The 230686-nt window shown below is 46.8% G+C and carries 190 protein-coding genes, 1 tRNA gene and 7 pseudogenes (2 of these 198 only partly in view); 96 read left to right on the top strand and 102 right to left on the bottom strand.

What is annotated here, in order from left to right:
• Positions 1-289: the 3' portion of a phosphoadenylyl-sulfate reductase gene (locus tag NDI48_19565; protein MEP0833369.1), read on the top strand. 488 nt of this gene lie to the left of the window's left edge; only the last 289 of its 777 coding nucleotides appear in the window; the start codon falls outside the window, past its left edge; it ends in the stop codon at positions 287-289.
• Positions 290-540: 251 nt separating this feature from the next.
• Here NDI48_19565 and NDI48_19560 read toward each other — a convergent pair whose 3' ends face one another.
• The 8 genes from NDI48_19560 to NDI48_19525 form a co-directional block, all read right to left on the bottom strand.
• Positions 541-2595, bottom strand: a complete 2055-nt coding sequence (locus NDI48_19560) for a response regulator (protein MEP0833368.1) — start codon at positions 2593-2595, stop codon at positions 541-543.
• Positions 2556-3002, bottom strand: coding sequence for a response regulator (locus NDI48_19555; GenBank protein MEP0833367.1), 447 nt, complete (start codon positions 3000-3002; stop codon positions 2556-2558). The genes NDI48_19560 and NDI48_19555 overlap by 40 nt, the downstream gene beginning before the upstream one ends.
• Positions 2956-5265, bottom strand: coding sequence for an ATP-binding protein (locus tag NDI48_19550; GenBank protein MEP0833366.1), 2310 nt, complete (start codon positions 5263-5265; stop codon positions 2956-2958). Before NDI48_19550 ends, NDI48_19555 begins: the two co-directional genes overlap by 47 nt.
• 149 nt (positions 5266-5414) lie before the next feature.
• The gene (locus NDI48_19545; protein MEP0833365.1) at positions 5415-6629 is read right to left on the bottom strand and encodes a transposase; all 1215 of its coding nucleotides are present in this window, start codon (positions 6627-6629) and stop codon (positions 5415-5417) included.
• Positions 6630-7059: 430 nt separating this feature from the next.
• Positions 7060-7500 (bottom strand): response regulator, encoded by a 441-nt coding sequence (locus tag NDI48_19540; GenBank protein MEP0833364.1) that lies wholly within the window; start codon positions 7498-7500, stop codon positions 7060-7062.
• A 239-nt stretch (positions 7501-7739) separates the two neighbouring features.
• Positions 7740-8624 (bottom strand): DMT family transporter, encoded by an 885-nt coding sequence (locus NDI48_19535; protein ID MEP0833363.1) that lies wholly within the window; start codon positions 8622-8624, stop codon positions 7740-7742.
• Between the two features lie 120 nt (positions 8625-8744).
• The gene (locus tag NDI48_19530) at positions 8745-9587 is read right to left on the bottom strand and encodes an acyltransferase family protein (protein ID MEP0833362.1); all 843 of its coding nucleotides are present in this window, start codon (positions 9585-9587) and stop codon (positions 8745-8747) included.
• A gap of 273 nt (positions 9588-9860) precedes the next feature.
• Positions 9861-10841 carry an aldo/keto reductase gene (locus NDI48_19525; protein ID MEP0833361.1) on the bottom strand — a complete coding sequence of 327 codons (981 nt, stop codon included), beginning with the start codon at positions 10839-10841 and terminating at the stop codon, positions 9861-9863.
• A 179-nt stretch (positions 10842-11020) separates the two neighbouring features.
• On the opposite strand from NDI48_19525, the gene infC reads away from it, so the two are divergent.
• Positions 11021-11455 (top strand): translation initiation factor IF-3, encoded by a 435-nt coding sequence (gene infC, locus NDI48_19520; protein ID MEP0833360.1) that lies wholly within the window; start codon positions 11021-11023, stop codon positions 11453-11455.
• Positions 11456-11517: 62 nt separating this feature from the next.
• Here infC and NDI48_19515 read toward each other — a convergent pair whose 3' ends face one another.
• From NDI48_19515 to NDI48_19490, 6 genes are all read right to left on the bottom strand, one after another.
• A complete protein-coding gene (locus NDI48_19515) occupies positions 11518-11760 on the bottom strand; it encodes a hypothetical protein (protein ID MEP0833359.1) in 243 nt (80 codons plus the stop codon).
• Positions 11761-11799: 39 nt separating this feature from the next.
• Complete coding sequence (locus NDI48_19510; protein MEP0833358.1) at positions 11800-12588, bottom strand: ABC-2 family transporter protein; 789 nt, start codon at positions 12586-12588, stop codon at positions 11800-11802.
• The gene (locus NDI48_19505) at positions 12585-13568 is read right to left on the bottom strand and encodes an ATP-binding cassette domain-containing protein (GenBank protein MEP0833357.1); all 984 of its coding nucleotides are present in this window, start codon (positions 13566-13568) and stop codon (positions 12585-12587) included. The genes NDI48_19510 and NDI48_19505 overlap by 4 nt, the downstream gene beginning before the upstream one ends.
• A 428-nt stretch (positions 13569-13996) precedes the next feature.
• A complete protein-coding gene (locus NDI48_19500; protein ID MEP0833356.1) occupies positions 13997-14296 on the bottom strand; it encodes an RNA-binding protein in 300 nt (99 codons plus the stop codon).
• A gap of 274 nt (positions 14297-14570) precedes the next feature.
• Positions 14571-15359: a type I methionyl aminopeptidase gene (gene map, locus NDI48_19495; GenBank protein MEP0833355.1), complete on the bottom strand. Its 789-nt coding sequence runs from the start codon at positions 15357-15359 to the stop codon at positions 14571-14573.
• Between the two features lie 76 nt (positions 15360-15435).
• Positions 15436-15576: a hypothetical protein gene (locus NDI48_19490; protein MEP0833354.1), complete on the bottom strand. Its 141-nt coding sequence runs from the start codon at positions 15574-15576 to the stop codon at positions 15436-15438.
• A gap of 159 nt (positions 15577-15735) precedes the next feature.
• Here NDI48_19490 and NDI48_19485 point away from each other — a divergent pair, with 159 nt between their 5' ends.
• The 5 genes from NDI48_19485 to NDI48_19465 all read left to right on the top strand — a co-directional run bounded on the left by NDI48_19485 (position 15736) and on the right by NDI48_19465 (position 21291).
• A complete protein-coding gene (locus tag NDI48_19485; GenBank protein MEP0833353.1) occupies positions 15736-16848 on the top strand; it encodes an S-(hydroxymethyl)glutathione dehydrogenase/class III alcohol dehydrogenase in 1113 nt (370 codons plus the stop codon).
• Positions 16849-17103: 255 nt separating this feature from the next.
• Entirely contained in the window at positions 17104-18087 is a 984-nt protein-coding gene (locus tag NDI48_19480; protein MEP0833352.1) for an alpha-ketoacid dehydrogenase subunit beta, read from the top strand.
• A 275-nt stretch (positions 18088-18362) separates the two neighbouring features.
• On the top strand, positions 18363-19769 hold the full coding sequence (secD, locus tag NDI48_19475) for a protein translocase subunit SecD (protein MEP0833351.1): 1407 nt from the start codon (positions 18363-18365) through the stop codon (positions 19767-19769).
• A gap of 14 nt (positions 19770-19783) precedes the next feature.
• The gene (gene secF / locus NDI48_19470; GenBank protein ID MEP0833350.1) at positions 19784-20710 is read left to right on the top strand and encodes a protein translocase subunit SecF; all 927 of its coding nucleotides are present in this window, start codon (positions 19784-19786) and stop codon (positions 20708-20710) included.
• A 161-nt stretch (positions 20711-20871) separates the two neighbouring features.
• Positions 20872-21291, top strand: a complete 420-nt coding sequence (locus NDI48_19465; GenBank protein MEP0833349.1) for a hypothetical protein — start codon at positions 20872-20874, stop codon at positions 21289-21291.
• Positions 21292-21392: 101 nt separating this feature from the next.
• Here the strand turns inward: NDI48_19465 and NDI48_19460 are convergent, their stop codons facing one another.
• Entirely contained in the window at positions 21393-23303 is a 1911-nt protein-coding gene (locus NDI48_19460; GenBank protein ID MEP0833348.1) for a PAS domain S-box protein, read from the bottom strand.
• Positions 23304-23854: 551 nt separating this feature from the next.
• Positions 23855-25162, bottom strand: a complete 1308-nt coding sequence (arsB, locus tag NDI48_19455; GenBank protein ID MEP0833347.1) for an arsenical efflux pump membrane protein ArsB — start codon at positions 25160-25162, stop codon at positions 23855-23857.
• Positions 25163-25385: 223 nt separating this feature from the next.
• Here arsB and NDI48_19450 point away from each other — a divergent pair, with 223 nt between their 5' ends.
• From NDI48_19450 to NDI48_19425, 6 genes are all read left to right on the top strand, one after another.
• A complete protein-coding gene (locus tag NDI48_19450; GenBank protein ID MEP0833346.1) occupies positions 25386-28847 on the top strand; it encodes a filamentous hemagglutinin N-terminal domain-containing protein in 3462 nt (1153 codons plus the stop codon).
• 53 nt (positions 28848-28900) lie between these two features.
• On the top strand, positions 28901-31987 hold the full coding sequence (locus tag NDI48_19445; protein MEP0833345.1) for a filamentous hemagglutinin N-terminal domain-containing protein: 3087 nt from the start codon (positions 28901-28903) through the stop codon (positions 31985-31987).
• 112 nt (positions 31988-32099) lie between these two features.
• Positions 32100-34088 carry a filamentous hemagglutinin N-terminal domain-containing protein gene (locus tag NDI48_19440; protein MEP0833344.1) on the top strand — a complete coding sequence of 663 codons (1989 nt, stop codon included), beginning with the start codon at positions 32100-32102 and terminating at the stop codon, positions 34086-34088.
• A 41-nt stretch (positions 34089-34129) separates the two neighbouring features.
• Positions 34130-36907 (top strand): CHAT domain-containing protein, encoded by a 2778-nt coding sequence (locus NDI48_19435; GenBank protein MEP0833343.1) that lies wholly within the window; start codon positions 34130-34132, stop codon positions 36905-36907.
• A 405-nt stretch (positions 36908-37312) separates the two neighbouring features.
• Positions 37313-38401: a trypsin-like serine protease gene (locus tag NDI48_19430; GenBank protein MEP0833342.1), complete on the top strand. Its 1089-nt coding sequence runs from the start codon at positions 37313-37315 to the stop codon at positions 38399-38401.
• 225 nt (positions 38402-38626) lie between these two features.
• Positions 38627-39124, top strand: coding sequence for a hypothetical protein (locus NDI48_19425; protein ID MEP0833341.1), 498 nt, complete (start codon positions 38627-38629; stop codon positions 39122-39124).
• Between the two features lie 435 nt (positions 39125-39559).
• Here the strand turns inward: NDI48_19425 and NDI48_19420 are convergent, their stop codons facing one another.
• The 3 genes from NDI48_19420 to NDI48_19410 all read right to left on the bottom strand — a co-directional run bounded on the left by NDI48_19420 (position 39560) and on the right by NDI48_19410 (position 43179).
• Positions 39560-39994, bottom strand: coding sequence for a protease complex subunit PrcB family protein (locus NDI48_19420; protein ID MEP0833340.1), 435 nt, complete (start codon positions 39992-39994; stop codon positions 39560-39562).
• A 275-nt stretch (positions 39995-40269) separates the two neighbouring features.
• Positions 40270-42618, bottom strand: coding sequence for a S8 family serine peptidase (locus NDI48_19415; protein MEP0833339.1), 2349 nt, complete (start codon positions 42616-42618; stop codon positions 40270-40272).
• A gap of 246 nt (positions 42619-42864) precedes the next feature.
• Entirely contained in the window at positions 42865-43179 is a 315-nt protein-coding gene (locus NDI48_19410; protein MEP0833338.1) for a DUF928 domain-containing protein, read from the bottom strand.
• Positions 43180-43191: 12 nt separating this feature from the next.
• On the opposite strand from NDI48_19410, the pseudogene NDI48_19405 reads away from it, so the two are divergent.
• Together NDI48_19405 and NDI48_19400 are read left to right on the top strand one after the other, a co-directional pair.
• Positions 43192-43497 (top strand): annotated as a pseudogene (locus NDI48_19405) (CHAT domain-containing protein).
• Positions 43498-43807: 310 nt separating this feature from the next.
• Complete coding sequence (locus NDI48_19400; protein ID MEP0833337.1) at positions 43808-45169, top strand: M10 family metallopeptidase C-terminal domain-containing protein; 1362 nt, start codon at positions 43808-43810, stop codon at positions 45167-45169.
• A 15-nt stretch (positions 45170-45184) separates the two neighbouring features.
• Here the strand turns inward: NDI48_19400 and NDI48_19395 are convergent, their stop codons facing one another.
• From NDI48_19395 to NDI48_19380, 4 genes are read right to left on the bottom strand one after another with little or no spacing between them, the layout of a single operon-like run.
• Entirely contained in the window at positions 45185-45985 is an 801-nt protein-coding gene (locus NDI48_19395; GenBank protein ID MEP0833336.1) for a DUF928 domain-containing protein, read from the bottom strand.
• A 43-nt stretch (positions 45986-46028) separates the two neighbouring features.
• Positions 46029-48386, bottom strand: a complete 2358-nt coding sequence (locus NDI48_19390) for a CHASE2 domain-containing protein (GenBank protein ID MEP0833335.1) — start codon at positions 48384-48386, stop codon at positions 46029-46031.
• Between the two features lie 37 nt (positions 48387-48423).
• Positions 48424-49347, bottom strand: a complete 924-nt coding sequence (locus tag NDI48_19385) for a DUF1822 family protein (GenBank protein ID MEP0833334.1) — start codon at positions 49345-49347, stop codon at positions 48424-48426.
• A gap of 45 nt (positions 49348-49392) precedes the next feature.
• The gene (locus NDI48_19380) at positions 49393-50292 is read right to left on the bottom strand and encodes a hypothetical protein (GenBank protein MEP0833333.1); all 900 of its coding nucleotides are present in this window, start codon (positions 50290-50292) and stop codon (positions 49393-49395) included.
• A 384-nt stretch (positions 50293-50676) separates the two neighbouring features.
• Here NDI48_19380 and NDI48_19375 point away from each other — a divergent pair, with 384 nt between their 5' ends.
• Positions 50677-51648, top strand: a complete 972-nt coding sequence (locus NDI48_19375) for a hypothetical protein (GenBank protein MEP0833332.1) — start codon at positions 50677-50679, stop codon at positions 51646-51648.
• A gap of 425 nt (positions 51649-52073) precedes the next feature.
• On the opposite strand, the gene NDI48_19370 is transcribed toward NDI48_19375, so the two are convergent.
• A complete protein-coding gene (locus tag NDI48_19370; GenBank protein ID MEP0833331.1) occupies positions 52074-55211 on the bottom strand; it encodes a YrzE family protein in 3138 nt (1045 codons plus the stop codon).
• 206 nt (positions 55212-55417) lie between these two features.
• Between NDI48_19370 and NDI48_19365 the strand changes: the two are divergent.
• Positions 55418-56006, top strand: a pseudogene (locus tag NDI48_19365) (cation:proton antiporter).
• A 407-nt stretch (positions 56007-56413) separates the two neighbouring features.
• Here NDI48_19365 and NDI48_19360 read toward each other — a convergent pair.
• On the bottom strand, positions 56414-57175 hold the full coding sequence (locus NDI48_19360) for a hypothetical protein (protein ID MEP0833330.1): 762 nt from the start codon (positions 57173-57175) through the stop codon (positions 56414-56416).
• A 614-nt stretch (positions 57176-57789) separates the two neighbouring features.
• Here NDI48_19360 and NDI48_19355 point away from each other — a divergent pair.
• The 3 genes from NDI48_19355 (at position 57790) to NDI48_19345 (ending at position 60757) form a co-directional block, all read left to right on the top strand.
• The gene (locus NDI48_19355; GenBank protein ID MEP0833329.1) at positions 57790-58602 is read left to right on the top strand and encodes an HAD family hydrolase; all 813 of its coding nucleotides are present in this window, start codon (positions 57790-57792) and stop codon (positions 58600-58602) included.
• 167 nt (positions 58603-58769) lie between these two features.
• Positions 58770-59963: a DNA double-strand break repair nuclease NurA gene (locus NDI48_19350; protein ID MEP0833328.1), complete on the top strand. Its 1194-nt coding sequence runs from the start codon at positions 58770-58772 to the stop codon at positions 59961-59963.
• Between the two features lie 176 nt (positions 59964-60139).
• On the top strand, positions 60140-60757 hold the full coding sequence (locus NDI48_19345; protein ID MEP0833327.1) for a hypothetical protein: 618 nt from the start codon (positions 60140-60142) through the stop codon (positions 60755-60757).
• Positions 60758-60798: 41 nt separating this feature from the next.
• On the opposite strand, the gene xseB is transcribed toward NDI48_19345, so the two are convergent.
• From xseB to NDI48_19320, 5 genes are all read right to left on the bottom strand, one after another.
• Positions 60799-61056, bottom strand: coding sequence for an exodeoxyribonuclease VII small subunit (gene xseB, locus NDI48_19340; protein ID MEP0833326.1), 258 nt, complete (start codon positions 61054-61056; stop codon positions 60799-60801).
• Between the two features lie 104 nt (positions 61057-61160).
• Complete coding sequence (locus tag NDI48_19335) at positions 61161-61964, bottom strand: GNAT family N-acetyltransferase (GenBank protein MEP0833325.1); 804 nt, start codon at positions 61962-61964, stop codon at positions 61161-61163.
• Positions 61961-62236 (bottom strand): hypothetical protein, encoded by a 276-nt coding sequence (locus tag NDI48_19330; protein ID MEP0833324.1) that lies wholly within the window; start codon positions 62234-62236, stop codon positions 61961-61963. Before NDI48_19330 ends, NDI48_19335 begins: the two co-directional genes overlap by 4 nt.
• A 29-nt stretch (positions 62237-62265) precedes the next feature.
• Positions 62266-62508, bottom strand: coding sequence for a BtaA family protein (locus tag NDI48_19325; protein MEP0833323.1), 243 nt, complete (start codon positions 62506-62508; stop codon positions 62266-62268).
• Positions 62498-63604: an iron-containing redox enzyme family protein gene (locus NDI48_19320; GenBank protein ID MEP0833322.1), complete on the bottom strand. Its 1107-nt coding sequence runs from the start codon at positions 63602-63604 to the stop codon at positions 62498-62500. Before NDI48_19320 ends, NDI48_19325 begins: the two co-directional genes overlap by 11 nt.
• Before the next feature lie 650 nt (positions 63605-64254).
• Between NDI48_19320 and NDI48_19315 the strand changes: the two genes are divergently transcribed.
• From NDI48_19315 to NDI48_19290, 6 genes and pseudogenes are all read left to right on the top strand, one after another.
• Complete coding sequence (locus NDI48_19315) at positions 64255-65703, top strand: serine/threonine protein kinase (GenBank protein MEP0833321.1); 1449 nt, start codon at positions 64255-64257, stop codon at positions 65701-65703.
• Between the two features lie 196 nt (positions 65704-65899).
• Positions 65900-66703 (top strand): annotated as a pseudogene (locus tag NDI48_19310) (serine/threonine protein kinase).
• Positions 66692-67696, top strand: coding sequence for a type IV pilin-like G/H family protein (locus tag NDI48_19305; GenBank protein MEP0833320.1), 1005 nt, complete (start codon positions 66692-66694; stop codon positions 67694-67696). Before NDI48_19310 ends, NDI48_19305 begins: the two are co-directional and overlap by 12 nt.
• 326 nt (positions 67697-68022) lie before the next feature.
• Positions 68023-69606, top strand: a complete 1584-nt coding sequence (locus tag NDI48_19300; protein ID MEP0833319.1) for a serine/threonine protein kinase — start codon at positions 68023-68025, stop codon at positions 69604-69606.
• A 64-nt stretch (positions 69607-69670) separates the two neighbouring features.
• Positions 69671-70477 (top strand): annotated as a pseudogene (locus tag NDI48_19295) (serine/threonine protein kinase).
• A gap of 195 nt (positions 70478-70672) precedes the next feature.
• Positions 70673-71344, top strand: coding sequence for a type IV pilin-like G/H family protein (locus tag NDI48_19290; GenBank protein MEP0833318.1), 672 nt, complete (start codon positions 70673-70675; stop codon positions 71342-71344).
• A 47-nt stretch (positions 71345-71391) separates the two neighbouring features.
• Here the strand turns inward: NDI48_19290 and xseA are convergent, their stop codons facing one another.
• Positions 71392-72624: an exodeoxyribonuclease VII large subunit gene (xseA, locus tag NDI48_19285; GenBank protein MEP0833317.1), complete on the bottom strand. Its 1233-nt coding sequence runs from the start codon at positions 72622-72624 to the stop codon at positions 71392-71394.
• A gap of 402 nt (positions 72625-73026) precedes the next feature.
• On the opposite strand from xseA, the gene recA reads away from it, so the two are divergent.
• Positions 73027-74091, top strand: a complete 1065-nt coding sequence (gene recA, locus NDI48_19280; protein MEP0833316.1) for a recombinase RecA — start codon at positions 73027-73029, stop codon at positions 74089-74091.
• A gap of 128 nt (positions 74092-74219) precedes the next feature.
• Here recA and NDI48_19275 read toward each other — a convergent pair whose 3' ends face one another.
• Complete coding sequence (locus tag NDI48_19275; GenBank protein ID MEP0833315.1) at positions 74220-74966, bottom strand: FHA domain-containing protein; 747 nt, start codon at positions 74964-74966, stop codon at positions 74220-74222.
• Between the two features lie 237 nt (positions 74967-75203).
• Positions 75204-75503, bottom strand: coding sequence for a DUF3493 domain-containing protein (locus NDI48_19270; GenBank protein MEP0833314.1), 300 nt, complete (start codon positions 75501-75503; stop codon positions 75204-75206).
• Positions 75504-75670: 167 nt separating this feature from the next.
• Between NDI48_19270 and NDI48_19265 the strand changes: the two genes are divergently transcribed.
• Positions 75671-75742 (top strand) — tRNA-Thr (locus NDI48_19265).
• A gap of 310 nt (positions 75743-76052) precedes the next feature.
• Here the strand turns inward: NDI48_19265 and NDI48_19260 are convergent.
• Both NDI48_19260 and NDI48_19255 read right to left on the bottom strand, forming a co-directional pair.
• Positions 76053-77120, bottom strand: a pseudogene (locus tag NDI48_19260) (IS630 family transposase).
• Between the two features lie 54 nt (positions 77121-77174).
• Complete coding sequence (locus NDI48_19255) at positions 77175-77723, bottom strand: hypothetical protein (protein ID MEP0833313.1); 549 nt, start codon at positions 77721-77723, stop codon at positions 77175-77177.
• A 139-nt stretch (positions 77724-77862) separates the two neighbouring features.
• On the opposite strand from NDI48_19255, the gene NDI48_19250 reads away from it, so the two are divergent.
• On the top strand, positions 77863-78216 hold the full coding sequence (locus NDI48_19250; GenBank protein MEP0833312.1) for a hypothetical protein: 354 nt from the start codon (positions 77863-77865) through the stop codon (positions 78214-78216).
• Positions 78217-78391: 175 nt separating this feature from the next.
• Here NDI48_19250 and folE read toward each other — a convergent pair whose 3' ends face one another.
• The 6 genes from folE to NDI48_19220 all read right to left on the bottom strand — a co-directional run bounded on the left by folE (position 78392) and on the right by NDI48_19220 (position 85275).
• Positions 78392-79108 (bottom strand): GTP cyclohydrolase I FolE, encoded by a 717-nt coding sequence (gene folE / locus NDI48_19245; GenBank protein ID MEP0833311.1) that lies wholly within the window; start codon positions 79106-79108, stop codon positions 78392-78394.
• A gap of 220 nt (positions 79109-79328) precedes the next feature.
• Positions 79329-80054: an SDR family oxidoreductase gene (locus NDI48_19240; protein MEP0833310.1), complete on the bottom strand. Its 726-nt coding sequence runs from the start codon at positions 80052-80054 to the stop codon at positions 79329-79331.
• A gap of 554 nt (positions 80055-80608) precedes the next feature.
• A complete protein-coding gene (locus tag NDI48_19235) occupies positions 80609-81586 on the bottom strand; it encodes an acetyl-CoA carboxylase carboxyltransferase subunit alpha (protein MEP0833309.1) in 978 nt (325 codons plus the stop codon).
• 114 nt (positions 81587-81700) lie between these two features.
• Positions 81701-82723: a long-chain acyl-[acyl-carrier-protein] reductase gene (locus tag NDI48_19230; GenBank protein ID MEP0833308.1), complete on the bottom strand. Its 1023-nt coding sequence runs from the start codon at positions 82721-82723 to the stop codon at positions 81701-81703.
• A gap of 177 nt (positions 82724-82900) precedes the next feature.
• A complete protein-coding gene (locus NDI48_19225; protein MEP0833307.1) occupies positions 82901-84487 on the bottom strand; it encodes a B12-binding domain-containing radical SAM protein in 1587 nt (528 codons plus the stop codon).
• A gap of 92 nt (positions 84488-84579) precedes the next feature.
• Positions 84580-85275, bottom strand: a complete 696-nt coding sequence (locus tag NDI48_19220) for an aldehyde oxygenase (deformylating) (protein ID MEP0833306.1) — start codon at positions 85273-85275, stop codon at positions 84580-84582.
• Between the two features lie 188 nt (positions 85276-85463).
• Between NDI48_19220 and NDI48_19215 the strand changes: the two genes are divergently transcribed.
• A complete protein-coding gene (locus NDI48_19215; GenBank protein MEP0833305.1) occupies positions 85464-86306 on the top strand; it encodes a carbohydrate ABC transporter permease in 843 nt (280 codons plus the stop codon).
• Between the two features lie 836 nt (positions 86307-87142).
• Here NDI48_19215 and NDI48_19210 read toward each other — a convergent pair.
• Entirely contained in the window at positions 87143-88231 is a 1089-nt protein-coding gene (locus NDI48_19210) for a fatty acid desaturase (protein MEP0833304.1), read from the bottom strand.
• Positions 88232-88340: 109 nt separating this feature from the next.
• Between NDI48_19210 and NDI48_19205 the strand changes: the two genes are divergently transcribed.
• Positions 88341-89474, top strand: a complete 1134-nt coding sequence (locus NDI48_19205) for a class I SAM-dependent methyltransferase (protein ID MEP0833303.1) — start codon at positions 88341-88343, stop codon at positions 89472-89474.
• Between the two features lie 69 nt (positions 89475-89543).
• Here NDI48_19205 and NDI48_19200 read toward each other — a convergent pair whose 3' ends face one another.
• Complete coding sequence (locus NDI48_19200; GenBank protein ID MEP0833302.1) at positions 89544-90584, bottom strand: hypothetical protein; 1041 nt, start codon at positions 90582-90584, stop codon at positions 89544-89546.
• 443 nt (positions 90585-91027) lie between these two features.
• Here NDI48_19200 and NDI48_19195 point away from each other — a divergent pair, with 443 nt between their 5' ends.
• Both NDI48_19195 and NDI48_19190 read left to right on the top strand, forming a co-directional pair.
• Positions 91028-93568, top strand: coding sequence for a glycogen/starch/alpha-glucan phosphorylase (locus tag NDI48_19195; GenBank protein ID MEP0833301.1), 2541 nt, complete (start codon positions 91028-91030; stop codon positions 93566-93568).
• An 804-nt stretch (positions 93569-94372) separates the two neighbouring features.
• Positions 94373-95026, top strand: a complete 654-nt coding sequence (locus tag NDI48_19190; GenBank protein ID MEP0833300.1) for a hypothetical protein — start codon at positions 94373-94375, stop codon at positions 95024-95026.
• 160 nt (positions 95027-95186) lie between these two features.
• On the opposite strand, the gene NDI48_19185 is transcribed toward NDI48_19190, so the two are convergent.
• On the bottom strand, positions 95187-95696 hold the full coding sequence (locus NDI48_19185; protein MEP0833299.1) for a DUF4112 domain-containing protein: 510 nt from the start codon (positions 95694-95696) through the stop codon (positions 95187-95189).
• A 284-nt stretch (positions 95697-95980) separates the two neighbouring features.
• Entirely contained in the window at positions 95981-96889 is a 909-nt protein-coding gene (locus NDI48_19180) for a YihY/virulence factor BrkB family protein (protein ID MEP0833298.1), read from the bottom strand.
• 137 nt (positions 96890-97026) lie between these two features.
• Here NDI48_19180 and NDI48_19175 point away from each other — a divergent pair, with 137 nt between their 5' ends.
• From NDI48_19175 to NDI48_19165, 3 genes are all read left to right on the top strand, one after another.
• Entirely contained in the window at positions 97027-97512 is a 486-nt protein-coding gene (locus NDI48_19175) for a hypothetical protein (GenBank protein MEP0833297.1), read from the top strand.
• Positions 97499-98395, top strand: coding sequence for an AraC family transcriptional regulator (locus tag NDI48_19170; GenBank protein ID MEP0833296.1), 897 nt, complete (start codon positions 97499-97501; stop codon positions 98393-98395). The genes NDI48_19175 and NDI48_19170 overlap by 14 nt, the downstream gene beginning before the upstream one ends.
• Before the next feature lie 126 nt (positions 98396-98521).
• Positions 98522-98785 carry a hypothetical protein gene (locus tag NDI48_19165; protein ID MEP0833295.1) on the top strand — a complete coding sequence of 88 codons (264 nt, stop codon included), beginning with the start codon at positions 98522-98524 and terminating at the stop codon, positions 98783-98785.
• Here the strand turns inward: NDI48_19165 and thrC are convergent, their stop codons facing one another.
• The 3 genes from thrC to rimO form a co-directional block, all read right to left on the bottom strand.
• A complete protein-coding gene (thrC, locus tag NDI48_19160; GenBank protein MEP0833294.1) occupies positions 98786-99907 on the bottom strand; it encodes a threonine synthase in 1122 nt (373 codons plus the stop codon).
• A 179-nt stretch (positions 99908-100086) separates the two neighbouring features.
• Positions 100087-101487 carry a DEAD/DEAH box helicase gene (locus tag NDI48_19155; protein ID MEP0833293.1) on the bottom strand — a complete coding sequence of 467 codons (1401 nt, stop codon included), beginning with the start codon at positions 101485-101487 and terminating at the stop codon, positions 100087-100089.
• A gap of 176 nt (positions 101488-101663) precedes the next feature.
• Positions 101664-103019, bottom strand: a complete 1356-nt coding sequence (gene rimO, locus NDI48_19150) for a 30S ribosomal protein S12 methylthiotransferase RimO (protein ID MEP0833292.1) — start codon at positions 103017-103019, stop codon at positions 101664-101666.
• A 198-nt stretch (positions 103020-103217) separates the two neighbouring features.
• On the opposite strand from rimO, the gene NDI48_19145 reads away from it, so the two are divergent.
• The 5 genes from NDI48_19145 to NDI48_19125 all read left to right on the top strand — a co-directional run bounded on the left by NDI48_19145 (position 103218) and on the right by NDI48_19125 (position 108933).
• The gene (locus NDI48_19145) at positions 103218-103472 is read left to right on the top strand and encodes a hypothetical protein (protein ID MEP0833291.1); all 255 of its coding nucleotides are present in this window, start codon (positions 103218-103220) and stop codon (positions 103470-103472) included.
• A gap of 8 nt (positions 103473-103480) precedes the next feature.
• On the top strand, positions 103481-104329 hold the full coding sequence (locus NDI48_19140) for a BtpA/SgcQ family protein (GenBank protein ID MEP0833290.1): 849 nt from the start codon (positions 103481-103483) through the stop codon (positions 104327-104329).
• Between the two features lie 70 nt (positions 104330-104399).
• Positions 104400-105389, top strand: a complete 990-nt coding sequence (locus NDI48_19135; GenBank protein MEP0833289.1) for a vitamin K epoxide reductase family protein — start codon at positions 104400-104402, stop codon at positions 105387-105389.
• An 848-nt stretch (positions 105390-106237) separates the two neighbouring features.
• The gene (locus NDI48_19130; GenBank protein ID MEP0833288.1) at positions 106238-108466 is read left to right on the top strand and encodes a CHASE2 domain-containing protein; all 2229 of its coding nucleotides are present in this window, start codon (positions 106238-106240) and stop codon (positions 108464-108466) included.
• Positions 108467-108615: 149 nt separating this feature from the next.
• Positions 108616-108933: a hypothetical protein gene (locus NDI48_19125; GenBank protein MEP0833287.1), complete on the top strand. Its 318-nt coding sequence runs from the start codon at positions 108616-108618 to the stop codon at positions 108931-108933.
• A 27-nt stretch (positions 108934-108960) separates the two neighbouring features.
• On the opposite strand, the gene NDI48_19120 is transcribed toward NDI48_19125, so the two are convergent.
• The 8 genes from NDI48_19120 to psbU all read right to left on the bottom strand — a co-directional run bounded on the left by NDI48_19120 (position 108961) and on the right by psbU (position 120305).
• Positions 108961-111075, bottom strand: coding sequence for a WD40 repeat domain-containing protein (locus NDI48_19120; protein MEP0833286.1), 2115 nt, complete (start codon positions 111073-111075; stop codon positions 108961-108963).
• Between the two features lie 2 nt (positions 111076-111077).
• Positions 111078-111914 (bottom strand): hypothetical protein, encoded by an 837-nt coding sequence (locus tag NDI48_19115; GenBank protein MEP0833285.1) that lies wholly within the window; start codon positions 111912-111914, stop codon positions 111078-111080.
• A 278-nt stretch (positions 111915-112192) separates the two neighbouring features.
• Positions 112193-112681 (bottom strand): Uma2 family endonuclease, encoded by a 489-nt coding sequence (locus tag NDI48_19110; GenBank protein MEP0833284.1) that lies wholly within the window; start codon positions 112679-112681, stop codon positions 112193-112195.
• A 97-nt stretch (positions 112682-112778) separates the two neighbouring features.
• Positions 112779-114542, bottom strand: a complete 1764-nt coding sequence (gene ggt, locus NDI48_19105; GenBank protein MEP0833283.1) for a gamma-glutamyltransferase — start codon at positions 114540-114542, stop codon at positions 112779-112781.
• A gap of 173 nt (positions 114543-114715) precedes the next feature.
• On the bottom strand, positions 114716-116311 hold the full coding sequence (locus NDI48_19100) for a PAS domain S-box protein (GenBank protein ID MEP0833282.1): 1596 nt from the start codon (positions 116309-116311) through the stop codon (positions 114716-114718).
• Positions 116312-117591: 1280 nt separating this feature from the next.
• Positions 117592-117750 (bottom strand): hypothetical protein, encoded by a 159-nt coding sequence (locus NDI48_19095; GenBank protein ID MEP0833281.1) that lies wholly within the window; start codon positions 117748-117750, stop codon positions 117592-117594.
• A gap of 258 nt (positions 117751-118008) precedes the next feature.
• A complete protein-coding gene (gene nadB, locus NDI48_19090; protein MEP0833280.1) occupies positions 118009-119754 on the bottom strand; it encodes an L-aspartate oxidase in 1746 nt (581 codons plus the stop codon).
• Between the two features lie 98 nt (positions 119755-119852).
• Positions 119853-120305, bottom strand: a complete 453-nt coding sequence (gene psbU, locus NDI48_19085; GenBank protein MEP0833279.1) for a photosystem II complex extrinsic protein PsbU — start codon at positions 120303-120305, stop codon at positions 119853-119855.
• 294 nt (positions 120306-120599) lie between these two features.
• Between psbU and NDI48_19080 the strand changes: the two genes are divergently transcribed.
• The 5 genes from NDI48_19080 to NDI48_19060 all read left to right on the top strand — a co-directional run bounded on the left by NDI48_19080 (position 120600) and on the right by NDI48_19060 (position 128322).
• Positions 120600-121238, top strand: a complete 639-nt coding sequence (locus NDI48_19080; protein MEP0833278.1) for a peroxiredoxin — start codon at positions 120600-120602, stop codon at positions 121236-121238.
• A 236-nt stretch (positions 121239-121474) separates the two neighbouring features.
• Positions 121475-122734: a transposase gene (locus tag NDI48_19075; protein MEP0833277.1), complete on the top strand. Its 1260-nt coding sequence runs from the start codon at positions 121475-121477 to the stop codon at positions 122732-122734.
• 213 nt (positions 122735-122947) lie between these two features.
• The gene (locus NDI48_19070) at positions 122948-123922 is read left to right on the top strand and encodes a cysteine synthase A (GenBank protein MEP0833276.1); all 975 of its coding nucleotides are present in this window, start codon (positions 122948-122950) and stop codon (positions 123920-123922) included.
• A gap of 245 nt (positions 123923-124167) precedes the next feature.
• A complete protein-coding gene (locus NDI48_19065) occupies positions 124168-124491 on the top strand; it encodes a (2Fe-2S) ferredoxin domain-containing protein (GenBank protein MEP0833275.1) in 324 nt (107 codons plus the stop codon).
• A gap of 159 nt (positions 124492-124650) precedes the next feature.
• The gene (locus tag NDI48_19060; protein ID MEP0833274.1) at positions 124651-128322 is read left to right on the top strand and encodes a PAS domain S-box protein; all 3672 of its coding nucleotides are present in this window, start codon (positions 124651-124653) and stop codon (positions 128320-128322) included.
• A 52-nt stretch (positions 128323-128374) separates the two neighbouring features.
• Here the strand turns inward: NDI48_19060 and NDI48_19055 are convergent, their stop codons facing one another.
• On the bottom strand, positions 128375-129433 hold the full coding sequence (locus tag NDI48_19055; GenBank protein ID MEP0833273.1) for a folate-binding protein: 1059 nt from the start codon (positions 129431-129433) through the stop codon (positions 128375-128377).
• Positions 129434-129497: 64 nt separating this feature from the next.
• Positions 129498-129881, bottom strand: coding sequence for a hypothetical protein (locus NDI48_19050; protein ID MEP0833272.1), 384 nt, complete (start codon positions 129879-129881; stop codon positions 129498-129500).
• A gap of 368 nt (positions 129882-130249) precedes the next feature.
• On the opposite strand from NDI48_19050, the gene NDI48_19045 reads away from it, so the two are divergent.
• Complete coding sequence (locus NDI48_19045) at positions 130250-130651, top strand: nuclear transport factor 2 family protein (protein MEP0833271.1); 402 nt, start codon at positions 130250-130252, stop codon at positions 130649-130651.
• A 146-nt stretch (positions 130652-130797) separates the two neighbouring features.
• Positions 130798-131538 carry a glutathione peroxidase gene (locus NDI48_19040; protein MEP0833270.1) on the top strand — a complete coding sequence of 247 codons (741 nt, stop codon included), beginning with the start codon at positions 130798-130800 and terminating at the stop codon, positions 131536-131538.
• 71 nt (positions 131539-131609) lie between these two features.
• On the opposite strand, the gene NDI48_19035 is transcribed toward NDI48_19040, so the two are convergent.
• From NDI48_19035 to NDI48_19010, 6 genes are all read right to left on the bottom strand, one after another.
• The gene (locus tag NDI48_19035; protein ID MEP0833269.1) at positions 131610-132914 is read right to left on the bottom strand and encodes a WD40 repeat domain-containing protein; all 1305 of its coding nucleotides are present in this window, start codon (positions 132912-132914) and stop codon (positions 131610-131612) included.
• Positions 132915-132969: 55 nt separating this feature from the next.
• On the bottom strand, positions 132970-133347 hold the full coding sequence (locus tag NDI48_19030; protein ID MEP0833268.1) for a VOC family protein: 378 nt from the start codon (positions 133345-133347) through the stop codon (positions 132970-132972).
• A gap of 92 nt (positions 133348-133439) precedes the next feature.
• On the bottom strand, positions 133440-134183 hold the full coding sequence (locus tag NDI48_19025; protein MEP0833267.1) for a hypothetical protein: 744 nt from the start codon (positions 134181-134183) through the stop codon (positions 133440-133442).
• Positions 134184-134266: 83 nt separating this feature from the next.
• Entirely contained in the window at positions 134267-134476 is a 210-nt protein-coding gene (locus NDI48_19020) for a 2-oxoisovalerate dehydrogenase (protein ID MEP0833266.1), read from the bottom strand.
• Between the two features lie 96 nt (positions 134477-134572).
• Positions 134573-136012: a serine/threonine-protein kinase gene (locus tag NDI48_19015; GenBank protein ID MEP0833265.1), complete on the bottom strand. Its 1440-nt coding sequence runs from the start codon at positions 136010-136012 to the stop codon at positions 134573-134575.
• A gap of 67 nt (positions 136013-136079) precedes the next feature.
• On the bottom strand, positions 136080-136619 hold the full coding sequence (locus NDI48_19010; protein MEP0833264.1) for a Uma2 family endonuclease: 540 nt from the start codon (positions 136617-136619) through the stop codon (positions 136080-136082).
• 142 nt (positions 136620-136761) lie between these two features.
• Here NDI48_19010 and NDI48_19005 point away from each other — a divergent pair, with 142 nt between their 5' ends.
• From NDI48_19005 to NDI48_18995, 3 genes are all read left to right on the top strand, one after another.
• Positions 136762-137781, top strand: coding sequence for an ABC transporter ATP-binding protein (locus tag NDI48_19005; protein ID MEP0833263.1), 1020 nt, complete (start codon positions 136762-136764; stop codon positions 137779-137781).
• Between the two features lie 111 nt (positions 137782-137892).
• The gene (locus NDI48_19000; protein ID MEP0833262.1) at positions 137893-138786 is read left to right on the top strand and encodes an ABC transporter permease; all 894 of its coding nucleotides are present in this window, start codon (positions 137893-137895) and stop codon (positions 138784-138786) included.
• Positions 138787-138825: 39 nt separating this feature from the next.
• Positions 138826-139248, top strand: a complete 423-nt coding sequence (locus NDI48_18995; protein ID MEP0833261.1) for a hypothetical protein — start codon at positions 138826-138828, stop codon at positions 139246-139248.
• Between the two features lie 87 nt (positions 139249-139335).
• On the opposite strand, the gene NDI48_18990 is transcribed toward NDI48_18995, so the two are convergent.
• Positions 139336-139770 (bottom strand): peroxiredoxin, encoded by a 435-nt coding sequence (locus NDI48_18990; GenBank protein MEP0833260.1) that lies wholly within the window; start codon positions 139768-139770, stop codon positions 139336-139338.
• A 179-nt stretch (positions 139771-139949) separates the two neighbouring features.
• Here NDI48_18990 and NDI48_18985 point away from each other — a divergent pair, with 179 nt between their 5' ends.
• The 3 genes from NDI48_18985 (at position 139950) to NDI48_18975 (ending at position 142287) form a co-directional block, all read left to right on the top strand.
• Positions 139950-140360: a hypothetical protein gene (locus NDI48_18985; GenBank protein MEP0833259.1), complete on the top strand. Its 411-nt coding sequence runs from the start codon at positions 139950-139952 to the stop codon at positions 140358-140360.
• Between the two features lie 68 nt (positions 140361-140428).
• The gene (cobQ, locus tag NDI48_18980) at positions 140429-141940 is read left to right on the top strand and encodes a cobyric acid synthase CobQ (GenBank protein ID MEP0833258.1); all 1512 of its coding nucleotides are present in this window, start codon (positions 140429-140431) and stop codon (positions 141938-141940) included.
• A 107-nt stretch (positions 141941-142047) separates the two neighbouring features.
• Positions 142048-142287 carry a 2Fe-2S iron-sulfur cluster binding domain-containing protein gene (locus tag NDI48_18975; GenBank protein MEP0833257.1) on the top strand — a complete coding sequence of 80 codons (240 nt, stop codon included), beginning with the start codon at positions 142048-142050 and terminating at the stop codon, positions 142285-142287.
• A 162-nt stretch (positions 142288-142449) separates the two neighbouring features.
• Here the strand turns inward: NDI48_18975 and NDI48_18970 are convergent, their stop codons facing one another.
• Entirely contained in the window at positions 142450-143655 is a 1206-nt protein-coding gene (locus NDI48_18970; GenBank protein MEP0833256.1) for a transposase, read from the bottom strand.
• Positions 143656-143812: 157 nt separating this feature from the next.
• Between NDI48_18970 and NDI48_18965 the strand changes: the two genes are divergently transcribed.
• The 5 genes from NDI48_18965 to NDI48_18945 all read left to right on the top strand — a co-directional run bounded on the left by NDI48_18965 (position 143813) and on the right by NDI48_18945 (position 152445).
• Complete coding sequence (locus tag NDI48_18965; protein MEP0833255.1) at positions 143813-145324, top strand: FAD-dependent oxidoreductase; 1512 nt, start codon at positions 143813-143815, stop codon at positions 145322-145324.
• 224 nt (positions 145325-145548) lie between these two features.
• Complete coding sequence (gene mgsA, locus NDI48_18960; GenBank protein ID MEP0833254.1) at positions 145549-146826, top strand: methylglyoxal synthase; 1278 nt, start codon at positions 145549-145551, stop codon at positions 146824-146826.
• Positions 146827-147136: 310 nt separating this feature from the next.
• Entirely contained in the window at positions 147137-147457 is a 321-nt protein-coding gene (locus tag NDI48_18955; protein ID MEP0833253.1) for an RNA-binding protein, read from the top strand.
• 142 nt (positions 147458-147599) lie between these two features.
• On the top strand, positions 147600-151748 hold the full coding sequence (locus NDI48_18950; protein MEP0833252.1) for a DUF2157 domain-containing protein: 4149 nt from the start codon (positions 147600-147602) through the stop codon (positions 151746-151748).
• 7 nt (positions 151749-151755) lie between these two features.
• Positions 151756-152445, top strand: coding sequence for a triacylglycerol lipase (locus NDI48_18945; GenBank protein ID MEP0833251.1), 690 nt, complete (start codon positions 151756-151758; stop codon positions 152443-152445).
• 96 nt (positions 152446-152541) lie between these two features.
• Here the strand turns inward: NDI48_18945 and NDI48_18940 are convergent, their stop codons facing one another.
• On the bottom strand, positions 152542-152973 hold the full coding sequence (locus NDI48_18940) for a VOC family protein (GenBank protein ID MEP0833250.1): 432 nt from the start codon (positions 152971-152973) through the stop codon (positions 152542-152544).
• Between the two features lie 305 nt (positions 152974-153278).
• On the opposite strand from NDI48_18940, the gene NDI48_18935 reads away from it, so the two are divergent.
• Both NDI48_18935 and NDI48_18930 read left to right on the top strand, forming a co-directional pair.
• Positions 153279-154259: an RNA-guided endonuclease TnpB family protein gene (locus NDI48_18935; protein ID MEP0833249.1), complete on the top strand. Its 981-nt coding sequence runs from the start codon at positions 153279-153281 to the stop codon at positions 154257-154259.
• Positions 154260-154379: 120 nt separating this feature from the next.
• Positions 154380-155141, top strand: a complete 762-nt coding sequence (locus NDI48_18930; GenBank protein MEP0833248.1) for a TIGR00297 family protein — start codon at positions 154380-154382, stop codon at positions 155139-155141.
• A 118-nt stretch (positions 155142-155259) separates the two neighbouring features.
• On the opposite strand, the gene hetR is transcribed toward NDI48_18930, so the two are convergent.
• The 3 genes from hetR to NDI48_18915 all read right to left on the bottom strand — a co-directional run bounded on the left by hetR (position 155260) and on the right by NDI48_18915 (position 159166).
• Positions 155260-156159, bottom strand: coding sequence for a heterocyst differentiation master regulator HetR (hetR, locus tag NDI48_18925; protein MEP0833247.1), 900 nt, complete (start codon positions 156157-156159; stop codon positions 155260-155262).
• Positions 156160-156401: 242 nt separating this feature from the next.
• A complete protein-coding gene (locus NDI48_18920) occupies positions 156402-156629 on the bottom strand; it encodes a hypothetical protein (GenBank protein ID MEP0833246.1) in 228 nt (75 codons plus the stop codon).
• 653 nt (positions 156630-157282) lie between these two features.
• Positions 157283-159166, bottom strand: a complete 1884-nt coding sequence (locus tag NDI48_18915) for an FAD-dependent oxidoreductase (protein ID MEP0833245.1) — start codon at positions 159164-159166, stop codon at positions 157283-157285.
• 97 nt (positions 159167-159263) lie between these two features.
• Here NDI48_18915 and NDI48_18910 point away from each other — a divergent pair, with 97 nt between their 5' ends.
• A complete protein-coding gene (locus tag NDI48_18910) occupies positions 159264-161426 on the top strand; it encodes a CHAT domain-containing tetratricopeptide repeat protein (protein ID MEP0833244.1) in 2163 nt (720 codons plus the stop codon).
• A gap of 223 nt (positions 161427-161649) precedes the next feature.
• Positions 161650-162021, top strand: a complete 372-nt coding sequence (locus NDI48_18905) for a hypothetical protein (GenBank protein MEP0833243.1) — start codon at positions 161650-161652, stop codon at positions 162019-162021.
• 68 nt (positions 162022-162089) lie between these two features.
• On the opposite strand, the gene crcB is transcribed toward NDI48_18905, so the two are convergent.
• The 4 genes from crcB to NDI48_18885 all read right to left on the bottom strand — a co-directional run bounded on the left by crcB (position 162090) and on the right by NDI48_18885 (position 165845).
• Positions 162090-162557, bottom strand: a complete 468-nt coding sequence (crcB, locus tag NDI48_18900; protein MEP0833242.1) for a fluoride efflux transporter CrcB — start codon at positions 162555-162557, stop codon at positions 162090-162092.
• Between the two features lie 70 nt (positions 162558-162627).
• Positions 162628-164289, bottom strand: coding sequence for a hypothetical protein (locus NDI48_18895; GenBank protein MEP0833241.1), 1662 nt, complete (start codon positions 164287-164289; stop codon positions 162628-162630).
• 47 nt (positions 164290-164336) lie between these two features.
• Entirely contained in the window at positions 164337-165053 is a 717-nt protein-coding gene (gene rph, locus NDI48_18890; protein ID MEP0833240.1) for a ribonuclease PH, read from the bottom strand.
• Between the two features lie 189 nt (positions 165054-165242).
• The gene (locus NDI48_18885; GenBank protein ID MEP0833239.1) at positions 165243-165845 is read right to left on the bottom strand and encodes an adenylate kinase; all 603 of its coding nucleotides are present in this window, start codon (positions 165843-165845) and stop codon (positions 165243-165245) included.
• A gap of 275 nt (positions 165846-166120) precedes the next feature.
• Between NDI48_18885 and NDI48_18880 the strand changes: the two genes are divergently transcribed.
• The 3 genes from NDI48_18880 to thyX all read left to right on the top strand — a co-directional run bounded on the left by NDI48_18880 (position 166121) and on the right by thyX (position 168043).
• Positions 166121-166657 carry a P-loop NTPase family protein gene (locus NDI48_18880; GenBank protein MEP0833238.1) on the top strand — a complete coding sequence of 179 codons (537 nt, stop codon included), beginning with the start codon at positions 166121-166123 and terminating at the stop codon, positions 166655-166657.
• Positions 166658-166667: 10 nt separating this feature from the next.
• Entirely contained in the window at positions 166668-167249 is a 582-nt protein-coding gene (dcd, locus tag NDI48_18875) for a dCTP deaminase (protein ID MEP0833237.1), read from the top strand.
• A gap of 71 nt (positions 167250-167320) precedes the next feature.
• Entirely contained in the window at positions 167321-168043 is a 723-nt protein-coding gene (thyX, locus tag NDI48_18870) for an FAD-dependent thymidylate synthase (GenBank protein MEP0833236.1), read from the top strand.
• 76 nt (positions 168044-168119) lie between these two features.
• Here the strand turns inward: thyX and NDI48_18865 are convergent, their stop codons facing one another.
• The 4 genes from NDI48_18865 to NDI48_18850 form a co-directional block, all read right to left on the bottom strand.
• A complete protein-coding gene (locus NDI48_18865) occupies positions 168120-168779 on the bottom strand; it encodes a fasciclin domain-containing protein (GenBank protein ID MEP0833235.1) in 660 nt (219 codons plus the stop codon).
• A 104-nt stretch (positions 168780-168883) separates the two neighbouring features.
• Entirely contained in the window at positions 168884-170158 is a 1275-nt protein-coding gene (locus NDI48_18860; protein MEP0833234.1) for a HAMP domain-containing histidine kinase, read from the bottom strand.
• Between the two features lie 57 nt (positions 170159-170215).
• On the bottom strand, positions 170216-170893 hold the full coding sequence (locus NDI48_18855; protein ID MEP0833233.1) for a response regulator transcription factor: 678 nt from the start codon (positions 170891-170893) through the stop codon (positions 170216-170218).
• Positions 170894-171061: 168 nt separating this feature from the next.
• Positions 171062-171358, bottom strand: coding sequence for a hypothetical protein (locus NDI48_18850; protein MEP0833232.1), 297 nt, complete (start codon positions 171356-171358; stop codon positions 171062-171064).
• A gap of 337 nt (positions 171359-171695) precedes the next feature.
• Here NDI48_18850 and NDI48_18845 point away from each other — a divergent pair, with 337 nt between their 5' ends.
• On the top strand, positions 171696-174074 hold the full coding sequence (locus tag NDI48_18845; protein ID MEP0833231.1) for a tetratricopeptide repeat protein: 2379 nt from the start codon (positions 171696-171698) through the stop codon (positions 174072-174074).
• Here the strand turns inward: NDI48_18845 and NDI48_18840 are convergent.
• The 8 genes from NDI48_18840 to NDI48_18805 all read right to left on the bottom strand — a co-directional run bounded on the left by NDI48_18840 (position 174046) and on the right by NDI48_18805 (position 183809).
• Entirely contained in the window at positions 174046-175593 is a 1548-nt protein-coding gene (locus tag NDI48_18840) for an NAD(P)/FAD-dependent oxidoreductase (GenBank protein MEP0833230.1), read from the bottom strand. The genes NDI48_18845 and NDI48_18840 overlap by 29 nt on opposite strands.
• Positions 175594-175714: 121 nt before the next feature.
• Entirely contained in the window at positions 175715-176791 is a 1077-nt protein-coding gene (cobD, locus tag NDI48_18835; GenBank protein MEP0833229.1) for a threonine-phosphate decarboxylase CobD, read from the bottom strand.
• A gap of 28 nt (positions 176792-176819) precedes the next feature.
• Entirely contained in the window at positions 176820-177104 is a 285-nt protein-coding gene (locus NDI48_18830) for an HU family DNA-binding protein (GenBank protein MEP0833228.1), read from the bottom strand.
• Positions 177105-177587: 483 nt separating this feature from the next.
• Complete coding sequence (locus NDI48_18825; GenBank protein ID MEP0833227.1) at positions 177588-180425, bottom strand: AMIN domain-containing protein; 2838 nt, start codon at positions 180423-180425, stop codon at positions 177588-177590.
• 264 nt (positions 180426-180689) lie between these two features.
• Complete coding sequence (locus NDI48_18820) at positions 180690-181484, bottom strand: hypothetical protein (protein ID MEP0833226.1); 795 nt, start codon at positions 181482-181484, stop codon at positions 180690-180692.
• Positions 181481-182335, bottom strand: coding sequence for a PilN domain-containing protein (locus tag NDI48_18815; protein ID MEP0833225.1), 855 nt, complete (start codon positions 182333-182335; stop codon positions 181481-181483). The genes NDI48_18820 and NDI48_18815 overlap by 4 nt, the downstream gene beginning before the upstream one ends.
• A gap of 4 nt (positions 182336-182339) precedes the next feature.
• Positions 182340-183449, bottom strand: a complete 1110-nt coding sequence (locus NDI48_18810) for a pilus assembly protein PilM (protein ID MEP0833224.1) — start codon at positions 183447-183449, stop codon at positions 182340-182342.
• 114 nt (positions 183450-183563) lie between these two features.
• Positions 183564-183809, bottom strand: coding sequence for a hypothetical protein (locus NDI48_18805; protein MEP0833223.1), 246 nt, complete (start codon positions 183807-183809; stop codon positions 183564-183566).
• Between the two features lie 255 nt (positions 183810-184064).
• Between NDI48_18805 and NDI48_18800 the strand changes: the two genes are divergently transcribed.
• The 3 genes from NDI48_18800 to NDI48_18790 all read left to right on the top strand — a co-directional run bounded on the left by NDI48_18800 (position 184065) and on the right by NDI48_18790 (position 186508).
• Positions 184065-185357: a sugar ABC transporter substrate-binding protein gene (locus NDI48_18800; GenBank protein MEP0833222.1), complete on the top strand. Its 1293-nt coding sequence runs from the start codon at positions 184065-184067 to the stop codon at positions 185355-185357.
• 57 nt (positions 185358-185414) lie between these two features.
• A complete protein-coding gene (locus NDI48_18795; GenBank protein MEP0833221.1) occupies positions 185415-185657 on the top strand; it encodes a hypothetical protein in 243 nt (80 codons plus the stop codon).
• Positions 185658-185722: 65 nt separating this feature from the next.
• Positions 185723-186508 (top strand): alpha/beta hydrolase, encoded by a 786-nt coding sequence (locus tag NDI48_18790; GenBank protein ID MEP0833220.1) that lies wholly within the window; start codon positions 185723-185725, stop codon positions 186506-186508.
• Positions 186509-186594: 86 nt separating this feature from the next.
• Here the strand turns inward: NDI48_18790 and NDI48_18785 are convergent, their stop codons facing one another.
• Complete coding sequence (locus tag NDI48_18785) at positions 186595-187281, bottom strand: S-layer homology domain-containing protein (GenBank protein ID MEP0833219.1); 687 nt, start codon at positions 187279-187281, stop codon at positions 186595-186597.
• A 611-nt stretch (positions 187282-187892) separates the two neighbouring features.
• On the opposite strand from NDI48_18785, the gene NDI48_18780 reads away from it, so the two are divergent.
• Entirely contained in the window at positions 187893-190007 is a 2115-nt protein-coding gene (locus tag NDI48_18780; protein MEP0833218.1) for an S-layer homology domain-containing protein, read from the top strand.
• A 223-nt stretch (positions 190008-190230) separates the two neighbouring features.
• Here the strand turns inward: NDI48_18780 and NDI48_18775 are convergent, their stop codons facing one another.
• Positions 190231-190425, bottom strand: a complete 195-nt coding sequence (locus tag NDI48_18775) for a hypothetical protein (GenBank protein MEP0833217.1) — start codon at positions 190423-190425, stop codon at positions 190231-190233.
• Positions 190426-190914: 489 nt separating this feature from the next.
• Here NDI48_18775 and NDI48_18770 point away from each other — a divergent pair, with 489 nt between their 5' ends.
• The 5 genes from NDI48_18770 to NDI48_18750 all read left to right on the top strand — a co-directional run bounded on the left by NDI48_18770 (position 190915) and on the right by NDI48_18750 (position 195430).
• Positions 190915-192039, top strand: coding sequence for a peptidoglycan-binding protein (locus NDI48_18770; protein ID MEP0833216.1), 1125 nt, complete (start codon positions 190915-190917; stop codon positions 192037-192039).
• A gap of 290 nt (positions 192040-192329) precedes the next feature.
• Positions 192330-192707 (top strand): hypothetical protein, encoded by a 378-nt coding sequence (locus tag NDI48_18765; GenBank protein MEP0833215.1) that lies wholly within the window; start codon positions 192330-192332, stop codon positions 192705-192707.
• Between the two features lie 240 nt (positions 192708-192947).
• Positions 192948-194366: an LCP family protein gene (locus tag NDI48_18760; protein ID MEP0833214.1), complete on the top strand. Its 1419-nt coding sequence runs from the start codon at positions 192948-192950 to the stop codon at positions 194364-194366.
• Positions 194367-194384: 18 nt separating this feature from the next.
• On the top strand, positions 194385-194990 hold the full coding sequence (locus NDI48_18755) for a transposase (protein MEP0833213.1): 606 nt from the start codon (positions 194385-194387) through the stop codon (positions 194988-194990).
• A 218-nt stretch (positions 194991-195208) separates the two neighbouring features.
• Positions 195209-195430 (top strand): hypothetical protein, encoded by a 222-nt coding sequence (locus tag NDI48_18750; protein ID MEP0833212.1) that lies wholly within the window; start codon positions 195209-195211, stop codon positions 195428-195430.
• 22 nt (positions 195431-195452) lie between these two features.
• Here NDI48_18750 and NDI48_18745 read toward each other — a convergent pair whose 3' ends face one another.
• Positions 195453-196400 carry an alpha/beta fold hydrolase gene (locus NDI48_18745; GenBank protein ID MEP0833211.1) on the bottom strand — a complete coding sequence of 316 codons (948 nt, stop codon included), beginning with the start codon at positions 196398-196400 and terminating at the stop codon, positions 195453-195455.
• Positions 196401-196654: 254 nt separating this feature from the next.
• On the opposite strand from NDI48_18745, the gene NDI48_18740 reads away from it, so the two are divergent.
• The 7 genes from NDI48_18740 (at position 196655) to NDI48_18710 (ending at position 203169) form a co-directional block, all read left to right on the top strand.
• A complete protein-coding gene (locus NDI48_18740; protein ID MEP0833210.1) occupies positions 196655-198013 on the top strand; it encodes an AAA family ATPase in 1359 nt (452 codons plus the stop codon).
• Positions 198010-198876 carry a DUF4435 domain-containing protein gene (locus tag NDI48_18735; protein ID MEP0833209.1) on the top strand — a complete coding sequence of 289 codons (867 nt, stop codon included), beginning with the start codon at positions 198010-198012 and terminating at the stop codon, positions 198874-198876. The genes NDI48_18740 and NDI48_18735 overlap by 4 nt, the downstream gene beginning before the upstream one ends.
• A 444-nt stretch (positions 198877-199320) precedes the next feature.
• Complete coding sequence (gene speB / locus NDI48_18730) at positions 199321-200226, top strand: agmatinase (GenBank protein MEP0833208.1); 906 nt, start codon at positions 199321-199323, stop codon at positions 200224-200226.
• Between the two features lie 110 nt (positions 200227-200336).
• A complete protein-coding gene (locus tag NDI48_18725) occupies positions 200337-200903 on the top strand; it encodes a thioredoxin family protein (protein MEP0833207.1) in 567 nt (188 codons plus the stop codon).
• 102 nt (positions 200904-201005) lie between these two features.
• Positions 201006-201734, top strand: a complete 729-nt coding sequence (pyrH, locus tag NDI48_18720) for a UMP kinase (GenBank protein MEP0833206.1) — start codon at positions 201006-201008, stop codon at positions 201732-201734.
• Positions 201721-202269 carry a ribosome recycling factor gene (gene frr, locus NDI48_18715; protein MEP0833205.1) on the top strand — a complete coding sequence of 183 codons (549 nt, stop codon included), beginning with the start codon at positions 201721-201723 and terminating at the stop codon, positions 202267-202269. Before pyrH ends, frr begins: the two co-directional genes overlap by 14 nt.
• A 462-nt stretch (positions 202270-202731) precedes the next feature.
• Positions 202732-203169, top strand: a complete 438-nt coding sequence (locus NDI48_18710) for a hypothetical protein (GenBank protein MEP0833204.1) — start codon at positions 202732-202734, stop codon at positions 203167-203169.
• Between the two features lie 725 nt (positions 203170-203894).
• On the opposite strand, the gene NDI48_18705 is transcribed toward NDI48_18710, so the two are convergent.
• Positions 203895-204329: a ketosteroid isomerase family protein gene (locus NDI48_18705; GenBank protein MEP0833203.1), complete on the bottom strand. Its 435-nt coding sequence runs from the start codon at positions 204327-204329 to the stop codon at positions 203895-203897.
• 373 nt (positions 204330-204702) lie between these two features.
• Between NDI48_18705 and queG the strand changes: the two genes are divergently transcribed.
• The 5 genes from queG (at position 204703) to NDI48_18680 (ending at position 209456) form a co-directional block, all read left to right on the top strand.
• The gene (gene queG / locus NDI48_18700) at positions 204703-205668 is read left to right on the top strand and encodes a tRNA epoxyqueuosine(34) reductase QueG (GenBank protein MEP0833202.1); all 966 of its coding nucleotides are present in this window, start codon (positions 204703-204705) and stop codon (positions 205666-205668) included.
• 121 nt (positions 205669-205789) lie between these two features.
• Complete coding sequence (locus tag NDI48_18695; GenBank protein MEP0833201.1) at positions 205790-206455, top strand: HAD-IA family hydrolase; 666 nt, start codon at positions 205790-205792, stop codon at positions 206453-206455.
• A 269-nt stretch (positions 206456-206724) separates the two neighbouring features.
• Positions 206725-208251, top strand: a complete 1527-nt coding sequence (bchB, locus tag NDI48_18690) for a ferredoxin:protochlorophyllide reductase (ATP-dependent) subunit B (GenBank protein MEP0833200.1) — start codon at positions 206725-206727, stop codon at positions 208249-208251.
• A 342-nt stretch (positions 208252-208593) separates the two neighbouring features.
• Complete coding sequence (locus NDI48_18685) at positions 208594-209004, top strand: MAPEG family protein (GenBank protein ID MEP0833199.1); 411 nt, start codon at positions 208594-208596, stop codon at positions 209002-209004.
• Positions 209005-209264: 260 nt separating this feature from the next.
• Positions 209265-209456, top strand: coding sequence for a hypothetical protein (locus NDI48_18680; protein ID MEP0833198.1), 192 nt, complete (start codon positions 209265-209267; stop codon positions 209454-209456).
• A 148-nt stretch (positions 209457-209604) separates the two neighbouring features.
• Here NDI48_18680 and NDI48_18675 read toward each other — a convergent pair whose 3' ends face one another.
• Entirely contained in the window at positions 209605-210024 is a 420-nt protein-coding gene (locus tag NDI48_18675; protein MEP0833197.1) for a DUF559 domain-containing protein, read from the bottom strand.
• A gap of 166 nt (positions 210025-210190) precedes the next feature.
• Here NDI48_18675 and NDI48_18670 point away from each other — a divergent pair, with 166 nt between their 5' ends.
• The gene (locus NDI48_18670) at positions 210191-210715 is read left to right on the top strand and encodes a DUF262 domain-containing protein (protein MEP0833196.1); all 525 of its coding nucleotides are present in this window, start codon (positions 210191-210193) and stop codon (positions 210713-210715) included.
• An 81-nt stretch (positions 210716-210796) separates the two neighbouring features.
• Here NDI48_18670 and acnB read toward each other — a convergent pair whose 3' ends face one another.
• Positions 210797-213403, bottom strand: a complete 2607-nt coding sequence (gene acnB / locus NDI48_18665) for a bifunctional aconitate hydratase 2/2-methylisocitrate dehydratase (protein ID MEP0833195.1) — start codon at positions 213401-213403, stop codon at positions 210797-210799.
• 225 nt (positions 213404-213628) lie between these two features.
• Positions 213629-214027, bottom strand: a complete 399-nt coding sequence (locus NDI48_18660; GenBank protein MEP0833194.1) for a DUF4278 domain-containing protein — start codon at positions 214025-214027, stop codon at positions 213629-213631.
• Between the two features lie 319 nt (positions 214028-214346).
• On the opposite strand from NDI48_18660, the gene NDI48_18655 reads away from it, so the two are divergent.
• The 3 genes from NDI48_18655 (at position 214347) to NDI48_18645 (ending at position 218443) form a co-directional block, all read left to right on the top strand.
• Positions 214347-215231, top strand: a complete 885-nt coding sequence (locus NDI48_18655) for an acyltransferase family protein (protein ID MEP0833193.1) — start codon at positions 214347-214349, stop codon at positions 215229-215231.
• A gap of 402 nt (positions 215232-215633) precedes the next feature.
• On the top strand, positions 215634-216194 hold the full coding sequence (locus NDI48_18650) for a DUF4388 domain-containing protein (protein MEP0833192.1): 561 nt from the start codon (positions 215634-215636) through the stop codon (positions 216192-216194).
• Between the two features lie 161 nt (positions 216195-216355).
• Entirely contained in the window at positions 216356-218443 is a 2088-nt protein-coding gene (locus tag NDI48_18645) for a DNA cytosine methyltransferase (GenBank protein MEP0833191.1), read from the top strand.
• 16 nt (positions 218444-218459) lie between these two features.
• Here NDI48_18645 and NDI48_18640 read toward each other — a convergent pair.
• The 6 genes and pseudogenes from NDI48_18640 to NDI48_18615 all read right to left on the bottom strand — a co-directional run bounded on the left by NDI48_18640 (position 218460) and on the right by NDI48_18615 (position 223409).
• A pseudogene (locus tag NDI48_18640) lies at positions 218460-218645 on the bottom strand (transposase).
• Positions 218646-218789: 144 nt separating this feature from the next.
• Entirely contained in the window at positions 218790-219911 is a 1122-nt protein-coding gene (locus NDI48_18635; GenBank protein MEP0833190.1) for a PAS domain-containing protein, read from the bottom strand.
• Between the two features lie 745 nt (positions 219912-220656).
• Positions 220657-220974 carry a hypothetical protein gene (locus NDI48_18630; GenBank protein ID MEP0833189.1) on the bottom strand — a complete coding sequence of 106 codons (318 nt, stop codon included), beginning with the start codon at positions 220972-220974 and terminating at the stop codon, positions 220657-220659.
• A gap of 491 nt (positions 220975-221465) precedes the next feature.
• Positions 221466-221663 (bottom strand): annotated as a pseudogene (locus tag NDI48_18625) (ADP-ribosylglycohydrolase family protein).
• 52 nt (positions 221664-221715) lie between these two features.
• On the bottom strand, positions 221716-223194 hold the full coding sequence (locus tag NDI48_18620; protein ID MEP0833188.1) for a DUF1802 family protein: 1479 nt from the start codon (positions 223192-223194) through the stop codon (positions 221716-221718).
• Between the two features lie 68 nt (positions 223195-223262).
• Positions 223263-223409, bottom strand: coding sequence for a hypothetical protein (locus NDI48_18615; GenBank protein ID MEP0833187.1), 147 nt, complete (start codon positions 223407-223409; stop codon positions 223263-223265).
• On the opposite strand from NDI48_18615, the gene NDI48_18610 reads away from it, so the two are divergent.
• Positions 223402-224760: a bifunctional folylpolyglutamate synthase/dihydrofolate synthase gene (locus tag NDI48_18610; GenBank protein MEP0833186.1), complete on the top strand. Its 1359-nt coding sequence runs from the start codon at positions 223402-223404 to the stop codon at positions 224758-224760. The two genes, NDI48_18615 and NDI48_18610, sit on opposite strands and share 8 nt — an antisense overlap.
• 31 nt (positions 224761-224791) lie before the next feature.
• Here the strand turns inward: NDI48_18610 and NDI48_18605 are convergent, their stop codons facing one another.
• Together NDI48_18605 and NDI48_18600 are read right to left on the bottom strand one after the other, a co-directional pair.
• Positions 224792-225079 (bottom strand): hypothetical protein, encoded by a 288-nt coding sequence (locus tag NDI48_18605; protein MEP0833185.1) that lies wholly within the window; start codon positions 225077-225079, stop codon positions 224792-224794.
• Between the two features lie 471 nt (positions 225080-225550).
• A complete protein-coding gene (locus NDI48_18600; protein ID MEP0833184.1) occupies positions 225551-225976 on the bottom strand; it encodes a hypothetical protein in 426 nt (141 codons plus the stop codon).
• Positions 225977-226349: 373 nt separating this feature from the next.
• Here NDI48_18600 and NDI48_18595 point away from each other — a divergent pair, with 373 nt between their 5' ends.
• Together NDI48_18595 and NDI48_18590 are read left to right on the top strand one after the other, a co-directional pair.
• Positions 226350-226781, top strand: coding sequence for a DUF6523 family protein (locus NDI48_18595; protein ID MEP0833183.1), 432 nt, complete (start codon positions 226350-226352; stop codon positions 226779-226781).
• A gap of 292 nt (positions 226782-227073) precedes the next feature.
• Complete coding sequence (locus NDI48_18590) at positions 227074-229179, top strand: M3 family metallopeptidase (GenBank protein MEP0833182.1); 2106 nt, start codon at positions 227074-227076, stop codon at positions 229177-229179.
• A 25-nt stretch (positions 229180-229204) separates the two neighbouring features.
• Here NDI48_18590 and NDI48_18585 read toward each other — a convergent pair whose 3' ends face one another.
• Positions 229205-229363, bottom strand: a complete 159-nt coding sequence (locus NDI48_18585) for a hypothetical protein (protein ID MEP0833181.1) — start codon at positions 229361-229363, stop codon at positions 229205-229207.
• Between the two features lie 329 nt (positions 229364-229692).
• On the opposite strand from NDI48_18585, the gene NDI48_18580 reads away from it, so the two are divergent.
• A protein-coding gene (locus tag NDI48_18580; GenBank protein MEP0833180.1) for an ATP-binding protein crosses the window boundary here: on the top strand, positions 229693-230686 show its 5' portion. It continues 377 nt past the right edge of the window; the window shows 994 of its 1371 coding nt (coding positions 1-994); its start codon is at positions 229693-229695; its stop codon lies beyond the right edge, outside the window.

Raw genomic sequence — 230686 nt, 5'->3', positions numbered from 1 at the left:
TAATGCCTTCTCAACAGACGATCACCAACTGATTAAATTCAACCCGCTTGCCAATTGGTCATCCACTGATGTTTGGATGTACATTCGCTCCTACGAAGTCCCCTATAATGCTTTGCACGAGCGTGGCTTTATCAGCATTGGTTGCGAACCCTGTACTCGCCCCGTGTTACCCAATCAACATGAGCGGGAAGGTCGTTGGTGGTGGGAAGATGCAGGTAAGAAAGAGTGCGGTTTACACATGATTAATCAAACTCAGGAATCTTCAGAGCCTGTTTCTCCAAAGATGTAGATTCCCTATATCTCTTCCATCCTCACACAAGAATTGCGATCGCTCCGGCTTGAAAATTTGCTTGGCTATTCTAGATTTTTTACAGATAGTTATTCAAGTGCGCTAGGGTGATCGCCCTATTCTTTCCAGGTTCTCCAGGTTCCCGGCAAGCTATAGATAATTGGTCAAGTTGCGATCGCTCCCTGCTCGTAGTAGGCGCTTGAGCTACCCTCACCAGAGGACTTTAGTCCTCACTACAAGCTCTCCCCATATTACGAAGATGTACAGCGATCTTTGTGCAAAATTTGCAGCAGTTCCCTCGTCGTAAACGGCTTAGGCAAGAAACCCTGACAACCGACACGTTCAGCTTGAAGTACGGCTTCTGTAGAGTTTAGCCCACTCATGATTACCACATAAACACCCGGATTGAATTGGCGGAGTAGGGGAATAATCGCTAAACCATCGAGTGAGGGCATCATCATATCGATTAAGACGCCTTGAATTTTATCTTTGTGTTCCGCAAAAACCGAGACAGCCTCAATCCCATCACGGGCCGTTAACACTCGATAGTTATAGACTTCTAGGGTTGTTTTAATACTTTCACGAATCGCCGCTTCATCATCAACCACTAAAATCAATTCCTGATCACCCAAAAGCAACTCTAAATGATCATTTGTGGGCAGTAAAGTAGATGGGCTGGCAGGTAAATAAACCTTAAAGGTGCTGCCTTTGTTCACTTCACTTTGCACATCTACAAATCCCCCATGACTCTTCACAATACCCAATACGGCAGAGAGTCCTAATCCCGTCCCTTTCCCAATCTCTTTAGTGGTAAAAAATGGGTCAAAAATTCGGTGCACGATATCGGGTGGAATGCCCGTTCCCGTATCAGTGACAGTCACGACAACGTAGGGGCCAATATGAGCATCCAAATGCATCCGGGCATATTGTTCGTCGAGCAGCAAATTTTCAGCATTAATCTGCAAAACACCACCCTCCGGCATCGCATCACGGGCATTCACACATAGGTTCATAAAAACCTGATGCATTTGGGTCACATCACCTAATATCATCCATAAATCGGGAGAAATATCAGTATAAATGTCGATGGATTTCGGCAAAGTTTGGTGAATAATTTTCCTAATTTCTAATAGCAAGTGATTCATTTGCAGACTCACTCGCTTGCCTTCTACACCCCGCGCAAACGATAAAATTTGTTTAACCAGTCCTGCTCCCCGTTGGGCGCTGGTTTCTATGGTTTTAATCATTTGCCGGGTTTGGTCATTGACATCGGGAAACTTGAGCGGTAATAATTGAGCACCCATCAGAATGGGACTCAGAATATTGTTGAGGTCATGAGCAATTCCACTGGCAAGTGTTCCCAGACTTTCCAATCGTTGTGCTCGCAAAAATTGCGCTTCGAGCTGTTTTTTTTCGGTAATATCCATGTGGATACCAATCATCCGCATGGGTTTGCCGGTCAGGTCGTGAAAGAGGCTGCTCTTAACGGCAATCCAGCGAATTTCTCCATTCGGTAAGATGATGCGAAACTCGGTATCCAATCCCTGTCCCACCCTAACCGCTTGCCAGAGTTCCTGTTCGGTGTTGCGGCGATCATCGGGATGAAGGGTTTGAATCCAATCATCGTATCGACCATTAAAGCTACCTGGAGCCAGCCCATAGAGAGCCTCTAACTCAGCCGTCCAGGTAATCTCATTGGATGGGATACTCCATTCAAAAGTGCCAATCTTACCGGCTTTTTGCGCCAATTCCAACCGTTCCTGAATTCTCTGACACCACTCAATTTCTCGTCTGAGTAATTCATTGGCGGTTTCGAGTTCAGCCGTGCGCTCTTGTACCCGCAGTTCCAAGATTTCGTTCGCTTCTCGTAAGGCTTCGGCGGCTTGTTTGCGCTCGATCGCATAACGTAGAGAGCGCACTAAAATATCTTGGTTGAGCTGTCGCTTCACCAGGTAATCCTGTGCCCCATGCCGAACCGCTTCCACCGCAAGTTCATCATCATTCGTATTAGTCAATACAACGATCGGCAGCTTGGGGGCGTGCTGAATTAGCGAATCCAGGGAGGCTAACCCATAACTGTCGGGCAGAGTGAGATCGAGCAAAATCACATCGAAGTGATCGACTTCAATTTGGGCAATCGCCTCCTTCAGCCGCTTCACATGAGCCAAGTTAAAGCGGCTGATCAAACTACCCTTGAGGACTTCCTGAAGTAAGCGAGCTTCTGCCAGGTTGTCCTCAACGAGCAGGATGTTAACAAAATTTCTGCCTACGGGCTTTCCGGTGGCAGCGTTGCCGTCTCTAACCAAAATTCCTCAATCCCCTGGACAATTTTGAACAATTGAGCCAAATTACGTGATTTTGAGATGTAGCAGTTGACGTGTAAATCGTAGCTTTTGGATATATCCTCCTCGTTGCGGGATGTCGATAGGACAATAATCGGAATGTGCTTGAGGGACGGGTCCGCTTTAATTTCTGCCAGTACTTCCCGTCCATCCTTTTTGGGCAGATTCAAATCGAGCAGAATGATGTCTGGACGAACCGCATCTGCATACTCTCCATGTTGCCGCAGATAAGCCATGGCTTCCATGCCATCCCTTGCAATCACTACATCACACTGGGCGGCAGTGCTTCTGAGTGCTTCCTGGATCAGCCGGATATCACCTCGGTTATCTTCGACCAAAAGGATAGTTTTGTTTCTTGTGTCCACTGGCATGATGGCGATCTCGTCCTCCTACAGGAATCGTGAAAAAGAAGGTTGCACCTTTGCCCAGTTCGGATTCAACCCAGATTTGTCCTCGGTGGCACTCCACGATTTTCTTACAGATAGCCAGTCCCATGCCAGAACCGGGATACTCATCACGGGTATGCAGGCGTTGGAAAATCACAAAGATGCGATCTGCAAACTGCGGATCGATGCCAATCCCATTGTCCTGAACCGAGAACAACCAAGAATCCTCCTGTCGTTGTACTCCTACATGAATTCGAGGTGCTTCATCCTTCTTTTTAAACTTAATGGCGTTCCCCAACAAGTTTTGGAACAGTTGCATCAGCTGGGTACTGTCCGCCACGATGATTGGCATCGAATCGTAGGTAATTTCCGCCTGGGCTTCGCTAATACGTCCTCGCAGATTGCTGAATGCCCGATTTAAAGATGTCTCTACCTCGGTGAGTTCCCATTCAATCCCTTTCAGGTCTACCTTAGAGTACACCAGCACATCATCAATCAGCGTCTGCATTAGGCTAACGCCATCCACGGCAAAGCCAATAAACTCTTTACCATCCTCGTCCAGTTCGTCGTTATAGCGCATCTCTAGTAACTGCACGAAATTCGCCACCTGATTCAGGGGTTCTTGCAAGTCATGAGAAGCCACATAGGCAAACTTCTTCAGTTCGGCGTTCGATCGTTCCAAATCTTGAGCCAGTAAGGCCAGTTCTTCTGCCTGCCGCAGTACAATGTTGACGATCGCCTTTCTTAACTCTAACGTTGCCTTAACTTCTACCGACTTCCAGGGTAAAGACTTCAGGCGGACTGTTTCCTTCCACAAATCAAAGGATTTACGAGGACATAGCTGCAACGTGTCACTCGACTCTTTGAGTTCGTAGGCATGATTGGGATCGCCGCCCCAGTTCACCGTCTGGATCACCTCAGGACGGAACCACAATACATAACTGCGTTTGGAAATCGGAATCGCCAACAAACCACTGGCAACTTCCTTAAATCGCTCGGCATCGGAGTAAATCAGGGGCAGAGAATCGGTATAAAACACCTCTTCATCCACGGTTTTCGTCAGCCATTGCACCAGATAATTGAGCTCTTCTTCCGGTGGCGTCCGTCCAAGTGTTGTCCAGTGCCCATTAAAACAAATAGCCGCTCCCTTCGCATTCGCCAAGTCCAGCAAATTCGGCTCCTGCTGAATCAATCCATCAATAAAGTTGTCCGCTTGGGACATGTACTCTATCAACGCCGATTGGACCTGTGCCAGCTTCATGCGATAGTTGTAGTCGGCCTCTTCTTCGCGGGTAAAGATTTCTGCAAAAATCACCCGTCCCAAGAATTCGCAGGCTTTCCGCAATTCATAAGGAACATGTTTGGGAGTGCGATGGTGACAGGCAATCAGTCCCCAAAGCTTCTCATCCTTCATTAAGGAAATCGTGAGCGACGCCCCAACCCCCATGTTGTGCAGGTACTCAAGGTGGCAGGGATAGGCACTCCGGAGGATCGAGAGCGTCAGATCGACGGGCTGATTGGTAATGGGATTGTCGCTGGGATAAAGCTGCACCGGTTCAGCGTGGGCGTTGGGAATCACCCGAATCCAGTTGGACAGGAACATTTTCCGGGCGGGTTGGGGAATATCCGATTCTGGATAGTGCAACCCCAAATAAGGCTCCATCTCGTCCAATTTGGCTTCGGCAACCACTTCGCCATGTCCATCTTCATCAAATTTGTAGAGCATGACGCGATCGAACCCAGTAACCTTACGCACCTCCCGGACAATGATTTGACAAAAATCCTGAAGGTTGGAGGTGGTTTCGAGCTGGTTAATCGACGCTCTAGCTAGATGATAAAAACTTAAAAAGGGAATCGTTTCTTGAGTTAGAGCTGGTTCCAATTCCAGCACTAAAAATCCATCTGCACTGCGATGAAAAACCGCATCAAATACTTGGTAATCATCTCCTTTTCGTCTAACCCAAACTTTAGTGGGATTGATTAAGTCTAGATTTTCATGGGATAATCCCATCCTGACCCGATCCACCTGAAAGGAATCAAGAATATCATCCAGTGTCTTACCCAGAATCGCTTCAGGAGCCAGACCCAATGCCTGAGATGTATTTCGGCTGACCTGCAAAACTGTTAATTCAGGCTCTTGCAAGACCAGTAAAACGCCATGGGGTTGGACTTGAGTCAAGAGATGAATGGGTGGCTGTTTTAATCGGTTTAAGTTAACATCTTGCGTTTCTAAATTTATTCCTGCCATGATTGCCCTCCATAGAATGGAATAGAAAATAAACAACCCATCATAATATGAGTTCTACGAGTGACTCATCTTTTGGGTCTAATTTTCAATACTTTTTGCATCGATTCAGACTCTAGACGGTTGCGATATCAATTGACACTCCCCGTGAATCAGAGCAGCGGGGATTCTTGGTTCGCGGACTCGCCGTTAAACGACAGGATTGCTCCAATCGCCCAAGAGGGCAAATCTCCCCAAGCGTAAGTTCCGGCATGTCCTGCCGTACTGAGTGCTAGTTTCAGGATGTTAATGGCAGCGTTCACATCTCTATCTTCAGTGAACCCACAATGTGGACAGACATGGGTTCTTGTTGATAGGGATTTCTTCACTTTTTTACCACAGTTAGAGCAATTTTGGCTTGTATTGTATGGGGGCACGGCAATTGTAACCTTTCCATATTTAAAGCCAAAGTATTCTAACCAATGGCGAAATGTTGACCATCCTGCATCACTGATGGATTTAGCAAGACGCCGATTTCTCACCAGCCCTTTTACATTTAAGTCTTCATAGGCTACCAAATCGTTAGATTGGATGACGGAGTATGCGAGGAGCTTGCAATACTCTTTTCGTTGCCTACTTACTCCTAGATGCTTCCGAGCATAGCGGTTTCTTGCTTTGTGGTAGTTTTTAGACTGCGGTTTGGCACCACGCTTGAACTTCTTGGACTTTTTGCGGTTGGCTCGGTTTAACTGCTTCTCTGACTTTCTGTAGAACTGAGGGCAAGGTTCTGTATTTCCAAGGTTATCGGCAATGAAAAACTTTAACCCTAAATCCAGTCCCACCATTTTTCCGGTCAGCGTCGGTTCAACCCTAACTTTCGCATCAATTGCAAATTGAGCGTAGTATCCATCAGCTCTCTTGACTAATCGAACTCGCTTAATCTGCTTAATGTCATAGTAGTTAAGGTCATAAGTTCCTTTAAGTTTAAGGATTCCTATGTTCTTCCCATCCCGGAGCGCAATCGCTTTTCGGTTTTGTGAAAGCTTCCAGCCGCTAGTTTTATATTCAACTGAGCGGCAATTCTTTTTGAATTTCGGAAACCCCTTCTTCCCCTTAACCCTCTTCTTGCAGTTGTCAAAAAACCGAGCAATAGCACTCCAAGTTCGTTCTGCCGCAGACTGTCGAGCCATTGAATTGAGTTCGGAGGCCAAAGGAAATTCTGCTGCAAGTACGGCACAGTATTTGTTGAGGTCGTATTGACGCAAACCCTTGTTTTCCATCCAGTAGCGCAAGCACTTATTTTGGATGAATTGGCTAGTACGAATCGCCTCATCTATAGCGCGATACTGAACCTCTTTCCCTTTGACTTTGAACTCGTAAACAATCATGGATTCGACCTACCCACCACATGTTTTATGTTAGCATTTTCACATAATATTCTCTCTTTATCCTTATGGCTTCGCTGAAAGATTTATTGGTCACCTCCGTATCTTTGTTGACCCGCCTTAGATCCCCGTCCTGAAGGAGCGGGGTCTTATAGCGTTTTTCGATAAAGTCTATGCAGTCCTTGATACACTCATTGCTTAATTTTAGTGTTTTACCTTGGATTATGGCTGTATAAAATTTTTCTTTTCTCTCTAGTTTGGAGGGTATCGCACAAATCCCCTAAAAACCTAAAGGGAACCTTAAATAAATTAAAACTTTTCTCAAATAAAGAATAAAATAGTTTATGGATAATAAACTAACTTTCGTCTATTAGTTGACCTCTATTAACAAAACTATATTTATTTAAATAAAAATCATAAAATTAATCTCTAACTACTCTAGGGGTAGGGTAACAATTCCTAACCAAAATTCTTCGATCCGTTTAACAGTCTGAAACAGTTGTTCAAAATCAGAGGATTTGATCACATAGCAATTTCCCTGAAGGGCATAACTTTGGAAAATGTCTTCTTCATGGTCGGAAATGGTTAAAACCACAATGGGAATCCGCCTAAGCTGTGGATCAGCCTTAATTTCTGCTATGAGTTCTCTGCCATCCTTTCCTGACAAATTCAAGTCCAGCAAAATCAAATCGGGACGGGTTGCCTCCTTATAGTTTCCTCGGCGACGTAGAAAGTCCATCGCTTCCATCCCATCCGCGATCGCCACAATTTGATGCCGTCCTGAATTTTCAGTGAGCGCATCTTTGATCAGATGGGTATGTTCGGGGTTATCTTCCACAACTAAAATTAATCGCTGTGCCGGAGATTCTTCCATATTCAAGGCAATACTCAACGCTCAACTATCAACCAAACTGTTCTGATGAAGACAGAAATACCCAATGACAGAGTAGTTCAGAATTCTTCTCAATTTATTGTGACACTGGATTGGTCTTGACAAAATTAAGAAGAGCTTAGATTGGGAAGTTACGATTTCTGGCTTCCTCTGGTTTAAGTCAAAGCTTGAGTCAGGATGTGGCGGGATTATAGAAGTGATACCTGAAAATAGAAATGAAATTACTTGGATAAACTACGCTCTCGACTCAGCAGTGCAACGCTCAACGTCACAATCACTACTCCCACCAGTTGCAAACCCTGTAGTGTTTCCTGAATCGTGCACCAAGCCAAAATCACCGTAAGTGCTGGATTACTCGCGCCAATCATTGAAGCAGACGTAGCACCGATGAGGCGAATCCCGAAATTGTTCAGCAAGTGTCCGGCAAAAGTGGCGATCGCAGACAGGAGCGCTCCAATCCACAGGGGAATCCAGATGAGCTGAGCATCCTGTAAATTCCAGATTACAAGACTTGCGGCTGATAATCCTAAGGTGGTGGCAAAACTAATCCAAGTAAAGGGAAAAGGATGCAGGGTTTCAAAACTCTTTTGAGCCACAACCGTATAGAGAGCATACACAACACCGGAGGAAATCCCGGTGATGATACCGATTAAGGTTTGGTTATTCGCCGCCGTATCACTATAGGGCATGGTCAAAAAACTGCCCAGTAATACCAATCCCATCACACTCCAACGAAACAGTGTCGGACGATTCCCAAACCACCGCCAGGAAAATAGCGCCGTGAAAACGGGGTAAGTAAAGAAGAGAGTCATGGCAATACCCGTCGGAATCAGCCCGATGGAAATATAAATCATTGCCAAGTAAAGAAACATGAGAACCCCGCATCCCACCGATTGCAGCAGCAGAGGACGTTGTTCAAAATTCCCTAACTGTTTAATATCCTTCCAGGTTGCAGGGTAGAGTTTCGGTGCCAGAGATGCCATCAACGGAACGACTAACAGCATCCGCATGAACATCAATAAAAATGAGTTCTGCAAGGTGGGTGTGACAAAACCCCCCGTCTGGAAGAGTCCCAGAATCGCGTGTTCGTTGAATAGAACTCTCACAATTACATTTTGAAAGCAGAAAAAGACAGACGATAGCAGAACGATCAGAAAGCCAAGCACCGCTGAAATTGACGATGAAGTACACTTTGATTCTACTGAGGGGTTGAACTGGACAAGTTTTTACTGTTCCACCTCTCGAACTAAACCGTCTAACTCTTGCTGCATCTTTTCGCACACGAGGTTATAGCAAGCATCCACATAATCGCTATCATGGGCGGCTTCTCGACCATAACGCTCAAAAATAATCGGTGGGCAAACCCTGGTATGGATTTGTACAGGGAGTGGAATATTAGGCAGAGGGCCGATCGCCAGTCCCCAGGGTAATCCCAGATAAATCGGAAACACTTCTGGATCGATATCCAAAAACCAAGGCATTCCCCATTCATGGAGTTGCCGCACTTGTTGATACAAGTCAGCCAAAACAATTAGTGTATCGTGACCACCGTAGGAAATCACCGGCACAATCGGGACATTGTGCCCTAGTGCCAGCTTGATAAAAGCTTGATTCCCAGCCAAGCAGATTTTGTTACGCAAGGCATGGAGTCGAAAGACATCTTTAGCTCCACCAGGGTAAACGAGAACACTGGCACCTTTTCGCAAAGCTGCGATCGCCATTTTGGGATGCGCCACCACCGCACCCGTCTGAGCCACGAGGTCGGCTACTCTCGGAACAGCCTTCCAGACACAAGGATGCATCAAACCATAAACAGGACGTTCTGTGCCAAATTCTCGAAACCAGTCATACATCATCATGACCATATCAGGGGCGACTAGCCCTCCATTATGGGAACCGACGAGCAGGACTTGCCCCTGAGGCGGAATATGGTGCCAGCCACTCGTTTGCACTCGAAAATAGTAGCGATATAGCCACTCCCAGAGCGGCATGAACGATTGAATGACTTGAGGATTTCGTTGATCTAAAGACCAGCCGGGTCGTGCTACAAGGTCAGATTTTTGAGACATCGAGGAATTGTAGCAAGATTGGGCAGCCTAGAGCAATCACTCAAACCCAAGGAGAATCAGCTATACAGAGGTCATATTAATTCCGTTGGCATGGGAATTCACCGAGATTAGGGTGCAAAAACTCTGCGCTCCTGTGCGCCACCCTTTGCGACCTCTGCGTTAAAAACTCTAGTATTCCAATGCCAAATATCCATCGTATCCCTTCTGCCGCCTGCCTTCTGTCCTCGTATGATCTCCGGTCTGCCTTTTTTGGTAAAGACGAAGTTGTCTATTTCACCGAGTCTGAAAGATGTTTTGAACCATGGGTTTGTCTACACGAGCAGCCGCGCGATCAAGTTCTGCAACTTCGTTGGAGTCGAGTTGCCAACCCAAAGCGCCAATATTCTCCTTAGCTTGTTCCACACTTTTGGCTCCAGGGATGGGAATGGTTCCTTTACAGATGCACCAGTTGAGGGCAACCTGTGATAGGGTCTTGTTTCTGGATTGGGCGATCGCTCGTAAGCCGTCTACGATCGGGTGGATGCTGGGTAATAACTGCCTAAACAGCACACCTCGGATGCCTTTGGGGAAAGGCCCTTTCTCCGAGTATTTTCCGGTTAACAGCCCCAATCCCAAGGGGCTATAGGCAATGAGCTTTATCCCCAGCTCATCACAAACATCTTTGAGTCCAAGTTGGGTGACCGGATAGGTGGATAATAGGGAATACTGAACTTGTAGCGTCGAAATGGGAACGGCGCGATCGGCAAGCTTTTGATGCACCCATTTGAGCCGTTTGGGGCCGTAATTGGATAAGCCGACTCCCTTCACCAATCCTTGCTCGTAAAGATCCGCCAAACCCTGCAAGAGTGCCCCCTCCTGCCAGGGAGCATAGTTAGCTGTAGACCAGTGCATTTGTACTAAATCTACATTTCTTCCCAAGCGCTGGGCAGATGCCTTGCCAGCCGACACCATGGACTGACGTGTCAATCTCCACGGATAAGCCGCCAGCTTGGTGGCTAGGCAAATCTTGTCTGAATTGGAACCCTGATATCCCTGAGAGAACTGTCCGAGAAGTTGCTCACTTCGCCCATTCAATTTCCCCGTTCCGTAGGAATCGCCCGTATCAAATAAAGTCACACCGTTGCTTACACAGAGGTTAAAGACGGCTTGCAACTGGTCATCCATGCTTTCGTCATATCCCCAGAGCAGTCGGTTTCCCCAGGCCCAAGTTCCGCAGCCCATGATAGGAAGGGAGAGTTTTTGCGTCGTCTGCATCTTTACTCGGTGTAGATGTCCTTATGACCTTTGTTTAAATTCTCTATCACTTTACTCTCAGTTCGTGTACACTGCGCTACGCTAGTATTATCGGCTAAATACAATATTGAGTTTAAGAGGATATTACTATCGCTTCTAAACAACTGATTAACCATCAAATCAAGACTCCTCAAGTCCTGTTGATTGACCAAGAAAACAACAATCGGGGTTTGACTGATACCCGTGATGCGCTGCAACTCGCTGAAAGTGTAGGGCTTGACCTTGTCGTAGTCTCTGAAAGTAAAGAGGCTCCAGTAGCTAAGATTCTGGACTACGGCAAGCATCAGTACCAACAGAAAAAACGTCAACGCCAGAGTGCTAAACCATCGATGAAGGAGGTTCAGCTTCGCCCGAACGTCGGCGAGTCTGATTACAGCTTACGCATCAATAGAGCTGTTGAGTGGTTGGGTAAAGGCGATTCCGTGAAATTCCAAGTCCGTTTACGGGGTCGAGAACATCAACATCGCGACCGCGCCGCAGAATTGCTAGACCGCATTGTAGTTGACCTCGGTCAAGTGGGAAAAGTCCAGTCCTTGGATAAACGCTCACTGATTGTTCAGGTGATTCCATCCTAGATGAATGTTCCGGGGAGTTCTGAGGAACTCCCTGGATGTGGGGATTGCACCACAAATTACTCCTAATTCTTCTGATACCAGCGATTGCCGGCAGACAGAACCGCTGCTAAAGCGATTCCCGGCAAAGTTATAACGGCTATCCAAGGAGAGCGGAACCAAGCGGGTTGCTCGTATCCTTCCTGTTCATACACTTCAAATTTGCTGTGCGAACAGGATTGAGCCGAACTCACGGAACTCAACACTATGCCACTTGCGATCGCCGTGGTGGATAGAATAGCTACCAGAGATAACTTAAGTTTAATCACAGTCTCTTCTCCAACTGATTTGAACAGATTTAAGTTTGACTAAGCTCCCATCCCCGAGTACTGCTTCAATCCCTTGCGCCACAGCCAGCGGTTCAAGATGAAAAAAAGTAGACTCCAACCCAGCATGACCAAAATACTTCGCACAATATCCACAGGTAGCCCAATCAAAATTGCTGCTGGGAAGTGAATGAGATAAGGAAAGGGCGTCCACAGTGCTACCTCACGCACGGCTACTGGAAAAACTTCTAGCGGGGCAATGATGCCAGACAAAAACAAGTAAAACAAAAACCAAAATTGCTCGATCGCACTTGCTCGTTCTGTCCAAAAGGCAAACAGAGCAAAAGTATACTGTATCAAGAAACGCAGAGCAAAAGCCAGGGCAACCAGGGGCATAAACAGCATTATATTGCCCAGACTCGGTAGCCAAATCGCCTCAGGATAAAGCAAAAAAAACAAACCCACCAACATTAACGCCAAAGGCAGACGAGCCAGCCGTTCTGATACATGGGACGCGACATGATGCCACACCGGATCAATCGGCTGTAGGAGTCGGGGAGAAAGCTTTCCTTCCACCACTTCCTTTTCAAACTCCCAGACGACCCAAACGACATTAAACTGACGGACAAGAAAAACGGTGAGAAAATAGCGGGCAAAATCGTTAGCCTCTAGACCAAATTGTCCACTTTGGGAGGCTTTAATCCAGATACCCATCAAAATCAGCGGTAGGGTTCCCGACAGCGCCCATAAAAACAACTCCGCCCGGTACTCTACCATGTAGGCATAGTAAACCGAGAGGAACGTTTGAGCCGTTCTCATCCCTCGCTTCATGAGACTACCCCAGCACGAAAAACCCGACCAATCACTTCTTCAATGGGTGGCTCAGTGACGCTTAAATCCATGACTTCCAGCTCAGCCAAAATTTGAGACACGGTACTCGTCAGGACATCGCGCTTGACCAAAAAACGGACTTCCCGACCTTCAATGGCTTCTACTTCAGCATAGGTAGAGAGTTTCTCTTCGGGCAACGGCTCAGCCAGTTCCACTTGAACCTCGCGATAAGGTGCGAAGCGGTCAACTAACCCTTCCAGAGAGCCATCATAAATCAGTTGACCTGCATAAATTAACAGTACCCTTTGGCACAGAGCCGTGATATCCGCCATGTAGTGACTGGTCAGAAGAATCGTCGCACCTGTGCGCTGATTATATTCCCGCAGGAAGTCGCGGACTCCAACTTGGGCGTTGATATCTAATCCCAACGTTGGCTCATCGAGGAAGAGTAGTTGGGGTTGATGTAGCAAGGCTGCCAGCAGTTCGGCTTTCATGCGTTCCCCCAGAGAAAGCTTCCGCACGGGTTGGGTGAGTTTGCCTTCTAAAGAAAGCATCTCGGTGAGTTCTCCGACGCGATACTGAAAATCTCTGTCAGAGATGCCATAAACAGCCGCGTTAATTTTCAGGGAATCTAGTGCAGGCAAGTCCCAAAGCAACTGCTGCTTTTGACCCATAACTAGGGTAATTTTCTTCAAAAAGTCTGTTTGCCTGCGAAAGGGGACATGATTCGCCACTCTCACTCGACCGCTGGAGGGGTGAATGAGTCCGGTGAGCATCTTGAGTGTCGTGGTTTTTCCTGCACCGTTGGGACCCAGGAATCCAACCACTTCGCCCATCTCAATCTCGAAAGAAACGTCTTGAACAGCTTTGACTGAGCGGTAGGTGCGGCGCAGAAAGTGAGCCAACGTACCTTTGATGCCCGGTTCTTTAACGGCTACCGGGTAGACTTTGCTTAGGTTCTCAACTACAACAATAGACATAGCTTTACTGTAATCGATGGGTCATCAGTCTGTATCTACTTCAAAGTACGAGGAAGTTCTCGGATTTATTGACCAAAAAGCTCTTGACAAGTAACTCGTTATTGAATCTGAAAAAACTACCGCAAGGTATGGGTATGGAACGGGATGGAATCCAATTTGTTCAGCTATCGCACCTACAATTGACCTTCTATAAATTGTCAAAAGGCTCGAAACTTAGGTCATTAAACAAAGTTTAAATACCTCACATTATGAGCAAAAAGGCTCAAGCTTTTTTGCCTGAGCCTCTTGCCATTCACTTGAATTACTAACAATAGTAGAATTAAAAAAGAAAATTAGCCGATAAACATCGGCTGGCATTCAAGACTTGAAAATAACAAGCCGGACGACATCGGCTAACCCACAAGGGTTAAAAGTATTGTTCTTAAAACTTAGTAGCGGCGAGAGAAGCTGTTGCTTTTCCGAAACCCACCCGAAGCGCTTTTATTTTCGCGGGGCTTAGCCTTATTCACTTTCAGGTCGCGACCCATCCATTCTGCACCATCTAGAGCCTCAATCGCGGCTTCTTCTTCAGCATCTGAGCTCATTTCCACAAAGCCAAAGCCACGGATGCGTCCCGTTTCTCGATCTGTGGGAAGTTGAACTCGTTTGACTGTACCGTATTCTGCAAAAACCGCATTGAGGTCATCTTGTGTAACTTGGTAGGACAGATTACCTACATAGATTGACATTGATCTTCTCCAAAAACAGGGGAGTGTAGAGATTGGAATTGCGGAGAGAAATCTGTTCACGACCAGAAGCGAGAAGCCTACCGATGAAAACAAAATCTGCAACCGAATTAATTCTATTCCTTAAGATAGCGCATAAAGGTGATAGCTCAAGGAGAGAACTAAAAATTTTTACAAAGAGTTTGTTATGAACCACCTTAAGGTTTTGAGAACAAGGGATTGCTCGCCCCCTTAACCTAGTGCAAGGCTTCAACACACCGCTCTTGTTAACACAGCCCTAAGCCGATTTCCTCTGTGCATCCGCTTCGCGTAATGTGAGAATTTCAACACCTTCTTCAGTGACCGCTAATGTATGCTCAAATTGAGCAGAAAGCTTGCGATCTTTTGTCACAGCTGTCCATTTGTCAGCGAGAACCTCAACTTCCCAAGTGCCTTCATTAATCATTGGCTCAATGGTAAAAACCATACCAGGGCGAAGACGCTTTCCTTTCCCCCTTGTGCCATAGTGAGGAATTTGAGGTGCGGTATGGAAAATGTTACTCACACCATGTCCGACGAAGTCTCGCACCACAGAAAAACCATGAGCCTCGGCATACTCTTGAATAGCCGCGCCAATGTCTCCAATCCGGGAACCGGAGCTAACGGTAGCAATCCCTCTTCTTAAACACTCCTCCGTCACCTCAACCAACTTCTTCGCTGTTGGGGAAGGAGTACCCACAAAAAAAGTTTTGGAAGTATCACCGTGGTAGCCTTCTACAGTCGGCGTCACATCGATATTGATAATGTCGCCTTCCTTGAGGATTTGTTTAGCATTGGGAATCCCGTGACAGACCACCTCATTGACACTGGTGCAGATGGACTTGGGAAAGCCATGATAGCCCAGAGGAGCACTTTTTGCCCCATGTGCTGTAGTCCAGCGCTCCGCTTCGTCATTCAGTTCTAAGGTACTCACCCCTGGCTTAACCATCGGTGCTAGATGATCTAAAAGTTCAGCGGCCAAGCGCCCTGCGCGGCGCATTTTTTCAATTTCTCTGCTGGATAAGAGAACGATTGTTTCGTTTCCCATGAATCTTCCTTAACCTGATCTCCCCAATTCGTGGGGACGTCCATCTAGTAACTGAACTGACTCCGAAACTCTACATCTAGGGTGCATCGCGACGTACCCTACTACTACTGTTAGTATTTAGCTGAGAATTTTGTGTCAGTCCTCTATTAATTAACTTTACCTCGATCGCTTCAGCATCCCCCACGCCTGTATGGAATTCCGCCCCTAAGAGCAACATTAGCGATTGTCGCCAGTTAAAACCGAAATCCCCTCAACTTTAGCTGGGATGGCTCGGCTGGGAGGTCAATCTTCTAAGCTATGAAAAATAATGGTTCAGTTGAACAATTGTTCATACACTGAAATGAAGCGGTTGAGACAACCCGATAGGAGGGGATGAGTGCAAGTCAAAGCAGCGGTTGCCTATGAGGCAGGGAAGCCATTAACCATCGAAACGGTTCAGTTGGATGGTCCAAGAGCGGGTGAGGTATTGGTTGAAATTAAGGCAAGTGGAGTTTGCCATACCGATGCTTATACCCTCTCCGGCAAAGATTCAGAAGGGCTATTCCCCGCCATTCTGGGACATGAAGGGGCCGGTGTGGTGGTGGAGGTGGGTCAAGGCGTCACCAGTGTGAAACCGGGCGACCATGTCATCCCCCTATATACCCCCGAATGCCGTCAGTGCGAATATTGCCTGAGTCGTAAAACCAATCTCTGCCAAGCGATTCGTGGGACTCAAGGGCGCGGTGTTATGCCCGATGGCACCAGTCGCTTCTCGATGAATGGAACTCCGCTGTATCACTATATGGGGACATCTACATTTGCCAATTACACGGTACTGCCGGAAATCGCGGTGGCGAAAATCCGTGAAGATGCTCCGTTTGATAAAGTATGTTACATCGGCTGCGGGGTGACTACGGGGATTGGTGCGGTGATTTATACGGCTAAAGTGGAACCCGGAGCAAGAGTTGTGGTGTTTGGGCTAGGAGGGATTGGCCTCAACGTGATCCAAGGGGCGCGGATGGTCGGTGCTAGCCAAATTGTCGGCGTTGATATTAATCCCGATAAGCGAGCCATGGCTGAAAAATTTGGCATGACGGATTTTGTCAATCCTCAGGAAGTGGAGGGGGATTTAGTTCCCTATTTGGTGGACTTAACCAAAGGTGGCGCGGATTACAGTTTTGAGTGCATCGGCAATGTCAATGTGATGCGCCAAGCCTTGGAGTGCTGCCACAAAGGTTGGGGTATGAGTGTGATTATCGGCGTGGCGGGTGCCGGGGAAGAAATTCGGACTCGTCCGTTTCAACTGGTGACTGGGCGCGTTTGGAAAGGTTCAGCCTTCGGGGGGGCAAGGGGTCGCACGGATGTTCCCACCCTTGTGGATTGGTATATGGAAGGGAAGATTAACATTGATGATCTCATTACCCATGTGATGCCGCTGGAGAATATTAATCGGGCTTTTGATTTGATGCACCAAGGGGAATCGATTCGCAGCGTGGTGACATTCTCTTGACGGATGAATTATCGCATCGGAATATTACAGTAGAGTCTGATACAAAATCCTACTTATAGACCCCGTTGTTAAGCGTCTAAACAATCTCTCCCCCTCTCCCATACTCGGATGAACTCCGGCCCCTCCTTTGAGAAATAAAGAGGTTATCGAAACGGATTGGGAATGAGGTGCTGCGCCGACCTCCCGTATCCGCAGTTTCCCTTACAAAGCTTAGGCAATGCTAGGATGGCATTTGCCGAATTTGGTGAGGTACTGATGGCAGACACACTTTTCTTTAACGCCCTACGCGCCGCCATTGATGAAGAAATGGCACGCGATGAAGCTGTATTTGTACTCGGTGAAGATGTAGGTCACTACGGTGGTTCCTACAAAGTCACCAAAGATCTGTATAAAAAATACGGTGATCTTCGGGTTCTGGATACCCCGATTGCGGAAAACAGCTTCACCGGTCTGGCCGTCGGTGCAGCGATGACGGGTTTACGACCCATTATTGAAGGCATGAATATGGGCTTTTTGCTCTTGGCCTTCAACCAAATTTCCAATAACGCTGGGATGTTGCGTTATACGTCCGGTGGGAACTTCAAAATTCCCATGGTGATTCGTGGCCCTGGTGGGGTTGGGCGTCAGTTGGGGGCTGAACACTCCCAGCGACTAGAAGCTTACTTTCAGGCGGTTCCGGGTTTAAAAATCGTTGCCTGCTCAACCCCGTACAATGCCAAAGGACTTCTTAAATCCGCGATTCGGGACGACAATCCCGTTTTATTCTTTGAACATGTCCTACTTTACAACCTCAAAGAAGACCTACCCGACGAGGAGTACTTGGTACCTCTCGATAAAGCAGAGGTCGTCCGCCAGGGCAAAGATGTCACCATTCTCACCTACTCTCGGATGCGTCATCACGTCATGCAAGCCGTGAAGCCGCTCGAAAAAGAAGGGTTTGATCCAGAGGTGATTGACTTGATTTCCTTGAAGCCGTTAGATTTTGACACTATCGGGGCTTCCATTCGCAAAACCCATCGCGTGATTGTGGTGGAAGAATGTATGAAAACCGGGGGTATTGGAGCAGAATTAATCGCGTCGATTAATGATCGATTGTTTGATGAACTCGATGCGCCAGTGCTGCGGCTGTCTTCTCAGGATATCCCAACCCCTTACAACGGTATTCTGGAAAATCTAACAATTGTGCAACCCCAGCAAATTGTGGAAGCTGTACAAAAGATGGTGGCATCGCGGGTTTAAGGTAAGAATATAGTAGGTTAACAGGTTGCAGGTTGCAAGTTAGGATACCAACTTTAACCTTCAACTTTCAACTTTCTAACCTACCTTACCCTTCTGGCAATGCTTCGGAGTAGGGTTTCGCCTCCGGAGTACAACGTTCAACCGAGCAACTGTTTACCCTCTGGCTGGTGAAAGTGAAAACTTTCCTCGCTTGCCACCGAGTAACGACTTGACCGAAGAGATTTAGTCGTTACTAAAAAGGATTATCATATCACTTGTTGCGGCGGTTCGTAGTGATGCAAAAACAGCGTTGGATATTAGCCTTGATTGTAGCCCTCGTGATTGGGGCGATCTGGGTGCTTGTGCAAGTGAAAATTCCATTAGGATTAGACTTGCGGGGGGGGGCACAGTTGACCATTCAGGTCAAGCCCACAAAAGAAATTCAGCAAATTACATCGAGACAACTAGAAGACGTTCTCAGTGTGATTGAAAATCGGGTTAATGCACTTGGGGTTTCAGAACCCCTGGTACAACCCGTTTATCCCGATCAAATCTTGGTGCAGCTACCTGGGGTAAATGACCCGCAACAGGCAGAACGGGTGCTGGGTGGCACAGCACAATTGGAATTTCGCAAGCAGAAACCAGGAGCCGATTATTATCAGCTAATGGCTGAAATGCAATCGCGAGACGCTTTGGTGCAGCAGCAGGCTCAGTTGAGTAGCACAGGGGATGAAAAAGCGCTCGCAGACAATAAAGCAGCTCTTGAGCGCAGCAACCAAGCGATCGCACAATTGTTTGAATCTACCGGTCTGACGGGTAAAAATCTCAGAGATGCTCTTCCCGAACCCACTCAAACAGGTGATAACTGGAAAGTCGCCATCCGCTTTGACGCCGATGGAGCCGAAAAATTTGCTCAGCTCACCAAAGAATTGGCGGGAACGGGTCGTAGTATCGGTATTTTTCTCGATCAGGCTCTGATTAGCGCGCCCACCGTTGGGCCCGAATATGCCCAAGCAGGTATCACGGGTGGTGGTGCTGAGATTAGTGGTCGCTATACAGCTCAATCAGCCAACGAATTTGCCGTGCAGCTACGAGGGGGTGCCTTACCTGTACCGGTGGAAATTGTAGAGAACCGCACAGTGGGTGCAACGTTAGGGCGAGACAGTATCCAAAGCAGTATCTATGCCGGGATTGGCGGCTTGGTTTTAGTATTGGTGTTTATGGGCCTCTACTACCGCCTGCCCGGTTTAATTGCTGACGTTTCCTTAATCATCTACGCCCTGCTGACGATGGCGGTTTTTGCTCTGTTGGGTGTGACCTTAACGCTGCCGGGAATTGCTGGTTTTATTCTCAGTATTGGCATGGCCGTTGATGCGAATGTACTGATTTTTGAACGGACGCGAGAAGAAATAAGAGCCGGGAAAACTTTGTATCGCTCTGTAGAATCGGGATTTTATCGGGCATTCTCTAGTATTTTGGATGGTAACGTGACGACCGTAATTGCTTGTGCTGCGCTATTTTGGCTAGGGTCGGGGTTGGTGAAGGGTTTTGCACTCACACTGGGTTTGGGAGTCGTGGTGAGTATGTTTACAGCGATCACCTGTAGCCGCACGTTTATGCTGCTGGTGGTTCTGGGATTTCCAGGGTTGCGCCAAAAGCTTGAACTCTTTGTGCCTAACCCACCCGTTTCAGTGAACTCATAGACGGAGGGGTGGCAATGAAACTTAATGTCATTAAACAGCGATCGCTTTGGTGGACAGTCTCGATTAGCATTATCCTGGCTGGCATCATCGGTATGGTGATTTCCACAGCTACCTTAGGGTCGCCGTTACGCTTAGGTCTGGATTTTGTCGGCGGTACGCGGCTGCAATTTGAGCTAGATTGCTCAAAACCCGGTAACTGCGACAAACCCATCGACCTCTCTGCCGTTCGGAACGTGATGGATCAGCAGGGATTAGCCAATAGCAGCATCCAAGTTTTAGGTGAAAAACAACACGCATTGACGATTCGGACAAAGACGTTAGAGCCGAACCAACGTGTCGAACTCAAAGATGCTTTAAGCGAAAAAATTGGAGCTTTTGACCCTAAAGCCATCCAGATTGATACCGTGGGTCCGACCCTAGGTCAGCGGCTGTTTACCTCTGGGATGCTTGCGATTTTCCTCTCTTTCGCCGGTATCCTGATCTACTTAACCTTTCGTTTCCAGTTCGACTATGCTTTCTTTGCCTTCGTGGCTTTATTCCACGATGTGTTAATCACCGCTGGCATCTTCTCTATCTTGGGTTTGGTGTTAGGTGTGGAAATTGATAGCCTCTTCGTCGTTGCCATCCTGACCATCATTGGTTTCTCAGTTAACGATACAGTGGTAATTTACGACCGGGTGCGGGAGGTGATCAAGGAGCAACCAGAGATGCACATTGACCAAGTCGTGGATGATGCCGTCAATCAAACCCTGAGCCGCTCGATTAATACGACCTTAACCACGCTGCTGACGTTGACTTCAATCTTCCTGTTTGGAGGAGAAACCCTCAAGTATTTTGCCTTGGCGCTGATTGTGGGCTTTATCGCAGGTGCTTATTCCAGTATTTTTATTGCCAGTTCGCTCCTAGCTTGGTGGCGAAATCGCAGGCTCAAAACAGCATAATCGCATCTGAAAAAGTTCCAGCAAAGTCGAGAGGATAGGGAGGCTTTCAGCTCACAATAGACATCTTGAGGAGATTAAGCTTCAGCTACCGTGAAGGATTGCAGGTTAATGATCAAAGATGTCTATTGAACAGAGAAACCATAGAGCAGCCAGACGTCCAGATGCCTCGAATATCTAGAAGAGAAGTTTCAAACCTTGACCCTAGCCTCAAAATACCGATCATGCGGTTACATCGGCTGACGGTTTATGGTCGCTGGTTTGTCGTCACCTTGCTTTGGGTAATCCTGGCTCCCTGGTGTCTGTGGGGTTGGCGCTACGAGATTTCGCTGATGCGATCGCATTTTACTTGGTCAGCAGTGCGATATGGCATCATCTTCAATCCTTGGCCTGCTCTTGGTTTAGGTTTGTGTGTTTCTATGACTACTGCTATCTTAGTTTGGCAGAGTCGTAACATCTTATTCGGATTACCACACGAGGAACAACAGCACCTAGAGCAACAGGTACGCCGCATTGCTCAACAAGGCGTGAGTCACCCTTTGTGGAAGTGGGTGTTTAAACAGGATTCAAGCCCACAGGAGTAATAGAGTTGAAAGTTAATGAGTTAGTTTCTGGCTAGAGAAAACTCTTTTGAACCTTCAACTGATCTAGAGCAGACCCTACCCGGTAGGGGCACCCATGAACATTACGCACACTGAGATAGACTAGCGGACACAGCCACCTGACGCACGGGAAGGGAAATCACAAATTCGGCTCCCTTTCCAGGTTCAGAGACACAAGTCAATTGACCGCCATGATGGTCTACGACAATTTGATAACTAATCGATAAACCCAAACCCGTACCTTTACCCGGTGGTTTTGTCGTAAAAAATGGCTCAAACAGTCGGCAGCTAATATCCTCACTCATTCCTGGGCCATTGTCAGAAATCCGAATCACAGCATGAGGAATTGTCTCTTGAGTCTGTCCTTCTAGCCGTTCTGGCTTCATGTCCTGAACGCCAGTGGTAATTGTGATTTGGTAATTCGTTTTTCGTGGCTTAACGGATGCCTGCAAAACATCAATCGCATTGGTGATCAAATGCATAAATACCTGATTCATTTGCCCTGCAAAACATTCCACGAAAGGCAGAGTGCCATACTCTTTGTTCACCGTAATCTCTGGATACTCCTCAGAGGCTTTCAATCGGTGTCGCAAAATCATCAGGGTGCTATCAAGACCTTCATGAAGGTCTACCGGCTTCATTTCCGTTTGCTCAGTTCTCAAGAAATTCTGAAGAGACAAAACAAGCTGGCGAAGACGGGTCGCTCCCACCTTCATGGAGGACAGCAGTTTTGGCATATCGGCCATCAAAAAATTCAGGTCGATAGCGTCCAGTTCCGCCTCAATGGCTGGAGCCGGCTGGGGATAGTGCTGGAAATAAAGTTCCACCAAGCGCATTAAATCATTGATGTAGCAACTGGCATAATCCAGGTTGCCGTAAATAAAACCGACTGGGTTGTTGATTTCATGGGCAATACCCGCAATCACCTGTCCCAGCGTTGTCATTTTTTCTGTGTGAATGAGTTGAGCTTGGGTACGCTGGAGTTTGCCCAACAGAGACGTTGCATGTTGTTTCTCGGCCTCCAGTTGCTGAGCTTGTTGTTTCAAGCGAGCCTTCGATTGCCGTAAAGCCGCCTCTGTGCGCTCATGCTCTGCAATCTCTTGTTTCAGGAGTTCATTCGTCCGGGTTAATTGTGCTGTTCGTTGTGCAACTCGTTTTTCCAATTCGTCATGCGCTTTTTGTAGCTCTTCTTCGGCAAGCTTACGCTCCGTAATATCGCGTGTTACTCGAACAAAGCCGCTGAGCCGTCCGTGATCATCCCGTAAGGCGGTAATCACAACATTAGCCCAAAACTTTGACCCATCCTTGCGAATTCGCCACCCTTCATCCTCAAAACGACCTTGAAGCGCCGCTATTTCTAACCCGTGCAAGGGTTTGCCCAGTTCAATATCTTTCTGGGTATAAAAACAGGAGATATGCTTACCGAGAATCTCGGAAGCTTGATATTGTTGGATGCGTTCGGCACCGATATTCCAGCTCACAATGCGACCGGCTGGGTTGAGCATGATAATCGCATAGTCTTTGACGCCCTCAACCAGTAAGCGGAAACGTTCTTCGCTTTCCTGCTGTGCAGCTTCTGCGCGTCTACACTCAGTATTATCACGAGCCACTGCGTAGATTAATTGCTCGTCTTGGCAGGCCGTCACATTCCACAACAGCCATTTGTAGGAACCGTCTTGGCAACGGTAACGATTTTCAAACTGTACAGTCCTTGCTTCTGTCGTAAGGTCTTGTAAGCGTTCCAGCATTGCTGACTGGTCTTCTGGATGAATCAACTCAATCCATCGTTGGCTTAAGAATTCTTCGGTGGTATAACCCAAAGTTTTCTCACACAGCGAGTTGAGTTGCTTGAAATAGCCGTCAAACCCCACGATGAAAAACATATCCAACGTGAGAGTGAACAGTTTATCCAGAGAGCCACAAACGAAATGCTTCGGCTCTACTTCCCTGCCGTTACTCTTGGTACATAGGGTTAGTGCAGTTTGGGTTGCCATTGCTTACTCACATGATTAATTAAACTCAACTCCTCCCTGATTTTCCGAGAGCGATTCAGCCTCATTCAGAGCAGCCGTCTATGGCTTGTCTTACATCGCCGACGCGCTATACGGTTTGCAAAACGCTCGAACAGCGATTTGCTAAATTTTACGCCCCTGCTCTTAAAGCAGTGGTTGAGAGGTAAGCAGATACACCCAAAGTAATGAAACTTTCAAATCTTTATCACTAGTTTAAAGCCTAGAACTAGCTTTTCCGATAAATTAATAGTAATACATATTCCTTAAATAATTGTTTAACATTGCTTAAACCATTGAAGCTTTCTATACCTATAACGTGATCTCGCGTTTTTCAATTGTTAATCATGGGTTTTCCCAGCCACTTTTTTCCTTTATTCACTAAATAAATTTCCAGAGTTACAATTCATGTTCTCTAATTCCCTTCTCGATCACAGGCGATTCAATCAAGTGAACCGTCCCTGTAAGCGAGCGCGATAAAGGTTAATACAAAGTAATATAAAATGAGTAATCACTCTCCTTCCTTCGTAAGCCACTCAGACAATTAGCCAAGGTAGCCAGATGGCTAAACCAAGCAAGCTTACCGATAAAACAGGGAGGGTGACAATAAAAGCGATGCGAATATATTGCTCCCAGGCTATGGGTCGTCCTTGACGGGCTAGAATATTCAGCCAGAGCAGGGTGGAGAGGCTGCCAATCGGTGTAATTTTCCCTCCCAGATCACAACCAATTACATTGGCATACATCATCACTTCTCGAACGGATGAATCGATCCCCAAGACATCTTGAATCGCTAGAGAATTAATCAGTACTGCTGGGATATTATTCATGACGCCAGATAGCAGAGTTGCCAAGAAACCCGTACCCATAGCAACTTGAGTGAGTCCCCATCCCGATAGCTGCTTTAACAACTGGCTCAGCAGAGTCGTTAACTCTGTATTACGCCAACTCAAAGCAAGAATTGACATCCCCAGACTGAACCCAAGCACTGACCAGGGAATTTCACACCACACCTTCCTCAAAGAAAGGATGGCGGTATTATCCTGGTGGAACCAACGTCCGGAGATGGCTAGCATCACCAAAGCACCACTCACAGCAATAGAAGAAACGGGGATACCCAAGGGCTGAGCCAAGAAGTAGCCGATCAGGAGTGAACCGAGGACAGCAAAGCTCCACTGGCAAACGACAGGGTCACGAATAACGCTATCCGGTGGGGGCATACGGTCAAGGTTGTAGGTAAAAGGGATATAACGATCAAAGTAGAACCAAATGACGCCCGTGCCGGTAGCGATTGCAACAAAATTCACCGGTATCATCACTAAGAGGTAGCGAAAAAAGGAAATATTAAAATAGTCGGTGGAAATCAGATTGACCAGATTGCTGGTTGATAAGGGCAAGCTCGTCGCGTCAGCGATAAAACCCGTAGCGAAGACCAAGGCAAACGTGGCTTTGGAGCTAAAACCTAGTAACAGCAGCATTTCCATCAAGGTAGGCGTCCAGATTAAGGCTGTCCCATAGTTGCTCAAGTTAGCCGTTAGTAAGGCTCCCAACACCATTAATAAGACAAAGAAGAGACGCCCGCGACCCAATCCGGCGTAAGCTAGCCACAGTGCCAACCCTCGAAAAAAACCTGCCTCATCGAGAATGCGGGAAATGATGATGAGAGCGATCGCAGTCAATGTAGCATTCCATACCATTCCCCAAACTATCGCTACGTCTTGCAAGGTCACGATACCAGTAATGAGGGCAAGCAGCGCTCCGCCTAAAGCAGTAAATCCCATACTGAGTCCTCGTGGCTGCCAGATTACGAGGATGAGAGTGAGAATAAAAATTGCAATTTGCAATGGGTGAGCTCCGCTTCAGGTCATCGGGATTTTACACAGGTTTTCGGTTACAGCTAAATTAAAATTAAATAAAATTTTTATAAATTCCGAAGTTTTGTTCGAGCCATCCTGGTTAATGATTGCCATTAATTATTGATTTTTATTAATTATTCATCCTTTTGGGAAATCTTAACTAGAATTTGTTAACTGAAAGGATAAATAATCAAAAAAGAGGAGAAAGCAGGTGCCAATTAATAGCCGAGCAAAAATTGATAAAAGTGGCTCGGCGAATCTTACCTATTATTTCTCTAAATTTCTTCTACATAGATTTAATTTTCTCTTAATAAATTTCTTGCTCGGTGGAGCGATCGCTTCTTTGGGAAATCCTACCCTGGCTCAGATTATCCCCGATGCCACTTTAGGGGTTGAACCTTCTGTTGTTACACCCCTTGATGACCTGGGATTGCCGATTGACGAAATCGATGGTGGAGCGCGTCGCGAGGCAAATTTATTCCACAGTTTTCTGGAATTTAATGTTGAGGCTGATCGAGGAGCCTACTTTTATAGCCCGGCTGGTATTCAGAATATTCTGGCACGGGTGACGGGTGGTAATCCATCAAGAATTCTGGGTCTGCTCGGTACTTTTGGTGATTCGACAGCTAACTTATTTTTGATTAATCCTAACGGGATTATCTTTGGGCCAAATGCCCAACTGGATGTTGCCGGTTCCTTTGTAGCGACGACGGCAAACAGTTTGGTGTTTGAAAATGGCTTGGCGTTTAGCGCTACCGACCCCCAAATCCCACCACTGCTAAGTATTAATGTGCCCATTGGGTTGCAATATGGGGGTAATACCGGAAGTATTCAGGTGCAGACTTCTATCCTCCAAGTACCCAATGGTAAAACCTTAGCTCTTGTCGGTGGTAAATTGCAGCTCAATCGCGCTTTGTTAGAAGCTCCCGAAGGTCGAGTCGAGTTGGTGGGGGTGAGCGGTTCGGGAACCGTTGGATTGGAAGAGAATAACAGCCGTCTGCGTTTAAGCGTTCCTGAAGGCATAGCACGCACAGATGTCTCCGTTAATCGCAGTGTGATCAGAAGTCTCGGTGACGGCGGTAGCATTACAATTTATGCCGATAATCTAACCATTGACCGCAGTAGTGTTAGGGCTGGATTCGATGCCGACTTTGGGTTCAATGGCACTCAAGCAGGAGATATCACACTTGATGCAGTAGGAGAGGTAAAGATAGGACAGGGAAGTATAATTACCAATTCTGTACTTCCGGATTCTACTGGGAATAGCGGCAACGTAAATATCAAAGCTACATTTGTTTCCCTAACAGATAACGCTCAAATAGGCGCGATCACTTTTGGGCAGGGAAACGCTGGAAAAATATCGATTGAGGCCAATGACTCTGTCTCATTGGCAGGCAACACTAGTATTAGAAGCAATGTGTACTGGGAAGCTGAAGGTGACGGTGGCGACATCAACATCCAGACTCCTTTGCTTTCCTTAACTGATGGTGCTGACCTGAGTACGAGTACCTTTGGTCAAGGAGATGCTGGCAATATCACCGTGCAGGCTAACGAATCCATTGTGCTTGTCAATGGTCGAATCTACAGCGCTGTCAGAGAAGGAGCTATCGGTCAAGGGGGCAAAATCAACATCCAAGCTGGCTCTGTCTCCTTAAGTGAAGGTGCTGCTTTAGATTCCAGCGTAGAACAAGGAGCGATCGGTTCAGGGGGTGACATTAACCTCAGTGTTGGCTCACTTTCCTTGACTGATAACTCGGTCTTGTTTGCTGATACGGGTGGGCAGGGAAACGCGGGTAATATAACGGTACAAGCCAATGATTTTATTTCCCTCACCAATAGCCAAATCTACTCTAATGTAGACTCTGGAGCCAACGGTCAGGCCGGGAACATTGACATCCAGACAGGTTACCTATCTCTAGTAGATGGGAGCCGTATCTCCAACAGCACCTTTGGCACAGGAAATGCTGGCAGCATTTTTGTACAGGCTAATGATTCTATTTCGCTCATCGGCGATACCAGCGCGATTATTAGCGGTGTAGCGGCGAAAGCGGAGGGCAATGGTGGCGACATCCAGCTCGCAGCTAAATCCCTCTGGTTAACCAACGGCGCTCAACTATTTGCCGCAACCTTTGGAGCAGGAAACTCAGGAAATATTGCAATCAACATTTCAGATACGGTTAACCTCTCTGGAGTTGGTTCAACAACAGGATTCTCTAGTGGGTTGTTGACTAACACGGAAGAGGGGGCTGGGGGCCAGGGTGGTGATATCAGAGTTAATACCAGTACCTTGCGAGTATCGGATAGCGCAGTCTTGAGTGCCGTCAGTCGGAGTGCCTTTAAGGGCGGTAATATCAATGTCGATGCCAATACGCTTGAGGTTACCAATGGTGGACAACTCCTCACCACGGCCTTCAGTAGCGGAGATGCAGGAAACATTACGGTTAATAGCAGCGATCGCATCATCCTTGCTGGCAATGATTCCACTTTCGCTGCACGCCTCGCCCAATTTGATCAAGTTGATACGGATGGTGCTGTCAGTGGCTTATTTGCTCGGACTGAAGGCGCTGGAGCGGCTGGAAATGTGATAATTAATACCCCATTGTTGACTGTCCTGGATACAGCACAGGTTTCTGCTTCTACTTCCGGTGGTACTGGTGGAAGTATCACCGTGACGGCAAATCGTTTTGAGGCCATTAATGGCGGACAACTCCGCACCACTACAGCCGGCAGCAACAACGCTGGGAACATCATCCTGAGAGTACGTGATGATCTTAACCTAGCCGGAGCTGACAGTGGTTTGTTTGCCAACACAGATCGCGGTTCTATCGGCAATGGCGGCAGTATTTTGATTAGTAACCCCAGGGCGGTGGTGATTCGGGATGGTGCAAGTGTCGCTGTAGATAGCCAGGGCGCGGGGGAAGGCGGTAATATCCAGATTCAGACGGGTGTTCTGACCCTTAATAATCAAGTCTCAATCTCTGCCGAAACGGCTAGTAATTCGGGCGGCGATATTAGCCTACAGGTGCAGGATTTATTGCTGATGCGCCACGGTAGCCGTATATCTACTACCGCAGGCACGGCTCAAGCTGGGGGAGATGGTGGCAATATCGCGATTGATGCTCAGTTTATCCTTGCTGTCCCCAAAGAGAATAGCGACATCACCGCCAATGCCTTCACAGGTCAAGGTGGCAATATCAACATTACAACTCAAGGTATCTATGGCCTTCAATTCCGTCCTCGCCTGACTCCGTTGAGTGATATTACCGCCACTTCTGAGTTTGGGGTAAACGGCACTGTGCAAATTATCACGCCCGATGTTGACCCCAGGCAGGGGTTAGTTAACTTGCCCATTGAGCCAGTCAACGTAGAAGTTGCACAAGGCTGCCAATCAGCTGAACAGCAGGGAGCTGTTGAGTTTTTCGATACTGGCAGAGGGGGTTTAGCACCTAATCCTTATGAACCTCTGAGCAGCAGTAACATTTGGGAAGATGTACCCTCTTCCACACAGGGAACTGAACTTGAGGCTCGTGCTGTTCCTGTCTCTGCCGCACCCGCAACCCCACCGGACAAAATTGTCGAGGCTCAAGGGTGGCGGATTAACCAAAAAGGGGAAGTTGTCCTTGTAGCTGAGGTACCTACCACTGGCACTCCAAATCGCTGTCGCCTACGCTAGCTACCCTGATTCTTGCTTTTTATACACAGTTGCAAGAGTAAAGCGAATATCTTATGAAGACTCTTAGTGGATTAAAGAAGGGCAGGAGGCTTAATCGAGTTAATTCCTTAATCAGTGAAGCGATACCCCTAACGCGATGCTTCGTGAAAAGCTTCGCTGGTGCCCTTTGGGCAATCGCAGTCTCTGGAAACTACGCTTTGGGTCAAGTTGTCGGTGACAATACCTTGGGTGATGAAAATTCTAGAGTCACATCCTCTAAACCAGGAGCTTTTCAAATTGATGGTGGAGCAACTAGGGGTACAAATCTTTTCCACAGTTTTAGCCAGTTTTCTGTACCCACTGGTGGAAGCGCCTACTTCAATAATGCGCTCAATATTCAGAACATCATGACCCGCGTGACAGGTAGCTCCGTCTCTAATATTGATGGTTTGATAGGAGCTAATGGCACAGCCAACCTCTTTTTAATCAATCCCAACGGGATTATTTTTGGTGCCAATGCCAAGCTCAACATTAACGGCTCTTTCATAGCCAGTACAGCTAGTAGCCTGTTCTTTGCTGATGGTACAGAATTCAGCGCCACAGATACTCAAACGACACCCCAATTGACGGTAAATGTTCCGCTCGGCTTGCAATTGGCAGACAATCCTGCCCCTATAAAGGTGAATAGATCTAATCTAGAAGTCAAACCTAATCAAAACTTAGTTTTGGTAGGCGGTGATGTGAGCTTAGACAAAGGGAAACTAACAGCACCGGGAGGACGAATTGAGTTAGGAGGATTATCTACAGCCGGGAAAGTTGGGCTGAATGAGAATGGCAGCTTGAACTTTCCTAATAATGTAGCGCTTTCCGATGTGTTTCTTACTAATGGTGCTTCTGTGAATGTACCTGCTGGGAGTGGAGGCTTTATTACCATCAATGCTCGTAATTTAGCCGTATCAGGAGGAAGTAAGCTGATAGCTGGAATAAGGAAAGATGGCGGAATACCGGAGGCTCAGGCGGGAAATGTGGTGATTAACGCTTCTGATAGAGTTTCTTTTGAGAGAAGTAGAGTAGAGAATCAAGTAGATCAGAACGCCTTGGGTAATGCAGGCAATATCGAGATTACCACTGGTTCGCTGTTTTTAAGCAATGGTGCCTCACTCAATGCCAGTATTCGGGGAAAGGGAAATGCCGGCCAGGTTATCCTTCGTGCCAGCGATACTATCTCCTTGGATCGGAGTTTCATTTTTAGCAGAGTAGAACAGAACGCTGTGGGCAACTCAGGTGGGATTGACATCACGACAGGAATGCTGTCTCTGGTGAATCAGGCTGGACTCAGTGCCACCACCCACGGCAAAGGCGATGCAGGCCAGGTCATCATTCGGGCCAGCGATACCATCTCCATGACCGATGAGAGTTTTGTCAACAGCAGAGTAGCTTCTAACGGCTACGGCGAATCAGGCGGCATTGTCATCAGTGCAGAAACACTTTCTCTAACCAATAAAGCCTCAATGAGTACCAGCGTGGACAAGGACGGTCAAGGCAAGGCAGGCAACATCTACATCACCACCGATTCGCTTTCTTTGAGCAATAAACCCTCACTCAATGCCAACATTGGGGGGGTGGGAAATGGAGGTCAAGTCATCATTCGTGCCAGCGATACGATCTTCTTGGATGGGGGTTTCATCTCTAGCAGAGTGGAACCGAACGCTGTAGGCAACTCAGGTGGGATTGACATCACGACAGGAATGCTGTCTCTGGTGAATCAGGCTGGACTCAGTGCCACCACCCACGGCAAAGGCGATGCAGGCCAGGTAATCATTCGTGCTAGCGATCGCATCTCCATGACCGATGAGAGTTTCGTCAACAGCAGGATAGCTTCTAACGGCGACGGCAACTCAGGCGGCATTGTCATCCGTGCAGAAACATTGTCTTTAACCAATAAAGCTTCACTGAGTACCAGCGTAGACAAAGACGGTCATGGCGAGGCAGGCAGCATCGACATCACTACTGATTCGTTTTCTCTCTCGCATAAAGCCTCACTCAGTACCAGACTTCGGGGAGTGGGAAATGCAGGCCAGGTCATCATTCGGGCTACCGATTCCATTTCCTTGGATGGAGGTTTTGTCTCCAGTAGGGTGGAAGAGAACGCCGAGGGCAACTCTGGCGGAATTGACATGACGACCGGAAGGCTTTCTCTGGTGAATCAGGCTGGACTCAGTGCCACTACCCAGGGCAAAGGAGATGCAGGCCAGGTGATCCTTCGTGCCAGCGATCGCATCTCCATGACAGATGAGAGTTTTGTCAACAGCAGGGTGGCTCCTAAAGGCCAAGGCAACGCAGGCGGCATCCATATCACTACAGGAACACTTTCTCTGAGCAATAATGCAAGCCTGAATGTCGGCAGCTTTAGTCAAAGGAATGCAGGCAATATCAATGTTGTAGCTGACTCTATCCGTCTAGACAATGGCGCAACCATCAACGCTAACACCCAAGGGGGGCAGGGGAATATCAACCTGACTGCTGTGGATTTAGTGTTGCGTCATGGCAGCCGCATTAGCACCAACGCCTCTGGAAGCAATGTTAGCGGTGGCAATATTACCATTGATACAGGTGTCCTAGCCGCTTTGGAAAATAGTGACATCAGTGCCAATTCACAGGACTTCCGTGGCGGAAATGTAAATATCACAGCTCAAGGTATCTTTGGTACACAGTTGCGATCGCAGTTGACTCCAGAAAGTGACATTACCGCCACAGGAGCAGATTCTTCATTAAATGGGACGGTAACAATCATCACGCCAGATGTTGATCCCAGCCAGGGGTTAGCCAACTTGCCAGTTGAGCCAGTCAACGTAGAAGTTGCACAAGGCTGCCAATCAGCTCAACAGCAGGGAACTGTTGCGTTTTTCAATACTGGCAGAGGGGGTTTAGCACCTAATCCTTACGAACCGATAAGCAGCAATTACATTTGGGAAGATGTACCCTCTTCCACACAGGGAACTGAGCTTGAGGCTCGTGCTGTTCCTGTGTCTGCCGCATCAGCAACCCCACCTGACAAAATTGTCGAGGCTCAAGGGTGGCTGATCAATGCAAAAGGAGAAGTTGTTCTCGTTCCACAGATGCCTACTACCCACCCCCAAACTCGCTGTCGCGTATATTAGCAGCCTGTGGCTTATTGATTTCACAGTGTTTGAGAGCAAAGATATGAGCAGAAAATTACTAGGAGATCGACAGGAGTTGAAAGAGTACAGCACATAGGAAACCGATGGTTCTATGAAGACTATAAGTGGATTACAGGAGGGCTGGAAGCTTAGTGTAGTTAATTCCTTAGTATTAGGTGGAGCTATTACCTTAATGCGCTGCTTCGCTTTCAGCAACACTTGTGCCCTTTGGGCAATCGCTGTCTCTGGAAATTACGCTGTGGCCCAAGTGGCTAGCGATAATACATTGGGTGCTGAAAGTTCTCTAGTCACATCTCCCCGACCAGGAGCTTTCCAGATTGATGGCGGAGCAACTAGGGGTACAAATCTCTTCCACAGTTTTAGCGAGTTTTCTGTACCCAGCAACGGCGCTGCCTACTTCAACAATGCGCTCAATATTCAAAATATCATGACGCGCGTGACTGGTGAGTCTGTCTCTAACATTGATGGTTTGATCACAGCCAACGGCACAGCCAACCTGTTTCTACTCAATCCCAATGGCATTATTTTTGGCCCTAATGCCTCGCTGAACATTGGCGGCTCTTTCATTGGGAGTACCGCTAGTAGCCTGACCTTTGCTGATAGTACCCACTTTAGTGCCACTGCAACCCAAACTACACCCCTGCTGACCATCAGTGTTCCTCTGGGTTTGCAATACGAGGGTAATGCTGGAAGTCTTCGGGTGCAGGGATCTAAACTCAAAGTGCCCCATAGTAAAACCTTAGCTCTTGTGGGTGGCAATGTGGAACTCAATGACGCTTTTTTGCAGGCTCCAGGTGGTCGAATTGAGTTGGGGGGAGTAGCAGGCTCAGGAACCATTGGTTTAGAGGTTGATAACGGCAGTCTGCGCTTGAGCTTTTCTCAGGGTTTAGCACGGACAGATGTCTTACTCAATGGCGGTACAATTGATGTCGTTGCTGGGAGTGGCGGTAGTATTACGATTTATGGCGAGAATCTAACAATAGAGAATACCCTTGTTCGTTCTGGAATCGAGCAAAGTCCTGGGGGCGGCAACACCGGCGGCATCCTTCCTGGGGGTGGCAACACCGGCGGCAACTTTCCTGGGGGCGGCAACGATCCAGGCGTCTCCAACAATATTGGCGGCGGTGACGCTCTCAGTGGTGGCAATGATGGGGGCACAACCCCGACGGGCCTTGATGGTGTTACCTTAGTCGGGGTTGGCAGTGGGCTGCTGGCCAACACAGACCCCGCTTCTACTGGTAACGGTGGCAGTATTTTCATTAGCTCCAGTAGGAGCATTATTCTGAATGGCGCAAGTGTTGCTGTGGATAGCAAGGGTACTGGACAAGGCGGTAATGTCCACATTCAGGCAGATTCGCTGGTCATTAACAATAAAGCCTCAATCTCTGCCGAGACGACTAGCAACAGAGGCGGGAATATTACCCTACAGGTGCAGGAATTGTTGTTGATGCGCCACGGTAGCAGTATATCCACTACCGCAGGTACTGCTAGGGCGGGCGGAGATGGTGGCAACATCGTAATTGATGCTGACTTTATCGTTGCCGTTCCCAAAGAAAATAGCGACATCAGCGCCAATGCGTTCACAGGTCGAGGCGGAAATATCAACATCACAGCTCATGGGATTTATGGGATTGAATTGCGCCCACAAGATACCCCTTTAAGTGATATTACCGCCAGTTCTCGGTTTGGCGTCAGCGGTGTAGTGATCATCAACACCCCCGATGTTGACCCCAGCAGGGGGTTAGCCAACTTGCCAGTTGAGCCAGTCAATGTGGAAGTTGCCCAGGACTGCCAAGCAGGTGGAAAGCAGGCATCTATTGGCTTTTTCAACACTGGCAGAGGGGGTTTAGCGCCTAATCCTTACGAACCTATCAGCAGCAGTGACATCTGGGAAGATGTACCATCTGCCACACAGGGAACTGAGCTTGAGGCTCGTGCTGTTCCTGTCTCTGCCGCACCCGCAACCCCACCTGACAAAATTGTCGAGGCTCAAGGGTGGCGGATTAATCAAAAAGGGGAAGTTGTCCTTGTGGCTGAGGTACCCACCACTGGCACCCAAAGTCGCTGTCGCCTACGTTAGCTATCCTGATTCTTCGTTTTTCAGTGTTGGAGAACCAGTCCATGAGCAGCAAATCGCCTCTATTTTGCCATCCAATCCGACTCTTGGGGAAGTCCGCGCCACGCAAGGCGTACCAGCAGATAGTCAGACTCAGCTTTATAGCCTTGTTAGCACTTATTACAACCTTATCGGTTCCCGCTCTGTCAGCTCAACCGATTGAAGGCACTTCTCAAGGCATTTCTCAGACCTCAAATGCCAACTTGTTACTGCAACAGGGCATAGAACTTTATGAGGCTGGACAATTTTCGCAGGCGATAGAGGTTTGGCAGCAGGCAGTTTCTACTTTTGTAACTCAGGGAGATACTCTGAACCAAGCGCTAGTGTTGCGCTATCTCGCGTTGGCTTATCAGCACTTGGGACAATGGCAGGAGGCAGAAGGTGCGATCGCAAACAGCCTTAACCTTCTAAAGAACCAGGCACAAACAGCTAACAGCCAGGCTTACTTAGATGTTTTCGCCAAAGCCTTGAACACTCAAGGTCGCCTGCAATGGGCAAAAGGACATTTAGAGCAAGCTCTGGAAACCTGGAAGAGAGCAGCCGCTACTTACGACAAAGCGGGTAATCAGACAGGCATTATTGGTAGTTTAATTAACCAAGCCCAGACTCTACAAGCATTAGGGTTCAGCACTCAGGCTAAAGCGGAATTACTGAAGGTTGAGAACATCCTACAGCAGCAATCTAACCCCGAACTCAGAGCAACTGGCTTGCAAAGCTTGGGTAAGGCTCTTAGACAAGTTGGCAGGCTAAGAGAGTCTCGATCCGTTTTGCAAACCAGTTTGCAAGTGGCTAAAGACTTTCAACTCTCTAAAGCGCTTGGTTCGGCTTTGCTGGAGTTGGGGAATACCGAACGCGCCTTGGGTAATAGAGCGATCGCGATTGGTCAGGAAGAAGATGAGACGAAGCATACTCAGGCTGCGATCGCATTTTATCAACAGGCCACTGACTCACCTCCCCTCAGACTTCACGCTCACTTAAATTTGCTCAGTCTTTTAATAGAAACTGGGAAATGGTCAGAGGCAGCAAAACTGCAAGCCACAATCAGGCCGTCGATTACCAGCTTGCCTGCGAGTCGAACCAATATCTATGCCCGACTAAACTTTGCTCAAAGTCTGACTTGTCTCCGGCCTAATATTGACAAATATACAATTTCGTGCAAGAGGCGCGATAGCGCACATCGCCAAGAAAAGCTGAGAGAACAGCTTCCCCAGCAAAGCCTCGTCCCAGTTTCCTCGCCAGAAATTGCCCAGATTTTAGCCGATACAGTCCAACAGGCTCGTACTCTCAAAGACCGAAGAGCCGAATCCTATGCTCTGGGGCAGTTAGGTGGACTCTATGAACTGACCGAACAGTGGTCAGCAGCGCAAGAGCTTACCCAGAAAGCTCTCCTCCTCGCTGAGGAGAGTCAAGCTCCCGATATTCGCTACCGTTGGGAATGGCAGTTGGGACGTTTATGGGAAAAACAAGGCGATCGAAAAAGAGCGATTCCTGCCTATAAAGAAGCAGTTAAAACCCTCAAGTCCGTCAAGAGCGACTTGCTCACCATTGACTCAGATGTACAATTCTCCTTTCGAGACAATGTGGAACCGATTCACCGCAAACTCGTTGATTTACTATTAAGAACTGAGGGAAATTCCGAACCCAGCCAAACCGATCTTAAGGAAGCTATTGAGGCCATTGACGCTCTCCAGTTAGCTGAACTGGAAAATTTCCTGAGCTGTAACCTTTCTCAGAGAGTACAGCTTAACCAAGAGGGTGACAAGGTAGACCAGAAAGCTGTATTTATTTATCCAATTATTCTGGAAGATCGATTAGAAGTGATTGCCAAACTTCCAGGACAGCCTCTCAAACACTATGTAAATTTTGCCAAACAGACAGAGGTCGAAAAAACGGCGATCGATTTGCGATCAAACTTATTAAGACGCAACCGTCCAGAAGAAGTTATCCAAAAAGCTACACAACTTTACGAATGGTTGATTAGACCGCTGGAGCAAGAATTAGAAAACACTAGAGAAGTCAAAACATTAGTGTTTGTGTTGGATGGGGTGCTGCGAAATATTCCCATGTCAGTACTTTATGATGGCAAAAAGAAAGAGTATCTGATGCAGAAGCCCTATGCTGTTGCTTTGGTTCCAGGTTTGCAGCTTTTTGACCTGCGCTCCTTGCAGCGAGAAAAGTTAGAGATATTGACAGCAGGAGTGAGCGAGCAGAGAGAAGTTGAGCGACGAAAGTTTAACGAACTTCCTAATGTAGTAGATGAATTGCAACAAGTTGGGAGTATTTTACCTTCAGAATTACTATTGAATCTAAAATTTACGGGGGCGAATCTTCAAACCAAGATTAATTCCGGTGCTTTTTCTGTTGTTCATATCGCAACTCATGGTAAATTCAGTTCTGACCCTGAAGAAACATTTATTCTGGCTTACGATCAACTCCTCAACAGCAGTGACTTGAACAACATGCTCCGAATTAACAACCAAAGTTCTTCTAAAAGCGTTGAGTTGCTTGTCCTAAGTGCCTGTGAGACAGCACAAGGAGATAACCGAGCGACATTGGGGTTAGCTGGGATAGCGGTGAGAGCAGGGGCACGCAGTGTGCTGTCAACGTTGTGGCAAGTAAGCGATCGCTCTACGGCTGAACTAATGGGACAATTCTACAAGGAGTTGACCAACCCAGGCGTGACGAAGGCTGAAGCGTTGCATCAAGCTCAGTTAGCTCTGTTTAAGCAATATAAAGCTCCCTACTATTGGGCACCTTATGTTTTAGTTGGGAATTGGCTTTAGTCTTTGCTGTATTGAGAGATTTTGAGATATCTATTAATTTTTAATTATCATAAACAGTGAGTAATTGTAATTTTTGTTACATAAATTAATTTTAGTGATTTTGCATAAAACTCTGGCTTTTTGAGTTGAGTAATAGATAGAGGGAGAGCAACTTCCGCTTAACCCTCAATTCAAACATCAACCTAATAATTAGACTTCTTGCATAAAAAGCAAAGCTAAAGGCGATAACGACCACAGCTACCTGGCAAAAATTGATTTTTGCAAGAAATCTAGGAGGACTTTCGCATAAAAGGCAAAGACAAGGGCGATAAGTACTACAGCTAACTAGCAAAAATTGACATTGGCAAGAGCTTTTGTGACGGAATATTTCCGTCGTGTTGTACTAGTTCAAAATTTGTGAAATATATGCGTACTAACAAGAACCAGTGGATTCTACCCTTAATAGCTGGAACATCCTGTATCCTGACCCTTACTGGAGTGACACAAGCGCTTTCACAGCCTGAGGCACTTCAAGTACCTACAGCTCCACTGTCACCGAATGACCCGGCTGCAAAGCTCGATCCGAAGCTTGTGAATGTCCCAGCTATGCCCCAGCCTGGACCGACCATATCTACGATTCCCCTCTCCCCCCAGTCACCTGTCTCAGTCTCAGCAGTAGGCTATGACCCTCAAACTGGTACTGTCCAAGAGATTAGTCGCCAACAACAGCTATCTTCTAGCACAGCTCAACAGGGTGGTGTTCCCAATTTGGGACGAGATCCAACGGTTCAGCAAGAGCCTGACAAGGGGGTGCCAGTTCGCACGATTGGACCTACACCCAGCAGCGTAATTGGTCAAGATGATCGCATCCGGATCGACAACACGACTACCTATCCCTGGCGTACCCAAGCAAAACTATACGTGACCTATCCCAACGGTCAGATTTATGGGTGTTCAGGCACGCTGATCAGTGCCAAGTATCTATTAACAGCGGGTCATTGTGTTCATAATCCGTCCAGGGGGGGGTGGATCACTAAAATGGAAGTAATTCCTGGTCTCAATGGAACCTATAAACCTTATGGATCGGTCTTTGCCACCTATTTCCGAAGTTACACGGGCTGGACGAAAGATCGAAACAAGAACTACGACTTTGCTCTAGTTACCCTCGATAGAAACATTGGCAATACTACCGGATGGTTGGGCTATAACTACTATTCATCTATTAATGGCGTGACTGGCAACATAGCAGGCTACCCGGGCGACAAGGGCAGTGTTTACCTCTACTACGATGCCGGTTCGATTGGCAGCTCAACCTCGCAGCGCCTCCATTATCAAATCGATACAAATAGCGGTCAGAGTGGGAGTGGGATTTACCGGATTATCAACAATGACCGCTATGTCTTTGGTGTCCACACGGACGGAAATGAGGGTTCATGCAAACCAAACAATTGCGGTACCCGCATTGACTCCAACAAGTTAAAAGATCTCAATGCCTGGATTGCTACTGGCAACTAAGGCATCCCCACCCTTCCACAAAATTCTTGTTTTGGTAAGGCAACTCCCTATGCACAGCTCTCACCCCCAGCGCCGACAAGCCACTGGGGGTGACAAACTTGTAACAAAAACTTTGACATTTTATGGAATAACATAATTTCCTTTGATCGTAGTGAGGAAACAAAGGTTAATTTACTTCGTCTTTATCTCTAGCTGAACTATATTGTTATTGAGTAAGGAATTTTTATGAAGTCTTTGAGCAACAAACAGTGGGTTCTACCATTGTTAACTGGAGCTTCTATCATCCTGTCCCTTGCTGGGGTAACACAGGCACTTCCACAGGCTGATCCAGCTCAACCTCGTTCAGTCCCACTGTCACCAAATGACCCAGCAGCGCAGCTTGATCCAAGTCTTGTGAATGTTCCAGCCATGCCCGAACAAAATCAAAATACAGATAGCTCCCCAACCTATCCACTATCACCAAATGACCCGGCGGCGAAGCTTGACCCAAGTCTGGTGAATGTCCCAGCTATGCCTGAACAAAATACAGATAGCTCCCCAACGTCACGCAGCACCCAGTCACCCGACAGAGAAATAAGCTATGACGTTGGCACTCGTTCTACCCGAGTTGGTGAGATCAGACCTATGACGCCTTCTAACACGTCTACAAGAGCTGGTTCTCCTCATATAGGAGCCGACTCCAAGATCGATCCAGAGTTTCCTGGGCTTGTAGACCAAAAGTGAGGGTTTGTCTAGCTGTAGCTCATAAGGTCAACATTCCTGGCAGCGCTCTAGAGCAGCTGCCAAACCATGAAGAGTCCAGAGTCTTGAGCGATCGCCTTCGCTTATAAACTTCCAGCCGGCCTTCTATGATCGACTATACCTGTCAATAGAGGCTTGGAGTTGCCTATACCATGCGGTAGGACACGACAATATTGTGCTCCTACAAGTCCTGTATTGCACCGAAGATCGCTGTCCCAATTACCCATCAATGACTCATTACCGACGGTGCTGCACTTTCTCCCATCCCCTTAAGGATAATGGACTTCCGTTGTCAATTCCCAATTCCGTAAAAACCGATTCTGCCAGTCGAGGATGCGGAATGTGGGTGGAAACAACAGGCAGAGAATGTACCGATTCGAGTAGTAGCCTTTAACCTCTCTGGCAAAAATCAACTGCTCACTTAGAGCAAGTAGAAGTAATTTTCTGACCTCTCAACTCAACCGTAACATTAGACTTCTCAGTTAATACAAAAACAGCAGGTGTTGTGGGTTGCTGAGTCAACAGACAATTTTTATCAGGGATGATTTCACTGTAATGAATAACCCACCGATTACCCAGCTGATTCTGAACGGGCGCGATGCGATCAACCCGAACGCTAAATCCTCCAGTTGGTCTAGAACCTGAAGTTAAGGCAATTACCATCTGCTTATCAAAATTTACAGCCGGAGCAGGACGTTTTTGCAAGTTCATATCTAGGAAAGAACTACTCGCCCAAAATTTAGCCCATTCCTGCTGATTTCGGAAAACAATAGCTTTGGGTTCAGGTTGAAACCCTTCTTCCAAGGGACTATGACCAACGTCAAGGCTTTCAAATTTAACAGATTTATTCATTGTGGGAGCTTGCAAAGAAGGTCTAGACTGTGAAGGAAGTGAGCGAGATGGGCTACTTAGAGCTTGGGAATAGCAACCACTTGCTGTAATAACTGCACCCAGGCTCACTAGCTTAAATATCTCCTTGCCCAAAACTAGAGCGGAAAGAGTTTGAGTTAAAAAGACCATACAGCTTGAGTTATCCCATCATTATTATTACCCTAAGATGCAGAGTGATTTTGAAAAGTTTCCCATCAGGTAAAAAAATCCAAAACCACTCCTGTTTCATTTGTCTATCAGGCAGCACCTCGTGCTATTGCCATTGCCCGCCGGACAGCGGCATCAGCATTAACAAACCCGTTACCGTATGTTGTATCGTATCCAGATGCACCTAGGTCATAGGCTGTTTGTGACATAATTGTCCGAATCTGCGTGGCGGTTAGATTGGGATTGGCACTCCACACCAATGAAGCAACCCCTGTAACGTTTGGTGTCGCAGCTGAAGTTCCATTGAAGCGAGTGTTAAAGCCAAAGTTAACTGAGCCTGATGATGAACGAGTTGCATCGGTAGCAATCACCTCAGAAGGTCCCATCAGCGTTAGTCCAGTCCCATAATTAGAACCCCACCAACCTGGGTAAGAGATGCGAGTACCGGGTGTTGTTGTATTGCCATACCAATCACGAGTCCCCCAGGAAGCACCAACTGCAATAACATTGTTGTATCTGCTAGCCAGAGAGGCTGGGTAACTAACACTACTAGTATCACCATTGCCAGATGCAATGACAAACAGAGCATTATTTTGGTTGTTAGCAATAAGTCGCTCGAATGCCGAGTTAATGCCACCGCCTTCTAAACTCATGTTGATCACAAGACGTTGTCCCTGACTATTAGCCTGGTTGATCATGTTCTGTGTAGCTTCGGCTAGGGATTGATCTCCAGCGTTACCGTCGAGGACATCAATGTTGAAAACAGGAGAATTCCAGTTAATCCCGCTCATCCCAATGCCATTGTTACTGGCAGCAGCAATAATGCCTTGGACTGAAGTACCGTGAGAAGTCGTTTTCGCGATTCCACCACGGGAGTAGTCGTCACGGTAGTTATCTGTGTAGATAGTTGTTGTGCGTAGATCATTGTGGATAGAGCCATTAGGGTCGGTTCCTAACCCTGTGTCTTGCACACCAACTAGCACCCGATTTGAACCTGTAGTGAAGCGCCATGCATTGTGAACTCCCATCATGTGCAGGTTCCACTGTTGCCCAAATAGGGGATCATTGGGCGTCACTGATAGGTCAATCGTCCGGTCTGCAAAGCGAATTCTGTCAATTCCCTCAAAGAGGATCTGATTGTTATTAACTGTGATGGCATCAAAGACACGAGTGCCATTCCCAGGGTTATATAGCACACCACCACTTGTGCTGGTGGCTAAGTTAAAGCTGACTGTGTTAGATGAAATACTGGAAAAATCAAGTACGTCTCGCGAACCACTACCAAAGTCAACATTACCATTGCCAGAGAAAACTGTACGGGCGTAGCCACGCTGGAATGTAAACGTATCAGCTCGCAGGCTTCCTGATACAGTACGCGCGTAATTGGAACTCGCGGCTGAGAGGCTTAGATTGTAGCTCGTATCGCCACTGTACTGATAGACCTGGACAAAGTAGGTGCCTGTTGCCAAGCCGGAAAAGTTGATCGATTCATCTTGACCAACACCACGAGCTGAACTGGCAATGACTTCTGTGTCTTGAATCATCCCATCGTTGTTGACATCCTGAATCAGTCGTACATCGGCATCATTGGGATAGGTAGTACTCAAGCCAGTCAGGGATAGGCTGAAGTTGCTGGTACCACCCAGACTGAAACGGTAGGTGTCAGCAGTGTCTGTGCTGCCAACAAAATCCGTAAAGGTAAGGGTGTTCGTGAGAGTACCAATATCAGTCTCAGTGGGTAGGAGGTTGCTGCGTTGATCAGTGGACAGGTTCAGGGTGTAGTTGGTATCGCCACTGTACTGATAGACCCGAACAAAGTACGTACCCGCTGCCAAAGCGCGGTTAATCGATTCATCGCCATTACTACTACGATTTGAATATGTAATGAAGTTTCCATTACTGTCTAATAGCTGTACATCAGCATCCGCGTTCAAGCCAGTCAGGGACACATTGAAGTTGCTGACGCTGGCGAGACTAAAACGGTAGTAGTCGTTGGTGTCGGTGCTGCCAACAAAATCCGTCAAGGTACGGGTGCCATTGAGCGTACCAACGTCATATGCGGCTCCTAAGGTGTTACCAGGATCTGGTACAACGCTTGCAATATAGTTATCACCAAAGAGCAGAGGATCGCTTGTTTCTCCCGCCGTGAGAACCCCAGTTTCGGAACTTAAGTTAGATGCCTTTCCATCTAAAGTAGTTCCATAAGATTCCGGAAAATTGTAGACATCAAAACCTGAGCTAGGGTTGCCTACTTCTTGAGCAGACAGTGTTAATGGCTGCTCAACTGCTGAACTCATAGCACCTGCTCCCCAGGCACTCCCTAATTCGGAATTGTTACTCAAAGGGTCTAATAAAAAATTGTTCTTGGCTTGTTCCAGTCCTCCACTCAAATCAAACGGAGCTATTTCATGGGTCAGAACTGGCTGAATACTTTCCATATCTAATTCTCTGGTTAATACAAAATAGTTACAGGCAGCTTAGCTGTTTCGCTCACCTTCTGTCTATAACTCATGTGAAAAAGCCAGAGTTTTATGCAAAATTAGATTAACATTTGTAACACATTTATTGTGTAAAAAAAACTATTAACTTGTGAAAGTAATCGCTCATTTTTGTCACAGCAGAAACTAATCAATCCAGCTAATAGATTGACTCCAAACAATTAGCCAATTATTCAATAAGAACATTCAGTCTTTTTCAGGATTACCGACTGAACTCACCAAAGGTGCTTCAACTAGTTCTTTCAAACCCACAGATTTCAACAATTCTGTCCAAGCCTTCTTCACTTCAGGATTTTGTGGCTCCAATCGGAAGCGTTGAGCACGATTGGTCAGTTCATCATACCAAATGGCACCCTCAAGATTATGGCTTTGCTCAACTCGTGTCACCAAACCCTCCAGAGCAATAACATCCTCTGGCTTTGGTTGTGCAGTACAATAAACAGTTAATTTCCAACGGTAGCTCTGCTTCAGTTTTAGAGAAGATTTTGAGCTAGGTGGCATCGGATTAACAACCAAAGTTCATCTAGGAGTATTGAGCTACTCGTCCTCAGTGCCTGTGAGACAGCGCAAGGGGATAAGCGAGCGACTTTGGGGCTGGCGGGGATAGCTGTGAGGGCAGGGGCACGCAGTGTGCTGTCAACGTTGTGGCAAGTAAGCGATCGCTCTACGGCTGAACTAATGGGACAATTCTACAAGGAGTTGACCAACCCAGGCGTGACGAAGGCTGAAGCGTTGCATCAAGCTCAGTTAGCTCTGTTTAAACAATATAAAGCTCCCTACTATTGGGCACCTTATGTTTTAGTTGGGAATTGGCTTTAGTGTTTTATCGGCTGTATATATTAGGGTGTAAATTGACACATCTGCTCAACCTTCCCGGCACAAAAATATTAATTATTGTAATCATCTGCATAATTTCTGACACCTAGTATGAGTAATCCATAGAGGTTCACAGATTGGAGTTGGATAGTAGAATCCAAAAGTCCAATAATCGAATCGCCGAAGCCCCATGTTGGTGAATTTAAAACTCAAGCACTGAAACCTAGACGGAAAACGGCTTTTGGTAACTATCGTAATCCACGAGGCGAAAACCCCATAACCACATCTACTCATCTCATATAGCGCGATCCCTATGGCTACCCCTACTTCAAACGGTGTTGTTTCTGATGTTTCCTTATTTGGCAGTAATAATATTGACAGCCTTCTTTCCGAGCAAAAATGGGGCGGTTCTGTAGGAACATCTGCCAGCTTGACCTATAGTTTCGGTGGATCTAACTCGATTTACAAAAACAACTACGGCACGGGTGAAGCGTTGTCCGGCTTTGAACCGTTGACGAGTACTCAACAAAATGCTGTGGTGAATGCCCTTGCAGCATGGAGTGAAATTGCTAACATTCAATTCACCCAAGTCACCGATTCCTCTACAGTTGCCGGAGACCTCCGCTTTGCCAAATCCTCTTTGCCGTCTACAGCATGGGCTTATCTTCCTGGGGCTTCCCCAGAAGCAGGAGATGTATGGTTCAGTCATAGCAGCAACTATGACACTGACACAAAAGGCACCTATGGATACATCACATTCCTGCACGAAATTGGGCACGCTTTAGGACTGAAGCATCCCCATGAGACTGAGGGGAGTGGAGTGGTTGCTGATTCCAACATAGACAGCACTGCCTACACAGTCATGAGCTACAAATCCTATGTTGGTCAGTCGGTTAATGCTGGTCTGGGTCAGAGTTTTTTCCCAACTACGCCGATGTTGAACGACATCGCTGCGATTCAGTATCTCTACGGTGCGAATATGAGCACTCGTAGCGGCGATACAGTCTATTCTTGGGCACCAGGACAACAGCTACTGGAAACCATCTGGGATGGGGGTGGTATCGATACCATCAACTGGTCTAATCAATCTTCAGCCGCCAAGATTAACCTGGGTGCGGGTCAGTGGAGCGAACTCGGCCCTACCTATTGGAATGGAGCGGAGAATGTCAGCCAGACACTAGCCATTGCTTACAACGTGACGATTGAGAATGCAACGGGTGGTACAGGGAATGATACCCTTACTGGCAATAATGTCTCTAACGTCCTCAACGGTGGCGGCGGAAACGACACCCTCAATGGCGAGGCTGGCAATGACACCCTAGTCGGCAATTTTGGCAACGACACGCTCACCGGGGGGGTTGGTGCAGATCAATTTACCTTCTATTCCCCCACAGACGGGATTGACATCATCTCCGATTTCGCATTGCAGCAGGAAGATAAGCTGGTGCTTTCAGCGAGTGGGTTCGGCGGAGGACTGAGCATCGGTGCTCTGTCTTCGGATCAGTTTACGATTGGTTCTGCTGCTGCCGATGAGAGCGATCGCTTCATCTATGACTCTGCTACAGGAGGGCTGTTTTTTGATATGGATGGTATCGGTACGTTCGGGCAAGTGCAGTTTGCGACATTATCGACGAATCTATCCCTGATTGCCAGCAATATTTCCGTTATTGCCTAGTAAGCTGATAGGCAGTTAGTGATTTTTAGAATTACCGACTGTACTAAGTAGAGGCGCTTGAGCAACTTCTTCCAAACCAACAGATTTCAACAATTCTGACCAAGCCTTCTTCACTTCAGGATTTTGTGGCTCAGACAGGTAGCGTTTAGCGAGATTTGTCAGTTCATCATACCAAGTGACACTGTTAGGGCTTTGCTGAACTCGCGTCACCCAACCATCCAGCTCCAGGACATTTTCAGAACTTTCGTTCTGAGCGCAATTAACAACCAAGCGCCAATGGTAGCTCTCATTAAGTTTTAGAGAGTTTTCCGGACTTGGCGGCAAGGGGATACCAATCACTCCTGGTGTTTTAGAAAGTTGGAGAGGAGTCCGGTAGAGAGTAGCCGTGTCTTCCCAATTGTGTACTGAAAACTCAATGGACTGTATGTCTTGAGGTGCATAGGGAATATAAAACCAGAAGACTGGATGCTCAGCAGTCGTTAAACCCTTACCATTTGCAGGTACCAAGGCAGTAAGCGGCTGAGCAGTCTGCTTGCACGCTTTTGTTGGTGTTCGGGTTCCCCCTGGTGTTCGGGTTCCCCCTGGTGTTCCCCCATTGTCAGGGCTGCCGGTATCTGGTGGCATGGGTGGCTCATGTTCGCGGGTTCCCCCTCCCCCTCTTGGACCAATAGGTGTACCCGGATTTGTTTGTTCGGGTGACTGATTCGCCATCCTTTGTGAAATGAGTTGTGTCCATCCAGGTGCAGGGTGGCTGGTGAAGCCAGCGATCGCAAAAACACTAACAAAGGCAAGTTTTACTTTTGGTCGGTGTATCATCGATTAAATTGATTAGGAAACGATGAGTACTGCGGTGTGTCTACTAAGGCTGACGGCTGGGAAATGGCATGTAGGCGATGGTCGCTTTGCGAACCGCCGAAGGCATCGCACCACCTGTAATCACTAAAGCGATTGCTGCCGGAATCAGGGGTAGCCAACCTCCTTGTAGCCAGACAACCCAGCACACTCCATACAAAACACTAACAGAGATGGCAACCGCCAGAACCAAGCGTCGTGGTGATTCAACCTTACCCACACAACGCGATCGCATCTGCCAAACGAGTATTCCACCCGTCAGTGACCAAGCCCAAACCCACAAAGCATCACCCCATTGAGGCAGCCACCAAATCAGTGGGCGTCCATCCTGAACGGCACTGAGCATCTGACTCACTAAGTGAGCATGAACTTCCAGCCCTCGTCTTCTGCCATAAGGGGTATTGTGATCATCTTGAATGCTGGCGGCGGTGACACCGATCAGAACGACCCGATCCTTGACCCACTCCGGTTCCAACTTCCCGGCGAAGACCTGTTTGAGAGTAACGAATTGAGCAATCTGAGGAGTGTTACGGTAATTGATTAACACCTGGTTTCCCCGTGCATCCAGGTTTTGGTACCCTCCGCTATGAGACTCTAAACGTTTAAAAACGACATTACCAAACTGCCAGTTTTTATCAGGAGTTGTTTTTGCTGGGATACCCTTGGCTTCCAAATATCGGTAGGCTAGTTGCAGGCTAAAGGAATAGGGTGTCTTGCAAACTGAAAGGGGAGAAATCGGATTGGGGGTACGGGATTGGAGATGGCGACGAACGGTGTCATCTGGTTTGTCATTTTCTAAGTCAATAAAGGCTACTTGTTTGGCTGGGCTGTTGGGTGGGGGTGCGATCGCATCTTCTGGGCTGGTGCCTAGCGCACACGCCGTAACGAGACGTTGATTCTGCTGTAACTGGGCGACGAGTGAATCATGACCGGGCGGTACAGGTTGGTCGCGAAAAATATCCAGTCCGATCGCAACGGGTCGATATTGCTCTAGTTTTTCAATCAGCTTCGCCAGAACGGCATCGGGTAGCGGATGCTTGTATTCACGGATATCCTCTTCATCGGCTCCCACTAATAGGATGCGAGCATCGGGTAATTCTGAAGGACGAAGACGTTGGAGCTGATCGTAGCTTTTTAACTCCCAACTTTGCAGAACTCCCAGCGAGCGCACTCCCAGCACTAAGCTGGTAACCACCCAACTTGTGACCAAGACGGTTCGCCAGCGACGCCAGGGGGGAACGGTTGGGGGAATCGGTTGTACAGAGGGAAGTTCTGTGGCAGGTTCGGGCGATTGTAACCATGTCAAAGGTACGGCGGCAGGATTCTGATAAATGACTGGCAACCAGCTAGCACAGGGAAAGTGATCTTCTAAACCTTGCAATCGCTGCCGCGCTTCCTGTACTGCCCGATAGAGAGACTCACCCCTGGCAAAGCTATCGAGAAAATACTTTAAAAATTCCTGTGCTACAAGGTCTGGCACTGGCTCCCGCATGACAATCATTTGGGGGATGTGCAATTTATCTAACTCCCTGGCTAAGCCCAATCCATCACAGGAGTTGAAAATCGCCAGTTGTAATCCGCCTTCCACTGCTTTTTGCAGGGCATACCGGAGTTCGTCTAGGGTTAAGCTATCCGTTTGGTTGAGATAAATCCGCCCCCTTTCACCTTCCGTCTGACTATGACCTGCAAAAAATAAAATATCCCAATGTTGTTGCCAAAGTTGCTCATTGAGTTCTTGGCGTTGCGGTTCCACCAAAAATGTTGTGGCGGCGTTGGGTAAATTCTCTAGCCGTTGCCGATCTTGCTCGACTTGAATGCCTTGGCTATTGCCCAAAATCGCGAGAATTTTAACCTGTACTCGATCGCGAGGCGTCTCTCTTCGTGGAGGTGCTTCACACTCCAGAGAACTGAGTCCAATTTCTGCAAAGCTGTAGCGTTCCAATAAATCCCACTGGTGCCAGGGGAGTTGCCATAGTTGCTGGTTGTCGGCACGAATGAGCACCCGCACCTGATCCGATGTGCTGACTTTTGAGAGCCACTTCTCTCGGATTGAGAGAAAGGACTCAGCCCTGAGCCAGCAATTCAGGCGATCGCGAAACTCAAAGGATTGGGTGCGGCACTCTTGTTTCCGGCTTTTGAGAGGACTATCAATCTTCACTCCTTTGGCCTTAAGGATACGGGTAGCCTTGCCCAAACTGCGATAGCTTGACTGCCAGCCGCTATACTGTGCAAGCAGTTCCGGCGCGGGGGGCAACTTGCCCAAAACCTCCACTTCCGGGCGATCGCCTTCTGAGCCAATCTCCAGGGTTACCCGAAAACCTTGATTGAAATCACCATCTACCTTGAGAACGATTAACTTCCCCATCGCCAACTCCTAGCGATTGTTGCAGCTATTTAGCTATTTAAATGATGAAATTCTCTGTTACACTCACCTCACCCAAAGCCACCTTAACGCCGAAACGATCTCCGGCTTCCCCGCCAAGCTCTAATTGAATGGTCTGATTATCGCTACCCGCCTGGATATGCATCACCACTTCTCCATCCTCATTGAGTACCATTAGCTGTAAATTTGCAGGCAGATAGGTTTGACCGTTGGTGGGCTGCACCTCTACGCTAATATCCATGTCCTGCTCAGATTCTCCCGTAAGCGCGACAATCAGCGCCACTGAGTGATCTGCCGTTGCCAGCTCAATCCCCTTACACCGTCTCACGTCCAGCGAAGCGCTTCTGTAGTTAAACGCGAACTCGCTAGGTTCCCCTAAAAGGGATTCCACAGCTTGCCAACCCGCTTCAAAGATATCCTCAAACCATTGACTCAGGTTGATTACGGGTTTGATTTGATGCAGATAGCCTGGTAACTCTACCAGCGAGCGCAATTGGCTCAGGGGTACCTCTGACTTTGCCACCTTTTGCACAAATCCCAGCAGCGTTGCTTCCCTCAAGGATTCAGAAAGCTGCACCGCAACATAGCCCATTCGTTCTTCCCAGACTTCTGGCGGAACGCCAACAACCTCTGCCTCTGGCAACACGGGTCTACATTCCAACTTCCCGCAATCTTTGACTAGCAAATCAGCCGTATCCATCAGCATCTGCATCCTGGGATTCCAACTATCGCTTCTCTCTAAATTCGTCTCAAATCCCCGACATTCCAAGTAAACATTCACGGCATACACTGCCAGAGTATTGAGATAAACCTGTTTGGCTTTGCCAGGATTGGAGTGGTAACGCCGGAACTCCTCTGCTCGCGAGTGAGCTTCTAAAGCTAATGGAACGGTGAAAATCCAAGGTTCAAGATCGGAGTTAATGATTAATTGATTCGGGTTCATTGATGTTGCCTCATCGAGGGGGAGAATAACTGTGAAGCTGGGTAACTATTGACTCAAATGAGCGCGGAATTTTTCGCAAGAGCGTTGAAAGAAACTGCTTAATGTTGGTATGGGAATTCTAAATTTAATTGAAATTTCTTCCCAGCTTTGACCCGAAAATCTGGCTAAGGCTATCGCTTGAAAATTAGCATCACAACGATTTCGGACATGTGTCTGTTTAAACAGATTTTTAGCATCCTCCTCTATTGATTCGCGAAGTTTGTCAAACAATGAAGGTGTTTCATCGGAGGGTAATCTCTCTTCTAAATCACTCAGTGAAGGTAAGTCTACGATTTTTGGGTCTTTGAATTCTCTGTTGGTCTCTAGAATGACCCGATCCAGTCGAAAATTGACCCACGTCATAAATTTTTTGTCTTGACCACGTTCGGGGTCATATTTGTCAATCTTCCGACAGACATAAATCAAGGTTTTATTCACCGCTTCTTCATAAAGCAGGTCATAAAATTGAGGGGAAAATCTTGTGCGATGTGGGCGGCTAAGCTTGCCCGATAGCCGAATGGCTTCCACTAATTCGCCTAAAGCATGTTGTCGTAAGTCGCTATGGGGTGGGTGTCGTTGAGCTTCTAAGGCTAACTTTTTGAGTTGCAGATCATCCAAGACTGTTCTAAATGCATGATGCCGTAGAGTATTGACCCATGTTCTTACAGGGATACGTTTTGGGTTGTAGTTGCTAAGTTCTTCACCTACCTTATGTATAAGTTGCTGTTGTACTTGCTCATAAATCTCCTGATAAACACCAGATAGAGGTTGACCGATAGGCGGACGACCAACTTTTCGCGATCGGAGAATTTCTTGAACCAGTTGAGTTAACGCCAACCGCCACCCCTCAGTTTTGGGAGCGTGTTGTTGTACCTGTGTGATTAGCTGTTCGAGTCGCTCATCCATAGTTTTGAAAATACCACTGGGAGCGCAACTCTTGACTAGAGCGTTTACTATTATTTTCGTTTCTTCAAATAACCCGAAGAAGTATTAATCTGATGCTTCGGTTGTGTCTGGTTAACGCACAGGTGTCAGGGTGAGTATTTATTCATAGTCAAGGAAATTAGGGAACTTCTGTCTATTACTCAATCTAAAGAACCTGAATATTATGCATTTTGTTACATAAATTAATTTTTTAATTTTTGCATAAAACACTGGCTGTTTGAGTTGAGTAATAGACAGAAGGAGGCCAAGGAAGCTTAACCTTCAGTTTAAATACCAAGTTTGATAATTGCATTCGCCTAATTACGGCTTGGGATGAATTTACAAATCGACGAGGGAGATATAAAAATGCTGATAGATACAGTGCAAGGTCCAGTGACCGATCCACAGACAGGTAAAGTCTTTGATTACATCCTTCAGTACGATGATGCCGATGACTCAGCACTAACCCCAGGAAGTTCAAGAACTAAATTGTATGGGGGTGGAGGCAATGATAGATTTCAGTTGCAAGCAAATGATGATTGGGGTAATGGAGAGTCAGGTAACGACTATTTTGAGGGGGGTTCAGGCTCAGATACTATCTACGGTGGTAGTGGCAATGATGAATTAAAGGGGGGTGTCGATAAGGACTCTTTGTATGGTGGCATTGGTAACGATATCTTATGGGGTGTGGGATCTAGTTCTACTAGCGATCCCCTGGATTTTGATGGAGGAAATTACCTAGAAGGAAACGAAGGAAACGACACACTGTATGGCGGCGGTGGCAACGACACCATGTACGGTGGTACAGATGACGACTACCTTGATGGTTGGGAGGGTGATGACATCCTCTATGGCGGGAATGATATTGCCGGACTAGATAGTGGCAATGATGTCCTAGTTGCTTGGAAGGGTAACGATACGCTCTATGGAGGGGATGGCAACGACTGGCTGGATGGCTCCTACGACAACGACGCACTGTATGGCGGCGATGGTAATGATACCCTTATTGGTTACGGCGGTGGCACAGAGCGAGACACGCTAGTGGGTGGAGCGAACGCAGACCAATTTGTACTTGGAGTGAATGCGGGTGCTTTGTACTTTGGAGATGGCAGTGCTGGTTATGCCACAATTGTTGATTTTCACAAGAACTCACAAGGCGATAAAATCATAGTCTATGGCATCAAGGATGACTATCGGCTCGATACGTCGAGCAACTTCTCTGGTAATTCAACTAATGACACTGCTATCTACTACCGAGATGATTTGATTGGTGTTGTGGAAGACAAAATTTATACCAGTCGCTCAGACCTTCTTACCTTTGGTCAAACACCGTTCTAGGATTTGGGAGCCTTGCTGCCATTGGGGGTAATGACTTTTTACCCCCGATGAATAGGAAAGCTTGCTGCAATATATGCTCAACAAAGCCTGAACTGTTGACCAGCAACCGCTAAAGCTCCGGCAATTGCTGACGCGAGCGCAGCTAGATTTCACTAAGGAACACCGCACAGCATTTTACAAGTTTTCCGCTACTACAGCCTAGTTAGACGGTGCGATAGCTGGCGATTGGTTTGCTATCCATCAAATTGGCTTAAATCTGTTAGAGAAAACTGGACGGATTTTAAGTAACTTTCATCAGAGAGTTTAGAAGGTGGCAGTTTGTTTGCATTGAGATCGCTCTCAATCCCTAACTCCAAAAAACAAGCCTCTCTATATCTATATAGAGAGGCTTACTGCAATAAAACCGATCGCAAAAAGTTCAACCGTTAACCAGCAACGGCTAAAGCACCAGCCACAGCTGACGCGATCGCAGAAACTGACGCTGTGCCAAACAGCCACCAAGCCGCCGATGCTGCGGCTTTACGCGTTTCTTCTGCCTGACGCTGAGCTTGATACTTGACCTGTTCAATGCGTCGTTGAGCCTCCTGCTGCATACGTTCTGCCCGATGCAGCACGCTGTTGCGGGTACGCTCAATCTGGTCAATGATGCGGTTGGCGTCAGCCTCAGAAATATCCTCGCGGGAACTCATGACTGCCACCAAGGTATCCCGGTCAAACTGACTCAAGCGATCGCGCATTGCTTCAAACCCAGCTTGTGGGTCATCAAATAACTTACGTAAGTCAGACTTGATGCCATCGTAGTTGAGTTCCGGACGGTCGAAGCTGTTGAGATAATTGCGGATTTTGGCAAAAATCCGATCAACAGACGCCTGGATGCTGAGTTGTAAATCCCGCATTTGTGCCATCATTTGGTCGCGGACGCCCAGAATTTGATCGACAATCCGGTTCACATCGGCTTCCGAGATATCCTCCCGCTGGGACAACAGCGTCACGAGAGTATCTCGGTCAAAGTGGGACAAACGCTCGCTCAAACTCGATACTCCAGCGCGGGGATCATGCAGCAGTAGCTGAACATCACGCTTAATCCCATCAGGATTGAGTTCGTCCTTCCCAGTCGAACGCAGGTAATCGGCGATCGTACCTTGGAAATCTTGCACCTGACGCTGAGTCCGTCTGGCAAAGCGTCGGGGTGCCTTGACGATGCTGCGAATCGTGGATTGTACCTGGTCAATGATCTGATTGGCTTGTTCCTCACTCAAATCCTGCCGTTGAGAGAGCAACTTCACCAAGGTATCCCGATCCATCCGCGCCAAACGCGATCTCAGAGCATAGGTACCCGCTCTCGGATTGTCCAGCAGTCTGGTTAAGTCTCGCTGAATGCCTTCAGGATTGAGTTCGGCTTTCCCCGTCGAGCGCAGGTAATCGGCAAGGGACGACATCACTTGGTCGTATTGCTCTTTGGCTTTGCCAGCGATTTGTTGGGGTGCGTGAGCGATGCGAGTCCACGAGCTTTCTACCCGATCCAGCGTTTGATTGATTTGATCTTCATTGAGGTCTTGACGCTGGTTCAATAGCTGCACCAACGTATCCCGGTCAAAGCGAGCAGCTCTCGCCCGAAGGGCTGCTAATCCGGCTTGTGGGCTATGCAACACCATTTTCAACTCCCGCTCAATGTGCTCGGGATTCAGTTCTGCTCTGCCCGTGTCGCGTAGTAAGGACTGAACTTTGAGCCACTGAGCTTCCATTTGTGCCTTAGCGGCTTCTTGCACTTCTTGAGATTCAACCAGCGCGCGATCGTGTGCGCGTTCTAAGTGAGGAATAATCTCGTCTGCTTCCTCCAAGGTTAAGTCTTGGCGTTGACTGAGAATCCGAGCCAAGGTAGAGCGGTCAAACTGGGCCAGACGATTGCTCAGATGTCCATAATCCGCATTGGAATCTTCCAGAATCGGTTTGAAATTGAGCTGAATTTTTTCTGGAGTCAGGTCTTGTTTAGGGGTGGTGAGGAGATATTGTTCCACCTCCTGATACAGAGCCAGGGTTCGCCCTCGCTCTTGAGCGGCCTCCGCTTCAGTCAACACCTCCAAGCGAATCGCTTCTAAGGAGTTGGAAATGTCCCGAATTTGCTTTTGAGTCAGCAGACCCTTCTGTTGCAGCAAGTCGGCAAAATCTGACCGATGCAACTGCTCCAACTCCTCAGCAACGTTTCCTGGGTCGGCGGCTGGGTCATAAAGTACATCCCTAAATTCCTGCTCAACAATTTGTTGATTCGTGATCTTCCAGACGGGAGTATCGAGTAGATAGTTTTCTACATCTGCTCGAACTGTGCTGTACGGCAACGCGGCTTGAGCGCTGCTCACCTGAGCCGTAATTTTCCCCGCCTGGTCACCCACTTGGTTTGTGACCTTTTTGAGCTGACCGACCACTTTTTCCACATCCAAATCAGAAAGATCGGTTCGCCCCATCACCAACCCAATCAGACTGTTCATTCCCAGCGTCATCGCCTGAGCCATTGGACTAGCTGGCTGTTGCTCTTGCTCATGGGACTGACGGCGTTGGCGCAATTCTCCAACGAGTTCATCCAGTCTCTGAGAAAACTCTCTTCCCAATAGTTGCTGTGCTGTGGAATTTTTCAGGTAATCGACCAATTCCCCCATGGCATCTCTTTGTGCCGGCAACTGGTTCACCGTTTTCTTCCAAGCGGCTTCGAGCTGATCGGCAAGCCGATTCACATCTCGTTTGGATAGATCGCTACGGCTGCTGACCAAATCCACAAACGTCTGCCGATCAATGTCCCGGAGATTGCCACTCTTAGCAATTTCCTTCAAATTCGGGTCATTGAGTAAGTTTTCAAACTCAGAGCGAATCGCTTGCACATTGAGCTCTGGGGGACGCAACGATTGTAAGTAATCCTCCACGTTCTCCCGGATACTCACAGGGTCTATACCGGCGGTTAATTCACGGCGGAAAGCACCAGCAGCGGCTTCAGCCGTAGCCACCATTTGCCGACTGGCAACACCACCCCCAATCGCAGCGGTAGCCGTCCCCACAATCGCCTGAAAGCCGGAAGTCGCGGCATGGACGACTGACCCGACCAGAGAACCTACGGCGGTCGAACTGACCCAAACCAGCAGCGAGAAGTAGGTAGCCCAAATCACTAAACCAACGATCGCCCCGAACCACCAGCGATCGAATAAGCTCAGTTTCACCGCTAAGAAACAAGCAATGAATAGGGCAATGGTGACAGTCACCACCGTCCAAATCCCTACACCCGTGCTTATTTTGCGAATCGTACCGCCTAGGTTCTCGTCATCATCTTTATCAGAATCTGAATCGGATGAACGCCCCAAGTAAGAGATCCCGGCGGCAACGGAGAGGTTGGTTAACAATAGCTGAAAGCCAAACGCCAACAGTACTCCAGAAAGCAAGGCCGTAAAAAATTTAGGTCCACTAAAGACCAAAGCGGCTTGCTCTGCCGTGTCGATGTCGGTAGCGGATGGAGCCACCTGCGCCAACCAAGCGATCCAGCTACTGCTTCCCAGTGCTATTCCCCCACTATCAAACATGATTTTTTCCTCATCAAAATTTTTATGTTGCGTAAGTCTAAAGATTCTTGAATCAAGAGCCCCTGATTTCGACCGAATTACTCTATAACGTTCAGAATCGTTGGCTATGAGGGTCTAAGTCATCTCCCCACGGTGTGAAACAGTCGAGTCTGCAACTCTGCCACACTGGTGGAATTAAAGCATCGACCAGAAGGAATGTAGTTATATTACTGGCTTCAATCCTAGTGGCGTCTTGTTTTGCCACTCATACGCTGTTATGATTACCCGTTCTCACCCAGTGGGGCATTATGCGATCAGCTTCGCTGGTGCCGAAGGCAATCGCAACCTGTAACCCCTACTTTGGGGGGCACTCATTACCAATGTCCTGGGACTTTTTGTTCTCGCCGTTGTCGTCAAAACTCACGGAAGAAATCATACCCTCAGTTTTTGCTGATTCTTGATGCCAACACTGGCTATTTATACCTTCGCCGTTTTATGGGACGTTCCCAAATTAGGTCGCTGGTTCTTCTGCCAATTTGGGTATGACGAAAGTACAGAATTTATCTTCGTCCTGGCAACTTTGTTGCTCGTGTCTTTTGGGGCGGGTCGGATTGAAATTGAGCCGATTAAGGGAGCCTTTTTCCCAAGAATTGCGATGACTGAACTCATCCCTCAGTTCAGTTTATTGATGAATCGGATTCAGTTCCTTGGCAATACCTTGTTGGTGCCCTTTTTCTGATTTCGGTGGGGATGTTAAGCGACCCACTGAGCTTCATCAAGGAGCCAAAATCTCTGTTGGTTGCATCCGTAGCGTTAAGTTCCCATACTCCCGTCTCGTTAGTACGAGGAAACTCTGCCAGAAAAGTCTCACCAATGCTGCCAATGGATGACTTATGGCTTTGAACTGCACATACTCAACCGAATCGTTTGTTGGGTTTACCAGGACAACTAGTGCAGGCTGAAGCGAGCGCACGGATTCATCCCAATACGTCCATGATTGTGGTTCACTTTCCCACCAATTTCTGAAACGCGATACCCATCAATTCTTAGGCTCGGCGTTGAAAATTATTGAAATAGGGTATCGCTATCCTATCTTCTTGGCTCTTGTTGCCCAAAAATAGAAGGGTGAGTTTGTTAAAAGAGCGAGCTGACCCTCCCATAGTATTTCACTTAAAAGTGATTGACAGAATGGCTAAGCTCTTGATCTCATCCTTCTGGATAATTTAGCGGCTAGGGCAAGAAGCTCCTGTGGAATTGGAACTAAACTGCCTTAAAATCAGATTAGTTGTGTTAGCAAAAAACATAGATATTCTTCCTGTGAAACTAGCATTTACTGACTCTTTATTCCCTCCAAAAGACGTTGTATAGCTTGTTTGAGGGGGTAGAAAAGTTACGTTTGAGCTAGTAAAAGGTTCCAGAAGAAAATCACTATTATTTAAAGAGTCCAATCCACTGGAAATAGTGAAGAAAGCTAGCGGAGTATTCAAGTTATTGCTATCTAACAACTGAAACACTATATTGCCAAAAGCATTTGCTGTTTCTGAGTCATAATCCACACGGGTGTTGAGCTTTAACGAACCCGTAAAGTCCAAGGAAAAGGTTTCGTTGGCGGCAACCTGGAAATTGTAACCGGCCAATCTTGCAGAGGTTTGTGCTGTCCCGGAGTAGCCATAACCATCTCCCTGAACAGTACTAATCGATGAACTATTGGCTGTTGTTGCAGAGACGTTAGAACGATCGAGGCTAAAAATCGCGTCAGCCTTAGATTCGGTTACGACTTGACCGTCATTTGTACTCTGGGAAGGATTAGGCGTTTTCTCTGTCTCAATGGTGACAGGATTATGACTAAAGTTGCTAAAATTTAGGGTTGCTTCAGAAGTAGCTAGAGTTGCAGCAAAGCCCGGTAAAGTAGCGAATACAGAGCCTGTAACTAAAGGTGTTAGGCATAAAAATAAGCCTTGAGCTAGTTTCTGATTGAATTTCATGGATGCCTCTTTGGATTTTAATATGTTTCAGACTGTAGCCCTCTATTTAACCTAAATCCCTGATAAATTTGTGTTTTTAAAGCACCCTTTTTTTGAAAAAGTTTTTATTAGTTATACTGAATACATCATTTAAAATTAATGTTTCAGTTTCCTAAAAATCGATGTTAGGCTTAATTGTCGGGCTATAAAGCTTCGGATAACAAGCTTCCTTGCTCCAGCGGTAAACTCTCCACAACATTATCCTAAGGTGAGACGATTAACTTAGCTGTAAAGTTGCCATGAGTATGTGTAAGTTATATTTAAAGATTTCTCGAAGTTCAAATTTTCCGGAACATTACCGCTATCCCAAAAGCGAGCGGACATAGCTGAAAACCTTTTAAATGCTAGGTTATTTATTTCCAGTCACAGCTCGTATTGATTTAGATCACAGTTATTTAAGATCGCAATCACTGCTATTTTGATAGGCTATAAATCTACCCTTTCCTCCCCAGGTTTTGGCAATATCTAGCTTTCCAGAAGCGAAATCCTACCTGATCTACTCCACCACTTCTCTCACCCTTAAGATAGATGATATTTTGTCAGCAAAAGAAAGTAAAGTTCCAGCGACTCTAACTATGCCGGCTCGTTCCCCCAGAATTCTCGCTCTCGATTTTGACGGTGTCCTCTGTGACGGATTACTTGAGTATTTCCAGACTTCCTGGCGTACCTATTCTCAACTCTGGAAACCTGATAGCCAGACACCACCAACCGACTTAGCCTCTCAATTCTACCGTTTACGCCCCGTAGTCGAAATCGGCTGGGAAATGCCTGTTTTACTCAGAGCACTCGTACTCGGCATCTCCGAAGACAAGATTTTGCAAGATTGGCCAAAAGTAGCCCAATCCCTGATTGAAACCGAAAAATTGGATTCAGCCGATATCAGTAAGCGAGTCGATGCGGTTCGGGATGAGTGGATTGCTACCGATTTAGAGAGTTGGTTAGGTTTGCATCGATTCTATCCGGGTGTAATCGAGCGGCTTTCTCAAACACTGGGCGCGGCACAGACATCATCCCCCGAAACCATAACACAACTGTTCATCGTCACGACCAAAGAAGGGCGCTTCGTCAAACAGCTTTTACAGCAACAAGGAATTGAACTCCCGGAGGAGCGAATTATCGGCAAAGAGTGCAAGCGCCCTAAACACCAAACACTGCGACAACTGTTTGAAATGTTTTCTGGTGACGCGACGACGCTCTGGTTTGTGGAAGATCGGCTGAAAACCTTACAATCCGTACAACAGCAACCTGACCTCACAGAGGTAAGACTCTACTTAGCCGATTGGGGTTATAACACAACCGCACATCAGGAAGTAGCGCGGAATGACCCCAAAATTCAGCTATTGTCCTTGGCAGAGTTTGCACAGGATTTTTCAGTTTGGCCTGTTTAGGTTGTCAAGCTATAAGCTTGTATTGAGGAGTAGAAGGCGACGTATTGGTGAGTCAGTTGAAAGTTAGCGGTTTATCTGATAATTTTTCTAATTTTCAACCTTTCAACGTTCAACTGTTCTCCCAAATTTTTAACAATCAACCTTGCAACTTTTAACTCTCTTGACCAATGCTAGATTTAACAAAACTTGCAGGGCAAATTCCGGGAATTAGTCAGCACTTGAGATTAGAGGCAGCGGCGAGTCGCCAACGATTGGAACTTGGTCAAAAACTGCTATTACAGGCTCTGCTACAACAGGAAGAATTGGTGAAGCGGCAACAACAATGGCGCGAGCGCATGACGTTCACCGCCGCCACACCGATTGAACCCCTGGATACTCGAATTGACCTCAATTCTCCCCCAGAAAGCCATAGCATCTTCGCCACCGATGGGTCACAAATTGCGCCCTCTCATCATGAAATTGCCTACTGTTATCTGATTAATGTCGGTCGGGTGATGTTGCACTATGGGCAGAGTTTGCATCCTCTGTTAGATAGCTTACCTGAAGTATTTTACCGACCCGAAGACTTATATGTTTCCCGGCAATGGGGCATTCGCACCGAAGAATGGATGGGGCATCGGCGGACTGTTTCAGAGGTCATTATGTTAGCCGAAATGGCCTGCCGTTGGGTCAATCCACCAGGCCCCCACTTTGATATTCCTAATCTAGCGATGGTGGATGGTTCGCTGATTTACTGGTTTCTGGAAGGGATGCCAGGGGAGGCACGCGATCGCATTTTACCCCCCATTTTAGACGCCTGGAATCAACTGCGTTCTGTTAACGTTCCCCTGTTAGGATACTTGAGCGCCTCACGAAGTCTGGAAGCGTTAAATTTCCTGCGGCTACAAGCTTGTCCTCACCCGACGCCTGACTGCGCGACTCACTGCGCTAGCATCATCGATAAGTTGCCCTGCCAAATTGTTGACCCCTTGCGTGATGCCGCGTTTTGGACTACCTTGTTGCAACCTGGACAACGCAGTCCCCTGTTTCGCAGTTCTGCCCGAATTTTGGAATTATACGGCGATCATCGCATCTACTTTTGCTATGTCCACGTTGGCACAGAAGTGGCGCGGATCGAAATGCCCCAATGGGTTGCAGAGAATTCCTCATTACTCAATCAAGCTCTCAGTTTGACCCTAGCACAGGTTCACAAGGGGTTTGGCTATCCGGTGGCATTGGCAGAGGCGCATAATCAAGCTGTGGTTCGAGGTGGCGATCGCGCCCGTTTCTTCGCCCTGCTCGAACAACAAATGATTCGCGTCGGATTAAGAAATGTCGGAACCTCTTATAAGGAAGCCCGCAAGCGTGGCAGTATCAGTTAAATCACGCTCTTGAAAGGGTGAAGGATGCGATCGCCCTCCTTTCTTTCTCCTTTGGAAACAACAAATCATTCGTGCAGGCTTAAGAAATATATAAATATCTAACAAGTAAGCCTGTAAAGGGGGAAGTATCAGTTAGATTATGCATGGTCAAAGTTATCTAATTTTCAGGATAAAATATGGCAAGTTTAACCCGAATTCTCTTCAAAGGAGATACATTTCTGAAGCGAGAAGCTGTTCAATCATCGCAACTGCCAAGTAATAAGCTTCTGTCGGTTCCTGTGGGTACGTTACTTGTGATCCAATCCTATGGGCCACCCGCCAGCAACCAAGACCACTATAGACTAACGTTTGAAAAACTTCAATTCAAGGGCTTTAATAGCGATTGGTACGCCTATTCAAGAGATGCCGAAATCACTCAAAAAGCCCTCAGTGCTGCAACAACGGTTGATGCAATGGTTGCCAAGCAAACCGAAAAAAATATCGTAAAAATTCCTGTGGATCAAAAAACCATCGGGAATCAACAAGGATTCCTGAAACTAATCTTCAACGTAGACACCGTTATCAAGCGAGAACCCGTTGATGATAGTAGTGTACTCAACGATCAGTCAAAACAAGTCATCCCCGCAGGCACTGAACTGGTGCTTTTAACAGACAAGCCAGATGCCAATAACATTGTTAAATTACCCATTGATCGGAATCATGTTAAATTTGCCTTAAAAGGTATTGAATTTAAGGGATTTAGTAAAGATTGGTATGCCTTTACACAACATGTGGGAATTCAAAGACTGGGCTAGATAATCGGTCAAAATAAAGTCAATTTTAGGGTTACAGCACTCTAAAAATCTGACTCTTCTTCGAGTGTCTCAATCAACAAATCCATTTGTTGCTGCCGCTCTTGTAGGAAAGCCTCACACTGACGTAAGTACCTCACAGCGGCGGCAAATTGCTCAAAAACGTCTGCTAGCTCTAATTCACCCGTTTCAATCTGCTGAATAATCGTTTCTACTTGAGCAACAGTTGTCTCGTAGTTCCAATTTTTTGGACGGGAGGCATCAACTTGAGGGGATTTCGAGGCACCAACGGGTTTAATCATAACACCAGTAATTAAGTTGAGACTCTCTCACTTTGACAAAGAACTCAATCTCTCTGCAAGAGCTTAACTCCTCTCCCCAACTCCCCAGCTTACCCCTCTCGGACTCAAATATCACTGGTGAGGATAAAGCGCCAATCACTCTCGTCCATCCCATGACTAACCACACTGGCAGTTGCCGTCACCTCGATGCTGCGTGCAGCAAGCGCCAGCGCTAAATCATCCTTGTCTGGCACGCAGAACATATGGGTGTATCCCGGTAAGGGTTCCGAAATACCTTGATGTGCGGTAGCTCCCCACTGGACATGGAACAATGGTAAGATTTGCCCCGTACTCTGAAGCCTCAAGTCCTTCAGCCCCTGAAGTGACAAATAAGAGATTGTGCCCCGATGTTCAGCCAGCAAAGGTGCCAGAACGCTCATCTTTTCTGCGTCTAGGCTATATAATCTCAGCGTAGTTGTACAACGAAATGTGACTGAAGCGAACCGTTCAAAAATACGGACTAGGCAGTTAGGGCTGCCATCACCCGGATTCATGGAGATGGTGTAGCCCCGATCACAACGCTTCATATCATAATTAAGTGCGTAACGCAATAATCGCAAGGATAGATGTTGGCGCTGGTAATCGGGATGAACTTTCAAATCGCACAGATACCAAGCCGAACGAACCCCTTCATCCTGAGAGTAGGGAATCTGGCGCAGCACACCCGCGCCAACGGCTGCAACGCGATCGCCATCTAGAGCTAGATAGTTGTTGACTTCACCGAGGCGATCAAAAAAAGCAAAGTAATCTCTTCCATGATCCAACTGGAAAAAATCATCACCGAGGGGATAAGTCGCCGCTTGCTCCAGTGCCACAATTCCCGGCTGAAAATGCAGGCGTTCTTCCAGGGCGATGCGATGAAATTTCATAATCGAAACCCAACGACAACTTCCCGGTAGAAGAAGGAGCGATCGCCTGCTAGCAATTGGCGACTGAGTGATTCATCAACCTGAAGATGATCTGCCATAACCGATGCTAGATGATGATCGCCATTGAGTCGGCGTCCTATCAAGGCACCACCAGGTTTTAAGCTATTGACTGCACTTGTGAGCATGGCGTGTAAGTCAGATAGCGGCATCCAGTCAGAGATATTAGAAAATTGGATCAGGTCAAACGGGCTAGACTCGGCGAGTTGCTGCATTTTTTCGGCAAAAGCACCATGATGTAATCTTAAAAAGCTTGTCGTCGCAACTCAACTAAATGAAGTTGGGCGGGGTTCAAGTCAACGGCTTCAATCTGTGCCACGGCTGAACTCGCCAGCAAACTCAACGCCATACACCCTCCGGAGGCAACCAACAGGACTCGCAATGGATGTCCCTGTCGCTCCTGTAACTGCTCAATCACCCGTAACTCAATTTTGGGGTCTTCCCGCACCTGAGAAAAGGCAATCTCCGAAAAAGGGCTACAAATCACGGTACAGGCTCCAAAAATAGTGTGCGCCAAGAACCAGTCCTTGCACAACCTGGGTACGGGAACGTGGCTCATGCCAAGCGGGTGCTGCCAGCATCAGCAAATCTCTGGCGTGTTCGATATCGAGTTTTTCGTGTACGGCGTAGTGGGATTGACTACCGTCTGCAACCCAACTGCGATCGTTTACGGTACGGGCAATTGACGCACTGATGCCGACATATAAATACTCAATCATGCCCAACAGAGCAGCGCCTGCTTCTCCCGATTGGGACAGACAGTAGGTGAGAATCGATTGGTTGAAGGCTAGAACTGGGATGGTACAGGGATTTTCCAGTTCGGCGCTAGTCGCCCCTAATGCCTGGAGATATTGGCGAAACGTATACTTGTGGGAACGCCAGCGATCGCCACGTCCATGCTCCTCTGCTACATTATCCGCCAGGGGGAGCCGTGCCTCCAGCAACGGTATCCGTGCCAACACCGCCGCCAGTGCCTGGGAAAACGACTCCACTGCAAATCGAAAGGGCAGTTGACTCTGACGAAATGCTTCACGGGAGGTGGAATGCGATTGCATCCAAATCAGGTAAGGATGGCACCGGAAGTCGTAAATTGCTGCTACCTGCAACACGGCAGCGTCCAATGTTGGCATAGCCGCCAAGTCTTCCCAAGCCAGTGCTGGAGGAGTGGGGATTTGAGTCGTGATAGCGGATTTCTCTTCTAACGCTTGCATCGTTACGGGTAAGGCACACAGGATACTCAATAGCCGATTCCAGTGGGGGTTACTAGAGAGGACGCTATGAACTCCTTCATGAGTAAACAGGCTTATTCCATGTAGGGAAGCCGCCGCCAACAGATAAAACGGCAGGCAAACCCTATAGCACCAGGGAGTTGCAAGGGTGTGAACCAGCAGAAATGCAGCACCTGCGGCAATGGCATAAAACACCACAAATATGGGCAAGCGATAGTGGCAGGGAGTGATACTATGCAACTGCTTGAGGAGTTCGGGATGAACTATAGGCTTTTCCCACGTATTCACCGAAGAAGTTAAGGGCGCTGTTGGCAAAGGTTCTGGCAAAGCAGCAGCGATGGGGTTGTTCTGCATAGGAGAAACGCCTGGAGAAGATGGGGACTAAAGCGCAAATATGGGGTAGTTTGATCAGTCTAGATGGCAGTAATCACAGGTGATGTGCAATTGGCAGCGTCAGTGCCCAAAGGGCAATACGCCCTGATCTTAGTGTCAGTCTTATAGCTTTAAACACTAGTAATGTGTAGCTTTACGGATTGGGAGCTTTCCGAGTCACGTTATGTCGCCTCAGCATCGTCAAGAGCTGAACAACTCAGAACTTACGGCAATTTACAAAAATTACAGGTTCCAGCTTAAATTTGTCTCTGATCAGGCACACACTATCGCAGGGCAGACATTGACAGGTTTTGCGGGATTTTGCAGGATAGAGGCAGGAAAAAATCTAACTCCTCCTTTACCTTTAAAAAGTTCACACAAGTATCAAAGCTCACAGCGCTGCAAGTCAGGAGTCGGGACGTTAATTCAGCTTTAAATCTTTGAGGTGAAGGGATGAGGATGGAAGCAAGAACTCAATGCGTCAGTCTTGTCCCTTGAGAAATCCGGTTCTTTCATGAGTTTTATTGCATAAGTGGTCACACCCATGAGCTAGGTACTACCGTTACGGAGTAAAAATTAACTTTACAAGAGCTTTAGATCGCTGTTCAACCCATTTAAACATCGCCATTAAGATGCTGCAAGCCAAACAACTCTTACAGGGGCGCTATTGTCTCCAACACAGTTTAGGGCAAAATGCGGGGCGTCAAACCTGGCGGGCAGAGGATCAGAAAGAAACACCTCCTCATCCCGTGATTGTAAAACTGCTGGCTTTTAGTCCTCAGATGCAGTGGGATGAGTTCAAGCTGTTTGAGCGAGAGGCTCAAGTTCTCAAAACCCTCAACCATCCCCGAATCCCCAAGTATCGCGATTATTTTTCCCTGGATCAACATCTGGGTGAGGGCTTATGCTGGTTTGCTTTGGTGCAAGATTCTATTCCAGGCTACTCCCTTGAGCAACGGTTGGATGAGAGTCAGCGCTTTTCAGAAGAGCAGGTAAAATCCATTGCCACCCAAGTCCTGGAGATTCTGATTTACCTTCATGGGTTGAATCCCCCCGTGCTACACCGAGATATCAAGCCCAGCAATTTAATTTGGGGAGAGGATGAGCAAGTCTATCTCGTCGATTTTGGTGCCGTGCAAGACCCAATGGCCCTTGAGGGAACTACGTTCACCGTCGTCGGGACAGCAGGCTATGCACCCCTAGAACAGTTTTATGGTAAGGCCGTTGAGGCATCTGATTTGTATGCACTGGGAGCGACGTTAATCCATTTATTGACCGGTATTTCCCCCGCAGACTTACCCCACAGGAATTTACGCCTTCAATTTCGTGACCAAGTTAGCCTTAACTCCGGTTTTCTCCAATGGATTGAATCCATGACAGAACCCGATTTAGAACGGCGATTTGTCAGCGCCACTCAAGCCCTAGATACTCTTAAAACGGGTCGTTCACTCCCCTTGCCCGAAGCAACGCGCCGTAAACCTGCAATGCGGCGCATTCAAGCTCAAGCGGCTCAAAATCAGTTGGTGATCAAAGTTCGTGTCGGTCAATTATCTGTTCATAACTTAATTCGGTTCGGCGGAAAATTACTTCTCACTTTAACATCATTGCTCTTGCTTATTTCACCGATAGCAATAGGAATATTAGCGGGGTTTTTGGTGATATTGGCCATCCTATCGGGGAATTTAAAACTATCGGCCTTATTGCTGGTTATTCCGTTAATTATCTTGCTACTATGGTCTGCGAAAAAGACCGTAAAAGAACTGAAAATAGTTCGAGATGATATCAATCAGGCCCGATTGGCTTGCTTCGGCATTCAGAGCCTCTATCTCTATAAAAAAGGAAACCATATAGTCTTTGATCGATCTTTTGACAATATAGGTTTTAATAAATTTTTATTGAGTTTTAATAATGAACACTACAGCTCTTGTCGAATCTCAGACATTCAAAGCATTGAAGCGATACCGTTTGAAGGAATAGTGATCCAGTCGGGCAATCAAAGATATGTATTAGGGCAGGAACTAGGGGAAACGGAGTGCGAATGGTTGGCGCAAAAAATTAAAAATTGGCTGTCAGCCGGATAAATGAGGAAAGAGATGAGAGTTAAAGTTGCTCCATTTGAGTGTTTAGATGGTGGATTGATCTCTACCCTAGGGTATTTGACCCGTGAGATTAGGGTGTCTTGCTGGGCTAACACGGGATAGGGGCGAAGCCAGACCCTGAGGTCTAGCAGGGTGAAGTCCAGATTTGAGATCAACGCACAACAAACAACAAAAAATTATGCTGCAAGCCGAACAGATTTTACAGGGACGTTATCAACTCTCTCAACAATTGAGCAACAATCCCAGTCGTCAAACTTGGCTGGCTTTTGATTTAGCAGCAGAACCCAAACAGCCAGTCATTGTTAAACTGTTGCCTTTTAGCCCTCAGACTCAATGGGATGACCTGAAGTTATTTGAGCGAGAGGCGCAAGTCCTGAAACATCTTAACCATCCCCGAATTCCCAAGTATCGCGATTATTTTTCGGTAGAAAAGGAGGATGGTGGAGGTTTGCCTTGGTTTGGATTAGTGCAGGATTATATCAAAGGCTTATCCTTACAACAGCTCTTCAAAAGTCGCAAGCGCTTTAGTGAAGCTGAGGCCAAAGAGATAGCGACTCAGTTGCTCAATATCTTGATTTATTTACATGAATTAAGTCCGCCAGTTCTCCATCGCGACATCAAGCCCAGCAATATTATTTGGGCAGAGGATGGGCAAGTTTACTTGGTGGATTTTGGGGCAGTGCAAGAAAAAGCGAAGGCAGAGGGAGTTACTTTCACGGTAGTAGGAACTGGTGGTTATGCTCCACCCGAACAACTGTGGGGACGTGCCGTGAGTGCCAGTGACTTGTATGCTTTGGGAGCAACTCTGATTCATTTGTTAACAGGCACATCTCCAGCAAACTTACCCCAGCAGCGGATGCGTCTGCAATTTCAGGATAAAGTCACCCTTACTCCTAGTTTCGCTCACTGGATTGAGAAACTCACAGACCCCGCTCCCGAACGGCGCTTTTCCCAGGCACGTCAAGCCCTCATGGCATTGCAAGCCACCAGTCGTAGGAGTGAAGGAACTGTCCAGAAAGCACGCTATGGTCGGATCGGGGGCTTAGCGTTACTTCAATATGCAGCGATCGTTGTTTTTGCGGTTGCTGTACCTACTTTTGTGGTTTACCGAGAGGGCTGCAAGTCATGTCAAGGAAAAAGCGGCCTGAGAATCATCAACCGTGCCCAGCAATCGTACTTCTTAAAGCATCAGCAGTTTGCCGATTCCGTTCAATCCCTCGCGATTGGCATTAAAAATCCGACAGAAAACTACGAATATTCCACTCGTGTCACACCGTTAGCCGTATTTAATTATGCAACGTCCCGCCAGAAGGCGATTACAAGCTATGTGGGGGGTGTCTTCCTTGAATCGGCTAACAATGGGACGGATGAGCTTGTAACGATCGCGCTCGCTTGTGAGCCTATTCTTCTGGATGAAGTGAGTGACGTCACTGAGCCAATTGTGCATGGTAACGTCCTAGAGTGTGGCTCCAATACCCAATTACTCAATCGCACCCCAGACAATGAGACAGGACGGATTATTTTAAGCAAGGATTCGGCTTTGGCCTATAACTCTGTTAATTATGCTGTCACGGGTCAGTATAACCAAGCCCTTGTAGTCGCCGAAGCTATCGATTCCAGCCCTCTCAAAGAGAAGGCGTTAAAGGCAATTACTCGCTCTCCCAACACGAATCAACAGGTGCAAGCCAGTCCCAGCCTCTCCCAAGCCCTTGAGATCGCCAAAACCATCCCAGATGATGACATCAAAGCTTGGGTGTTAACAGACATTGCCCAAAAGTATGCCGTCGCAGGGCAACCATCCCAAGCGATGGAAATTCTGTCCCAAGCTCTTGAGGTTGCCAACACCCTCCAAGATGCTGATACTAAAGCCATGCTTTGGGCAGATATTTCTCAGCAGTATGCCGTAGCTGGAAAAAAATCCACAGCGGTGGGGATTCTGTCTCACAGGGCTGAAAACACTGAAGGCGATCGCTAACGAGTTTAGTTGTTATCAGTCGCGACAAGCCCATTTTAAAGGTTGTCCAAACTCTGAAAAATTACTCTGACAAAGCAAGGGTACTGGAGGCGCGTGCGTTCCCTGTGAGAAATCACTTTAAGGTCTATAGGCAGCTCAAAAGACAAACCATTGGTCAACCTTATTTGAAGAGACTCTGCTCTAAAACTCTATTTCTTGCATAAGTTGCAAAGCTCTGGAGATAAGTACATAAGTACATAAGTGGATGAGTTCTCTCACAAATCCGTGGAGAACTCAGGTAGCCGCCTGTACGAATAGATAGTTATCACTCCAGTCGATATAACACAATGCTGCAAACAGAGCAAGTTGTAGGGGAGCGTTATCAACTCTCTCAACAGTTGGGAAATAATGCTGGTCGTCAAACTTGGCTAGCCACAGATATCAAGGCATCTCCAGCCAAACCTGTCATCGTTAAGCTGCTGGCGTTCAGTCCTCAGATGCAGTGGGAGGAGTTCAAACTGTTTGAGCGAGAGGCTCAAGTTCTCAAGAGTCTCAACCATCCCCGCCTGCCCAAGTATCGCGACTATTTTTCCCTAGATGGGGATATTGGTAAGGGGTTATGCTGGTTTGCTTTGGTGCAAGACTATATTCCGGGCAAGTCTCTCCAACAACTCCTTGATCAGGGTCAGCACTTTACACAAGAGCAGGTGCGATCGCTTGCTATCCAAGTACTCGAAATTCTAACTTACTTACATGGGTTAAATCCCCCCGTACTGCATCGCGATATCAAACCCAGCAACCTAATTTGGGGAGAGGATGAGCAAGTCTATCTGGTAGATTTTGGTGCGGTAGCTGACCCATTTGCGGTTGAGGGAGCAACATTCACTATAGTTGGTACGGCTGGTTATGCCCCCTTGGAACAGTTTTATGGAAAGGCAGTTCCGGCATCCGATTTGTATGCACTAGGAGCAACCTTAATTCATTTATTAACTGGCACTTCCCCCGCCGATTTACCCCAGAGTAAGTTACGCATACAATTTTGCGATCGCATCAGTCTCCAGCCTAGTTTTCTCAACTGGATTCAATGCCTTACAGAACCTGATTTAGAGCGGCGGTTTAGTTCAGCCAATCAAGCACTAGAAGCTCTTCAAACGGGACGTTTTCTTACCTATTCAGAGCCAAAAATTCGTCAAACTGTTGGTAGCCGTATTCGACTGAAGAAATCTCCGAGACAGTTGAGCCTTAAGATACATCTAGGAAAAACTGTTTTGCAGAATTTTGTTGATTTTTGCACTAAATTGGTTCATGCATTAGGCTGGTCATTAATCACAACATTACCAATTATTGGATTATCAATGTTGCTCTTCCATGTTTCTTCAATCAATTCACGTCTTGCAAACGTTGTACCTATTACCTTTTGTTTATTGATAGGTTTGCTGATTTGGTTATGGCTCAAGTTTGGCGTTGTCGCAAAAATCAAGGAAGCAGCGAACAATTGTTTTGGTAAATTGATATTAACTATAGCCACTGGAATACTTCTAGGATTGCCTAGTTTAGTATTTGCCGCATTGTTTATTTATTTTTCTTCTGATTTCACCTTAGCTATCCTACTTGTTTCAATTTTATTGGTGTTTATTTCCTGGCTAAAATCTGGTGTATTATTCAACTTACTAGAAGGATTTATCGCTTGCTTCGGACATAACTACCTCTACTTTGACAAAAAGGGTTTTGGCATAGGGAGGCAACTGTTTGTATTTCGGAGCAATCGCCGCCAGCTAGGTCACACATCAGAAATTAAAATCATTAGATCAATTCCCCATGAAGGGATATTTATCCAGACGACACAGCAAAGATATGTGTTTAATCAAAACCTAATTAAACCTGAGATTGAGTGGTTAGTTGAAGAGATTAAAACCTGGCTAAAACAATAAATTGCAATGCTAATTTTCTACCATTTTTTATTAGTCATTACCAAGTAACAAAAGGCAACACCTGATGCTGCAATCAGAACAGATTTTACACGAACGTTATCAACTCAAGCAACAGTTAGGGAACAATGCTGGTCGTCAAACTTGGTTGGGTGTTGATTTAGCAACCCAATCCAGAGAGCAGGTAATTGTTAAGCTACTGCCCTTTAGTCCCCAAATCCACTGGGACGACCTCAAATTATTTGAACGGGAAGCTCAAGTTCTGAAACATCTCAATCATCCCCGCATTTCTAAATATCGGGATTATTTTTCCACTGAGCCGTCTAATAGCGGTAATTTACCTTGGTTTTGCTTAGTGCAAGACTACATTCCAGGGTACACCTTGCAGCAGCTATTGAAGAAAGGCAAACGCTTTACAGAAGCAGAGGCAAAACAGATAGCTATCCACTTGCTGAACATACTAATTTATCTGCATGAGCTGAGTCCGCCAGTGCTGCATCGCGACATCAAACCTAGCAACATTATTTGGCAAAAATATCGCCAAGCCTATCTCGTAGATTTCGGTGCAGTGCAAGAGAGAGCCAAGGCAGAGGGTGCCACCTTCACTGTAGTTGGCACGGGAGGCTATGCTCCACCAGAACAGTTGTGGGGACGTGCCGTGCCAGCGAGCGATCTCTACGCACTGGGAGCCACTCTGATTCATTTGTTAACAGGTACTGCACCTGTAGATTTGCCACAGCGTGAGATGCGCTTGCAATTTCGAGATAAAGTCAGCTTGTCTCCCAGTTTCGCTCACTGGCTAGAGACGCTAATCGATCCAGCTCCAGAACTGCGCTTCTCCAATGCACATGAAGCGCTTGAGGCTTTGCAAGCCAATAGTTCCCCTAGTTCCCTGCTAGAAACAGCTGATACAGACACTCAAAAAACCACCCCGAAAGGTCGTGAGGGTGCTATCAATATAGCTGTTTTCCAATATATTGTTGCCTTTCTTATTGCCATTGCTCTTCCTTCTTCGTTGGGCATGGTTTGGAAGGCTCGTCAAGCGGAAGCGAAAAACAATATGGGCGCAATGAACCGCGCCCAGCAAGCCTACTTCTTAGAGTACCAAGAGTTTACCCATTCCTTACAAGAGTTGGGTGTTGGCATTAAAAATCAGACAGTAAATTACGAATATTCAATTCGTGTCACACCCTTAGCTGTATTTAATTATGCAACTGCTCGGACAAAAAATATCAAGAGTTATGTTGGGGCTGTTTTCCTAACAGTCGGTAATCAACAGACAGGTGAGCTTTTGACAGGAGCGATCGCCTGTGAAGGCAATTGGGATTGGCGATCCAACTGGTCTAAAATCCCACGTCTTGCCGAGGCTCCAATTGTGCGAGGAAATGGTCTAGAATGCGGCCCAAACACACGAGATCTTTCTAGATACGCCTATGAGACAAAACGCTCTGATTTAGAGAAAGATTCAATTGAGACAAAACGCTTTGATTTAGAGAATGCAGTAGAGTTGGCTTATAGCTCCTTCAGTTATGCCAACGCTGGTCAGTACGACAAGGCCCTTGAGGTCGCTAATACTATCAACAATGCTGATTTACAAGCGAGGGCATTAGCAACGATCGCGATCAAGTTAGCTGAGAAAGGTCAGTATGACAAAGCCATTGAGGTTGCCGAAACTGTCAAAGATGACTCTAGCAAACAGATGGCATTGGATGCGATCGCTCACTATAAAAAATCACCCTAAAGGATTGCGATCGCTCTTCGAGAACAAGAGTGATGAGCAACTAAACTCTAGTCCAAAATCTTTATTACTTTAACTTTTACTTCCCCCTCACCCAACTGAATCTGTAATTCCTGTCCGGTAACTAAATTAGCGGTCGATCGCGCAATCATTCCATTTTCTGTTCTTACCACCGCATACCCTCGTTTCAAAACATTCTCTGGGTCAAGAGTCGCTAGCTGTTGCCGCAAAAATTCGCAATGCTGGCTAGCTTGACTGAGACGCCTCGATGTGCATTGAATTAATTGCTGACGCTTGTGTGCGATCGCTTTTTGCTCATCCCGCAGTTGTCGTTCCAGGGGTAAGCGCTGCATTCGTTCTTTGAGACGTTGCAGTTGCTGGTGAGAAGCAGCTAAAGCGTGATTGACAGCATTATTAAGGGCGCGTTGCCGCTGTTGGTGTTCCCCATAAAGACTCTCAAGTTCCGGAACCGCTAATTCTGCCGCCGCCGTAGGAGTGTGAGCACAAACATCCGCCACCAAGTCTGCCAAAGATTCATCCCGTTGATGACCAATTCCAGTTAAGACGGGAATAGAACACTGTGCGATCGCCCTGATCACCCGTTCATCATTAAAGCAAGCCAAATCCTCAGAGGCTCCACCTCCTCGCGATAAAATCAGCAGTTGCGCTCTCCCATCCTGCTCAACTCGCTCAATCGCTTCCACAATTGAGGCAGGAGCCAATTCTCCCTGTACCTGCGCGGGTGATAACAAGACATGTAAACCGGGATACCGATGCCGAAGTGTGCGTTGAATATCCCCCCAGGCGGCAGCTTGTGGCGAAGTAACGACGGCAATAATTTGAGGATGAGTGGGGAGCGATCGCTTCCGTGATTGAGCCAATAACCCTTCTGCCTCCAGTCGATTTCGCAACTGGCGATAACGCAACGCCTGCAACCCCTCACCCGCTGGTAATGCCTGCCAAACCGTTAGCTGGTACTGTCCCCGTTGTGGATAAACTCGGATACTACCCAAAATAATCAACTGTTCCCCTGCCACTGGTAACTGCACCAGCTTACCGAGTTGGCTAGTCCATACGACACACTGAATCGACGCCTTAGAATCCGGGTCTTGGAGTGTGAAAAATATTCCACTCCGATGTGGATTCGCACTAGAGACTTCCCCGATCACCCAAACCTGCCGAAGTTGGTCATCTCGCTCTAACAAGTCCTGGATGTAGTCGGTTAATCCTGTAACCGAGAGAGCCGCCTCTGGTATCAGTGATTCATGGATATTTAAGGTCATATTTTTTACTTTTAATTTGCGGAAATTACGTAATTGACGGAGAGCAGAGAGTCAACTTAGCGATGAACCCGGTTTAACCCACACCAACGGCCTATCGTTGGATCGGGAATCTCTCAAGTGGCTCAATTAGTAAGCAGGAGACTCAGCGAACCAAGGAAATTGGCAACCTGTATTACAGCCCTGTTGCTTGCCAAGAGATATTATATTGACCAGGTATAAAAAACCCTGATGTTGGGCAGATAAATGTGCCAAAATGGCTGTAAATACAGGTTTTGAGCATCTTATAGAATGATAAACTCGCCTTCAACTCTTCCTGGCTGAGCGTTAAAATATGAGAACACTTGAACTGTAATTTCCAACACATCCTAGTCCCCCGTTGTTGAGGCATTAATGGCTACCCAAATCACAAACAGTCCCGACAAGGAAAAAGCCCTGAACTTGGTGCTAAACCAGATCGAGCGCACCTTTGGCAAAGGCTCCATTATGCGTTTGGGAGATGCCACTCGCATGAAGGTGGAGACTATCTCCACGGGCGCAATTACGTTGGATTTAGCCTTGGGCGGTGGCTTGCCCAAAGGGCGCGTTATCGAAATTTATGGCCCAGAAAGTTCCGGTAAGACCACGCTAGCCTTACATGCAGTAGCGGAAGTGCAAAAAGCTGGAGGCGTTGCCGCATTTGTCGATGCGGAACATGCCCTAGACCCCACCTACTCAGCGGCTTTAGGTGTTGACATCGCAAACCTCTTAGTTTCCCAACCGGACAATGGCGAAGCCGCACTGGAAATTGTCGATCAGCTCGTGCGTTCTTCAGCCGTGGATATCGTGGTTATTGACTCTGTCGCGGCTTTAGTGCCGCGTGCGGAAATTGAAGGCGAAATGGGGGATAACCAGGTTGGTTTGCAGGCGCGTTTGATGAGCAAAGCGCTGCGTAAAGTCGCCGGTAACATTGGAAAATCAGGCTGTACAGTGATTTTCCTCAACCAGCTTCGCCAAAAAATCGGCGTCACCTATGGCAGTCCAGAAGTGACTACAGGTGGTAATGCCCTCAAATTCTATGCTTCGGTTCGTCTAGACATTCGTCGGATTCAAACCCTGAAGAAGGGAAGTGAAGGCGAATACGGCATCCGTGCCAAAGTCAAGGTGGCTAAGAATAAAGTTGCACCTCCTTTCCGCATTGCGGAGTTTGACATTATCTTTGGCAGTGGGATTTCTCGATTGGGGTGTTTGGTTGACCTAGCCGAGCAAACTGGCGTTATTACTCGTAAAGGAGCTTGGTACAGCTACAACGGTGACAATATTGCTCAAGGTCGCGATAACACCGTCAAGTATCTGGAGGAAAATGCTGAGTTTGCCGCGAATGTGGACAAACAAGTGCGCGAGAAGCTGGATATGGGAGCCGTTGTTCAAGCGAACTCCGTCTCTCCTGTGGACATTGAGGAGGAAGAGGAGCTGTTTGAGGAAATTTAATTGGATGGGTTAAAGGGTTGAATGTTAGGAGGTTGCAGGTTGCAGGTTGTAGGTTAGAAGTTAGAACTCGTCAATCTGCTAACTTGCCAACTTACTAACTTTCCAGCCTCACAACTTTCAACCCTTCTTTAGTTTTGATCTGTCACCTTCTGAATCTGCCGACTGAAAAAGCGGTCTAAGATTTCTGACTGTTGAGTAGGGCTTAGCTGGGGTCTAGCAGCGTCTGAGGCTAAATCTTCTAGGTTCAAGTCATCTTGCAAAAATTCTGACGTTTGCTCTTTGTTCTCAATCAGTGGAGTCTTTAAGTTTTGTTCTGGCATCGGTTCCGCTGAGTGCTGTGCAGTTACCGGAGTGGGTATCACGGTTGCAGCGTTCAGTTTGGCCAGGATATCTGGAGGAGCTTCGTCTAACGTCTGCGTATCGTTACACAAAAAAAAGGAGAAGGCTAGGTTACTCAGTCGAACGCGATCGCCATCTTTGAGGGGCATACGACCATGTACCGGCTCACCATTGATGAAAGAGCCATTGGTGCTGTCGAGGTCAACCAAGTAGAAGCCCTCGTTTTTAATGTACTGAATCACAGCATGTCGCCGAGATAACCGCCGATCCGCAATCGGGATGGAAAGTTGGCGATCGCGTCCGATCGTCCAGATTCCTTGAGACTGTAGTAAGGTCTGAGTTTTCCCATCTGTCAGGTTTGTGACCACATAAACTTGCTCACCCTGAATCACACCTGTGAGACATCGGGTTGGGACACTTGAAAGACTTTTACTACTGGTTTTTTCAAGCTGAAGAATTTCGTCGAGCAGAGTGCGATGATGCTCGTAGAGCTTGAGAAAAACTTGATATAGACCTAGTCGCTGTTCGATTTCCATAGTTTCGGATGAACTCGACAGAGGCAGAGTATCTGCAGAGCCTGAAAGGGGATAGAGAGGAAGGTAGTCGTTAAGTTGTGAAACGATAAACACTAATCAGTCAGTCATACCATACCACTGGCTGACACACTCCGACACCTAACACTCCGTGATTTAATCTCAGTGAAACTTATCGGTTCTAGATCAGAGCGCCCCTACCCTTAAAAGTATTGACCTGATGACTAGAGTTAATCTGTGTTAGGGTTTACGTTCTGCCTGCCGATCAACGCGAAACAGCCAAACCATCAGAGCGACCACACCAATTTGTAGGGCAAAGTTGGGGAGGGCTGTCGCGACTTCATGACCCGCCGCTAATTGTCCGAGAAAGACAAAGGCACCGATAAACCCGGATGCCCCAAAAGCCAAGTAAATAAATTGCCTTAAGACCCGGTACGGGGCTTTTGCCTCAGCTTTTAATTTTGCATATTTTTCTGGACTGAGCTGTCGTGGGTTGATTTTACGATTGGGATTCCGATTTCTGGGTGTTGAGTTGGTCATCAGTTGTAAATTTTTCCTTCCTCATCTTCATGGTGACATGACTAAGGAAAATTTTTCTGCTATGGACTAGAAGTAGCTGTGCCAAACGCTGCCGAGTGAAATCAGCGAAAAAATTCAGCCAGGGATTTGAATTTTTTGCAGAAAGCTTGCTATATTAGTCTCTCGGTGCCGGTGTAGCTCAGTGGTAGAGCATTCGATTCGTAATCGAACGGTCGGCGGTTCAAATCCGCCCATCGGCTTTTTTTGTTGTACAGTGACTCGTTAGTTGTCGTCGGTAACGGATTGCTGTCGCCAAGACGAATTATGTGTCGTTGTGATAAATATTACTCATATGATGTCCGGTAAATCACCCATAATATAAATCGGGGTGCATTATTGAGGCCAGGGCAAGGTCAAAACGAGTAACCATTGAACCACATCTCAGCTTGGAATTGGTAATCGCGTTAGCTCAATGTCCAGTTGATACTGCTAAAAGTAGGTGTCGCTAAGCTGTTGGCGATCGCTGCGCTTACACTCAGATGATATGATCTCTAGAGAATTAACATATAATTAAGCCGCCAGTTCAGACCACCAATAGAAATTGGTTAAACCACGAACAAAATCAGGCTGGTCAATGATTTGGCAACAACGTTTAATTAACGCCTCCTCAACCCGATCAAGACTGTCAAAATTACGAGAAAGCAATTGGTTCATTGGTTAGTGTCCATAGACGCTCTGCGGGCTGTAATTCTGGCGAATGAGAAGGTAAAAACTCCAAGTGTATGCCTTCGGGAATTTCTACTTGGTCGCTGGTATGCCAGCCAGCTTGGTCAATAACCAACAGCACCTGCTTCCTCATGCCAATGTCAAAGTGTTGCGCGAAATCTGCTAGCACTCTGTTAAATAATTGAATGTTGACGTAGGGTAATATCCACCAATATGTTTGTCCAGTCTTTGGGTGGACAAAGCCATAGAGCCACAACCATTGAAAACGCCAATTTACTTTCGCCGTTGGTACTGTCCACTCATCAACCCAAATACGTCGAACTACTGGTTTCAAGCCAACTCGATGTTCATCCATTGCCCATACTTCCACGTCGGATTCTGGGTGTGCTGTTTGTATTTGTTCGACCTTGGTCGCAAAATTTTTTTTTCCACTCGGCCTGTTCTTCTTGGCTCGACTCTGTATGTTCGGGTCGGGGAACTCTTAGACGAAAACGCATTTGTTTGAGATATTCCCATCCCCGTTGACGACTGACACGACGACCAGTTAACTCAGCCATCCAGTTGGCCACCTTTCTACCATTCCACTGTCCTCCCTAAGAGAGGTGGCTCTTGTAGTGCCTGCCAAAGCAACGCTTGCTGCACATCATCTAATAGTGGTTCGCTACTTCCTTGGTTTGAGCTACGTTGGTCTCCCAAGCTCTCCGGTCCAATACGGTTGTAACCCCAAACCAACTCGTAGATCCAACTACGGCTATAGCCTGTAGCTGCTACCACTTCTTGTGTTGTTTTACCTTTGGCTAACAACCAAATGATTTGATAGTGTGTCCGCTTTAGTGGTTCCTTGGCTTTTCGGTAGCCCGTTTCTAACTCATCCTCGCTTAGATGTGGTTCGATGGTTACTCGTTTTGGCATTGCCCTAGCACCAATAATGCACCCCAATTTATATTATGGGTGATTTGCCGGACATCATATTACTGGCGGTTTCGGCTGTTTGTTATAACCTTCGTCTACTACAGCCTTACTCACTGTGTTAATTTCTAGAACAACTTGTCCTTTGTTATCTTCTTTGTAGGTATCAAAGAAAAATCCTAAAATAGTGGTTTTTTCTTTGACTTCTAAAATGAATTCGTCTTGTAAACCATTGAGCGAACACCAAGTTTCTGCAACTTCAAGACCAGTAAGATTAGAAACAAAGTTTCCATCTTTAATCCATAACAAAGCCCAAGGTTCTAATTGAAATCTTTGCTCAGAAGACCAATAAGTAGCGTTGCTTTCACGAATCTTTATCTTATAATTCCCTGGCTCCAATTCAACAAAATTGGAATTTGGTTGCTTCAGTTTAGATAGAACTTTTTCATCAAGAACATAACAGTTTTGCTTACTACCAACTGTTATAGTTTGAGGGTTGAAAGATGCTTTGTCGCTGCTAATTAAAAGGTTAATAGCTCCTTTGTTATCACTATTATTCACATCAAAGAACAAAGCACAGATAACAGCTTTCTCTTTGACTTCCAACTGTAACTTCTTGTTATATCCGTTTAAAGTTGTCCAAGTTGCGCCTGTTTCAGTGCCTGTGTTCGCTATATCTAGTGCCTTTACGTAAGTCCTGAAAATACTGGAACACCTAAAAAATCAGAACTGGCAGCAGGAGTTTATGAGTACAACTTATTCACGTCCAGGGCTTCAAGAGATGGCCAAGTATCACAAATTACTTTTATGGTCTATTTTAGTTGCTGTAGTTGCTAATCTGAGTCGCGTTTTCTGGGGGGATCAACCCATAGGGTATTTTGTATATTTAACAGCAGCAGCTTTTCAGATATTTGCGCTATGGAAGCTGGGACGATCACTCAATCTTTCAGTTGTATGGATGGTGTTGCTGATTATTGGCTTAGTCGTACCGTTTGTGGGTCTGTTGATACTCCTTTCCTTGCATGATAGAGCGATGAAAACCATGAAAGCGGCTGGTATAAAAGTAGGATTTATGGGCGCTGACCCCAAGTCTATCTAGCGCGGTGGTCTAACACTTGAGGGCAACGGACGGTCGAAAGCTCGCTTTGTCTATCTTTGTCCAGTTAAGTTAATTAGCGTATCCAGTCGTATTACATGAATAAATAGCTCATAAATAATGGGTAATTGGCTCGTTGTCTTTCCAATTACCCATTACTTTTTAAAAGATAGCAAGTTTAAAAGAAACTCGGTTGATGGCGAATCAGATTGAGGAATTCTTCACGGGTTTTTTGGTCTTCCTGAAAAACACCAACCATCGCACTCGTGACTGTCCAGGAACCTGGCTTTTGCACACCGCGCATCGCCATACACATGTGAGTGCCTTCCATGACTATCGCTACGCCCTTGGGTTCCAAGATGGTTTGAACGGCTTCAGCAATCTGGCGAGTCAGGCGTTCCTGCACTTGCAGCCGCCGTGCATACATCTCAACCACACGAGCCAGTTTGCTTAGTCCTACAACTTTTTGATTAGGGATGTAGGCGACGTGAGCCTTACCCATAAAAGGCAGCATGTGGTGTTCGCACAAGCTAAAGAAATTGATATCCCGGACAAGAACCATTTCATTATGACCCTCATCAAAGATGGCTCCATTGACTAATTCTTCCAGAGACTGATTATAGCCACTCGTCAGGAAGCGCATCGCCTCTGCCACTCGCTTAGGAGTTTTGAGCAGTCCTTCGCGCTCTGGATCTTCGCCAACGCCCAACAGCATAGTCCGCACAGCCTTCATCATTTCCTCGTTCAGTTCTTCCGAGGGCGGTTGTAAATTGGGTTCCCGACCATTGTGGGTGTTGCGATCGGGTCGTGTCTCGACCTGGGGGATGGGATTTGAGCTGTTGGGACTTGAAGCCGAGTTAGAGCTATTGAATGCGTTGGAAGAAGCAATAGTCATAATGAGCCTGATTGAATTGTTTAACAAAAATGGATGGACTTTTTGGGTTTGTTGCCCGGTTAAAGTTAGAAGGTTGTTCGCGTAGCGTTCCCCGAAGGGGTAGGGTAGGGGTAGGTTGAAGGTCAGAACTTTTCAGTTGCTTTCTTTGTTGTGTTTGCCAACTGCGGATTTTCCAACTCTTGTGACCCATAACTAGCAACTAAACAGCCAGACCGTTAGTTTAAAGTGCCCCCGCACTAGGCATCAAAGTGACTGAATCGATCACGGCTTGTTCTGGCATCATGACAGCGTGCAGAATCGATTGTGCCACAATTTCAGGAGTCAGCATGGCTGACCGATTGAGGTCAACTTTAACGGTATCTGTATCCCATATCGGAGTATTCACGGCACCAGGAGAGAGGGTAACAACGCGAATGCCATGAGCACGTTCTTCTGCGGCCAGAGTTTTGGAGAGAGCAATAAGACCGGCTTTACTGACGCTGTAGGCACCCCATTCGGGAAAGAACTGTTGACCTGCAATCGAGGCAACGTTGATAATAGTGCCCCGTTGCTGCTGACGCATAGTCGGTAGAACACCTAGAATACACTGAAATACGCTAGTCAGATTCAGATCAATGACTCGCTGCCAGTCCGATAAAGGAGTCTCGATTAAGGGATTGGTGTAACCCATCCCAGCATTATTAACCAGAATATCAATGGGAGCAAAATCGGCGGCGATCGCATTGATTTCTGATTTCACCTGCTCCATCTTGGCTAAATCTAGAGGATAAGCCTTCGCTTCCACCCCAGCTTCACGGGCCATTGTCGCGATCGCTTCTAACTTATCCTGAGAACGACTGACTAGGGCAACATCAATCCCTGCCTGGGCAAACGCCAAAGCGGTTGCCTTGCCAATACCACTGCTTGCCCCAGTAATCAGGGCACGTCGTTGATTTTGAGAAGTCATGAAATCTTCCAGTACTCTCTACCTCAATGCTCCCACTTGATCCTGCCAGCGCATTCTGTGTAATCACTGAATTTTGGCTGAGGAGCTGCTAACATTCATTAACCTGCTAATGCTTGTAACTCTGGCATTGGAGTTAAGTCTGCTGCCATCCCTAAACGAGATTAAACTCTACAAAATTTCTCCTGGCTTTTGGATAGCACAGATTACCTCTCTTTTCTATTAGGCAGTTAGTCCCCAAAGACACAACCAAGCGTTTAGGCTGCTGACGCTGGGGGGAACATAGACTAACTCCCTCGAATCAAGCCAATGTAAAAAAATGTTACCTAAAAATTATATCACTAGGAAAGGTTAACGAGGTCAAACCCACAAGGACTGACGCCATCAATTAAAAGTAGGCTGTGTAATTAAAACAGCCTACTCCATTTAAGGTCTAATCAGAAAATTGGTCAAAGTTTTAAGCCATTGAATTTTTCAAAGCCACCTAAAAGACCTGATCTATGGCTTTTCCTCTGTTCCTCAGAAATAACCCTCGTCTCTGACAATTTTCACCCCATTCAGGCGGAAAGTTCTGTAAAAACGCCAATGTTACGGAATTTTTGATAGCGCAACTCCCGGCGCTGCCCTGAGGCCATGTGGTTCAGAGTTTCTAGGTTTTGCAGTAGGGCTTCTTTCAGGGTAGAAGCGGCTGTTAACGGGTCAGAATGGGCACCCCCTACGGGTTCTGGCAGGATTTGGTCAATAATCCCCAACTCTTTGAGATCTGAAGCGGTCATCTTCAAAGCGGCAGCGGCTTCTGGGGCTTTGGCAGCGTCTCGCCAAAGAATAGCAGCACACGCCTCAGGTGTAGCCACCGTGTAGACGGCGTGCTCAAACATTAATAATCGCTCACCCACGCCAATGCCCAAAGCGCCGCCCGAACCCCCTTCACCGATCACGGTACAGATAATCGGGACATCGAATTTAAACATTTCTCGGAGATTGTAAGCGATCGCTTCTCCCTGACCCAACTCTTCCGCCTTGACACCCGCCCAAGCCCCTGGGGTGTCGATAAAGGTCAAAATTGGCATCCCAAAGCGATCGGCATGTTCCATTAACCGCAGCGCCTTACGGTAACCACCGGGGGAAGCCTGCCCAAAATTGCGGACAATATTATCTTTGGTATCTCGACCTTTTTGATGACCCAGCATCACCACGGAACGCCCGCCCACACGCCCGACACCCCCCACTAAGGCCGGGTCATCAGAACCGCCCCGATCGCCATGCAGTTCAATCCATTCATCACTAATCGCCTGAATGTAATCCAGGGTACTCGGACGCTTAGGATGACGGGCTAGCTGTAAGCGTTGTCCGGGCGATAAGCCGCTGAAAATCTCCTGACGCAATTGCACAGCGCGTGCCTCCAGTTGGCGGATTTGGTCAGAAACATCGACGTTGTTTTCCTCGGCAAGTTCACGAATCTGGCTAATTCGTGCCTCCAACTCAACAAGTGGCTTTTCAAAATCGAGAAGCAAGGTTCGGTTTTCAGGGGTCATGGGTGATGCATTAAAGAGTTGAAGGTTAAAGAGTTGAAGATTACAAGGTGGAAAGGTTGAAGATTGGAAGCCCTAATCTTCAACCCGATCGCCTTGCTAACCTGTCACCCTTTGCTAAAAGCTCAGTAGGGGTCTAAATCCGTGTTTAACGGAAATCTGTCCAATTTTGTCCATGTTTTCTACCGTAATCTGATTGCGTCCCCAAGAAAAGTTGGTGTACCACTTTTCAAACTCTAGGAGCATTGACTCGGCAAAACAGGCAAATAGCTGACGCCCTGGAACCTGCATATTGACGATTTGCATGATTTTCCAGTCAATATCGAGGGAATGCTCCACAATGCCCCCATTTAGGACGTAGACGCCGGGATGCTGAATCTGATTCCCCATGTTTTTCGGGTAGCCACCATCGATTAGTAAACAAGGTTCCTTCAAAACCGAAAAGTCGATTTCGATGCCCTTGGGCATACTCGCCACCCAAACGACGATATCCGCTTGGGGTAGGGCTTCTTCCAATCCCATGATTTTGCCACGACCCAATTCGTCCTGCAAGGCTTGTAAACGCTCTTGATTGCGGGCAATTAACAACAACTCCGCGACATCCGTTCTGGCATCCAGCCAACGGCAGACGGCACTCCCAATATCTCCCGTTGCCCCACATACTGCAACCGTGGCTTTGGACAGTTCAATTCCTAACTTTTGCGAGGCTTGTTCCACTTGGCGACAGAGGATGTAAGCCGTGTGGGTGTTCCCAGTGGTGAAGCGATCAAACTCTAGCTTGATATTGCGAACTTGCTTGCTTTCGTGCAATTTGAATTCTTCAAAAATAATCGAGGAAAAGCCTCCTAATGCGGTAATATTGATGCCATACTTTTGGGCGTGAGCCATCGCGTTCAGGATTTTCCGGATGGCTGCCTTAATTCTGCGATTGGCGAGCATCTCAGGGAGAAAGCAAGATTCTACGTACCGACCTTCAATGACTTGCCCAGTGATGCTTGTGACCTTGATGGTATCAACGATTTGAGGCGGCGCACTGCACCAAAAATCTAACCCTTGGTCGGCATATTCTGGGTAGCCTAGCTCTTTAGCAACGGCTTGAGCGTGTTCCAAACTGGTAAGGTGACCGATAAGACCAAACATGTATTGCTCGCTTGTAAAGCTGTAAATCAGCCGGAATGAGGTTAAGGGAAAGAAGAAGAAATCGTTAAGGACTTTACAAAATATTACAAAAAATTGCCGCCTCCAAGAGCGGCAAGCTGAAAAAAGAGTAGAGATTCTCTCGGCTCGATTTTAAAGGAGTGGCGCTCCAAACTAGGACTAACCTCCTACTAGTGCGGGTTCTCGTTCTGGTGTTACGGTCTGTGTCAACGGGTCGAACCCTAGCTGCTGAGTAATTCGTTCTCTGGCTAAAACCCGGTACTCCCAGAAATGCTCGCCAGCAGCACACAGTCCTAAATACATATTAAGAAATTGCGGCTTGGTACGGAGAATAATCCAAAGTTGTTGCCAAAATTGTCCACGAATTTCAGGTCGTCGTATTCCTTGATGCCAGATCAACTGAGCTACGAGTCTAATGCCCTTGCCTGGGGGAAAGTACATATTTTGGTTAAGCCGGGGATTAGGGTTGATATTCAAGCATTGTTGGAAGCAGCGTCGGAGATAGTTTTTGGGTTCGTATATTGCCCAGAGGGCATCAACATACTCTTGGGCAACTTCAGTCATCGGGCGGGTGGGCTGGAAATTCATCAATGAATTCTGATCACCTATCTCAACCGCACCCAAGCCCTCTAATAGTCGCTGTTCTTGTTTGAGTCGTTGCCATAGTGCTGTATTGGGTAGTGCTTGCAGAACACCAAGCATGGGTTGAGGAATGCTGGTTTGTTCGACAAATGCTCGAATCCGCTCACCAGCACCAGCCCTTTCTCCGTCAAAGCCAATGATAAATCCCGCATAAATGAGCAACCCAGCTTTATTGATGATATGACAGGCTTCTACTAGGGGGTTGCGGGTATTCTGACTTTTGCGAGTGACTTTAAGGCTATCTTGATCGGGAGTTTCAATGCCGAGAAAGACACCATAGAAACCCGCTTTAGCCATCAGATCGAGCAGTTCACTATCTTCTGCTAAATTAACGGAAGCCTCGGTCAGGAAGGTAAAGGGATAATTCCGCTCCTGCATCCATGGAATCAATTCTCGCAACAGGCGTTTAACATTGCGCTGATTACCGATAAAGTTGTCATCAACCATGAATAGAGAACCCCGCCAGCCTAAGTCATATAGAGCCTGCAATTCTGCCAGAATTTGACTTGGCTCTTTCGTGCGAGGTTTACGACCATAAAGGGTGATAATGTCACAAAATTCGCAATTGAAGGGACAACCCCGAGAAAATTGGATGGCCATCATTAAGTAGGCATCCCGATTGAGGAGATCGAAACGAGGCATGGGGCTTTTGCTCACATCTGGCTTCTCAGCCGCACGAAAGATGCCTCGCTCTTCTCCTTGAGCAATTGCCTCTAGAAATAACGGAACCGTGATTTCCCCTTCATCCAAAACTAAATAATGGGCACCCGCCTCCAACGCGGCTTCTGGCATGGAGGTGGGGTAGGGCCCCCCAATGGCTACTTTTTTCCCTAAGCGCACAGCTTTTTGAATTTGGGCGAGAAAGTCTTGCTTCTGTGCCAGCATGGCAGAGAGAATGACAATGTCACACCACTCCCAATCCCCATCGGTTTCTTCGTTAACATTGCGGTCATGAAACCGAATTTCCCAGTCTTCTGGAAGCAGGGCGGCGACTGTGATGATTCCCAAGGGAGGAATAGACGCCTTCAGTCCAGCCATTTCCATAAATCGGTCATAAGACCAGAAGGTTTGGGGAAAGCGGGGGTAAAGTAGTAAAGCTTTCATAGGTTTTTTCCTAAAAACTAGGATTTTCTTAAATTACCCCCCCTTATACCACCGCCTTTTCGTAACGGATTAGGCAATCGGGTTAAGTTGTGTTAAGCCGCTGTTAGACCGTAGGCTGACATCCGCATAATGTCACGGGTGGTAAAACCAATGTTGCTCAAGGCTTCACCGTAGGCGATCATGAAGTCTTCAACGAGCGCATCTTTTTCCATGCCTAGGATGTGAGCATCGTCTTCAACTTGGTTAAGCATCCGCCAAACCAGGGGTAGGTTTTGACGATTGGCTTGTTCCAGTTCAGCTTTAGACGCTTCAAAATGTTCTTTCAGCCAAACTTCACCAAAGTTCAGGTGCATGTACTCGTCTTTAACCACCCCTTCGGTAATTTTTCGAGCGAAGTCGTCAGCGACGGGAATATAGATGTTGTAAGCCGCGATCGCAAAACACTCGATAATCAGTGATTGAATCAGCAAACACGTCACCACATTGCCCGTTGCGGCTGCCTTCTGAAAGTTGCTATGCAACTCGCTGAAGTACTGTTGAGCAAACTCCATATCGGGCGTCACACTCAGATTCCGACCACAGGCTTGAAAACCCTTCATGTGGCGGCTTTCCATCTTCGATAGGCGCTGGAGTTCATCTTTGTGGTCTGGCAGCAGTTGGGCTAGTGTGATGTAATTATCGTGAGCCTCCTGTTCACCTTCAATCACGATCGCATTGATGCGGCTGTAGGCGTCCTTGTAGGATTCACTGGTGAAATCGAACTCTGGACTGACTGCAAGCTGCTGCATAGGTCGATTGTCTCCTGTTTGCATGAGATAGGATGCTAACACTTTGCTTGACCCGGTGCCTTAAGGTGGGGTCAAACCCTTCATTTGTACTTAACCTGTCAATGTTATACGTTGCTTGTCCTCAGGCAATAGCCCCCCAGACAGAATATTCCATTAGACATTTCCAGCATAAAATTAAACCGGTAGAAATGCCTAAAATCCCTCAGAAAAACCCCTCCCCGTCGTTTGGGAAATGGCTAATTGTGACTTTGCTTCTCATAGGGGCAGCTTTTGTTCTATTTCCCTTAGCCATTGTTTTGTTAATGTCTCTGGCACCTACTGGGACAAGTGCTACCAGCGGCAACCTCGCGCCCAAAGGACTCACCCTGGTTCACTATCGGCAAGCTTGGGCTAGCGGGAACTTTCTATTGGCGTTTGCGAACTCCACCGTTGTCGCCCTTGCCGTAACGGGGTTTCAGGTGATTACCTCTGCCCTGGCAGGCTATGCCTTGGCAAGGCTCAAATTTCGGGGGCGTCAAACGCTTCTCCTCCTCGTTTTGGCAACCCTGGTGATTCCCTTTCAGATTTTAGTGGTACCAATCTTTCTAGTACTGAAGTGGGGCCACCTAGTCAATACCTACGGAGCACTGATTTTACCGACAGCAGCAAGTGGCTTCGGTATTTTTCTGTTACGGCAATACTTCCTCACCGTACCCGTGGAGTTGGAAGAAGCGGCGGCCTTGGATGGGGCAAACCGACTCCAAATTCTCTGGCGGGTCATGCTACCCTTGTCTCGACCCGCGTTGGTGACGCTATTTTTGTTTACGTTTATCGGTGAGTGGAACGATCTGTTCAAGCCCCTTGTTTTCACCACGCGACCGGAATTAAGAACAGTTCAACTCGCTTTGGCAGAGTTTCAGGAGCAATTTACCAATAACTGGTCATTACTGATGGCTGCTGTAGTGATAGCTACCTTACCAGTAGTGGTCGTGTTTCTTTTCGGTCAGCGGCAGTTTATCCAAGGCATTGCCACAACCGGGATTAAGAATTGAACTGAGACAAGCGCTCGCTAGCGTACTCTAATTGACTTCATACTTCAGTCTTCAGCTAACGTTTTGTTTTTGTGAAGATATTTCTTTCCAAAAAAACTGTTCTTATTCTATAACTTCATGAAAACTTCACTAACTCTTCATCATTGCTCAACCTAAATCCAATCTTAGGATTTCAGACTGTTTAATGAAGGAGTTTAAAACGAAATAAATCTTGTCGTTATCCTCCTGTAAAAGTGGTTGGAAAATCCCCTTGGCTGTGTGTTGGATGCTCACCAAGGGACTTTTCTTGGCTAAAGTCAGGAATATTCCTCAATCCGTAGAAAAGTAAATCCATAAAATTTTACTGGGAAAGAGGTTTTCTTAGACAGAAGTCTAACTAACAGTCGAGAGCTTTCTCGCTTCATCGAACTCGATAATCTAACAAAGTACATGGCTGAAAAAGACATCAAAATTAAGTTCCCTCTCTGGCCGTTTCTCAACCAGCCCGTCTTTAGTGGCAAAACTAAACTCATACTAAATCCCAGGTACTTCGCTTATCTCTACAGAGTTCAGCTTTTAGAAGTTTGTTGGGATAAAGAGTGTAACTCTAAAGGTCGTCCTTGTAACTAATATTAATTCGCGCACTAATGCCAGGGAATATAAGCTGTAGGGTGCATTAGGCGCATACTATGGGTAAATTTTGGCACCATAACATACCAACGTCATGCGGTGCGTTAACGAAGTGTAACGCACCCTACGAATTTAACTACATGGGGAAAATCGGATTCAAATTCTTTGGCGAGTCATGCTACCCTTGCCTCGACCCGCCTTGGTAATTCTTCAGCCGTAAAAACTAATTATTTATGACTAAGAGGGCAAATAACATCCTTTTCCCCTGACCAATTTGTAAAGGTATTTTCATCTTTGTAATGCCGAGGAGTTTGCCGCAGCAAGCGCCAAGCTTCCCCAGCATCTATTAAGTTCATACGCTCAGGATAGTGAGTTTCTAATAACTCTTGAACCATTGGATAATAATCAGAATTCATTCCTGGAAAAATATGATGCTCGGTATGGTAAGAGAAATTTAAATGCAACTTATCAAAGAGTTTATAAACCCGTAGAGAAACACTATTGAGTAGTGGATCGTTAACGATTGTCATGGGGCAAATCATGTGATTTGTATAAATATAAAAAAACATTCCCGCATAGCCAATCCCCAGGGGTATAAAGTAGCTAAGCACGAGTTTTATTAAGTCAAATTGCAGATAAGCCACGATACTGAGATGAATCATTAAGATCAGAAAAAATTCTCCTGCGATCGCCAGACGGTCTTTAGCACTGACCCTAACGGCGGCAGGAACATAATCAACAGATTCATCATTAAAGAACAGCACAGAGGTCAGATTGCGAAACGTATAAAGTAGCCATGAAGTCGGCATCCCCAATGCCAACCCTATGAAATTGACTTCACTAGAAGGTTCTATAAGATGCTGAAACCATTTCCCCCAGGTATTAGGCTGCTCGTATAAGTAATTACGATCAGGATCATCGAAGGAATTTGTTTTACTGTGATGCACTCGGTTATGAACGGATTTCCAGAAGGTTGGTGGCATCCATCCTATCGCGAACCCCAGGAAGCCAATCATACGAATCAGCCTGGGGTTCCTAATCACGCTGCCATGCATGACTTCATGAGAGCTAAATAGCAAGACAGTAACGCTATTGCCCATCACCACAGCTAGGGGTAAATATAGCCATAAAAGATATGGAGACCAACGATCCAGATGAGACGCGATCGCCCAGCCGAGTATCAAGATTGCCAGATTAATGAACAAAATGACTAACTTACTGCGATCGGCGGCAAAAGCTTCAGCCGGCAGCATGGAACGTAATTTTTTTGCATAATCTACTTGAGGAATCAGTGTTTTATCTCTATCAATAGTCATAGATTTTGATGAATTTTTCAGAAGATATTAAGAAAAAACTAACTAAATTTAAACCCTTCTTTAGTGTGATATAGTGGCAGCAATTTCAGGGAACATAAGGAGTATGCCCATGAACTCTATTACCAGTCTACAAGATATCGAAAAGCATATCCCGATAGTAGGCGATATCAACATCAAAAGCCCCTTTGCCTACCAAGCCACCCGTGGAGCGGTAGAGGTCGTTAACACGGTACAAATGGCAGTTGCAGAAGCTTATATCAATGGATTGGAAGTGCCTGATCCAGTTCTGCGATCGCTTTTTGATACTTGTATGCCCATCTTCTTTCAGTATTTTCCCTCCCTACTTGCTCCCTATGAATGGGTATTAAAAGAAACGGATAATCTTGCAGAAGGGTCACGGGATCTAATGAAAATTCAGTACGATTTACCTCAAGTAATGCTGAATACTATGTTGGGTAATGGGAAACTTATTTATCCGAAGTACAGCATGGGATTGTGGGAAAAAGGAGCTTCCAACCTTGAGCAATCCCAGATGCACATGATTGATGATGTGATTGAAAAGCTAGACATTAAAGATGGCGACAATATCTTAGACTTCGGATGTGGTTGGGGTTGCGTTCCAAATTATATTCTTTCCAAATTCCCCAATGTCAGGTTTACAGGGCTGAATTTGAGCCATGAGCAATGCGAATATATGCGCCACAAAATGCAAGACCCTGAAAGCTACCTGAGTTCAGGTCGATTTACTCTACATGAAGGGGATTTAAATGACGCCAGATTCGAGGAGAAGTTTGACAAAATCCTCTCGATTGGTGTTTTTTGTCATGTTGGTAATTTAACAAAAACCTTCCAAAAATTAGCTTCTTTTCTGAAGGATAACGGCAAGGTGTTTATTCACATCATCACAGTCCGCATCCCGAACAACATGTCCAGCGTTTACACCCACAAATACATTTTCCCCCACGGTCGCTACTGGAATAACGATGCCGTTCCCAGCCATAACAGAGACCTCAAAACCATTAAAAGATGGTATCTTAATGGGTCTAATTACTCTAAAACACTAGCCAATTGGTTACATAATTTTGACGAGAACCAGGCAAGCATCAAAGATTTAAATTATGGCATGGATTATGCCAAGTTTCGCCGGATATGGCGGTTCTATTTGATATGGTTTGTTGCCAATTTCGCCAGTTGTGATGGTGAATATAACGGTAACGGGCAATATTTGATGGTTCATGCTTAATCGTTGAGCAAGCCGACACTAGGGGTTGCCAGCCTTTGTGCGTCTGCGCTTGCCCAGAAAAAGCCGAGACTAGGAATTGGAATCGGTCAGGATTTTCAGCCGAACGATCTGTTCACCCGTATCATCTAACGGCACTTCGATCACTTCATTAACAAGGCTCTCTAGGCAACTGAGGAGCGATCGCAAATGAGGTGTACTTGCACCTGTATCCACATATAATCGGTCTGATAAACTGCCGAGACGTTTCCAGGTGGTGTAGAGTTTACCAACTGTTTGTTCGAGGGTTGATGCCTGTTTCACTAAATCAGCGGCGGTATTTAAACAGTCGAGTCGCAGGGCTTCTTCTAGTGCCATTTCCATATCCAGGGACGAATGCTGAATCGCCTGAACTTGGGCAGCCGAATCGAGATACTTCGCTAAATAACGGGCGTCGGATGTTACCTGTTTAATGGTATCGACATCGGGATTTGAGGCAACTTCCTCTTGTAAGGGTTTCAGGTGGATTTCGGGCAACTTCTCCATTTCTTTAACAAGGGGTGCCAGGTAACGCGCTGGCATCGTACCCGCAGTGGCTTTTTCCTTCACTTCATCGGGTAGCAATTCTGAAGACATCGCTGTCCATTCATCGGAGAGTTGCTTTACCTCACGGCGGGTAATGCGATCGCCTTTTTCGGCTGCTTCTGTTACCAGTTGCTGCACTTCTGGGGCGGATTTAGCTGTTTCCACAAATGCCCGTTTGCTAAAGTTGCGGATGGCATCGGTGCTGAGTTTGCCTTCAGCTAACAGGGTATCGGCACTGTTGGCGAGTTCAATCAGGGAGTAGGCTTGACTCTTGCTGATTTCTCGACTTTTGAGCCAGTTTAAAAATCCTGTTCCCCGTCCGTCGCCTCCTCGTTTCTCCCTGTCACGGACTACACGCAGAATTCGCCCCCGCCAGATTTCGGTTTGTAAGTCGAAGCGATCGCAGACTAGCCAGGCATTATCAACTAACTGCTGAAAGTCATACTCTTGAATCCCCTCATCTTCTGGATCGGGGAGATCAAAATTGAGATCGACGGGTTCTTGGAGGACAGCAGCCAGTTCAGCGGTAGATTGGGGGACTTGAGCCATAGGGAAGCGATCGCCAAGTGATAGACGGATTATTATTGCACGCTTCCCAAATTATAGGAGGTACCCCACAGATAGGGGTTTTGACCATTTTGTCAAGGACACAACACAAGATGTAATGCGGGATCGGCGCAATTTCCTGCCAGCAACTAACGCCTCAACTTTCGCAGGGTGGGAGCCATCTTTCCATCTAGATAGTGTAGGCTTTGAGCGCAACGGGGTAGGAGTAGTGATTCGGCGCTACTAAGCTAATGTTGATTAGGCAGGACTTATACCTTATTGAAGGTTTAAACTCTACCCCCGTAGAGTAAGTCTTTCTACTCTGCTAGTAAAGGCTCTGCATAAGTCCTGTTTGCTCATGTACTGATGATCGCAGGCACCTAGACACAATGACTACCCATGAAAATTTATTCGAGCAGGCTCATCGTAGACCTGTACAGCCTGACATGGCTCCCCCAGAGGATGTACGGATTCAGATTGAGGACGATCGCACTGGCTTGACGGTTGAGACGCTTAAACGAGCCATTGCCGATAACCTTTACTACATCCAGGGAAAAAATGAGTCTTTAGCTACACCCTTCGACTATTACATGGCACTCGCCTATACCGTGCGCGATCGCCTACTCCATCGCTGGATTAATACAACGACTACATATCTTGAGAAAGATGTCAAGAGTGTACATTACCTGTCGGCAGAATTTTTGATGGGGCGGCAGTTGAGCAATAACCTGCTTAACTTAGGTCTGTACCAGCGAGTTCTGCAAGCGCTCCACGAATCTGGCCTCAACCTGAATGACCTGATCGTACTCGAAGCGGAACCCGGACTGGGAAATGGAGGGTTGGGGCGTCTGGCGGCTTGCTTCCTCGACTCCCTCGCAACCTTAGAAATTCCGGCGGTTGGCTACGGGATACGTTACGAATTTGGTATTTTTGACCAACGGATTAAGGATGGTGCTCAAGTTGAATACCCTGACAAGTGGCTCCGCTTTGGCAACCCCTGGGAACTCCGACGCCCAGAATTAACCGCTGAGGTACTCTTCGGAGGGCACACAGAAGCTTACCTGGATGCCCAGGGCAATTATCGAGTGCGTTGGATTCCAGAGCGGAAAATTTTGGGCACGCCCTACGATACACCGGTGCCTGGGTATAACAACCATACGGTGAACGTCCTGCGTCTGTGGCGTGCGGGTGCTTCTGAAGAGTTCGATTTTCGCGTGTTCGATAGTGGTGACTATGTCGGTTCCGTAACCAGTAAGATCTTCTCCGAAAATATTTCCAAAGTTCTCTATCCCAACGACAACACAGAGCAGGGTAAGCAACTACGGCTAGAGCAGCAGTATTTCTTCGTGAGCTGTTCTTTACAGGACATTATCAAGACTTACCGACGAAATCATCAGAATTTCGACCAATTCCATGAAAAAGTAGCCATCCAACTCAACGACACTCATCCTTCCATTGGTGTGGCTGAGTTAATGCGGCTGTTGGTGGATCGGTACCACTTGGGTTGGAACCGAGCTTGGTTCATCACCAAAAACACCTTTGCCTATACCAACCATACCCTGCTGTCAGAGGCTCTGGAACGCTGGCCTGTGAGCTTGTTTCAACGCCTGCTGCCCAGGCATCTGGAGATTATCTATGAAATTAACCGCCGCTTCCTGGATGAAGTGCGTGCCAAGTATCCCGATGACACGGGACGACTCGCTCGCATGTCCCTGATTGAGGAAGGGGGTGAAAAGTCCGTCCGCATGGCCCACTTGGCTTGTGTCGGTAGCCATTCGATTAATGGGGTGGCGGCATTACATACAGAATTGCTTCAGCAAGATGTCCTGCGAGACTTTTACGCCTTGTGGCCTGAGCGGTTCAATAATAAGACGAATGGGGTGACACCGCGTCGCTGGCTGTTGTTGAGCAATCCCAAGTTATCTGAACTGATTACCGAGAAGATTGGCTTGGGTTGGGTAACTCAGCTTGACGAACTCAAGCAACTAGAAGCCTTGGTGGATGATACCGAGTTTTGCCAGCGCTGGCGTCAGATTAAGCAAGAGCGTAAGCAAGAATTAGCGGAGTACATTCTGCTCTACAACGATATTGCCATCGATCCCAATTCCTTGTTTGATGTTCAGGTTAAGCGGCTTCATGAATACAAACGTCAGTTGCTCAACGTGTTGTATATCATTACGCTGTACAACCGGATTAAGAAGAATCCGAATATTGATATCTTGCCCCGAACCTTTATCTTCGCCGGGAAAGCAGCTCCGGGCTACTTTATTGCCAAGCTGATTATTAAGTTAATCAATTCGGTGGCGAAAGTGGTTAACAACGACCCTGATGTGCGCGATCGCCTCAAGGTTGTGTTCCTCGAAGGCTTCTCTGTCTCTCTGGGTCAGCGAGTTTACCCAGCGGCTGAACTCTCGGAGCAAATCTCCACCGCCGGCAAGGAAGCCTCCGGAACCGGTAATATGAAGTTCGCGATGAATGGGGCGCTGACGATTGGTACCCTGGATGGTGCCAATATTGAGATTCGGGAAGCTGTGGGGGCAGAAAATTTCTTCTTGTTTGGTCTCACCGCCGAGGAAGTTTACGCCCTCAAAGCCAAGGGATACAATCCAATGGATTACTACAACACGAATGGGGAACTGCGGGAGGTAATGGAGCGGATTAGTTCGGGATACTTCTGTCCAGAGAATCCCGATTTGTTCCAGCCGATTGTCAATTCGCTGATGCACAAAGATGAGTATCTGCTGTTTGCAGACTACCAATCTTATATCGAGTGCCAGGAGCGAGTCAGTCAAGCTTATCGCAATCAGGAGAACTGGACTCGGATGTCGATTCTCAACTCGGCGCGTATGGGCTTCTTTTCCAGCGATCGCACTATTCGGGAGTATTGCCAGGATATCTGGAACGTGGAGCCAGTCAAGATTGATTTAAAAGAGTACAGCCAAGAAACTGCTGGTTTGAAGCTCTCTCAACCACCAGCCATCTCGTAACCTGAGAGAATAACGCGCCTGCCCAAGGCGATCGCACTATAGGTAGGGTGGGCATTGCCCACCTTATACCATTTAACCCAGAGGTTACACCTCGATCCCCCAACCTGCTCATCCTCCTATGAACTCCGCTCATCTTTAGCGGTCGATCCGGCTAAAAAAGGGGGGAACAGAACAGGGGGCCAGATTTCTTTCTGTCCTACTAAGTTGGCTGACTCTTCTCAAGAAGGATACAATAATTGGCACAGATTTGATGGCTGCGTTCACGTCAGGTTCGCGTACCGCAGCATTGAGCAGCTAACTGACTAAGCTGCAACATTACCAAAGGCTTTACTATTAACAACTGAGTTGCTATTACTCCATTTTAAAACAGCTTTTGAGTCCGCTTGACGACTCAAGGCAAACCTCCTATCCTGTTGCGTTAGCGTACTATTCCTGGAGGAAGATGAAACCTATTCTAGTTAGATTAATCCGGTTTTTCACCTAATTCGTACAGGCTCATAAAGTTTCCTGTATCCAGCACTGTCCGCTTATGGAGAATGCGGTTGATGGCTTGTGTTTCAGCTCTGTTTCGTAGCTCAAGCTTCCAGGATGGTTTCAATCGACTCTGACCAAATATTAAGTTATTTGAATCTTAATTTTCTTAATGTTTCTTGTTCAATTCTCACGATTAATGGCGCAACCCAACTATCCCTAGGGAAGCTACACTAAAGAGGGATGTTACTAGTTTTTAATTTCTACAAATTAGAGGATGGGGATAAAAGTCTCATGAGTCTTAACACCGTTAAATTATCATTAGGTGATTGAATGCGTGCCATTACTAGAGAAAGTAAATCAAAATCTTTAACTTCCTTTAAAGATAAAGACCTGGCGATAACTAATCTTTTGGGGCAGTTTCCTCAAAAAATAATAGAAAAGCATCTCAGGAAATTTCATATTAATAAAGAAATTAATGCTTTTGTCTTAAGAGAGTTTATTGAACAGTTTTATATCCATTTAGCTCAAGATTTACGCACCCATAGTGACTCTCATTATGAATTATCTTTACGTTTAGTGTCTAATCAAAAAGAAACTAACAATATTTTTTATTATCTTTTGGGTTTTGAAATCCTGAAAATGATTTTTCAGATGAGCTGGTTACAGCATGAACGGTTATATGGACTACAGAAAAACCAAGATAGTTTTATCAATAATTATATAAAACCTATTCAAAATACTCATCAAATTAATGGAATTATTGTTCCTAAACATGAAAATATTTTTTTTGCGAAACGGAACTATTTCGTCAAAAGACCTTGCATCAAAGAGAAAAAATTGAATGAATTAGTCATGGCTACTTTTACAACAGACACCGTAAAACATTTAGGCTTTTTGATGATTCGTCATCTGAATTTCTTAGTATTCGACTATGCCTATATTTTTAGCGATGAACCAGAAGCCTTATTTTTTTGTAATTTTTGACGCGTTCTCAATTTCCTACTTACCCTGACTATCTGGAAAATAGGGAGTAGGAAAAGATGGGCACGATCCACGTTGTGAGGGTTAACTCACGGTGCCTACCTTAGAGTTTTTGCTGGCTGATTCTCCTGTATTGAATGTTGCCCATTCAAAGTGCGATCGCTTAACCTGTGATTGCACTAAAAAGCCACCTCAACAGCATGACGCTGATGGCGGCGACACCCACCACTACTAAAAGCAGTACCCCAAATAGCAGCGCCAGAAACAACCAATCAACCTTTTTTCGAGTCGGGGAAGGAGGAATTTTTAAGTGTTCTTCCAGCAGAACAATATTTTTGGTATTTGCCTTCCAAGTCACATCGACCAAATCCCCCAATACAGGCACAGTCCCACTGAGTGTATCAACAATAATATTCCAGACCATTTGAACTAAAGTCTCTCGTGGTACCCCCATTCGTGCCGCTTCCAGCACAATATAAGCGGAGACAGCGGTTCCGAAGAAATCACCACCTCCCGGTAACAGACCGATGAGGGGGTCAATACCAATGCGATAAGATGTCCCCGGAATGGGAATCGCGTTATCTAGGATGTGGCTCAACCGACGCAGACGCCGAAAGCTAGATATCCTAGCATCACCGGATGGATGGGAAGATTGAGGAGAGATTTGGGACATTGTTTAATTGACTTAGCGTTTAAGGTTTGAAAAATAAAGGATGAAATATTTATCCTCTATGAGGATGACAGAAGATTTAAAGCCCCTTCCATTTCGTTTCCCTCCCATACTCTTTAAAAGGGGCACCAGACACCACCCCAGACCAGCTTGAGCTTGGCAGAAATAACCCACCCGTTGGCCACGGGGGAGATCTCGGAGCAAGCTTTTACGTTAATCCTATTGAAGTGGTGGAAAACTTTTGCCACGTTGCACTAGGGAGGTACTTTGTAGGTGTTGCTTTTGAGTCATTCTTTGAGCTTTATAGTTCTGCTGAGACTGTTTAGGAATCTGCCTTGTTGCATGGTCTCTCCTACGGTGACGTTGAGCTGGTCGCCTAATAAAAGTACCAAAGAAGTCATATAGAGCCAAAGTAATAAGACAATGACTGCACCGACGGCTCCGTAGACTTTATTGTAATTGCCAAAGTTCGTGACATAAAGCCGAAACAGCGCTGAGACAATTGCCCAGGAAATTGCCGCCAAAACGGCTCCTGGCATAATCGGTGTGCCTTTAGTCCAACGACTGGGGCCATAGCGATAGATAAAAGCACAACCTGTAGCAATGATACCCAACGCTAAAGGCCAACTTAAAAGCCGCCATAGGGTCAATAGGAGCGATGCTCCACTATGAGCAACGACTATTTTCACCAGCCAATCACTGACGAAGACCAAGAAAGAAGCCAGAACTGAGAATAAAATACTGCCAATCGTTAAACCTAAGGATACTAATTTAGCTTTCCAAAAGGGTCGTGTTTGTTCTGGAGGAATTTTATGCATTTGATCGAAGGCGTTCATCGCCGCACTCAGCACCCCAGAAGAAGCCCAAATGGCGAAAACAAAGCTCAGAGAGAAGAGGCCGCTACTTTTTGTGCGGCTAATTTCCAGCTTGAACTGACGAATGAGTTCCACAACTTCGTAAGGAGCCACTTCGCTAAGCTGACGTACCAGGTTACGGAAGGTGGATTGTAAAGATTCTTCAAACAGTCCAATTGCCGTGAGAATCGCTAAAATTGCTGGAAACAGGGCTAATATGGCGTTATAGGCCATTTCAGCAGATAGTCCCATCAGCCGACGTTCTATGGCACGGGCGAACGTTTTCCTTAGGGTTGCCCAATTGAGGTGGCGAAAAAAACGAAAAAAACGCGCAGACAGCATAGGTACTGAGTTTGGCAGCAAGGTATGTTAATGATTAATCTGCCAAATTTATAAGCGATTGACTGATCAAAAGAGGTCGGTAATGTGACCGACACAAGGGAGTATTAACCAGAAAGCTATTACAGGAGCGGTTGTCGATGAACAACGATATCAAGCAGTGGTTAAACGAAATTAAGCAGCTCAAGCAGCAACTGGCAGATACCGTTAGCGATCGCGATGCCGCTTATGAGAGTGCTGATAACTGGCGTAAACTATACACCAACGAAGCACAGCAACGTCGTACAGAAGCGAAGCTGGCACAACAACAAATGGAATCCCTCAAGGTTCAAATCCAGCAACTCACAGGAGAGAGTTCTCGCCTGAGTGCGGATGATCCTGAAGGGGAGTCAGCACTTGAGCAGGAAGTGACAGGACTGCTAACGCCTGAAGAATTGAAGGCAAAGCTGAAAGAGGTATTAGTGGAACGCGATCGCCTAATTGATGCCTTAAAAACTGAGCAATCTAATCATGCTCAAACCCGCAAAAGCTTAACTGCCGTCATTGGCGACACCATCGACCAGCTGAATAAGGAACGGGGCAATCAACAGTCTAGTTCAGAATCCCAGGAACTTGAACAAAGATAAACCTTTAACGATTGACGGCACCCATCGAGACGCTTTAAAGCTAATTCTGCCGCGATCGCCTATTCTCTCAAGTTATCAGGCAGGCTGGGAAGGTATTCACTTTGCCTATTACCGACAATCGGCTCACGAAGTTCCTGAATTTTGCCTTGCACAGCACATTATCAGCATCCATGTCGGTTATTCCCCGGCAAGGCTGACGGTAAAGGGACATTTTCAGAACGAAAATTACAGCAATGGCGAACTTGGTATCTTACCTGCTAACCAACCCAGTCCTTTAACCTGGTGCAGTGGAGAAGCTGAGTTTATCAACCTCTATCTTGAACCCACAAAATTGGCTCATATTGCCTACGAATCAGTTGATGTAGAGCATGTTGAGCTTATATCGCAAGTCAAGATACGCGACCCGCTCATTCAACACATTGGTCTGGCACTTAAGACTGAACTTGAATCAGGTGAAGTGGATAGTCGTCTGTACGCTGAATCAATGGCGACTGCCCTTTCAGCTCATCTACTGCGGCGATACTCTACAAAGCCACTTGTTATTCGAGACTATACAGGCGGACTGCCAAAGTACAAATTGAGGGAAGCGATCGCCTACATTAACAACCATCTTGATCAGGACTTAAGTTTGACTCAACTTGCCACTCTAGCCCAGATGAGTCCTTATTATTTTGCTACTTTGTTCAAGCAATCTACAGGACTTGCACCGCATCAGTATGTAACTAAATGCCGAATTGAGAAAGCAAAACAGTTGTTGAAAAGCCGAGACTTAACAATTATAGAAATTTGTCACCAAGTCGGTTTTCAAAGTCAAAGTCATTTCACAAGAGTTTTTCGGAAGCACACAGCAAAAACACCAAAAGTCTACAGGGAATTACTCTGAAATTTTAACAATATTAGAATATTTTTCACAAGAACGGGCAAGACAACAGTAAGGCGCGATCGCTAAACTCGCAACCAGAGGCAGGGCTAGCTGTCCTCTTACAGTTCATTAGAGTTTCGATTCAACATGGCTCGTTTTCTTATCGGCACAATCCCCGCTTTTGGACATGTCAATCCTGCTTTACCTATTGCTCGCAAGCTCGTAGAGCGTGGTCATGAGGTATGGTGGTATACCGGGAAAGATTTCCAGTCTCATATTGAGGCGACGGGCGCACGCTACGTTCCCATACTCAATGCGTTCGATCCCTCTGACCCGAAGAAAATGCCTGAATCCTTGTTAGAAAAGCTGGAACAACTGGCGGCAATAAAACAGCCAGTGCATGAAAAATGATTAATCCTTCAGTCCCATTGCCTGAGCCACTGCTGCTGTGGTTGGCTCAATTCCTGGTTTGAACTGGTTATTGCTGTGGTTGATTGCCGTATCTGGGTCTTTAAGACCATTACCCGTCAGCACACACACCACTGTTGATCCTGGGGGAACTTGGTCTTTGACTTTTAACAAACCCGCTACCGATGCGGCGCTGGCGGGTTCACAGAAAATTCCTTCTTGAGAGGCGAGTAACCGATAGGCTTCGAGAATTTCGGCATCGGTGACGCTATTAAATTGTCCTTGACTCGCTTGTTGCGCGGCGATCGCTTTTTCCCAACTCGCGGGATTTCCAATCCGAATCGCTGTCGCCACTGTTTCCGGATGGGTGAATATTTTGCCTGTCACCAAGGGAGAGGCTCCAGAGGCTTGAAATCCCATCATCCGAGGCAATCGGTTACATTTTCCCTGCTGATGGTATTGACAAAAACCCATCCAATATGCTGTGATATTTCCTGCATTTCCAACTGGGATACACAGCCAATCCGGAGCATCGCCCAAATTATCGACTACCTCAAACGCGCCTGTCTTCTGGCCTTCTAAACGATAGGGGTTAACGGAGTTGACCAAAGTCACAGGATAACTTTCTGCCATCTCCCGCACAATATTCAACGCTTGGTCAAAATTCCCCTTAATCGCGAGCACTTCTGCCCCATAAAGTAAAGCCTGCGCCAGTTTACCGAGTGCCACATATCCATCGGGAATCAACACAAATGCCCTCATCCCACCACGACGGGCGTAGGCGGCGGCTGATGCCGAGGTGTTACCCGTACTCGCGCAGATTACTGCCTTGGCTCCGGCTTCCTTTGCCTTAGAAATGGCCATAGTCATCCCCCGGTCTTTGAAGCTCCCGGTGGGATTGAGTCCGTCAAATTTCACCAGTACCCGTACCCCTTTGCCAATGATTTGGGCGATCGCCGGGACAGGAATCAGCGGAGTGTTGCCCTCCTGCAGGGTGACCACGGGAGTCGAAGCGCTGACTGGTAAATAAGGACGGTATGCCTCAATTAAACCCGGCCAGTTCAGACGCCGGGGAGCGGTGCCTTCAAAGGCAGAGGAATCGGCAGCAGACAGAGTTGAAGCCACAATCGTTGCAAAAGTTTTGAAGTAGGGAGTGGGCAGAAGGAAGCGGGAAAAAAAGTAAGAGGTATGAAGTATGAGGTTTCAAAGTCAAACAACCTGGGTGATTACCGAGTGATCTAACTTTTTTTTGCCTTCATACTTCATACCTCCTCCTTTTTTCCTACTTCATCTTTTGTTTCAGTTTATCGTGAACGGTTCGGTGTTACAGAGGGTTGGGGCTTGTCGCTCTGACGCTTGATGATTTTCGGCCGTTCCACCATCGACCCATCATCATAATCACCTGCCATCCAAGCGGGTTGGGTTTGGTCGTAGACCATTTGCAGGGCAGCGGCTGCGATCGCATGGGGATCGTATTCCTCACTCAAATCGCGCACCACTGGTAGGAAGGAGGCCATCCGTTCCCCTGAAAGGGCTTCGCGCAACTGGTTTTGCAGTTTTTCCAAACGCTGCGCCTCAATTTGGGAGCGCGTCGGAATGCGGGAAACGACCAAGGCTTGCCGCACTTTTCGCTCAATCAGGTTCAGCTTGCGACGGTCAAACGGTTGAATTATGGTAATTGCCGTCCCCGTCTTGCCCGCGCGACCGGTACGACCGATGCGGTGAATATAACTTTCCACCTGATCAGGCAGGTCGTAATTAATCACATGGGTGAGGTGATCCACATCTAAGCCGCGTGCGGCAATATCGGTTGCCACAACCCAGCGCACCTGACCGGCCTTGAAGCGGTACAGCAAGCGCTCTCGTTGGGACTGGCTCAGGTCGCCGTGATACTCATCTACACTGTGACCTGCGGCTTGCAATTGGCTGGTTAGTTCAGCCGCTGCTTTGCGTGTCCGCACAAAAATTAATGCGGCTTCCGGGTCTTCCAGTTCCATGATGGGCTGGAGTGCTTTGGCCTTGGTCCAACCACGCGGCACCATATACACGCGTTGTTCAATCCGCGACGGGGTTGCTTTGGGTTGCTCAACGGTGACGGTAATGGGTGATTTCAGGAAGTTGTTGATTAAATCCCGGATCGGGCGGGGCATGGTGGCTGAGAAACAAGCCGTCTGACGCTCTTTCGGTGATTGTTGGAGGATTTTCTTGACATCATCAATAAAGCCCATGCTCAACATTTCATCGGCTTCATCCAGCACCACCCAGCGCACTTGATCCAATCTCAAGTCACCCCGGTCGAGTAAATCGATCACCCGTCCTGGTGTGCCCACGACGAGTTGAGCGCCACGTTGCAGGCTTTTGATTTGCCGTTCAATGGATTGACCGCCACAAACTGTCAGGACTGACAATCGGCGGTTGCCAGAGAAGTCACGAATCGCATCAGCGACTTGAGAGGCTAACTCTCGCGTTGGCGTCAGAATTAAGCCTTGTACGACTCGGTTGTCTAGGTCAATCTGCTCTAGTATGGGCAGCGAAAATGCCGCTGTTTTGCCAGTACCCGTTTGGGATTGACCGACGACATCACGCCCCGCTAGGATTTCGGGAATTGCTTGGGTTTGAATGGTGGTTGGTGCTGTAAAGCCCAATTTTTCCAGTTGATTGACACGAGCTTCAGACAGGCCCAGGCTTTTAAAGGAAAGGGTCATAGGTTAGTGTTCGCTGTTAGGTTTTTAGTTGTTAGTGATCGAGAATCCGTTGTCAAAGCGTTAAGGGGGGCAAGGTTGAAAAGTTTAAGGGGGGCACGTTTCAGGTGAGAAGGTTGGAAGTTGAAACTCGTCTTCTAACCGACTTATCCTGAACAATTGCTCGCCCTGCAATACTTCTAAAGAGCCACCTGTAATCCTTTAACAACTGACGAAGAATGAGGGACTACAGAACCATACAGGTCGTAGGCATCCGCATCAGTAATTTCCACTCCCACGATTGTGCCCAAGGGAGCATTGCCTTGGACGTAAATCAATCCATCTACCTCAGGGGCAAATCGAGTAGAGCGACCAATTAATTCACCTGTTTCAGGGTGTTCTTGCTCAATCAAGACATCAACCACCTTACCGACACAAGCCTGATTCCTTTTCCAGGAGATGGGCTGCTGAGCTGCCATCAGGGCATCCCGACGGGCATCCATTACGTCTTGGGGTAGTTGGTTTGGCAAGTTGTAGGCCGAGGTACCCTCTTCCGGAGAAAAGGTAAAGACACCTACATGGTCAAACTCATGGCGCTGGACAAACTGGAGTAAGTGATCGAAGTGTTCGTCTGTTTCACCAGGAAACCCGACGATAAAGGTTGTCCGCAGCACTGCATCGGGCAGTGCTGTTTTGAGGCGCTCAATAATCCTGTCATTCACCTGTCCCTGCCAGGGGCGGTTCATGGCGCGCAGGATTTCTGGATGGGAGTGTTGTAGGGGTAAATCCAGGTAAGGAAGGACATTCGGGGTTTCCTGAATGGCCTGAATTACGGCTGGGGTCAAACCCGTTGGATAGGCGTAGTGCATCCGAATCCAAGGGATGTTCACTTGACCTAACGCTCGTAAGAGTTCTGCTAACTTCGGTTCGCCATAAAGGTCTAAACCGTAGTTGGTCGTAATTTGAGAAATCAAAATGATTTCCTGCACGCCTTCAAAAGCCAGTTGTTTGGCTTCCGCGACGATGGATTCAATCGTGCGCGAGCGCTGTTTTCCCCGAAGATGGGGAATGATACAGAACGCACAGCGGTAGTCACACCCTTCAGCTACCCGTAGGTAAGCAACACCCTCCGAGGTCGTTCGGTAGCGCGGAGTTGTCTCGTCAGCAATATATGTCGGTTGTGCCGAAACTTGCTTAACGCGTTCGCCCGCTTCTACTCGTTGAATCACATCTACGATTTTGTTATAATCGCCTGTCCCAACTACTGCCACAGCTTCAGGCAACTCATCCAAGAGTTCGGCCTGGAAGTGTTGCGCCATACAGCCAGTAACGACAATTTTTTTATCAGCTTCTGCTAATTCGACCAGGGTGCGGACAGACTCTTCACGAGCTGCTCCAATAAAACTACAGGTATTTACAATAACATAATCCGCTAACTCTTCATTAGTATCGACCGGATAACCGGCTTGAACCAGTAGGCCCAGCATGTGTTCCGTGTCGATGCGATTTTTTTCGCAGCCCAAATGAGAAATTGCGATAGTTGGCTTGTTGCCCATGCGGTCATGCGGTTGTGTTTACTACGGCTTGAGTGAGTGGGGTCGCGACCTTGTAAAGGTGCATTTTACATCATTAAGCATTCGGCCCACCCACACTCCAGTAGTCCGGATGTTCCTTATCCTTTCTTAACCCCCGTTACTTATTGTAGATAAAATTTTATTGAGATATCCAAACGAGTAGCAAAAAAAGAGCTATTTATGCCAACATTCCCTGACCGAGGTGATTGGAGCTTGGGAAAAACAGTTGAAAGTGACGCTCTGGCGATCGCTACGGCTCAGGCTGCGCGAACAATAGGGCAAGTGGGTCGGTTGGCGAGGATTGCGGGTTGGCACATGCTAACCTTTAACCTTCAACCCTCAACCTTCAACCCTCAACCCAGGTTCGAGTCACCCTTGTTGGCTCTCAATCGGAGAGCATTGACAGGTAGGGCAGAAAGTAGCCGGTGTTTTTAGGTAGATACGTGGACTTACTTCAAATTTTCAAGACACCGAATCCAATTATTGGTGTGGTTCATCTACTGCCGCTCCCCACATCGCCCCGCTGGGGAGGGAGCTTGAAGGCGGTCATTGATCGCGCAGAGCAGGAGGTGACAGCACTGGCTTCTGGGGGAGTCGATGGCGTAATCGTCGAGAACTTTTTTGACGCCCCATTTACGAAAAACCAGGTCGATCCCGCTGTGGTTAGTGCCATGACGCTGATTGTGCAGCAACTGATGAATCTGGTGACGCTGCCAGTGGGGATCAATGTATTACGGAACGATGCCCACAGTGCTTTAGCGATCGCCACCTGCGTCCCTTGCCAATTTATTCGGGTTAATGTCCTCACCGGGGTCATGGCAACAGACCAAGGATTCATTGAAGGACAGGCTCATCAATTGCTCCGCTACCGCCGGGAACTGGGCAGTGATGTCAAAATTTTGGCAGATGTTTTGGTCAAACATGCGCGGCCTTTGGGTTCCCCCAATCTCACAACAGCGGTGCAGGAGACGATCGAACGCGGGTTAGCCGATGGCGTGATTCTTTCAGGTTGGGCGACGGGTAGCCCTCCGTCTTTAGAAGACTTGGAATTGGCCTCTGCTGCCGCTAACGGTACACCCGTTTTTATTGGTAGTGGAGCGAACTGGGAAAACATCTCCACCCTGATGCAAGCGGCTGACGGCGTGATTGTTTCCAGTTCTCTGAAGCGGCGGGGGCGGATTGAGCAACCTATTGACCCGATTCGCGTCAGTCAATTTGTGGAAGCGGCGCGATGCAGCGTTGCGGCAAAAATCGAACCACAACCCATGGCTTCCGTCAAGCTACATTCGTAAATAGATTAAGCAACTCATGACAGGCGTGCTGCCTGTCTACCCACTCACAAAGAACAACCCACAACTAATCATGAGTCGCCGACGTTCTGCTCCCTGGATTCACCGTTGGTCTCGTCAGCTAATCGGCGCGATCGCACTTCTCGGTGTTCTAGACACTGCCTATCTCACGCTAATCGAGTATGGGGTTTTCCAAAAAGTAGCGGGGTGCCCGACTACTGGCCCGATCAACTGCCAAGCTGTTTTGGAGAGCAGCTATGCCAAGGTGTTCGGTGTGCCTTTGAGCTTGTTTGGTCTTGTGTCCTATGCGGCTATTGCCCTGTTTGCTTTCGCTCCTCAATTGCTGAAATCATCCGAGCAAAAAGACCTCCGCAGCGATGTGGAGAACTGGACTTGGCTGCTGATATTTGCCGGTAGCATCGCTATGGTGGTTTTCAGTGGTTACTTGGTATACCTGATGTCCTTTAAAATCAAGGCATTTTGTATCTACTGCTTAGCCTCAGCTCTGTTCTCCATTACCCTATTGGTGCTGGCAATCCTAGGTCGTGCGTGGGAGGATATTGGCCAACTCTTGTTCACGGGTATTTTGGTTGGCATGGTAGCCATCATTGGGACTTTGGGAGCTTACGCCCAAGGGGGTGGTGCGCCAGCCAAGACCATCGGTTCTCGCACCCCAATTCCTGTTGCCACTACCACGCCACAACCCGTAATTGGTTGGGAAGTCACAACAACCTCTGGTGAAGCTGAAACCGATCTAGCGCGTCATCTGGCAAAAGTGGGTGCCAAGGAATACGGTGCCTACTGGTGTCCTCACTGCTATGAGCAGAAGCAGCTTTTCGGGAAACCTGCCTACAAGGAACTCAACTATGTTGAGTGTTCCACTGATGGCAAAAATGCTCAGCCACAAGTCTGTAAAGAAGCTGGCGTTAAATATTTCCCTAGCTGGCAAATTAACGGTGAATTGACCTCTGGCGTGAAAACTCTCGAAGAACTTGCTGATTTGACCAACTATCAAGGTTCACGAAACTTCAAATACACGTTGCCAGGACAGTCAACCCAATGACATTCCCCCCATCTCAAGGCAAGGCTCTAGGGAGGTGAAGCATTCGAGAGAAGATTGATTTTACAGACTTTTATCCTCTCTAGGAGCGTGTCGGAGCAACGACTACTTATACCGATTCTTGGAAGTTCTTCCGTTGATAATCCCAACCTTTCCTTTCAAAGGTTGGGATTTTTATTTTTGCTGTCTCAACTTTTGGGAACTTTTGCTTCTATCGAAACTTGCAGGATGGCGGTGAGGTTTCTTAGCGATTTTTTGTAATATAGCAGTCCCCAAGGCGACTCTTGACTCTCGCCAAATACTGAAACATTGACCCGTCAATATGCATCCCTTCTGCCTTGGAGCCTCCTCGTATGATCTCCGCTGCCTCATCATCCTCACTAAAGCTCCGGCGGTCGCTCCGGTGCCTTTTGCTATACCAATTTGGCTTGAGTATAATTGGCGAATAATACCGTTTCTCTGATCATTGGCAACAGCTCTCGTTTTACTCCCCTCTTTTTACGCTTGGGCAAGTGGTGTGTTCGGAACCGAAGGTAAGGATGAGAATGAGGAGGTTGGGGTGGAGTTTAAGATGTAGCAAGTCAAAGGGAAAAGGTATAACTTCTGCAACAGGCTCTTTCAACCTTGCATATGCGTCAGGGAAATCTAGGCTGAACTTTTCAGATACACAGCACTTTTTCAACTAGGTTGTCAGACCGGCTATTAAACCTATCTTCTGATTACTCAGGGAACGCGAACAGGCCATAATTTCTAATGCTATAAAAAACAACTATACAATCAGTTGGTTGATAACAAATTGTATCGATATGCTGTATATAGCTGCATCTTGCAACAATCGTGCAGTCAGGTAGATGTTAAAAGCAAGTCTAGGTCGAAGGCTAAAGCAGTGGTTTCACGGCGAACGTCCAGTTTTAAAAGCCTCTGTTGGCGTCACAGGCGCTATCATTCTTCTTCGTCTCATGGGGTTACTACAGTCATCAGAGCTTGCCGCTTTCGACCAACTGTTCACCCTGCGTGTAAAAGAACCCATCGATCCTCGGATTGTAATTGTTGAAATTAGGGAACAAGACCTACAGGAGGCAGGACAATGGCCGATTTCCGACCGCTTAATGGCTCAACTGTTGATGAAATTAAACAGTTATCAACCCCGCACAATTGGTTTAGATATTTATCGCGATTTACCGGTTGAACCGGGTCATGAGGAATTTATCAAAGCTAGTAAAACTATTCCCAATTTGATTGGGATTGAGAAACTTCCAGGTAAAACAAGCTTTGGCACGAGTTTGGGTGTTGCCCCCCCAAGGGTGTTAAATCAACGTCAACAGATTGGGTTCAATAATGTTGTAGTAGACAACGATGGCAAATTACGTCGAAGTTTATTTTATTGGCATGTGGCTGGCCAAGCCCGCCAAAGTTTTGCGCTCAAGCTGGCTTTGATTTATCTAGAGGCAGAAGGCATTATGCCCAAAGCAGCCAAGGTTAATCCTAACTATTTGCAACTGGGTGGGAGGGTATTTCCTGCCTTCCAAGGCAATGACGGGGGTTATGCACGAACGGATAGTCAAGGGTATCAAGTTTTAGTTAACTTTCGACACCCCGGTAGCTTTCACACCCTTTCTATGGCAGATGTGCTGGAAAACCGAGTTGATCCCAGTTGGATGCGCGATCGCATTGTTTTGATTGGTTCAACCGCACCGAGTTTACAAGATTTCTTTTACGTCCCCTATAGCAATAGTTTGATCGGTTCAGCACAACCGATGTCTGGGGTTGAAATCAACGCTAATTTTATCAGTCAAATCCTGAGTAGCGTCCTTGAGGAACGACCCTTAATCAAGGTTTGGTCGAATCCATTGGAACTCTTATGGATTTTCAGTTGGACGTTTTTGGGTGCTGAACTGATTTGGCATATGCGCTGGCGAAGTCGCTTCGCTCAGGGGCATCAGTTCCGACGAAGCCAAAGAACATTACCTCGACGTGCCTCTGTGCGTCTCCTCCTAGCCAGTATGGCGCTGGGTGGCATCTGTTACCTAGCTTTTTGGGCGGGTTGGTGGTTGCCATTCGTCCCTGCTGTGCTTGGACTCATCGGTTCGGCGGTGTTGATTACCAACCATTTGGCTCATATTCAGGAAGAATTAAAGCGCTCCAAAGAATTTTTGCAGACTGTTATTAATACTATTCCTGACCCCGTTTTTGTTAAAGATAAAGAGCATCGCTGGATTATTTTGAATCATGCGTATTGTAAGTTCATCGGCTATCCTTTGGAAACTTTAATGGAAAAGTCAGACTATGATATTTTTCCCCAGCATGAAGCAGAAATTTTCTGGACTCAAGATGAACTTGTCTTTCAAACCAGTCAACCCCAGGAATCTGAAGGAAAATTTACGGATGCCTTTGGCATAACTCATCTAATTTCTACCAAAAAGTCTCTCCACAAAGACGCTGCTGGCAATCTCTTTCTGGTTGGGATTATTCGAGATATCACAGAGCGTAAACGAGCGGAAGAAGCACTTAGACAAACGGCTGAAGATTTGACTCGTTCTAACCAGGAACTCAAACTTTCAGAAGATCGATTGCGTTATCTGGCTTATCATGACCCCCTAACTGGCCTTGCTAATCGTAAGCAGTTCCACGAACGCCTGAGTCAGTCTTTGACTTGGGCACAAAGCAATAATCAGTTGGTCGCACTCATGTTTATTGATTTAGATGGTTTTAAGCAGGTCAATGATACGTTGGGACATGATATTGGCGATCAACTGTTGAAGATTGTGGCTCAACGACTTACACATACTGTACGCAGTAGTGATATTGTCTCGCGTTTGGGAGGTGATGAGTTTACCGTGATTCTCTCCAATATTGCAAAAGTGGAATATGCCGCCCAAATTGCCGAGAAGATTTTAGAGAATCTGTCTCAAGTTTTTGTGTTAGATGGGCAAAATGTTTTTGTAACTGGCAGTATTGGAATTAGTATCTATCCCCATGATGGGGAAGAGGAGGAAACTTTAATTAAGAGTGCTGATTCCGCCATGTATCGCTCCAAACAACTCGGTCGAAATCAATATCAATTTGCTCATTCTTTATAGAATATACGGTTTAATCCGTCACGTAGGAATTGCTCATAGTAACCGCTTCAGCGGTAGCGGTTTCCTATTTTGTTTTATTTTATGCCTAATCCTGATATTTGATAAAAATAAAGCATTTTTCGTTAGGGGCTGATAGAGCCGTTAGTATTATGAGATATGCCTCTGAACAGAAAAGACTAAAAGAGATTATCAAAGGTAAAAAAACAAGACAGTTTTTTGAAAATTACGTGAACCCATTATGTATGTGGGATTCTAGCCCTCGATATATTAAACATCCAAAAGATATTCGGAGACTAGATAGATTTATTTGTGCTATTTCACGTTTTGGTAGTAAGATAAATATTTCTGAACTTGAGAGATACTTGATTGAGGACTTAGCTTGGTCAAAAAAAAATGCTAATTGGGTGCTACAGCGTATTGAGACGGGTCTTGAGATTCTGAAGGCTAGTAAAAATTTTACTAGTTAAGTTTTGTAATTACAGATGCACAAAGATCTAAGCTGTAGGGTCACTAACCCCTATCATCGTCACTGGAGACAACTGCCAAACCTCAATGTCGTTACCAAAGCCACTAACAATAGTCTGCTGATGGGGACTGAACGCAACAACAGAGCTAACTATCCCGGAACCAGAAGTGTAGAGACGCTCCCCAGTACTCACATTCCACGTCATAAATGCCCAACTGGCACTAGCAAGAGTTTGCCCATTTGAGCTGAAAGCAACTAAACGAACACTGGTTGGATCGTCGATGTCACTGAAACCTGCTGGAAGAGTATGAACCAAAGCTTTGGTGTGCAAGTCCCAGAGTTTAACTGTTCCGTCCTCACTAGCGCTAGCAAGAAACTGTCCATCTGGATTAAATGTTACAGAAACGACCTCGAACAAATGCCCAGTGAAAGTGTGAACTATCTCCCCAGTGTATAAATTCCATAGATGAATCTTACCGTCGTTCGTACCACTAGCAAGCATTTGTCCATCGGAACTAATAGCAAGAGATTCGATTTTGAAACAAAAATCAGGCAGAGGGCTACTAAGACCGATTGAGAAGCACATGTGATCGAACTGCTTAGTAGAGAAGGTACGCAGCCGTTCTCCTGTATCTAAACTCCAGACATCTATTAAAGTTGGAGATGTCGTGCTGCTGAATGAGCTGCTAACTAAAGTCTTCTCACTAGGATTGATGGCAAGAACTTCACCATATCCACCTATGTTATGTAGGAGTTCTCCAGTATTAAGATCCCAAATGTTTATTGAGCCGAAGGATCGATCTAACAAGCCTCCAGAGTGACCACTAGCAAGTTTCTGCCCATCGGGACTGATGACGACAGAGAGAACCGAGCTTGAATGAGCATCAAGGGTGTGTAGTCGCTTCCCAGTATGTAGATTCCAAAGCTTGATCGTATTATCCCAACTGCCACTCGCGAGGGTCTGCCCATCAGAACTGATAGCAACTGACGAAACATTGCTTGAATGTCCAGTGAGGGTGTGTACACAATTCCAAAGCTGTGTTTGACGTATTGTATCTTCTGTTTCAGCAGAAGGGGACATTCGCCAAATATTGATAGAGCCATCCGAACCCCCACTAACTAGGGTCTGACCATCAGGGCTAAAAGTTACAGACAGAACCGATTTTGAATGCCCACAGAGGATATAAATTAGTTTGCCAATGTCCCGATCAAAAATTTTTATTGTCCCGTCTTCAGTGCCACCAGCAACGTTTTTACCTTCAGAACTGACAGCGATAGAACTATACTGGTTGTTAACCTCGCTTTCAGTTGCCAAATAACACAGCAGTTCATCACTTTCCAGATTCCATAATTCAATGGTTCTTGAACTGTTCCAATCACTAGCATAGGCGAGCGTCTTTCCATCAAGGCTAATGGTGGCTAGAAAATATAACTCCGAAAAAGTACCCAGAAAATTTCCTGTAGCCAGCTCCCAAAGTTTTATTCCACTATATTCACTTCCAGTGACAAGAGTCTGACCATTAGGACTGATAGCAAGCCAAAGGATCGCACCTGAATACCCTGAGAGAGTATGTAGTTGTGTTCCTGTACTTAAATTCCATACTTTAACTGTTTTGTCTCCACTACCACTGACAAGGATTTTTCCATCAGGACTAAAAGTGATAGACACTACTGCCTCTGAGTGCCCTAATAGTGTACTGAGCAACTCCCCGGTATCCAGCTTCCATATCTTTACTGTTTTATCTTCACTGCAACTAGCAAGGATTTGTCCATCGGGACTAAAGGTGACAGACCAAACTATATCTGAATGCCCCGTAAAGGTACGAAGTAAGTCGCCTGTGTTCAGGTTCCAAATCTTGATAGTCTTATCATCACCACAACTGGCAAGGGTCTGACCATCAGGGCTGATAGCTACAGAATAAACGTTCAAATGCCCTATGAGAGTGCGTATACATTTCCAAATCAGCTTTTGAGGCGTGGTAATTTCACTTGTCTGCCTGGAAACCTCTAAGCCTGCCTCAGATTTATCCAGTTCCTTCGCTAAATCCAATCCCCTTTGAATCAAACGAGAAGAATACCTTATCAGCCTCGGCTCACCTACTGGAACAATACTTTTCTTCTTTTCCTCCTTGTCACTACTCATGCTCAAAAACCTACCTTAGCTTTCAATTCCTCTAACCGTACTTTTGCAGCAGCAATCTGCTCATCAATTTGATCTGCCATTTCTGCTAACAAGTCACGCCCTTCCTGGTGTGTAGCAATGACTTTTTCTCTAAGTTGGTAAAGTGCCGATCGCTTCAACGCCTCAATTTCTACCTGAATCTTCTTTAATCGCTCCCGAACTTGGGCAATTTTGCGAATAGTGCGAAGGAGTTCAGCCTCGATTCCTTCCCCTTGAACCGATTCAGGACTGTTTTCCCACTCACGTAAAATTGCACGCAGTCCTTCCTCATCTCCATCCTCATAGGATTGATTCGCCTCAGCCATGAGTTGCTGTCTGCGCTGGCGCTCAATTTCATCTGTCGCCAAATCTGGATGAATACGTTTAGCAACTTCCCGATACAGTTTCTTCAGACTCTCCAATGGCTTGAAGTCTCTCAAAAACCTGGAGCCGTCAGTTGTATTCTCGTCAGTAGTTTGTTCAGAGTCTTTTGCCCTAGCTGATGCTTGTGCTTCATGAGCAGCCTGCTTAGAGGCTTGTGCTTTTTCCCAAGCTTCTTCAGCCTGCTTTCGAGTCTCAGAGTCTTTTGGATTCAAGAATGCTAAATACCTAGCAATCTCAGCCTCTATCTCATCCAGTTCGGCATATCGGATGCCAACAACTCGTAGATATTCCCGCTCAAAGGTGTGTAACTCTGCCTGAACCGTTGCTAAATCCAACTCTCGCTCAGCCAACTCTGCCTCAAGTGCAGCCAGTTCGCGTTGATGGTTTTCCAATTCTTGCTCTTCAGGTGTTAAGCTTCTGGCTAAATTAATAGTCATGCCGCTGATTGACTTGCTCGTGTGAGGATGTACTTATAGAGTTCCCAACTATCTATTCCAAGTAACAACCTCAAATCAAAAAGCACAGTCAATTGGTGAAATTATCGAAAAGCCTTAATAACTCCCCATCGTCACCTCCCCCATTTGACAGATTAGAAAGAAAGTTTTTGGAATAGCTCCGATACAGCCAGGGTAAAGCCAGGAATGACTTCTTCTCCATCGATCGCGTCAGTGGATTTGAGCAGGCGATCAGGTTGAGGCGAACGATAGACTAGAACCTAATGCTCACTGGGGTGAATCACCCACACCAGACGAGCAGTGTTCTCGAAATATTCCACAATTTTGTGGTGCATTTCTTCAACAGTATTGTCGGGAGAAAGGATTTCTACGGCTAAATCGGGGGCACCCTCTAAGAAACCATCAGGCAGTTCTTCCATTCCTTGTAGTCGTTCTTTAGCGACAAAGGAAATATCGGGAGAGCGTTTGTTACCGGATTTCATTTTGAAGGCAGTGCTGGAGTCGAACATCGCCCCTAGTTTTTGGATACGGACATATCCGCCTAGCAAAATCATCAAGGTACTACAAACATAGCCATGCTTTGCACCCGAATTTCCCATATCGATGAGTTCTCCGTTAACCAGTTCGTATCGATGCCCATCTTTGGGCAGCGCTATGAATTCGGCATCTGTCCAGATTTTTTTCTCAGGAGATTCTTCAGACAGGGTTTCTGTGGGGTTTGCGGTTGAGGCTGAGCTTAAAGTAGACATGAGAATTTTGCACTTAGGCGACGATATTCATACATAGAGTTTTTTTATAGCCGCTAAAGCGGTTACTACGAGCGGGTTACGACAAACGACAATGCTATTAGTCCCCTAAAGCTACTCCCTCACGGCGAGGATCGGCACCACCAATCAGCCCTTGATTTGTCAATACGATCGCGTGCGAACCACTGGTTTGTTCTACAATTTGCACCGTATGCCCCATGGCTTCTAAGGCAGGCTTGAGTTGCTCAATCTGCGTACCCTTCTCCAGTTCCGTTGGCCCATTCCGGTTGCCAAAATTAGGAAGTGATAAGGCTTGCTGGCTATCGAGTTTCCAGTCCAGCACCCCAACCAGTGCCTTGGCAACGTAGTTGATAATGCGACTGCCACCAGCAGAACCAACCACCATTACTAGCTTGCCATTGCGGTCAAATACCATGGTGGGAGCCATCGAACTTCTAGGGCGCTTCCCCGGTTCTACGCGATTCGCAACTGGCTTGCCCTCTACTGTCGGGGAAAACGCAAAATCTGTGAGTTCGTTGTTGAGTAAGAAGCCTCGCACCATCAACCTCGAACCAAAGGCATCTTCAATGCTGCTTGTCATGGCTACCGCGTTACCGGAGCGATCGACAATGCTGAGGTGGCTGGTAGAGGGATACTCTCTCGAATCATCTTGCCCCCAATTTTGTGCCTTCTGTGACGATAGCTGACCCGGTTTGGCTTCACTCATCGCCCGCTTGGGATTAATGAGTTGGGCGCGACGCTGGAGGTATTCTGGGTCGATTAATTCGTCCGTTGGCACTGGCACGAAATCCGCATCAGCCATATACAGTCCGCGATCGGCATAAGCCAGCCGTGCGGCTTCCGAGAAGAGGTGGATGGCTTCGACAGAGTTCGGCTTCACCCTAGCCAGATTAAACCGTTCGAGCATTCCCAGAATTTGTAGCACCGTTAGACCCCCAGAACTCGGAGAACCCATGCTGCAAATCTTATAAACTCGGTAAACTCCACAGACCGGCTTGCGTTCTTTTGCCTGATATCCTGCCAGGTCAGCGGTTGTTAAGTCGCCCGGTACAGTTGCCTTTGTCACGGTAGCCACAATATCGCCAGCAATCTCGCCCTTGTAAAAGGCGTCCGCACCGCGTTTGGCGATTTGACGCAATACTTCGGCATAGGGCTGATTCACCAGTTGGGTGCCGACGGGCTTGGGTTGACCATTGGCTTGGTAGAAGTAACTCCTGGCTGGCTCGAAGCGGGGTATAAACTGTTCTTTGCTCAGCAGCGTGTGCAAGCGTGGCGAGAGGGGAAAGCCTTGCTCAGCGAGTCGGATAGCGGGTTGAAACAGTTGCGCCCAGGGTAACTTGCCATGTTTCTGGTGTGCCAGTTCTAGCATCCTCACTGTCCCTGGTACGCCTACCGATTTCCCTCCAACGACGGCGTCGTAAAACTGTAGCGGTTTGCCATCCGTCGCTAAAAAGCGATCGGGTTTAGCCGCCGCAGGAGCTGTTTCCCGACCATCATAGGTATGAACTTGTTTTGTTTGACGGTCGTAGTAAACGAGGAACGCACCGCCGCCAATCCCGGAGGACTGTGGCTCAACTAAGCCCAGTACTAATTGAACTGCGATCGCGGCATCAATGGCATTACCCCCACGACGGAGTATGTCACGACCCACGGCTGAGGCTAGCGGGTTAGCTGACACCGCCAGCTCCTTCTGTGTACGGACAGCTTCGCGCTCGATACGATCGCTCGAAGGCTCTGGTTGAGGACTGTTTTGGGTAAGCCCCACCCTTGTTACCAGGAAAGCAACACCGAGGCTGAGGGCTAGCAGACCAGAACGTAAGGCAAGTTTAGATGCAATGGTCAACGCCAGTCTCCCGATCTAACATTGCCAATATTATCTATTTTTTGGAGAGACTAGGGAAATAAAGGATGAAGGATAAAGTTTGAAGGGTGAAAGATAAACAGGATTAAAGGTAAGTCCTCTCTCGCTTTTCCCCAATTTTCGTACTTTACACTTCATCCCTCACACTTTTGAGCTCAGGTATTTGGAATCACAGGAGGCGAGTTCACCGCCTTCGAGCCTTGCTTCACACGAGGAAGTATCAAATACCAAACGGGTTTACCCGCCTCGTTTCGCAGAACTACCGCATTGAGTTCCAACGTCAGTAACTCTCCGTTAGAGGTATGACTGGTCACTTCGCCACGATAACTACCCTTCTTGATGAGTTCCTGAATCAGGCGAGTGTATCCATCTTCCTCTAGGTGGAAGTTAGCGATTCGACCCCGAAGTTCCTCATCCGAGTATCCCAAAAGCGAACGATGTGCTGGATTTTGTTCTACATAACGACCCTGCAAATCGAGAATGGCGATCGCTTCCTTGGATTGAGCAACGATCTCTCGATATAAACTCAGCCTTTCCTCGGCTTGCTTGCGTACCGTAATATCACGGACAAAGCTTTGAATCGCGAGTTGACCCCCATATTCAATCACTCGACTACTGACTTCAATGGGCATTTGTCTGCCATTCTTGCAGTTGTGAACATGCTCGAATACGACATGACCCGTTTGCCACAACTGTCGCAAAACAGCTTCCCGATGCTTCGGTTCCATGGGTGGACTATATTTTTCCGGCGGTAAAGCCAGAATCTGTTTGCGGGTATAGCCTAATCGACGTGCGGCATGTTCATTGACATCCCACAGGATATTCGTTGAAGAGTCGGTGATAAAGATGGAATCGTGCGCCCATTCAAATAGATTTCGGTAATTTTTTTCAGATTCTCGCAGTAATTCTTCTGCCTGCTTGCGCTCTGTAATATCTCTAGCGGTATAAACTACAGCCTCAATGCTGCCGTCCGTGCTATGGATAGGGCTAAGAATGTACTCGTAGTCTCTAACGCCATTAACCGTGGGTAGGCTGATTTCCTCCGCGATGGATTGTCCCGTAGCCAAGGTAATTTGCAATTTGGGCTCAAACGTCTTCATCGCCTCGGCGGGTAAACCAACCTGCTGCCAAGTCTGACCATAAAGATCTGTCCGCTCCAGTTGGAAGGACTGCATAAAGGCACGGTTCGCGTAAGTATATCGTCCCAACCGATCATACATACAGATATGATCGACAGAGGCCGAGAGAACCTGCTCTAGCATCCTCGCTCGCTGCTCAACCTTCGCTGACAATTGTTCCAGGGTTTCTTCATATTCCTCTGGAATACTGCCGGGAGATTCTAGATCGGGGCTAACTTCCTCACGAGTATCTGGCACATCGACTCCCACACCACATTCGTGAGAGTGAGAGGTATTCGGTTGGCCTGAAGAGACTTCATCCCATAATGCTTGACCAGACGATAAAGACTGCTCAAACTCCTTCTGACGCTCTGAGTTACTGTATAACGTCGTGCCTCGTATTAACTCAACTGGCTGCTGCTTCAAGCTGCCAACTTCTTGACCTATTACCCCTTGTTGTTGGTGAAGTCTTGCATTTGAAGTTGGCACAGTTTTGGGAGAGGGCACGCCAAACACTTGTTTAAGTGCATCAACAACTACGGCTGTTCTGGGTCTGCCAGTTGCCTGAGCTTGTGAGGTAATCGCCTCCATAAGGTCGTCTGGTAACCTGAAGGTCACTACCTTAGTAGCCATTTTTTTTCCCTTTCAATCAAGTCTATTAGAACAAGTTATCAAACTTTTAAATTAGTTGTATTAAAAATAATATTATTACTACTTATCTTTATATAAAGATTTTGTAAATTGAATGTAATTTTTTTTCAGCATATTGATGGGTCTATCAAATTACATCATCCGTTCTGAGGATTAACTCCAACCTAACTTGCACCTTTAACCCAGCGAGCGGCTAAAAAACGGCTTCTAAGAATTCTTTACATATCGTTATGACGTAAGAAGTGCCGATTTAGTCTAGTAAGCCGATTAATGTACAAGTACTACCTAAAGTGAGACAAGTGCAGAGTCATAGGACGTTAACCAAGCCTAACAGGCCATGAGTGAGCTTCAAAAAAGAAGAAGTGTTTGGCTTTCGCCTCGGCTTTACGCGGATTCTATAGCTACTTTCGTGAGTGTTTCCAGTCAATTAGTTAAGAGTCAATTTTTCAAAGTTTGGCTATTAACTTTCTCTAATATATCACACAAAAAATTGACGTTTCCGCATCTCTGTCATTGATTCTTGACGTAAGAGTTTTTACAGCCGTTAAACTTCTGGCTTTAGCTTATCACATTGATTAACAGCGTACTCAATCCGAGTAGCTAGAGTGCCTTGCCTCCACTAAGTCATTGCCTGAAATTCTTCGCTATCCTTGACTTCTGAAGTTGAAAGGCTCAATCCGGATAACTGATTGAGCCATGACGCTGAGATGAGATCGCCGCTGAGATGAGTCGTCTCTCTCATCCTCGTATTACAACAGTCTAACCAGAAAGTCTATGTATTACAAATAAAGCAAAACCTGACAAATAGAGTATTACACAGAGAGCTTTATTTTTAATCTGTAAAAACCTATCAAGCAGGACTATCAAGTGAGCTATCACTGAACAATTTGATCCAGTCATCAATGTACGTACTTAGGGCTTTCCAAACAGGCCCTGACCCAGAGGCTATCTTTCACGTCAAGCATTCTCGTAAAATTACTGAAATTAGCAACTTAAAACAAGCTTTATGAAAACATTGCCGTAAAATCACGAAAATGAAATGAGTTTAGGCAAATAAATTGACAAAAATTAGTAAATTTACGGTTATTTTTTCAGAAATCAAATTATTCAATAGGCGTGGAAATGATTTTTCATCTAGATGTGGATAAACCTTCGGTAAAAGGGCTGTAAAGCTTTGATGAATAGCCTTATATGGTTAATTTCCCTGAATATACTGAACGTATGAACTCTTAAAACCGCTGGTTTATAGCCATGTGCCTTTGTCACCGATTCACTAGTATTGCAACATTGCTAATCGGTTTGCAGCTATTCAATCCTATGCTCATCGGTGTAAATCGGGACTTCAATATATCTAACAAAGCCGCCTCAAGTTCATCATGGATTGCTTCTTCTAACAAGGTTCCATCAAGACTTGCTCGCATGAATCCATCTCAGGATTCTTTCAACCCACCCGATAATCAAGGGCCAGATACTACACGAGGCTCCGGAACTCGTTAAAAAGGGGCATGAGTGAATGGTAAAGAGGACAGCAGTGACTTTTTCCCTTTGCCTTTTACCGGGTCTATTAAGCTAACAATCATTTAAATTGCAGATTCCAAGAGGAGAGATTTCTTGTGACATGGGCATCCTGCCTATCCTCCTCATGCAAGTTAAATGCACAACAGCTGACAAATTGACCATTATCTCTCCCCAATAGGTGGGGATTTCCACCATCGATTATTTTGCACTAAGGTATGAACTTGCCAGTTGGGATTAGCGGTTGAGTAGTCCAGTCGGTAATGTCCACCTCGGCTTTCTGTGCGGAAGATAGCGCTTTTAAGAATTAGGTAAGCTACATCGAGTAGGTTATAAGTTTCTCCCCAATCCCGCAATTGCCGATCCGCATCCGGTAAGTCTAATCTAACAGCCTGAAGGGGAGGTAAATTTAACAACTGCTGGCTCAAGGGAAGATCCGTAAATTCGGAACGCCAACGATCTAACGTCGCGATCGCATTCTCCAAAACGTCCTGTTGGCGGCAAATCCCCGCACTTTGCCACACTAAAAGTTGTAGATTGAGGCGTATTTCGGCTATCTTGTCTTTTTGAGTTTCCCACTCTGTCACAGCTAAATGGAGGATGGGGGATGGGGGATGAGGGATGGAGAGTTCATCCGTTGTCAGTTGTAATTCGTTAGGCGTGATTCGCCGCAATTGAGCACCAAAAACGATACATTCCAGAAGTGAATTGCTGGCGAGACGATTTGCCCCGTGGACACCCGTACTGGCGGTTTCTCCAATGGCATATAAACCGGGAATTGAGGTACGGTTGCTCAAATCCGTCGCTATTCCCCCCATCCAGTAATGAGCAGCCGGTGCGACAGGAATGGGGTTATGAAAGACATCAATTCCCCAATGTTGACAGACTTGGATAATGTTAGGAAATCGGTAGCGAATTTGCTCCGTGGGAATCGGTCGTAAGTCTAAATAGACATGACCTACTCCACTTTTGTTCCCCCCTTCTTCCCCTTGATCCGGAAATTGCTTTAAGTGACTAAAAATGGCGCGACTGACGACATCTCTGGGCGCAAGTTCTCCATCGGGGTGGTAGTCAAAGGTAAATCGCCGTCCTTGGATATCCACTAAGTGAGCACCTTCTCCTCGTACTGCTTCACTGATCAGAAAGTGGGGGGCACCGACTTTCGTGAGGGCAGTTGGGTGAAATTGCACAAATTCTAAGTCACGCAAAATGGCTCCAGCACGCCAAGCGATCGCCACCCCATCCCCTGTACTCACTCCTGGATTGGTCGTCTGAGCAAAAACCTGACCGCCACCGCCGGTTGCCAATACTACAGCCCCCGCCCTGACCCAATTGAGCTGACCGTTGTAAATTAGGCTGATTCCCTGACAATGGCCTGTTTGCGGATTCAGCCATAACGACAAAGCAAACGCTTGTTGTAAAACTTTAATATTGCTTCGAGCCAGCACTTGAGCTGTGAGCGTGCTGACTACGGCTCGACCTGTGGTGTCAGCGGCATGAAGCACGCGGGGACGAGAATGAGCCGCTTCCAAGGTTAAAGCTAAGTGATTCTCCTTGCGATCAAAGGCAACGCCCAAATCGACCAACGATTGAATGCACTCTGGTGCCTGGTCTACCAAAAATTCCACGGCATCCAGGTCACAAAGACCCGCACCGGCTCGCATCGTATCTTCTATATGTAGTACTGGCGAGTCTGTTGGGTCAATGGCGGCAGCAATACCCCCTTGTGCCCAGTCACTGGCACCTGTAGATAAAGTGTCTTTTGTAATTAAGCCCACATGCATGGAAGATGGCAGGCAAAGCGCGGCATAAAGCCCAGCCGCACCCGCACCGACGACGAGAACATCAAAGTGAGTGGGAATGTTCAGTTCAAGCTCAGAATGATCAGAATTGGCGGAAAGCGAATTCAAGTTCGGTCAGTTCCTGAATAAATTTAATAAATTTTAATAAATTACCCACTCCGGAATGGAGTGGGTTGAACACAAAATGATAATGATTTGCGCTGTGTTTAGTAAACGCCAGGATTGAAGCGGTCTCCACCCTCTACGAACACATCTGATGGATCAGTGATCGTAAAGTTGTCAAAATTAGCTTGCAGTAGCTCTTTTTGGCGATCCGTCAGCCCTGGAATATCCAAAACATCCTCTATCTTTTCATAGGGAGCATTCTGAACGATTTTTCCAGCCAGAGTGGGGTACATCCCTGGATACTTCCGAAAAGCTCGCACATGGGTATTGTTCAAATCGATTTTTTTGCCAAACTCAGTGGAAAGCTTGTCATCAGCCAGATTTCGCAGTGAAGATTCAGCGAGCAATACAGGTGTTTGCCCATTAAAATTACTTAACACAGCCTCATAACCCGAAGACAGCGGCGAAGCCACGGCCTTTTGAGGTAGCCCGAAACATCCTAAGCAGGCTACTAGCAAGCTCATGAGTGCTACGATGCGAACTACTTTCTTCATCCACTTAACTCCTTCCTTACACAACACAGAATGAGAAAAGATTAACGCCTTTCCTCAATTAGTTTAATTTTTGTTTTCTATCATCTCATTTTATATCAGTAAAGCGTGTCTCTCAGTTGCTTTCCCAAAGCCAATTCCTCATCCCTGCCTAGACAATTACGATTTGGGCGCTACGCTTGGGGTACTCGCCTCGCCCAAATCCTAAATAGATCTAAAGCCCGACCGGAGAATAGGTCTTATGTGGCAAGATCTAAGATTGTTCATCTTAAGCCACAAGGATAAGGAAACTCTGCTATGGCACTGCGACTCGGTGATACAGTACCCAACTTTACTCAAGCTTCTAGCGAAGGCGAGATTAACTTTTATGACTGGGCAGGCGACAGTTGGGTCGTGCTGTTTTCCCATCCCGCCGATTTTACTCCTGTTTGCACCACTGAATTAGGTGCTGTTGCCAAGCTTAAGCCGGAATTTGATAAACGCAACGTTAAGGTAATCGCTTTAAGTGTTGACGATGTTGAGTCCCACAAAGGCTGGATTGGAGACATCAACGAAACTCAGAATACCACAGTCAATTATCCGATCTTGGCTGACCCGGATAAAAAGGTCTCTGACCTCTATGACATGATCCATCCCAACTCGTTGAATAATTTAACAGTACGTTCTGTTTTCATCATTGACAATCAGAAGAAACTGCGACTGACATTCACCTACCCCGCGAGCACGGGACGTAACTTTGATGAAATCTTACGGGTGATTGACTCTTTACAGCTAACCGATCATTACAGCGTGGCAACTCCAGCTAACTGGATAGATGGCGGCGACTGCGTGATTGTCCCTACTCTCAAAGACCCAGAGGTACTCAAGGAGAAATTCCCCAAAGGCTATGAGGTCGTTAAGCCTTACCTGCGGATGACCCCCCAACCCAATAAGTAAAAGATTTAAGGGTTATCGGGTGGGCAATGCCCACCCGATTTACTTTTATCTGATTCGCCGGGAAGACCCCCACTATAGGGGGAAGGGGATATATCGAGCGTATCTAGTACCCTTGACAGTTGAGTGGTGGGATGAAAGGTGGTTAAAAGACCGGAGCTTTAGTGAGGAGGTTCGATGCCCTCTCTTTTAACATTTAATGACAAATGACTCTCCAGTAAATATAGTATAATACTGGAATGCTGGCACTTACTTCCCGTTACCGAATCTATCCAGATGCCACTCAAAAGCAACAACTCATTGAGTGGATGGAAATCTGTCGGGGTGCATTCAACTATGCATTGCGGGAGATGAAAGATTGGTGTGACAGTAGAAAGTGCTTGGTTGATAGATGCTCTTTGGAGAAGGAATATATCCTTCCTGCCGACTTGAAGTTTCCTGGCGAAATTCAACAGCTTAACAACTTGCCACGAGCTAAGAAGGAATTTCCTAGCCTGGGTGAAGTTCCCTCTCAGGTTCTTCAGCAAGCTATTAAGCAGTTGCATAGAGGTTGGGAGTATTTTCAAAACAGAGGATTTGGCTTTCCTCGATTCAAGAAATACGGGCAGTTTAAGTCGTTGTTGTTCCCTCAATTTAAAGAGAATCCAGTAACGAACTTGCACCTTAAGCTGCCAAAGATTGGAGCAATTCCAATCAACTTGCACAGACCTATTCCTTCTGGTTTTGCGGTCAAGCAAGTGCGAATCTTGAGAAAAGCAGATCATTGGTATGCATCTATCTCCTTGCAATGCGATATCAGGATTCCTGCTCCAACTCCTCATGGACATCCCATTGGGGTTGATGTGGGATTGGAGAAGTTTTTGGCAACCAGTGACGGCGTTCTCGTAAAGCCCCCCAAGTTCTTTAAGAGCCTGCTCATCGAGCTGAAATTGCTGCAACGCAGACTCTCTAGGAAACAGAAGAGGTCGAAAAACTACGAGAAACAACGCCTTAAAGTTGCTCGTCTTCACCACAGAATCGACAACACGAGGAAGGACTTTCATTACAAACAAGCTCATGCCCTCTGTGATGCTGGCGATATGGTGTTCATGGAAGACTTGGATTATCGCACCAGTGCTAAGGGGATGTTTGGAAAACATATGCTTGACGCTGCATTTGGACAGTTGAGAAGCATCGTTAAGTATGTGTGTTGGAAGAGAGGAAAGTTCTTCAGCGAGGTCGATGCGAGAGGGACTTCTCAACAGTGTCCTGAATGTGGGGAAGAAGTTAAAAAAGACCTGTCTGTCAGAGTTCATGATTGTCCTCATTGTGGATACAAAACCGATAGGGACGTAGCAGCAGGTCAAAATATCAGAAACCGAGGAATCAAATTAATTAGTACGCTGGGACACAGCGGAATGGAAACTGCCTGTGCAGACGAGCTACCGGGGATTGAGGTAACTCAATCTAGGCAAGTGTCGCGATCCCGTAAGGGAAAAACCAGGAAACCTAAGAAGTGATTCTTGGGAAGCCCCCACCATAATCAAAGATTATGGTGGGGGAGGATGTCACGGTGATGAAACGGCTGCCAACGCTATCTGAGAAGGCTGGAGATTCCAGCGAATTAGCTAAAACACCTTTAAGAGTCAACAATTAGAGTAAGTTATATTGTGCAATTCCTCCGTTCAGAAGCAGGGGAAAAATATCAAACTAAATACACAAGAGCGAAAAACATGGATATCAAAGCAGGGTTCGTCGGAACAATTGGCAACACACCACTGATTCGGTTAGAAAGTTTCAGTGAGCAAACCGGTTGCGAAATTTTAGGGAAAGCTGAGTTCCTCAATCCTGGCGGTTCCGTCAAAGACCGAGCGGCACTGTACATAATCAAAGAGGCTGAAGAAAAAGGCTTACTCAAGCCTGGGGGAACTGTTGTCGAAGGCACAGCCGGTAATACGGGCATTGGTCTGGCTCATATTTGTAATGCCAGAGGCTATAAGTGCTTGATTATTATTCCAGATACTCAATCCCAAGAGAAAATGGACGCCCTGAGGACACTGGGTGCCGAAGTTCGCCCTGTTCCTGCTGTACCCTACTCCGATCCCAATAATTACGTTAGGCTTTCTGGACAGGTAGCATCCGAGATGGAAAATGCCATCTGGGCGAATCAGTTTGATAATTTAGCCAATCGGCAAGCTCACTACGAAACCACGGGGCCAGAGATTTGGCAGCAAACCAATGGCAAGATTGATGCCTGGGTGACAGCTACCGGGACAGGCGGGACTTATGCGGGTGTGGCTATGTACTTGAAAGAGCAAAACCCCAACGTTAAAACGGTTGTTGCCGACCCGATGGGCAGTGGGCTGTACAGTTATGTCAAGACTGGCGAACCCAAGACGGAGGGGAATTCGATTACGGAGGGGATTGGTAGCAGTCGCATCACGTCGAATATGCAAGGTGCACCTGCTGATGATGCGATTCGAGTCGATGACCATGAGTGTGTGCGAGTTGTTTATCAATTGCTTCAAAAAGACGGACTTTTTTTAGGGGGTTCTTCGGGCATCAATGTGGCAGCCGCCGTCGCCCTTGCCAAACAAATGGGTCCAGGTCATACGATTGTTACTATCCTTTGTGATGGCGGGGGTCGTTACCAGTCTCGGCTATTCAATCGGGAATGGTTGGCGTCGAAAGGACTCTCACCGGATTAGAAACAGTAGCTCTCCCGTTCTGGGTGTGGAAAATCTCCATGGGGCTGATGGTTTGCCCGAATCTTGAACTAAAATCCCCTCTTGTCAGGCTTTTAATGATGTCAAGTTGCCTGAGCAAGCTAAGAGCGGGAGAGCTGCTTTTTAGATCACAACGTTATTATTCTGTAGTAAAGTACATCCAGATTTACAAAAAATTTGCACAATTTTTAGGCTCTAAGTCAGTCTAAAAATAATTGCGAATTGAGTTGAGTGACTTAGTGGGTAATCACAGTCCAGAATCTTCGAGACAGGTACTTATCTGCCAGGGACGTAGCTGCCGTAAGCTAGGTGCTATAAACGTCCTAACAGCTTTTCAACACTCACGAGTGACGGGTATCACAGTAATAGGTAGTGGTTGTCTGGGACAATGCGGCAACGGGCCTATTGTACTGGTGACGCCTGAGCAAATTTGGTACAGTGCCGTCCACCCCAAAGAAGTGCCTGCGGTGGTCGAGCGACATCTCCAAGGAGGCTGTCCTATTGTGTCTATGCTCTACCCTAAGTATCATTCGCCTGCGGCGCAGTCTTGAGGATACTAGAAGGGAAGCCATCCTATCGGCACAACTTCATCGGGTGCAACAGCAAGAAAAAACTAGGCCGGGGTTAGACGCAGCTATACCCTGAGGTATTCGGCTGAGTATAAATTCTTGTGATATCCACTAAGCTATCGCTCATCATCGTTACGCTTTATGCAATACTTGGACAAGAGTGACACCCGTCTGAAGTTAGCGTTGCAGGCCACGAAGAGTGGGATGTGGGAGTGGCATTTCCTGACGGGTCAAGTTGCCTGGTCTGAGAACTTTGAAGCGGTATGGGGTTTAGCCCCAAGCACGTTAAAGGGGACTTATAAAAGCTTACTCCAGCAGATTTGTGTACAAGATCGTCGCTTTGTGACGAGATCACTCGCCCGCGCCATCCGAAAACAAGCAAATTACAGCATTGAATTTCGCATTCACTGCCCAGATGGCAGTATTCGTTGGCTAAAAAGCGAAGGAGAGGTGTATGGTGACGGGAGTCCTCATCCGGTCAAGATTACTGGACTGTGTCAGGACATTACCTCAGACAAGCAGGCAGAAGGAACGCCGCGTCAGCCGCCAGCTCATAAACCGGAAGACCAAAAACTCGCAGCCTCGCTGAATACCTGTGAACAACGACTCAACCACCTTCTTAATGCCTTAGAAGATGTGGTCTGGTCAGCGACCCTAGATCGCTTTGAGTTGATATACCTTAATCCCGCCGCTGAGTCCATCTATGGGCGTCCCAGTCACGAATTTTTTGAGAACCAAACGCTTTGGTTAGACATTATTCATCCAGAAGACCGCCCTCACGTATGGACTCAAAGACAGAAAGTTCTGGAAACAGGCGGTGGAGGTATGGAATATCGGATTGTCCGTCCCAGTGGCGAAATCCGCTGGTTGCGCGATCGCCTGCAAGTGATTTACGATAGCGCAGGCCAACCGACTCGCTTGGATGGTATCGCTACAGATATCACCCGTCAAGAGCGCGTGATTGCCGCCCTACAACAGACCAATGAGGCTCTGGAAGTCCGACTAAAAGAACGAACAGCGGCTCTGGAACCCCTTTTAGAACAGCTACACTCTCTCAGCGCCAATTCGCCCCATCTCTCCTCAGGCAGTATGCCCCACAATCCGGAAAAGGGAGAGCTGGAGTACGTCACTCTTGCCCGTAACCTCGCGCTGACCAAGCAAGCCGAAGCCGTGATAGAACGAAGTAAAGCCAAATGGCGATCGCTGATTCAACACTCTTGTGACCTGATTACCGTTGTCTCTGCCAGTGGTACCATCCTGTACAACAGCCCTGCCCTGGAACGTATCCTGGGTTACTCCCCCGAAGAATTAGTGGGGCAACATGGCTTCAGGTACATTGCACCCCAAGATGTCGCAGCCGTGAAGGCGGCTTGGAAGCAATTGCGGGTCGCAGACCCTGGTTCAATGTTATCACCAATTACTTTCCGTGCCTTGTGTAAAGACGGCTCTTGGTGCATGTTAGAAGTCACGGCTACCAATTTATTAGCGGATGAGACAGTAGAAGGTATTGCCGTCACCGCTCGTGATGTGACAGAGCGCTTCCGACTTCAGGAGTCGCGACAGCCTAGTGAAGCTCATTTCCGAGCCATCTTTGAAAATGCAGCGCTGGGAATTGCGCTGAGTGACCCCTCTGGAGAGATCATTGCCAGCAATCGAGCCTTACACCAAATGTTCGGTTACAGCGAACAGGAACTGCGGCAGATCACGATTACTCATCCCGACGATACAGCCGCTGATGCTACCCTCTACCAGGAACTCCTGGCAGGTTCTATTCCCTCCTACCAGATGGAGAAGCGCTACTTCCACAAACAAGGTTACTTGGTTTGGGGACGCCTGAGTGTTTCACTGGTTCGCGATTCATCCGGGAGCCTGTTGTTTGTGGTGAGTATGGTCGAAGACATCACCGCTGCCAAACGCACAGAAGCGGCACTCCTACACATTAGCAAAGCCGTTGAAAACGCCAGTGATGCGATCGCCATTGCTGACACGCTGCTGGTTCGGTTTACCTACCTCAATCCCGCATTTGGTCAAATGTTCGGCTATACGCTGGAGCAGCTCAATGGGGCTGGCGGATTTACCATCCTGTTTCCAGATGCTAAGGTCATGCACGAGGTGTTGGCGATCGCAGTCAGTGGTCAATCCTGGCAGGGTGAAGTCGAGATGGTGTCTCGTAACCATTCCAGACGGCAAATTGCCTTGCGAATCGATGCCATTAAAGATGTTACCGGTGAGGTAGTCGGCACGATCGCTATTCATACGGATATTACAGAACGCAAGCAGGCAGAAGCGGCGCTCCGGCGTTCTTACGAACGTGCTGAATTACTTAAGCAAATCACCAGCGAGATTCGCTCCTCCCTTGATCCGCAGCACATCTTCCAAACCACAGTGACGCAACTGGGAGAAGCGCTGTTGGTGAATCGCTGCATGATTTTTCTTTATCAAGCCGCACCCCAACCCACATTATCTTTAGTGGCGGAGTATTTAGAAGCCGGCTATTCCTCGATCGAGGCGTTTGAAGTTCCGGTGGAGGGGAATGTTCACATCCAGCAGGTGTTAGCTACCGATCGGGCGATCGCTTCGACCAATGTTTACACTGAACCCCTGTTCGCCAACACCCTCCATCTGTGTCAGGCGATGGATATCCAATCGATGTTGGCAATTCGCACATCTTATCAAGGCCAACCCAATGGTGTGCTTAGCTTACATCAGTGTGATGCCTACCGCTATTGGACGAGTAGTGACATTGAACTGTTGGAAGCCGTCGCCGCTCAAGTTGGCATTGCTCTGGCTCACGCCTGCCTGTTGGAGAAGGAAAAATGCACCGCCGCCCAACTTGCTCAACAAAACTTAGATCTGCAAATTTCCAACTCGCGAGCCAATACCAAAGCCGCAGAATTAGAACAAGCGCTACAGGATTTGCAGGAAACTCAAGCTCAGTTGGTGCAGACTGAAAAAATGTCCAGCTTAGGGCAATTGCTGGCAGGTGTAGCTCACGAAATTAACAATCCCGTCAGCTTCATTACCGTCAATATCAACTATGCCTGTGACTATATCCAAGATTTGCTGAGAATCGTGCATCTTTACCAAGATTACTATCCTCAGCCGGTTGAAGAAATTAAGTATGAACTTCAAGAAATCGACCTGGATTTTATTATCAAAGACCTGCCCAAATTACTGAATTCAATGAAAGTGGGTGCTGACCGCATTAACGAAATCGTGCTATCGCTGCGAAACTTCTCCAGACCTGATGAAGATGAAATGAGTTCGGTTGATATTCATGAAGGGATTGATCACACTCTCATGATTTTGCGGCATCGCTTAAAAGCCAAGGGAGGAAGTCCGGAAATTGAGGTGAGCAAAAACTATGGAAATCTGCCACAGGTGGTGTGTTATGCAGGGCAGTTGAACCAAGTATTTATGAATTTGATTAGCAACGCGATAGACGCGATCGCGTCCCGTTTTGCTCACGATCACGATGCCCTGGTGATTCACACCGATGCACTGGGGGAGATCGAAAAAATTTCCCAACCTAACTATGCAACAAAGCCGAAAATCAAGATTTGCACCGAAACAAGAGATAACCACTGGGTGATCATTCGCATCAAAGATAATGGCCTAGGCATGACGGAAGAGGTTAAACAAAAGCTGTTTAACCCCTTTTTTACCACGAAACCAGCGGGCAAAGGTACGGGTTTAGGATTGTCGATTAGCTACCAAATTGTTGTTGAAAAACACGGTGGACAATTACAGTGCATTTCTGTTCCGGGGCAGGGCACTGAGTTTATGATTGAGATTCCCATCCGGCATTCCTAATTTGGGATTTTAGATTTTGTTGGTGCTGCGTTTTCTGTTCTTCAGATATCTCTCAAGCTGGATAATCATGGGTTAAAAACGGAACATCCACGACTTCACCCTCTACATCTGCAACTTGCACGTTTAATCCCTTGCCACCCGCTTTCGTGCGGATATAAGCTAAACCAAACAACCCTTGGTCAGTTTCTGTCAAACTGGTCAGCTTACCGACTTTTTCTTCTCCTACCATGACCACGGCTCCCGGTTCAACCGGTGCTTTCAGGCGGACGCCCCAGAGTTGTTGCTTGACGCCTTTATAAGTATTTAATCGGGCAATCGTTTCCTGACCAATGTAACAACCTTTATCAAAAGAAATGGTTTGCCATAAACCAACTTCCAGCGGATTATAATCTTCGGTGAGTTCGCGATCGGGCACAGGACGCCCTTGCTGAATTCGCAGTTGTTCCCAGATGCGATCGCCCATAGGCATCCCTCCCGCTTCTGTCAGCACCTGCCAGAGTCTCGCGGCATGACTCGCAGAAACGATCAGCGTATATCCGGGTAATCCCAAGCCGTTGCCCACTGCCACACGTACTTGAAGTCCATTAAGCATTAGTTCTTGGTGACTGGCATAGGCATCCTCGATCAGAACTTCATCACTTAATTGTTGCAACAAAGCATCACTTACTGACCCAATTAAGCTGAAGGTGACATTCTCGTGGGACACATCCTTTAATTCCACCTGATCCATGGGAAAAATATAACGATCCAGCCACTCGATCAGTTGCTGACGCCGATTGGGAGAGACGAGGAGGAACACGGCATCTTCTGTAACATAAGCCGTTGCCAAGTCAATGGTGCGGGCGGTAGAGGTGACAAAAACCGTATCACAGCCCTGTCCTGGTTTGAGTTTTTGGAAGTCATTGGTACTTTGGTTGTGTAAGTAGCGCAGTCTGTCATCACCGGAGATTTTCAGCAATCCCCAATGGGATAAGTCCACCAAGGCAACACCCTGACGTGCGGCTTGAATCGCGGTTGTATCGTTCCCGAAACTTACGGGAATCGTTACATCGCCAACTGACTCAAAAGTCGCCCCAGCCTTTTGCTGAACATCGTGTAATTCTTGAATCATTTTCTTCCTGCTTTTCGCCTCCATTAGCTATCTTCCTATGGAAGCGCATCGCTCATGGCAAAAGCTAAGCCAGGGGTAAGCTGGCAAAAACTTCTGCCACCAAGCGTTGTGCCTTTGTGTCTAGATATTGCCAATCCACCTCACCGGCTTCATCAATGAGGTTGGTATCAATCTCTACTTCCTGGCTTTCGAGTTCAGTGTGTGTCAAAGTGTAGTTGAGAAAACAAACTTGATAACAAAGCTCCCAAATATTGACACACACTTCCTTGCCATTGCCTTCTAGACACAGCTCATAGCCTGGGATTGGAGCCTGAACATCCTTGTAAGTTGCCTTCCAAGTTGTACTTTCGAGCTGTTTGCGAATCTGATCGATGATACGGATTAAAGCCGGTTGCATCACCAGTTCAGCCTGGTGCCACGCAACCATATTTTTAAATTTGGGTGTCATAAATCAATTGAACTTTGCACAAAGGAAGACATAAAACACTTTAAAGTAACTTATACCCCGATTCGGGACTGTTTTTGATTACCTGTACCTCCTCATTCTTGATAATGATAATTAATCTAAGGGGGAGGGGTTTGGAACTCCCCATTAGCTTCCCAGATGATTTAGATAACAATTCAGTATTGCTAGCGCTAAGGGTATGATTCCAGTAGCGGCAAAATTATGGGTATACTCACACTCGTCTGTGACTGTCAACCCAGTCTAGAAGCAGGAACAGCTTTTTGGTCAACGACAAAGGAGCCTGACTTGGGTAGGCTGACTATATATCGCCGGATAGGAAGTTTGAGCGCGTTTGTGGAAGGGTAGCAAGAATGGCACAAACAAAACCAGAAACAATGGCAACTGCCCAGCAAGCCTTCAATCACTTCTCTCATGCTTTAGCTACTGGTGAGTGGGAACCGTTTTTGGACTTATTAACGGAAGATTTCTCGTTCTGGTTTCCGGTGGGTGCCTACAAAGGGTTGAACGTCGGGAAGGAACGAGCCGCCGCTTTCTTCAAGTACGTCTCTCAAGTCATGGATCAAGGGTTAACGCTAACTTTAGAGCGTGTGACTAGCAACGAGACGACGGCGGTATTTGAGTTTCGCTCTGAAGGGTTGTTGCGCGGGAATCCCTACCAAAACCAAATAGCCGTTTCTTTTGACGTGCGCGGCGACAAGATTTGCAGTTACCGAGAGTATATGGCGATTGTTATCCCCCCTAAGGTAGATTAATTCGGAAAATCTGAGGGATTTCGGACTCGGAAAAAACGAGTTGAGTTTTTGGTGGAATTTTCTTGGCAAATCATACTCGTTATGAGTACACTATAGGAAGTAAATTCATAACGACTACAAGTTAACATCACCTAGGAACAAAATAAATGCTGAAAAACCGCGAAGGGGAAAGAGTACCTAATGTCACATTCAGAACCCGCAATGATAATCAATGGGTTGATATCACAACAGATGAGCTGTTTAAGGGTAAGACTGTGATTGTCTTTTCTCTACCTGGAGCGTTTACACCTACTTGTTCATCCACCCATGTACCGGGCTACAACGAGTTGGCAAAAACATTTAAAGAAAACGGTGTTGATGACATTATCTGTATGTCAGTCAACGACACCTTTGTGATGAATGAGTGGAAGAAAACGCAAGAGGCAGACAACATCACCTTCATTCCCGATGGTAACGGTGAATTTACCGAACAAATGGGACTGCTCGTTGACAAAGAAAATCTAGGTTTTGGTAAGCGGTCATGGCGCTATTCTATGTTAGTGACCGATGGCGTGATCAAAAAAATGTTTATCGAACCAGAAGTAGAGGGCGATCCGTTTGAGGTGTCTGACGCGGAGACAATGCTCAACTTCATTAACCCCGATGCCGCTAAGCCCCAGTGTGTTTCACTGTTTACTAAAGTGGGTTGTCCGTTCTGTGCCCGTGCGAAGCAGGCTCTCAAGGAACGGGGCATTGATTATGAAGAAATCGTTGTGGGCAAAGATGCCACCATGCGCTCTTTACGGGCTGCTACGGGTGCAACAACGGTTCCACAAGTATTTATTGACGGAAAACTCATTGGCGGTTCTGAAGCCCTTGAGCAATACTTAAGCGCTCCAGTCGCTTGAGGTGAGAAACGAGATCCCCGACTTCTTAGAAAAGCCGGGGATCTGAACCGTTGCCACTCCACAAGTCTCCTCTAGCGCCAAACCTGTTGGCTATAGTTACGCGAAGTCAGCAAGGTTTGTCCGTCTGGGGTGAAGGCAAAATCAGAATTCGCCTCAATGGTGCGGATTTTTTGGGGCGATCGCCAATTCCATAAGTGAAGCCCCTTCGCATCATGCATGGCTAGTGTCCGTCCATCTGAACTGAAGGCAAGGTTATAAATGTCTCCTACATTAGAGATGGTACGAATGATCTGACCTGTTTTAAAGTTCCACAGTTTGACACTACCATCAGCGCTGCTACTGGCGAGAAACTGACCATCTGGACTAATGGCAAGGCGACGAACTGTGCCCGAATGGCTGATTAAGGAGCGTATGCGTACCCCTGTACGGGCGTTCCAAAACCTAATGCTATTATCGTTGCTACCCGTGACGAGAATCTGACCATCTGGACTCAACAGAGGCTGTGCGGAGGAATCGGCGAAATCTGAAAAGGTGCGGACGACTTGCCCCGTTTTCAGATTCCAAAGTTTAACTGTTGTGTCACCCAAGCCATAGGAGAGACTGCTAGCTGACGTGATACTCACAAGGCTCTGTTCATCCGAACTGAGGATCAACTGATAAACTGGCTGTGAGTCTCTGAGGGTGCGGATGAGTTGCCCGGTTTTCAGGTTCCACAGTTTAATGGTTTGGTCAGAACTGCCACTGATTAAGGTTTGATTATTGGGTGTAATTGCGATCGCATGAACGGCATAGGCATGTCCTTTGAGAGTGCGGATGAGTTGCCCAGTTTTCCCATTCCACAGCTTAATAGTTTTATCGGACATCGCCGCCGCTAATGTTTGTCCATCGCCCGTGAAGGCGACATCATGAGCAATATCACCGACAATAGCGTTCGGATCGTCGGGTTCTTGATTGCGGTATTTTTCCTCCGCTAGCAGTGCCTCGCCTGCACCTCCCTCAACAAGTGTTTTGATTTTTTGCCCTGTTTGCAGATTCCATAGGCTGAGAGTGCTAGGCGCACCACCACACAGACGCTCAACAGAGCCGTGAACACCAACCGCAAGAATTTGGTTATTGGGGCTAAACGCCTGAGATCTAACGGAAAACCCAGCACACATAGGTGGCGCTTCTCCGAGGGGTTTGAGGGTGTGAACGGGTTGGGCATTTTCCCAAGACTTGGCGGTTGAGGTGGCTTGAGCGGCTGCGGCTAGGGTATCTAAACGAGAAGGGAGCGATTGCGCGGAGCGCAGCGCCAAAGGCGATCGCACGTTAGTTGAACTCAGAACACCCAAGGCAAGGAAAGCTACAGGAGTCAGTATCGTTACAAGATGTCGCATAGTTAATGTAAAGCGGATAGCTGCAATTCACTAACTACTACACCCAGCCTTTGGCCTATTTCTCATAGAGTTCTAGCGGTAAGTTATCGGGGTCTTTAAAGAAGGTATATTTTTTACCTGTAATCTCATCGAGCCTAATCGCTTCGACTTCTATTCCCTTGGCTTGCAGTTGAGCCACTGATGCATGGATATCGTTAACTTCAAACGCTAAGTGCCTCAATCCGCAGGCTTCCGGTGTACTCGGTCTTTGCGGTGGGTTGGGGAAGGAAAACAACTCGATGCGATCGCTTTCACCAACTTGTAGATCGAGTTTGTAAGAGTGTCGTTCTTTTCTATAGGTTTCTTCGATAATCGGAAATCCTAAAATATCAACATAGAAGTGTTTGGATTTTTCGTAGTCTGAGCAAATTATGGCTACATGATGGATTTGCATCGTTGTTTTTCATCGGCTACAGTCCAATTTCATGGTAGTGAAAGAGCGATCGCATTTTTAGGAATCAAAGTTTTGTCTTTGTTCGTCAGGCTTCAATTCTGAGCAGAAAGCAGCTCCTCAATCGCTTGAGCAAGATGATTGAAACCCTCTTCTAAGTTGATGTCTAGTACCAAGCCAGAATCAGCTAATTCTATCGCTCGCTGATCAGTCCCTTTGCCATCCAAGGCATCTGCTATCTTATCTGCCGTTCTACCACTACCGGCAATGACGATCACCAATCGCCCTGCAATGACACTTTGAAAAGCATCTTTGAATGTAACCTCACCACCATTGAGCAACACGGTAACAGAGGGCGCACCATTCGCGAGTACTGTAGCAACGTGAACAATCCAAGGTGATTCATCTCCCCACTCGTTCCCAGGAATCAAGACAAAATGGGTATGGTGAGGCTCTAACGGTGTGGAATCCTCTGGAGGGGTGAGCTGATTGGGAAGCGCTACTTTTCCCTCTGGAGCGACACCAATTAGGGGAAACGTCCCTGCGATTTGGCTACGTGCCATACCCATCAATTGCATCACACCCGCATCCGTACCCCCATCCACCACATAAGCGCCTAACTTTTCGGCAATAGGCGCTAAGACTTTGATAAATAACTGTTGGATGCGTAAGAATTCAGCTTCACTAATCTGACTTGCACCTCCCACAACGACTAAAATGGGACGCGACCCCTGAAGCCCTATTTGGTTGAGTTCAACGGATAACTCTGTGGGCACAGAGGGTCGAATGGCGGCGGCTTCACGTCCGTTCGAGAAGGTAAGTCTGAAGGGTTTTTCCATCGCAGTAGTTTTATGATGCGAGTTGAACTGGGTGAAAACATTATTGCAGAGATGCTATGCCCTGCGGACTTATCGTGGGAGTTTCACGAAGCAAAGACCTCATCACGGACTATGTGCAAACGGATTACTTTAGGGCGGTTTTGTTCATCAGGGAAATGACAGTGAACTGCATCACGTACCATCTCACGCAAGCTTTCCATATCATCAGCCTGAGTGAAAATTGACTCGCCCAAGGCTCTAGCCGTATACCCTCCATCTGGGTCATCTTCAACCAGAAATACGATTTCAGTCATAGCTAATTCTTGTGATTAATAAGTAAAACTTTCCGAACACAGTCCATCCAGCTCTCTCAGACAGCTGGAGCGGCTGTATTCTTTAACTACAGGACATCACAGCCCACAAGCCTCAACGCGAGAGAAGAGAATAACCCACCACTGAACCCATAGTCCATGACGACCAAACCACCTCCCATATCGTAAGTCTCTCAACCCAGGCAGGTGAGCTACTGGAGCCTCTAATGTGAAGGTGAGGTTGTTATAAGAAAGCCAGTTACCATTCACGCGCCATCCAACGCGATCGCAAAAAAAATTCCATTCTTTGTTCACACTCTTCCAGATTTGTTTCTGCACACTAAAACCGAAGCGACCATTGCTGTGTTGTACCCAAAGCTGGTCTATCTTACGCAGGTTTTCGCAGGGAAATACTTTGATGTTTTCCGGATAAAGGGATACATTGAAGATGCTTGGATAACCGAATACTTCAAACATGATAGCCTGAGTTTCTTCATCAGCCTCTTGCCATTTTCCTTCTGCAAGTAGTTCTTGCAGCTTGCTATATTCTTTTACCACCGTTGAATTTAGAGCAGAAGAGAAAGTCATATTATTGCTTACAGCTGTTACCGCGCTTGAATTCGATGGCGCGGAGCTTGCAGGGTTGAATGCTCGTAGCACTTCATCGGCGGATTGATAGCGATCTCTCACATAGTTTTGGGTTAATTTATCCAAGACTTGCCCCAGTTGTGGGCTGATAGTTATACTTTTTGGCAGACGTTCTCGCCATATCCATTTACCATTCAGTGCATCATAAAGTTCATCAGAACCGTCTTCCTTTGGTAAACATTGGGTTAGTAACCGAATGCAAGTAACGCCCAAACTGTAAAGGTCGCTAGCCGGATAAACTTGACCCCGCATTTGTTCTATCGATGCATATCCATGCGTCCCAATTGTCGTACCTGCGTGACCAAGAATCGTTGCTGTCACCTGTTTGGAGATGCCAAAATCAATCAGCATCAACTTGCCATCCTTACGGCGGCGCATAATATTCTCTGGCTTGATGTCCCGATGAATCACGCCGCGTTCATGAACAATCTTGAGTACTGGCAGCAAATCCGCTAGCAATTGCCGAATCTTTTCTTCGTTAAACGCTCCCTGCTGCTGCAATTCTGCAAGTAAAGTCTGCCCTTCAATTAACTCTTGCACTAGATACAGGCGCTTATCTTGTTCAAAATAAGCAATCAGCCGGGGAATCTGAGGATGCTCTCCCAGTTCATACAGTCGCTTTGCTTCTTGCTTAAATAATTCCGTCGCTTTCTCCAGCGCTGCCATGCCCTGAACTTGTGGAAAAAATTGCTTAATCACACAAGGGTCGTCTATTCTATCTGTATCTATGGCTTCATAAGTTCTGCCAAATCCCCCCTCACCCAAGAGTTGAATCACGCGGTAGCGGTTGCGGAATAGGGGTGAGAGTGTTTGTGAACCACAACTAAGGCAAAACTTATTCCCATCAGGGCTGAAAGGATTCGAGCAGGTGGGATTGGAACAATAAAGCATATTGGGACAGGCGTCAGCAGATTGTATTTATAGTGAGTGTTCCCAAAAGCTAGCTAATTTGTCAGCCTCAAGCCAACAATTCATCTACCGCCACACTAAAACCCAGCAATACTTTTTGAGTAGTAACCACTTCACCCGCTGTAAACCCTACTATCTGACTTTGAGTCATCACTAAGACTAAACGACTTGAGGGAAACACTAACCAAACTTCCTCGCAACCCGACTGTAAATATTCCTGCGCTTTGAGAAACACGTCCTCAGCAATATCAGTCGGAGAAACTATCTCCGCAATTAGAGGAAAACTCTGTGGCAATATATCTGCCTTGCCAAACTGTGCGACTAGCTCAGGCGTAAGATAGGCAACATCCGGACGCCTTCCTTGCTTATTCGTGCGACAAGGTACGTCAGTATAGACTTTTCCCCCTTGTCCACTGGAAGTCTTGTAACTCCTCCAGTAAAAGTACAGATTCCCCTGAATTTCACTATGCTGTAACGTCATGCCATTTTTCTCTATCAGTTGCCCATCCACCCATTCCATGTGTTCTGGAAGATTTAGCATAAAGTCTTCCACAGAGAAATTTTCTGATACAACAGCAGTAGTCACCATACTTATCTGCTCCTTTACGTCCTGATTCAGAGGGACAGGTCTGATGCCAGATTAGCGCTTCACGCCCTAAGGCAGGTAACCCCCTAAAATGGAAAGAAAGAGTGTTTAGATTTGTGTAGCCTATCCAGGCATAGGAATACTTATGGCTGCCGTTGTTTTAGTCCAAAATCTGCAAAAGCGCTACGGCGATGTCGAAGCCGTCAAGGATATCTCCTTTAAAGTAGAACCCGGTGAATTGTTTGGGTTACTCGGCCCCAATGGTTCAGGGAAAACCACCACCATTCGCTGCCTGTGTACCTTGAGTACACCCGACGCGGGTAAAATTGAGGTTTCTGGCATCTCCGTCATTGACAACCCAAGGGCAGCACGACGACGCCTCGGTTATGTCGCGCAGGAAGTCGCCCTCGATAAGATGCTCACGGGGCGAGAACTTCTGCAACTGCAAGCGGCACTATATCACCTTCCTGGTAGTGCTGCCAAAAAGCGGATTACGGAAGTGATTAGCTTGTTGGGTTTAGAGGAATATGCGGATAAAAAGACAGGCACCTACTCTGGAGGACTGAAAAGACGCCTCGATTTAGCAGCAGGGTTGCTGCATCAACCAGAGGTTTTGGTCTTAGATGAACCAACCGTCGGGTTGGATATTGAAAGCCGCTATGTAGTTTGGGATTTATTGCGTAAGCTGCGGGAAGCAGGAACCACGGTTGTAATTACCAGCCACTATTTAGATGAGATTGACGCCTTGGCGGATCGAGTTGCAATTATCGATCGCGGTATTGTGATTGCCGAGGGGACACCCTCCCAGTTGAAAGATCGAGTCGGAGGCGATCGCATTACCCTGCGTATCCGTGAGTTCTCCCCAACTGAAGAAGCCGAAAAAGCCAAAGATATGCTTCAAACTCTACCCTTTGTGCAAGAGATTATTATCAATGGCGCTCAGGGTAACTCCCTCAACTTGGTTGTGAAACCCCAAAGCGATGCTTTAATGACCATTCAGCAATCCTTGAAGGACGTGGGTTTACCCACATTTGGAATTGCTCAGTCGCGACCCAGTTTAGATGATGTTTATCTCGCTGCCACGGGTAGAACCTTAATGGATGCCGAACTCGCCGCCGCTGGGACACGCGACCCCAAAGCAGAGAAAAAACAAAATATGCGGTAGGTTAACTATCTCTGCTGTGGGACAGGCATCCTGCCTGTTTGGGTAAAAATAGCAGGCAAGATGCCTGCTCCACAAAAGACAATCAAATTCCTTTGAAAGATAAAAAATAAGATGAGCGGAACCATTACTCCTTCTAAATCAGAGATTAACTTACAACCCGACCTATCCAATCAAACCTTAATTAGCGATAAGCCAGGTTTGGGTGAATTTATCCAAGAAACTTTAGCCCTCACCAAACGTCTATTCATTCAATTACAGCGGCGTCCTTCTACCTTAATTGCCGGAATAGTTCAGCCTTTAATGTGGCTCATTCTGTTCGGTGCCTTGTTTCAAAATGCGCCGCAAGACCTGTTTGGTGAGGGTCTTTCTTATGGAAAATTCCTGGGTGCGGGGGTATTAGTGTTCACCGTCTTCGCTGGTGCACTGAATGCTGGTTTGCCCGTGATGTTTGACCGAGAATTTGGTTTCTTGAATCGCTTACTTGTAGCACCTCTAGCTTCTCGGTTCTCCATTGTTGCCGCCAATGCGATTTATATTATTGCTCTGAGTTTGATTCAAGCGGCGGCTATCATTATCACTTGCGCCTTTTTAGGAGCGGGTTTCCCTAGTCCAGTAGGATTGGCAGTGATTACCCTGATTGTTCTTTTGTTAGTTGTCGGGGTAACGGCGTTGAGTTTGGGATTAGCATTTGCCCTACCTGGACACATTGAACTCATAGCCGTAATTTTTGTAACCAACTTGCCCTTGCTGTTCGCCAGTACAGCGCTTGCACCTCTATCCTTTATGCCGGGATGGTTGCAAATTGTAGCAAGCCTCAATCCTCTGAGTTATGCGATCGAGCCGATTCGTTATCTGTATAACCACAGCGATTGGTCACTCGGTAGTATTGTGATGCAAGCGCCTTGGGCATCTATTTCCTTTGGGGGAGCTCTCCTCGTGTTGTTAGTTTTTGATGCTGTAATATTAGTGGCAATTCAGCCTTTGCTGCGCCGCCGCATTTCTTAAGTGTCATTATTGAGTTAGCATAATTTGCCCTAAACCGCCATGAAGATCACTAACCCGTTCGTTTCAGCATTCGCCTCAACCTGCTTCGCTCGAATAGCTCTTGGCGTAGGCGTTTCAACGGTAGCCATCGCCTCGATGATTCTCCCTCAAGTGGCTTCGGCTCAAACCGCTCCCGCTCCAGGCAATATTCAAAGTTTCCCAGATGCGTCTCGACAAAATGAGAGAGATTCATTTGGTGGAAACCTGGGTGGTGGCGACTTCAATATCTTTCAAATGATTCATCAGTCTCAATTGGGGGGTATGCGCGATATGAGCGAGTATTCCCAAGAGCAAAATCGAAATCTCAATAATGCGGCTGAAGCATTCAAGCGCCAACAACGAGTACTGATTGGCAACCCAGAACCGCAACTTCTAGAAAATCCAGCCACTAACACTCAGCCGGAAAACCCACAGGGCAATTAATTCAATCCGATTGTCCAAATGAGTGATTAAAAAGGAGGGGTACGGTTGAACGTACCTCTCAATTTTTTATTTATGAATTCTGGTCAATTAGCCCATTGCCGCTAAGATATCTTGGGCGTGGTTGCTTGTATTCACCTTGTCATCGACATGGGTAATTTTGCCATTACTGTCAATGATGTAGGTGACACGCTTGGCATAACCCCCCCCATCAACATCGTAAGCCTTGGTAATGGTTCCATCTGTATCGGCTAGGAGTTGGAAAGGCAGACCATATTTTTCTTGAAATTGCTTATGGGAGGCTTCATCGTCCCTGCTGACACCCAGTACAACCATATCTTTCCCTTGGTATTGGGTGTAGTTGTCCCGGAAGCTTTGGGCTTGTTTGGTGCAACCGGGGGTGTCATCTTTAGGATAGAAATATAGCACAACAGTTTTGCCGGCTAAATCTGACAGAGAAATGGTATTGCCATCACTATCTTTGGCGGTAAAGGCCGGAGCATCCATACCAACTTGTAAAGCCATCGTTTTTGTATCCTGTTGGTCTAAAGTAAACATCCAACTCTACATATTACAATAGATTACAATTTTCCCAGAAATGAACCGTACTGGTTAGAAACGATGGGGCGGGATCTGATAGAAACCGCTTAAGATAGAAAAACCGAACCAGCGGTCAGTAGGGTGTTAATTTACCAACCGTTGCGATGACTTCACTTCAACCTTTGGATACTCAATCAATTCAATATTCGACTAGCACGCTTAAACGTGCAGAACGAGCCATTCGGTGTTTACCCTTCCAGTTACCTTTATTGGCAGCGATGCGATCGCAAAGTGTTTCCTTGCAAGCGATCGCAGGACAAAAAGGTGTTGAACACCATTACACAAAACGCCCCCTATCGGAATTGGCGATCGAAGGTGGGTTAATGTGGTTAATTCAAGTCGGTATTTTACGACGTGAAGTCGATGGTCAGGGCATTACGGATAGTTTTCGTTTAACACCTTTAGGGCGTCATTTAGTCGAAAAATGGGAAAACCAAGGGGGAACCCTACCTCCCCCCTCCTTTTTAGATCGGCTTTATAATGCGGTGAGTCGATGGTTCAGACTGCCTTTTTAATAAACCCTTCAATCGGTGGCGTCTACATTTTCGCGAAAGCCTAGTACAACCAGCTTCTAACCCAAAGTATGAAAGCCATTATGGTCGTGGGTACAACCTCCCACGCAGGAAAATCTTTAATTGCCACAGCCTTATGTCGTATTCTCTCGCGGCGCGGCTGGCGTGTCACCCCCTTTAAAGGGCAGAATATGGCGCTGAATGCCTATGTAACGCCGAATGGGGGAGAAATCGGTCATGCACAGGCGGTACAAGCCTGGGCTGCCGGGGTAATGCCCTGTGTGGAAATGAATCCCATATTACTCAAGCCACAAGGGGACATGACTTCCCAAGTCATTCTCATGGGCAAAGCTGTCGGCAAAGTCAGTGCAGCCGATTACTATGAGCAGTATTTTACTCAAGGTTGGCAGGCGATTGAAGAATCACTGCGGCGTCTGACGAATGACTTTGATTTAGTGGTGTGCGAAGGTGCGGGTAGTCCTGCGGAGATTAATCTTAAGCACCGCGACTTGACGAATATGCGAGTGGCGATGCATTTAAATGCTCCTACCTTGCTGGTGGTGGATATTGATCGAGGTGGAGCTTTTGCTCACGTCGTCGGCACTCTGGAACTTTTGGAACCCGAAGAACGCGCCTTAATTAAGGGTGTGGTGATTAATAAGTTTAGGGGTCAGCGATCGCTTTTGGATTCCGGTATCACCTGGCTGGAAGAACGCACGGGTATTCCTGTCGTGGGTGTGATTCCCTGGATGGAGCAGATATTCCCCGCCGAAGACTCCCTGGATTTGCTAGAACGAAACTTTCAAAAAAAGGCGAATAGCGAAATCACGATTGCCGTCATTCGACTGCCTCGAATTTCCAATTTTACGGATTTTGACCCGCTCGAATCCGAACCCAGCGTCACCGTCAAATATGTAATGCCATCCCAACCCTTGGGACATCCAGATGCGGTGATTCTCCCAGGTAGTAAAACAACCATTGCTGATTTACTAGTCCTACAAAAAACGGGTATGGCGGCAGCCATTCAAGAGTACGCCGCTGCCGGAGGTACAGTGTTGGGAATTTGTGGTGGTTTTCAAATGTTGGGCAAAATGCTCGCCGATCCGGAGGGAATTGAAGGGCAAGAGGGACGTTATCAAGGGTTAAGTTTGTTACCCTTAAAAACAGTTATTGCAGGTAATAAAGTTGCACGTCAGCGGATTGTAACGTCCAATTATCCTCAAGTGGGTTTACCTGTTTCAGGTTACGAAATTCATCAAGGGCGATCGCGATTAGTAGAATCCGAAGAAGGAAATACACAGTCATCTTGTAAACCTCTATTTGATGACCCTGGTTTAGGCATTGTTGACATTAATCAATCGGTTTGGGGCAGTTACCTGCACGGACTTTTTGACAATGGGCCTTGGCGACGTGCCTGGTTGAATTTTCTGCGACAGCAACGAGGACTCCCGTCTCTGCCTACAGGTGTTGCGAATTACCGCGAACAACGAGAAACGATGTTAAACTTGCTGGCGGATACGGTGGAAGAACATTTAGATTTAAGCCCGTTTTTACCGTCTCAAAAAGCTAATCAAGAAGGATGAAGGGTGAAGTTATGGTTTAGACTATCTTGGGGGAATGGCGTAGCTATTCATCCTTTAATACTCCATCGTTTTTGTGATACTAACTAACAATTAATTACTAACAACCCATGAGTGTTAGCATTCAATTCTTACCCGATAACGTGACAGTTGATGCCGAAGTGGGAGAGCCAATGTTGCAAGTGGCTGAACGCGCTGGTGTGTTTATTCCCACAGGTTGCTTGATGGGAACTTGTCATGCTTGTGAGGTAGAACTCAATGATGGGGAGACGATTTGTGCCTGCATTACAGGCGTACCAGCGGGTCGTAAAGAATTAACCATTAATCTCTATGTTGACCCAAATTGGTAGGTTTTGAGAAGGCGTTTTTAAATTATGGTCTAGACCGAGAAATTCCTGTTTCCGTGTCCCTACTCTCATCACTGTTGCTGATGTTTAGCCTGTAAATCACAGAAATTTTTACAACACATCCAGTCTTCCTGCCCTCCTACCAATCGTGTCATCGTGAACTACCTACAGTGACGCTTCGCGTACACAGTAGGCTTCCTGCCCAACAGAAAGCGTAGTAGTAGATTTCTTGCGTCCTCTATTACTACGGCTTACATCTGGGCGACAGGCTTTATCCCCCGTTCCAGAGGTCAAAATTCGTAGTCCTTCGTCTCGAAGGTTAATAGCAGCGTTGATGTCCCTGTCGTGAGTAGTTTGGCAGTTTTCACAAGTCCAACGTCTTACTTTTAGTGGTAGACTGGCGACTTGGTTGAGGCATACATGGCAAGTTTTAGAACTGGGGAAAAAACGATCAACTTCTTGATAAACCTTCCCTTCTGCCTCAGCTTTGTATTTGAGCATGGTGCAAAACATTCCCCATCCAACTTGATGAATAGCTTTGGCTAGATAGTGATTTTGCATCATGCCTTTAACGTTAAGATTTTCCACCACAATGACTTGGTTTTCGTTCACTATCCTACGCGATAGCTTGTGCAGAAAATCTTCACGACAGTTAGTAATCTTCCTATGAACCCTAGCGACTCTCTTTCTCGTTTTATTGCAGTTATTAGAACCTTTCTGTTTTCTAGATAGCTGCTGTTGTTTGAGCTTTAAATTCCGCTCGTGCTGCAAGAGTATTCGGGGATTATCAAACTTAGATCCATCGCTGGTTACAGCGAAATGGCTCAGTCCCAGGTCAATACCTATCGCTTTGCCATCTGTGCTTGACTTCGGCTTATATGATCCGTCATCAAATAAAATAGCTGCGAAGTATTGACTGGAGCAGTTCTTGGAGATAGTTACAGTCTTTACTTTACCCTCAATTTTTCTGTGAATAGTTGCCGACACCTGGCCTATCTTGGGAATAGTTAAATGACTATCTGCAACCTTGATGTGTTGAGGATACTGGATTGACTGCTTACCATGCTTTGATTTGAATCTAGGGTATTTCGCCCTTCCTTCAAAGAAGTTATTGAAGGCTACTCCCAGGTTTAAGCAGGCTTGCTGCAAACACTGTGAATACGTCAGAGTTAACCATTCATGCTCTTTCTTTAACTGTGGGATGAACTTCTTAACTTCATAACCTGACAACCCTTTTCCTGTCTCTTTGTACGTCTGGTTCATTAAGTTCAGACAATAATTCCACAGCCAACGGCAGTTACCAAACGATTGTTCTAGTAGCTGCTGCTGTTGTGGATTGGGATAGAGTCTGACCTTAACAACCCTGAGCATTTAGAGTGAAATTTATTTACTATAAGCAAGCCTATCATCATTTGGTCAGCGGAGGTACCTCCGCGCTCCCCGCAATTCATCCACGCTCACCCTGTCGGGTTGAGACGTGGGGCTTCTTGTCAATTTAAGCTAAACAAAGAGACTCAAGAGGTAAAGGATGTCAGCAGCGTCAGAACAAAAACGGGTAGTCGTTGTCGGTGCCGGTTGGGCTGGATTAGGAGCAACCTACCACTTAGCCAAACAGGGCTACGACGTTACACTCCTAGAAGCGAGTCCTTATCCTGGTGGTTTAGTGGCAGGCTGGAAAACTGCCGGAGGACGTTCCATCGAGGGCGGGATTCATGGCTTCTGGTATCCCTACAGCAATATCTTTGCCCTGGTTCGAGAATTGGGACTGAATCCGTTTACCCCGTTTACCCGTTCCTCCCAATATTCCCCCGCTGGGTTGGAAGTGGAATCGCCGATTTTTCAAAATGAACCCCGACTCCCCACTCCATTAGGCACCTTTCTCTATACCCAGTTCCAGCGGTTGCCACTTATTGACCGCCTTTCAGCTTTACCCTTACTCTATGGCATCATCGATTTTGATAACTCGGATGAAGCATGGCAACGCTATGACAAAGTAACTGCCCGTGAACTATTTAAGCAGTTTGGTGTCTCTGCCCGACTGTACAAAGATTCCTTTGAACCCATGCTATTAGTCGGCTTATTTGCACCTGGGGAACAGTGTTCCGCCGCCGCAGCGTTGGGGATGCTTTACTACTTCATCCTCGCTCACCAACCCGATTTTGATGTCGTTTGGTGTCGGGGAACGGTTGGGGAGATGATATTTAAACCTTGGGTGGAACGCATTCAGCAAGCTGGCGGCAGGGTACTCACGAATAAACGAGTCAGCGACATCCTTCTTGACAGCACGGGTAAGGCAAAAGGGGTTGTCTGCGGCGATGAAGTTTTTGAGGCAGACGCGGTGATTTTTAGTGTTAGCGTCAGTGGCATGAAAAAGATAGTTAGCGGTAGCCCGACACTACAAAATTATCGGGAATTCCGAGACTTGAAGAATTTAGGGTCAATTGATGTGTTGGCAACGCGGTTGTGGTTCGATCGCAAAATAAACATCCGCCATCCCTCGAATGCCTGCTTTGGATTTGACCCCACAACAGGCTGGACATTTTTTGACCTCAATGCATTGCAAGACGAATACCGTGATGAACCCGGTAGCGTCATTGAAGCGGACTTTTACCACGCCAATCAGTTGCTACCTCTAAGTGATAAGCAAATTGGAGAAAAAGTTCAGCATGATTTAGCAACTTGTATCCCAGCATTTGGACAGGCAAAAGTTATCGATAGTTGTGTTATTCGGGTACCGCAAGGAGTGACTCATTTTGCACCGGGTAGCTATCAGTATCTAATGCCATCTGTGACGACCATCGAGAATGTTTTTATGAGTGGGGATTGGATTGTCACTCGCCACGGTTCTTGGTCACAGGAGAAGGCTTATGTTACAGGTTTGGAAGCTGCCAATATTGCGATCGCGTATTTCGGTCATGGACGTAATGCAAACATTATCCCTGTTGAACCGGATGAACCCCATATTCAGTTAGGTCGGATGATTAATAAGACAGTGCGCGATTTGGGTAAGAATTTATTGCCAGATTTTTGGTTGCCTTAGATGAAAAAATATATTACTCGCGAAAGTTAAATAAATGTTGCCATCAACTGTGGACACAGCTTCGCCCAATCTCTTGTAGCTAAAGAATGCGATCGCCTCTCCCCCCCACCCTCCCCAAAACGCGATGGCTTTGGTTATGGCTCGTCGCAAACTGGCTATTCATCCTCGATAACCATTATTCTGACTAGAAGACTTCTGACTTCTGAATCCTTGTCTAGTCAACTATGCCCACCACCATCGCCCTGATTGCCCACGATCGCAAAAAAGACGATATTGTTGCCTTTGCTCGTACCTATGCACCGATTCTTGCTCGCTACAAATTAATGGCAACCGGAAGCACCGGACAGCGCATCCAAGAAGGAACCGGTTTACCCGTCGAACGCATGTTGTCTGGGCCAATGGGAGGCGATGCTCAAATTGCAGCTCAAGTTGCCACAGGTCAAGTTATTGCCGTAATTTTCCTGTTTGACCCCCTCTACGCTCAACCTCACGAACCGAATATCCAAGCACTATTACGTATCTGCGAGGTTCACAACATCCCTCTTGCCACAAACCTCGCGACAGCAGAAGCGATCGTGGCAATGTTGCATCACACTCGTGTAGGTTATCTAATCTTTAACCCCGTTTCAGGTCAAGGGAATGCACAGCAAGACCTAGCCCTAATCCAGCAGCTTCTAGAACCCAAAATTCGCTTAAATGTTCACTTGACAACCCCGGAACTCAGTGCAGAACAATTGGCTCAGGATGCGATCGCACAAGGAGCAGAATTGATCATTGCATCGGGTGGTGATGGTACGATCTCCGCCGTAGCTGGAGCCGTGATTGGCACAGGGATACCTTTGGGGATAATCGCCAGGGGAACTGCCAATGCCTTTGCCGTTGCCTTGGGAATTCCCACCAATATTAGAGGAGCTTGCGAGACAATTTTAGCGGGGACAACCTGTATTGTGGATGCGGCTCGCTGCAATGGGTTCCCGATGATTTTGCTGGCAGGTATTGGATTTGAGGCAGAAATGGTTGAACGAGCCAACAGGGAGGCGAAAAGCCGCTTCGGAGCCTTAGCCTACATCGTAGCTGGTATTCAACAACTCAACGAACACGAAGTGTTTGCCACGCAAATTGAGATTGACGGCGTTGTCAATGAGTTCCTGGCAGGAGCCGTCACCGTTGCCAACGCCGCACCACCAACCTCTGTTTTGGCTCAAGGATTAGGGCAGGTGATTGCGACAGATGGTCTGTTAGATGTGACCATTGCTACACCCAGCACGAAGCTCCAAGCCGTGAATGCCATGTTTAGCCTTTTTGGCTCAGCTTTAATCCAGACTGCGCCCAACCGACCGGATATTATCCACTTATCAACCCGGCGGATTAAGGTAACAACAGATCCACCTCAAAAAATCGTCGTGGATGGTGAAATTATTGGCACCACTCCTGCGGAAATTGAGTGTATTCCTAATGGACTAGCCGTTTTTGCCTCACCTATAGTCGAACAGGTTATGTAAAAAATCCCTGGCGATGGTATTCTCAGATACTCAGGTGTTCAGGAGTTCACGGTACCTCTCCTTTGTATTGAGAGGGATTGCGAACACGAGGCTTCTCGTCTGGACAGCGCTTCTGTGCAACCATTTATTGCGTTTTGTAACAATTTTTGCTCTCTAACCATGAGGTGTAAACGCTGTGCTAGACTAGCCGATGAGAATAAATTCGGTTGTAGCGTTTGTTTCTAGCATTGACAGGCTTTACTCCTTGTGGTCTTAACAGGCTTCTCTCCGAAATCTATCTCTCTACACCCTCTGATTTTGGAGATAATCTATGTCCATTTATGTAGGCAATCTTTCCTACGAGGTCACTCAAGAAGACCTCAGCGCTGTTTTTGCAGAATATGGTTCTGTAAAGCGGATTCAGTTACCCACAGACCGTGAAACAGGTCGCTTACGTGGCTTTGCTTTTGTAGAAATGGGTACAGAAGCTGAAGAAACAGCAGCGATTGAGGCTCTTGATGGAGCTGAGTGGATGGGTCGTGATATGAAGGTGAATAAGGCGAAGCCTCGCGAAGATAGAGGGCCGTCTGGTGGCGGTGGCGGTCGGGGAGGAAATAGAAACTTCTCTTCAGGAAATCGTAATCGCTACTAAGCCTTAAAGCTTAATTGACTCAGAAGAGGCTCAAGCAACGCTGCTTGAGCCTCTTCTGCTATGCTTGTTTTCTATTCAAGAGGGCGATCGCGCCTTCCCAATCTAAAGTCATGATGGGATTGAGTAGAAGGGATTGCTGCTTATGTCATCGCCACGCGATAGCGAAGCGCTGCCGCCTTGGGCAGATCGTTCAGTCACAATTGAAGTCACGACCAGTACGGCTCAGCCTGCACTGTTAAAAGGTCTAAGTATATGGCGGCGCTTGGGTTTACTGTCTCAGACTCAACTCAAAGTTGAACTCACAACTCAAACGTCTAATCCTGAACTGTTAGAAGGTTTAGATGCGTTTTTACGCTTAGGTTTGCTTTCGGACAGTCTCGTGCAAAAGTTGTGCCGAGAAAATCTTACCTGTCCGTTGCCACAAGTAATTGTTACGCCAACAGCCTCCTCAACTCCAGCGCCAATATCACCCCGCACACCAATGCCTCAACGGTTACCGGAGTTCGCCACAGACTTTGCTCCAGAGGAACCGACGGCACCCGCACCAAAACAACCCAATCCGTCCCCCACCTGGCTCACGGAAATGTTGCAGTCGCTTCAGGCAGAACTCAGCGTCAGGTGGCTGCTGTTTCTAGGGGTGTTCATGGTGGTGGTATCCTCTGGGGTGCTAGCTGCCAGTCAATGGAAGAATTTCCCAGCCTCTGGACAATATGGGGTGTTATTGGGATATACCTTAACGTTTTGGGGAGTCTGTGCCTGGGCAAATCGGCAGAGTAATTTACGCTTGACGGCTCAGACGTTGCAGATTGTGACGCTGCTACTGGTGCCGGTCAACTTTTGGGCGATGGACGGCTTTGGGTTGTGGCGTAATCCCGTCGATTGGATTGTGGTGGCTTGTGCTACCCCGATCTTGAGCGCGATTGCGCTACGCGCACGCTACGCTAACGCCTTTTTCATCTGGAAACGAGAGCAACAACCCCCTTTACCCATCCTCAATTATTTGGCGCTCAGTTACCTGCACTGGGGTTGGAGTGTGCCCGGATTTCCTCTAGTGGCGGTTTATTTGGGCACAAGTACTACCTTAGCCACATTCTATTGGGAATGCAGAAGACGGAAGCCTCAAGGCAGGATTAATTCATCCCAGCCTGCGGGAAGGGCTTCGCCCGATATCCTACATCCCGCTACGTTCCAAATCGCGGTGTATGGCATCGGCATTCTTCTGTTTAGAGCCATTTTTGTCGCAGGTGTGGATATCCAGCAGCTCGGTTTAGCAATTGGTGCCTACGGCTGGTTCCTATCTTGGCTATCCCAGCAACAACGGAAGTTGTCAGCCGAGGAATCCGAATTGCCTCAGTTGAGTTGGGAGTGGCTGGGGGGTGGGTTGCTGTTTGTAGGCTGGCTGGTTTCGGTGGGAGTCGAGTTTCCCTGGCAAGCGATCGCAGTGAGTGGATTGGGCTTGTGGTTCTTTGGTAGTCGCTTACAACGATTTTGGCAGAAGCTTGACTTAGCCGCTATTTTGTGCACTGGCTTACAGTCCCTATGGCTGTTTTGGCGGTTGATTCCAGCCCATATCCAAACACAGCTAGTGGCAACCGCCAGCCAACTCATCCATTCCGAGGATACGCCCTTTGCCCTGTTAAGCTTGGTGCTGTTTCCCTACCTGATCATCATCGTCGGGTTAATAGACTGGCTGGAGCGCCGAGAGAAAATTCATTTGGCTGAGTTTGGAGAAGCGATCGCTCTCTCCTTTGGCACCCTCCTAACTGTCCTCAGTTCCGTTAATCCCCTGCTGCGGACGCTCAATTTACTCAATTCCACCATTACTTTGGGGATTGTCAGCCAACGACGTGGATTTTTGGGTAGTAGCCGTAATCTCGAACTGCTGGTGTACCTGACTCACATTACAGGTATAACAACTATTCTGTGCGCCATTGACTATCTGTTGCCACACCTGAATCGAGGGGAATGGGCAGCCATTTTGTTAGCCCTGATGGTAGGCGAATGGGCAGTGACGTTAGGGCGTGAGAAGCCAGGTGTAGAGGCGACGCATACGTCACCCGTACAGGAGTCAGGAGTTACTAGAATTGCTCAATCCCCAATATGGCGTCGCAGTGCTTGGCATTTGGGCTTAGCCTTAGCTGGGTTGAGTTATGTCTTGCTGTGGGTGAATGTTCAAGCCGCATGGGAAAACCCAACTGTTAACGTGACTTATTGGGGTTTGTTGTGGCTGGTTACACCCTTAGCTTTGACTGGAGTAGCGACTTGGACATCAGGCTCCCGAAGGCAATTCGCTAGCGCGTTAAGTATAGCTGCCTTGGTTGCGCTGCAATTCTTGACGCTGAGCATCCCCCATGTCCGATTAGTCAGTTTGGGGGTTGCCACCATCCTGATGTTCGTGAATACCCATTATCGGCGAGACGTTAGTGCCGCAGGAATTACAGTCGGGTTTGGTTTGAGTTTCTTGGGGATGTGCTTATGGGAGGGTATCCCTGGATTACCGCCCCTGTCTCTAGAGGGTTGGTTGGTAGCGGGTGCGATCGCATTCACCAGTTTATGGCTGATACGTAGTTGGCTGATGCGCCGTTCTAGTGAATTGGCATCCCTTTATGTTCCGGCGACAGATAGTTGGGCGATCGCATTATGTAGTCTAGAACTCATCCTACTCACACTTCACTCCTTAGCTGTCTATTGGGGGTTTCTCTCCCCAGAGGTGGCGGTGCTGGTGGCTGGGTTTGTGACAATGGGAGCGATCCTTTATCGGAGCTGGCGTCACCCGTCGAACTGGAGCATTTACGCCCTAGGTTGGTGTCTGGAATTGTTGACAGCCGAGGGATTGGGTTTTTTGGGGCGCTCAGCCCTGAACTTAGCGATCGCTAACCTCGCTTTAGGACTCATTGCCCAGCTAGCAGGGGACTGGTGGCAGCGTCGAACGGGTAGGAGTCATTTACCCAGTAGCTGGCATGTTATCCCTTTACTTTATGGGATTTTGGGCAGCGTACTGCGCTGGGGCACTTTCGCCAACTGGACGGGTTTATCAACCCTTGCTCTTGCTGTGATTGCCATCGGCGTGGGGCGTCGGCGTCAGGCATTTAAACCCCTGCTCTACCTTGCTTTGTTGGGGGTTTCGGTTTCTGCTTATGAAATCTTACTGTATCAACTCTCACAACTATCGGGAGGCTCAACAGGCGACGGATTAATTGTGATGGCAGGGCTGGGGACGAGTATTATGTATGCCTACCGAGTGCTATCTCCCTGGTTAATCAAGTACCTGCACCTGACGAAAGAAGAACTCAACGTGATCGCTCATCTGCACTGGGCTTGGAGTAGCCTTCTCTTGATAGGTGCTACCACTTATCAACCCCAATCTTTAATGCTGGGATTTGGGGTGGGTGTGTTTTTAGTGCAATACGCCATCTTTCAGGGACGCCACAAGCCTGCCAGGGGGGAGGAAGCCGACGATCCAGAGGTTAGGGGTGGAGAAATTTGGGTTTATCTGGGCTTTTTAGAAGCCTTTGGAATACGTCTGTATTGGCTCAGTTTACCCATTGCACGTCTATTATCGGGGCCATTGGGGCCTTGGAAAGGTGCGATCGCTTCTGTCTTTGCCTACTTCCTGTTCATCCTGCCTTGGGAACGTTGGGGCTGGCAAAAACGCCCTTGGACAGTTGCAGCGATCGCTATCCCCCTGATTGCCGTTGTCGAAAGTCCGATGGGGAATTCCCCCGTCAGTTTACTGATTATTGCAGGGTACTACGTTTTCTTTGCCATCCTGAATCAGCAAATTCGCTTTACCTATCTCAGTGCCCTGTTAATTGACTGGGTGCTCTATCGCTGGTTTTGGTATCTAAAACTGAGCGATGCCTTGTGGTATGTCACTCCGCTGGCACTGTCTTTGCTCTACATCGCTCAAGTCGATCCCAATCTAAAACAACCCGAAGAAAAACACAGGCGTCACTTCCTACGCTTGGTGGGTAGCGGTGCAATTTGTGTTGTGGCTTTATGGAGCAATCCAGGGAGTGGTTTAGTAAGTGGAATAATTAGTTTGTTGGTAATTTTTGCGGGACTGGGTTTAAGGATTCGAGCATACCTTTATGTAGGCACGGCAACTTTTTTAATTAATGCTTTGTATCAACTAGGAATTCTGATTTTTGATTACCCCTTCTCCAAATGGGTTGTTGGGCTTCTGGTCGGCATCGCATTTATTTGGATAGCGGCTACCTTTGAAACACGCCGCGAACAAATTACCGCGTTGCTTCGTAATTGGATTACTGAGTTGCAGAATTGGGAGTGAATCATTAATGAACCATCAGAACAACCGGAATCCAGTCGTGCTGGTTCACGGCATTCTTAGAACCTCTTCTGTCTTCCGTACCCTAGCTCCCTTCTTGATTCAACAGGGTTGGCCGGTTTATATGATCGACCTAACACCGAATAATGCCACCTTACCTTTAGAAGAGATGGCATCACAAGTCAGGGACTTTATCAATAAAACATTTCCACCAGAACAACCTATTGATTTAGTTGGCTTGAGCATGGGGGGTTTGGTAACACGCTACTACGTACAACGACTAGGAGGGATGAATCGGGTACAACGTTTCATTACCATCTCTGCACCCAACAAAGGCACTTGGTTAGCCTATCTTTGGCATCGCCGCGCTTGCGTTCAGATGCGTCCGGGTAGTGTGTTTTTGGAAGATTTGAATCAAGACGCCCAGACGCTGGAACATATTAATTACACGTCCCTATGGACACCTTGGGATTTTATCATTATCCCTGCACGAAACTCCCAGATGCCTGTAGGGCGGGATGTCAAATTATCAGTTTTTGCTCATGCTTTCATGGTTGTCCATCCTCGCAGTCTAGCTGCTATAGTCGCTGCCCTTTCTGAACCTATTAAATCTGACATCTTGCACCATTCTCAAAAAGTAGAAAAAGCTAACTCCCCAGCCCCGTCCTATAAGGAGGGGGAAAAGGAAAAAATTCGTTAGTTGGAAGGGGGAGCCGAAAATCTTACTCCCCTCCCCTCAAATGAGAGAGGTTGGGGGATAAATCAAACTGATTATTGCAACTGCTGAAGATGCCAGTTAAACGCGATCGCCAACTTCTGCCAACTCCCGCCCCCCAAAAATTGCTTCATGATGGCGGTAAAACTTAAACTCCAGTAAGTTATAAAACGGGTCTTGTAAAAAGAACGTGCGATGCTCGGTAATTTGACCCTTAAAACGCAGTTTGGGCTGTTCGTAGAAGGTTAAATTGCGCTGTTGCACACGCTCTAGCAAGGCTTCCCATTCCGATTCTTCGGTGAAAATTAAGCCAAAGTGTCGGGGATAAATGCCTTTTTGTGGCGTTGGAGGTTCTTGGGTAACGTGCGCCACGAGTTGATTACCGTATAAATTAAAAATCAAGGCATGACGGGATTCTCGCCCCATTTCGCAGCCCAGTCCATTTCCATAAAACTCTTTGGTCTGCTCAATGTCGGTAACGGGAAACGCGAGATGAAACAGCACTGTGTTCATAGAAAACTCCGAGAAACCCATCGGCTTTTAGCCGTGGGAGGAATAGGAGGGAAACTGATGGAGTTCAATACCCCGGAAGTTTCCATCTGTCTAGCGGGATGAGTTAAAATGTATGTGTGACTCAATCTCTGTCTGTTAAATGCAAGCTTATAGTCCCTGTAGAGTTTTGACCAAAGATCGATGAGACTCTGCGGGGATTTGCTGATGCTTGCAACCAGATACTCGCAGTAGCTAAACGCGACAATTGTTGAAATACGACCAAACTTCACCACAAAGTTTATAAGCCCGTTCGTGAAGTTACAGGACTGAAAGCCAATCATGTTTGTCAGGCTATCCGGCGAGTAATTGGTAATGCCAAAGCAGTCAAGCAAATCCACAAGTTCAGACCCACTTCCATTAGCTTGGATGTCCGCACTTTTAAATATGTGGAATCCGAGCAAACTGTGGGCGTGACCTTGAAGTGTGGACGGGTTGATTTTAAGCTGTCCATCGGTGGATATCAGATTGCGCTGCTCAGAGGGCAAAACCTCACCAGTGCAACACTGAATAAGTCTAAGAAGGGCGATTATTACATCAACTTTGTGGTTGAGATAGACACCCCACCAACGGGTAAAACACCCAAAGTGATTGGAGTCGATCTTGGTCGCAAAGATATTGCTACCACCTCTACAGGTAAATCCTGGAGTGGTGAACACATCCAGTCTGTTAGAGACAAATTTAGTAGAGTCAGAGCAAACGTTCAATCCAAACGCACTCGCAACTCTAGACGGTTGCTGAGAAGGCTTTCTGGGAGAGAACGTCGCTTTCAGAAGTGGCTGAACCACGACATCAGTAAGCAACTGGTAACTGAGGCAAAGCAATCTGATGCTGCATTGGCGTTTGAGGATTTGACCGGAATCAGGGATAGCCTCAACCAAAAACCACGCAGCAAAACTGAGCGGCGTAGAACGAATAACTGGGCTTTTTATCAACTCAGGATATTCGTAAAGTACAAAGCTGCAATTGCCGGAGTTCCAGTTGTGTTTGTCCCCCCTGCTTACACAAGCCAAACCTGTTCGCGTTGCCGACACGTTCACCCTGAAAAGGGGAAGTCGTATCGGAACGGGAAGAAATTTAAGTGTGGGCATTGTGGATTTGAACATGATGCTGATATAAATGCGGCAATATTAATTGCCGCTCTTGGGGGAGCTGTAAGCCTCCCCGGAAGTCCAGGGATAGCTTGTCTATTAGAAGGGCAATGGACACTGATCCTTGCCGAAGTGTTGCCCTTGTTTAGATTGGCTTGATCCGGGCTGAAGCGCACGCGCTTTTAGCCGTGGGTTGCTTACATACTGATTTTAGATTTAGATTTTGTCTGAGTGTTCTTAACTCTAAAATCACAATAAGATGTCCCTCACAAATTTGTGATGCTTTTTACTACTTCTTTCACTCCTTGGCTGGTTGCGGTTGGCTTGAACACGGTTTTACTGGCGATTGTCTGGATTGCCCCAAAGAAGTTACTCACTCCAGCCGGGATATTTCACGCGTGGCTGCTCGGTGTTCTCATCTGGGGAACTTTAGGTTGGCAGGGCTATGTGGTTGTGATGTTTTACTTCCTCGTCGGCTCTGCTGTTACCCGCATCGGGATGGAGCAAAAGGAAGCCGCAGGCATTGCGGAGAAGCGATCGGGTGCCAGAGGGCCGGAAAATGTCTGGGGTTCTGCTCTGACTGGGGCACTCTGTGCCTTAGGCACGTTATTGGTTGCGCCGCCTTATCGGAGTTTGTTGCTTCTGGGCTATGTCGCCAGTTTTGCCACTAAGCTCTCGGATACTTGTGGTAGTGAGGTGGGCAAAGCCTACGGAAAACGAACGTTTCTCATCACTACCTTACAGCCTGTGGCGCGGGGGACTGAGGGGGCAATTAGCTTGGAAGGAACGATCGCCGGTGTCGTGGGTTCAATTGCGATCGCCTTCATCGGTTGGGGGGTGAATCTGATTTCCTTGACAGATGTCTTATTTTGTGTAATATCTGCCTTCATCGCCACCAACGTAGAGAGCTTAATTGGGGCAACCCTTCAATCCAAATTTGACTGGATGACGAATGAAGTGGTGAATTTTATCAATACCCTGATTGGTGCGATCGTAGCAGTGCTGCTGGTTTTAGCAGGGCGCTGGTACAGCTTGGGTTGAAGGTTTGAAGGTTTGAAGGTTGAAGGTTGAAGGTTTGAATGTTGTTATTGATGTTGCACTTTTGAGGAGATTACAGATTATCTTCCCAAGTTTCAACATTCAACCCTTCTTTTCACCTCTAGTCCACTTTCGGGCCAAAAACCATCTGTAGCACCATTGGCTCACCATCGGCACGGTGATGCCTATCGGCCCAAGCGCGAATCACTTCATCAAGTTCTTGCATCGCTTGGTTCAGGTTCTCTGGCGGAATATCTAATTCTTCCAACACTCGCATCACTTTCGGCTGACGCTCTGCCCAATCTCTCATTAATCGGAAGTACCGCGCCGTATCCTCGACCATGGTGTAGGTGCGTTCTTTGCCATCGGCTGGCGAATAAGACGCACCGGTCAAGGCGTAGTACGGTAATCCCCAAGGGCAATCAATGCGCGTGACTGTACCGGAGTACAGCAAACGGCGCTTGATGTGTTCCGCCATCGCTTCACTTAAAGGCACACGCCGCTCTTTTTCAAATTCTTCCTGAGAGCGACTGTGCAGAAATTCAATCAACTCCAAAAACTGAAGGGAGTTGATCACCTGAGCATCTGGCAGGTTATCCGGCAGTTTTTCCGAAATGTATCGCTTTTCTTCAGCGTTGAGACTGGTACCAGAGATGCGCGATCGCCCTGGTTGCCAGGGATAGTGTTCCATCCAGACGTAGGGAAATTGAATCAGATAACGAGGTTCCTGAGAACCCAGCATCTTCAACAGCTTCCCTTCTGATAAGGCTTGCCGGACTTCCTCAACAATCACTTTGACCCGTTTTGGCTCAATGTGGTGCAAATGACCCGTCATCCGGGTATTTTCACCCTGCTCCAAATAGGTCATGTAGATCGCGCATTTAGCAGCGGTTGCAGCGGCGTCTAGAAAAGCCCCGTGTCGGTGTCCGCTGGTTCTCATCGCGCTGAAAGCCAGATATAGCATAATCTGATCCATGGCGCTGGGGCTAAGGCTTTTGATCAGATCGACTTGGTTCATCATCTTAGGGGCGGTCATATCGCATGGATAAAAAATTTTTGTTCCTGAGTGATTTGTCTCACCATTTCACCTGAGCAGTGAGTTCAACTCACGACTGTAGAACATGCGCTTACTCAAAGCACCCTAATGTTATGTTAAAAGCTAATTTCTCTCTAATTATAGAAAACTCAAGAGAAATCGGGTAAGTAGAAGAATTTCTTCACCATCAGAGGAAATCTGCGGGATGAAGCTCTTGTGTGGAAACTTTATAATAACCGAAGAATCTCAGTTTCCTGTAATTGGTAGAAGCTCCGGCGTTTGCTACCAGGCTCAGGACGTGGGTTCCCGTGAGTTTGGGTTTGAGCGGCTAGCAGTTGAGTCGCATGAGCCGATTCTAAGAGAGCCGTTGAACCGGAGGCCATCAGCCAAGAATCAAGAGATAGTGAAACTGTTAAAAAACTTAACAAAAAAATGAACAAAGAGGAACTACGCATAGGGCAAGCCCGTATCAGAGTGTCTACTCACTGATACGGGCTTAAGACTATAGGGTCAGGAAAAACTCCCGTTGAGGCGTGTGGCGGCTGTTGGCTTGCCTCTAGGGTGGTGAGCGATTGGGGTCCCTTGGTGATTTAGGGCTACATCAAACGACTGACAAAAGCTGGAGAACGGCATTCCTCCCACACTTAACACTGCGCGTGTAAGCCAGGAATCCTGCCGCATATTGTTGAAGATCGAGAATATTTTTGCTAAATTTTAGGCTGGTGGGATAATAAAGACTAAAGTGTCTCGATTTGCCGCCAAGACAAGCTGCTAGAATCTTTGCGTGGCTACCCGACAGTAACATGACGCAAAACTCCAGCATCTAGTCTCAACGGTTTGCTGTTGGCATCATTTTTCCCAAAACCAGCCGGATGCCATTTAAACATTAGCGCCCACTCCCGCGATGGGGAGACTTGTCGTTGTATTTTTGGGTGTCAACTGAGATGAGTTGATTGGAAATACAGGTGTAAATGCTCATAGCAGATGTCCGTATCGGGATTTCTACTACCTGATACGGGGTTCCTACGAGGGCGTCAGGAAAAACTTTCGTGGCAATTTATTGGATATTTAGGGAATTGGTGGTACAATTCGGTGTTTTACGTAGGTATTACACGGACTCCATCTTTTCCACAACTAACCAGCCACCTGAATGATTAAGACGCCCCCAAACCGTGAGCCGTTGCTGGTCTGTACAAGCCTGAAGTTGCTCATCAACCTCTGGTTCTAGCGTAATTAGCATCCAAGTCTGACCCGTGTGAACCCCTGGCTCAGTCAGAGTCAGGCTGTATTCCTGCTGTTCACGGCGTTGGAAATAGCCAGTAAAGGTTGAAGATTTTAGTGGCTCTTTCCGACTGGTAATATTCAACCTTTCACCCCTCAACTTTTGAACACTGACATTCCCCGTTGCCGGATAGTCTTCTGGGTGATCCAGGTAGTAGCGCTGCCAATACAGCCAGTCTGGATGGTTAGCTGGCAAATTGAACAGAGGAATTATCGCCGCAGGAGCAACAGAGTCTTGTAATAAGGCTTCTTGGAGACACCTGACGGGTAAATCTCTCGGCTGACATCCCCGTTCAATGCACAATGATGCTGCCATCCCTGCGGCTTGTCCCAGGTTCATCACGACGGGTTGTAACCGGGTTGCTCCATTGGCAATGTGAGATACGGAAATATTTTTATCACAAGCTAAAAGACCATCTGTTGCTATAGGGATTAATGACCCATAGGGAATCGTAAACGGTGTGCCCGTCCAGCGTCCTCCCCAACGGAGCGATTTTGGTTTTAAGGAGAAATTGACACCGGGGTAATGGTGGTCATTGGGGTAGTTTCCCACAGCGATGGAAGTGATTGCGCTACCCGCAGCGCCAGAGGCGATTGCCCCAAGGGGGCAGCGCGAAGCGATCGCACTGCCTGTTTCATCGAGTGGTAAAGCTGCCACTCGCCCCCCAGCAACGGGTAAAATATCTTGTTCCCGCACTGTAACTAGTCCCTGGAGGCGTCGACTTTCGCGGTAGTAGGGATGTAGCGCATAAGCCCCCCCGCCCAAGGCAGCGTCGGGAAAGATGCTGTCAGCTAAGCCATAACGATGCCCTAGTTGAGTTTGAATAAAATGGGCAAAACCCTGTGTGTGCCAAAGGGCTTCCTGTAGAAATTGCTGTCGCTGTTCTGGAAATTCAACTAAACGCCCCACACCTTCACCATAATCATTGCCATGTAGGGGCCAGTTGATCATAAATAAATCCCCAGGTAAACGCCCGTAATTCATAAACACCTCTGCACCGTAGTTATCCCAAGCACCTGCAAACAGCTCAGGAGTGTAATGAGGTGGGAGGGGAATTTCTGGGGCAACCTCGGCAGTTCCAAAATCTTTGAGGATAACCACCCAAGTTGGAGCCTGCACTGGATATCGCTGAGTTAACTCATTAGGAGAGATGGGGGCACTAGGTTCTCCAAACTGCGATAGCGAAGCGCTGCCGCCTTGGGCAGATCGCAAGTCCCAACCCCAGCGATGGGGCACTTGTGCCAATGCCAACAAGTCTCCCAGTTCCGTTCCGTCCAGGGTAATCTTGGCGTGGACGGTGAAATCGGCGAAGCGAACACCTGTAATGCAGTTACCTTGTTGCAAAACTTCTAAAGGGATTTGTCTGGCAATCCATTTCAGGTTAGGGAGTTGCTGCACCCAATCAGCGAATATCTTGGCTCCAATGCGGGGATCGTAAGAAAACATACTCACCCAACTATTATCTAACCCCCCTGTCTGCCGATGCCGCAGTTCTTGCAGGAAGGCACCCCAAAGGCCGGTTTGGAAGGCGGCTAGCTCATTCCCATCGGGTGCTGCAACGCCCGCAGAAGTGAGCATTCCCCCTAACCAAGAGAACTCACTCACGAGGATGGTTCGGACGCCTCTACGTGCCGCTTGGATGGCAGCCGCAGTACCACCCGTACCACCCCCGACCACTAAAACATCAGTTGTCAATGTTGGATTAACCATTGAAAGCACCAAGCCTTGTCAAGTATCTAAATTCAACACTCGTTCCGATATTGTGAAGGGAAAGCAAAAGTCAGGTTCTCGATCAAAAACTCTACCCATGCATCTTCGCCGTCTCAGCCTTATCAGCGCCACCCTGTTCCTCTCCTGGAGTTCTGCTTTACAAATGGGGGACTTAACTTTAGGAATCTCTGGTATATCTGCACAAGCACAAATAACTCCAGACCAACAACAATTAGCCAACCAGGTGACACAGTTAAGCCTGATGCTTAATCGGCAGTTTAAAAGGGGTCAGTTTCGGTCGGCGTTAGAGACGCTTCAGCGCATCTTAGCGATCGCCAGAAAAAAGGGTTGGAGTCAACTCGAAGGAGAAGCTCTGAATAGAATTGGGCTAGTTTACGATAGTCTGGGACAGTATGCCCAAGCTTTGAAATACTACGAGCAAGCCTTAGTCATTAACCAAAAAGTGCGTAACAAGGCAGGGGAAGGAGTAGCTTTCAACAACATTGGAACAGTTTACCTCCGACTGGGACAGTATCCTCAAGCCTTAAAGTACTACGAACAAGCTTTATTTATTGCCAAAGAAAAGAACAACACGGTGACGCAAGGGATAATTCTCCATAACTTTGGGACAACTTACCGCCAACTAGGACAGTTTCCCCAAGCGTTAAAGTTACTGGAGCAAGCTTGGAGCATTTTCAAAACGGAAGACGACAAGAGGGGACAAAGAGCCACTCTCAACCAAATTGGGTTAATTTACTACCATCAGGGGCAGTATGCCCAAGCTTTGAAGTACCACGAGCAAGCCTTGGCTATTTGCCAACAAGTGCAGGACAAAATAGGGGAAGGGCAGACATTCAGCAGAATGGGAGCTGTTTACAACACTTTGGGTCAATATGCCGATGCAGAAAAAGCCCTACTTGCTGCGATTGAGATTTGGGAGTTTTTGCGATTCAGATTAACTGACGCTGATAATATCTCATTCTTTGACACTAATATCGACAACTACCAACAACTGCAACAGGCTTTGGTTGCCCAGGGTAAAACTGATTCTGCTCTAGAAGTTGCCGAACGGGGGAGAGCAAGAGCATTTATAGATTTATTAGCACAGCGACAATCTAACAATCCCAAGACTCGACCCACGATCAAATCTCTAACAATCAAAGAAATCCAGCAAATTGCAGGGGTTCAGAATGCCACACTCGTTGAGTATTCACTGATGGCGAATCAGATACTCTACATATGGGTAATCAATCCTACAGGTGATGTGGCATTTAAGCAGGTTGATCTTAAATCTTTGAATACATCATTAAAAGACCTGGTTACTAACAGCCGTGATTCTATCGGTGTCAGAGGACGTGGCCTGGGTGTACAACCAACAAACAATACAGCAACTCAAAGCGAAAAATTACAGCAACTCCACAAACTGCTAATCGAACCCATCACTCAATCCTTGCCCACTGATCCCAATGCCCACGTCATTTTTATTCCTCAAGGCGAGCTGTTCCTTGTTCCCTTCCCCGCCTTACAAGACAAAGAAGGCAAATACCTGATTGAAAAGCACACCATTTTGACCGCACCAGCCATTCAGGTGCTACAGCTAACGCAGGAAAAACGGCAAAATGTATCGGGAACCAATGTAGTGGTAGTCGGTAATCCCATGATGCCCAGCAACATCATGAACCTGTCTGGAGAACAGATAGAATTATCGCCGCTACCAGGTGCGGAACAAGAAGCTTTAGCAATTGCCCAACTGCTCAATACCACGGCGCTTACGGGTAACTCTGCTAGTGAAACAACAGTCAGGCAACAGATGACTAAAGCGAGGATTATTCATCTAGCAACTCACGGGCTACTGGATGATTTTAAGCAGTTCGGCGTACCGGGCGCGATCGCACTTGCTCCAAAAAGAGCAAATCGGCTGAATGACGGTTTGCTTACGTCCGACGAAATACTAGATATGGAACTCAACGCCGAGTTAGTAGTCTTAAGTGCATGTGATACGGGCAGAGGTAACATCACGGGCGATGGCGTGGTTGGTCTATCTCGCTCTTTTATTAGCGCGGGAGTTCCCAGTGTAATTGTGTCCCTGTGGTCAGTACCGGATGCTCCTACAGCTTTTTTGATGACTGAGTTTTATCGTCAGTGGCAGCAAAATCCTGATAAAGCCCAATCGCTGCGTCAAGCCATACTCGCGACCATGAAGCAGCACCCTAACCCTAAAGACTGGGCAGCATTTACTTTGATTGGTGATGCCAGTTGACCTTTTTGTGCGTTCGTTAATAATTGCTTGCTTTACCGCTTGGAAATTCTAGCGCAGTAATTCGGCTCTCTTTCCAACCACTAGATAAATTCCCTTTTGTCTGATAAAAACATACTTAAGGTACTCTGTACAACAAACTAAGGTAAACCTACTCTTAAGCCAACTGCATAAGCTGGCTTAAGTCAGAGATAGAAAAACGAGAAACAGCGATCACACAAAAGCAATGAGTAAGATAGTCAGGGCTACTCTGTTTACTTTAGCTATTGCATCTGTATCGTCATGCTTCTGTTCAATAGCTCAAGCTAAACCGAAAAAGACAACTGTCTGTGTTCCCGTCCAACAATTGCGAGTTGTTAGGGATGCTGCCGATCATCCCAGTGCTTACAGAGATGGTTATCGGGAAGGCCAAGAAAGCGCTCGCAAAAACGAAGCGTATAAACCTCGAACAGTAGGGGGCGAATTTGCTCGTGGCTTTGAGGAGGGTTACTATAGTCAACCCTTTACCGGTCAGCAATACGAAGTGCCTGAACGCTTAGAGGCTTACACCGTTCAACACTGCAATCGGGTCAACATTGAAGAAAATGAGAAGAAATAGATGTTGCAACCCTTAGAGTTAAAGGCGTGGTCGACACACAAAAATGAGATGAGGATGAAATGCAGTAGTCATTTTCCGAAGTGGGCGAGGATGATGCCGAACTGAACACTGATAACTCCGAGTATGGCACTACCAACCCAGTAAAAACTGAAAGCAGAAAAATTGCGCTCACGCAGTAAAGTAAGACTTTCTAACCCATAAGTTGAGAACGTCGTGTAAGCGCCCAAAAAGCCAGTTGTGACCATTAAACGAATTTCTGGAGGAATTATTGCTACGTGTTCTAAAGCCAAGGTGACGAAGAACCCCATGGCAAAGCAGCCAGTAAGATTAATGAAAAAGGTGCCATAGGGAAACGCTGTGCCAAAGCGTTGGGCAAACCATAAGGTGAGATAGTAACGCGAGAGAGCACCTGCGATCGCGCCTAAACTAATGGCTATGGGAGTACGAACAGATGGCTGTTGTAGTACATTTGGAGCTAAAAATGGCGCTGTAGTTAAGAGTTGCAGGCTGCGATTAATGAAATGTTTCAGAGCCATTAATTTTTTCTAAGATTGAAGTAGTTATGGACGAAGTCTTAGTAGAGTAATAAATTTAGTTAAAGTCAGATTACTGACAGCGTTTAATAATGGATAAAGGTACGCTTAGGCGTGTCACCTGATGAACGACTGGACAATCCGGTAACTTACTTTGAGCATCCCACCGAGGCCACGCTAAATAGTAATAGGGTTTGGGTGTTTCTGCTGCTGTTGATTCGTTGTACCCCATCACTTTCACACTTGGCTGAGCAAATAATTGAGCCGAGTAGATAAAACCACCGACTAAAACAGTGGAGCCAGGTTTAGCATTTTCGTTAATCCACTCCATGCCTTCACGTAAACTCAAGCCCCAGTATTCAGTATCGTAGCGATCGCGAACTTTTTCCAAACCACCCGATAGGCGATTCACATAAATATATTGATAAGGATGTAGGGCCACCATATCAAACGCGATTGCCGCATAAACTACGGTGATGAACGTAGCTGCCATAATCTTAAAACTTGGCTGAGATAGCTTTTGATAAATCCAAATAAAAGCTGTTGCCGAAATCACTGCAATTCCTGGCAATGTAAATAAAAAATGCCGCATTCCATCATACATAGGAGAATGCTTAACAATGGCAAGTAACGGCATGAATAAAATTTGGAATAAGACTAATAGGGCGCAGGCTATTTGAAGATTGGATAATTGGGAATATCTAGCGATTATCAAACTGATTCCGACCACAAAACCGAGCTGAAAAATCAAAGGGATGGACATGAACATCCAAGTCGGTAAGTAATTCCAAGGAAGCTTTTGGATGGGGATAAACTTCCCATCAAATAAGACTTGGATTTGGAGCCGATGTTGGGACAAATAGCCAATCATTTCCAAAAATCCACTAATGGGATTCGACCAAAAGGCTGGATAGCAAATTGTGTTAACAACAAACCAAGTGATACATAACAGTAAATAAAACCAGCCAAAATTAATAATTTTTCTTTGGTTGAATCCTTGGCTAATTTGAAGGATTAGATAGGTAGCTAAAATAAATAATAAAACCAGAAATCCGCCAATCCGTATCCCAGAGAGCAGACCGATTAAGGCACCATATAAAACAGTGTATAAAGTGGCTTTATTTTTACCCACTCTGAGCGGGTTTGGAGTCGTTAGATAATAATTAATTAAGTAAGCCCCCGCCAGAGTCGTCAGCGTAAACAAAGCTGCAAAAGGAGGGTCTTTGGGATTGAAAAAACTATGACCCCAAAATAGGGGGAAAAACACTAAGGTTAATGCTCCAAACCAGGCATACTCTGCACCACATAGAATTCCCACCAATCCGGCTACCGCCCCATAGGTAATTAGGGAAACTAAAAACGTCATATAATGCTTGAATCTGGCTCGTTCAGCTAAAGCTTTGAGCCTTGACTGCTCACTATCAAGCTCTTTTCCATAGTCAAGGGGATTATAGGAGAAGCCTTTAACCAAGAATTGCTGAATTTGAAAAGCTATCTCTGAGGTGACATTAAAGACGGGGCCAAAATACTTTAAATCGCCCGGAATCGGCGTACCTTTCGTGATGAGTTCTAGGTTCCTCCTCACCATCGCTATTTCTGTTCCCTCATCGGCAGAAATTCCATAATGATGAACAGTGGGAAAGCCAATGAGGGCAATTACAAGAATTACAGCAATGACTTTTAAGTAAGCTGTTTTAAAAGCCGCTCTCACTGTCTGGGGAAGACTATTAATCATAAATTTCTCAAGGTAGAAGCCCCAATTTTAATCCTTGAGGGCAATAACTAGGGTAAGGATTGATTCTGAGCAATTAGCAGTTCTTTAATTCCCTTTTCTGCGAAGTCTAGAAGTTGATTGAGTTGATGGCGACTAAAGGTGCCGGCTTCTGCTGTCCCTTGTGCCTCAATAATACCCAGCTTGTCGTTCATCACGACATTAAAGTCTACTTCAGCCGCGACATCTTCAAGGTAGTTGAGGTCTAAAAATGGTTCTCCCTCCAAGAGTCCTACAGAAACCGCAGCCACTTGATTACACAGTGGCGATCGCTCCAGTACTCCTTTTTTGATTAACTTATCCAAGGCATCAGCGAGGGCAACATATCCACCGGTGATCGAAGTTGTACGAGTACCCGCATCAGCCTGGAGCACATCCGCATCCACTATCAGGGTACGTTCTCCTAAAACTTTCATATCCAGACATGCTCTTAGACTGCGTCCAATCAGCCGCTGAATTTCCTGAGTGCGCCCCGAAAGCTTGAGAAACTCCCGTTCTTGACGTTTGGGGGTGGCTCCTGGGAGCATTCTATACTCAGCCGTTAGCCAGCCGCTTCCCGTACCGTCCAAAAACTTGGGTACTCCATCTTGCAGCGTCACAGTACAGAGTACCTGAGTGTTTCCGCACCGGGTTAAGACGGAACTGAGGGCAAAGCGAGTAAAGTCTCGCTCAAAGCTAATGGGACGTAACTCGTCGGGTTGCCGATTGTCAGGACGCTGCCAAGGCATGATTATTCTCCGGTTTGTGTTGAGGTTTGGAAAGGTTGAAGGTTGTTCGCGTAGCGTTCCCCGAAGGGGTAGGTTGAAGGTTAAAGGTTGATGGATTCAAAGCAGTCTTGTAATCTACAAATTTTTAACCTGTAAGTTGTTAAGCTGCTAACATTCAACCTTAATGAACCTGCACCCCTTTCCTAGCCTTTAAATTTGGAGTTTTTGCAAAATCTCCTGCTCTACCTGCTCTGGCAATTGGTCTCCGTTGATGGTCAACAGCCGCTTGCGATACCCATAGTATTCTAGGATGGGAAGGGTTCGTTCATAGAATAAATTGAGGCGGCGCTGTACAATTTCAGGCTGATCGTCTGGGCGCGAATTTTTTACTGAGGTATTCACCTTGGGATGACTGGTAAGCGTGTGCGATCGCTCCAGGCAGCGATTCATCATCACAGATTGGGGCACCTCTAGGTAAATCGCCCAGTCTAACTGTTGCTCTAACTCATCCAATAAAAAATCCAACTCCTCTGCCTGAAAGGCGGTACGGGGATAGCCTTCTAGCAACCAGCCTTTACCCTTAGCGTCGTCTTGCAAGAGACGATTTCGCATAAATTCAATCACGATGGGATCAGGGACGAGTTCTCCTTTGTCCACATACACTTGCGCCTGACGCCCCAGTTCGCTTTGGGATGCGATCGCCCGTCGCAAAATATCACTGGTGGAAATCTCAGAGATAGCCAGTTGGCGGCACAACTTTCGAGCCTGTGTTCCCTTTCCTGCTCCTGGACCTCCCAGAATCACCAGTCTCACAATAAAAAGCTCCTACTTCGCTATTCTTAAAAATTCTATAGATAATTCATTTTGCACAACTTCCCACACTAGGCGTGTATTCAAGCTTACGCCAGCTATTCTCCCACCATTCCCAGGTTCATGAAAGCGCTACAATTGGAATCTTGACGGACTCACAGATGTGGTGTTTGACTAGGTAGTCTACCCTAAAAATACACTACATCTTGCTCACGGCATCGGCTCTTTAAGTACGCTCTGATGAGCTATGGAGATTCGTTGCCCCTTAAGTGTTGACTATGGTTTCCCAGTTAGAAGCGACCACCATTGATTCTCCTTGTCCCCTTCCCTATCACATTGAGGGACTGGTGCAAGTGTTTACCGCCTCCCACCGCAGCTTTTTTACCAATGTTATCGCCCAAGCCCTAAGAATTGCGGGTCAGGGTACCCCCGTTCTGGTAATTCAGTTCCTCAAAGGCGGAATTGGGCAAGGGTATGAGCACCCTGTGCGTTTAGGACAGCACCTCGATTGGATTCGTTGCGATCTTCCCCGCTACATTGACACACCGGAGTTGGACGAGTCAGAGCATTGCGCTTTGAAGCAGTTATGGCAGTACACTCAGAGCGTAGTATTGGCAGGAAAATACTCTTTAGTCGTTCTTGATGAACTTAGCTTAGCCATCAACTTTGGCTTAATTCCCCAAGATGAGGTGCTAGCGTTTCTCAAAAAACGCCCCAGTCACGTTGATATTATTTTAACGGGGCCACAAATGCCCAAAGCGATTCTCGATGTCGCTGACCAAATCACAGAAATTCGCCGCAGTCAACACCTTTAAATCAATAGTTATGATTAAGAACGATACCTGGATTACCGAGATGGCAACTCAGGGAATGATTACTCCGTTTGAACCCAGCATCGTTCGCCGTGTAGAAGGACTGCCAGTGCTTTCTTACGGGACGAGTAGCTATGGTTATGATGTCAGATTATCGCCCGTTGAGTTTCGAGTGTTTCGACACATTCCCGGTACAGTTGTTGACCCCAAACACTTCAATCCGGAAAATTTAGAACCCGTTCAGCTACACACCGATGCTAACGGGAGTTACTTTATTTTACCCGCTCATTCGTATGGGCTTGGGGTAGCTTTAGAACATCTAGCCGTTCCTGAAGATATAACGGTTCTTTGTATCGGTAAAAGTAGTTATGCTCGTGTCGGTTTAATTGCGAACTTAACTCCAGCAGAAGCAGGATGGCGCGGTCATTTGACCTTAGAATTTTCCAATTCTTCGAGTGCTGATTGTCGAATTTATGCCAATGAAGGTGTAGTTCAACTGCTCTTTCTCTCAGGAGAACCTTGTTCTGTCAGTTATGAGAAGCGGCGCGGTAAGTATCAAGACCAGCCCGAACAAGTTGTCTTTTCTAAAGTTTAAATTAACAGCCGGATAGGTACTGTTCGTTACATTTATTGTTTGAAAGTATCCATATAAGGTTCAGGGGCAATATGGAAAAATTTTGTATTGATGTGATTTCGGCAACGCCAAATCCCCAACAAGTGGTTTGGGCAGCAATGCATCAGGATTATTCAGAACAGTATGTCTGGGATAGCCACGAAAAATGGCCTGATGAGTCACGTTGTGGGGAACTGATTGTTAAGCATCTACTAGCGGGGGAAAGGGGACACTATGGCCCCATAGAACATCCACAAATTACTTTTAATGTTGGCTATTTTCCCCACTCAATGATGCAACAAGTTCGTACTCATCGTGTTGGTGTCAGTTTTGATGTACAGTCATTTCGTTATACAGGTGAGAGAATTATTCATGTTGCCGAAGGCAAGCAAAATGTAGAAGAAGTTTTCTACCTCCGCCCTGTTGGTAATTACACGAATCGTCAAGGAAAGCGTTATTTTTATTCGGAAGAACAACGCACTGAAGACTTGAAATGGTGCCTAGAAGCATGTCAGCACTACAAGAAACGAATTGAGGAAGGGTTATCAGAAGAACACGCTAGAGGCTTAATTCCTTTCGATGCTAGACAGCATTTTGTCCTCAGTTGCAACATGCGATCGCTCATGCATCTTCTCGACCTGAGATGGAAAAAAGATGCCCAACTTGAAGCTCAAAAATTTTGTGAACTGCTGTTTGTTCATTTTGAAAAATGGGCACCCTATGTGGCGCTATGGTATAAAGAAAACCGTGCCCAAAGAGCTAAATTATCTCCTTAATCAGGAAAAATACAAAAAAGCCCAGTCGTGTGACTGGGCGGCTGGAACTGTTTGCTCTACTCAGGAAAATCGGAACTTAATTCTGAGTCACGGGTTTAGGTGTTGTTTCTGATTGAGACTGAGTTTCTTGGGGTAAAATCACTGTGTCGATCGCATGAATGACACCGTTACTGGCTTGAATGTCGGCTTGCGTTACTTTGGCATTGTTGATAGTAACAGTACCGTCTTTATCCCGTTGGATTGCTACGGGTGTCCCCGCTAAAGTATCAACATTTCCCGACTGGATCTGGCTGCTCGTGACGGCACCCGATACCACATGGGACTTGAGCAGTTGCACCAATATTTCTTGATTTTCGGGTTTTAGCAGTTGTTCCAATATCCCTGGCGGTAGCGCCGCAAAGGCTTCATCGGTAGGGGCAAAAATGGTGTATGGCCCCTCTCCTGCTAAAGTTTCGGCTAAATCCGCTGCCTTAATGGCTTTAGCGAGTGTCTGGAAGTTTTCACTGCTCGCTGCTTTTTCTACCACGTTACTGCTGGCTGGTGCAGTCTCAACAGAAGAATTAGGCTGTACTGTTTCTGGAACAACTGGCTGGGGTGTAGCAGGAACGTCTTGTTCGATGGATGACGGAGTACCATTTAATGTATCTTGACCGGGTTTCTTCTCGGCGAGTACCGGCAGTGTAATCAAGCAACTTAATCCAAGAAGACCCAATAGTAACTGAGTTCGAGTTTTCATTTCGGTAATCTATCCCCTATGGCTAGGCTTAAGAATAATCTCTAAAAGTAAAAAACTAGATAAGGTACAGGAGATTTCCCCAAAAGTACCGATTGAGGATCGAATTAGTTGCACAAAGGTAGACGTACCTGAAAGCAACTACCCACCCCAACCTGGCTGCTGACGCTGATTTTCCCCCCATGACGATGAGCAATGGTTTGGGCGATCGCCAGTCCTAAACCCGTACCCCCCACTCGGTGCGATCGCGCTTTGTCAGCACGCCAGAAGCGATCGAAAACAAACGCGAGTTGTTCGCGATCAATGCCAATACCCGTATCCTGAACATTGACAAGGGCAAAACGACTGTGTTTAGCCAGAGTCAGCACCACTCGACCTTCAGGAAGCGTATATTGGAAGGCATTCTCTAACAAGTTGGAAATTAAACGAGTTAGTTGAGCTTCATCCCCCATCACAGACGCGATCGCAAGACTGTGATACTTAAACGTAATCTCCTTCTCTTGAGCAAAGGATTCAAACAATTCCACCAAATTCTGCAACACGAGATTGAGAGAAATCGGTTTCCATTCACAAGCGGGAGTTGCAACATCGGCTTCGGTTCGAGCCAAAAAGAGTAAGTCTTGGGCTAAATGGCTCATCTGAGTCGTCGCGCTGGCAATCGAAGCTAACTTTTTGGCATCCTTGGGATGAATTCGCTCCGGGTGATTCCGCATCACCTCAACCGATGCCTGGATAACGCTCAATGGGCCGCGTAGCTCATGAGAAGCATCTGCCGTAAACTGTTGAAGCTGCTTAAAACTTTTCTCAATGGGAGCGATCGCATTTTGAGTCAGCCAGAGTCCACCCATCGCCACGAACCCCAGCGTCATCATTCCTCCCATCCCCATTCCCCACAACAGTTGCTGTTGAATGGAGTCTACATCCTCCGTAGATTGGCTGGCTCGAATATAGCCTTCTAGAAATGGATGGTTTCGGTTCGAGCCATCTTTGAAGATGGAAATGGTAAACGTCCGAATTTGATGTGGTTTTTGCCTCCGCGTTAGAGTCTGGGAACCGACTTTGGGCGGAACCTGTAATTCCAAAACTCCTCGACTGGCGAGTAGTTTTCCCTCCGCATTGAACCATTCCAGACTTTGTTTATCTCGATTGAAAATATCACGCCAAGGGACTTCATCCACGCGCTCAAGATGTTGACTTCCTTTAACTTTCACGGGTACAAGCGAGGGAGCTGCCGATTGAGCTAAAGTCAACAGTTTTTTGTCCAGTTGACGGTAAAGATTGCGGCTCAAAAAAACATATACTCCTGCACCGAAGACGCTTAAAATTGCCGCCATGACCATCAGTTGAGACAATAAAAGACGCCAGCGCAGACCTTGAAACATCAGGTTCTACCTATTTTTTTTCATGCTACATCTCTCCCGCTCCCCCAGTCGTATTTCTCAGGATGTCTGCTTGAGGCGATAACCCAAACCATAGACTGTCTCAATTAAATCGTTCGGAGCTCCTGCCGATTCCAGCTTTTGCCGTAAACCACGAATGTGAGCCTTGACGGTTGCTTCTTCCGGTAATCGCTCAAATGACCAAAGATGTTCGAGAATTTGAGCACGGCTGAACACGCGGCGACGGTTACGCAGAAAAAACTCCAACAGAGAATACTCCTTAGGCGAAAGCGGCACTGGACGATCTTCATAAAAGACTTCACAGGTACTCGGATCAAGGCGTAAACTGTCCCACTCTAATACAGGTGGTAAGGTTGAACTCCCCCGGCGCAGTAAAGCTCGAATGCGAGCCGACAACTCCTGCAAATTAAAGGGTTTAACCAGATAATCATCCGCTCCCGCATCGAGTCCCATCACCTTGTCAGTAATCGTGTCTCTGGCTGTCAGCATCAAAATTGGAACGGCACAACCTTGAGAACGCAGTTGCTGACATAGGGTTATCCCATCGAGTTTGGGCAGCATCACATCCAGCAAAATCAAATCATAGGTAAAACTATTGACGAGTTCCCAACCAAGTTGTCCATCAGCCGCAACCTCGATCGCATAATGCTGGTCGGTGAGGTCTTCTGCAATAACATCAGTAAGGCGCTCATCATCCTCTACCAGTAAAATCCTCATGGTTCGTAGAAGTACCTACACAGCTACTTTAGCGAGTGTCCCCTCTATATGGATAAACGAGAATGCTCTCTGAATCCCTGAGTTCAAGCAATGGAATAAAAGTACAGCTAACCGCCAGAAGAATATCTTGGAATTCTCCTGGCAATTCTCGGCATTTATTGAATTGAATTAACTTGCACCCGGTGATGGTGTAGCCTCGGATTCGCTAGGTGTTTGCAAATCATTAGTGCTACCTGGCGAGGCTGAATCCTTCGATGTACTGGGAGACTCTAAACCTCCAGCGCCACCCGGTGCAGGCATACTATCCGTGCCTTGTGTTCCACTCGGCGCTTCTGTGCCACTCGTGCCGTTGGGTGTGGCACCCGGCTGTGTTTCTCCTGAAGGAGTATTTCCTTGATCAGCACAGGCTCCTACAAATAATGTCAGTCCCAACACCAACGAGAAAGCGGCAAACTTCCGTCTCACAACGATACCTCCTAAAATTTTAAAAATCTTCTACATGCAAAGTAGACACCTAACCCTTTTAGGGAGTAATGCATTCCTGAGTTGAGCTAATTCTCGTCACATCTATGTGATCCATCAGTCTTTTGGACTCTTCCCTAGACGTTAATCCCAAAAAGTAAAAAACTCGGTAAAAAATAGAAATATCTCCGATAAAAATTGAGTTGAGAAATTGAGAATTAAAGATTGAAGAATAAAATTTTTTCATCCTCCTTTGGGCATAGTTGTTCATAGCCGTTATCTTCACTTCTTGGGAGGAATCCCGTGATAATTTTTGATTTAACGATGAGAATGTGAATGAATGAGTAATATCTCTGAAACCATCATCAGCGCCTTCCAGTTTTACCAGACGGGTAACTTATCTCACGCTGAATGGATCTGCCAACAAATTCTTCAGCAGCAGCCTAATTCTACTGAAGCGTTGGATCTGCTCGGTAGGATTGCTCACCAAGCCGGCAAGCTGGAAGAAGCGATCGCCTATTATCAAAAGTTAATCGCGCTCCTGCCAGACTATGCCGAAGCTTACTATAACCGGGGTTCAGTTCTACACTCCTTAGGTCAACTCGTAGATGCGATCGCTGACTACCAACAGGCGATCCGACTCCAGCCAGATTATACGGAAGCTCATTACAACCTGGGCTATGCTTTCCAAGAGCAAGGTAATCTGTCTGCTGCCATTGAGCACTATCAACAGGCGATCGCTCTCAATCCTAACAATGCTGAGGCTCACGCTAACTTAGCTCATATTCTGCAACATCAGGGTCAAATTGAGGCCGCTATTACTCATTATCAGCAAGCGATCGCGATTAAGCCAGATGTTCCAGAAATTTTCTACAACCTAGGCGATCTATTGAGGCAGCAAAACCAACTGGATGCTGCCATGATTCAATATCAATGGGCTATCGCTCTCAACCCTAATTATATAGATGCCCATCTTCAGTTAGGTGCATCTCTACAGGCTTTAGGTAAGTATGAAGAAGCGATTGTCTGCTATCAGCAGGCTCTGAATTTAGAGCCAAAATTCCTCGATACTTACCTTAAACTAGGCTGGGCGCTCATGCACCTGAGTCGCTTTGAGGAAGCTACAGATTGTTTCCACCAGGCTTTAATTCTGAATTCCGAGCATCCGGAAGTCTACCAAAAACTGGCATTAGCTTTAGCAAGTCAGAATCAAATGGAAGAAGCCATAACTTACTTCCAAAAAGCCTTACAGCTAAACCCCAATTTTGTTGAAGCCTATTGGCAGAGCCACCTCCTTTTACCTATCCTTTATGATACTCAGGAACAGATTCAAAACTGGCGTCAGCGCTTCTGTCTGGGACTCAATCACTTAATTCAACAAAGTGACTTTAATACGGCTGAAGGAATCAGGCAGACTTTGGCTGGCTTAACCGCAACTGCCACTACCTTCTTGTTAAGTTATCAGGGTTTTAATGATCGAGGAATACAACGAAAGTATGGAACGTTAGTTCATCGGCTGATGGCAGCTATCTACCCTCAATGGACGATACCTTTGCCCATGCCTCAGCTCAGTAATGAAGGAAAGATTCGCGTCGGGTATCTCTCCGCTTATTTCAGAACACATACTGTAGCGTCTTTAACTTTAGGTTGGCTCAAAAACTGTGACAAACAAAAATTTGAAATTTATAGTTACTATATTGGCTTTAAAGCCGATTTAACGACTGAAGAATTTAACTATTGCAGTGATAGATTTTATCATATTTATGGTAATTTAGATGGTCTTTGTAAGCAGGTAATGGCGGATAAGCTACATATCCTGGTTTTCACAGACATTGGCATGGATTCACTAACAGCTTACATCGCAGGATTACGTCTTGCACCCCTGCAATGTATGACTTGGGGACATCCGGTTACTTCGGGATTACCAACCATTGATTACTTTTTGTCGAGTGATTTGATGGAACCTCAAAATGCTCAATCTCACTATTGTGAAAAATTAGTTCGTTTACCTAATATCGGCATTTGTTATCAAAAGCCTGATGTTATTGATGTTTATAAACTGACCAAAACTCGTTCAGAATTAAATTTGCGTGAGGATAATGTTATTTATCTTTGTTGTCAATCTTTATTTAAATATCTGCCCCAATTTGATGCCATCTTAGCTCAAATTGCTCAACGTGTCCCTCAAGCTCAATTTGTTTTCATTTCTCATCCTGTTGCTGCTATTACTACCCAATTTAGATCGCGTCTCAGTCGTGCTTTTGCTACCTTAAAATTGAACTATGAAAACTATTGTGTGATTCTACCCCGACTGGAACGAATTGATTACTTCAATCTCAATTTAGTTTCCAATATTTTCCTGGATACCTTCTCTTGGTCAGGGGGAAATACAACCCTGGAAGCGATTGCTTGTGGTTTACCTATCGTCACTTGTCCGGGAGAATTGATGCGTAGTCGTCACTCCTATGGAATTTTAAAAATGATGGGAATCACAGAAACAATTACTCACGATGAGATTGAGTATGTTAATATTGCTGTACGCTTAGGCGTCGATACGAACTGGCGACAGGAAATTGTGCAAAAAATCCATGAACGCCATCATTTGTTATACGATGACAAAACTTGTGTTACTGCATTAGAAGATTTCTATCAAAGGGTAGTTTTATCGCAGCTTGACAAAAGTGAGAGCGCTAAGAAGACCAGTAGCGACGCAGGTTGAAAAACCCTTCTAAAAAGTTTTGTAGGGTAGAGTTTTGTTTGAGGCGTTGTTGTTGCCACTCCAGAGCTGTTTTATGAAAAATTTCTGACAACGTTGGGGAAATATGAGGGAAGTCGGTATGTAGTGAAGTTAGACCGAATGGACTGGATTTTATCTTAATTTTCTGCCGAATTGCTAGCGCGATCGCACCAATTAACTCACTCGCCTCTGAACCAACAATTGATGCACCTAAAATTTCCCCGCTCTGACGCCCAATAATTTTACAAAAACCAGTCGTTTGCCCTAATATCTGTGCTTTATCCAGCGTTTTAAAATATTGCCGCACCACAAAGACATCCTTACCATAGCGCCGTCTGGCTTGCGCTTCCGTCAAACCCACTCGTGCTAATTGAGGGTCACACAAAATTGCCCAAGGAATTGAGCGATAATCGACTTTAAATAAGGGCGCAAATAAAGCATTGTTCAGAGCAATGCTAGCTTCATATTGGGCAATATGGGTGAATTGATAACCCCCAGCCACATCCCCACAAGCATAGATGCGAGGATTGGTGGTTTGTAGTTTCTCGTTCAGCTTCAGCCCTTGTTGAGTGTATTTAACTCCAACACCTTCTAAATTTAAGGCTTCGACATTCGGCTGCTGACCCGTAGCCAGCAAAATTTTATCCGCTTCAATGGCGTGATTTCCGGCTTGAACCCAGATTTTATCGTCAATACGCCTCACCTGGGTTACTGGACTCTCGGTGAGAACGCGAATCCCTTCAGCCTCTAATTGAGCTTGCACGAGGTGAGACGCCTCTGGGTCTTCTTTGGGCAAAATTTGAGAGGTACTGGTGACTAGAGTAACCTCACAGTTGAGCCGCGCTAAAGTCTGAGCAAGTTCAGTACCCATAGGAGTACCACCGATGATTAACCAGTTTCCCTGCAACAGTCGGGTTGAAGGTTGAAGGTTGTTTTCTAAACTTTCAATCTGTAACTTGCCAACCTGCAACTTTTCTTGCCAGATATCTGCTGGGGTGAAATAGCTAATCGTCTGCAACCCATCGATATCGGGAATCTCCGAGCGAGAACCCGTAGCAATGAGATAGGCACGCGCTCGAAGGCGGCGATTGTTGACGACAAAGCCAAGGTGAGGGCGTCGGCAAAATTCCCCAGTACCAGTAATTACATCAACGCCTAAAGAGCCTAAGATAGCAGGAGAATTCTGTTGGGAGCAGGTATCCACGACTGAGTGCGCCCACTGCATCGCCTCAGCCAATTGAATCGATGGAACTTGCTGTTGTTCGGTTGAATCAGTTGTTGAACAATGGATACCCCATTGTGGGGCGTCACGTAGCTGTTGGAGGACATGCCCAACCTGAGCTAACGCCTGAGTGTAGATAACTCCATCATCTAGACTTTTGGTCGGTCGCAACTGAGGCTCTATGAGGGCAACGCGAGCATTTAAACGAGCGGCAGCAACGGCGGCATAACCACCAACAGGGCTGCCACCAATGACGATGAGGTCGTATTCGACGGTCATTCGATTTTAAATATTCGATGGTTGATTGCTAATGTTTCATTGTGATAAGCCATCGGGCTATGTTCAACGAAATTCACAAGGAAAGGAGTTCAGAATTACATTTCTTCTGTAACTCCTGTGTTTAAAGGATAGCCTCTAGACCCTCTAGTAAGCGTTGGTTTTCCGCCTGGGTGCGAACGGCAACTCGGAAAAAGCGATCGCCTAATTCCGGAAAGCTCAGGCAGTCGCGGATTAAAATTCGGCTGTGCTTGAGCAGTTTTAAGAGTACCTGTGAACTGGGTTGTTCAGATTGCACCAGTAAAAAGTTAGCGGCGCTGGGATAGGGTTGCAACCCTGGTAACAACGCTAAACCCTGAAATAGTTGCGATCGCGCTTTGGGTAGCCAGTCCCAAGTTTGCTGTTGAAATTGAGTATCGGTTACTACAGCCGTCGCGGCGGCCGCAGCTAGGATATTTACAGGCCAAGGGTCGCGCCACTCCTGCCAGCGCCGCAGTCGGTCAGGGTGAGCGATACAATAGCCCAGCCGTAATCCAGGGAGGCTGTAAAACTTGGTGAGCGATCGCAAAATCACCAAATTGGGATAGTCCTGCACCACAGAGATCAGACTTTGCTGCTGGTTGGAAGGCAGAAAGTCCATAAAGGCTTCATCCACCACAACCAGAGCAAATTGCGAAACCAGAGGCAGGATTGCCTCTCGATTAAATAACTGCCCACTGGGATTGTGCGGGTTATTCAGCAGCAGACCATAACGATTTTGAATTTCGGGTTTTAGAGTTTGGATGGGTAATGGTCGCTCTAAAATCTTGCCACTCAAATCGATTGGGTATTTCCTGACCTTGGCCCCAAATGCCTCAAGGGCGCGTTGATAGTCGCGGAAGGCTGGAGTGAGTAGGTAAGTCTCCTCCAGCTCAGATAGTTCCCTCGCGGCCCAAGTCAACAGCTCCGCTGAGCCGTTACCGGGAAGAATCCAGTCAGGCGTCAGAGTCGGATGAAACTGACTCAGAGACGCCCGCAGTTGAGCGTAATCAGGGTCAGGATAAGCGGTTAAGTCTGTTAGGGCTTGCTCAATCGCCGCGATCGCGCTTTTTGGCGGTCCCAGTGGGTTAATACTCGCCGAAAAATCAAGAATCAAAGAAGGGGAACAGCCTGCCAGTGCCGCTGCCCAGGCTAAATTTCCCCCGTGAGTCGGTCGTCTCAAGGATACGTTCCGTTTATGTCATCAGCCGTTACTTATCACTGGGTGCAACTTTTTCCTTGAACAGTTTCCCAGCCGAAAACGCAGGAACTTTAGTTGCCGGGATTTCCATTTTATCCCCGGTTTTTGGATTGCGACCCTCACGGGCTTTGCGCTCCCGGGACTCGAAAGAACCAAAGCCTACCAAAGTAACTTTGTCACCTTCGGAAACGGCTTCCATAATCGCTTCTAGTGCCGCAGAGAGGACTGCATCGGCTTGCTTTTTGGTCACTTTTGCGTTTTCCGCTACTTTATCAACTAATTCACCTTTGTTCATTCGGATTCTCCTTGTGTATTTGCATCACAGGTCAACTATTACGCTAAATCTCAGCTTCAAGATCTAGATAGGTGACCCTAATTGCGGGGCTTTTCAACTCGAAATCGCTGCAACTCCCGCAGGCTCGAAGTTTCACTGCATTATTCTAAGGTCTCTACCGCAGATATGGATCGGTGAAAGCTTTAAGTTATGTGGATTTCAGGATTTTCGGGCCATTCACAGTGGAAAATTAGGAATTTATACTCATTCTTTGGTGGTCTTTCCTCTCTGCTGAGGGTTAGGAACACCTGAACCCTCACCTAAACGAACTGGATAAAAAAGCTACTAGAGCCTGTTGAAGGCTTACAAGAAATCCCAAAAAAACTCAACTCCCTGTTAAGCTGTGGGAGTCTAAAGTCAGCCCGTGCAGGACTGAGAGCAATTAACTTCGCTGTTCAAGCCAACGCCGTCGTTTAAGACGGCGCTGAGTCGTTTACCAGTTGGTTAAGGGGAAACACCCTGCTGTTGCAAAAGTTGACGTGTTTCTCGCCCCGGTGTGTAACTATAGCCAAACGACGAGCCTTGCGCGTCGTCAATAATCTGCGGTGTGAGCAAAACAATTACCTCTTGCCGCTGATTTACCCGGTTGGTGCTTCTAAACAAGGCTCCCAGAATCGGAATATCGCCCAAAATCGGCACTTTTGATACAGTGGTTCGGTCTACTTCTTGAATAATGCCGCTGAGGATTAGCGTTTGACCATCTCGCAGGCGAATTTGCCCTGATTGCAGTTGCCGCTCTTGGACTAAGGTGATTTGACCTTGCGGCGTATTTTGAGAACCCCCAATGGCAGAGACAACTGGATTAACCGTTAGTGTGATAAAGCCGTTATCGTCAATCTTTTGGACATTAATCGGTAGGATTAAGCCAGCCCTCTTAATGATGGGTTCCTGAACCTGAGTGGTTAAGTTTGTCGTGGGGTCGGTTTGGGTCTGTAATCGGAATCCACCAAAGACCTCTTGCGTCAGGTTCACTGTTGCTGTCTGACCCTCTTGAACAACGAGCGTTGGGTCGGTCAAAATCTTGGCGTTGCCACTAGTAACCTGAGCTTGCAAGGCTGATAACAACCGTTTGGGGAATTGGAACAGACTGGGAAGAGCCTGACTTACTGTTCCTAAAGTTCCCGGTGTGAAAGTAGCTGTGGTGGTCGGTGGAGTTGCACCAGTAACCTGTGTGGTTCCATTAGGAAGAACTGTAGTTTGACCGGGATTCCCAGGAGTTGTCGTGATAGTGGTAGTGTTAGGCGTGCCGAATGTGAAGTCTGTAATACCTGCTTGGAATGGGTTTCCTGTAGCGCCAGCATTACGGTTATAGAAGCTGGCTGGTGGGAGTGCATTCGGTGGTGGGTCGTTAATCACACTGACCTGCCCTCCATTGTTAATAATGGTTCGGTCGCCGATACCAGTTCCTGGGACAACTGTGGAGTTGTTGAAGTCGATGAACGTATTGGCCGGATTGTCACCCAACGGACCATAAGGATTAACAACAACCGCTGGGTTGGCCAAACTATTGGTGACCTGTGCCGAAGAAGGTGGGCGAGATGGACCGTAATTAAAGGAAGCCGCTCCACCATCATTAACAAAGAAGCTATCCCCAATCCCAAAGGAGAAGCTGGCGTTAAATACATCGGTTCCGGAGAGGTTAACGTCCACAATCTTGACGTTTACCGCAACTTGACGACGCCGCAAATCCAACTGCGTCAATAAGGCTGTGGCGATTTCTACTTTGCGTGGTTCGCCAATCAAGGTGATGGCTCCGAGACGCTCATCAGGTGACACGGCTAGCCCTCGCAGTACCAAGGGACCTGTTAGTCCAGCTCCTCCTGCTCCTCCAGGCCCTCCAGCTCCGCCTCCAGTTTCTTGGGGAGTGATTTTACTGACCTGCGTCTGAGTGTTTTGAATTCTTTGAGCCGCTGCTCCTTCCCCGACAACGGTTAGAGTCGTCTGGGTTGTAATTTGCTGTTGCTCTGCCCCCTGAGAAATTAGGAAGCCCACAGCCTGCCCAACGGGGACTTGATTGAGGCGCAAGGTACGAGCGACGATATTGCGGGCACTTTCGGGTAGTCTGGCACCCACGAAAATTGTGCGTCCAACTCGGTTTGCCTGGAAACCCGAAAGCTGGAGGACGTAGTTAAATACATCTTGAACGGGTTCGTTTTCCAGATCCAGAGAAATAGTCTGCTGTGCACCGCCTGCGGCTCCACCTGGAGCGCCTGGTTGAGGAGTCCCTCCCCCTCCATCGGTGAAGGCTAGGTTTAGACCGGCGGAGCGAGCTAGGAGCGCTAAGACTTCTCGAACAGGAGCTTCTCGCAAAACCAGGCGGGGAACACGTACCCCTGTCCCCAAGTCAATCACACTAGCCGCCGCACTAATATTCGAGATAGCAATATCACCCACTGGTGGTGCTATTGCTCTGGGTAAGAGTGGAGGCGCTGGGGCAACGGGTTGTACTGTACCGGCCGGTCCTGCGGGTTGAACCGGAACGCCATCAATCGTGATTTGCGGGTTGGGAATCAATACGTCCGGTGCCGGAGCTGGCACTGGAGCTTGTGGCGCTGGTGCTGGAGCCACTGGTGCTTGCACCGGGACAACGGGTTGAGGTACCGTCGTTTGAGCAATAGAAGTTGGAGTGGCTGGAGTCGGCGCTTGCTTAACCTGACGAGCGATTGATTTCTGGGTAGCAGAAGTTGGCGCGGCTTGATTTGGCGCTTCTTCGAGAGGTTGAGATATCGCAGTTTGGCTTACAGGAGTTGGAATTGTGGCGATACTCGCCTCTGCCTTGTCAGCCTGTAGGGATAGGATATCCGGTGTCGCCGATAAGACAGGAGCATTGGGTGACGAAGTGACAGGATGGTAACCTTGGGTTTGAGCCTTGACTTGTGTGCTAATCCCTAAAGTGATTAAGTCCTGATTACTTTGGAGAACTTGACTCGCGGGAGGGCTGCTTGTACCGCTGACGGTAACTCTAACGCTGTTAGCATCTAGCTGGCTCACAACGACAGAGCTAATACCAGGCATTGGATCTGCTTGACGGAAGCTGTCACCCTTGTTCAAACTGAGCTGAGTATTAACTATATCGGCCACCAAATCATTACCACGGCTCACCGTGAAAACCTGCGGACGCTCAGCGCCAGCTTTTGTCTCCAGAGTAAGTTGAAGTTCACCTCCACTGTTGTCGAGTCGCACAGATGTCACCTGCGTCGTTGTTGCTAAAGAGGGCTGTGTTGCTAACAGCGCTACTGCTCCTCCAATCACAATTCCACTCAATGCTTGAGCCTGTCTCACGGTTCACTCCTCACCTATAAGAGCTATTTTGCGAATAGCTTGATAGCAATTAGCTTTTAGAAGTTAGCTATTATCATTCCCAAAACTCTGGAAAAACCTTCCTGATGTATGGGCTTTACCCCAATGGGAAAACTACTACCTCTCGACCTAGGCCACAAAGGGATGTAGGATTCCTATTCGTACATTCCACTGAAGAAGGTCTTAAAGCTAATAGCTTACCTGCTAATCACACTATTTTTTACGTTTTTGTTGCTTTCTTTGGTTTTAGGGCTTAAGTTTTTGCCCAAGCTGAGTCAATGCTGCATTGGGTTCCTCCGGCTGCACCGGCATCAGTACCTCTAGCTTAAATGTGGCCTTGAGGTTCGGCTTAGCATTCGTTACCACCCCTTCCTGGCCTGGTTTGTCTTTTTTCCGGACTCCGGGAACTGCTTTGCCACTGGGGTCAACTAATACAAGGATCGGCTCATCACTCGTTTCAAGTCTAAAGTCTTTAACGACCAATAGCGTCTGCAAGCGCTCAAAACTCCGCATGATTGACTGAATTTGGTCGAAGCTACCCACAAGCTCTACGTTGACGGTTTTACGCTTCAGTTTGCCATTGACCTCTGCTCCCAAAGAACCATCCTGAATAACACCATCTGTCGCTGGTGGATTTTCTCCGGGATTATAGATTTGTAAAGCACCATTTCTTTCTTTAATGGAGCTGTTGAGATTCAGCAACAAAGTATCCAGAGTTTTTTCATTGGCAAATAAACTGAGTACCTGCTTATTTTGAACCTTGGCTGCCTCTAACTCTTGCTTTTTCAGCGCAATTTTCTTTTTGGTATCCTCTAGTCTCTTAATGTCGTCCTGGATTTTAGCCTTTTCGCCTTGTAACGTCTGATTCCGCTCCCACTCAGGCTGTACAACGTTGACAAACAGATAAGCTGCTCCCAAAAGACCTAAGACAGCAAAGATTATCCCCCCCACTTTAGGAGTGAAGGTAATACCAAAAGCGGTTGGATAGTTAGGAGTTTCTACCTGACCTTCAGGAAGAAATTCTTCATCAGCGTATGTCATTTTTGAAATACTCCTTTGTCCTGAAGGGTTCTAATCCGGGTTACGAGTCCCACAGCGCCCTTACGATCTAACTCTCTAATTAACTCCGAAGCTGGGACATCATTTAAACTCGTTTGAATTGTATATCCTACCGCTTTCGGAAGTTCGTAGGTCACTCGACCACCCGCTTGGTTTTGGTTTTGGGGATAATTGAATTCCAACTTATTGGGATTCTCCTGCAACTTAGCAGAAATTAATTGAGTTTCATTGCTTTTTAAGAAAGGAGAGCGCTGAAGTGTCAAGAGGAAATAATTCACATCATCAAACGAGCGAGCAGAACCTGTTATTTCCAGCTTGGTCGTCATGTTATTGGATGGGTTAGCGGGTTGAGTTCCCGGCTTAGGATTGTTTGCCCCTGCCGCTGGAGCCGCTGGAGCCGCTGGAGCTGCTGTAGCCACGACTTGTTTTTGATCGATGGATTGAATTCGTATATTCGGGGGAACACGTTCCCGAATATCCTGCAACACCGCAGACCAAGGCTTGATTTGATTAAAGACACTGGCTAGGGCGACTGTTTCGCTCTTGACTCTATTTGTTTCATCCGTGAGCTGCTTAATTTGTTGCTCTGCTTGCTGTAAGCCTCCCAGCGTCACCTTCAACTGATCGATTTCTTGCTGTACTTGAGCATTTTGCTGTTGCAGAAAAAACCATAAGCCCCCCACCAATCCTGGCAGGAGGAGACCCACTGCGACTCCGATAATCAGTGGTGTCATCGACCCCACAGGCGTCGGTGGAGCAGAAGCCCTTTCTCCCCCCCGTTGTCCGAGAGGATCAGGCCGATCTTTTAGAAAATTAACATCTAGACTATACATGGCTTCAAACCTCTCGTAATCCTAATCCCAGTACAGTGCCTAAGCCCGGTCGTTGCACTGAGGGAATTTCTTGGTCAACCTCCAGCGAAAGAGCAATCACTGGGTCTACCTGAGTCGTGGGTAAGCTTAAGCGTTGGGTGAAAAATTCATCCAGTTGTCCAATTCCACCTCCAGGACCTGCTAGTAATAGCTGAGCGACTTCTAGATTGTCGCTCTGATTTAAATAAAAATCGATGGAGCGGCGCAGTTCATCGGCGAGTTCTCCCAAGACTCTCAGCAGAGCTGCCATCCCTGGATTAATGCCTGTCGCTCCAGTCCGTCCTCCTAACCCATCAGCGGGAACCGGCGGAATCGTCATCCCCTGTAGTAGCTCGGTGTTCCTTGAGGTTGGTAAATTCATGGCTCGTGAGAGAGCGCTCTGGAGTTGGAAGGTTCCAATGGGAACGGTGCGAGAAAATTGAGGAACACCATCGACAATGATCGCAATCTCAGTGCTGTCAAATTCAATGTCCACTAAGACCGCTGCTTCTTGGGGAGAAAATTGCCGTAGTTGCTCTCTCATCGTCCGAATCAGGGCAAAGCTATTAATCTCCAATACATCCACCTGTAATCCAGCTTGCCCAAATGTATCCAGATACGTGTCAGTTATTTCCTTGCGGGTGGCGACTAAGAGGACTTGCACCTTTTCAATGCCATCTTCATCTTGAAAGAAGCCCAACTTTTGATAATCCAAGTCTACTTCTTCGCGGGGATAAGGCAGATACAGACCCGCTTCATGGTTGAGCACCATGTCTCGCAGTTCTTGATCATCTAACTCGGCGGGAATGGGGATAATGCGGATAATGGATTCCCGCATCGGTACGGCAGTGGCGACGCGATCAACTTTGAGTTTACTCTCGGCTAATGCTGTCCTAATCAGTTCAGCCAAAGCTGGGGAGTCGGCAATTTTCCCATCTTGGAAAATCCCTTCCGGCACCTCGTGAGAGTATAGGGTGGCAACTTTGTAGCCCTGACCCTGCTTTCGCAGTTGAGCGATATTAATTCGTTCTGGGGCCAATTCTATCCCGACGCCTTTCTTGCCCTTTGAAAACAGCCCTTGAAAACGGTTAAACATATCCTGGTTCAGCGGAGCGAAAATTAAGATTAAGAGACGTGATGAGCTGAAAGATTTAATCTAACAAGATTAATACTGATGCATGGTACCCAATCTAGCTCACAAACACCATGCTTAAGCGATATTTTCTCCAAGAATAAACAGGCAAGCTCCAACGGGAGGGAGGGTTGGTGCAAGAGCGATTCCAGAGTCTTTCGTCGCTTGGCTTATATTGTTATTTTGGCACCCTAACGATTCTTCACGCCTGCACTTGGCTTTGACGATGACGATTGATGCGATCGCTACGTCTTTTGGGAGAGGGCGATACGCTGACTTTGCCCTGTACTGAACCTCAATCATCCATCCTTGCTCTTTTTTCAAAATGAACCTAAGAGTGAGGTGGAGTCGAGAGGCGGTAAGCAACAGGCGACTCTTTCAATTTTAGTTTGCACAAAGGAAAGTAATAGCGCTGGCTCTAATCTGTATCCGCCCAGCCGATTGTACAAAACGTAACGCTCAAGGAACTTGACCGCAGGCTAACGCCTTCAGAGACGCTCGCACCTTCATTTATCCTCTGCTTACAGTAGGATAATTGACGGCTAGCGCGATGCATCAAAATTAAAATTATAAGGTTACATGAGCAGAAGCAGAATCAGAACTTGGAAACGTTTAGGAATTTTGGCTTTGTTGGGACTAATGTTGGGCTTGGTGATTAGCTGCCGTCCAACAGCCTCTTCCTCTAAAAGTCCTGAAATTGAGTTCTGGACGATGCAATTGCAGCCGAAATTTACCGATTACTTCAACCCACTCATCGCTCGATTTGAAGCCGAAAATCCCGGTGTCAAGGTTCGCTGGGTAGATATTCCTTGGGCGGCGATGGAAAATAAAATCCTCACGGCTGTTTCGGCAAAAACCGCACCCGATGTAGTGAACTTGAATCCGGGTTTCGCCTCCCAACTGGCATCCCGGAATGCTTGGTTAGAACTGGATAACCGAGTTCCAGAGTCCGTCCGTCAGCAATATTTACCCAACATCTGGAAAGACAGTACCCTCAACGGCAAAAGCTTTGGTATTCCTTGGTATCTCACCAGCCGAGTGACAATTTATAACAAAGAATTGTTGCAAAAAGCGGGAATTAGCCAACCCCCCGCTACTTACGCCGAACTGGCGCAGGTAGCCAAGCAAATTAAAGATAAGACGGGGAAGTATGCCTTCTTTGTCACAGTGGTTCCAGAGGATTCAGGTGAAGTACTGGAATCGTTCGTACAGATGGGAGTAGAGTTAGTGGATGCTCAGGGTAAAGCGGCATTTAATACTCCCAAAGGCAAAGCGGCATTTCAGTATTGGGTAGATTTTTATCAGCAGGGGCTAATGCCCAAAGAAGCACTCACCCAAGGGCATCGACGAGCGATCGAATTATATCAACAGGGCGAGACGGCGCTTTTGTCTAGTGGTGCGGAGTTTATGGATACGATCGCCAAAAATGCCCCAAGCATTGCTAAAGCTTCAGCTACCGCCCCTCAGATGACCGGTGAGACGGGTAAAAAGAATGTGGCAGTGATGAATATCGTCATTCCTCGCGATACAGATAATCCGGATGCCGCCCTGAAATTTGCGCTGTTTGTCACCAACTCTGAAAATCAGTTGGCTTTCGCCAAAGCCGCGAACGTTTTACCCTCCACACTAGAGGCATTGCAGCAATATCGGCGATCGCTCACCCGCGATGGCAAGGCGTTGCCTGTAGAGCAAGCTAGGGATATCAGTGCGAGTCAAATGGAACAGGCACAAGTCTTGATTCCAACCATGAAAAACCTCAACAAGTTGCAAAAGGCCATTTATGAAAATTTGCAGGCAGCAATGTTGGGAGAAAAGACGGTAGATCAGGCGGTTGCGGATGCTGCACAGCAATGGGATAGTAGTCTCTCTTGATAGGATGGACGAATACAATTCTCCTTTGTATTTGACACAGAAAAGGAAATTTTATCCATGTCGTCCCTGGTAGAAAAATTAATGGAAGCCGGCTGGTGCTACGAAAGCAATCGTCCCCAGCATGAGAAAGAAATCAGTGAAATTTACAAAGACTGGGAGATTATTACTTATCCCGAATTAGCTTTACACTATCTACCCACGGGAGAGTATTTTATCGGCTCGATTAACACTAGCTCAAAGTCGAATGTCACTCAAGCCAAAGTAGGATTAATCAAAGCTCTAATTGATTCAGCTTCCTAATCAACCATGAATTAGATCCAATTATTCTGAGCGAAGCACGTCTTTAGATTTTGAGGTTGTGCGCGTTGAAAATCAAGCAATCCAGTCGGCGTCAATTTCTGTTAAAAGGGGTTAGCACTCTCTCTGCAAGCCTCCTATTAAAAGCTTGTCAAAAAGATTCCTCTTCTGCCCAAGAACCAACTCCTGTTAGCTTGGGAGATCCATCTCAATATTTGCAATTTATCTCAGTACCACCGGCTCAAGGGCGAATGCCTGCCGGGTTAATTGTTTGCCTACATGGTAATGGTAGTACCCCTGAGTTTATGGCATCGTTTGCATCCGCACTGAACCTCCCCGAATACCACCTTCTATTTCCTAGGGCACCCTTTTCTCATCCCACTGTTCCTGGCGGGAAGATGTGGTATGATTTGACGATAAAAAACTCCAAGCCGCAAATTGAAAACTACCAGCGCTTAGCCGAAAGTCGGCAACGTTTAACGAACTGGCTGAAGTCTCTGCAAGGTAGGTTTAGCCTCCCTCTATCACGCACGATTTTGAGTGGGTTGTCTCAAGGTGGAGCGATGACACTGGATGTTGGCCTGACTTTGCCACTAGCTGGTTTAGTATCTTTGAGTGGCTATCTGCATCCAAATCCAACACCAAAACTATTTTGGAAGAACAGCGTTCTCCCTGTCTTGCTCGTGCATGGTAGACAAGACCAGCTTGTACCTCTAAGTGAGGCTGAACATGCTAGGAATACCCTATCCGCTCTTAATGTGAACGTGAAGTATCAAGTGTTTGACATAGGGCATGAAATTAAACCACAAGTGTTAGCCGTGATGCGAAATTTTGTCTTAGAGACAATGCCATAAAACTGTGCGAATTTAGGACTGTGAAAGATGTTGGGTATGAGCGATATATCATGGCACCTACTCTACACCCAACACCCCATACTTCACTAACCGCGAACAGGTTCTTCGACTTTCCAGGGAATTGGCGCTGTATCTTCCTGGCGTTCCAGATACTTACTCAACGCGTAAGCCATATCTCCACGAGTCATCGGTTCTAAGGGTTTAATCTGGTTGCTGGTGGCATCGACATTAATAAACCCCTCATATAACGCTGTGGCAACTGACTTTTTTGCCCAGTTTGGTATTTTATCTGAATCAGGATACTTAGACAGCAATTCTGCAACAGTATTATCAGGAAACTGAAACACACCATAACCCTGAGCCAAGATTGAAAAAGCTTCGGCACGAGTGACGCGTTGATTGGGGAAAAACTGTCCTGAGCGATAGCCACTCATGATGTTATTTTTCAGCACTAGCTGAATATCTTTATAAGCCCAGTGAGAAGGGGGAACATCTTGAAGGGGAATCGCCCCTTGTTGCTGAGGTTGCCGTTGATCCAGCTTAAACGTTTTGACCAAAATGGAAGCGAGTTCCGCACGGCTTAGAATTCGTTCTGGACGAAAATTTCCATCCGGATAGGGAGTCATCAATTGAGCTGCCACTACCTGATCAATTGGATCGCGCGGTGCTGATTCTTGAGCCAAAGCGGGAACAGCTTGCAGCAAAAACACGAAAGATAGAATGCTAACAATTCGATGCATGATGCTTGCTAACGCTGCTTTTTGCAACGCCACGAGTTTTACAAAAATGATTGACGTTACTATTAACACAGAAGTTCTCAATTAGAGCAACCTGGGGGTTGAGTAAAGCGCCTGAACTTATAGAAGGGTGAGGGCTAGGCTATCCTCTCTACCTAATCAGAGCATATTGCGCTCAAGCCGAAGATGCCCTCCCTCGATTGGGTACTTTAACAGTTGAGCGAGGCGAAAATTCTGATCATGATCCAATCGATTCACCCAACAGCAGGAGGCGGACTCGATCAGGCCAAGCTGAAATAAAAATTGGGTCTTTAACTGCATTGTTGTGATGAACATCCGTTGAACAACGCGCCTACACCGTGAACATCAACGGTAGCAAGATGCACCTAGGGTTGGGTGGCACCCCCTATTGCGACACCTAAATTTGTAGGTAGGCTTGATTGGCTTGCTAGCTAGGATTTTGGAGACTTTTCAGATAGTCTTCTTCCTTTTCAGGAACGAAGCCGTAAGCCGTTGAATCACTAAATTATCCCGTTTGCAATTCTTGTACCCGAAAACATCAGGAGCGGTAGATTAACCACAGCTCAAATCTTGTACTGCTGGCAAAGCCGCCTTGTTTGTTTACTATCTTTTGTGAAATTCTAACTATGCCTCAAACTCTTTACGTCAATCCAGGAAGCGGTAGTGATAGTGCTGATGGTAGTCAGTCTGCTCCCTTAAAAACCATTAAGAAAGCACTCGAAAAAGCCGAATCTGATACCACCATTCAACTGGCAGCAGGGAATTACACGGCGTCTGGCGGTGAAGCTTTTCCCATTAATATTCCCAGTGGGGTTAAGGTGGTGGGTAATGAAGGGAATAAAGGCAGTGGCATTTTGATTGAGGGTAGCGGGCAATACAACAGCCGTACCCAAGCCGGTCAAAATATCACATTTTTACTGGCGAGTAATGCCGAACTTCGAGGAGTAACCGTAACCAATTTGGCAAGCCGAGGTACTGCTGTTTGGATGGAATCGACAGCCCCCACGGTTGCCAACTGTACCTTTACCAAGAATAAGCGTGAGGGAGTGTTTGCGACAGGTGATGCCAATCCGGTCGTTCTAAATAATAATTTTATTGACAATGATGGCAATGGCATCTCGATTACACGCAATAGCACTGGTGAATTCCGAGGAAATACCTGCAAAGATGCGGGTTCTGGCATTAGCATTGATGGAACTTCTGCGCCTAAATTGATCAATAACACCATTTCTGGCAATCGCTATGGCTTGATTATTTCGGGTGAGTCTCGACCCGTCCTGCGGAATAATCAGATTGAAAGCAACACAGAAGAAGGTGTAGTTGTTACCAATAAAGCTGTGCCCGATTTAGGCAGTAGCAGCGACCCCGGAAACAACACCATCCGTAATAACGCTCAGCTTGATTTGAACAATGGCACTAGCAGCCAACTGATTTCCTTCGGCAATACGTTGAGTGCGTCGAAAGTTAAAGGCTCAATTAGTATTGATGGCATTGCCTCCAATGGTGGTGGTTCATCCGGTGGTGATGGCGATTCATCCGGTGGTGGTGGCGATGGGAAAGACCCCATCTTTTCAGATATTCAGAATCATTGGGCAAAACCGTTCATTCAGGCATTGCTGGATAAAGGACTCATTACAGGCTTTAGTAATGGCACCTTTAGACCCGATGATAAGATGACCCGTGCTCAATATGCTGCCTTGTTAGTTAAAGCCTTTAATCCAACCGCCAAACGAGATGCCACGAAATTCACCGATGTCGCCAATGATTTTTGGGCAAAGGATGTAATTCAACAAGCCTACCGCAGCCAATTTATCTCAGGCTTCCCGAATAACACCTTCCGACCGAATGATAATGTCCAGCGCCTTCAAGTGATTGTCTCACTCATCAGTGGCTTGGGCTTGGGTGCGTCGGATACGGGGATTTTAACCGCTTATGACGACCGCAGTGCTATTCCTGACTATGCCAAGGATGAAGTAGCGACGGCAACGAAGAAGCAGATTGTGGTGAGTTATCCGCAAACCAAGCAACTCAACCCAAACAAAGAGGCGACTCGTGCTGAGGTGGCGGCTTTTGTTTATCAAGCGTTGGTGGATGCTAAGCAGGTCAGTGCGGTTAACTCTCCTTATATTGTCGCCGTTCAGTCGGATGGGGGAGGTGATGGCCTTGCCTTTACCGATATTAAGGGTCACTGGGCGGCTGATTTTATTAGTGCTTTAGCGAAACAAGGTTTAATCAGTGGCTTTAAGGATGGCAGCTTTAAGCCGGATGAGAAGATGACTCGTGCTCAATATGCCGCCCTGCTGGTTAAAGCCTTTAATCCCGGCGTAAAACGAGATACAGCGAAATTCACCGATGTAGCGAATGATTTTTGGGCAAAGGATGTCATCCAACAAGCCTATCGCGGCGAGTTCGTGTCCGGCTTCCCGAACAATACCTTCCGACCCAATGAGAATGTCCAGAAGGTGCAAGTCTTGGTATCGGTGGTGAATGGGTTGGGTTTATCGGCCTCTGACCCCAATGCTTTGACGGCTTACGATGACCGCACTAAAATTCCTGACTACGCCAAAGACGAAGTGACGACAGCGACGAAGAAGAAGATTGTGGTGAATTACCCGCAAACCAAGCAACTTAATCCGACCAAGGAAGCCACCCGCGCTGAAGTAGCAGCAATCATCTATCAGGCGCTGGTCGATGCCAAGAAGGTGAGTGCCATTGACTCTCCTTATGTCGTTTCTGCTTAACTCTGGAACGTTTAGATTGAGGATTTAGGATATAGCCGTTCTCAGTTGCGTTGAGTAGAGGGTAGGGAACAGGTTGTACCCCTACAAACGACTTGTATTTCACTCAATTGAGAACCGCTATATTTTAGCGAACGCTGGTTTCCAAACCAACACTCGGAGGTTTTTTCACTTGCGATTGCGCTGCACACAGCAGCCAAGCTGAACACGAATGAAAAGCTGGCTATCAATTGAGCGGTCGATATTTCCCGACTCGCCATAAGAAGACGATCGCTAAGATTAAACTGGGTGTCAGTACAGCAATCAATGCGTTCACGGATGTTGCGCCCACGGGTAAGCTAGGCCCTCCGTACTTAATCAGAACAGAGACTCCAAGGGAGAGGATGAAGACTTTGAGAATAAAGTTGGCTTGAGTACTCATAAACTCAAAAAGGAAATATTAAAATCCGTAGGATGTGCTCAACAAGTGTAATGCATCCGTTAAAGGTGCTGTGTTAAAGAACACTAAGTCATCAATTAAAAGACTCCCCATCCTGCTAATTGAGTCATACCCTGTACTATCCCTTGCCAGAGTTATGAAAAAATCAGCATAGTTCACATCTGTGATCCGTTGCCAATGCTTACAGCATTATGGCTTTGGCCACAAACAAGAGAAGATCGCGCTTTCTAGTGCGGCCTCTCAAAGCGTAGATGGAGCAAAATAGCCTCTAAGTTAACTATATTTACTGATTCAAACTCTGTACTTTGTGGCTTACGAACCATGGGATGATTCAGCAAAGACTTCGCCGAACGCAAACGCTTTTCGTGCTTTCCTGTCGCTGACACCCTTATAACCCGTGAGGGGTTCCGGATTAAACTATCGAAAGATTGAAGTCATCACTCACATCAACTGCACTCCAACTCTAACATCATGAAACTGCAAGATTTTATCGGCAAAGACCTGAAATACAGCATGGAGGGAATTGCCTCTGACAAAGAACTCGCAACCCAGATTCAAGTTTTGCTCATCGGTTTGGGACTGTTGGAACCGCCGGCTGACGGCAAGTTTGGCCCCATTTCTACAGCCGCGCTCGAAAAATTTCAAAAACTGATGAAAATTAACGAGCCAGAACAGCTCGGAGCGGAAACGGCAAAACAGCTCATTGAAACCAAGCCTGAAGATTTGCCAGCGCCTCCACTCAAGCTAGGCAATGACTTGGCGAGTCGTATTGTCAAGTATATGCAGCTTAAAAAATATGAAATTTTTCAGGGAATCCGACAGTACAACATTGTTTACGTTGAGGGGATGAACGGCGACGCCACCCTCAACAACGATCCCCCCAATAATTTCAATGACCGCCGGATGGTAATCCAGATTGTGGATGGCGTTCCGGCAATTGTCGGTAACTGGCAAGCCACTACAGAGCCAGGATACCGTTATACGCAACGTCCCATGAACCCTGGGGGAGCAGCCAGAATCAAGTTTGGTCAATATAAAGCTTGGCAGGTCGGGATTCACGGTACCACTGACCGTCACGAAGCACTCATACAGACTGGGGGAACGGTTACCGTACACCGGGACTTCAACAAAGACTACCAGCGCGTTGGCGACAAGGAAGATACGGGCTACTTTGCCATTAATCAGCACTGGGGTTACGACTTCCCGACCAACAACATTTACTATGCCAGTGCGGGTTGTTTAGTGGGGCGCTTACGTCAGGGACATCGGGAGTTTATGAGCCTGATTAAACAGGATCGGCGCTTCCAACTTAATAACCGTTACGTCTTCTATGCGACGGTGATCTACGGACAGGATCTGATGAAGGAAACTGGAGGTATCTCAGAATCGCTGCAACTTTTAAAGGAAGGTTCCAGTGGACCACTGGTCAAGCAATTACAACAAGCTTTAAAAGATCAAGGATTTAATCCTGGAACAATTGATGGCGTGTTTGGTTTAGGCACAAAAGCGGCTGTCAGAGCCTTTCAGCAGGCCAATAAGCTTGAGGCAGATGGGCTTGTAGGTCAGCAAACCTGGAATGCTCTGGGCATTGCATGAGCTGATTCTCAACGATGGATTTGTTTTTCGACGCCCCTCAGTCGTTTTTTGATGTCGTCCTGAGTTAGGAGTCAAGGGAGAGCCTCGAATCCCTTGCTCCCTCTACATCTTGGCATTTGAACGCAACTCAAGATAAAAATTTTGACTAGCGTTAGGGTATTAATAGAGCCATCCTCAATCATGGGTGAAGACGAAATCATCGACTTCTTCAACAAGTCGGTGATCTGAAGCGCTGGTACCTCACCGTTTAATCCCTTCCACCACGCCCCATCTCCCTACCCCTAACCGACATGAGAGAGCCTGATCCACTTGAAAATCGAGAGCTTCAGCGTTTGCAGATGTTTGTATACCTGATTCCCGTCTTTGGCTTTTTCCCAGCCCTGTGGACGCTTTATCGCCGTCAGGGGACGCGGGAACAACAGAGCGTGAGTCGCTTGTCTATTACCTTGGCGTTCGCTTGGCTGCTGGGCTACCTTTTATTAGCCGTAGGAGCAGGAGCGCAAACCTCGGAATTTTGGACGCTACGCTTGTTATTTATGAATAGTCTGCTGACCTCTGGCTATTTTTTGGTAAGTATTGGGTTGATGGTACGTTTGTGGCAACGCAAGCTACCGCGTCTTCCTGGAATAACCCAGATTGCTGAAAAAACCTTACGCAAACACTTATAATTCAACCTTCGCGCATAAAGCTCTTGCCGCTAAGGCATAAGCCAGTGTTTAATAGTTGTTTTTGACGGATTGCTTGAATTCCTTCAAGGATTTACCGGGTTTTGCTGCAAACTGTCAGAAAAGCTGCTATGAGTGTTCTTATTCAACACTTCATATTAGACTCAGGGTTAAGCATTAGTGCATCGGTGAGTTATCTTCAAAGATTTCCATCCCTTTTGCGTGTGTGTGTGAGGAAGCTAAGTGTCTGCTCGAAAAACTTATCAACAATCTGCTTCGGGGCAGAACAGGGATTACGCCCAGCTTGCCAGCGACGCTAATCGCCCTGTTCGGAAAAAGTCTTTCAAAGGAAAGCGAGGGCATTGGCTCTGGCTTTGGATGGGCTTTACTGGTGTGGCTATGTTGTCGGCGACAGCCGGTGCGCTAGTAGCCGTATCACTCTCTAGTAAGCCATTCCAGCAAAGTCTCCTCCGTCCTGATGAGGCAGCGATGTTTACTCAGGGTGGAAGCATGGCTACGGGCAATCTTCATTTACCCGAATTGACTCGACCGGTCAATATTTTAATTTTAGGAACTAAAGTTCTTGCCTCTGATTTACAGGGCAAACAGGTGGACAAGCCTGCCTATGAGCTGATCAACTCTTTTGACGGGCATACTGATACGATGCTCCTGCTGCGGTTTGACCCAGAGGCAAAGAGGTTAACTGCACTCTCCATTCCTCGCGATACTCGCGCTTATATAGAGGGACATGGCACTAACAAAATCAATGCTGCCAATGTCCACGGTGGGCCTGCACTGACAGCGAAGACAGTAAGTGATCTATTAGGTGGTGTTGGCATTGACCGCTATATCCGAGTGAATGTTCAGGGGGTTCAAAGTTTGGTTGATGCTTTAGGGGGCGTGACCGTCTATGTCCCGCAAGATATGAAGTATCAAGATGATTCTCAGCACCTTTATATCAACCTGAAGAAGGGCAAACAGCACTTGGATGGGGAGAAAGCCCTACAGCTTTTACGTTTTCGCTACGACAAAAATGGCGATATTGGTCGAGTGCAGCGGCAGCAACTTGTGATGAGAGCACTCACGGAGCAAGCGCTCAATCCTGCCACTTTGTCACGACTGCCGAAAATTCTCTCCCTTATTCAGTCCCACATTGACACTAATTTAAGTGTGGAAGAACTCGTTGCGTTGGTGAGTTTCGGTGTTCAAACCAATCGATCCAACATGCAAATGCTCATGGTGCCGGGTGAGTTTAACGGGGATGGGCGGCACGATGTCAGTTACTGGATACCGCACAAGCGCGGTATCCAGCGCATGGTAGCTCGATATTTTGACCAAGGCTTTAGCGAAACTCGTGAAGTTGACCCAGCCTATTTGCGAATTGCGATTCAAGATAGCACGGGTCAGCCAGATGCCGCTTCTTCTCTGATTAAAAATCTTCAGGAGGCTGGTTACCGAAACATTTCCATTGATAATAATTGGCACGAACCGTTGCGAGTCACTCGTATTGTCGCGCAGCAGGGAGACCCTCAGGGCGCTAGTGCTATCCGTGGTCATTTGGGATTTGGTGAGGTACGCGTTGACAGTACCGGCAATCTGGGTTCAGATGTCACCATTCAGTTGGGCCAAGACTGGCTCCAAAAAGAAGCTTCTTCCCAATAGCGCTTTTCAACTTATTAAGTGTTGCCTATCTGCTGCAAGCTGGAATTGCTGCAACGCAAGTATGCCAGAACGAAGAAGGGTTCATCAAACCGCGAGAAAGCTCGAATTAAGGTTGCCAGATTCCACAACCACATGAAGAGTGTTCGGAAAGATTGGCAGTTCAAACTGGCTAACCATCTGTGTGCCAAGCCAGGTATAGGGATGGTGTTTGTTGAGGATTTGAATCTTCAAGCAATGTCCAGAGGGATGTTGAGAAAACATACTCTGGATGCTGCTTTTGGTCAGTTTCTCAACGTACTGGAATGGGTAGCAAAGAAACATCAAGTCTACTTTGCCCGTGTCAACCCTGATGGAACGTCTCAAACTTGTCCAAAGTGTGGGACGCACACGGGCAAGAAAGAACTTGTCCTACGAGTACATCGATGTGGTGAATGCGGATATGAGACGGATAGAGATCATGCAGCATCAGAAGTAATCAGGTTGCGTGGTTTAGATCAATTGAGTACGCAGGGACTCTGCGGAACAGAAAACGCCTATGCAGTCGGTCTGCCAGGGACAGATGAAAGTCTGTCTAGGTCAGAGGCGAAACCTCGTAAGAGAAAAACTAGGAATGCCAAACTGTGAGGTTTGGAAGCCCACACTGTAATCAAAGATTACAGTGTGGGAGGATGTCACTTCCCTGATTTTCTGATTACAGAAATCCAACAATCCTGACAACAAGCTTTTGAGCAATTGCTATGATCTTTAACATTGATCGTGGCAAGAGCATCTATTGATTTATAGGTAGAGGGAGCCAAGTGTAACGAACGAACCGATCCGCGATTTCATAGGTAGAGTTGAACATGGACTACACTGCATTAAACCAGAGAGCGATCGCGCTTTTTCTCCAGCACCAGAAGTTGCCCCACCGAAAAATGTTGCAACAGTGTAAATTGGTGCTTCGAGGAGTAGAGTTAGTGATTGAGTGCCCGGATCGCTTAACGATACAGGCCCTGTGGCTTAGACGCAGCCATATTGCCAAGTCAGCCCCTTATTTGGGGTTAATGTCTATCCGGTTCCAGTGAAGTACCCACGACTGTGCTTTCACTACGTCTGGGGATTCATCGATTCACTTTCACCCTGATAGACTTCAGCCTTCGTCGTGATCCAATCCTGCAAAATGGGATTAACCAGTTCTGGTGCCTCATCTTGAGGACAATGACCCACGCCTTCTAAGGGAACAAACTTTTCTACTTGAGGATAGTCTGCCAACCCTCGTCCCAAATCAATCGGTTCCCAAGGGTCTTCCGTTCCCCACAAAAATATCGCAGGACAAGGCAACAGAGGTAAAAGGTCTTCTGGTAGCGGGCCTTGAGAATAGCGAGTGAAGGCCACAAATACATCTACCGCCCCAATGTCAGCCGCCGGTGCCATGAGGAGATCGACCAGTTCGTCGGACACGGCTTCAGGATTCCGATAGGCTTGTGAAAGGATGTTACGCACAACCTTGGGCTTAGCCAGTTGCCCGAAAAACAGTTGACCAATCCACTTAATACTGAGCAACCCTTGAACGAGTGGTGCTCCCATGCTTCTATACCAAGGCAGTTCAGATCGTTTGCGGTCATGTAGCAGCCGCAGAGAACAGTTGAGCATCGCTACTCCTAAGACGATATCGGGATAATCCACGGCAGCTTGCATCGCCACGATACAACCGATGGAATTACCGACTAAAAAAGCAGGACTCCCCACAACTTCTCGACAGAAATCAGCAATCTGCTGCCCCCAGGTTTCAAAGGTGTACTCAATTTCCAGCTTGGGAGTTGGCTTGGCGGACGCCCCAAAACCGATTAAGTCAATGGCATAACAACGACAGTTTTCCCCTAGTACGGGCAAGTTCTTGCGCCAATGCCCGGAGGATGCCCCAAAACCGTGTACCAACACAACGGCAGGGCCTTTGTCCCCTTGGGATTGATAGGCAATGGGGAAATCTCGCCATATCCAGGTTTTCATCACGGTGTTCGGGTTGATTGGGGTGGTGGAAGAAGAAAGGGTCATGGGAGATAAACGTGCCTTAGCCTAGAGTCGGTTTTTCGTATTACTTTTCTTTTTTATATTTTGTAACAAACCTAGGACTTACGAATTTTCTGCTTTAATACAGCATTTTCGTAGGCGCAAGGTATGCCTTGCCCTTACATGGAGCAGATAGCGTAGCGAGTTGCGGAAACTGGACGAGATAAGGCTGGCAGTGAGTGAGGTGGATCGAGGTTACAATCGGAGTCAAGAAGCCTATGGCTATAGACTCGAAGACTATGCGAATTCAGCAAATTTCCGTCAGTGGCTTATTTGGAATTTTTGACCATGTGATTCCGTTGAACATGGATGAGCGAATTACAATTATTCATGGTCCGAATGGCTTTGGAAAAACAGCCATGCTGAGGATGCTGAATGCCGTCTTTAATTCCCGATATTCAGTGTTTCGGGCTATCCCGTTTAGCAGTTTCAGCGTTGAGTTTGATAATGGTAATAGTGTTGAGGTAGTAAAAACTTCTAACACTTCGGAAAAGACAAATAAAAGAAATCCTATAAGTTTTTACTTTTACAAGCCTAACTCAGAAAGAATCCCTTTTTTCCTAACTCGAAGTAAGCAACCTCCTGAGCTAGACTTTCCAATTGACATTTTAGAAGACATAATACCTGAAATTCGTCGAGTAGGCTCTAAATTTTGGCGGTATCTACCAACTGGTGAAACTCTTTCTTTAAACGAAGTTATAGATCGTTTTGAAGACCTTCTACCCTCAAAAGTAAAGTCCCGAGAAGAACCTGAGTGGCTAGAGAACTTGAAGAATAATATTAATGTTCGTCTCATAGAATCACAACGTTTACTAAACGTTGTCCCTAGTCGTTCTTCCAGATTGTATTCTGGGGCACCTTCAATGTTGCCAACTGTTTCTGCCTATTCTGATGAGCTTGCACAGCTTATTCAGTCTAAGCTTGCTGAATACGGTACAACATCTCAATCCCTGGATAGAACATTTCCTGCGAGGGTGGTACAACAACAACCATCTCCCGATATAACAGATGAACAACTTCGTCATCAGCTAAACGAACTTGAGGAGACTCGCTCTCGTCTTATAGAAGTGGGTCTATTAGATAAGGATGAAAACTCAGACTTTCAAATCCAGCCTCAAGCCATAGATGAAAGTACAAAAAATATCTTATCAGTGTATGTTGAGGATGTAGAAAAGAAGCTGAGTGTTTTTAATGAAATTGCCAGCAAAATTGATCTATTGAGGAGAATTATTAATAATAAGTTTGCTTATTCCTATAAAGAGATGAACTTCAATAAAGAGAAAGGGTTTATTTTTAAGACACTTTATCATCCCTCGTCCTCTGATTTAAAAACTCTTTTCCCAACCGATTTGTCATCGGGTGAGCAACATGAATTGGTTCTTCTGTACGAACTACTATTTAAAGTCCGACCTGATTCTCTAGTCTTGATTGATGAGCCTGAACTATCTCTCCATGTGGGATGGCAGGCTCAGTTTTTAAAGGACTTGAAAGAAATCACAGGACTTGCAGATTTAGATGTTTTAATGGCTACTCACTCACCAGATATCATTCAAGATCGCTGGGATTTGACAGTTGAACTGAAAGGACCAGCCAAGTGAGAGAGTATCTTTCAGTTGACCGTGAAGCCAATGCAATTCGACTAAAACGCAGTAGTTTTTCAGGTACTTTTTTATTAGTTGAAGGTAGATCAGATAAGATTTTCTATGAGCGTTTTATTGACAAGGCAGGCTGTGAAGTAGTTACTGTTTCAGGCAAACCCTCCAGCAAGCTTAGAGTTATTGAAGTTCTGAGGATTTTGGAGAACTCAAGTTTTCAAGGAGTTTTAGCCATTGTTGATGCAGATTTTGATCGTCTTGAAACTTCATCACATCACAGCCCTAATCTGCTTCGTACAGATACCCATGACCTTGAAACTATGCTGCTCAATTCCTTCGCTCTCGATAAGGTGATTGCTGAGTTCGGTTCGGAGGAGAAAATTATCAGGTTTGGTCGAGATGTGAGAACAGCATTACTTGAAGCTGGTACGTCGGTTGGTTATCTACTTTGGATTTCTCAACGTGATGAATTAAATCTGACCTTTGATGGCATTACATTCAGAAAATTCATTGATGAGCAAACCCTGCAAATTGATGAATTCAGACTAATTCAAGAAGTTAAGAATAAATCCCAAGCATTCTCGCTGGAAAGTGAAGATCTACAACAACGGCTAACAAGCCAGAAAAGCAGCAGCCATGATCCCTGGCAAGTCTGCTGCGGTCATGACTTAGTGGAAATCCTGTCCCTCGGCTTACGTAAGGCAATTGGCTCCAGCAAAGCTAGTGATGTTGAACCGATCAGTCTTGAGTGTAATTTACGGCTTGCCTACGAAGAAACTTACTTTCGCAAGACGCAAATTTACCTGGGCATTCGCACATGGGAAAGCAATAATCAGCCATTTAAAGTTTTGCGAAACGACACATAGCTCCCTATGGGCGAGCCAGAAGTGATGGAAAAAGTTTTATAAACAGCCTAACGAAGTCTTAGACCGCTGCATATGGTGTCAACTATCAGAAGTATTAGATGTTGCTAACCAATGATCAAACGATCGCACGTACACCCGTTGATATTGGCAACTGAGCAGCAGCGAGTCATATATAAATCTAGCGATTTTCTCAACCGGCGAATTGTCCTATCGTTATAGAAGTAGTTCTTTAACTCCGGTAAAGTACCGCAAGTTTTGAACAACTAGCCTAGGGGTAAATCCCTACACCCCTGTTAACGAGAGTTACCACAACTCAGTCAGCGTCTGTCCTCTAGCCCCTCACTCAGGCTAGAGTTCAATACAGCCATTGACTCAAGTTGCCTTTGCCGCTTCGTCGGAAATTGTGTAACGATCATTTTCTGCAAAGTTTTTGGTGTTCCTTTGATGCTCCTGCAAACATCTACTACCGTTCAGCCATTTCTAGGGCCTGAATTTCAGGCATCTTACGAAGCGTCACAAGTGGTCATTTTACCCATACCCTTTGAGGCGACAACAAGCTACCGCAAAGGCTGCCAAAATGGGCCAGAAGCGCTCCTAGAAGCCTCTGTGCAGCTAGATTACTACGATGATGAACTCGATCGCGAAACGTGGAAGGATGCTCTAGTCCACACACACTCCTATATTGCCGATACGCGCTCTTTGCCACCGATTTCCTCCGAAAAGATGCTGGAAGTCACTCGCGACACCGTGTCTCAACTGATTCAAGATGGCAAATTTGTCATTGCCTTAGGCGGCGAACACAGCATTACAACAGGTATTGTTGATGCCTACCGCCTTGCCTTAAACGAACCCTTCACGGTGATTCAAATCGATGCCCATGGCGACATGCGCTATGAGTACGAAGGTTCGATTCACAGCCATGCCTGCGTGATGCGCCGAGTTTTAGATATGGGGTTACCCACTCTCCCGGTTGGCATCCGCAGTCTGTGTAAAGAAGAGGCTGACTTGATTAAAGCTCAATCAATTCCAGTAATCTGGGCACGGGAGATTGCCAAAAATCCGAATTGGATAGAACAAGCGATCGCCAAAATTTCTACACAACGGGTTTTTATCACGATTGATGTAGATGGCATCGATCCCTCTATGATGCCGGGAGTGGGTACACCCGAACCCGGTGGATTGAGCTGGTATGGGCTGACTGACTTCCTCCGGCGAGTGTTTGAAACCCATCAAGTTATTGGCTGCGATGTGATGGAATTAGCACCTATTGTTGATTCAGTTGTGTCTCAATTTACAGCCGCCAAACTAGTCTATAAGTTAATTGGCTATCAAGCTAACGTAAAAGGTTAGTAAAGCTAGATGAGGGCCAATTTTGACGCCCTCATCTTTATGAAAACACTATCTGATGAGTTCGGGTCAAGGAAAAATTTTGTTGATAACAACTCAGCCATATGACTCTCATGGAAAAGACTGGAACTCCTGTTGGCAGTTATGCTCCGGATTTTGAACTGCCAGGAATTGATGATAAGGTTCACCACCTCTCCTATTACCTACAAAATTGGCAAGTTATAGGAGTCATCTTCTTAAGCAACCACTGTCCTGTTGTCTTGTCTTATTTAGACAGACTCAAGCAAATTCAAGCTCAGTTTCAAAACCAAGGCTTTACTTTGGTGGGCATTAACGCGAATGATGTTCAGCAAGACTCCGAAGAAAGCTTCAAAACGATGAAGCAATTTGCCATAGAAAGGCAACTTAATTTTCCTTACCTTTGGGATTCCACTCAGGATGTGGCGCATAGCTTTGGTGCGGAAAGAACGCCAGAGGCGTTTGTGATCGACCGGGAGGGAATTCTCCGCTATAACGGTCGAATTGATGATAATCCGCAGGAGGCAAGCGCCGTTACAGTGCCTTATTTGCAAAATGCGATCGCGGCTTTACTCTCAGGGCAAGAGGTTCATCCCGACGCAACAAAGGCAATTGGCTGCACGATTAAGTGGCGAAACGAGTTAAAAATGGGTAATGGGTAATGGGTAATGAGTAATGGAGAAGACCAACATCGGTAATAGAGACAGACAAACCTCTAGACTGTTATCGTATGGGGGAGGAAATCGAGAAAAAAGAGTCGTAGCATGGGGATAAAATACCGACGGGTTTTACTAAAGTTGAGCGGTGAAGCCTTGATGGGCGAACTGGGCTACGGTATTGATCCGAGTGTCGTTCAAGAAATTGCGACTGAAGTCGCCGAGGTGGTGGGTGAAGGCGTCCAAATGGCCATCGTGGTTGGCGGCGGTAACATCTTTCGTGGAATCAAAGCCTCAGCGGCAGGAATGGATCGGGCAACGGCTGACTACATCGGGATGATTGCCACAGTAATGAACGCTATGACTTTGCAAGATGCCTTGGAGCGCATGGGAATACCCACACGAGTCCAAACGGCGATCGCAATGCAAGAAGTGGCAGAACCCTATATCCGCCGTCGAGCCATTCGCCATCTGGAAAAAGGGCGTGTTGTAATTTTTGGCGCAGGTAGTGGTAATCCTTTCTTTACAACTGACACAACGGCTGCCCTACGCGCCGCAGAAATCGATGCTGAAGTGATCTTTAAGGCGACGAAAGTCGATGGAATTTATGATTCCGACCCTCATCAAAATCCAACAGCCCGCCGCTTTCAGAGCCTTACCTACAGTCATGTCCTGACTCATGACTTACGGGTGATGGACAGTACAGCGATCGCATTATGTAAAGAGAATAATATCCCGATTATGGTATTTGATCTTACGGTGCGGGGTAATATCCACCGCGCTGTTAAGGGAGAACCTGTCGGAACCATTGTGGGAGGTTTTTGTGAAGTTATCTGATGCTGAAAGTCATATGCAGAAAGCCGTAGAGGCAACTCAACGCGCTTTCAATACCATTCGTACAGGTCGCGCCAATGCGACCCTACTCGACCGGGTGATGGTGGAATATTATGGTTCCCCTACGCCCCTGAAGTCTCTGGCTAATATCAATACGCCGGATGCGAGTACCATTACCATCCAACCCTATGACAAGACCAGTCTGAACGTAATCGAGAAAGCCATTCAGCTCTCAGACATTGGCTTGACTCCCAATAACGACGGTCAGGTCATTCGGTTGAATGTTCCGCCATTAACAAGCGAACGCCGCAAGGAGTTTGTGAAAATGGCTAGCAAGTTTGCGGAAGAAGGGAAAGTGGCGATTCGCAATATTCGCCGCGACGCTGTTGACTCTGTCCGCAAACAGGAAAAAGGTAGTGAAATCTCTGAGGATGAGTCGAAAGATCTTCAAGATAAGATTCAAAAATTGACGGATAAATACATCACAAAGATTGATGAATCGCTAGCTGAGAAGGAAAAAGATATCACAACGCTTTAATGCAGTGAGTCTCATACAACCGAAAAGAGTGAGTTGATAAACCCTCGTTTTCTTTCAGTCGCTAGTAATCGAGTGGTGGCTCAATCATCAGCTCAAAGAACTCTTTGCCTGTTAATAGGCAAGCTGGACTTTGAACGGTGTTGGCTGCGGGATGAACTCTGGGGAGATAGACGGGCATTCGCCGCCTAATTACGCCTGTTTAGATTTTTAGAAAATGTAAAATTTTGATGAACTCTCCTTTGCCAATCTAGTCAACCCTATACTCGGTGTAAGTAATGAAATGAGAGAGAAGGACGGTTCGCTTAGGCAGCTAAGAAATCTCTCAAATAATCCAGATATCCTGCCTAAACGCCAGAAAATAATGGAGCAAGGCTTTAAATATCTGGGTGATGGTGGAAAATATCATTTCCCAAATTTGCCAGTACCTAGAACTTAGGCACTTTGACATTAAGGAGAATCGAAATGGGACTTACCGACGGTCTGAATGACGCAAAGAAAAAGGATAGCTTAGTGGCTGACACCGTAAAGTTGATAGACGAACAGGTCAGTGCCAAGGGCGGCATTGGTGGGATGGCATGGAAAGCCGCCTATGGAACTGTAAAGGGAGTCAAGCCGGGTTATATTGAAGGAGCCATCGAGCGGCTGCTGCCGGAATGCCTAAGTGCACTCGAACCGATGTGGAATGAGGGAACACAAACGGGTGACCCGGTTCAATACCTCAGCCAGAACAGCTCTCGTGCGGCTGACGCACTGCTGGGCATCACCGATGCCCGAATCGAGAAAACCAGCAACGGCATCGTGCGAGGCGCGTATAAGCAACTTCGCGGGTCAGCCAAGAGTGAGGTGGAGACGGCAGTACCCAGCTTAGCCAAAATCATCGATAAGTACACCAAGAGCTAAATGACACTGACTTAAGCCGTAAGAGCGGGAGAAGCCGGAGCCTGATCCCGTTCTCCTGCTGTTGACGACAAAGTCGGTATTCAGCAACTAAGCTAACAATGAGTTCAGAAAGCCTGTTTCAAGAGCCGACATTTCTTGTGAGATGGACATCCCGCCCGTCCAAGCTATGCAAGTTCAAGGCACAATAGCTGATCAGGCAACTCAGGTTATGTTCCAGATAGGCTGTAGCTAACTACATTACTCTGAAGAGTGAGCCATGCTCACAAGCCTTTAGCCGATAATGAGGCATGAGAGTTTTGTTGTACTAGTGTCTTTGCGAGTATAGAGTGATGGAAAATACTGAGTGGCTCAATTGGGTGGCAGGTGCACTAGCGATCGCCATCTTCATTGGTGGAATGCTGATGATGTTCACAACCGTTTGGACAACCAAGAAAAAATAAGCTCAGTTACCCCTCCCTATTCGTTACATCGAGTTTTTCCTCAAACTGGCTGAACAAGTTTGTGTTAGTTCGATACACCGTTAACTCAACCACAACACTTCTATTTACAAACAGGAGTCCGGTTACCAAAACCGTTACCAGAATATTGTCGCTGGTGAGTTAGCTCTACAATCCGATGTAGTTAAGTTAAGGCTCCTCATGCCGAACGCCGTGGAACAACCAGTCCCACGGTTTTTTATGACTGTAGCGCCTTGAAAGCTACAAGGCGTCAGTAGCGAATTTCTATCAGCGCCGGAGGTTGAGTAGCTCTTGGGGAGAGGCTAATAGCTTAATCTGGGCGTAAAGAATTTCCCGTTCTGGGTTGAGGATAAAGATCCAGGCAACGTTGACGCCGAACAAAGAAGTCTGGACTTTGCCTTTAACCTGGACTTGAATTTGGTCTTCTTCTAAAGTTTCGGCAATTCCCTGCCTAGGGAATAGCTGCATTGCCTTAGCTTCGGCTTTCAGGTAAGTTGCGATCGCCTCTGCCCCTTCTATTGGCTCCTCAAACGGTGGATGCAGCGCACCTGTTGGCGCAAACAACGCCGCCGTACCTTCATAATCAGCCGCGTTCATCGTTTGAAAATAACGCCACACTACAGATTCATCAATTCCTTCTATAATCCCGTCAACAGCCGTAGCTGGCTGAGTATTTGTACTTTCACCTTGAGCAAGGGTCATCAGAGCATCCTAAATTTTTTAATTACGACATTAGTTGTAAAGGAAAAAAGCAGGTTTACACCTGCCCTTTTAGAAAGAACGTGCAGCACTTTTTGTCGATATCAGGTTAGATAAGCTGATGTGCATAAAACCTGGCATAATCTTCTCTCCTATCTCCCCCAGCGTCCCCAGCTTCTTATCCTGCAACTTGAATACCGATTAGCTGATTCTGTCCGCGTCGCTGTGTCGTAGTTGTGATTCAAACAATAGGAGGCATGTATCTGTTGCTTGACCTCCTGATTTGACGTTGCAACGTTTTATTAAAAATACAAATAAAAATTATCAAGGGACTTCCAGAAAAATTATTATTAATAGTTTGGGAAATTTGTGATCAATGTCACTGTCAGAGGAAATATCCGTCAGCAGTAGTCAGGTCAAACAGGAAGCGCGATCACTTGGTTTTCATTTATGTGGAATCGCGGCTGTAGATGATCAAGCGTCCTCATCTCCAGGGGAACATCTCAAGGCATGGCTGGCTCTAGGCTACCACGCGGATATGGCTTGGATGGATCATCCCCGACGGTTTGACATCCGTGCCTGTATGCCAGAGGTTCAGTCGGTTATTTGTGTGGCGCTGAATTACTACACCCCTCACCAGCGTCCACAAGGTTCCGAATATGCCAAAATCTCCCGTTACGGTTGGGGTCGAGATTACCACAAGGTAATGCATAAAAAATTGAAGGCATTAACGAACTGGCTCTCAGCACAAGGTGAAGGGATTTTAGCTCGCTACTATGCTGACACAGGGCCGGTTCAGGACAAAGTCTGGGCACAGCGAGCTGGAATAGGTTGGATTGCCAAAAATGCTAATGTAATTACACGAGAGTATGGCAGTTGGGTGTTTTTAGGGGAAGTTTTGACGAATCTGCCCTTAACCCCAGACACTCCTCATACCCAACATTGCGGTACCTGTACTCGTTGTCTTGACGCTTGTCCGACAGGTGCAATCACCAAACCGTTTGTGGTCGATGCCAATCGTTGCATTGCTTACCATACAATAGAGAATCGGCGTCAAGAATTACCGGAATCTCTTGCACCCCATTTACAAGGCTGGGTTGCGGGTTGTGATATCTGTCAGGACGTTTGCCCTTGGAATCAACGTTTTGCCCAAGAAACCGATGTGGCAGAATTTCAGCCCTATCCCTGGAATGTGGCTCCTAAACTTACAGAATTAGCAACTCTTTCAGAAAATGAGTGGAACCGACGCTTCCCGGCATCGGCGCTGCGGCGGATTAAACCAGAAATGCTACGACGAAATGCTCAAGCCAATCTTAAGGCGACTCAAGTCTCTAATGAGTGATTTTTGATGCAGGGAGATATTCAAAGATTTCAACCTTTAGCCATCAAAACTCAGATCAAAAAAGGCGTGCTTCTTTTCCCTAGCCCTGATTTGTTCGTTTTTGAAAAATCCAGCCACAATAATGAGTAAAAAAGTAATTGTTTTTGATTTTGATGGCACATTGGCTGATACCTTCGACGCCCTTGTCATGATTAGCAATCGCTTAGCTTTAGAGTTTGGCTATCCACCAACGACTCCCGAAGAAATTCCTAAAATTAAGAATTTAAGTTCTAGGGAAATCATTAGGCAGTCAGGAGTTTCTCTCTTAAGACTTCCTTTTTTTCTCAAAAAAATTAGAGAATATTTACATCAGGAAATTCTCAATCTTCAAACGATTCCTGGAATTCAAGACTCGCTTGTTCAGTTAAAGCATGAAGGCTACTGTTTGGGAATATTAACTTCTAACTCTGAAGAGAATGTTAAGCTGTTCTTGAAAAAACATGGAATGCAAGATTTATTTAGTTTTATCTATTCAGAAACGTCTCTATTTAGTAAAGATAAGTCAATTCGGAAATTAATGAAACAAAATAATCTCAATTTAGACGAAATTCTTTACGTAGGAGATGAAACACGGGATATTGAGGCGTCAAAAAAAATTCATATTAAAGTCATTGCTGTGACTTGGGGGTTTAATTCAGGAGAAGTATTAGCTAAACACAATCCCGATTTTTTAATTCAGCAACCTAGTGAATTAATTGAGATCTTAGGAAGCTTACAGAACATCAGCCAGAAAGCTCACGTCCTTTAGGCGTTGTCAACTCTAGCGACAATTCCTACAGAATGTAGAGAAACATTAAAAATCATTTCACTAAAACAACAGTAACATTGTTTTAGTCGGAGCTGAATGTCATGCAGGCAGGAGGGTTGAGGCATTGCTAAGAAAGTTGAACCCTTGTAAGTCCGGACTCAGAAAGGACTTCAAGTCTGAGACAATCAGAAACGATCTCAAAAACAGAGCAATCATTCCCCACGTTTCCTCAATTAGAGATTTTTTTTGACCACTAGGGAGAACACTGTATGAAATTGGCTTACTGGATGTATGCAGGCCCCGCCCACATTGGTACCTTGCGCGTCTCCAGTTCTTTTAAAAACGTCCATGCCATCATGCACGCGCCGATTGGAGATGACTACTTCAATGTCATGCGCTCCATGCTAGAACGCGATCGCAATTTTACCCCAGTGACGATCAGTTCCGTTGACCGGAATGTCTTGGCACGCGGTTCCCAGGAAAAAGTGGTGAACAACATCACCCGCAAGGATGCTGAGGAAACCCCCGACTTGATTGTTCTCACACCCACCTGCACCTCCAGCATCTTGCAAGAAGACCTGGAAAACTTTGTCCAACGTGCTCAGTTGGATGCTAAAGGGGATGTGATGCTAGCGGACGTGAACCACTACCGCGTCAATGAACTACAAGCGGCAGACCGCACCTTGGAGCAAATTGTCCAGTTTTACATCGCCAAGGCACGCAAGCAAGGCAATCTGCCAGAAGGCAAAACGGAAAAGCCTTCCGTCAATATCATTGGCATTTCTTCCCTCGGCTTCCACAATCACCACGATTGCACCGAACTGAAGCGGTTAATGGCTGACCTCGGCATTGAGGTCAACGAGGTGATTCCAGAAGGGGCTTCGGTTCACAACCTGAAGAATTTGCCTCGTGCTTGGTTTAACCTGGTGCCTTATCGAGAAATCGGCTTGATGGCAGCGCGTTACCTGGAACAAGAGTTCGGGACGCCTTTTGTAGACATTACTCCTATGGGAGTTGTGGAAACAGCTCGTTGTATCCGCAAGATTCAACAGGTGATTAATGCCCAAGGTGCTGATGTTAATTACGAAGACTACATCAACAACCAAACCCTGTACGTTTCCCAAGCGGCTTGGTTCTCTCGTTCCATTGACTGCCAGAATTTGACGGGGAAAAAGGCGGTTGTCTTTGGCGATAATACGCACGCGGCTGCCATGACTAAGATTTTGGCGCGGGAGATGGGAATTCACGTTGTCTTGGCGGGTACCTACTGCAAGTACGATGAACAGTGGTTCCGCGATCAGGTGAGCGAATACTGCGATGAAGTACTCATTAGTGATGATAATGGAGCCATTGGGGATGCGATCGCACGCATTGAACCGTCGGCTATCTTCGGTACCCAAATGGAACGGCACGTCGGCAAGCGTTTAAGCATCCCTTGTGGTGTTATCGCTGCGCCTATCCATGTTCAAGATTTCCCCATCGGTTATAAGCCATTCCTGGGTTACGAAGGCACAAATCAAATGGCTGATTTGGTCTACAATTCCTTCACCTTGGGAATGGAAGATCACTTGTTGGAAATCTTCGGCGGTCACGACACCAAGGAAGTGATTACTAGAGGAATTTCTGCTGATTCTGACCTCGGTTGGAATAAAGAAGCTCAGGCAGAATTGAACAAGGTGCCTGGTTTCGTTCGCGGTAAAGTGAAGCGCAATACTGAGAAGTTTGCTCGTGAGCGTGGCTTTAGTGAAATCACTCTGGAAGTGATGTATGCGGCGAAAGAATCTGTGGGTGCGTAATTAACACTGAGTTATCCGCTTTTAGCTATACCTGGAAAAGAAGCCAATTGCCCACCAACTTCTAGTTTGGGGCTATACAAACTAAATCCTCGCTAAAGCTTCGAGCCTACAGTGAGTTTTAAGCCGAAGTTCCCATGTAGGGGAACTTCGGCTTAATCGCCAAGTACTTTTGCTCTCCCTGTTATGTGATGTCTGGTTGATTACTCTTCATAAAGATCATAAAGAGCTTCACTCACCGTAAAATTTTGAGTTAACTAATTTTTAAAGAAGTTAGAGAGCTACTACAGGGCTAGTATGAATACTATCATGCCCTACCTCGAATAATTTTCAGGATGTGTTGCCATGATCGAACTAAAAACACTTATTTTTCCGAGTTTGGTGACGGTTTTAACCCTAATTCTCTACTTTGTTCTGACTGCCAATGTTGGCAGAGCCAGATTCAAATATAAAGTGCCTGTACCCCAAATTTCGGGAGATCCAGATTTTGAGCGAGTGTTTCGAGTCCAGCAAAATACGCTAGAGCAACTCATTCTTTTGTTGCCAAGTTTGTGGTTATTCTCTCTATTTATCAGCCCTGTTTGGGGTGCGGGGATTGGATTTATTTGGCTGATTGGGCGCATTTTATATGCTTGGGGTTACTATCAAGCGGCAGAAAAACGGACGCTCGGTTTTGGGATCAATTCTTTGTCTATCCTTGTCCTGCTTTTAGGTGCCCTAGTAGGGGTAATTAGGGCATTCATGACTTATACTTAAATGCTTGAACGCAGTTACCAAGTTGTTTTATTGTTTTGAGGAGAGAAAAATAAGCGGATTAAAAGCGCAAGCCTAGTGGATTATTCGGCGATGAAAATAGCCATTAGACTTGTTGTAGCAGCACTTAGATTATCCTTGTAATCTGATTGTGAACTTACCCGGAGCAATCAGCCTTCCCCTTGAAAAGAATAAGGCTTAACAGTTCCACCCCAGATGGTTCGCTCCTCTGGGGGTTTTTTGTTTGCTCCTGTTCATAGGCGATCGCTTGTCTTCTGCCGAATTGTCAACGGACTATTGTTGGTCGCTTTCGCCGTCGGTCTGATGCTGATTGTCATTTACAGTGTTTGCGTCAGCTTATGCCCCATGCTTCTTTTGTGGTGGTGTTTGACTGTCAGCCTGATATGGAAGCAGTAACGCCTTCTGCTGAAAGGACAGAAGAAGTGGTTGTTTAAGGATGAGGAGGGGTAAGCATCTGGATTGACCTCTCCCCCAACCCCTCTCCTGCAAGGAGAGGGGAGTAAGAATAAGACTCCGGCTCCCCCTTCCCTTGCAGGGAACCGGAGCGACCGGAGCTTTAGTGAGGATGAGGAGGTTGGGGGATTAGGTCTGTTCGCAACATGCTGTCGAAATACGTGCTAAAACCTGATCGAGATTCTGTCTCACTTGTTCATTTTGTATTCGCAACAGCCGCAGTCCTCGTGCTAACAAAATGCGATCGCGTTCTGCATCGTATTCAACTTGTTGTTGATGAATTTCTCCATCTACTTCTATGACTAATCTGGCAGCGTGACAATAGAAATCTGCAATAAATCCATCAATAATTTGCTGACGACGGAAGTGTAAGCCATTCAATTGATTAGCGCGAAGGTGTTGCCAGAGGATTTTTTCTTCCTGAGTCATTTGCCGACGGAGTTCCTTGGCGCGTTGTACTTTGACTGGGGTTACTTTTTGTCCGATAACGATGTTGTGAGTTAACTGCTGTTTTGGTGTTGGGGATTGTTGGGGAGTAAGGTTATTCATTAACAAAGCATGATAATCGGTTTGTATTTTTACATTTTGGATGACCTCTCCCCCAGCCCCTCTCCTTGTAGGAGAGGGGAACCGGAGTTCTTGTTCCCCCTTCCCTTGCAGGGAAGGGGGTTAGGGGGTTAGGTTTGTATAAGTTCTAACATAAGAGATGGTAATCATGAGTATTGTTCCACGCGGAATGACTGTTACTGAAGCGTACCGTCTTTATCGCTCAGGCAGTTTTCTAGTCAATCGAAAGTATCAACGAAAGCTTATTTGGACAGTTGAAGAAAAAGAAAGACTGATTGGAAGTATTTTGAAAGGATATCCCATACCCCTAATTTTATTAGCTGAACGTCCGCAAATATATGGAAGTGGAAAGTATGAAATTATAGATGGGATGCAACGACTAAATGCAATTTGCAGCTTTATAGAAAATTCATTTACCTTTGAAGATAAATATTTTGATACTGAGGAATTTTCTTACGCTAAACAAGTAGCAGATGAAGGCATTTTTGAAAGAATTCAAGAAAATACTATACTGCTTTCACGAAAAGAATGCGCTGATATTTTGGATTATCAACTTGCAGTAACTATTTATACCGCAATGGAAGAAGAGGATATCACAGAAGTTTTTGGTCGAATTAATTCCAGCGGAAAGCATTTGAGCCGCCAAGAAAAGACTCCTCTACAATATCGATAGAAGGGCCTGAGTTACTCGCTATCTTTCAGCTTTTTCAAAAGTGAGAATTAGTAAGGTGGGCAAATGCCCACCCTACATGAATTACCTGGCTGCCGTAGGCATCCCCAAAATATCCTCAATTCGAGGCATATCTTCCAACGCAATCACCCGCCCTTCATCCTCAAAATTAGCAATTTGATCGAAGTTCAAATACCGATACAAATCACCCGCAAACGGATGAATCTTCTTCGCCACAATGTCCATATATTCCTGCACAGTAGGAATCCGTCCTAACATCGCACACACGGCAGCTAATTCAGCAGAACCGAGATAAACTTGGGCATCTTTACCCATGCGATTATTAAAGTTGCGCGTCGAAGTCGAGAACACTGTCGTGCCATCTCCCACACGCGCCTGATTCCCCATGCACAGAGAACATCCCGGCATTTCCGTTCTCGCACCCGCCGCACCAAATGTACCGTAGATACCCTCTTCCTTCAGTTGCTTTTCATCCATCCGGGTTGGGGGACAAATCCACAGGCGCGTCTTAACCGGGGGTTCGCCTTCCAATACCTTCGCTGTGGCACGATAATGACCAATATTCGTCATGCAGGAACCAACGAACACCTCATGAACCGGGTCATTAGCGACTTCAGATAATAACTTCACATTATCCGGGTCATTGGGAGCGGCGACAATCGGTTCCTTGATTTCATTCAAGTCAATCTCGATAATTTCCACATACTCCGCATCGGCGTCAGCTTCCATCAGTACGGGATTCGCCAACCACTCTTCCATCTTGGCAACACGGCGCATAATCGTCCGCGCATCCTGATAGCCTCGCGCTACCATATTTGTCAACAGCGCCACATTCGATCGCAGATATTCCGAAACTGTCTCCACACTCAGCTTAATCGTGCAACCCGCACAAGAACGTTCAGCGCTAGCATCAGTGAGTTCAAAGGCTTGCTCGACTTTTAAATCAGGCAACCCTTCAATTTCCATAATTCGCCCGGAGAAGATATTCTTCTTATTCTGCTTCTCCACCGTTAGCAAGCCTTTTTGCATCGCCACATAGGGAATTGCATTCACGACATCCCGCAGCGTGATACCGGGTTGCAACTCACCCTTAAACCGCACTAAGACAGATTCCGGCATATCCAACGGCATCAAACCCAAGGCACCGGCAAACGCCACTAACCCAGAACCCGCGGGAAAGGAAATCCCTAAGGGGAAACGAGTGTGAGAGTCGCCGCCAGTTCCCACGGTATCCGGCAATAGCATCCGGTTCAGCCAAGAGTGAATAATGCCATCACCAGGACGCAAGGCTACACCACCGCGAGAGGAGAAGAAATCCGGTAAATCTTTGTGAGTTTTGACATCCACAGGTTTGGGATAAGCGGCGGTATGACAGAAACTCTGCATCACCAAGTCCGCACTGAACCCTAAACAGGCAAGTTCTTTCAATTCGTCGCGAGTCATCGGGCCGGTGGTATCCTGAGAACCAACGGTCGTCATCAGGGGTTCGCAAGAGGTACCGGGACGCACACCGGATAAACCACAAGCTTTCCCTACCATTTTCTGTGCCAGAGTAAAGCCTTTGCCCGTATCCGTTGGCATTGTGGGACGGGTGAACAGGGTGCTGGGTTCTAATCCTAAGGCTTCGCGGGTTTTGTCGGTGAGACTGCGCCCAATTAATAAAGGAATCCGTCCACCCGCCCTGACTTCATCGAGAATGGTGTCAGGCTTGAGGGTAAAGGTGGAAATCACTTCTCCCGCTTCGTTGGTGATTTCTCCCTTATAAGGATGGATCGTAATTACCATCCCCGTTTCCATCTGGCTGACATCACACTCAATAGGTAATGCACCAGAATCTTCAGCCGTGTTGAAGAAGATAGGCGCGATCGCACTTCCTAAAATATATCCCCCAGACCGCTTATTCGGCACAAAGGGAATATCGTTGCCAATATGCCACAGCACGGAGTTAATCGCGGATTTGCGGGAGGAACCCGTACCCACAACATCCCCAACATACGCCACAGGATGCCCTTTCTCCTTGAGTTGGGCAATTGTTTCGATGCCTCCTGGCATCTTGGATTCCAACATTGCCAAGGCATGAAGTGGGATATCCGGGCGGGTGGTGGCGTGGGGTGCGGGGGATAAATCATCAGTATTCGTTTCTCCCGGCACTTTGAACACGGTAACGGTAATCGCTTCCGCGAGTTTAGGGTGGGTGATAAACCATTCGGCATTTGCCCAAGAATCAATTACCTGTTTGGCGTAAGGGTTTATATCAGACAAAGCCAGAACGTCGTGAAAGGCATCAAACACCAGTAGCGTCTTACTTAAGGCGGCGGCGGCTGAGGCTGCCATTGATGGATGGCTTGATTTGAGTAAATCGATCAAGGAATGCACATTGTAACCCCCCATCATCGTGCCGAGAAGGTTTACCGCCCATTGGGGAGTAATCAGGGGACAGGTGATTTCCTCTTTCGCGATCGCAGTTAAAAACCCAGCTTTGACGTAAGCCGCCGGATCGACACCAGGTGGGACGCGATCGCGCAACAATGACATTAACGTCTCTTCTTCACCCGCAGGTGGATTTTTCAGCAATTCGCACAGTTCGGCAGTTTGTTGGGCGTTCAGCGGCAGGGGGGGAATACCCAAAGCGGCTCGTTCAGCAACGTGTTGACGATAAGATTCAAGCATCAGAGTCATCTCCTGGAGGTAGCTACCTGGAAAATTTTGCCAGTTTCTGTGAAGTTTCTCAAAGCACAAGCTTACTGCCACGCTAACGCTTTTGGCTGTTGACGGCGAACGCATTTTATAGTGAGGTCAAATCCGCCGCTATAACTAGCAGCCATAAAAAAAGGCGATCGCATACGATCGCCCAACGTTTGACTTGAACTCGAAACTCTCCCATTCCTGAAAAAACTATTGGAGAGGTAACGTCATTCTCTCTTGCTCTAAAAGGCGCACTAGCTGTTCATCCCCATTCGCTTTGGCGACTTGCATCCGGCGTTCTAAGCTGTTGCGAATATTGCTCAGGTGAGTTCTCGTTAGCTGATTCAACTCTTTTTCTCGTTCCCGTTTGTGGAAACCGGGCAATGTGCAGCGTGCCCCCGCCGCAGAAGGTACAGCAACAGCGGATTTCCCGGTGCGGTAAGCCACACCCCGATATTTCAGATCGTGGACAGGTGCGGGTTCGGGAATGTGTCTAAGATAGTGCGATCTCCAATTTTGACCCCGATAGGTACCACCGATATCCCCTTCAATGACTTCGAGCATGGGGGATGAATTTTCGTAGTTAACGCCACGGTAAGAGAGTTTCATATCCTGTGCCTCCAAATAGCTTTTTGATAGTGTTTTTTAGCGATTGATCTCCGTCACTTCGACAATTAGGTGCCTAATGGCTTCTGCTTCTGCATAGATTTCCGATTAAAGACGAAATTCAAAAAAATATTTCTGTATCCAATTTAACAATTTTTGGTTCGTCGGGGTGAAATGTTAAAAAAACATCACACATTTCTCAGCGGGCGACTTCTGTTCGAGGCGGAAAGCGGGTGGGACAATATCGTTCAGGTTTGCCAGAGAACCCAACCCGCGATTATCCTAAAAACGCTATTTCTTTGTTTGGGGCGGTTAAGAACCATTGTTTAATTTTTTCGATCTTTTGACGGCTCGTTACGCAAGACATGCTCAAGCCTCTGAGCATCTATATGAGGGTTGGTCGCTAGATCAGCGCGATCCTGAGGTGATTAAAGCTTGGATGCCTGTGTGGGAATGGTTGTACCACTCTTACTTTCGAGTGCAAACCGAGGGCTGGCATCACATTCCCTCGCAGGGGAAGATGCTGATTGTGGGTAGCCATAATGGCGGCTCGGCTTCACCGGATACTTCGATGTTTATGTACGATTGGTACCGCAGGTTCGGCTATGAACGCTTAACCTATGGATTGATGCACCGATTGGCTTGGAAAATCCCCAACGTGGGTCGGTTAGCGGCTCCGGTAGGGGCTGTCATTGCTCACCCTAAAACAGCGATCGCCGCCCTTCAAAGAGGTGCAGCAGTTCTCGTCTATCCGGGCGGGGCTGAAGATATGTTCCGTCCTCATCGCCTGCGCGATCGCATTTACTTTGCAGGACGTAAGGGATTTATTAAATTGGCTCTGCGGGAAGAGGTACCCATTGTGCCTGCGATTTCTCACGGTGCCCACGATACTCTAATCATTCTGGGAGATTTTTACCAGCAAGTCCGACAACTACAGGAATGGGGTGTTCCCTTGTCGCTTGACCCAGATATCGGTGTGTTTCCCATTTATTTGGGCTTACCTTGGGGTGTCGGAATTGGGCCTTTGCCGAATATTCCTTTGCCTATACAGATCCACACCCGCGTTTGTGCGCCCATTGTGTTTGAGCGTTATGGGCGGGAAGCGGCGAGCGATCGCGATTATGTGGATGCGTGCTATGAGAAAGTCTGTACTCAGATGCAACGAGAACTTGACGATTTAATTGATCGACTCAACAGCACTGAATAATTATCGTAGATATTCAATTCAGTCTCTTTATACATTCCGGCTGAGTGCTTGTATCCTTTCTTACACTCGCTGCTTTTCCGTGCATTATTTAATGCAAATCCTACATTAATCCCAATATTTTTGTAGTGTCTTATACAGCCTTAACTGAGAATTATTGATCTATGTTAAGGTTCAACAAATATCCAATCCGTAAACATAAACCATCAGCTTCGTGATAGGAATTTTCTAAATTTAATATTTCTTTATATTCAATCAAGTGTTAGCTGGTATGAGGATAGATACTTGTGAATAATAATCGCAAATTTTTATTAAGACAGATATAAAATTAGAAGAAAACAGCTTAAACCTGAAAGTAGTAGTCAGTTCTCTCAGTCTGTCTTCTAATCGTTAATTGAACAACGTATGTCTACCATTGGCTTTCTCCGAGACTTTCCCTTGCCAGAGATATTTCAGTTCATCGATAAGGGCCGTAAAACTGGCGTGCTGAGACTTCGGGCTTTGCCAGATTATTCATCAACAATGCCATCAGTCCATTACATTTGGATTTATCAAGGTCGGATCGTAGCGGCAGCTAATCGATTAGATCAGCAAGGTTTAATTTCGCTGATTAAGCAACGCAATTGGGTCAGTCCGCAGGTAGCTACTAAGCTGTTTCAGTTTTATAGAAACAATCAACCGTTGGGTTTGTGCCTGAAAAATCAAGGTGTTTTACAAGACGAACAGCTAAAACATCTATTTCAAGTTCAGGTATTGCAGCAGGTGTGCGCCTTATTCCAACTTAAGGATGGTCAGTTTAAGTTGGATCAGAATGTGCCTATACCCATGCGAGAAATGACGGGTTTGAGCGTACCATCAGCCGTTGTCAATCAATACGCTTTGATTCAAGTACTGTTAGAAAAAATAGAAACCCGTTGCTTGGATCGTTGTTTAGATTTGACAGCCTTGCCTGCTTATGCACGTTAACCTCAATCTCAAAACCTGAAACTTTGCGGCGAAGGTTGCTGTGCTACAAAATCGGTACCTGTAAGAATTAGGCCGTAACAGGGATATAAGAGGGAGCCATTCTTATGCCTGGGAAAATTTAGCATATTTGAAGCGAAAGTGATGAGCCATGCTAGATTGACGTGGCAACTCAATCCATGATGGAAAGAGGTTTGCCGTTCAATCACGACCGAATCACGCCTCCCATGCAACAACTGTCCCTCCCCTTGACTCTACCGAATACTGAGCTAGACAAAGTGGTCTGGTTTGGGGAAATGTTGCAAGCGCTGGATGTCAGTCGTCACCCAGCATGGCCTGATTGCTTTGGCTTATCGCTTCAAAGATGGTTTTCCAGACAGGGACATGCTCCCATTAGAACCCTGAGCCTATTTTCGGGTGGTGGTGGACTGGATATTGCCTTCCATAACTGCGGTTTTGAGATTGTTCAAATGATTGAGCTGGAAGCCAAGTACGTGCAGACGCTCAACCACAACTCACAACCCGGAAAATGGTTAGAAAATTCCAATGCTGTTTGCATTGATATTCGAGAATATTCTCCCAATCCCGATTTAAAAGTTGATTTCATCATTGGTGGCCCCCCGTGCCAAACCTTCTCGGCGGCTGGGAGGAGAGCCTCTGGAGTGGCTGGAACCAGTGATGCTCGCGGTACTTTATTTCAAGAGTATGTCCGTATCCTTAAAACGCTTCAACCCAAAGGATTCTTATTTGAGAACGTTTACGGAATCACGGGAGCGCAAAACGGAGAAGCTTGGAAAGAAATCCAAACAGCATTTAAAGAGGCGGGATATACGATTCATTTTCGGGTACTCGATGCCGCCGATTATGGCGTACCCCAGCATCGAGAACGTTTATTTATTGTGGGCTTGAGAGAAGGGAGTTATCAATTTCCCTATCCGACTCATGGGCCAGATTGTCCAGGCTGCGAACCCTTCTACACAGCGGGAGAAGCGGTTGCAGGAGCTGATATTTCTGAGGCCGATGAGGGGATAGGGGGTCGATACGGGCACCTTTTAACTGATATTCCACCAGGGTTGAACTATAGCTTTTATACCGACGAAATGGGACATCCTCAACCAGTGTTTAGTTGGCGTTCAAAGTTCTCTGATTTTCTGTATAAAGCTGACCCAAAAATGCCCGTGCGGACGATTAAAGCCCAAGGGGGACAATACACAGGCCCTTTTAGTTGGGAAAATCGTCGATTTACCCTTGCAGAACTCAAGCGGTTGCAAACTTTTCCTGATGATTATGAGATTGTGGGGAATCGTCAAGTTTGTATTGAACAGATTGGAAATTCAGTTCCGCCACAACTGGGACGAATTTTAGCGCTGAGTATTTTAGAGCAAGTGATGGGGGTGAAGCTACCGTTTCCCATGTATTATTTGCCTCCATCTCAGAAGCTGGGATTTAGACAGCGTAAGCGTCAGTTGACGGAGAGATATGCTCAGAAGGCTAAAGATGCGATCGCACTCCTTTACAAGACACAACAGCAAACTGCAAACTTATTACCAACGTATGATATTGATGAGCAAACGGTAAGATTCTTAGCTCCTGATTTTGCTTGGGATGAAAATCAAGTATCCAACAGTGTCAAGATTAATCTGAAATACGAATTGAACCCTTCTAGCTGGACGATTACAGCCCAGAAGGATGATATTTGGCAAGAAGAATATCAATATGTTATTGAAATAACTCCAGCCTTTGGCTATGAAGGATGGGTTTTAGGTGCTAAGAAAGTAAAGCTATGCGCTAATCACCTAGATCCGTGTGTATTTACAGCATTATGGAAAGCGTTGGAGGAAAAAATAATTGAGTTGACAGGAATGGCTGATTTAGTTCAGCTTTCTGGCTATTACCAATACAGTCCCAGGCTTAGATGTAGTTTTACATTTAATCGCCATTTCAAGGTTGAGCAATTTTGGCATGTTGTTCAATGTGTTCTGGAAGGAATAGGCGTTGCGAGTCAATTATCAGCACCAGAATTGGGCTTACTCTGGGCAGTTAATGCTGATGATGTATTCTCTTACCTCCAATCTTTACGCAATCTGGGGTACGAAGTCAGAAACCACAATACAAATCCTCAAATTCCTAAGGGCGAGTATTTAATTCCATATGCGTTTCCCACGCTGAATCCAAAAAGTGTGCAACTCCGAAAAAATTTAAGAGGCAATGATGGGGGTAATGGGGTTGATTGTTGTGCCACCAGTCTGTAAGACAGTCAACGATAAAATCACTGGTTTCAGCCGACTGCCCCATATAAATCGATAATTGCTCGTTGTGGGTGTTGAGAATACCAAAGGGTACGAGGATGGCTTGCCACTCGGTATCATGGTCATCCGCAACTATGGGTTCTAGAGTGCGTGCCTTGCCGCCCCGTGACAGGTTACCAATCTTCACTTTGGCGAAAGCTATCATGATTATCATTATCGAGAACGCCCCTTAGAGAGTTCATTCTTAATAATGCTGTCAATAAGCCCTCATCTTTTTGTCGATCAATCGGGTAGAAAGAGCAATTTCCCAAGCCATCAGCTTGCTTGTCACCCCGTCAGCGGTTAGACTCTAGACAGAACTCCAATATCCGACTTCTAGCTCTCGGATAGTAAGTACTGCGGCAATTTTTTTGCTCTGCTCATTATAGATCGGTCGAGCATTGCCCTCCACAAGAACCTCTGTACCGTCTGTGCGACGGATGCGCCAGCGTGCCTTAGTAACAATTTCATTCCTATGCACAGCGCGGGCAAGGGGAAGCTCACAAGAAGGGTAGGGACTGCCGTCCTCCATATAGAGGTGATAGGTCTGGGCATATTCTTGGGGAGGGACATCCAACCTGGCGACTCCATGCATCCGAGATGCCGCCTCATTTACAAAGGTGATGCGACCCTCGACATCTGTAATGATTACTCCCTCAACGAGTTGTTGCACAATAGCGTCACGTTCTGCTGCAATCCTTTCAATGCGCTGTCGCTCACGAACTTGTTCGGTAACCTCAACGTTCAAACTCAAAATTCCCGATACTTCGCCATTCGTCTCGAACAGGGGCTGATAAGTGATATTGAACCAGCCTTCGTACATTACTCCAGTTCCGGTTCGGTCATAGTGGGCGAGCATCTCCTTACCTTCATACGGTTTCCCACTGGTATACACCTGATCCAGCAACTCGAAAAACGCTTGTCCTTCTAGTTCTGGAAAGGCATTTCGCACTGTTAGTCCCTCAACATTACGCCGTGAGATCAACTCTTGGAACCTTATATTTTGCATCTCGAACCGATGCTCCCGCCCTCGCATGATAGCAATAGCGATGGGCGCTTGCTCAAAAATATTGCGGATTTCAACGCGAACAGCTTCATCACGGAGCGCTCGGATGCGATCCGATATGTCCCGACTGAAAAGTATTAGTCCGTTTTTAGTCGGGACAGCCCGGACTTCATGCCAACCATAAAGACCTGGGAGGAATTGCTCAAATTTAACTGGAATAGAGTTTTCCGCTGCGTATCGCAATCGCGCTTCCGCCGGAGTATTTATCAGTTCTGGAAAAGTCTCCCACAGAGAACGACCAAGCAAGTCTGTCTGCTTACGCCGTAACAACAGTTCTGCACTGTGATTGACATAGGTGTAGTTCCACTCTTGATCCAGTGCGGTTATCGCGTCTGTAGTATATTCTAGTACTGTTTCTAGCTCCAAATGTGTCCTCCGTCATAACGGTTGCTGGCACCACCCAGTATGGATTAGGCAAAAACCTCTAGCCGGCTTACAGGGGGAACTACTGGGGGATTTGAGATTGGCTCAACTAGTTCCTGCAATTACTGAAATAATACCAATTCGCTTCGGTATCATGGTCATCAGCAACTATGGGTTCTAGAGTGCGTGCCTTGCCGCCCCGTGACAGGTTACCAATCTTCACTTTGGCGAAAGCTATCAATCGAGACTCGCAATGATTTCGGATTGTTATCGGATGCCTGATTCGCCTGGAACACATTCTCAAAAATGGCATCAGTTTCCGGGATTTTTTTCAAGGGTTTAGTCTTTTGTGTTTTCTTAGGCGATACCCCAAGCGAATGAGAATTTCGCCCATTGTTTGACGAGATGGCAATTGCGCCTGGTCATACCCCAATTCCTTGACTAATGCCTCTCGCACGGCTCTGGCACTGATGCGAGCATAACAAAAGGTCGATTTAAATTTTGGGTCGGCCTCCTTACTTCTGGCTAAATTTGAGGGATAATCCTAAGTTTCGTTAAAGAATGATAATACTAATCAACCCTGAGTAGGATATAAAAGCAAAAATTTACCCCGTCCCCGTTAACGGAGAGGGGGCAGAGGGAGGGGTTCTACAAACTTTCTTTGCTGTAAAAACTCAGTTGTTTATAGTCTAGAAGGACGCGATCGCTTACGCTACCCGCAAAGCTAAGCGCATCGGTTTGTTGACTCCTAAAAATCACTCAGTCCACCACACCGCCTTACCCGGGGTGCCCTGTACTGGGATACAACAACATTATTTTCCGCCCGTTGAGTTTGGCGTAATGCTGGAGAGAATGATTCTTCGCTGTTGCTTGCCGTTAGCATTCCTGGTTCTTCTGTCGAGGTATATTTGATCTCAAACTCAGATTCAGGAAAACGCAGGACATGACCCTCGTTTAGTTTCTCGGTTTCAGTTGAGGATAGTTCAGTGTAAAGCATCAAATTCTCAGAATATAGGGATTGCTCATCATTGGTGTTGATCGGTTGAGAGACTTGACTTTTTGCCATTTTTAACTAACCCCAAACAAGTGCTTAACAAAAGTGAATTTTGGACTAAAAAGCTACTAGAGCTCTCCGCCCGACTGGACTAAACTACGCCGACGCTCCTAACGTTGCGATCACTAAAGCGCTGCTACACGAACGCAATCACAGGGATTTACGTCAGTTGCGGGTAGCTGTTAATAGCTAACTTTTACTGCTATCCCTCTCCTCTTTTTGGGACAACAAAAGCTATTGAAGTAATTGATTGATCAGTACTCCGGATTGGTTTTATTGAGATACTAGAGGTATCGGACTGTTGTTCTGCTTGAGACTGTATCCGGTTTTTACCTTGGGTACTGTTTTATAGGTTTGTTTTATCCGGAATATTGATTTCTTTATTCCACTATAAAGGAATGTGCTAAAAATCCAAGATCTGGATTGCTTTAATAATTGTTAAATTTTTTAACGAAACACTCCTTAAGGGTTCTGACTGGTATCTCACTGAGCATTGGCGAAGGCTCAATCAGGCTTTCCGCTAAGCACAATGCCATTGAGGTGTCCGTCCACTGCCCTGGTTGCCGCCCAAAAGAGCCACCCCCTACCCTATCGTTAATGGGTGTAAAAGTGCCGGGTCGCTTGAACTCTAGAGATGCCCCCACCGCATCGCCGATGGCTAAGCCGAGAAGGCATCCCTGATAAGGAGCGATTGGCTGCATAAAACTGACTTTTTGATTCTAATAGGCAAATTTGTCAAAAAATCGCCTTATATCAAGCCAATTCTCGATCAAGCTTTAATTCCCGCAGGAAGTAGAAGCGATCGCTTTTCCAATCTTTGCCTTTAATTCGTCCTAAGTAACCCGTTAACGGTGAGGAAAGCTCAATCAGAATGTCGTGCATCTCCTCTAGAGTCAAGGGGTGAGGCGGCTGTGACGTTGTATACAGTCCATGGATCGCCTCAACAGTGGTATCTCTCAGCCCTGCGTTGTGCAGATAATTTTTGACCAGTTCAACCAGACGCGATCGCACTTTAATGTCTTGTTGTACCTTGTCAATATAGTGGTTCACTTTAGCATCGGCCTCCTCACCAAAGGGCGCTTGCTGCAAACAAGGTTTGAGTTCTAGCAAGTTGATCGAGCCTTGGTGCTGTGCTTTCAATTCAACTAACCTTTGCCAAGTTTCGGGACGAATAACATTCATGTTGTTCTTAACGGCGGCCTTGTGAGCGGCTGGGGTTAAAGGGTCAGCCGCAAAAATTATCTTGACTGAATCGTTAAAATGTGATTTACCGAGATGTGTATAACCAAGATTGAGCCGTTGGTCAGAGACACTATTCGGCATGTTCTGCGGTTGCCTAGCCTGAAACTCTCCCACCACTGGATAGGGAGCGTCACAATAAAAATCTAAACCCTCTGCTTCGCCCATTGCCTCAGCATTAAGACTTGTTTTAGGATTCGGATTAGAGTTCGTAAATCCCAGTTCTACTAAGCTTTTACGCACTAAGCTTTCAAACTGATCGCGATCGCTGGAATGACCGACTTTGGCGATGGTTTGAATCCAGACTAGTGTGGGAGGAATAGACCCCGTAGACTTGTAACCACTCCAACCGAGTAAGGTTCTCGTCTCGTAATCGAGTTCTTTAGCGGCGAGATTATGATCGGAGAGTGGCGCAATTGCCCCCTGCAACACCTCCAATTCAGGATGTAATGAGGACTTGGGTTCGATCAGTTGGCGACAACGCTGTTCAAAGAAGATATCACCTAACACGGGCGTCGCGTCAGTCACCGTCAAGGGTTGCGGCAGAGAGAAGAAGCGGGGGCTTGGCTGAACAGGGATTTCTACGGGTTGAGGGAGTCGGTGAACTCTCAAGAAGGCGAGAAACAGATTCCCTCGTTGGGCACGAGTTTGCAGCAAAGCTTGCTTCGTCCATACGGATAGCTGGGACAAAATATCCAGCGTTTCCGTCTCATCGATCACTTGACAAAATTCACACCTTGCCCAGGCTTTAATCAAAACAGTCTCAGCATCGAGTTCAGCGAGAGACCTTTCAACTGTCGGTAAAAAATTTGATCGATAATACTGCTCCGTCGGTAGTCCGTTAACAGAGGTATCCGTGGGGTAGAGAGCAAATTGCCGCCCAGGATTGATGAATATCCGAGGTAACACAACGATCATTCGCCCTTCGATCAGGGCTTCGATGTCGGGGGCGGGGAGCGGAAATGCTGTATTAATAACAACTAGGGTACTCATAGCCAGTCAGTTAGATGTCTGCCAGTCAGTTAGAGCTCTGCACTAGCTATGTTCTAGCTTAGTTAGTTTCAGTCGCGCAGGCAGTAAAAGCGATCGCTCCTGTCACGTCCTTGGATTCGTCCCAAGTAGCCAGTTGAGGCTTTACTGAGAATCGTCGCTAGTCGTACTATGCCTAGTGTGCCCAAAGCGACTTTCCCACTAACTACTATGGACATCGATTCTCTCCTCAAACCCTTCCAGCGCTTTGGTGTTCATCTCGGCTTAGAGCGAATTCAACGACTCTTAGCAGATTTAGGCAACCCCCACCAGCGCGTCCCCATCCTGCATGTGGCGGGAACTAATGGCAAAGGTTCCGTCTGTGCCTATCTCTCTGCTGTACTAACCGAGGCAGGTTATCGCGTCGGACGCTACACATCGCCACATTTAGTCGATTGGAATGAGCGAATTTGTTTGAACGAACAGCCAATTTCCATTGCGTCGTTGGCAGAATTACTGCTGCAAGTGAAAGCGGCAATTCCCCAAGATAGTGAAGATTCACCCACTCAGTTTGAGGCGATTACGGCTGCCGCTTGGTTGTATTTTGCCCAGCAGCGGGTTGATATCGCTGTGATCGAAGTGGGATTGGGAGGAAGGTTGGATGCCACGAATGTCTGCGACTCTCCATTAGTGAGTATGATCACGTCTCTGAGTCGGGAACATTGGCAAAATCTTGGCCCTACTTTAGCAGACATCGCCAGAGAGAAAGCGGGTATCCTCAAGCCGGGATGTCCGGCGGTAATTGGACAACTTCCTCCAGAAGCCAAGGCAGTCGTAGAAGGGCGAATCAAAGAGTTGGATTGTCCTACCGTTTGGGTAAAACCTGCCGTGGAATTACCCCCCCAACTTTCGAGGGAATCAGAATCTCAAAGTCCTTTGAAATTGGGAGATTTAGGGGGCGAGAAAGACTTGTCTATCTGCGGTAGCGTTACTCAGGGAGGGTGGCAACAAAGGTGGGCAGAATATGAGGGGATTAAATACCCCTTGCCCTTACTAGGGGACATTCAACTGAGTAATTCGGCAATTGCGATCGCAACTGTGCAAATTCTCCGTTCACAGGGTTGGAAAATTACTGACGCAGCCATCCAAAATGGTATGGCTAAAACCCAATGGCTAGGACGCCTTCAGTGGACAACGTGGCACCATCATCGCCTCCTAATCGACGGTGCACACAATCCAGCCGCCGCCCAAGCTCTCCGTCAGTATGTCGATACTCTCAACATGCCAATCACTTGGGTGATGGGCATCCTCTCGACGAAAGATCACGCGGATATCTTCGACGCTCTGCTGCGAGCGACTGACCAATTGTACCTCGTACCCGTCCCTGACCATAGCTCAGCCGACCCCAATGCCCTAGCTGTTTTAGCTCGAAGTATTTGTCCACAACTCGCTGATTGCCGTACCTATCCCGATTTAGAGAAAGGGTTAGAGGCGGCAACCTCTAACCCCACGGAGACATCGAAACGTTTAATTGTGTTGTGCGGTTCTCTTTATCTAGTTGGGCACTTTTTGCAGAATTTGAGGGGATAGGAATTGACTTCCCACCCCTATCCCTATTCGCTCATCTGCCTGCTACATAAGGCTTTGCGGAGTTAGCACAATAGCGATCGCTCACCATTCTAGATATAGAGGTCATCTGTACAACTTGCTCTTGGGAAGAGCGGCGCTGTAATGCTCGTTCTGGATGCATCACCACCTGTTTACAAACGAGTTGATTGCTATCTAAGGAGGCAAAGCTCCATATATAAGTCTCTGAATTACTCGTAGCCGCGTCCGCTGGAGCTAGCGCTAAAGTCGTTAGTATCACTAACCCCAAACTTACCAAGGCTACAACCACGCTTTTGAGCATAGAGATTCCCTCGGTTTACCAATTCTTCTCTTAATATTTTATTCATTGAGTGAGGGAGTTGGTAAAGCTCATCGCGATTTTCCTGATGAGTGGCTCAAAATAAAGCTAAAACACAGAATCACTTATGCCAACTCTAAACTGGGCGGCGGTTGACATTTTTAGTCTGTGATGTGTGTATATCGAATTACGGTTTATTGAGCTTACGCTATTCTCCCTAGATCAGTGAGTTCTTGCGGTTGCATTCATGAGATATTAAAGGCGAACCCGTTAAATATTGCCGGAAAAATGGTTAAGTGAAAATAAGTTTCTGCTTAGAGGAAGTTGGGTATAAGCTAATCGGGATAAAACATGGCTTAGCTTGGACGAGCAGGATGTCCATCCCACAATAAAAAGGCTGAAGCCTCAGTCCCTCTCTTAAATGCACAACAGCTTACTTAAGCGGAAGCCTGAGGAGGAATAAATTTGCGATCGCTAAGTTCCCGTTGTTTTTCCTTCAGTAGGTACTTCAATCACTCCTGTTGAGGGTTCGCCTGGTAAATTGGCGGATTTTATCTCAAGTGGGTGAGATTGTACCTGCTCACCTTTTAGGAATCGTTTGGGTTGTAAAGACAAAACGGCTGCTAAGAACGCAGGTAGTTCAATGAGAGTTTTTAGCAAGAATGTTGTCAAAATTGGCTGAACACCCTTATTCGGTATGCTTTCAGGATGAATCGGTGAGCGGCTTTTTTCGTTGACTAAATTGGACTGAGGGATTTGAAAAAGAACCTGTCTTGCTACTTTTCCCACAATGATTAGCGGTAAACCCATTAATGCTACAGGTAGAATTACCAGCCAAACTAGTAGCCCAGAAATTAACCAAAATAAACTCGAATATACAGTTTCTGAAAGCTTATGCATCGCTTTAGCCGTCCCCTACATTGGTTTCCACTCAGCTAACCTGTTAAAAAATGTTAATTGCTCTGGGATTGCCTTCTCGGCTCAGCCTGTAATTGGGTCATACCGCTACCGCAATCCACCTTGTTTTTTAATTGTAGGGGTTCAATTGCAGAGGAGAGCATGTATCGACTGGGTTTAGCCCTAGGGCAAAAAACTTTATTTCTCTAGGGATTAATCGATGAAGCAAGATTCTAAAATTTGATTCCCCAAAACGACTAAACCCAATCTGAACTCCATCCAACGATGCTGAGATTGACCAGCTATTGGGGGCATCCTGCAAAAGTTATATGAAAATAGTGTAAACTTTTGTTAAGGAAGTAAGGGAGTAATCGTTGTGACGACCCAAATTGGATTCGGGAAAGTTCAGCCGAAGCAAAAGACGGCCCAGAAAAGTAAGGCCAAACGGGTGGCGGCAGCACGGAAATACGACGAGATGAAAAAGTCCGGGGTGCCAGAATTTAATATTTATGTACGGATTAAAGGTCAGCAACAGTGGTTGCCAGCCGGTTCAATAGCTGTGAACCGGAGTAATCAAATCAACCAAGCCGTGTTTGAGCAAGAACAGGAGTTGCTCAAGGGGGTTTTCCGCCTGTTCCCGAAACTGCGTAAGCACCAAAACAACTTAGAGTACGGTCATCGACTCAAGGAATTTAAGGATGAGCCTATTCAGGTGGCGGTTCGTCCTACACCCACAACGGCTAACTTAATTCAAACAACGGTTACCAGTATCAAAGAGCGCTTTTCGTCTCTGCTCCAGCGCCGTTGAGCAACCACACTCGATTTTATGGGGGTTAGCACACCTCAAGGATTACGGTTACCCCCCCAGCCGCGCCATAAATTTTCCAGATAATTAAGTAGAAGCATACTGGTATCGGCAGTCATTCGCAAAACAGTGTAAGGGTTTAGGCTAGAGATCAACGGATGCCTTTGTCTCTACCCCTAATGGTCATCACACTAAATTTTTCATCATTTCCAAAGACAGGGATCACTGCTAGGTATTAACATAGCCCCAACAATTAAAGCAGTTTACTTCAAGCGTCCGAAACGAACCACTAGTTATGATTGCTAATGCAACTGTTACTGATAACCCTTTATTAATTGGAAAAGGGTTACCTCCTTTTGATGCGATTGAGCCAGAGCATGTTGTGCCTGCAATGACGCAACTGTTGGCACAATTAGAGGAGGAACTAGCCAGCTTAGAGCATCGAGTTACACCGACTTGGAGCGGATTGGTTGAACCGCTAGACCGTTTGACAGAACGCCTGACTTGGAGTTGGGGTATTGTCGGTCATTTGATGGGCGTCAAGAATAGCCCCAAACTGCGGGAGGCTTATGAAGCCGTGCAGCCTAATGTTGTACAGTTTGTCAACAAGCTAAACCAAAGCCAGTCTCTCTACAAAGCGTACAAAGCTTTGCGTGAAGGCGAGGCTTGGAACAGCCTACAGCCAGCTCAGCAGCGGATTGTGGAAGCGGCAATCCGACAGGCAGAACTCTCCGGTGTGGGTTTGACAGGAGAAAAGCGAGATCGTTTCAATGCAATTCAACTCGAACTCGCAGAACTTTCCACCAAATTCTCGAACCATGTGCTGGATGCCACTAAAGCCTTTAGCTTGACTCTAAGCCACAAAGATGAAGTGGACGGCTTACCGCCTAGCTTATTAAGTTTGGCGGCTCAAACGGCGCGTGCAGCGGGAGAGGAGAGCGCAACAACGGAAAATGGCCCTTGGCGGATTACTCTAGATTACCCCAGTTATGTCCCCGTCATGGAACACAGCACCCGTCGCGACTTACGGGAAAAACTCTACAGAGCCTTTATCAGCCGTGCCTCGCAGGGTGAGTTGGATAATAACCCACTGATTGAGCGGATTTTAGAACTGCGTCAGGAAAAAGCACAGTTAGTGGGCTTTAATAGTTATGCCGAATTGAGCCTCGCCAGTAAGATGGCTCCTCATGTTGAGGCGGTTGAGAAACTGCTAGAGGAATTGCGTCGCGCCAGTTACGATGCGGCTGCTCAAGATTTAGACGAGTTGAAAGCGTTTGCAGCGTCTAAGGGTGCCGAGGAAGCCAAAGACTTGAAGCACTGGGATATCAGCTTCTGGGCAGAACGCCAACGGGAAGAAAAGTTTGCCTTTAGTGCCGAAGAATTACGCCCTTACTTTCCTTTGCCCCAAGTACTCGATGGGTTATTTTCCCTCGTCAAGCGGCTGTTTGGCGTTACTGTTACGGCAGCGGATGGGCAGGCTCCCGTATGGCATAAACATGTACATTATTTTCAAATTGCGGACGAGACAAACACTCCTATTGCTTACTTTTACCTAGATCCTTACAGCCGTCCTGAGGAAAAACGGGGCGGTGCTTGGATGGATGAGTGCATTGGTCGCGCCAAAATTCCTGATAATGGCATATCTACCACACGTTTACCTGTCGCCTATTTAATCTGTAATCAGACTCCCCCGGTAGATGGTAAGCCCAGTCTGATGACCTTTAATGAAGTGGAGACGCTGTTCCACGAATTTGGTCATGGCTTGCAACACATGCTCACCCAGGTCGATTATCCAGGTGCCGCCGGTATCAATAATGTGGAATGGGATGCGGTGGAACTGCCCAGCCAGTTTATGGAAAATTGGTGCTATGACCGGCCTACGTTGATGGGAATGGCAAGGCACTATGAAACAGGTGAGCCGCTGCCAGAACATTATTATCAAAAATTACTGGCAGCACGGCATTACAGAAGTGGCAGTGTGATGTTGCGACAACTGCACTTTGGTTTTGTCGATTTAGAGCTGCATCACCGCTATGTGCCCGGTGGCAAGGAAACTCCGGGAGATGTACGTAAGCGGATTGCTCAGACAACGACCATTTTGCCCCCCTTACCTGAAGACGCCTTTTTGTGCGCGTTTAGCCATATCTTTGCTGGAGGTTATGCGGCGGGTTATTACAGTTATAAATGGGCTGAAGTTTTGAGTGCGGATGCCTTCGCAGCGTTTGAGGAGGCGGGGTTAGATAATGAGGAGGCGATCGCCACTACCGGCAAGCGATACCGCGATACTGTGTTGGCTCTCGGCGGGAGTTTACATCCGATGGAAGTATTTCAATCCTTCCGGGGACGTGAACCGAGTACTGAGCCTCTACTTAAACACAGCGGCTTAGTTACGGCGGCTTAAACCACCTCAAGGACAACGAAGTTTTCTATCGTTGCACAGAATTCACATCGCTGTGCGTCGTCGCATGAACGCCTGTAACGTTTAAAATGACGGCAACGCCTACAGCGGTGCTAGCAACGATGAAGCTCAACAATGTACCAGCGACAGTTACGGCGGCGAAGTTTTTGGCAATGTTGCTGGTCATTTGTTCTCCTTCAAAATGAATCGTAATTTTGGTAATTTGACAATTAACTCGGTTTAGCAATGAGTTGCTCTCAGCGTTTCCGAAGACTTGTTGATTGAGCGTAATCTAATCTCTGGAGGGATGACAAGACTTGCGAAGGAAACTTCATTTGTTCTAAATGATCGAGCGTCTTAGTGTAAAGATTTCTCTAACTAGAGCAACCCGCTTGATTTTTAGCACTATGGGTCATAACCCCTGTTTGATATCGGAGGGAAGGGAGGGTAATATCCTCGATAGGATGGGTAGAGGCTAAAATTCAATGACGTTTTGACTGAAGCGATCGCTCCTGCATGGCTACTCCCGCTACTGCCTCAATTCAACTGCTCCAACGCCAAGCGGCGTCACTGTTACTTTATCAATCTGTCCTCAGTGGAGAAGTGGGTCAAGCTTTCTCCAATTTATTGCAAGCCTTCCTGCACAGCGATGCTGATGGACTCAAGTGTCTCCAGGCTTACGGCAGATGGTTTAGAGCTTTAGCCGCGAGTCAACAAAGCTGGCAAGATTACCTTGTCACACAAATTCTCCGAGACGATAATCCGTTTAGCCAGCAAGCTCAGGTGACACCCCTTGAGAAATTGCCTCCTGCCCTGATCGCCGCCGTGCGGCAGGATTTGCAGGTCTTGCAAAGTCTTTACCAGTGTAGCAGTGAACAACTCAGCCGTTGGGTGCAAGTCGCCGCCAAACCAACGGTTGCCCCCATTGCATGGCATCATGACGGGGATGTGGGGACGCCAAGCGGGGTATACCAAAGTAGTGGGACATTGCATGAGCCGTCTTTTCGAGAAAAGCTGCAACAGTTAGACGACTGGGGAGATGCGGTAGAGATTTTAGCGGCCTATTACCAGCAATCTGGAACAGGGCTATTCGCCCAGTATCATGCCTTTCGCTGGCAGTCAGGACAGTTAATAGGGATTGCTCGCCCTGATCCCATCCAGCTTACGGAACTGGCGGGTTATGAGTCGCAGAAAGCCGCTTTACTTAAGAATACAGAATGTTTACTCGCGGGTTACCCTGCCCTCCACATCTTGCTCTACGGCAGTCGCGGCACGGGCAAGTCTTCGTTAGTCAAGGGATTGTTAAATCAGTATAAGGATTCAGCTAATGGCGATGGTTTGGCTGTAAGAGGTTTGCGATTGATTGAAGTCGCTAAATCTGAACTAAAAGATTTGTCAATTTTGCAAGAGCAATTGCGTCCGATTCCTCAGAAATTTATTATTTTTGTTGATGACCTTTCCTTTGAGGAAGATGATGACGCCTTTAAAGCCCTGAAAGTTGTTTTAGAAG

Origin of the sequence: Microcoleus sp. AS-A8 (assembly GCA_039962225.1) — a bacterium.
GTDB lineage: Bacteria > Cyanobacteriota > Cyanobacteriia > Cyanobacteriales > Coleofasciculaceae > Allocoleopsis.
Note: the sequence above shows the minus strand (reverse complement) of the source record. Positions and strands in the feature narration are given on the sequence as shown.

What these genes read in the sequence shown, in the direction of transcription:
- NDI48_19555 (MEP0833367.1), bottom strand. Translation starts at nt 3,002, where the DNA reads ATGCCAGTGGACACAAGAAACAAAACTATCCTTTTGGTCGAAGATAAC.
- NDI48_19550 (MEP0833366.1), bottom strand. Translation starts at nt 5,265, where the DNA reads ATGGCAGGAATAAATTTAGAAACGCAAGATGTTAACTTAAACCGATTA.
- NDI48_19545 (MEP0833365.1), bottom strand. Translation starts at nt 6,629, where the DNA reads ATGATTGTTTACGAGTTCAAAGTCAAAGGGAAAGAGGTTCAGTATCGC.
- NDI48_19540 (MEP0833364.1), bottom strand. Translation starts at nt 7,500, where the DNA reads ATGGAAGAATCTCCGGCACAGCGATTAATTTTAGTTGTGGAAGATAAC.
- NDI48_19530 (MEP0833362.1), bottom strand. Translation starts at nt 9,587, where the DNA reads ATGTCTCAAAAATCTGACCTTGTAGCACGACCCGGCTGGTCTTTAGAT.
- NDI48_19525 (MEP0833361.1), bottom strand. Translation starts at nt 10,841, where the DNA reads ATGCAGACGACGCAAAAACTCTCCCTTCCTATCATGGGCTGCGGAACT.
- NDI48_19510 (MEP0833358.1), bottom strand. Translation starts at nt 12,588, where the DNA reads ATGAAGCGAGGGATGAGAACGGCTCAAACGTTCCTCTCGGTTTACTAT.
- NDI48_19505 (MEP0833357.1), bottom strand. Translation starts at nt 13,568, where the DNA reads ATGTCTATTGTTGTAGTTGAGAACCTAAGCAAAGTCTACCCGGTAGCC.
- NDI48_19500 (MEP0833356.1), bottom strand. Translation starts at nt 14,296, where the DNA reads ATGTCAATCTATGTAGGTAATCTGTCCTACCAAGTTACACAAGATGAC.
- map (MEP0833355.1), bottom strand. Translation starts at nt 15,359, where the DNA reads ATGGGAAACGAAACAATCGTTCTCTTATCCAGCAGAGAAATTGAAAAA.
- NDI48_19490 (MEP0833354.1), bottom strand. Translation starts at nt 15,576, where the DNA reads ATGTTGCTCTTAGGGGCGGAATTCCATACAGGCGTGGGGGATGCTGAA.
- NDI48_19480 (MEP0833352.1), top strand. Translation starts at nt 17,104, where the DNA reads ATGGCAGACACACTTTTCTTTAACGCCCTACGCGCCGCCATTGATGAA.
- secD (MEP0833351.1), top strand. Translation starts at nt 18,363, where the DNA reads ATGCAAAAACAGCGTTGGATATTAGCCTTGATTGTAGCCCTCGTGATT.
- secF (MEP0833350.1), top strand. Translation starts at nt 19,784, where the DNA reads ATGAAACTTAATGTCATTAAACAGCGATCGCTTTGGTGGACAGTCTCG.
- NDI48_19465 (MEP0833349.1), top strand. Translation starts at nt 20,872, where the DNA reads ATGCCTCGAATATCTAGAAGAGAAGTTTCAAACCTTGACCCTAGCCTC.
- NDI48_19460 (MEP0833348.1), bottom strand. Translation starts at nt 23,303, where the DNA reads ATGGCAACCCAAACTGCACTAACCCTATGTACCAAGAGTAACGGCAGG.
- NDI48_19445 (MEP0833345.1), top strand. Translation starts at nt 28,901, where the DNA reads ATGAAGACTCTTAGTGGATTAAAGAAGGGCAGGAGGCTTAATCGAGTT.
- NDI48_19440 (MEP0833344.1), top strand. Translation starts at nt 32,100, where the DNA reads ATGAAGACTATAAGTGGATTACAGGAGGGCTGGAAGCTTAGTGTAGTT.
- NDI48_19435 (MEP0833343.1), top strand. Translation starts at nt 34,130, where the DNA reads ATGAGCAGCAAATCGCCTCTATTTTGCCATCCAATCCGACTCTTGGGG.
- NDI48_19430 (MEP0833342.1), top strand. Translation starts at nt 37,313, where the DNA reads ATGCGTACTAACAAGAACCAGTGGATTCTACCCTTAATAGCTGGAACA.
- NDI48_19425 (MEP0833341.1), top strand. Translation starts at nt 38,627, where the DNA reads ATGAAGTCTTTGAGCAACAAACAGTGGGTTCTACCATTGTTAACTGGA.
- NDI48_19420 (MEP0833340.1), bottom strand. Translation starts at nt 39,994, where the DNA reads ATGAATAAATCTGTTAAATTTGAAAGCCTTGACGTTGGTCATAGTCCC.
- NDI48_19415 (MEP0833339.1), bottom strand. Translation starts at nt 42,618, where the DNA reads ATGGAAAGTATTCAGCCAGTTCTGACCCATGAAATAGCTCCGTTTGAT.
- NDI48_19410 (MEP0833338.1), bottom strand. Translation starts at nt 43,179, where the DNA reads ATGCCACCTAGCTCAAAATCTTCTCTAAAACTGAAGCAGAGCTACCGT.
- NDI48_19400 (MEP0833337.1), top strand. Translation starts at nt 43,808, where the DNA reads ATGGCTACCCCTACTTCAAACGGTGTTGTTTCTGATGTTTCCTTATTT.
- NDI48_19395 (MEP0833336.1), bottom strand. Translation starts at nt 45,985, where the DNA reads ATGATACACCGACCAAAAGTAAAACTTGCCTTTGTTAGTGTTTTTGCG.
- NDI48_19390 (MEP0833335.1), bottom strand. Translation starts at nt 48,386, where the DNA reads ATGGGGAAGTTAATCGTTCTCAAGGTAGATGGTGATTTCAATCAAGGT.
- NDI48_19385 (MEP0833334.1), bottom strand. Translation starts at nt 49,347, where the DNA reads ATGAACCCGAATCAATTAATCATTAACTCCGATCTTGAACCTTGGATT.
- NDI48_19380 (MEP0833333.1), bottom strand. Translation starts at nt 50,292, where the DNA reads ATGGATGAGCGACTCGAACAGCTAATCACACAGGTACAACAACACGCT.
- NDI48_19375 (MEP0833332.1), top strand. Translation starts at nt 50,677, where the DNA reads ATGCTGATAGATACAGTGCAAGGTCCAGTGACCGATCCACAGACAGGT.
- NDI48_19370 (MEP0833331.1), bottom strand. Translation starts at nt 55,211, where the DNA reads ATGTTTGATAGTGGGGGAATAGCACTGGGAAGCAGTAGCTGGATCGCT.
- NDI48_19360 (MEP0833330.1), bottom strand. Translation starts at nt 57,175, where the DNA reads ATGAAATTCAATCAGAAACTAGCTCAAGGCTTATTTTTATGCCTAACA.
- NDI48_19355 (MEP0833329.1), top strand. Translation starts at nt 57,790, where the DNA reads ATGCCGGCTCGTTCCCCCAGAATTCTCGCTCTCGATTTTGACGGTGTC.
- NDI48_19350 (MEP0833328.1), top strand. Translation starts at nt 58,770, where the DNA reads ATGCTAGATTTAACAAAACTTGCAGGGCAAATTCCGGGAATTAGTCAG.
- NDI48_19345 (MEP0833327.1), top strand. Translation starts at nt 60,140, where the DNA reads ATGGCAAGTTTAACCCGAATTCTCTTCAAAGGAGATACATTTCTGAAG.
- xseB (MEP0833326.1), bottom strand. Translation starts at nt 61,056, where the DNA reads ATGATTAAACCCGTTGGTGCCTCGAAATCCCCTCAAGTTGATGCCTCC.
- NDI48_19335 (MEP0833325.1), bottom strand. Translation starts at nt 61,964, where the DNA reads ATGAAATTTCATCGCATCGCCCTGGAAGAACGCCTGCATTTTCAGCCG.
- NDI48_19330 (MEP0833324.1), bottom strand. Translation starts at nt 62,236, where the DNA reads ATGCAGCAACTCGCCGAGTCTAGCCCGTTTGACCTGATCCAATTTTCT.
- NDI48_19320 (MEP0833322.1), bottom strand. Translation starts at nt 63,604, where the DNA reads ATGCAGAACAACCCCATCGCTGCTGCTTTGCCAGAACCTTTGCCAACA.
- NDI48_19315 (MEP0833321.1), top strand. Translation starts at nt 64,255, where the DNA reads ATGCTGCAAGCCAAACAACTCTTACAGGGGCGCTATTGTCTCCAACAC.
- NDI48_19305 (MEP0833320.1), top strand. Translation starts at nt 66,692, where the DNA reads ATGGCATTGCAAGCCACCAGTCGTAGGAGTGAAGGAACTGTCCAGAAA.
- NDI48_19300 (MEP0833319.1), top strand. Translation starts at nt 68,023, where the DNA reads ATGCTGCAAACAGAGCAAGTTGTAGGGGAGCGTTATCAACTCTCTCAA.
- NDI48_19290 (MEP0833318.1), top strand. Translation starts at nt 70,673, where the DNA reads ATGAACCGCGCCCAGCAAGCCTACTTCTTAGAGTACCAAGAGTTTACC.
- xseA (MEP0833317.1), bottom strand. Translation starts at nt 72,624, where the DNA reads ATGACCTTAAATATCCATGAATCACTGATACCAGAGGCGGCTCTCTCG.
- NDI48_19275 (MEP0833315.1), bottom strand. Translation starts at nt 74,966, where the DNA reads ATGGAAATCGAACAGCGACTAGGTCTATATCAAGTTTTTCTCAAGCTC.
- NDI48_19270 (MEP0833314.1), bottom strand. Translation starts at nt 75,503, where the DNA reads ATGACCAACTCAACACCCAGAAATCGGAATCCCAATCGTAAAATCAAC.
- NDI48_19250 (MEP0833312.1), top strand. Translation starts at nt 77,863, where the DNA reads ATGAGTACAACTTATTCACGTCCAGGGCTTCAAGAGATGGCCAAGTAT.
- folE (MEP0833311.1), bottom strand. Translation starts at nt 79,108, where the DNA reads ATGACTATTGCTTCTTCCAACGCATTCAATAGCTCTAACTCGGCTTCA.
- NDI48_19240 (MEP0833310.1), bottom strand. Translation starts at nt 80,054, where the DNA reads ATGACTTCTCAAAATCAACGACGTGCCCTGATTACTGGGGCAAGCAGT.
- NDI48_19235 (MEP0833309.1), bottom strand. Translation starts at nt 81,586, where the DNA reads ATGACCCCTGAAAACCGAACCTTGCTTCTCGATTTTGAAAAGCCACTT.
- NDI48_19230 (MEP0833308.1), bottom strand. Translation starts at nt 82,723, where the DNA reads ATGTTTGGTCTTATCGGTCACCTTACCAGTTTGGAACACGCTCAAGCC.
- NDI48_19225 (MEP0833307.1), bottom strand. Translation starts at nt 84,487, where the DNA reads ATGAAAGCTTTACTACTTTACCCCCGCTTTCCCCAAACCTTCTGGTCT.
- NDI48_19220 (MEP0833306.1), bottom strand. Translation starts at nt 85,275, where the DNA reads ATGCAGCAGCTTGCAGTCAGTCCAGAGTTCGATTTCACCAGTGAATCC.
- NDI48_19215 (MEP0833305.1), top strand. Translation starts at nt 85,464, where the DNA reads ATGCCTAAAATCCCTCAGAAAAACCCCTCCCCGTCGTTTGGGAAATGG.
- NDI48_19210 (MEP0833304.1), bottom strand. Translation starts at nt 88,231, where the DNA reads ATGACTATTGATAGAGATAAAACACTGATTCCTCAAGTAGATTATGCA.
- NDI48_19205 (MEP0833303.1), top strand. Translation starts at nt 88,341, where the DNA reads ATGAACTCTATTACCAGTCTACAAGATATCGAAAAGCATATCCCGATA.
- NDI48_19200 (MEP0833302.1), bottom strand. Translation starts at nt 90,584, where the DNA reads ATGGCTCAAGTCCCCCAATCTACCGCTGAACTGGCTGCTGTCCTCCAA.
- NDI48_19195 (MEP0833301.1), top strand. Translation starts at nt 91,028, where the DNA reads ATGGCTCCCCCAGAGGATGTACGGATTCAGATTGAGGACGATCGCACT.
- NDI48_19190 (MEP0833300.1), top strand. Translation starts at nt 94,373, where the DNA reads ATGCGTGCCATTACTAGAGAAAGTAAATCAAAATCTTTAACTTCCTTT.
- NDI48_19185 (MEP0833299.1), bottom strand. Translation starts at nt 95,696, where the DNA reads ATGTCCCAAATCTCTCCTCAATCTTCCCATCCATCCGGTGATGCTAGG.
- NDI48_19180 (MEP0833298.1), bottom strand. Translation starts at nt 96,889, where the DNA reads ATGCTGTCTGCGCGTTTTTTTCGTTTTTTTCGCCACCTCAATTGGGCA.
- NDI48_19175 (MEP0833297.1), top strand. Translation starts at nt 97,027, where the DNA reads ATGAACAACGATATCAAGCAGTGGTTAAACGAAATTAAGCAGCTCAAG.
- NDI48_19165 (MEP0833295.1), top strand. Translation starts at nt 98,522, where the DNA reads ATGGCTCGTTTTCTTATCGGCACAATCCCCGCTTTTGGACATGTCAAT.
- NDI48_19155 (MEP0833293.1), bottom strand. Translation starts at nt 101,487, where the DNA reads ATGACCCTTTCCTTTAAAAGCCTGGGCCTGTCTGAAGCTCGTGTCAAT.
- rimO (MEP0833292.1), bottom strand. Translation starts at nt 103,019, where the DNA reads ATGGGCAACAAGCCAACTATCGCAATTTCTCATTTGGGCTGCGAAAAA.
- NDI48_19145 (MEP0833291.1), top strand. Translation starts at nt 103,218, where the DNA reads ATGCCAACATTCCCTGACCGAGGTGATTGGAGCTTGGGAAAAACAGTT.
- NDI48_19135 (MEP0833289.1), top strand. Translation starts at nt 104,400, where the DNA reads ATGAGTCGCCGACGTTCTGCTCCCTGGATTCACCGTTGGTCTCGTCAG.
- NDI48_19130 (MEP0833288.1), top strand. Translation starts at nt 106,238, where the DNA reads ATGTTAAAAGCAAGTCTAGGTCGAAGGCTAAAGCAGTGGTTTCACGGC.
- NDI48_19125 (MEP0833287.1), top strand. Translation starts at nt 108,616, where the DNA reads ATGAGATATGCCTCTGAACAGAAAAGACTAAAAGAGATTATCAAAGGT.
- NDI48_19120 (MEP0833286.1), bottom strand. Translation starts at nt 111,075, where the DNA reads ATGAGTAGTGACAAGGAGGAAAAGAAGAAAAGTATTGTTCCAGTAGGT.
- NDI48_19115 (MEP0833285.1), bottom strand. Translation starts at nt 111,914, where the DNA reads ATGACTATTAATTTAGCCAGAAGCTTAACACCTGAAGAGCAAGAATTG.
- NDI48_19110 (MEP0833284.1), bottom strand. Translation starts at nt 112,681, where the DNA reads ATGTCTACTTTAAGCTCAGCCTCAACCGCAAACCCCACAGAAACCCTG.
- NDI48_19100 (MEP0833282.1), bottom strand. Translation starts at nt 116,311, where the DNA reads ATGGCTACTAAGGTAGTGACCTTCAGGTTACCAGACGACCTTATGGAG.
- NDI48_19095 (MEP0833281.1), bottom strand. Translation starts at nt 117,750, where the DNA reads ATGCGAGCAAGTCTTGATGGAACCTTGTTAGAAGAAGCAATCCATGAT.
- psbU (MEP0833279.1), bottom strand. Translation starts at nt 120,305, where the DNA reads ATGAAGAAAGTAGTTCGCATCGTAGCACTCATGAGCTTGCTAGTAGCC.
- NDI48_19080 (MEP0833278.1), top strand. Translation starts at nt 120,600, where the DNA reads ATGGCACTGCGACTCGGTGATACAGTACCCAACTTTACTCAAGCTTCT.
- NDI48_19075 (MEP0833277.1), top strand. Translation starts at nt 121,475, where the DNA reads ATGCTGGCACTTACTTCCCGTTACCGAATCTATCCAGATGCCACTCAA.
- NDI48_19070 (MEP0833276.1), top strand. Translation starts at nt 122,948, where the DNA reads ATGGATATCAAAGCAGGGTTCGTCGGAACAATTGGCAACACACCACTG.
- NDI48_19060 (MEP0833274.1), top strand. Translation starts at nt 124,651, where the DNA reads ATGCAATACTTGGACAAGAGTGACACCCGTCTGAAGTTAGCGTTGCAG.
- NDI48_19055 (MEP0833273.1), bottom strand. Translation starts at nt 129,433, where the DNA reads ATGATTCAAGAATTACACGATGTTCAGCAAAAGGCTGGGGCGACTTTT.
- NDI48_19050 (MEP0833272.1), bottom strand. Translation starts at nt 129,881, where the DNA reads ATGACACCCAAATTTAAAAATATGGTTGCGTGGCACCAGGCTGAACTG.
- NDI48_19045 (MEP0833271.1), top strand. Translation starts at nt 130,250, where the DNA reads ATGGCACAAACAAAACCAGAAACAATGGCAACTGCCCAGCAAGCCTTC.
- NDI48_19040 (MEP0833270.1), top strand. Translation starts at nt 130,798, where the DNA reads ATGCTGAAAAACCGCGAAGGGGAAAGAGTACCTAATGTCACATTCAGA.
- NDI48_19035 (MEP0833269.1), bottom strand. Translation starts at nt 132,914, where the DNA reads ATGCGACATCTTGTAACGATACTGACTCCTGTAGCTTTCCTTGCCTTG.
- NDI48_19030 (MEP0833268.1), bottom strand. Translation starts at nt 133,347, where the DNA reads ATGCAAATCCATCATGTAGCCATAATTTGCTCAGACTACGAAAAATCC.
- NDI48_19025 (MEP0833267.1), bottom strand. Translation starts at nt 134,183, where the DNA reads ATGGAAAAACCCTTCAGACTTACCTTCTCGAACGGACGTGAAGCCGCC.
- NDI48_19020 (MEP0833266.1), bottom strand. Translation starts at nt 134,476, where the DNA reads ATGACTGAAATCGTATTTCTGGTTGAAGATGACCCAGATGGAGGGTAT.
- NDI48_19015 (MEP0833265.1), bottom strand. Translation starts at nt 136,012, where the DNA reads ATGCTTTATTGTTCCAATCCCACCTGCTCGAATCCTTTCAGCCCTGAT.
- NDI48_19010 (MEP0833264.1), bottom strand. Translation starts at nt 136,619, where the DNA reads ATGGTGACTACTGCTGTTGTATCAGAAAATTTCTCTGTGGAAGACTTT.
- NDI48_19005 (MEP0833263.1), top strand. Translation starts at nt 136,762, where the DNA reads ATGGCTGCCGTTGTTTTAGTCCAAAATCTGCAAAAGCGCTACGGCGAT.
- NDI48_19000 (MEP0833262.1), top strand. Translation starts at nt 137,893, where the DNA reads ATGAGCGGAACCATTACTCCTTCTAAATCAGAGATTAACTTACAACCC.
- NDI48_18995 (MEP0833261.1), top strand. Translation starts at nt 138,826, where the DNA reads ATGAAGATCACTAACCCGTTCGTTTCAGCATTCGCCTCAACCTGCTTC.
- NDI48_18990 (MEP0833260.1), bottom strand. Translation starts at nt 139,770, where the DNA reads ATGGCTTTACAAGTTGGTATGGATGCTCCGGCCTTTACCGCCAAAGAT.
- NDI48_18985 (MEP0833259.1), top strand. Translation starts at nt 139,950, where the DNA reads ATGACTTCACTTCAACCTTTGGATACTCAATCAATTCAATATTCGACT.
- cobQ (MEP0833258.1), top strand. Translation starts at nt 140,429, where the DNA reads ATGAAAGCCATTATGGTCGTGGGTACAACCTCCCACGCAGGAAAATCT.
- NDI48_18975 (MEP0833257.1), top strand. Translation starts at nt 142,048, where the DNA reads ATGAGTGTTAGCATTCAATTCTTACCCGATAACGTGACAGTTGATGCC.
- NDI48_18970 (MEP0833256.1), bottom strand. Translation starts at nt 143,655, where the DNA reads ATGCTCAGGGTTGTTAAGGTCAGACTCTATCCCAATCCACAACAGCAG.
- NDI48_18965 (MEP0833255.1), top strand. Translation starts at nt 143,813, where the DNA reads ATGTCAGCAGCGTCAGAACAAAAACGGGTAGTCGTTGTCGGTGCCGGT.
- mgsA (MEP0833254.1), top strand. Translation starts at nt 145,549, where the DNA reads ATGCCCACCACCATCGCCCTGATTGCCCACGATCGCAAAAAAGACGAT.
- NDI48_18955 (MEP0833253.1), top strand. Translation starts at nt 147,137, where the DNA reads ATGTCCATTTATGTAGGCAATCTTTCCTACGAGGTCACTCAAGAAGAC.
- NDI48_18950 (MEP0833252.1), top strand. Translation starts at nt 147,600, where the DNA reads ATGTCATCGCCACGCGATAGCGAAGCGCTGCCGCCTTGGGCAGATCGT.
- NDI48_18945 (MEP0833251.1), top strand. Translation starts at nt 151,756, where the DNA reads ATGAACCATCAGAACAACCGGAATCCAGTCGTGCTGGTTCACGGCATT.
- NDI48_18940 (MEP0833250.1), bottom strand. Translation starts at nt 152,973, where the DNA reads ATGAACACAGTGCTGTTTCATCTCGCGTTTCCCGTTACCGACATTGAG.
- NDI48_18930 (MEP0833248.1), top strand. Translation starts at nt 154,380, where the DNA reads ATGCTTTTTACTACTTCTTTCACTCCTTGGCTGGTTGCGGTTGGCTTG.
- hetR (MEP0833247.1), bottom strand. Translation starts at nt 156,159, where the DNA reads ATGATGAACCAAGTCGATCTGATCAAAAGCCTTAGCCCCAGCGCCATG.
- NDI48_18920 (MEP0833246.1), bottom strand. Translation starts at nt 156,629, where the DNA reads ATGCGTAGTTCCTCTTTGTTCATTTTTTTGTTAAGTTTTTTAACAGTT.
- NDI48_18915 (MEP0833245.1), bottom strand. Translation starts at nt 159,166, where the DNA reads ATGGTTAATCCAACATTGACAACTGATGTTTTAGTGGTCGGGGGTGGT.
- NDI48_18910 (MEP0833244.1), top strand. Translation starts at nt 159,264, where the DNA reads ATGCATCTTCGCCGTCTCAGCCTTATCAGCGCCACCCTGTTCCTCTCC.
- NDI48_18905 (MEP0833243.1), top strand. Translation starts at nt 161,650, where the DNA reads ATGAGTAAGATAGTCAGGGCTACTCTGTTTACTTTAGCTATTGCATCT.
- crcB (MEP0833242.1), bottom strand. Translation starts at nt 162,557, where the DNA reads ATGGCTCTGAAACATTTCATTAATCGCAGCCTGCAACTCTTAACTACA.
- NDI48_18895 (MEP0833241.1), bottom strand. Translation starts at nt 164,289, where the DNA reads ATGATTAATAGTCTTCCCCAGACAGTGAGAGCGGCTTTTAAAACAGCT.
- rph (MEP0833240.1), bottom strand. Translation starts at nt 165,053, where the DNA reads ATGCCTTGGCAGCGTCCTGACAATCGGCAACCCGACGAGTTACGTCCC.
- NDI48_18880 (MEP0833238.1), top strand. Translation starts at nt 166,121, where the DNA reads ATGGTTTCCCAGTTAGAAGCGACCACCATTGATTCTCCTTGTCCCCTT.
- dcd (MEP0833237.1), top strand. Translation starts at nt 166,668, where the DNA reads ATGATTAAGAACGATACCTGGATTACCGAGATGGCAACTCAGGGAATG.
- thyX (MEP0833236.1), top strand. Translation starts at nt 167,321, where the DNA reads ATGGAAAAATTTTGTATTGATGTGATTTCGGCAACGCCAAATCCCCAA.
- NDI48_18865 (MEP0833235.1), bottom strand. Translation starts at nt 168,779, where the DNA reads ATGAAAACTCGAACTCAGTTACTATTGGGTCTTCTTGGATTAAGTTGC.
- NDI48_18860 (MEP0833234.1), bottom strand. Translation starts at nt 170,158, where the DNA reads ATGTTTCAAGGTCTGCGCTGGCGTCTTTTATTGTCTCAACTGATGGTC.
- NDI48_18855 (MEP0833233.1), bottom strand. Translation starts at nt 170,893, where the DNA reads ATGAGGATTTTACTGGTAGAGGATGATGAGCGCCTTACTGATGTTATT.
- NDI48_18845 (MEP0833231.1), top strand. Translation starts at nt 171,696, where the DNA reads ATGAGTAATATCTCTGAAACCATCATCAGCGCCTTCCAGTTTTACCAG.
- NDI48_18840 (MEP0833230.1), bottom strand. Translation starts at nt 175,593, where the DNA reads ATGACCGTCGAATACGACCTCATCGTCATTGGTGGCAGCCCTGTTGGT.
- NDI48_18830 (MEP0833228.1), bottom strand. Translation starts at nt 177,104, where the DNA reads ATGAACAAAGGTGAATTAGTTGATAAAGTAGCGGAAAACGCAAAAGTG.
- NDI48_18820 (MEP0833226.1), bottom strand. Translation starts at nt 181,484, where the DNA reads ATGACATACGCTGATGAAGAATTTCTTCCTGAAGGTCAGGTAGAAACT.
- NDI48_18815 (MEP0833225.1), bottom strand. Translation starts at nt 182,335, where the DNA reads ATGTATAGTCTAGATGTTAATTTTCTAAAAGATCGGCCTGATCCTCTC.
- NDI48_18810 (MEP0833224.1), bottom strand. Translation starts at nt 183,449, where the DNA reads ATGTTTAACCGTTTTCAAGGGCTGTTTTCAAAGGGCAAGAAAGGCGTC.
- NDI48_18800 (MEP0833222.1), top strand. Translation starts at nt 184,065, where the DNA reads ATGAGCAGAAGCAGAATCAGAACTTGGAAACGTTTAGGAATTTTGGCT.
- NDI48_18795 (MEP0833221.1), top strand. Translation starts at nt 185,415, where the DNA reads ATGTCGTCCCTGGTAGAAAAATTAATGGAAGCCGGCTGGTGCTACGAA.
- NDI48_18780 (MEP0833218.1), top strand. Translation starts at nt 187,893, where the DNA reads ATGCCTCAAACTCTTTACGTCAATCCAGGAAGCGGTAGTGATAGTGCT.
- NDI48_18775 (MEP0833217.1), bottom strand. Translation starts at nt 190,425, where the DNA reads ATGAGTACTCAAGCCAACTTTATTCTCAAAGTCTTCATCCTCTCCCTT.
- NDI48_18770 (MEP0833216.1), top strand. Translation starts at nt 190,915, where the DNA reads ATGAAACTGCAAGATTTTATCGGCAAAGACCTGAAATACAGCATGGAG.
- NDI48_18765 (MEP0833215.1), top strand. Translation starts at nt 192,330, where the DNA reads ATGAGAGAGCCTGATCCACTTGAAAATCGAGAGCTTCAGCGTTTGCAG.
- NDI48_18750 (MEP0833212.1), top strand. Translation starts at nt 195,209, where the DNA reads ATGGACTACACTGCATTAAACCAGAGAGCGATCGCGCTTTTTCTCCAG.
- NDI48_18745 (MEP0833211.1), bottom strand. Translation starts at nt 196,400, where the DNA reads ATGACCCTTTCTTCTTCCACCACCCCAATCAACCCGAACACCGTGATG.
- NDI48_18740 (MEP0833210.1), top strand. Translation starts at nt 196,655, where the DNA reads ATGCGAATTCAGCAAATTTCCGTCAGTGGCTTATTTGGAATTTTTGAC.
- speB (MEP0833208.1), top strand. Translation starts at nt 199,321, where the DNA reads ATGCTCCTGCAAACATCTACTACCGTTCAGCCATTTCTAGGGCCTGAA.
- NDI48_18725 (MEP0833207.1), top strand. Translation starts at nt 200,337, where the DNA reads ATGGAAAAGACTGGAACTCCTGTTGGCAGTTATGCTCCGGATTTTGAA.
- pyrH (MEP0833206.1), top strand. Translation starts at nt 201,006, where the DNA reads ATGGGGATAAAATACCGACGGGTTTTACTAAAGTTGAGCGGTGAAGCC.
- NDI48_18710 (MEP0833204.1), top strand. Translation starts at nt 202,732, where the DNA reads ATGGGACTTACCGACGGTCTGAATGACGCAAAGAAAAAGGATAGCTTA.
- NDI48_18705 (MEP0833203.1), bottom strand. Translation starts at nt 204,329, where the DNA reads ATGACCCTTGCTCAAGGTGAAAGTACAAATACTCAGCCAGCTACGGCT.
- queG (MEP0833202.1), top strand. Translation starts at nt 204,703, where the DNA reads ATGTCACTGTCAGAGGAAATATCCGTCAGCAGTAGTCAGGTCAAACAG.
- NDI48_18695 (MEP0833201.1), top strand. Translation starts at nt 205,790, where the DNA reads ATGAGTAAAAAAGTAATTGTTTTTGATTTTGATGGCACATTGGCTGAT.
- bchB (MEP0833200.1), top strand. Translation starts at nt 206,725, where the DNA reads ATGAAATTGGCTTACTGGATGTATGCAGGCCCCGCCCACATTGGTACC.
- NDI48_18685 (MEP0833199.1), top strand. Translation starts at nt 208,594, where the DNA reads ATGATCGAACTAAAAACACTTATTTTTCCGAGTTTGGTGACGGTTTTA.
- NDI48_18675 (MEP0833197.1), bottom strand. Translation starts at nt 210,024, where the DNA reads ATGAATAACCTTACTCCCCAACAATCCCCAACACCAAAACAGCAGTTA.
- NDI48_18670 (MEP0833196.1), top strand. Translation starts at nt 210,191, where the DNA reads ATGAGTATTGTTCCACGCGGAATGACTGTTACTGAAGCGTACCGTCTT.
- acnB (MEP0833195.1), bottom strand. Translation starts at nt 213,403, where the DNA reads ATGCTTGAATCTTATCGTCAACACGTTGCTGAACGAGCCGCTTTGGGT.
- NDI48_18660 (MEP0833194.1), bottom strand. Translation starts at nt 214,027, where the DNA reads ATGAAACTCTCTTACCGTGGCGTTAACTACGAAAATTCATCCCCCATG.
- NDI48_18650 (MEP0833192.1), top strand. Translation starts at nt 215,634, where the DNA reads ATGTCTACCATTGGCTTTCTCCGAGACTTTCCCTTGCCAGAGATATTT.
- NDI48_18630 (MEP0833189.1), bottom strand. Translation starts at nt 220,974, where the DNA reads ATGGCAAAAAGTCAAGTCTCTCAACCGATCAACACCAATGATGAGCAA.
- NDI48_18620 (MEP0833188.1), bottom strand. Translation starts at nt 223,194, where the DNA reads ATGAGTACCCTAGTTGTTATTAATACAGCATTTCCGCTCCCCGCCCCC.
- NDI48_18610 (MEP0833186.1), top strand. Translation starts at nt 223,402, where the DNA reads ATGGACATCGATTCTCTCCTCAAACCCTTCCAGCGCTTTGGTGTTCAT.
- NDI48_18615 (MEP0833187.1), bottom strand. Translation starts at nt 223,409, where the DNA reads ATGTCCATAGTAGTTAGTGGGAAAGTCGCTTTGGGCACACTAGGCATA.
- NDI48_18605 (MEP0833185.1), bottom strand. Translation starts at nt 225,079, where the DNA reads ATGCTCAAAAGCGTGGTTGTAGCCTTGGTAAGTTTGGGGTTAGTGATA.
- NDI48_18600 (MEP0833184.1), bottom strand. Translation starts at nt 225,976, where the DNA reads ATGCATAAGCTTTCAGAAACTGTATATTCGAGTTTATTTTGGTTAATT.
- NDI48_18590 (MEP0833182.1), top strand. Translation starts at nt 227,074, where the DNA reads ATGATTGCTAATGCAACTGTTACTGATAACCCTTTATTAATTGGAAAA.
- NDI48_18585 (MEP0833181.1), bottom strand. Translation starts at nt 229,363, where the DNA reads ATGACCAGCAACATTGCCAAAAACTTCGCCGCCGTAACTGTCGCTGGT.